This window comes from Halomonas sp. MS1, assembly GCF_024182575.1.
In the GTDB taxonomy this organism is placed as follows: Bacteria; Pseudomonadota; Gammaproteobacteria; order Pseudomonadales; family Halomonadaceae; genus Vreelandella.
The window spans coordinates 2074250-2304935 of record NZ_CP098926.1 but is presented as its reverse complement, the minus strand read 5'-3'; the positions used below and the strand labels follow the sequence as shown (position 1 = coordinate 2304935).

At 54.5% G+C, this 230686-nt stretch carries 225 protein-coding genes, 2 tRNA genes and 6 pseudogenes (2 of these 233 cut by a window edge); 113 read left to right on the top strand and 120 right to left on the bottom strand.

The window, feature by feature from the left end; all coding sequences use genetic code 11:
* A protein-coding gene (locus NF683_RS10505; protein ID WP_253921853.1) for a hypothetical protein crosses the window boundary here: on the top strand, positions 1–1121 show its 3' portion. Its footprint begins 172 nt before the window's first position; 1121 of the gene's 1293 nt are visible here — the last part of the coding sequence; its start codon lies beyond the left edge, outside the window; the stop codon is at positions 1119–1121.
* A gap of 2 nt (positions 1122–1123) precedes the next feature.
* Complete coding sequence (locus NF683_RS10500; protein ID WP_253921852.1) at positions 1124–2149, top strand: phage integrase; 1026 nt, start codon at positions 1124–1126, stop codon at positions 2147–2149.
* A 53-nt stretch (positions 2150–2202) separates the two neighbouring features.
* Here the strand turns inward: NF683_RS10500 and NF683_RS10495 are convergent.
* Positions 2203–2289: transfer RNA gene (locus NF683_RS10495), tRNA-Leu, on the bottom strand.
* A 113-nt stretch (positions 2290–2402) separates the two neighbouring features.
* On the opposite strand from NF683_RS10495, the gene queA reads away from it, so the two are divergent.
* The 5 genes from queA (at position 2403) to secF (ending at position 8009) form a co-directional block, all read left to right on the top strand.
* Complete coding sequence (queA, locus tag NF683_RS10490; RefSeq protein WP_089039133.1) at positions 2403–3434, top strand: tRNA preQ1(34) S-adenosylmethionine ribosyltransferase-isomerase QueA; 1032 nt, start codon at positions 2403–2405, stop codon at positions 3432–3434.
* A 64-nt stretch (positions 3435–3498) separates the two neighbouring features.
* The gene (gene tgt / locus NF683_RS10485) at positions 3499–4617 is read left to right on the top strand and encodes a tRNA guanosine(34) transglycosylase Tgt (RefSeq protein WP_125753431.1); all 1119 of its coding nucleotides are present in this window, start codon (positions 3499–3501) and stop codon (positions 4615–4617) included.
* A gap of 71 nt (positions 4618–4688) precedes the next feature.
* Positions 4689–5015 carry a preprotein translocase subunit YajC gene (yajC, locus tag NF683_RS10480; RefSeq protein WP_009722127.1) on the top strand — a complete coding sequence of 109 codons (327 nt, stop codon included), beginning with the start codon at positions 4689–4691 and terminating at the stop codon, positions 5013–5015.
* 135 nt (positions 5016–5150) lie between these two features.
* Positions 5151–7004 carry a protein translocase subunit SecD gene (gene secD, locus NF683_RS10475; RefSeq protein ID WP_089039135.1) on the top strand — a complete coding sequence of 618 codons (1854 nt, stop codon included), beginning with the start codon at positions 5151–5153 and terminating at the stop codon, positions 7002–7004.
* A gap of 78 nt (positions 7005–7082) precedes the next feature.
* Positions 7083–8009, top strand: a complete 927-nt coding sequence (secF, locus tag NF683_RS10470; RefSeq protein ID WP_038481479.1) for a protein translocase subunit SecF — start codon at positions 7083–7085, stop codon at positions 8007–8009.
* Between the two features lie 119 nt (positions 8010–8128).
* Here the strand turns inward: secF and NF683_RS10465 are convergent, their stop codons facing one another.
* Complete coding sequence (locus NF683_RS10465; RefSeq protein ID WP_089039136.1) at positions 8129–8923, bottom strand: inositol monophosphatase family protein; 795 nt, start codon at positions 8921–8923, stop codon at positions 8129–8131.
* Between the two features lie 142 nt (positions 8924–9065).
* Between NF683_RS10465 and trmJ the strand changes: the two genes are divergently transcribed.
* From trmJ to NF683_RS10390, 15 genes are all read left to right on the top strand, one after another.
* A complete protein-coding gene (gene trmJ, locus NF683_RS10460; RefSeq protein WP_253921851.1) occupies positions 9066–9812 on the top strand; it encodes a tRNA (cytosine(32)/uridine(32)-2'-O)-methyltransferase TrmJ in 747 nt (248 codons plus the stop codon).
* A 169-nt stretch (positions 9813–9981) separates the two neighbouring features.
* A complete protein-coding gene (gene cysE, locus NF683_RS10455) occupies positions 9982–10935 on the top strand; it encodes a serine O-acetyltransferase (RefSeq protein WP_253921850.1) in 954 nt (317 codons plus the stop codon).
* A gap of 76 nt (positions 10936–11011) precedes the next feature.
* Entirely contained in the window at positions 11012–11479 is a 468-nt protein-coding gene (gene iscR, locus NF683_RS10450; protein WP_038481467.1) for a Fe-S cluster assembly transcriptional regulator IscR, read from the top strand.
* Between the two features lie 31 nt (positions 11480–11510).
* Positions 11511–12677, top strand: coding sequence for an aminotransferase class V-fold PLP-dependent enzyme (locus NF683_RS10445; RefSeq protein WP_089039139.1), 1167 nt, complete (start codon positions 11511–11513; stop codon positions 12675–12677).
* Positions 12678–12733: 56 nt separating this feature from the next.
* On the top strand, positions 12734–13060 hold the full coding sequence (locus NF683_RS10440; RefSeq protein WP_038481461.1) for a HesB/IscA family protein: 327 nt from the start codon (positions 12734–12736) through the stop codon (positions 13058–13060).
* Between the two features lie 165 nt (positions 13061–13225).
* A complete protein-coding gene (gene ndk, locus NF683_RS10435) occupies positions 13226–13651 on the top strand; it encodes a nucleoside-diphosphate kinase (protein ID WP_038481458.1) in 426 nt (141 codons plus the stop codon).
* Between the two features lie 85 nt (positions 13652–13736).
* Positions 13737–14921 (top strand): 23S rRNA (adenine(2503)-C(2))-methyltransferase RlmN, encoded by a 1185-nt coding sequence (rlmN, locus tag NF683_RS10430; protein WP_089039140.1) that lies wholly within the window; start codon positions 13737–13739, stop codon positions 14919–14921.
* 188 nt (positions 14922–15109) lie between these two features.
* Complete coding sequence (pilW, locus tag NF683_RS10425; RefSeq protein ID WP_089039141.1) at positions 15110–15844, top strand: type IV pilus biogenesis/stability protein PilW; 735 nt, start codon at positions 15110–15112, stop codon at positions 15842–15844.
* 39 nt (positions 15845–15883) lie between these two features.
* Positions 15884–16879 (top strand): RodZ domain-containing protein, encoded by a 996-nt coding sequence (locus tag NF683_RS10420; RefSeq protein ID WP_089039142.1) that lies wholly within the window; start codon positions 15884–15886, stop codon positions 16877–16879.
* A gap of 8 nt (positions 16880–16887) precedes the next feature.
* A complete protein-coding gene (gene ispG / locus NF683_RS10415; RefSeq protein ID WP_089039143.1) occupies positions 16888–18003 on the top strand; it encodes a flavodoxin-dependent (E)-4-hydroxy-3-methylbut-2-enyl-diphosphate synthase in 1116 nt (371 codons plus the stop codon).
* A gap of 87 nt (positions 18004–18090) precedes the next feature.
* Positions 18091–19386 carry a histidine--tRNA ligase gene (gene hisS / locus NF683_RS10410; protein WP_089039144.1) on the top strand — a complete coding sequence of 432 codons (1296 nt, stop codon included), beginning with the start codon at positions 18091–18093 and terminating at the stop codon, positions 19384–19386.
* A 76-nt stretch (positions 19387–19462) separates the two neighbouring features.
* A complete protein-coding gene (locus tag NF683_RS10405) occupies positions 19463–20122 on the top strand; it encodes a YfgM family protein (RefSeq protein WP_089039145.1) in 660 nt (219 codons plus the stop codon).
* Complete coding sequence (gene bamB / locus NF683_RS10400; protein ID WP_089039146.1) at positions 20119–21303, top strand: outer membrane protein assembly factor BamB; 1185 nt, start codon at positions 20119–20121, stop codon at positions 21301–21303. The genes NF683_RS10405 and bamB overlap by 4 nt, the downstream gene beginning before the upstream one ends.
* Positions 21300–22703: a ribosome biogenesis GTPase Der gene (der, locus tag NF683_RS10395; protein WP_089039147.1), complete on the top strand. Its 1404-nt coding sequence runs from the start codon at positions 21300–21302 to the stop codon at positions 22701–22703. Before bamB ends, der begins: the two co-directional genes overlap by 4 nt.
* Positions 22704–22894: 191 nt before the next feature.
* Entirely contained in the window at positions 22895–23509 is a 615-nt protein-coding gene (locus NF683_RS10390) for a hypothetical protein (RefSeq protein WP_089039148.1), read from the top strand.
* Here the strand turns inward: NF683_RS10390 and NF683_RS10385 are convergent.
* Entirely contained in the window at positions 23506–24384 is an 879-nt protein-coding gene (locus NF683_RS10385; protein WP_253921849.1) for an ATP-binding protein, read from the bottom strand. The two genes, NF683_RS10390 and NF683_RS10385, sit on opposite strands and share 4 nt — an antisense overlap.
* A gap of 97 nt (positions 24385–24481) precedes the next feature.
* Between NF683_RS10385 and NF683_RS10380 the strand changes: the two genes are divergently transcribed.
* Entirely contained in the window at positions 24482–25285 is an 804-nt protein-coding gene (locus tag NF683_RS10380) for a M48 family metallopeptidase (RefSeq protein WP_253921848.1), read from the top strand.
* Between the two features lie 22 nt (positions 25286–25307).
* Complete coding sequence (locus NF683_RS10375) at positions 25308–25565, top strand: hypothetical protein (RefSeq protein WP_038481419.1); 258 nt, start codon at positions 25308–25310, stop codon at positions 25563–25565.
* A gap of 79 nt (positions 25566–25644) precedes the next feature.
* On the opposite strand, the gene aroE is transcribed toward NF683_RS10375, so the two are convergent.
* From aroE to NF683_RS10350, 5 genes are all read right to left on the bottom strand, one after another.
* The gene (gene aroE, locus NF683_RS10370; RefSeq protein WP_253921847.1) at positions 25645–26472 is read right to left on the bottom strand and encodes a shikimate dehydrogenase; all 828 of its coding nucleotides are present in this window, start codon (positions 26470–26472) and stop codon (positions 25645–25647) included.
* 9 nt (positions 26473–26481) lie between these two features.
* Positions 26482–27414 (bottom strand): oxygen-dependent coproporphyrinogen oxidase, encoded by a 933-nt coding sequence (gene hemF / locus NF683_RS10365; protein ID WP_253921846.1) that lies wholly within the window; start codon positions 27412–27414, stop codon positions 26482–26484.
* 73 nt (positions 27415–27487) lie between these two features.
* Positions 27488–28045 carry an L-threonylcarbamoyladenylate synthase gene (locus NF683_RS10360; RefSeq protein WP_038481410.1) on the bottom strand — a complete coding sequence of 186 codons (558 nt, stop codon included), beginning with the start codon at positions 28043–28045 and terminating at the stop codon, positions 27488–27490.
* An 81-nt stretch (positions 28046–28126) separates the two neighbouring features.
* The gene (gene dprA / locus NF683_RS10355; RefSeq protein WP_089039153.1) at positions 28127–29248 is read right to left on the bottom strand and encodes a DNA-processing protein DprA; all 1122 of its coding nucleotides are present in this window, start codon (positions 29246–29248) and stop codon (positions 28127–28129) included.
* Positions 29249–29275: 27 nt separating this feature from the next.
* Entirely contained in the window at positions 29276–30139 is an 864-nt protein-coding gene (locus NF683_RS10350; RefSeq protein WP_089039154.1) for a peptidoglycan-binding protein, read from the bottom strand.
* Positions 30140–30316: 177 nt separating this feature from the next.
* On the opposite strand from NF683_RS10350, the gene def reads away from it, so the two are divergent.
* From def to NF683_RS10310, 8 genes are all read left to right on the top strand, one after another.
* Complete coding sequence (def, locus tag NF683_RS10345) at positions 30317–30829, top strand: peptide deformylase (RefSeq protein ID WP_038481402.1); 513 nt, start codon at positions 30317–30319, stop codon at positions 30827–30829.
* Between the two features lie 154 nt (positions 30830–30983).
* The gene (fmt, locus tag NF683_RS10340; protein ID WP_089039155.1) at positions 30984–31970 is read left to right on the top strand and encodes a methionyl-tRNA formyltransferase; all 987 of its coding nucleotides are present in this window, start codon (positions 30984–30986) and stop codon (positions 31968–31970) included.
* Positions 31967–33301, top strand: coding sequence for a 16S rRNA (cytosine(967)-C(5))-methyltransferase RsmB (gene rsmB, locus NF683_RS10335; protein WP_089039156.1), 1335 nt, complete (start codon positions 31967–31969; stop codon positions 33299–33301). The genes fmt and rsmB overlap by 4 nt, the downstream gene beginning before the upstream one ends.
* A 49-nt stretch (positions 33302–33350) precedes the next feature.
* Positions 33351–33557: a dodecin gene (locus NF683_RS10330; RefSeq protein ID WP_038481393.1), complete on the top strand. Its 207-nt coding sequence runs from the start codon at positions 33351–33353 to the stop codon at positions 33555–33557.
* Between the two features lie 113 nt (positions 33558–33670).
* Positions 33671–35044: a Trk system potassium transporter TrkA gene (trkA, locus tag NF683_RS10325; protein ID WP_089039157.1), complete on the top strand. Its 1374-nt coding sequence runs from the start codon at positions 33671–33673 to the stop codon at positions 35042–35044.
* A 63-nt stretch (positions 35045–35107) separates the two neighbouring features.
* A complete protein-coding gene (locus tag NF683_RS10320; RefSeq protein ID WP_089039158.1) occupies positions 35108–36556 on the top strand; it encodes a TrkH family potassium uptake protein in 1449 nt (482 codons plus the stop codon).
* A 39-nt stretch (positions 36557–36595) separates the two neighbouring features.
* Entirely contained in the window at positions 36596–37849 is a 1254-nt protein-coding gene (locus NF683_RS10315) for a TraB/GumN family protein (protein ID WP_089039159.1), read from the top strand.
* Positions 37846–38751: a DMT family transporter gene (locus NF683_RS10310; RefSeq protein ID WP_089039160.1), complete on the top strand. Its 906-nt coding sequence runs from the start codon at positions 37846–37848 to the stop codon at positions 38749–38751. The genes NF683_RS10315 and NF683_RS10310 overlap by 4 nt, the downstream gene beginning before the upstream one ends.
* On the opposite strand, the gene NF683_RS10305 is transcribed toward NF683_RS10310, so the two are convergent.
* Positions 38748–39509 (bottom strand): tRNA-uridine aminocarboxypropyltransferase, encoded by a 762-nt coding sequence (locus tag NF683_RS10305; protein WP_089039161.1) that lies wholly within the window; start codon positions 39507–39509, stop codon positions 38748–38750. The two genes, NF683_RS10310 and NF683_RS10305, sit on opposite strands and share 4 nt — an antisense overlap.
* A gap of 196 nt (positions 39510–39705) precedes the next feature.
* On the opposite strand from NF683_RS10305, the gene bioB reads away from it, so the two are divergent.
* Genes bioB through bioA form a run of 6 tightly spaced genes read left to right on the top strand, consistent with a single transcriptional unit; the run spans position 39706 to position 45402 of the window.
* Entirely contained in the window at positions 39706–40782 is a 1077-nt protein-coding gene (bioB, locus tag NF683_RS10300) for a biotin synthase BioB (protein ID WP_089039162.1), read from the top strand.
* Entirely contained in the window at positions 40769–41923 is a 1155-nt protein-coding gene (gene bioF, locus NF683_RS10295) for an 8-amino-7-oxononanoate synthase (protein WP_089039163.1), read from the top strand. Before bioB ends, bioF begins: the two co-directional genes overlap by 14 nt.
* Positions 41911–42648 (top strand): alpha/beta fold hydrolase, encoded by a 738-nt coding sequence (locus NF683_RS10290; protein WP_089039164.1) that lies wholly within the window; start codon positions 41911–41913, stop codon positions 42646–42648. The genes bioF and NF683_RS10290 overlap by 13 nt, the downstream gene beginning before the upstream one ends.
* Positions 42639–43412, top strand: a complete 774-nt coding sequence (gene bioC, locus NF683_RS10285) for a malonyl-ACP O-methyltransferase BioC (protein ID WP_253921845.1) — start codon at positions 42639–42641, stop codon at positions 43410–43412. The genes NF683_RS10290 and bioC overlap by 10 nt, the downstream gene beginning before the upstream one ends.
* Positions 43409–44134: a dethiobiotin synthase gene (gene bioD, locus NF683_RS10280; RefSeq protein ID WP_253921844.1), complete on the top strand. Its 726-nt coding sequence runs from the start codon at positions 43409–43411 to the stop codon at positions 44132–44134. The genes bioC and bioD overlap by 4 nt, the downstream gene beginning before the upstream one ends.
* Positions 44131–45402: an adenosylmethionine--8-amino-7-oxononanoate transaminase gene (gene bioA, locus NF683_RS10275; protein ID WP_253921843.1), complete on the top strand. Its 1272-nt coding sequence runs from the start codon at positions 44131–44133 to the stop codon at positions 45400–45402. Before bioD ends, bioA begins: the two co-directional genes overlap by 4 nt.
* A gap of 29 nt (positions 45403–45431) precedes the next feature.
* Here bioA and NF683_RS10270 read toward each other — a convergent pair whose 3' ends face one another.
* The 5 genes from NF683_RS10270 to NF683_RS10250 all read right to left on the bottom strand — a co-directional run bounded on the left by NF683_RS10270 (position 45432) and on the right by NF683_RS10250 (position 52172).
* A complete protein-coding gene (locus NF683_RS10270; protein ID WP_193068562.1) occupies positions 45432–46145 on the bottom strand; it encodes an SIR2 family NAD-dependent protein deacylase in 714 nt (237 codons plus the stop codon).
* 177 nt (positions 46146–46322) lie between these two features.
* On the bottom strand, positions 46323–48089 hold the full coding sequence (aceK, locus tag NF683_RS10265) for a bifunctional isocitrate dehydrogenase kinase/phosphatase (RefSeq protein WP_253921842.1): 1767 nt from the start codon (positions 48087–48089) through the stop codon (positions 46323–46325).
* A gap of 186 nt (positions 48090–48275) precedes the next feature.
* The gene (gene eat, locus NF683_RS10260) at positions 48276–49709 is read right to left on the bottom strand and encodes an ethanolamine permease (RefSeq protein WP_253921841.1); all 1434 of its coding nucleotides are present in this window, start codon (positions 49707–49709) and stop codon (positions 48276–48278) included.
* A gap of 212 nt (positions 49710–49921) precedes the next feature.
* Positions 49922–50764 carry an ethanolamine ammonia-lyase subunit EutC gene (gene eutC, locus NF683_RS10255; protein WP_253921840.1) on the bottom strand — a complete coding sequence of 281 codons (843 nt, stop codon included), beginning with the start codon at positions 50762–50764 and terminating at the stop codon, positions 49922–49924.
* Entirely contained in the window at positions 50757–52172 is a 1416-nt protein-coding gene (locus NF683_RS10250) for an ethanolamine ammonia-lyase subunit EutB (protein WP_253921839.1), read from the bottom strand. The genes eutC and NF683_RS10250 overlap by 8 nt, the downstream gene beginning before the upstream one ends.
* Before the next feature lie 254 nt (positions 52173–52426).
* Between NF683_RS10250 and NF683_RS10245 the strand changes: the two genes are divergently transcribed.
* The 4 genes from NF683_RS10245 (at position 52427) to zigA (ending at position 55808) form a co-directional block, all read left to right on the top strand.
* Positions 52427–53371, top strand: coding sequence for a helix-turn-helix domain-containing protein (locus NF683_RS10245; protein WP_089039173.1), 945 nt, complete (start codon positions 52427–52429; stop codon positions 53369–53371).
* A gap of 72 nt (positions 53372–53443) precedes the next feature.
* Positions 53444–54058 carry a class I SAM-dependent methyltransferase gene (locus NF683_RS10240; protein ID WP_089039174.1) on the top strand — a complete coding sequence of 205 codons (615 nt, stop codon included), beginning with the start codon at positions 53444–53446 and terminating at the stop codon, positions 54056–54058.
* Between the two features lie 121 nt (positions 54059–54179).
* Entirely contained in the window at positions 54180–54455 is a 276-nt protein-coding gene (locus tag NF683_RS10235) for a TIGR03643 family protein (RefSeq protein WP_089039175.1), read from the top strand.
* Between the two features lie 126 nt (positions 54456–54581).
* Positions 54582–55808 (top strand): zinc metallochaperone GTPase ZigA, encoded by a 1227-nt coding sequence (gene zigA / locus NF683_RS10230; RefSeq protein ID WP_089039176.1) that lies wholly within the window; start codon positions 54582–54584, stop codon positions 55806–55808.
* Positions 55809–55812: 4 nt separating this feature from the next.
* Here the strand turns inward: zigA and NF683_RS10225 are convergent, their stop codons facing one another.
* The 6 genes from NF683_RS10225 to NF683_RS10200 form a co-directional block, all read right to left on the bottom strand.
* On the bottom strand, positions 55813–57822 hold the full coding sequence (locus NF683_RS10225) for a RecQ family ATP-dependent DNA helicase (RefSeq protein WP_089039177.1): 2010 nt from the start codon (positions 57820–57822) through the stop codon (positions 55813–55815).
* A gap of 79 nt (positions 57823–57901) precedes the next feature.
* Positions 57902–59641 carry a SulP family inorganic anion transporter gene (locus NF683_RS10220; RefSeq protein WP_253921838.1) on the bottom strand — a complete coding sequence of 580 codons (1740 nt, stop codon included), beginning with the start codon at positions 59639–59641 and terminating at the stop codon, positions 57902–57904.
* Between the two features lie 53 nt (positions 59642–59694).
* Positions 59695–60123, bottom strand: a complete 429-nt coding sequence (locus tag NF683_RS10215) for a TIGR01244 family sulfur transferase (protein WP_089039179.1) — start codon at positions 60121–60123, stop codon at positions 59695–59697.
* Between the two features lie 213 nt (positions 60124–60336).
* Entirely contained in the window at positions 60337–60558 is a 222-nt protein-coding gene (locus NF683_RS10210) for a DUF1653 domain-containing protein (protein ID WP_089039180.1), read from the bottom strand.
* Positions 60555–61379, bottom strand: coding sequence for a tRNA cyclic N6-threonylcarbamoyladenosine(37) synthase TcdA (tcdA, locus tag NF683_RS10205; RefSeq protein WP_089039181.1), 825 nt, complete (start codon positions 61377–61379; stop codon positions 60555–60557). The genes NF683_RS10210 and tcdA overlap by 4 nt, the downstream gene beginning before the upstream one ends.
* 56 nt (positions 61380–61435) lie before the next feature.
* A complete protein-coding gene (locus tag NF683_RS10200) occupies positions 61436–62206 on the bottom strand; it encodes a pseudouridine synthase (RefSeq protein WP_089039182.1) in 771 nt (256 codons plus the stop codon).
* A 219-nt stretch (positions 62207–62425) separates the two neighbouring features.
* On the opposite strand from NF683_RS10200, the gene sodC reads away from it, so the two are divergent.
* The 7 genes from sodC (at position 62426) to NF683_RS10165 (ending at position 69910) form a co-directional block, all read left to right on the top strand.
* Positions 62426–62959, top strand: a complete 534-nt coding sequence (gene sodC, locus NF683_RS10195) for a superoxide dismutase [Cu-Zn] SodC (RefSeq protein WP_253921837.1) — start codon at positions 62426–62428, stop codon at positions 62957–62959.
* A gap of 214 nt (positions 62960–63173) precedes the next feature.
* Positions 63174–64655: a carbon starvation CstA family protein gene (locus tag NF683_RS10190; protein WP_089039184.1), complete on the top strand. Its 1482-nt coding sequence runs from the start codon at positions 63174–63176 to the stop codon at positions 64653–64655.
* Positions 64656–64888: 233 nt separating this feature from the next.
* Positions 64889–65701: an ABC transporter ATP-binding protein gene (locus tag NF683_RS10185; protein WP_253921836.1), complete on the top strand. Its 813-nt coding sequence runs from the start codon at positions 64889–64891 to the stop codon at positions 65699–65701.
* Positions 65702–66556, top strand: coding sequence for an ABC transporter ATP-binding protein (locus tag NF683_RS10180; RefSeq protein ID WP_253921835.1), 855 nt, complete (start codon positions 65702–65704; stop codon positions 66554–66556).
* A 72-nt stretch (positions 66557–66628) separates the two neighbouring features.
* Positions 66629–68143, top strand: coding sequence for an ABC transporter substrate-binding protein (locus tag NF683_RS10175; protein ID WP_253921834.1), 1515 nt, complete (start codon positions 66629–66631; stop codon positions 68141–68143).
* Between the two features lie 13 nt (positions 68144–68156).
* A complete protein-coding gene (locus tag NF683_RS10170) occupies positions 68157–69206 on the top strand; it encodes an ABC transporter permease (RefSeq protein WP_253921833.1) in 1050 nt (349 codons plus the stop codon).
* An 11-nt stretch (positions 69207–69217) separates the two neighbouring features.
* Positions 69218–69910 (top strand): ABC transporter permease subunit, encoded by a 693-nt coding sequence (locus NF683_RS10165; protein WP_253921832.1) that lies wholly within the window; start codon positions 69218–69220, stop codon positions 69908–69910.
* A gap of 102 nt (positions 69911–70012) precedes the next feature.
* Here NF683_RS10165 and bfr read toward each other — a convergent pair whose 3' ends face one another.
* The 5 genes from bfr to lptF all read right to left on the bottom strand — a co-directional run bounded on the left by bfr (position 70013) and on the right by lptF (position 73700).
* The gene (gene bfr, locus NF683_RS10160; RefSeq protein WP_089039189.1) at positions 70013–70498 is read right to left on the bottom strand and encodes a bacterioferritin; all 486 of its coding nucleotides are present in this window, start codon (positions 70496–70498) and stop codon (positions 70013–70015) included.
* Positions 70499–70652: 154 nt separating this feature from the next.
* Positions 70653–70859 (bottom strand): (2Fe-2S)-binding protein, encoded by a 207-nt coding sequence (locus NF683_RS10155; protein ID WP_083001105.1) that lies wholly within the window; start codon positions 70857–70859, stop codon positions 70653–70655.
* Between the two features lie 158 nt (positions 70860–71017).
* Positions 71018–71422, bottom strand: a complete 405-nt coding sequence (locus tag NF683_RS10150; protein ID WP_226912679.1) for an RDD family protein — start codon at positions 71420–71422, stop codon at positions 71018–71020.
* Between the two features lie 118 nt (positions 71423–71540).
* Positions 71541–72605, bottom strand: a complete 1065-nt coding sequence (lptG, locus tag NF683_RS10145; protein WP_089039191.1) for an LPS export ABC transporter permease LptG — start codon at positions 72603–72605, stop codon at positions 71541–71543.
* A 15-nt stretch (positions 72606–72620) separates the two neighbouring features.
* Complete coding sequence (gene lptF, locus NF683_RS10140; protein WP_089039192.1) at positions 72621–73700, bottom strand: LPS export ABC transporter permease LptF; 1080 nt, start codon at positions 73698–73700, stop codon at positions 72621–72623.
* Positions 73701–73863: 163 nt separating this feature from the next.
* Between lptF and NF683_RS10135 the strand changes: the two genes are divergently transcribed.
* From NF683_RS10135 to NF683_RS10105, 7 genes are all read left to right on the top strand, one after another.
* A complete protein-coding gene (locus tag NF683_RS10135; protein WP_089039193.1) occupies positions 73864–75384 on the top strand; it encodes a leucyl aminopeptidase in 1521 nt (506 codons plus the stop codon).
* Between the two features lie 152 nt (positions 75385–75536).
* Complete coding sequence (locus NF683_RS10130; RefSeq protein ID WP_089039194.1) at positions 75537–76658, top strand: branched-chain amino acid aminotransferase; 1122 nt, start codon at positions 75537–75539, stop codon at positions 76656–76658.
* A 95-nt stretch (positions 76659–76753) separates the two neighbouring features.
* Positions 76754–77185: a DNA polymerase III subunit chi gene (locus tag NF683_RS10125; RefSeq protein WP_083001094.1), complete on the top strand. Its 432-nt coding sequence runs from the start codon at positions 76754–76756 to the stop codon at positions 77183–77185.
* Between the two features lie 81 nt (positions 77186–77266).
* A complete protein-coding gene (locus NF683_RS10120) occupies positions 77267–78487 on the top strand; it encodes an MFS transporter (RefSeq protein ID WP_089039195.1) in 1221 nt (406 codons plus the stop codon).
* 63 nt (positions 78488–78550) lie between these two features.
* Positions 78551–81397, top strand: a complete 2847-nt coding sequence (locus tag NF683_RS10115; RefSeq protein WP_089039196.1) for a valine--tRNA ligase — start codon at positions 78551–78553, stop codon at positions 81395–81397.
* Positions 81398–81514: 117 nt separating this feature from the next.
* On the top strand, positions 81515–83266 hold the full coding sequence (locus NF683_RS10110) for a chloride channel protein (RefSeq protein WP_089039197.1): 1752 nt from the start codon (positions 81515–81517) through the stop codon (positions 83264–83266).
* Positions 83256–84374, top strand: a complete 1119-nt coding sequence (locus tag NF683_RS10105; RefSeq protein ID WP_253921831.1) for an ABC transporter substrate-binding protein — start codon at positions 83256–83258, stop codon at positions 84372–84374. The genes NF683_RS10110 and NF683_RS10105 overlap by 11 nt, the downstream gene beginning before the upstream one ends.
* Before the next feature lie 33 nt (positions 84375–84407).
* Here NF683_RS10105 and NF683_RS10100 read toward each other — a convergent pair whose 3' ends face one another.
* Positions 84408–84758, bottom strand: a complete 351-nt coding sequence (locus NF683_RS10100) for a VOC family protein (RefSeq protein ID WP_253921830.1) — start codon at positions 84756–84758, stop codon at positions 84408–84410.
* 157 nt (positions 84759–84915) lie between these two features.
* Between NF683_RS10100 and NF683_RS10095 the strand changes: the two genes are divergently transcribed.
* The 8 genes from NF683_RS10095 to NF683_RS10060 all read left to right on the top strand — a co-directional run bounded on the left by NF683_RS10095 (position 84916) and on the right by NF683_RS10060 (position 94230).
* A complete protein-coding gene (locus tag NF683_RS10095; protein ID WP_253921829.1) occupies positions 84916–85950 on the top strand; it encodes a phosphotransferase family protein in 1035 nt (344 codons plus the stop codon).
* 24 nt (positions 85951–85974) lie between these two features.
* Positions 85975–87192 (top strand): ABC transporter substrate-binding protein, encoded by a 1218-nt coding sequence (locus tag NF683_RS10090; protein WP_253921828.1) that lies wholly within the window; start codon positions 85975–85977, stop codon positions 87190–87192.
* Positions 87193–88875, top strand: a complete 1683-nt coding sequence (locus NF683_RS10085; protein WP_253921827.1) for an ABC transporter permease — start codon at positions 87193–87195, stop codon at positions 88873–88875.
* Positions 88872–89507 (top strand): ATP-binding cassette domain-containing protein, encoded by a 636-nt coding sequence (locus NF683_RS10080; RefSeq protein WP_089039203.1) that lies wholly within the window; start codon positions 88872–88874, stop codon positions 89505–89507. Before NF683_RS10085 ends, NF683_RS10080 begins: the two co-directional genes overlap by 4 nt.
* Complete coding sequence (locus NF683_RS10075) at positions 89473–90201, top strand: TIGR04283 family arsenosugar biosynthesis glycosyltransferase (RefSeq protein WP_089040908.1); 729 nt, start codon at positions 89473–89475, stop codon at positions 90199–90201. Before NF683_RS10080 ends, NF683_RS10075 begins: the two co-directional genes overlap by 35 nt.
* Entirely contained in the window at positions 90191–90823 is a 633-nt protein-coding gene (locus tag NF683_RS10070) for a TIGR04282 family arsenosugar biosynthesis glycosyltransferase (RefSeq protein WP_253921826.1), read from the top strand. Before NF683_RS10075 ends, NF683_RS10070 begins: the two co-directional genes overlap by 11 nt.
* Positions 90824–90899: 76 nt before the next feature.
* Positions 90900–93044: an FAD-dependent oxidoreductase gene (locus NF683_RS10065; protein WP_089039205.1), complete on the top strand. Its 2145-nt coding sequence runs from the start codon at positions 90900–90902 to the stop codon at positions 93042–93044.
* A gap of 7 nt (positions 93045–93051) precedes the next feature.
* On the top strand, positions 93052–94230 hold the full coding sequence (locus NF683_RS10060; protein ID WP_089039206.1) for an FAD-dependent oxidoreductase: 1179 nt from the start codon (positions 93052–93054) through the stop codon (positions 94228–94230).
* 33 nt (positions 94231–94263) lie between these two features.
* On the opposite strand, the gene NF683_RS10055 is transcribed toward NF683_RS10060, so the two are convergent.
* The 3 genes from NF683_RS10055 to NF683_RS10045 are packed head-to-tail and all read right to left on the bottom strand — an operon-like array spanning position 94264 to position 95649.
* Positions 94264–94695, bottom strand: a complete 432-nt coding sequence (locus NF683_RS10055) for an META domain-containing protein (RefSeq protein ID WP_193059995.1) — start codon at positions 94693–94695, stop codon at positions 94264–94266.
* 45 nt (positions 94696–94740) lie between these two features.
* Positions 94741–95181: a lactoylglutathione lyase gene (gloA, locus tag NF683_RS10050; protein ID WP_089039208.1), complete on the bottom strand. Its 441-nt coding sequence runs from the start codon at positions 95179–95181 to the stop codon at positions 94741–94743.
* Between the two features lie 18 nt (positions 95182–95199).
* Positions 95200–95649 (bottom strand): DUF411 domain-containing protein, encoded by a 450-nt coding sequence (locus NF683_RS10045; protein WP_089039209.1) that lies wholly within the window; start codon positions 95647–95649, stop codon positions 95200–95202.
* A 76-nt stretch (positions 95650–95725) separates the two neighbouring features.
* Between NF683_RS10045 and NF683_RS10040 the strand changes: the two genes are divergently transcribed.
* Complete coding sequence (locus NF683_RS10040; protein ID WP_089039210.1) at positions 95726–96796, top strand: metal-dependent hydrolase; 1071 nt, start codon at positions 95726–95728, stop codon at positions 96794–96796.
* A 30-nt stretch (positions 96797–96826) separates the two neighbouring features.
* Here the strand turns inward: NF683_RS10040 and NF683_RS10035 are convergent, their stop codons facing one another.
* The 8 genes from NF683_RS10035 to rho all read right to left on the bottom strand — a co-directional run bounded on the left by NF683_RS10035 (position 96827) and on the right by rho (position 103813).
* Complete coding sequence (locus NF683_RS10035; RefSeq protein ID WP_089039211.1) at positions 96827–97567, bottom strand: MliC family protein; 741 nt, start codon at positions 97565–97567, stop codon at positions 96827–96829.
* A 167-nt stretch (positions 97568–97734) separates the two neighbouring features.
* Positions 97735–98247 carry a DUF3087 family protein gene (locus tag NF683_RS10030; RefSeq protein WP_089039212.1) on the bottom strand — a complete coding sequence of 171 codons (513 nt, stop codon included), beginning with the start codon at positions 98245–98247 and terminating at the stop codon, positions 97735–97737.
* An 89-nt stretch (positions 98248–98336) separates the two neighbouring features.
* Entirely contained in the window at positions 98337–99416 is a 1080-nt protein-coding gene (locus tag NF683_RS10025; RefSeq protein WP_253921825.1) for a 3-deoxy-7-phosphoheptulonate synthase, read from the bottom strand.
* Positions 99417–99419: 3 nt separating this feature from the next.
* A complete protein-coding gene (locus NF683_RS10020; RefSeq protein WP_193059958.1) occupies positions 99420–99596 on the bottom strand; it encodes a hypothetical protein in 177 nt (58 codons plus the stop codon).
* Between the two features lie 376 nt (positions 99597–99972).
* Complete coding sequence (locus NF683_RS21285; RefSeq protein WP_264298868.1) at positions 99973–100101, bottom strand: hypothetical protein; 129 nt, start codon at positions 100099–100101, stop codon at positions 99973–99975.
* Between the two features lie 67 nt (positions 100102–100168).
* On the bottom strand, positions 100169–100948 hold the full coding sequence (locus NF683_RS10015; RefSeq protein WP_089039214.1) for an NAD(P)H-flavin reductase: 780 nt from the start codon (positions 100946–100948) through the stop codon (positions 100169–100171).
* A 42-nt stretch (positions 100949–100990) separates the two neighbouring features.
* The gene (gene ubiD / locus NF683_RS10010) at positions 100991–102484 is read right to left on the bottom strand and encodes a 4-hydroxy-3-polyprenylbenzoate decarboxylase (protein ID WP_089039215.1); all 1494 of its coding nucleotides are present in this window, start codon (positions 102482–102484) and stop codon (positions 100991–100993) included.
* Between the two features lie 69 nt (positions 102485–102553).
* A complete protein-coding gene (gene rho, locus NF683_RS10005; RefSeq protein WP_038481222.1) occupies positions 102554–103813 on the bottom strand; it encodes a transcription termination factor Rho in 1260 nt (419 codons plus the stop codon).
* A gap of 465 nt (positions 103814–104278) precedes the next feature.
* Here rho and ppx point away from each other — a divergent pair, with 465 nt between their 5' ends.
* Complete coding sequence (gene ppx, locus NF683_RS10000) at positions 104279–105814, top strand: exopolyphosphatase (RefSeq protein WP_253921824.1); 1536 nt, start codon at positions 104279–104281, stop codon at positions 105812–105814.
* On the opposite strand, the gene tilS is transcribed toward ppx, so the two are convergent.
* The 18 genes from tilS to rpsB form a co-directional block, all read right to left on the bottom strand.
* Positions 105795–107087, bottom strand: coding sequence for a tRNA lysidine(34) synthetase TilS (tilS, locus tag NF683_RS09995; protein ID WP_253921823.1), 1293 nt, complete (start codon positions 107085–107087; stop codon positions 105795–105797). The two genes, ppx and tilS, sit on opposite strands and share 20 nt — an antisense overlap.
* Positions 107068–108024 carry an acetyl-CoA carboxylase carboxyltransferase subunit alpha gene (locus tag NF683_RS09990; RefSeq protein ID WP_038486504.1) on the bottom strand — a complete coding sequence of 319 codons (957 nt, stop codon included), beginning with the start codon at positions 108022–108024 and terminating at the stop codon, positions 107068–107070. The genes tilS and NF683_RS09990 overlap by 20 nt, the downstream gene beginning before the upstream one ends.
* A gap of 172 nt (positions 108025–108196) precedes the next feature.
* Entirely contained in the window at positions 108197–111700 is a 3504-nt protein-coding gene (gene dnaE / locus NF683_RS09985; RefSeq protein WP_253921822.1) for a DNA polymerase III subunit alpha, read from the bottom strand.
* Between the two features lie 38 nt (positions 111701–111738).
* Positions 111739–112356, bottom strand: a complete 618-nt coding sequence (gene rnhB, locus NF683_RS09980) for a ribonuclease HII (RefSeq protein WP_089039219.1) — start codon at positions 112354–112356, stop codon at positions 111739–111741.
* Positions 112346–113545: a lipid-A-disaccharide synthase gene (gene lpxB / locus NF683_RS09975; protein ID WP_253921894.1), complete on the bottom strand. Its 1200-nt coding sequence runs from the start codon at positions 113543–113545 to the stop codon at positions 112346–112348. Before lpxB ends, rnhB begins: the two co-directional genes overlap by 11 nt.
* 61 nt (positions 113546–113606) lie before the next feature.
* Positions 113607–114374, bottom strand: a complete 768-nt coding sequence (lpxA, locus tag NF683_RS09970) for an acyl-ACP--UDP-N-acetylglucosamine O-acyltransferase (protein ID WP_089039221.1) — start codon at positions 114372–114374, stop codon at positions 113607–113609.
* Positions 114371–114814, bottom strand: coding sequence for a 3-hydroxyacyl-ACP dehydratase FabZ (gene fabZ, locus NF683_RS09965; RefSeq protein WP_089039222.1), 444 nt, complete (start codon positions 114812–114814; stop codon positions 114371–114373). The genes lpxA and fabZ overlap by 4 nt, the downstream gene beginning before the upstream one ends.
* Before the next feature lie 137 nt (positions 114815–114951).
* Positions 114952–115989: a UDP-3-O-(3-hydroxymyristoyl)glucosamine N-acyltransferase gene (gene lpxD / locus NF683_RS09960; protein WP_089040909.1), complete on the bottom strand. Its 1038-nt coding sequence runs from the start codon at positions 115987–115989 to the stop codon at positions 114952–114954.
* Between the two features lie 51 nt (positions 115990–116040).
* Positions 116041–116547, bottom strand: a complete 507-nt coding sequence (locus NF683_RS09955) for an OmpH family outer membrane protein (protein WP_089039223.1) — start codon at positions 116545–116547, stop codon at positions 116041–116043.
* 47 nt (positions 116548–116594) lie between these two features.
* Positions 116595–118946, bottom strand: coding sequence for an outer membrane protein assembly factor BamA (bamA, locus tag NF683_RS09950; RefSeq protein WP_442311561.1), 2352 nt, complete (start codon positions 118944–118946; stop codon positions 116595–116597).
* 100 nt (positions 118947–119046) lie between these two features.
* A complete protein-coding gene (rseP, locus tag NF683_RS09945; protein ID WP_253921821.1) occupies positions 119047–120405 on the bottom strand; it encodes a sigma E protease regulator RseP in 1359 nt (452 codons plus the stop codon).
* A gap of 52 nt (positions 120406–120457) precedes the next feature.
* Positions 120458–121645: a 1-deoxy-D-xylulose-5-phosphate reductoisomerase gene (gene ispC / locus NF683_RS09940; protein WP_253921820.1), complete on the bottom strand. Its 1188-nt coding sequence runs from the start codon at positions 121643–121645 to the stop codon at positions 120458–120460.
* Positions 121642–122463, bottom strand: coding sequence for a phosphatidate cytidylyltransferase (locus NF683_RS09935; RefSeq protein WP_089039226.1), 822 nt, complete (start codon positions 122461–122463; stop codon positions 121642–121644). Before NF683_RS09935 ends, ispC begins: the two co-directional genes overlap by 4 nt.
* Entirely contained in the window at positions 122456–123241 is a 786-nt protein-coding gene (gene uppS, locus NF683_RS09930; RefSeq protein ID WP_089039227.1) for a polyprenyl diphosphate synthase, read from the bottom strand. Before uppS ends, NF683_RS09935 begins: the two co-directional genes overlap by 8 nt.
* A 106-nt stretch (positions 123242–123347) precedes the next feature.
* Entirely contained in the window at positions 123348–123905 is a 558-nt protein-coding gene (gene frr / locus NF683_RS09925; RefSeq protein ID WP_089039228.1) for a ribosome recycling factor, read from the bottom strand.
* 4 nt (positions 123906–123909) lie between these two features.
* The gene (pyrH, locus tag NF683_RS09920; protein WP_089039229.1) at positions 123910–124683 is read right to left on the bottom strand and encodes a UMP kinase; all 774 of its coding nucleotides are present in this window, start codon (positions 124681–124683) and stop codon (positions 123910–123912) included.
* Positions 124684–124805: 122 nt separating this feature from the next.
* Complete coding sequence (gene tsf, locus NF683_RS09915; RefSeq protein ID WP_038481144.1) at positions 124806–125675, bottom strand: translation elongation factor Ts; 870 nt, start codon at positions 125673–125675, stop codon at positions 124806–124808.
* Between the two features lie 218 nt (positions 125676–125893).
* Positions 125894–126643, bottom strand: a complete 750-nt coding sequence (gene rpsB / locus NF683_RS09910) for a 30S ribosomal protein S2 (RefSeq protein WP_038481130.1) — start codon at positions 126641–126643, stop codon at positions 125894–125896.
* 334 nt (positions 126644–126977) lie between these two features.
* Between rpsB and map the strand changes: the two genes are divergently transcribed.
* The 7 genes from map (at position 126978) to NF683_RS09875 (ending at position 134772) form a co-directional block, all read left to right on the top strand.
* On the top strand, positions 126978–127769 hold the full coding sequence (gene map, locus NF683_RS09905; RefSeq protein ID WP_089039230.1) for a type I methionyl aminopeptidase: 792 nt from the start codon (positions 126978–126980) through the stop codon (positions 127767–127769).
* Positions 127769–130444, top strand: a complete 2676-nt coding sequence (locus NF683_RS09900) for a [protein-PII] uridylyltransferase (RefSeq protein WP_253921819.1) — start codon at positions 127769–127771, stop codon at positions 130442–130444. Before map ends, NF683_RS09900 begins: the two co-directional genes overlap by 1 nt.
* A gap of 127 nt (positions 130445–130571) precedes the next feature.
* Positions 130572–131768, top strand: coding sequence for a succinyldiaminopimelate transaminase (dapC, locus tag NF683_RS09895; RefSeq protein WP_253921818.1), 1197 nt, complete (start codon positions 130572–130574; stop codon positions 131766–131768).
* A 28-nt stretch (positions 131769–131796) separates the two neighbouring features.
* Positions 131797–132144, top strand: coding sequence for a Spx/MgsR family RNA polymerase-binding regulatory protein (locus NF683_RS09890; protein ID WP_038481117.1), 348 nt, complete (start codon positions 131797–131799; stop codon positions 132142–132144).
* Between the two features lie 57 nt (positions 132145–132201).
* Positions 132202–133227: a 2,3,4,5-tetrahydropyridine-2,6-dicarboxylate N-succinyltransferase gene (gene dapD, locus NF683_RS09885; protein WP_038481114.1), complete on the top strand. Its 1026-nt coding sequence runs from the start codon at positions 132202–132204 to the stop codon at positions 133225–133227.
* On the top strand, positions 133214–134386 hold the full coding sequence (gene dapE / locus NF683_RS09880) for a succinyl-diaminopimelate desuccinylase (RefSeq protein WP_089039233.1): 1173 nt from the start codon (positions 133214–133216) through the stop codon (positions 134384–134386). Before dapD ends, dapE begins: the two co-directional genes overlap by 14 nt.
* Positions 134383–134772, top strand: a complete 390-nt coding sequence (locus NF683_RS09875; RefSeq protein WP_089039234.1) for a hypothetical protein — start codon at positions 134383–134385, stop codon at positions 134770–134772. Before dapE ends, NF683_RS09875 begins: the two co-directional genes overlap by 4 nt.
* An 84-nt stretch (positions 134773–134856) precedes the next feature.
* On the opposite strand, the gene NF683_RS21280 is transcribed toward NF683_RS09875, so the two are convergent.
* Positions 134857–135399 (bottom strand): cold-shock protein, encoded by a 543-nt coding sequence (locus NF683_RS21280; RefSeq protein WP_038481105.1) that lies wholly within the window; start codon positions 135397–135399, stop codon positions 134857–134859.
* 110 nt (positions 135400–135509) lie between these two features.
* Here NF683_RS21280 and NF683_RS09865 point away from each other — a divergent pair, with 110 nt between their 5' ends.
* On the top strand, positions 135510–135758 hold the full coding sequence (locus NF683_RS09865) for a SlyX family protein (protein WP_038481102.1): 249 nt from the start codon (positions 135510–135512) through the stop codon (positions 135756–135758).
* A gap of 66 nt (positions 135759–135824) precedes the next feature.
* Here NF683_RS09865 and ald read toward each other — a convergent pair whose 3' ends face one another.
* The 7 genes from ald to radC form a co-directional block, all read right to left on the bottom strand.
* The gene (ald, locus tag NF683_RS09860) at positions 135825–136940 is read right to left on the bottom strand and encodes an alanine dehydrogenase (protein WP_089039235.1); all 1116 of its coding nucleotides are present in this window, start codon (positions 136938–136940) and stop codon (positions 135825–135827) included.
* Positions 136941–137190: 250 nt separating this feature from the next.
* Entirely contained in the window at positions 137191–137625 is a 435-nt protein-coding gene (locus NF683_RS09855; protein WP_253921817.1) for an acyl-CoA thioesterase, read from the bottom strand.
* Between the two features lie 74 nt (positions 137626–137699).
* Positions 137700–138890, bottom strand: coding sequence for a class I SAM-dependent rRNA methyltransferase (locus tag NF683_RS09850; RefSeq protein ID WP_009724128.1), 1191 nt, complete (start codon positions 138888–138890; stop codon positions 137700–137702).
* Between the two features lie 81 nt (positions 138891–138971).
* A complete protein-coding gene (gene mutM / locus NF683_RS09845; RefSeq protein ID WP_089039237.1) occupies positions 138972–139799 on the bottom strand; it encodes a bifunctional DNA-formamidopyrimidine glycosylase/DNA-(apurinic or apyrimidinic site) lyase in 828 nt (275 codons plus the stop codon).
* A gap of 186 nt (positions 139800–139985) precedes the next feature.
* Positions 139986–140141, bottom strand: coding sequence for a 50S ribosomal protein L33 (gene rpmG / locus NF683_RS09840; protein ID WP_009098622.1), 156 nt, complete (start codon positions 140139–140141; stop codon positions 139986–139988).
* 25 nt (positions 140142–140166) lie between these two features.
* On the bottom strand, positions 140167–140403 hold the full coding sequence (rpmB, locus tag NF683_RS09835) for a 50S ribosomal protein L28 (protein ID WP_038481085.1): 237 nt from the start codon (positions 140401–140403) through the stop codon (positions 140167–140169).
* Positions 140404–140653: 250 nt separating this feature from the next.
* Complete coding sequence (radC, locus tag NF683_RS09830; protein WP_089039238.1) at positions 140654–141328, bottom strand: RadC family protein; 675 nt, start codon at positions 141326–141328, stop codon at positions 140654–140656.
* A 153-nt stretch (positions 141329–141481) separates the two neighbouring features.
* On the opposite strand from radC, the gene coaBC reads away from it, so the two are divergent.
* The 5 genes from coaBC to slmA all read left to right on the top strand — a co-directional run bounded on the left by coaBC (position 141482) and on the right by slmA (position 146392).
* On the top strand, positions 141482–142816 hold the full coding sequence (gene coaBC, locus NF683_RS09825; protein WP_089040911.1) for a bifunctional phosphopantothenoylcysteine decarboxylase/phosphopantothenate--cysteine ligase CoaBC: 1335 nt from the start codon (positions 141482–141484) through the stop codon (positions 142814–142816).
* Positions 142813–143274, top strand: a complete 462-nt coding sequence (dut, locus tag NF683_RS09820) for a dUTP diphosphatase (protein ID WP_089039239.1) — start codon at positions 142813–142815, stop codon at positions 143272–143274. The genes coaBC and dut overlap by 4 nt, the downstream gene beginning before the upstream one ends.
* A gap of 36 nt (positions 143275–143310) precedes the next feature.
* On the top strand, positions 143311–144693 hold the full coding sequence (locus NF683_RS09815) for a phosphomannomutase/phosphoglucomutase (protein ID WP_253921816.1): 1383 nt from the start codon (positions 143311–143313) through the stop codon (positions 144691–144693).
* 169 nt (positions 144694–144862) lie between these two features.
* Complete coding sequence (gene argB / locus NF683_RS09810; protein ID WP_253921815.1) at positions 144863–145762, top strand: acetylglutamate kinase; 900 nt, start codon at positions 144863–144865, stop codon at positions 145760–145762.
* Positions 145763–145783: 21 nt separating this feature from the next.
* The gene (gene slmA / locus NF683_RS09805) at positions 145784–146392 is read left to right on the top strand and encodes a nucleoid occlusion factor SlmA (protein WP_089039242.1); all 609 of its coding nucleotides are present in this window, start codon (positions 145784–145786) and stop codon (positions 146390–146392) included.
* A 94-nt stretch (positions 146393–146486) separates the two neighbouring features.
* Here the strand turns inward: slmA and rpoH are convergent, their stop codons facing one another.
* The 4 genes from rpoH to ftsY all read right to left on the bottom strand — a co-directional run bounded on the left by rpoH (position 146487) and on the right by ftsY (position 150636).
* The gene (gene rpoH / locus NF683_RS09800) at positions 146487–147353 is read right to left on the bottom strand and encodes an RNA polymerase sigma factor RpoH (RefSeq protein ID WP_038481065.1); all 867 of its coding nucleotides are present in this window, start codon (positions 147351–147353) and stop codon (positions 146487–146489) included.
* 153 nt (positions 147354–147506) lie between these two features.
* Positions 147507–148547, bottom strand: a complete 1041-nt coding sequence (gene ftsX / locus NF683_RS09795) for a permease-like cell division protein FtsX (RefSeq protein WP_089039243.1) — start codon at positions 148545–148547, stop codon at positions 147507–147509.
* Positions 148544–149212: a cell division ATP-binding protein FtsE gene (ftsE, locus tag NF683_RS09790; RefSeq protein WP_089039244.1), complete on the bottom strand. Its 669-nt coding sequence runs from the start codon at positions 149210–149212 to the stop codon at positions 148544–148546. The genes ftsX and ftsE overlap by 4 nt, the downstream gene beginning before the upstream one ends.
* Positions 149209–150636, bottom strand: a complete 1428-nt coding sequence (gene ftsY, locus NF683_RS09785; protein ID WP_253921814.1) for a signal recognition particle-docking protein FtsY — start codon at positions 150634–150636, stop codon at positions 149209–149211. Before ftsY ends, ftsE begins: the two co-directional genes overlap by 4 nt.
* Before the next feature lie 90 nt (positions 150637–150726).
* On the opposite strand from ftsY, the gene rsmD reads away from it, so the two are divergent.
* Both rsmD and zapB read left to right on the top strand, forming a co-directional pair.
* Entirely contained in the window at positions 150727–151353 is a 627-nt protein-coding gene (rsmD, locus tag NF683_RS09780; protein ID WP_253921813.1) for a 16S rRNA (guanine(966)-N(2))-methyltransferase RsmD, read from the top strand.
* A 107-nt stretch (positions 151354–151460) separates the two neighbouring features.
* Complete coding sequence (gene zapB, locus NF683_RS09775) at positions 151461–151655, top strand: cell division protein ZapB (protein ID WP_038481051.1); 195 nt, start codon at positions 151461–151463, stop codon at positions 151653–151655.
* Here the strand turns inward: zapB and NF683_RS09770 are convergent.
* The 5 genes from NF683_RS09770 to NF683_RS09750 all read right to left on the bottom strand — a co-directional run bounded on the left by NF683_RS09770 (position 151652) and on the right by NF683_RS09750 (position 155206).
* Entirely contained in the window at positions 151652–152125 is a 474-nt protein-coding gene (locus tag NF683_RS09770) for a GNAT family N-acetyltransferase (RefSeq protein WP_253921812.1), read from the bottom strand. The genes zapB and NF683_RS09770 overlap by 4 nt on opposite strands.
* Complete coding sequence (locus NF683_RS09765) at positions 152122–152979, bottom strand: hypothetical protein (protein WP_253921811.1); 858 nt, start codon at positions 152977–152979, stop codon at positions 152122–152124. Before NF683_RS09765 ends, NF683_RS09770 begins: the two co-directional genes overlap by 4 nt.
* Positions 152976–153284, bottom strand: a complete 309-nt coding sequence (locus NF683_RS09760; RefSeq protein WP_038481041.1) for a BolA family protein — start codon at positions 153282–153284, stop codon at positions 152976–152978. Before NF683_RS09760 ends, NF683_RS09765 begins: the two co-directional genes overlap by 4 nt.
* 43 nt (positions 153285–153327) lie before the next feature.
* On the bottom strand, positions 153328–154731 hold the full coding sequence (locus tag NF683_RS09755; RefSeq protein ID WP_253921810.1) for an MFS transporter: 1404 nt from the start codon (positions 154729–154731) through the stop codon (positions 153328–153330).
* Between the two features lie 88 nt (positions 154732–154819).
* The gene (locus NF683_RS09750) at positions 154820–155206 is read right to left on the bottom strand and encodes a hypothetical protein (protein WP_089039251.1); all 387 of its coding nucleotides are present in this window, start codon (positions 155204–155206) and stop codon (positions 154820–154822) included.
* 193 nt (positions 155207–155399) lie between these two features.
* Here NF683_RS09750 and NF683_RS09745 point away from each other — a divergent pair, with 193 nt between their 5' ends.
* The 7 genes from NF683_RS09745 to NF683_RS09715 all read left to right on the top strand — a co-directional run bounded on the left by NF683_RS09745 (position 155400) and on the right by NF683_RS09715 (position 160883).
* Positions 155400–155807, top strand: coding sequence for a DUF2170 family protein (locus NF683_RS09745; RefSeq protein ID WP_253921809.1), 408 nt, complete (start codon positions 155400–155402; stop codon positions 155805–155807).
* A 121-nt stretch (positions 155808–155928) separates the two neighbouring features.
* Positions 155929–156624 carry a PspA/IM30 family protein gene (locus NF683_RS09740; RefSeq protein WP_038481028.1) on the top strand — a complete coding sequence of 232 codons (696 nt, stop codon included), beginning with the start codon at positions 155929–155931 and terminating at the stop codon, positions 156622–156624.
* 45 nt (positions 156625–156669) lie between these two features.
* Complete coding sequence (locus NF683_RS09735; protein ID WP_253921808.1) at positions 156670–157716, top strand: ion channel; 1047 nt, start codon at positions 156670–156672, stop codon at positions 157714–157716.
* A 30-nt stretch (positions 157717–157746) separates the two neighbouring features.
* On the top strand, positions 157747–158490 hold the full coding sequence (locus tag NF683_RS09730) for a DUF2491 family protein (protein WP_253921807.1): 744 nt from the start codon (positions 157747–157749) through the stop codon (positions 158488–158490).
* Positions 158491–158592: 102 nt separating this feature from the next.
* Entirely contained in the window at positions 158593–159015 is a 423-nt protein-coding gene (locus tag NF683_RS09725) for a DUF350 domain-containing protein (RefSeq protein WP_009724104.1), read from the top strand.
* A gap of 12 nt (positions 159016–159027) precedes the next feature.
* Positions 159028–159633, top strand: a complete 606-nt coding sequence (locus tag NF683_RS09720; RefSeq protein WP_089039256.1) for a DUF1190 domain-containing protein — start codon at positions 159028–159030, stop codon at positions 159631–159633.
* A 62-nt stretch (positions 159634–159695) separates the two neighbouring features.
* Positions 159696–160883, top strand: a complete 1188-nt coding sequence (locus NF683_RS09715) for a glutathionylspermidine synthase family protein (protein ID WP_253921806.1) — start codon at positions 159696–159698, stop codon at positions 160881–160883.
* Positions 160884–160895: 12 nt separating this feature from the next.
* Here NF683_RS09715 and lysS read toward each other — a convergent pair whose 3' ends face one another.
* The 3 genes from lysS to NF683_RS09700 form a co-directional block, all read right to left on the bottom strand.
* Positions 160896–162410 (bottom strand): lysine--tRNA ligase, encoded by a 1515-nt coding sequence (gene lysS, locus NF683_RS09710; protein WP_089039258.1) that lies wholly within the window; start codon positions 162408–162410, stop codon positions 160896–160898.
* Positions 162411–162445: 35 nt separating this feature from the next.
* A protein-coding gene (gene prfB / locus NF683_RS09705; RefSeq protein ID WP_125745374.1) for a peptide chain release factor 2 occupies positions 162446–163544 on the bottom strand; the annotation gives its coding sequence in 2 pieces (ribosomal slippage) (positions 162446–163468 and positions 163470–163544; 1098 coding nt in all).
* 233 nt (positions 163545–163777) lie between these two features.
* Complete coding sequence (locus NF683_RS09700) at positions 163778–165124, bottom strand: OmpP1/FadL family transporter (RefSeq protein ID WP_253921805.1); 1347 nt, start codon at positions 165122–165124, stop codon at positions 163778–163780.
* Between the two features lie 276 nt (positions 165125–165400).
* Here NF683_RS09700 and NF683_RS09695 point away from each other — a divergent pair, with 276 nt between their 5' ends.
* Together NF683_RS09695 and NF683_RS09690 are read left to right on the top strand one after the other, a co-directional pair.
* A complete protein-coding gene (locus tag NF683_RS09695) occupies positions 165401–165844 on the top strand; it encodes a MerR family transcriptional regulator (protein ID WP_089040913.1) in 444 nt (147 codons plus the stop codon).
* Positions 165811–168357: a heavy metal translocating P-type ATPase gene (locus tag NF683_RS09690; protein WP_253921804.1), complete on the top strand. Its 2547-nt coding sequence runs from the start codon at positions 165811–165813 to the stop codon at positions 168355–168357. Before NF683_RS09695 ends, NF683_RS09690 begins: the two co-directional genes overlap by 34 nt.
* A gap of 80 nt (positions 168358–168437) precedes the next feature.
* Here NF683_RS09690 and NF683_RS09685 read toward each other — a convergent pair whose 3' ends face one another.
* The 13 genes from NF683_RS09685 to ffh form a co-directional block, all read right to left on the bottom strand.
* Complete coding sequence (locus NF683_RS09685) at positions 168438–169904, bottom strand: cytochrome P450 (protein ID WP_089039262.1); 1467 nt, start codon at positions 169902–169904, stop codon at positions 168438–168440.
* A gap of 171 nt (positions 169905–170075) precedes the next feature.
* Positions 170076–170690, bottom strand: a complete 615-nt coding sequence (locus tag NF683_RS09680) for a YitT family protein (RefSeq protein WP_038480987.1) — start codon at positions 170688–170690, stop codon at positions 170076–170078.
* A 121-nt stretch (positions 170691–170811) separates the two neighbouring features.
* Positions 170812–172044: a glycosyltransferase gene (locus tag NF683_RS09675; protein WP_089039263.1), complete on the bottom strand. Its 1233-nt coding sequence runs from the start codon at positions 172042–172044 to the stop codon at positions 170812–170814.
* A 73-nt stretch (positions 172045–172117) separates the two neighbouring features.
* Positions 172118–173917 carry a single-stranded-DNA-specific exonuclease RecJ gene (locus NF683_RS09670; protein WP_253921803.1) on the bottom strand — a complete coding sequence of 600 codons (1800 nt, stop codon included), beginning with the start codon at positions 173915–173917 and terminating at the stop codon, positions 172118–172120.
* 6 nt (positions 173918–173923) lie between these two features.
* Positions 173924–175312 carry a threonine synthase gene (gene thrC / locus NF683_RS09665; protein ID WP_253921802.1) on the bottom strand — a complete coding sequence of 463 codons (1389 nt, stop codon included), beginning with the start codon at positions 175310–175312 and terminating at the stop codon, positions 173924–173926.
* Between the two features lie 3 nt (positions 175313–175315).
* On the bottom strand, positions 175316–176632 hold the full coding sequence (locus NF683_RS09660; protein ID WP_089040914.1) for a homoserine dehydrogenase: 1317 nt from the start codon (positions 176630–176632) through the stop codon (positions 175316–175318).
* A gap of 86 nt (positions 176633–176718) precedes the next feature.
* Positions 176719–177510 carry a DsbC family protein gene (locus tag NF683_RS09655; RefSeq protein WP_253921801.1) on the bottom strand — a complete coding sequence of 264 codons (792 nt, stop codon included), beginning with the start codon at positions 177508–177510 and terminating at the stop codon, positions 176719–176721.
* Entirely contained in the window at positions 177485–178366 is an 882-nt protein-coding gene (xerD, locus tag NF683_RS09650; protein WP_253921800.1) for a site-specific tyrosine recombinase XerD, read from the bottom strand. Before xerD ends, NF683_RS09655 begins: the two co-directional genes overlap by 26 nt.
* A gap of 125 nt (positions 178367–178491) precedes the next feature.
* Positions 178492–178848: a 50S ribosomal protein L19 gene (gene rplS, locus NF683_RS09645; protein ID WP_009724084.1), complete on the bottom strand. Its 357-nt coding sequence runs from the start codon at positions 178846–178848 to the stop codon at positions 178492–178494.
* 202 nt (positions 178849–179050) lie between these two features.
* Positions 179051–179812 (bottom strand): tRNA (guanosine(37)-N1)-methyltransferase TrmD, encoded by a 762-nt coding sequence (trmD, locus tag NF683_RS09640; RefSeq protein WP_038486491.1) that lies wholly within the window; start codon positions 179810–179812, stop codon positions 179051–179053.
* 101 nt (positions 179813–179913) lie between these two features.
* On the bottom strand, positions 179914–180459 hold the full coding sequence (gene rimM, locus NF683_RS09635; RefSeq protein ID WP_038480970.1) for a ribosome maturation factor RimM: 546 nt from the start codon (positions 180457–180459) through the stop codon (positions 179914–179916).
* 73 nt (positions 180460–180532) lie between these two features.
* Positions 180533–180781, bottom strand: coding sequence for a 30S ribosomal protein S16 (gene rpsP, locus NF683_RS09630; protein WP_009724081.1), 249 nt, complete (start codon positions 180779–180781; stop codon positions 180533–180535).
* Positions 180782–181071: 290 nt separating this feature from the next.
* Positions 181072–182490 (bottom strand): signal recognition particle protein, encoded by a 1419-nt coding sequence (ffh, locus tag NF683_RS09625; RefSeq protein WP_089039268.1) that lies wholly within the window; start codon positions 182488–182490, stop codon positions 181072–181074.
* A gap of 246 nt (positions 182491–182736) precedes the next feature.
* Between ffh and NF683_RS09620 the strand changes: the two genes are divergently transcribed.
* A complete protein-coding gene (locus tag NF683_RS09620; RefSeq protein ID WP_089039269.1) occupies positions 182737–183534 on the top strand; it encodes a cytochrome C assembly family protein in 798 nt (265 codons plus the stop codon).
* 118 nt (positions 183535–183652) lie between these two features.
* Positions 183653–184930 (top strand): HlyC/CorC family transporter, encoded by a 1278-nt coding sequence (locus NF683_RS09615; RefSeq protein WP_038480964.1) that lies wholly within the window; start codon positions 183653–183655, stop codon positions 184928–184930.
* Between the two features lie 11 nt (positions 184931–184941).
* Here the strand turns inward: NF683_RS09615 and NF683_RS09610 are convergent, their stop codons facing one another.
* Together NF683_RS09610 and NF683_RS09605 are read right to left on the bottom strand one after the other, a co-directional pair.
* Entirely contained in the window at positions 184942–185595 is a 654-nt protein-coding gene (locus NF683_RS09610; RefSeq protein WP_446718664.1) for a 1-acyl-sn-glycerol-3-phosphate acyltransferase, read from the bottom strand.
* 14 nt (positions 185596–185609) lie between these two features.
* Positions 185610–186224 carry a TetR/AcrR family transcriptional regulator gene (locus tag NF683_RS09605; RefSeq protein ID WP_038480958.1) on the bottom strand — a complete coding sequence of 205 codons (615 nt, stop codon included), beginning with the start codon at positions 186222–186224 and terminating at the stop codon, positions 185610–185612.
* 187 nt (positions 186225–186411) lie between these two features.
* Between NF683_RS09605 and NF683_RS09600 the strand changes: the two genes are divergently transcribed.
* Positions 186412–187089: an SOS response-associated peptidase gene (locus NF683_RS09600; RefSeq protein WP_089039271.1), complete on the top strand. Its 678-nt coding sequence runs from the start codon at positions 186412–186414 to the stop codon at positions 187087–187089.
* Positions 187090–187097: 8 nt separating this feature from the next.
* Complete coding sequence (locus NF683_RS09595; RefSeq protein WP_253921799.1) at positions 187098–189944, top strand: insulinase family protein; 2847 nt, start codon at positions 187098–187100, stop codon at positions 189942–189944.
* Positions 189945–189995: 51 nt separating this feature from the next.
* On the opposite strand, the gene sbcB is transcribed toward NF683_RS09595, so the two are convergent.
* The 4 genes from sbcB to minC form a co-directional block, all read right to left on the bottom strand.
* Positions 189996–191489 (bottom strand): exodeoxyribonuclease I, encoded by a 1494-nt coding sequence (gene sbcB, locus NF683_RS09590; RefSeq protein ID WP_253921798.1) that lies wholly within the window; start codon positions 191487–191489, stop codon positions 189996–189998.
* A 163-nt stretch (positions 191490–191652) separates the two neighbouring features.
* The gene (minE, locus tag NF683_RS09585; protein WP_038480946.1) at positions 191653–191904 is read right to left on the bottom strand and encodes a cell division topological specificity factor MinE; all 252 of its coding nucleotides are present in this window, start codon (positions 191902–191904) and stop codon (positions 191653–191655) included.
* Positions 191901–192719, bottom strand: a complete 819-nt coding sequence (gene minD / locus NF683_RS09580; protein ID WP_089039274.1) for a septum site-determining protein MinD — start codon at positions 192717–192719, stop codon at positions 191901–191903. Before minD ends, minE begins: the two co-directional genes overlap by 4 nt.
* 157 nt (positions 192720–192876) lie before the next feature.
* Positions 192877–193626: a septum site-determining protein MinC gene (minC, locus tag NF683_RS09575; protein ID WP_089039275.1), complete on the bottom strand. Its 750-nt coding sequence runs from the start codon at positions 193624–193626 to the stop codon at positions 192877–192879.
* Positions 193627–193809: 183 nt separating this feature from the next.
* Here minC and NF683_RS09570 point away from each other — a divergent pair, with 183 nt between their 5' ends.
* Positions 193810–196617 carry a DUF349 domain-containing protein gene (locus NF683_RS09570; protein ID WP_089039276.1) on the top strand — a complete coding sequence of 936 codons (2808 nt, stop codon included), beginning with the start codon at positions 193810–193812 and terminating at the stop codon, positions 196615–196617.
* Positions 196618–196721: 104 nt separating this feature from the next.
* On the opposite strand, the gene phbB is transcribed toward NF683_RS09570, so the two are convergent.
* On the bottom strand, positions 196722–197468 hold the full coding sequence (gene phbB / locus NF683_RS09565; protein WP_089039277.1) for an acetoacetyl-CoA reductase: 747 nt from the start codon (positions 197466–197468) through the stop codon (positions 196722–196724).
* Positions 197469–197744: 276 nt separating this feature from the next.
* Here phbB and NF683_RS09560 point away from each other — a divergent pair.
* Positions 197745–197821: transfer RNA gene (locus NF683_RS09560), tRNA-Met, on the top strand.
* A 177-nt stretch (positions 197822–197998) separates the two neighbouring features.
* On the opposite strand, the gene NF683_RS21425 is transcribed toward NF683_RS09560, so the two are convergent.
* From NF683_RS21425 to NF683_RS21420, 5 genes and pseudogenes are all read right to left on the bottom strand, one after another.
* On the bottom strand, positions 197999–198091 hold the full coding sequence (locus NF683_RS21425) for a helix-turn-helix domain-containing protein (protein WP_198361360.1): 93 nt from the start codon (positions 198089–198091) through the stop codon (positions 197999–198001).
* Between the two features lie 38 nt (positions 198092–198129).
* Positions 198130–198411: pseudogene (locus tag NF683_RS09555) on the bottom strand (IS3 family transposase); the annotation flags it as partial.
* Between the two features lie 16 nt (positions 198412–198427).
* Positions 198428–199036 (bottom strand): annotated as a pseudogene (locus tag NF683_RS09550) (transposase); the annotation flags it as partial.
* Between the two features lie 192 nt (positions 199037–199228).
* Positions 199229–199633: pseudogene (locus NF683_RS09545) on the bottom strand (IS3 family transposase); the annotation flags it as partial.
* Positions 199632–199862, bottom strand: a complete 231-nt coding sequence (locus NF683_RS21420) for a hypothetical protein (RefSeq protein WP_446718669.1) — start codon at positions 199860–199862, stop codon at positions 199632–199634. The gene NF683_RS21420 and the pseudogene NF683_RS09545, both read right to left, overlap by 2 nt.
* Positions 199863–199890: 28 nt before the next feature.
* Here NF683_RS21420 and NF683_RS09540 point away from each other — a divergent pair.
* Positions 199891–201109 (top strand): annotated as a pseudogene (locus NF683_RS09540) (IS3 family transposase).
* 24 nt (positions 201110–201133) lie between these two features.
* On the opposite strand, the pseudogene NF683_RS09535 reads toward NF683_RS09540, so the two are convergent.
* The 6 genes and pseudogenes from NF683_RS09535 to NF683_RS09510 form a co-directional block, all read right to left on the bottom strand.
* Positions 201134–201394 (bottom strand): annotated as a pseudogene (locus NF683_RS09535) (transposase); the annotation flags it as partial.
* 340 nt (positions 201395–201734) lie between these two features.
* Positions 201735–202961 (bottom strand): metal-dependent hydrolase family protein, encoded by a 1227-nt coding sequence (locus tag NF683_RS09530; protein WP_089039279.1) that lies wholly within the window; start codon positions 202959–202961, stop codon positions 201735–201737.
* Positions 202962–202997: 36 nt separating this feature from the next.
* On the bottom strand, positions 202998–204305 hold the full coding sequence (locus NF683_RS09525; protein ID WP_089039280.1) for a TRAP transporter large permease: 1308 nt from the start codon (positions 204303–204305) through the stop codon (positions 202998–203000).
* A 10-nt stretch (positions 204306–204315) separates the two neighbouring features.
* Positions 204316–204816: a TRAP transporter small permease gene (locus NF683_RS09520; protein ID WP_089039281.1), complete on the bottom strand. Its 501-nt coding sequence runs from the start codon at positions 204814–204816 to the stop codon at positions 204316–204318.
* Positions 204813–205442, bottom strand: a complete 630-nt coding sequence (locus tag NF683_RS09515) for a TetR/AcrR family transcriptional regulator (RefSeq protein ID WP_089039282.1) — start codon at positions 205440–205442, stop codon at positions 204813–204815. The genes NF683_RS09520 and NF683_RS09515 overlap by 4 nt, the downstream gene beginning before the upstream one ends.
* A gap of 55 nt (positions 205443–205497) precedes the next feature.
* Positions 205498–206634: a C4-dicarboxylate TRAP transporter substrate-binding protein gene (locus NF683_RS09510; protein WP_089039283.1), complete on the bottom strand. Its 1137-nt coding sequence runs from the start codon at positions 206632–206634 to the stop codon at positions 205498–205500.
* Positions 206635–206807: 173 nt separating this feature from the next.
* On the opposite strand from NF683_RS09510, the gene NF683_RS09505 reads away from it, so the two are divergent.
* Both NF683_RS09505 and NF683_RS09500 read left to right on the top strand, forming a co-directional pair.
* Positions 206808–207530: an AzlC family ABC transporter permease gene (locus tag NF683_RS09505; RefSeq protein ID WP_089039284.1), complete on the top strand. Its 723-nt coding sequence runs from the start codon at positions 206808–206810 to the stop codon at positions 207528–207530.
* Positions 207527–207838: an AzlD family protein gene (locus NF683_RS09500; protein ID WP_089039285.1), complete on the top strand. Its 312-nt coding sequence runs from the start codon at positions 207527–207529 to the stop codon at positions 207836–207838. The genes NF683_RS09505 and NF683_RS09500 overlap by 4 nt, the downstream gene beginning before the upstream one ends.
* Before the next feature lie 303 nt (positions 207839–208141).
* Here the strand turns inward: NF683_RS09500 and NF683_RS21375 are convergent, their stop codons facing one another.
* The 4 genes and pseudogenes from NF683_RS21375 to NF683_RS21360 form a co-directional block, all read right to left on the bottom strand.
* Positions 208142–208312: a transposase gene (locus NF683_RS21375; RefSeq protein WP_342760373.1), complete on the bottom strand. Its 171-nt coding sequence runs from the start codon at positions 208310–208312 to the stop codon at positions 208142–208144.
* A complete protein-coding gene (locus NF683_RS21370; RefSeq protein ID WP_342760372.1) occupies positions 208279–208494 on the bottom strand; it encodes a transposase family protein in 216 nt (71 codons plus the stop codon). The genes NF683_RS21375 and NF683_RS21370 overlap by 34 nt, the downstream gene beginning before the upstream one ends.
* A 120-nt stretch (positions 208495–208614) precedes the next feature.
* On the bottom strand, positions 208615–208752 hold the full coding sequence (locus NF683_RS21365; protein ID WP_342760371.1) for an IS3 family transposase: 138 nt from the start codon (positions 208750–208752) through the stop codon (positions 208615–208617).
* 75 nt (positions 208753–208827) lie between these two features.
* Positions 208828–209135: pseudogene (locus tag NF683_RS21360) on the bottom strand (transposase).
* Positions 209136–209428: 293 nt separating this feature from the next.
* On the opposite strand from NF683_RS21360, the gene NF683_RS09490 reads away from it, so the two are divergent.
* The gene (locus NF683_RS09490) at positions 209429–209605 is read left to right on the top strand and encodes an Arm DNA-binding domain-containing protein (RefSeq protein WP_232471379.1); all 177 of its coding nucleotides are present in this window, start codon (positions 209429–209431) and stop codon (positions 209603–209605) included.
* 743 nt (positions 209606–210348) lie between these two features.
* Here the strand turns inward: NF683_RS09490 and NF683_RS09485 are convergent.
* From NF683_RS09485 to NF683_RS09450, 8 genes are all read right to left on the bottom strand, one after another.
* Complete coding sequence (locus NF683_RS09485) at positions 210349–211119, bottom strand: transporter substrate-binding domain-containing protein (protein WP_089039286.1); 771 nt, start codon at positions 211117–211119, stop codon at positions 210349–210351.
* A gap of 12 nt (positions 211120–211131) precedes the next feature.
* On the bottom strand, positions 211132–211914 hold the full coding sequence (locus tag NF683_RS09480) for an ABC transporter permease (RefSeq protein WP_232471380.1): 783 nt from the start codon (positions 211912–211914) through the stop codon (positions 211132–211134).
* The gene (locus NF683_RS09475; protein ID WP_089039287.1) at positions 211911–212618 is read right to left on the bottom strand and encodes an ABC transporter permease; all 708 of its coding nucleotides are present in this window, start codon (positions 212616–212618) and stop codon (positions 211911–211913) included. Before NF683_RS09475 ends, NF683_RS09480 begins: the two co-directional genes overlap by 4 nt.
* 12 nt (positions 212619–212630) lie before the next feature.
* Positions 212631–213404, bottom strand: a complete 774-nt coding sequence (locus NF683_RS09470) for an ABC transporter ATP-binding protein (protein WP_089040917.1) — start codon at positions 213402–213404, stop codon at positions 212631–212633.
* A gap of 85 nt (positions 213405–213489) precedes the next feature.
* Positions 213490–216294 (bottom strand): aminotransferase class III-fold pyridoxal phosphate-dependent enzyme, encoded by a 2805-nt coding sequence (locus NF683_RS09465; RefSeq protein WP_089039288.1) that lies wholly within the window; start codon positions 216292–216294, stop codon positions 213490–213492.
* Between the two features lie 10 nt (positions 216295–216304).
* A complete protein-coding gene (locus NF683_RS09460; RefSeq protein WP_157698035.1) occupies positions 216305–217810 on the bottom strand; it encodes a Na+/H+ antiporter NhaC family protein in 1506 nt (501 codons plus the stop codon).
* 79 nt (positions 217811–217889) lie between these two features.
* A complete protein-coding gene (locus tag NF683_RS09455; RefSeq protein ID WP_089039290.1) occupies positions 217890–218774 on the bottom strand; it encodes a peptidoglycan DD-metalloendopeptidase family protein in 885 nt (294 codons plus the stop codon).
* 58 nt (positions 218775–218832) lie between these two features.
* Positions 218833–219537, bottom strand: a complete 705-nt coding sequence (locus NF683_RS09450; protein WP_456362361.1) for an aldehyde dehydrogenase family protein — start codon at positions 219535–219537, stop codon at positions 218833–218835.
* 321 nt (positions 219538–219858) lie between these two features.
* Between NF683_RS09450 and NF683_RS21415 the strand changes: the two genes are divergently transcribed.
* Together NF683_RS21415 and NF683_RS21350 are read left to right on the top strand one after the other, a co-directional pair.
* Positions 219859–220104 (top strand): LysR family transcriptional regulator, encoded by a 246-nt coding sequence (locus NF683_RS21415; protein WP_332459902.1) that lies wholly within the window; start codon positions 219859–219861, stop codon positions 220102–220104.
* Positions 220070–220564, top strand: a complete 495-nt coding sequence (locus NF683_RS21350) for a LysR substrate-binding domain-containing protein (protein WP_332459869.1) — start codon at positions 220070–220072, stop codon at positions 220562–220564. The genes NF683_RS21415 and NF683_RS21350 overlap by 35 nt, the downstream gene beginning before the upstream one ends.
* 6 nt (positions 220565–220570) lie before the next feature.
* On the opposite strand, the gene NF683_RS21345 is transcribed toward NF683_RS21350, so the two are convergent.
* Both NF683_RS21345 and NF683_RS09440 read right to left on the bottom strand, forming a co-directional pair.
* Positions 220571–220795: a hypothetical protein gene (locus NF683_RS21345; RefSeq protein ID WP_332459870.1), complete on the bottom strand. Its 225-nt coding sequence runs from the start codon at positions 220793–220795 to the stop codon at positions 220571–220573.
* Between the two features lie 223 nt (positions 220796–221018).
* Complete coding sequence (locus NF683_RS09440) at positions 221019–221189, bottom strand: helix-turn-helix domain-containing protein (RefSeq protein WP_456362357.1); 171 nt, start codon at positions 221187–221189, stop codon at positions 221019–221021.
* Positions 221190–221544: 355 nt separating this feature from the next.
* On the opposite strand from NF683_RS09440, the gene phnC reads away from it, so the two are divergent.
* The 11 genes from phnC to NF683_RS09385 all read left to right on the top strand — a co-directional run.
* Complete coding sequence (gene phnC / locus NF683_RS09435) at positions 221545–222411, top strand: phosphonate ABC transporter ATP-binding protein (protein WP_253921797.1); 867 nt, start codon at positions 221545–221547, stop codon at positions 222409–222411.
* A 72-nt stretch (positions 222412–222483) separates the two neighbouring features.
* A complete protein-coding gene (gene phnD, locus NF683_RS09430) occupies positions 222484–223506 on the top strand; it encodes a phosphonate ABC transporter substrate-binding protein (protein WP_253921796.1) in 1023 nt (340 codons plus the stop codon).
* Positions 223507–223576: 70 nt separating this feature from the next.
* A complete protein-coding gene (gene phnE, locus NF683_RS09425; RefSeq protein WP_253921795.1) occupies positions 223577–224371 on the top strand; it encodes a phosphonate ABC transporter, permease protein PhnE in 795 nt (264 codons plus the stop codon).
* 120 nt (positions 224372–224491) lie between these two features.
* Positions 224492–225238 (top strand): phosphonate metabolism transcriptional regulator PhnF, encoded by a 747-nt coding sequence (phnF, locus tag NF683_RS09420; RefSeq protein ID WP_157698036.1) that lies wholly within the window; start codon positions 224492–224494, stop codon positions 225236–225238.
* Between the two features lie 47 nt (positions 225239–225285).
* Positions 225286–225735 (top strand): phosphonate C-P lyase system protein PhnG, encoded by a 450-nt coding sequence (gene phnG / locus NF683_RS09415; RefSeq protein ID WP_253921794.1) that lies wholly within the window; start codon positions 225286–225288, stop codon positions 225733–225735.
* A 2-nt stretch (positions 225736–225737) separates the two neighbouring features.
* Positions 225738–226457, top strand: coding sequence for a phosphonate C-P lyase system protein PhnH (gene phnH / locus NF683_RS09410; protein ID WP_253921793.1), 720 nt, complete (start codon positions 225738–225740; stop codon positions 226455–226457).
* Positions 226457–227572: a carbon-phosphorus lyase complex subunit PhnI gene (locus tag NF683_RS09405; RefSeq protein WP_089039298.1), complete on the top strand. Its 1116-nt coding sequence runs from the start codon at positions 226457–226459 to the stop codon at positions 227570–227572. Before phnH ends, NF683_RS09405 begins: the two co-directional genes overlap by 1 nt.
* A complete protein-coding gene (locus tag NF683_RS09400) occupies positions 227559–228425 on the top strand; it encodes an alpha-D-ribose 1-methylphosphonate 5-phosphate C-P-lyase PhnJ (RefSeq protein ID WP_089039299.1) in 867 nt (288 codons plus the stop codon). Before NF683_RS09405 ends, NF683_RS09400 begins: the two co-directional genes overlap by 14 nt.
* The gene (gene phnK / locus NF683_RS09395) at positions 228422–229240 is read left to right on the top strand and encodes a phosphonate C-P lyase system protein PhnK (RefSeq protein ID WP_089039300.1); all 819 of its coding nucleotides are present in this window, start codon (positions 228422–228424) and stop codon (positions 229238–229240) included. Before NF683_RS09400 ends, phnK begins: the two co-directional genes overlap by 4 nt.
* Before the next feature lie 40 nt (positions 229241–229280).
* Entirely contained in the window at positions 229281–230087 is an 807-nt protein-coding gene (gene phnL, locus NF683_RS09390) for a phosphonate C-P lyase system protein PhnL (RefSeq protein ID WP_232471382.1), read from the top strand.
* Positions 230087–230686: the 5' portion of an alpha-D-ribose 1-methylphosphonate 5-triphosphate diphosphatase gene (locus NF683_RS09385; RefSeq protein ID WP_253921792.1), read on the top strand. The gene runs 549 nt beyond the window's last position; 600 of the gene's 1149 nt are visible here — the first part of the coding sequence; it begins with the start codon at positions 230087–230089; its stop codon lies beyond the right edge, outside the window. Before phnL ends, NF683_RS09385 begins: the two co-directional genes overlap by 1 nt.

The following is a 230686-nucleotide window of genomic DNA, read 5'->3' as shown; positions in this document are numbered from 1 at the left end:
AATTTGATGAGATCATTAACGTTTACAACGAAGGCAAAGGCGCAACCATGCGTCTCTTTGATGTAGATTGGGCAGTAGGTGCCGGCGCAGCCGGTTCCGGCTTCCGCTATCGACTCCAAAACAATGAACTAGGCGTGATCGTCTTTTTCCAGGCACGTCATGTCAAAAATGAGAACATCGGTACCCACCTAAAAGTTGAGCTTTCCCCTCACTTCATTCAGGAGCGCAGCCCCCAAGAGTGCCAAGACTTCATGTACAACATTGCGGCTCATATGCTCGCTCATGTTGAACCTATCGGCTGCGCAGTACACCTGGCGTTAGACGTACAAGGCTGGGAGCCACCAAGCGACTTTATGCAACGCTTCGTGACTCGTTCCAAGAAAATTATGCGGATCGACGGCGTTGATACCTTAGAGTTCACCCACGGTAATATTGCTACCACCTATGGCCGCGGTGAAACCTACATGTTTGGCACGGCTGGGGCGCTCCAATGCTGTATCTATAACAAGACACTAGAAGCCAAGCACCGCGACAAAATGCATTTCTGGGAAGGTATCTGGCAAAACGCTGTCGATGACGACCTAAATGCCACCTACAATCCAGAAGCCCCCGTTTGGCGTATCGAACTACGCTTCCATCAATCCGTCCTTCGTGAATATGCTCAAGGCATCCCCTGCAACGTCGATACCGGCGAAGTCCTGGACGCTTCCCACGGATTTAACCGCTTCATAGACGTAGTACCGCACCTCTCCGGCCTCTGGCGTACCGCCATGCAATCTTATCGACTGGATGCTCGCCGCAACCTTATTGATCCCGCGTGGCAAGTGATGCAGGAAGACGCCCGTTTCTACTGTCATGAGCCTGGCTTCATGTACAAACGTGCCCGCAAAGCACCTGGGCTCGGCAACGAAAAGAACGTAACCCTGGCGTTTGGCAACCTCATTAGCATTTACGCCCGTCAGGGTTTCCGCACCCATGAAGCTGTTCGCTTTCTCCAACGCTCCGGCATGTGGGAAGACCTCGCAGAATATTACCGACGACGAGGCGTCGACTCCGGCCAATTCAGGCAGATCGTCGAGCAAAAGCTGATAGAAAGGCGGCTGGTAGGTAAGGCAGCGTAAACATGGCCATCAAAAAAGTAGAAAATGGCTGGCAGGTTGATGTCCGCCCCTTTGGCGTACATGGAAAACGCGTCCGTAAAACCTTCCCTAGCCAAGCTAAAGCGAAGCGCTTTGAAAGCTATGTACTTGGCCAGGCAGCTATAGGTGAGCCATATGGCCCCAAAAAGCGCGACAAGCGGCGTTTAAAGGATTTAATCCAGCTTTGGTTTAACTACCACGGCGTATCGCTCAGAGACGGCCAACGGCGTTTTTCACAGCTAAATGCGCTCGCGGATATGATGGGCAACCCTCTTGCCAGCACGATCACCCCCGCTGACGCTACGCGCCTACGGCAGAAACGCCTCGAATCCGGTATTACCCCTAACACTGTGAACCATGACCAGGCGCATCTTAGAGCCGTATTCAATACGCTTATCAAGCTAGATGAATGGAGCGATACCAACCCTTTCGCAAAGGTGCAGCCGCTACGCCTCCAAGAAAAAGAACTTTCCTATCTCACCCATGAAGATATCAACGCGCTTTTTGAAGCGCTTAGCGAATCCAGCAACCCAGACGTTTTGCTCATTACTCACTTATGCCTAGTGACAGGAGCCAGGTGGAGTGAAGCACAATATTTAAGGGCGGAAATGCTCAGGAACAGCCGCGTTACCTTTAGCACAACCAAAAACGGTAGGAATAGAACGATCCCCCTTCCAGAAGATCTGTACCAGGCTTTGCTTGCTCATGGCCCTAGGATCGGCAGGCTTTTCCCCACTCCTGCCTATAAAGCTTTTTCGGCAGCCCTCATTAAAGCGAAAATTACGTTACCCACAGGCCAACGCACTCACGTTTTACGTCACACGTTTGCTTCCCACTTCATGATGAACGGCGGCGACGTTTTGACGCTACAAAAAATTCTTGGGCACCAAACTATTTCTATGACAATGCGTTATGCGCACCTTTCGCCCGATCATTTAGCCGACGCAATTAAGTACGCGCCGAAAATATCGGTGGACAAAAAGTGGACACTCGAAAAAACAGGGGAGTAAAAAAACCAGGCAAACAGACACGAAAAAGGGGCCTAAGCCCCTGATTCTAAAGATGGTGCCGGTGGCCAGACTCGAACTGGCACACCCGTAAAGGCGGCGGATTTTGAATCCGCTGCGTCTACCAATTCCGCCACACCGGCAATGGCTGCGCATTATACGTAGATAACCTCACAGGTCAATCACATTGACTGACTTTATCTATCTAAAGCGCTATCCTATGCCGCCTGTTTGACCACTGATAAGAGCCATTTCCATGCAGCGCGCGGATTTTCATTTCGAGCTACCCGACGAGCTAATTGCTCGCTACCCTTCTGAGCAGCGCAGCGACTGCCGTTTGCTATGCGTGGATGGCCAAAGCGGCGCGCTTGAGCATCGCCGGTTTGCTGATTTACTTGAACTACTCGAACCCGGCGACTTGCTGGTATTCAATGATACGCGCGTCATTCCAGCACGCTTGCACGGTCACAAGGCTAGCGGCGGTAAAGTAGAAATGCTGCTGGAGCGCCCGCTGGATAGCCACCGCGGTTTGGCACATATCCGTTCGAGTAAATCACCTAAGCCTGGCACCGAGCTGATCTTTGAAGGCGACATTCATGCGGTGGTTGAAGGCCGCCGCGATGCACTGTTTGAGCTGCGCTTTTTAGGCGACACGCCAATGATTGCGCTGCTTGAAAAGCATGGCCATATGCCACTGCCGCCCTATATCACCCGTGACGATGAGCTGAGTGATCGGGAACGCTATCAAACCGTGTATGCCCGCCGCGACGGTGCAGTAGCAGCGCCCACCGCGGGGCTTCACTTTGACCAACCGTTGTTGGATGCCCTGGCCGAGAAAGGCGTTAACAGTGCCTTTGTGACTTTGCACGTCGGCGCCGGCACCTTTCAACCCGTGCGCGTCGACAACATCCTTGAACACCATATGCACAGCGAGTGGATTGAGGTTTCTGAGACCGCCTGTCAACAAGTGCGTGACACTCAGGCTGCGGGGAAACGGGTCATTGCCGTCGGCACTACCAGCGTGCGCTGCTTAGAAAGCACTTGCCTGAAAAGTAGCGACGGCCAGATCGCCCCCTATAGCGGCGACACCGATATCTTTATCTACCCTGGCTACGAATGGCGCTGCGTGGACGCCCTAATCACTAATTTCCACCTGCCCGAGTCGACCCTGTTGATGCTGGTCTCTGCGTTTGCAGGCTATGACCACATGATGCGGGCATACCGCACGGCAGTTGACGAGCGCTACGCGTTCTTTAGTTATGGCGATGCCATGCTGCTGACCCGCTAAACACGATACGTCCAGCGCCTTAACCGATTATTGACGAGTTATTTAGATGCGAAACGAATGTTTTATGCGCTTTGAGCGCCTAGCCGACGATGGCCGTGCACGCCGGGGGCGCCTGCACTTTCCCCGCGGCACCGTCGAAACCCCTGCCTTTATGCCGGTGGGTACCTACGGCACGGTGAAGGGCATGACACCAGACTCCGTGAAAGAGATTGGCGCAGAAATCATTCTCGGCAATACCTTTCACCTATGGCTGCGCCCAGGCACCGACGTTATTGAAGCCCATGGCGATTTGCATGACTTTGCCCAATGGGACAAACCTATCTTGACCGACTCCGGCGGTTTTCAGGTTTTTTCCTTAGGCGAAATGCGCAAAATTACCGAGCAAGGCGTTCACTTCCGCTCACCGGTAGATGGCAGCAAGGTATTTATGGGGCCGGAAGAGTCCATGGCCGTGCAGCGCTCGCTGGGCTCTGACGTGGTGATGATCTTCGACGAGTGCACGCCGTACCCAGCCACCTTTGAAGAAGCCGAAAAATCCATGGAGCTTTCGCTACGTTGGGCGAAACGCTCACGCGAGGCTCATGGTGATTCGCCTTCAGCGCTGTTCGGCATTATTCAAGGCGGCATGCACCCAGAACTTCGCGAACGCTCACTAAAAGGGCTGCTCGAGATTGGCTTTGATGGCTTAGCCATTGGCGGTCTGTCGGTAGGCGAACCCAAAGAAGAGATGATCAAGGTACTCGATTATCTACCGACGTGGATGCCGGACGACACCCCGCGCTATCTGATGGGTGTTGGCAAACCAGAGGACTTGGTAGAAGGCGTGCGCCGTGGCGTCGACATGTTCGATTGCGTGATGCCTACTCGTAATGCGCGCAACGGCCACCTGTTCACCTCAGAGGGTACGGTCAAGATCCGTAACGCCAAGCACCGCTTTGATACCCAACCGCTTGATGCCGAGTGCGACTGCTATACCTGTAAGAATTTCTCACGGGGCTACTTGCACCACCTGGATCGTTGTAACGAAATGCTGGGTTCCATGCTCAATACCATCCATAACTTACGCTACTACCAGCGGGTAATGGCTGATTTGCGCGCGGCAATCGAAGCGGGTACATTGACGACCTTTGTGGAAGGCTTTTATGCCCAGCGCGGCCTGCCAGTGCCTCCCCTAGCGAATTAATCGCCATCCGCCATTGGCGGGTGGTTTAATCGGTTCACCCATTGAGTTTTCTAACCCAGGAGTTCTCTGCAATGCTGGATTTCTTCATCTCACCAGCCCATGCCCAAGAAGCCGCTGCCGGCGGTGGCATCGCGCAAATTGTTATGCTGGTTGGTTTTGTGCTGATTTTTTACTTCCTGCTGTGGCGCCCCCAGGCAAAGCGCGCTAAGCAGCACAAACAGCTGGTTACAGGCTTGGCCAAAGGCGATGAAGTCGTCATCGGTGGCGGCCTTGTTGGTCGTGTTACCAAAGTTAATGATGAGTTCCTAACGCTGGAAGTTTCTGAAGGCACCGAAGTTAACGTGCAGAAAAATGCCGTTGCTGCCGTACTTCCTAAAGGCACTATTAAGTCCATCTAACGCCTGCATCTCCCCCCTGCCGATCCAGTGCCAGCCACCCCGGCAGGGGTGACATGGTAGCCACGATGGTGAACTTTGCTGTGCGCGGTCTGTCCGTGCACAGCAATTCCGTTTGTAATTGAAGGCAGGGCTTGCATGCTCAACCGTTACCCCCTGTGGAAGTATCTGCTGATACTGGTCGTCCTGGTGGTTGGCCTTATCTATTCGCTTCCCAATTTATTCCCCGCAGATCCCGCCATCCAGGTTAGCGATGCCCAGGGCGACTCGCTGGATGAACGGCAAATATCCCGCGTTGAAGAAGCGCTCATTGATAGCGATATCGGCATTAAAGCCATTGAAGAAACGAATGGCCAATGGCTAATTCGCCTTCAGAGTGATGATGATCAGCTAGACGCCCGCGATATTGCCGCAGATGTATTGGGTAGTGACGCGACTGTCGCACTCAACCTCGCTGACGCCACCCCTGGTTGGCTGCAAGCCTTTTCCGCATCTCCCATGACACTGGGCCTCGATTTACGTGGAGGCGTGCACTTCTTACTCGAAGTAGATATGGATGCCGCCCTTACCCAGCGCTTGGAAGTGAATGCCAGCGCCATGCGTGAACTGCTACGTGGGGAGCGCATTCGCTATCGCAACACCACCATCGACGAGCGTTCACTTTCAATCGCCTTTGGCAGTGCAGAAGACCGCGATACTGCCCGGCGCTTGATCAGCCGCGACTTCCCTAATTTTGAATACAGCAATGAAGGCGATGGTCGTGCTTCCAACCTAGTCATGACGCTCAGCGACCAAACGGTTAACGAGATTCAGGACTATGCGATCAATCAAAACTTAACCACGCTACGCAACCGCGTTAACGAGTTGGGTGTCGCTGAGCCGATGGTTCAACGCCAAGGGCCTAGCCAAATCGTGGTTGAGCTGCCCGGCGTTCAAGATACCGTGGCTGCAAAGCGTATTGTGGGTGCAACGGCAAACCTAGAGTTTCGCCTGGAAGCTCGCAACGATACGCCTGACACGGAAACCGAACGTCTAGAATTCCGTAACGACCCTGCACGCTCGGCAGAGCTGATGCGCGATGTCATTATTACCGGTGATAGCGTATCCAGTGCCAGCAATAGCTTTGATGAAAATGGTCGTCCGCAGGTCAACATTAACTTGGACGGCACCGGCGGTACATTAATGAACCGCGCCACGCGAACCAACATCGGTCGCAATATGGCGGTATTGTTCATTGAACATAAAAGCGAAGATCGCGTAGAAATCGACCCCGAAACGGGCGAAGAAACGATTATTCGCGAGCCCTACGTCGAACGCGGCTTGATCAGCCTTGCTACCATCCAAAGTGCACTAGGTAACAGCTTCCGCATTACCGGCTTAGACTCACCGACTGAAGCTGCTGAGCTTGCTCTTCTGCTCCGCTCTGGTTCACTGGCCGCCCCTATCTACTTTGTCCAGGAACGCACCATTGGACCAAGCCTGGGTGCCGAAAACATTGAACGTGGCCTGCTATCAGTACAAATCGGCTTGTTACTGGTCGTGCTGTTTATGCTGGTGCGCTACAAAGTGTTTGGGGTATTTGCCAACATCGCCCTAGCGCTAAACCTAACGCTGCTCGTCGCGGTTATGTCGATGCTGGGCGCTACGTTAACACTACCAGGCATTGCCGGGATTGTGCTGACGCTAGGCATGGCAGTTGATGCCAACGTGCTGATATTCGAGCGTATACGCGAAGAATTGCGCAACGGCATGTCGATTCAGCAAGCAATCCATGCGGGCTACGAGCGCGCTTTCACTTCTATCGTGGATGCCAACATCACCACGCTGCTGGTAGCGGTGATTCTGTTCTCGATCGGTACCGGCCCAGTGAAAGGGTTTGCCGTTACGCTCTCCATTGGCATTTTGACATCCATGTTCACGGCACTACTGGTAACGCGCGCCATGGTCAACCTGACCTATGGCAGCAAGCCCGTCAAAAAGCTGTGGATTTAAACACATGGATCTAAATGGCATAGATTTGAAAAGCATGGATCTGAACCACGTGCTTAGCCCAGAATTTAAGAGGTGGTAATGAAACCCCTATCACAACTGCGAATCGACTTTATGGGGCGGCGCAACCTTGCGTTTATCGTCTCTGCCTTGATGCTAATCATCTCGATTGGCGCGATTATTTTTCAGCAGCTAAATCTCGGACTGGACTTCACCGGCGGCACCCTGGTGGAAGTGCGCTACGGCGCAGTCCCGTCCTTAGACGCGATTCGCCAATTGCTCGAAGACAGTGGTTTCCAAGACGTGTCGGTGCAAACGTTTGGCGCATCAACAGAAATACTTATCCGCATTCAGCAAGCGTTCGATGCGGATGTCGGTAACGATGTTGTCAGCCTGCTACGTGCCAATGGCGATAGCGTTAATCTTGTGCGGGCCGAATTTGTCGGTGCACAGGTAGGCGACCAACTTCGCGACCAAAGCGGCTTAGGCCTTCTAGTGGCATTGGGCGTGGTGATGCTTTACGTTGCCTTCCGCTTTCAATATAAGTTTGCTCTTGGTGCCCTGCTAGCCTTGCTGCACGATGTCATCATTGTTGTTGGCGTCTTCGCGCTGTTCAAGCTTGAGTTCGATCTAACAGTACTGGCAGCGATTTTGGCCGTTATCGGTTACTCGCTAAACGATACGATTGTTGTCTATGACCGTATCCGCGAGACCATTCGAACATCGCGTATTGATGATATGCCGCAAATCTTCAACGAAGCGATCAATGCCACCCTGTCCCGCACGCTCGCCACCTCTGGTACTACGGTACTGGTGTTGCTGGCGCTGCTGCTATTAGGCGGCGACATGATCGAGAACTTCGCTATTGCGCTGTTAATTGGCATCGTGGTGGGTACGTTCTCATCAATTTATATCTCAGGTGCGTTACTGATTCCGCTCAAGCTTTCACGGGAAGACCTTATCCCCACCAAGAAAGAGACGGACGAAGAGGAAGAAGAGCTGCCGTAAACCAGCAAAAGCAATCCGCAACAAAAAGGCTCTGCCGATAAAATCGACAGAGCCTTTTTAATGCGTGGTCATCGAGCAGACTGTATCAATCGCTTTTACCACTTACCATTTTTACGAACTTAAAAATGCGGTGCCAATTGTTTAATCAAGGCTTTGTACAAACGCGGGCCAGCGGCCATCAGCTGACCTTCAGCGGCCACTGTCGGCTTGCCGTCAGGCGTACCCATCAATGCACCGGCTTCTTTCAGCAATAGCGTTCCCACCTGCATATCTTGCTCTTCAAGTCCCAGAACAAAGACGCTGTCCACACGCCCACAGGCCAGCTCACAAATATCCAGCAGGCCGCTACCAGATGCCAACATGGCGTCTACTTGGGGGGCTAACTGCTGAGTAATGGTCAGGTAAGCTGGCAAATGGCTGGGGCGCAACCAGGTTTCTGGCAGGCTCATCGCTATCCGCGTACCGCTAATCGCGGTAGGTTTGCTTACACGCATGCGCTTATCGTTATGCTGAGCACCGCGGCCGCGGCTGGCGATATACTCATCGTCAGAAAACGGACAGATAATTACCGCGTGTTCGGGGCGATCTTTAACGAGACACACCACTGAGAGAGCAAAGCCCTTACCTGCCACCGCTAAATTGGAATAGCCGTGCATTGGTTCAATTTTCCAGACGATATCAGCGCCTTCGCCTTCACCCGCTTTATGGGGCGTATAGCGGCCACTGAAGCCGTGCAGGGGATACCCACGCTGCAGCTGCTGAACAATGGTGGCCTCTGCTTTGCGAGCGGTGTCTTCTAGCAAGCGGTCGAGGTTAAATTCATCGTGAGCATTTTCAATGCGTTCACGAACACGTAAAAAGTGTTCAACAGCGCCACGCGCAGCGCGCAGCGTAAATTGGACCATAGGATTCATGATCGGGCCTTGTCACAGTGATGTTAAAGAACGGAGGCAGTGGCAGGACTGCTTTGGCGGGCAATTCTAACAGAGCCCCCTCGGGCATGCTATCGACTCATGCTAAACTGCGCGTTTTCCGTACTTGATTACCGAGCCCATTATGCTTGAGCGCATCCGTATTGTTCTTATTGGCACTAGCCATCCTGGTAATATTGGCGGCGTCGCCCGCGCCATGCACAACATGGGCTTAGCCGATTTAGCCCTGGTGGCGCCGCGCTGTGAGGTGATTACCCAAGACAGCATTTCCCGCGCTTCGGGAGCCGACCACCTGCTGCATCAGGCAAAAGTCCACGCCTCTCTTGAAGACGCCGTTGCTGACTGCACGCTTGCTGTGGGCGCTAGCGCCCGTTCGCGCACGCTGCCCTGGCCAATGATTTCCCCACGCGAGCTGGCCGAGCGCCTGCCCAGCGAATGCCAGCCCGACAATGCGCGTGTCGCGCTGGTGTTTGGCCGCGAGGACAGCGGCTTAACCAATGCCGAGCTGCAGCGTTGTCATGCCCACGTGCATATTCCCACCAATGCAGATTTCAGCTCGCTAAACCTGGCTGCCGCCGTTCAGGTGATTGCCTATGAGTGCCGTATGGCATGGCTAAGCCAACAGGATAGCGCCAGCACCGCTGAAGAGCCGGATGATGCGCTGGCCACCCATGCCGAACTAGAGCGCTACTTTGAGCACTTGGAGCGCACGCTGATTGCCATTGAATTTCATGACCCCGCACAGCCGCGCCAACTGATGGCGAGATTGCGTCGCCTGTACCTACGTGCTCGTCCTGAAAAAATGGAGATGAATATTCTGCGTGGCATTCTTTCGGCAACCGAAAAAGCGACAGACAAACATCGTCCATAGCGCTGACCACCGCTGCGGCTTGGGCAACCGAAGCTTGAAGTCGTATCGGTGCGCCCCAACATCGTTTTTTTGAGCGCTGCATTGCACTAACTATATTTCAAGTACCATATTCCAAGCACCATATTCCAAGAGCTTATGATTACCGCCCTTTAACGCCCAAGGATCACCCATGTTTCAACGCCTGCGTGAAGACATTAATAGCGTATTCGACCGCGACCCAGCGGCACGTAACTCTCTTGAGGTGCTGACCAACTATCCCGGCCTGCACGCCCTGCTGCTTCACCGCTGCAGCCACTGGCTATGGAAGAAAAATTTTAAATGGTTGGCGCGAACGCTATCGACGTTTTCCCGCTGGCTGACCGGTATTGAGATTCACCCAGGCGCCACTATTGGCCGCCGTTTCTTTATTGATCACGGCATGGGCGTGGTGATTGGTGAAACAGCGCTAGTCGGCGATAACGTGACCCTTTATCAAGGCGTTACCTTAGGCGGCACCAGTTGGAATAAGGGTAAGCGTCACCCTACGCTAGAAGATGGTGTCATTGTTGGCGCTGGCGCTAAGATTCTTGGCCCGTTCACCGTTGGCGCAGGGGCTAAAATTGGCTCTAATGCCGTGGTCACCAAAGAAGTGCCATCCGGCGCTACCGTGGTGGGCATTCCTGGCAAAATCGTTAAACGCGCCGACCCCGATGTCGAGGAAGCGTTAGATGTTGACCCGGCTCGCCGCGAAGCGATTTGCCAAAAATTTGGCTTCGATGCTTACGGTGTTAGCCAGGATATGCCCGACCCTGTGGCACGTTCGATGCAGGCGATGCTGGATCACATGCACGCCGTGGATGAACGCATTGAACGTATGTGCTCGACACTGCGTCAATTAGATGCCAACTATCGCGACGGCCAACTCCCGGCTCTGCGCGATGAAGATTTCGCCGACATTCTTGATGAAAACGATACGGGCTGCCCAGGGGTTGGCAAACACAGTTCCGAGCCAAAAGCCGACCCCGAGGCGGGCGAGCCAGCAGCCGCCAGGACACAGCAAAGCGCTCCTGATTCAACGCCTAACTCGCCATCTGATGCAGCGGCTGATTCAACCTCTGACTCAACGACATCGCGCAATAGTTGACCAAAGCACTCAGGATTTCCATAATGGCGTTACATTTGCCGTAAGTGCGCTGAGGTTCAGCGTCGAGGTGCCTGTCATGCGCTTGACCACTAAAGGCCGTTACGCCGTTACCGCCATGCTCGATTTGGCGATAAATACCCCCCAAGGCCCGACCAGCTTGGGGGATATTTCTCAGCGTCAGGAAATTTCGCTCTCTTATCTTGAGCAACTATTTGCACGCCTGCGCCGAGCGGGCCTCGTTAGCAGCGTGCGTGGTCCTGGTGGCGGCTATTTGCTGGCTAAACCAGCCGAAGACATCAGCGTTTCCCAAGTGATTGATGCTGTTAATGAGACCGTGGATGCAACACGCTGCCAAGGGCTTTCAGACTGCCAACAAGGCGACACCTGCCTAACCCATCACCTGTGGTGTGATCTATCAGGGCAGATTCGTAACTTCCTTGATGACACCAGCCTTGCACAACTGATGCAGCGCCCCGATGTTATACGCATTGCCTCTCGGCAAAAGCAGCGCGTAGAAGCTGGCATTCTCGCCTCATCCCCTTAACGGCTTTCACTGCACGTTGGACTCTATGACGATGACCTCCACCCCTTCGCTGCCGATTTATTTGGACTATGCCGCGACCACGCCGGTCGATACCCGTGTGGCCGACGTCATGCAGCGCTATTTAACTGTTGATCAGCTGTTCGCCAACCCTGCCTCGCGCAGTCACATGCTGGGCTGGCAGGCGGAACAGGTGGTAGAGCAGGCTCGCCGTCAAGTCGCCGATACCATTAACGCAGACCCACGTGAAGTGGTTTGGACCAGCGGTGCCACTGAGGCCAACAATCTAGCGCTGATCGGCTACATGCGCGCCAATCGTGAGCGCGGCATGCATCTGGTAACGTCCACCATTGAGCATAAAGCGATAGTGGATACTGCCAACGCCCTGGAAAGCGAAGGTTTTGAAGTGACGTGGCTCACGCCTGGGCGAGACGGGCGTACCACCCCAGAACAGCTGCGTGCCGCCATGCGAGACGACACGGCACTCGTGTCATTAATGGCGGTCAATAACGAATTGGGTAGCATTAATGATATTGCCGCGCTGGCAGAGGTTGCCCATGAGTTCGGGGCTGTTTTTCATACTGATGCGGCCCAAGCTGTAGGACGTATTCCGTTAGATGTGGTGGCGCAACAAATTGATCTAATGTCGCTGTCTGGACATAAAGTTTATGGCCCCAAAGGCGTTGGTGCGCTTTACGTCAAACGCCATCCAGATATACGCATAGAAGCACTTATCCATGGTGGCGGCCACGAGCGAGGCATGCGCTCTGGCACACTTCCGACCCATCAAATTGCCGGCATGGGTGAAGCGTTTGCGCTAATGCAACACCATCACCAGGAAGATCAAGCTCATATCGCCCAGCTACACGCACGCTTCCTAAAAGGGCTAGAAGATGTTGATGGTGTCTTCGCCAACTCTCCGCTGGAAAATGCCGTTCCCAATATTTTAAACCTGGCATTTAAAGGGGTAGACGGTGAATCTCTATTGATGGCGCTGCGCGATGTTGCTGTGTCAACCGGGTCTGCTTGTAACTCTGCTAGCGTCGACCCTTCCTACGTTTTATTGGGAATCGGCACACCGCGCGCCCTTGCACTCTCATCGCTACGTTTTAGTTTTGGGCGTTTCACCACTGACGCCGACATTGATCATGCGCTGACACTACTGCGCCACGCGTTGAGCGGACTACGCTCAACGCGTTAAACGGCTGATGCCACATTTGGCAATCAACCTACCGACTTCTTGAAGGAGGACGCCCGATGGCAACTCTCAACATTACCCCCGCTGCTGCTCAGCAAATCCGTCACGTTCTCGACGAGCGTGGCCAGGGGCTTGGGCTGCGCGTTTCTGTAAAACCTAGCGGCTGCTCAGGCTATAGTTACGTACTCGACTTTGCCGATGACGTAAGCGATGACGAAATTCGCTTTGAAGAGCACGGCGCCAGCGTGTATATCGCGCCAGACGCGCTAGAAATACTCAACGGCAGTGAAGTGGACTATGTCAGCGAAGGGCTGAATCGCTTTTTCCGCTTCAACAATCCCAACGTAAAAGATGAGTGTGGCTGTGGCGAAAGCTTCACGGTCTAAACGTTTAGCGCTGCATCACCGGTATTCATCACCCCCTTGAGGCGCTATAATCGCGGCCACTCGGCAATCGGTAATGCACAGCAGCCCTGCCGACTCTTTTTTCCTGCGCCGCCTCGGCTTTCCGGGGCGGCACTTCTGCTTTATGCCTCTTAAGGAGATTCCACCATGGCAATTGAACGTACTCTTTCTATTATCAAGCCTGATGCCGTTGCTAAAAATGCGATTGGCGACATCATTTCTCGCTTTGAAAAAGCAGGCTTGAAAGTTGTTGCTGCGAAGATGGTTCATCTTTCTGAAGAAAAAGCAGGCGGTTTCTACGCCGAACACAAAGAGCGCCCTTTCTTTAAAGACCTTGTGGGCTTCATGACCTCTGGCCCGGTTGTTGTTCAGGTACTGGAAGGCGAAGGCGCTATCGCTAAAAACCGCGACCTGATGGGTGCTACTAACCCGAAAGAAGCGGCGCCCGGCACTATCCGCGCTGACTTTGCGGAAACAATCGACGCAAACGCTGTCCATGGTTCTGATTCTCCGGAAAGCGCTGAGCGCGAAATTAGCTACTTCTTCGGTAACGACGAAATTTGCCCGCGCTAAACCAAGCGTGCCGCCGATTCAACATCCGTTGCCGGCCATTTTCGCGGGGGCTATGCCCCCGCCTTTTCTCTGAACGCTGACCGCCATGACCACTACCGTAGCTCAACATACGCCTACCTCTCTCTCCTCGACCGAAAGCGAACCTGCCGCCACTAACGCGCCAGAGCGCCAGAACCTGCTGGGCATGTCTCGCGAGCAGATGGAGGACTTCTTTTTGTCGATTGGCGAAAAGAAGTTTCGCGCTGCCCAGCTAATGAAGTGGATTCACCAGGAAGGTAGCGATGATTTTGCTGCCATGACGAATCTATCCAAACCGCTGCGAGAAAAACTGGCTCGGCTGGCTGAGATTCGTGGCCCTGGCGTTGTCTATGAAGGTACCTCCAGCGACGGCACACGCAAGTGGGTCTTGGAAGTAGAAGATGGCAGCTACGTGGAAACGGTGCTGATTCCTGCGGAGAATGGCAAACGCCGAACGCTATGCGTCTCTTCCCAGGTAGGCTGCTCGTTAGACTGCAGTTTTTGCTCAACGGGCAAACAAGGCTTCCAGCGTAATCTGACCGCTGCCGAAATTATCGGCCAGGTTTGGGTCGCCCAGCGTAGCGTAGGCCCGCGCCGCGATACCGCTAATCGTCCGGTGACTAACGTAGTCATGATGGGCATGGGCGAGCCGCTGCTCAACTTTGATAACGTCGTGCCAGCAATGAAGCTGATGCTCGACGACAATGGCTATGGACTTTCCAAACGCCGCGTCACGCTTTCCACATCCGGCGTTGTGCCGATGATAGATAAGCTTGGCGATGAGATCGATGTAAGCTTAGCCATTTCGTTGCACGCTTCTACTGATGAGCTACGCAACGAGCTGGTACCGATTAACCGTAAATATAATATTCGCGCGCTGCTGGATGCCTGCCACCGTTATCTATCCAAATGCCCGGATAACCGTCAGGTTACCATCGAATATACGCTCATTAGAGATGTGAATGATCAGCAGGAACATGCTGAACAACTGGCGGCACTGCTAAAAGAGCTGCCCTGCAAAATCAACCTGATACCTTTCAACCCATTTCCTAATTCAGGCTACGAAAAGCCCTCACGTAACCAAGTGATGCGCTTTCAGCAATGGCTATACGACCTGGGTTATAACGCCACCGTACGCATCACGCGGGGCGATGATATCGACGCTGCTTGTGGCCAACTGGTAGGAAAGGTGAAAGACCGCACTAAGCGAAGTGCGCGCTATATTCAGTCTGTACAGCTTGATGCGGACTAAACCGCCGTTATCTTGACTTCCGTCGAGTGCGGCGCTTTGATGGACACGTTTTCAAACCGCCACAAGTGCAGCTCTATCGAATGACGATGCATCTGATGATCACTGCAAGATGGTTATTAGCAGAGAGTTATTAGAAGATAGTTATTAGAAGATTGTTATTAGCAGATAGCGACTACAAGAGGGTGTACATGATCGGTCACCGCTGGCGACGTTACCCATCCCGGGTTCACATGCTGTGCGTGCTAGTAAGCAGCATGTTGTTAGCTGGCTGTGCCACGTCAGGTAGCACGTCTTCTCAGGCTGACGATGACGCTGCAGACGCTTACACCCAACTAGGCGTTGCTTACCTAGAACGCGACAACCTAACCCGTGCGCTCAGCGCGCTTGATCGTGCGCTTGAAATTAATCCACGCAATGCCGAGGCACTTCAGGCGCTTGCGCTGGTCTATCAACAGCAGAGTGAAAATGAGCTTGCAAATCGCTATTTTCAGCAAGCGATTAACACCGCACCTTCTTTGACACGTGCGCGTAATAATTACGCGGCGTTTTTATATCAGCAGGGGCAGTTCAACGCCGCTTGCGAACAGTTAGAAATAGCATCTCACGATGCCCAATATGCCAATCGCGCCCAGCTATTTACTAACCTAGGGCAGTGCTATTTGGCAGCCGATAACATTGATGAAGCGCGCAAACGCTTATTGCGCGCAGTGAGCATTGATCCACGTAGCCCGCGTGGATATTTATTATTAGCCGAACTTGAAGCTTCACAGGGCAATTATGGTCAAGCCTGGGAGCCGCTGCAGCGCTATTTGCAGCTGGCCGGGCAAGATCCAGTCGCGTTGGAAATGGCGATCGATATCGCCCACGCCCGTGGTGATCACGCTGCGGCTGCGAACTACCAGCGCTTATTGAATATTGACTAACGGTGCCCTGACCACCTAATTATTGAAGGATGCTCAGCTATGAGCGATACACAATCATACGATAATGTTACGACCTCTAGCCCCATTGCCACACCCGGCGAGCTTCTCTCACGCCAACGCGAAGCACTCGGCGTACCGCTTACCGATGCCGCACGGGCGCTTAATTTACGCCCTGCGGTTGTCGACGGTTTAGAACAAGATAACTACGAAGAAATCCCTGTTGCCGCTTATCGCCGGGGCTATTTACGTGCTTATGCAAAATACCTGGGCATGGATGATCGTCTAGTACTTGAGGCCTACCAAGCTAACCATGGGAGTACAGAGACAGATCGTCGGGTGGCTCCAGTGTCAGTCACCCGGCCACCATCGCGTATTGGTGCATGGTTATTTAAGCTAGTCACCCTGCTAGTGATTGTTGCCTTGATTGCCGTCACGGTCATGTGGTGGCAAAGCCGTGGCGGCAGCGAACCCCCCAGCATGGGGAGCAATCCTTCACTAGAAGAAGGCGGCTCCAGCGATACGCCAGCCGACAATGCAACACCGACTGAACAAACGCTGGCAGCTACCCCTCAGTTGCCTAGCAACGCAACAGCACAACAAACCGGCACAGCCGAGGGAGTCGATGAGGGAGCGGCTAACGCCGCAACGGCTGCCATTGAGTCGGCATCAGAGTCGTCTACGTCTGCCGAAGGGGCAGAAGCTGCTGAGCTCACCGCTGCAGATACAGCTGAACAAGCGGACGCCGCCACTGACAGTGAAGACAACACGGTCGAAACAGCGCCCGCAACAAATCCAAACCTGCTTGAACTTACGTTTAACGAGCAGTCGTGGACTGAAATTTTTGATGCCAATAACCAGCGAGTGTTCGTTGGTCTGCAAACGCCTGGCACCACAGCAAGTGTTGAGGGCGAACCGCCTTTTCGTTTAACTATCGGCAATGCCACCGGCGTAGAGCTGCGCTATGAAGGCGAGGACGTTAACCTTGTCCAGCGCGCCGGTGCCAATAATGTTGCCCGCTTTACCCTGGGAGAGTGACCCGTCTTATGCACGCCCCTTCTCCGATTAAACGCCGCTTCTCGCGTCAAATTCACGTTGGCAATGTGGCTGTAGGTGGTGATGCACCTATTGCCGTTCAGAGCATGACCAACACAAATACGCTGGACGTCGATGCCACCGTGGCACAAATTCAGCAGTTAGAAAAAGCGGGAGCCGATATTGTCCGCGTTTCGGTACCCGATATGGACGCCGCTGAAAGTTTTGGCAAAATTAAGCAGCGTGTCGATGTCCCACTGGTGGCAGACATTCATTTTGACTACAAAATTGCCCTGCGTGTCGCCGAACTAGGTGTCGACTGCTTGCGTATTAATCCAGGTAACATTGGCCGAGAAGATCGCGTACGTGCGGTTGTTAATGCTGCCCGCGATAACGGCATACCGATTCGTATTGGCGTCAATGCCGGGTCGCTGGAAAAAGATCTACAGAAAAAGTATGGCGAGCCCACTCCCGCAGCGTTAGTGGAGTCGGCCATGCGCCATATTGATTACCTGGATCGCCTTGATTTCCAGGAATTTAAAGTCAGCGTCAAAGCCTCAGATGTGTTTATGGCGGTAGCCGCGTACCGCGACCTGGCTACCCGTATCGAGCAGCCACTCCATCTAGGCATTACCGAAGCCGGCGGCCTGCGCTCGGGTACGGTGAAGTCGTCGATTGGTCTTGGCATGCTGCTAATGGATGGCATTGGCGACACAATTCGCGTATCGCTCGCCGCCGATCCGGTGGAAGAAATTAAAGTCGGCTTTGACATGCTTAAAAGCCTAAGGCTGCGAGCCAAAGGCATTAATTTTATTGCCTGCCCTAGCTGCTCACGGCAAAATTTTGATGTTATTAGCACCATGAACCAGCTAGAAGAGCGGCTTGAAGACGTCATGACCCCACTGGACGTATCGGTGATTGGTTGCGTCGTTAATGGCCCAGGTGAAGCGAAAGAAACCGATATTGGTCTAACCGGCGGCTCCCCTGCCAACTTGGTGTACATCGATGGCAAACCCGCTAGCAAGCTGCGTAACGACCACTTGGTGGATGACCTTGAAAAGCTGATCCGCGATAAAGTACGCCAAAAACAGCAGCAAGAAGACGACATGATTGCGCGCAGCGTTTAAAAAAGCCGAGCAAGCGATACCCAACCTGGAGGCGGGCATAACCTTTTTTCCCCGCCCCAGTGTTGTCTCCCATACAAGGAGTTTTCATTGAGCAAGTCCGCCGCAAAAAAAATTCAAGCTATCCGTGGTATGAATGATTTATTGCCCAGCGAAAGCCCCCGCTGGCAATTTTTTGAAGCCAAGGTGCGTCAGTTGATGCATCGCTATGGCTTTGATGAAATCCGTACGCCCATTGTTGAACAAACGGCGCTATTTGCTCGCTCTATTGGTGAAGTCACCGATATTGTCGAAAAAGAGATGTATACGTTCGACGACCGCAACGGCGACAGCCTGACGCTGCGCCCCGAAGGTACGGCTAGCTGTGTACGGGCAGCGATGGAACATGGCTTGCTGCATAACCAAACGCAACGGTTGTGGTATCAGGGCCCAATGTTCCGCCACGAGCGTCCGCAAAAAGGCCGCTATCGTCAATTTCATCAGGTAGGCGTAGAAACGTACGGCTTTGATGGACCGGATATCGATGCAGAAGTCATTCTGCTTTCAGCGCGTCTATGGCAAGAGCTCGGCTTACTGGAGCATGTGACGCTAGAGCTTAACTCCCTAGGCTCCACAGAGGCGCGCGCGGCCTATCGCGACAAACTCGTCGCTTATTTTGACCAGCATCACGACGTCCTTGATGATGACTCTAAGCGCCGCCTCACCAGCAACCCACTGCGCATTTTGGATTCCAAGAATCCAGCGATGGCGGAAATGCTCAACGGTGCGCCGCAGTTGATGGATCATTTGGACGATGAGTCGCGGACACATTTTGAACAACTCAAAGCAATGCTGGATGCAGCAGGCATTGACTACGTTGTTAACCCACGCCTAGTACGCGGTCTTGATTACTACTGCCGCACGGTATTTGAGTGGACGACCACGGCCCTAGGCAGCCAAGGCACGGTATGTGCAGGCGGCCGCTACGATGGCCTGGTCGAACAACTAGGCGGAAAGCCCACGCCAGCGGTTGGTTTTGCCATGGGTATCGAGCGCTTAATATTGCTGCTGGAAACATTAGACCTGATTCCAGAAGAAGCGCTAGGTGGCTGCGATGTTTATCTGCTACCCATGGATGACAACGCTACTATTGTCGCCCTCACCCTGGCTGAAAAACTACGTAGTGAGCTGCCAACCCTTAGGCTGCAGTTACACTGTGGTGGCGGCAGTTTTAAAAGCCGTATGAAAAAAGCGGACAAAAGCAACGCACCGATTGCCGTCTTATTGGGCGAAGATGAGCTAGCAGAGCAAGCCGTAACGCTTAAGTTCCTGCGTGATGATCGCGAACAGTTGCGCGTATCTCAGGCTGAGCTCACCGCGACACTGCAAAACCTAGTGCCCCACTAACCTTACTGCCTACTCTCTGGCAGACGAACACTCGCCAGCCGCTCTTGCGGCTGAGCTAAAGAACAGGAGGCCGCCCGTGGCGGAGCTGAGAAGCGAAGAAGAACAGCTAGAGGTAATTAAACGCTGGTGGAAAGAGAACGGAACCTCTCTCATAGCAGGGGCTGTTCTTGCTGCGGCGGGTGTGTTTGGCTGGAATGCATGGCAAAACTATCAAGAAGGCCAAGCAGAAGCCGCCTCCGTGCGTTATCAGCAACTCGTCAACATGACCGCTGGTAACACTTTGGCAGATGATCAGTTAGCCAATGCCCGTGAGCTCATTGATGAAATCACCAGTGACCATGGCGACACCCTCTACGCAGAGTTAGCACAGCTGCTGGAAGCACGTTTAGCCGTTCAACAGGGTGATCTTGATGCAGCGAAAAGCGCGCTTGAGAACGTGGCTAGCGACTCCTCTCGCCGCTATGTGCAAAGCCTTGCATGGCTGAGATTAGCGCGCATTGAGATTGCAAACGGCAATCCACAAGCCGCCCTGAGTTTGTTAGATAAGTCGATTAGCGATGCTCTGGCAGCTCAACAGGCCAACGTGCGCGGCGACGCTTACGCTGCGTTAGACCAAACAGAACAAGCGCGAGACGCTTGGCAAACTGCGCTAGAACTGGCTCAAACCCAGAATCAGCCGCTTTACGGCGTACAGTTCAAGCTTGATGATCTCGGCGTCGAAGAGGTGACACAATGATCATGACCAGTCTTCCCAAATCGCTATTTTCAAAGCCTTCTGTGCGCATTACCGTCGGAGCCGTGGCACTCGCCTTGCTAGCAGGCTGTGCCAGTAAAGGCGAACCGGCTGACTCGCCTAAAGAGCTGCGTAGTTTTACAGCAACTTCAACGCTTAATGAGGTATGGGACAGAGACGTAGGCGATGGTCTTGGTCGTGCCCGTTACCCCATTGCTCCGGCTCGTGAAGGCGACAGCGTATTTGCTGCGGATGCCAATGGATTGGTCGCCGCCTTTAACGCCAATAACGGCAACCGCGAGTGGGAAATCGAGCTGGATACGCCTATTTCAAGCGCGCTTAACGCCATTGCAGGTCAAGTCTATTTAGGCACCCGTAACGGTGAAGTTATTTCCCTGGATCAGCGCGACGGTAGTGTCAATTGGCGCTCACGGGTCTCCAGTGAAGTGCTGGCAGCACCTCAAGCGAATCAACAGCTACTACTGGTGCAGAGCGTTGACGGCCAAATCACCGCACTCGACCGTGTCACTGGCGAGGAGCGTTGGGTATATGCCAGCTCACAACCGTCGCTCACCCTTCGTGGTACCGGCACGCCAATGGTCATTGATCCTGTAAGCTTTGTTGGCTTTGCTAACGGACGACTAGCAACATTAGACAATCGCAATGGCCAACCACTGTGGGAGTTACAAATTGCGACTCCCCGCGGACGTAGCGACGTCGACAGGTTGGTTGATCTTGCCGGTCAGCCGGTAGTAACGCCTGATGGTCGACTTTTCGTTACTAGCTATAACGGTAGCGTTGTCGCTTTAGAAGCAACCCGCGGTGGCGTTCTATGGGAAAGCAACTTATCTAGCCGCCATACGCCTATTTTGGTAGGTAACATTCTGCTAGTGGTCACTGATGATAGCCACGTCGTTGGCCTGAATGCCGACAACGGACAGGAAGTGTGGCGTAACGATGACTTGGAAGACCGCCGGTTAACAGCACCTGCGTTTGCAGATGGCCGCGTGGTCGTCGGTGACTTCGAAGGCTACGTTCATCTACTTGATGCCCGCGAAGGCACGTTAGTAGGCCGTACGCGCGTGCACAAATCTGGCATTAGCGTGCGTCCTGCCACTGAAGGCAGCACCATTCATGTCCAGGCCAATAATGGTCGCCTGGAAACCCTGGAAGTAACCCCATGACACCCGTCATTGCTTTAGTCGGTCGGCCCAATGTGGGCAAATCGACGTTGTTTAACCGCCTAACCCGCTCACGCGATGCGCTCGTAGCGGACTTTCCTGGCCTTACCCGAGACCGTAAATACGGGAACGGAATGCTAGGCGGCAAAGCGTATACGGTGATTGATACCGGCGGCATCAGCGGTGACGAAGAAGGGATTGATGCGGCAATGGCCGAGCAGTCCCTGGCCGCCATTGATGAAGCCGATATTGTACTGTTTCTAGTAGACGCGCGCGCAGGGCTTAACGTGGCTGATGAAGCCATTGCGAACCATCTGCGCGTTAATCAGAAAAAAACCTGGCTGGTGGTCAACAAAACCGATGGTTTGGAAGAGCATTCGGCCATGGCCGACTTCTGGACTTTAGGGCTTGGCGACCCATGGCCGATTGCTGCCGCCCATGGCCGCAATGTCTCACTGCTCATTGACACAGTGTTGGAGCCGTTTCCAGAACGCGATCCTAGTATTCCTGGGGACACGGGCACCAAAGGCATTCGTATCGGTGTTATTGGCCGTCCCAACGTGGGTAAATCCACATTGGTTAATCGGCTGTTGGGCGAAGAGCGCGTTGTTGTATTCGATGAGGCGGGCACTACCCGCGATGCGATTGAAATCCCGTTCGAGCGTCGTGGTAAGCCCTACGTATTGGTTGATACTGCGGGTATTCGGCGGCGTAAGAACGTGCGCGAGATTGCTGAAAAGTTTTCCATTATCAAAACCCTGGATGCGATCAAAGAGTGTCACGTCGCCGTGATGGTACTCGATGCGCGCAGCGGTTTAGTTGAGCAAGATCTCCACCTGCTTGATTACGTGCTAACCACTGGCCGCGCGCTGGTGCTGGCCATCAATAAGTGGGATGGACTGGAAAGCGACGCAAAAGAGAAAATGCGCGCAGAAATTAAGCGCCGCCTGGGCTTTGCTGAGTATGCCGAGATGCATTTTATCTCCGCCCTACACGGCACCGCTGTGGGTGACCTTTATCCTTCGATCGAACGAGCTTTCAATGCCGCAAACGCTCACTGGTCGACCAACCGATTGACCACTCTGCTTCAAGATGCGGTCAGCCAGCACCCGCCGCCCATGGTTAACGGCCGGCGTATCAAACTGCGCATGGCACACCAAGGTGGTAGCAACCCGCCTATCATCGTAGTGCATGGCAATCAGACTGAATCACTGCCGGAAGCCTATCGCCGCTATCTAACCAACACCTTCCGTAAAGTGTTGAAGGTTCGCGGTACGCCAATGCGCTTTGAGTTCCGTTCGGGTAGCAATCCGTTTGACCACATGGCAGGGGCAAGCGATAAAGAGAAAGCCAAAAAACGCGAGCTCAACCGTACTAAAGAAGCACGTAAAAGCCGCCGTTAATGCTAGCTCATTGATCTATCAAACGCCTGCTGACCTTCATCAGCAGGCGTTTTGGTTGATGGCCCCCATTATCGAGTAATTTTGCTTGACTGCTATCCGCACTAGCCCTCAAATAGCCGCGTTTTTCGGCAATCGCCTCTCTGACATTTTGCACCTCTGAACCTTTGCCCTTCTTAGGAGAGATATTATTAATGCACTACGCAATTAAACGCGGGCGCGGCTTGCTCTTGCTGCTGATGGCAAGCTTGCTAGCAGGTTGCCTTGCCCTGCCCCAAACAGGCTTATTTGCCTTTCGCTTGGCGGTAACATCGCTGGGCATTGAAGAGGTGCGTATTGGCCCTTATAACGTGCAAGCAGGGCTTGATACTAGCGACCTGACAAGTTTGCTTGCGTCTAGCCTTGGCGCTGGCAGCTTGCCCGTTCAGGCCACCTTAGCGATGGGCCTTGGATTACCTACCGGTATGCCCGCTGTTGAGATGTCGGGTTTCCGTTGGATGCTCGATATGCCGGGGGTCGATCCAGTGCAAGGCCAATATCAAGAGGATGTAACACTAACATCAGGGGCAGACTCAACGTTACGTCTACCGGTATCGTTTGACATCCTGGCTACCGACACCCAGCGCATGATGCCAATGCTAGAACTCGCCAGTCAGTTAGCCACCCAGGGCTCACTACCGCCTGGCAGTGAGCTTTCTATCACGCCAGGAGACCTGCGTGGACTGGGTATGACATTACCTGCAGGGCTTTTAACGCCGACCATTCGCCTGAACGTAGGCGCCGACGGCCAGTTAACGCCTGTGCGTTAAGCCTGACGACTTCCTCCATGAAGCCGTTTGCGGCCCACCCACTGGGCTGCAAACTGCCAAGCCGTTCGGCCACTACGCCCTCCTCTTAGTGTTGCAAAACGAACCGCTTCTGCCCGTGCGGCCTCGCTCCAATCCTGCTTATCACCAATACGAGCCACCCAGTGCTCACAGACCTCTAAGTAAGTCGCTTGGCTGAAAGGATGAAAACCTAACCATAAGCCGAAGCGATCCGACAACGAGATCTTTTCCTCAACAGCGTCACCGTGATGTAGCTCTTCACCCACGAGACGCGTACCGCTATTGTCGTCCATGGATTCCGGCAGTAAATGGCGGCGGTTAGAAGTGGCATACAACAAGACGTTTTCCGGCGGCCCCGTTAAGGCGCCGTCTAAGACGCTTTTTAGCGCCTTGTAAGCATCATCATTACCTTCAAATGAAAGATCGTCGCAATACACCACGAAACGATGCGGCGTATCGCGCAGTTGTTCTACCAATATCGGCAGACTACCCAAATCGTGGCGATCCACTTGAATCAAGCGCAGCCCATCATTCGCCAACGAGTTAAGCAGCGCACGAATCACCGATGATTTCCCGCTGCCACGTGATCCCCACAGCAAACCATGGTTGGCGGGTAGCCCCTGCAAAAATGCACGGGTGTTATCGACTAACGCTAATTTTTGACGCTCGATGCCTAACAGATCATCCAGTGTCATCGTGTCGCGCGGTGGCACGGGAACCAAGCGACCACCTAACGGATGGCGCTGCCAAATAGCCGCCACATGCTTGTCCCAATCCACCTGGGTCGGTACAGGCGGCAACCAATGTTCTACGTGGTCCAGCAACCGCGTTAAGCGGTGGCTCAATTCAGCATCCATGATTGTCCTCAGAGTGCGTTATGATATGAGTTGATTTACCACTGACAGTGGTTATCTTGTGTGCAAAGATCCCTACTCGTCTATAAGGAAACCGCTTATGCGCTGGCTTCGCCCCCTGGCTGTTGCTGCACTGTGTGCTTCTGTCGCAGCATGCTCCACGTCACCTACCGGCCGCTCTCAGTTGCTGCTGCTTTCAGATGATCAGCTTAATCAAATGGGCCAGCAAGCCTTTGCGCAGTATCAACAAGATATTCCCACCGCAGGTCAGGCAAGCCACCGCTATGTACAGTGCATCGCAGATGCCATTGTAGAAGTATTGCCAGCCGAACAGCGTAATCTTGATTGGCAAATCCGTGTCTTTGAATCTGAACAGCCCAACGCCTTTGCGCTGCCCGGTGGCTACATGGGTGTGAATACGGGCATGCTTGATATCGCCACCAATCAAAACCAGCTTGCCTCGGTTGTCGGCCACGAAATTGGTCACGTCATTGCGAATCATGCCAACGAACGCGCCTCAACAAAAAGCGCAACGTCACTTGGTTTATCGGTGCTTGCCAGCACCTCAGGCATGCAAACTCCTGGTGGCCAACAGCTAATGGGGGTACTGGGGATGGGAGCGGAATACGGAATTGCGCTGCCATTCTCCCGTAGTCATGAAAGTGAAGCCGATGTTATCGGTCTCCAGTTGATGGCTCAGGCAGGTTTTGACCCACGAGAAAGCGTTACCGTTTGGGAAAATATGCAGGCGGCCTCCGGCGGTGGCGCCCCACCCGCCTGGATGTCGACGCACCCAAGTGAAGGCCAGCGTATCGAAGGGCTTCAAGCCAGCATGAATAACGCCATGGCAAGCTACGAGCAGGCACGCAATAACGGCCGCACCCCCAACTGCCCACGCCCCTAAGTACCTTAATATTGAGGTTTGAATGATTCGACTTGGTTTATTGCTGCTTGTCTTACCGATTTTAGTGTTACTGGGCGTCTATTTCTGGGAACTTGGTGACGTACGCGCTTGCCAGCTCGACGGGGGGCACTGGGACTACCTGACAAATGCGTGCCGTGACACGCCGCAGCCCTTTGTATCGTGGCTTGAACGCTCACCGCTACTGGTCAACGGTGGCATGCTGGTCTCTGTGGTTGGTCTTGTTATGTGCATGATTGGCTTTTACACCAAATCTCGCTAAACACGCGAGAACAACCAGCATTAACCAATAAAGGCAGCCGCAATGGCTGCCTTTTCTTTGTTGAGCAATCGAAAGCTAGCTAGTCACTGGCGACGTTCAACGATTGCCTTAATAGTGTACGCACCGGGGCTGTTGCGGGCCGCACGTTACGCCATAAAAAGAAAGATTCAGCAGCTTGTTCAACCAGCATACCCAGGCCATCGAGCAACTTGGCGCCGCGTGGCCCTGCCCACTGCAAAAACACCGTGGGTTCCGAGCCATACATCATGTCGTAGGCCCAAGCACCCTGGTTAAATAAGTTATCCGGCAGCGGCGGCAAATCACCCGTAAGGCTAGCGCTGGTGCCATTGATCACCAAATCAAACTGGCCTTCTAACGTCTCAAATCCACCGCCATGAAGAGTGCCTAAGTCGGCAAATGCGTCTGCTAATTGGACGGCTTTTTCCGCCGTTCGATTGACGATAACAACGTCACGAGGTTGCTCGGCAAGCAACGGCTCAAGCACGCCACGCACTGCACCACCGGCACCGATCACCAGCACGCGTTTATCCTTAATGGGTACGTGATGGTATCCAAGGTCACGCACAAGTCCAATGCCATCCGTGGTGTCACCGTAAGTACGGCCATTGCCGCCGACAATTAGTGTATTCACTGCCTGAGCACGCTTGGCACGGTGGCTCAGGGTATCGCACAGCGCAAAGGCATCGCCTTTGAACGGGACGGTCACGTTCGCCCCTCGGCCACCCGCTGCCACAAACTCTCGCCAGGCACTGGCAAAACCTTCCACCGGTGCAAGTTCGGCGGTATAGGTCATAGGTTGCTGAGTTTGGCTAGCAAACTCTTCGTGAATTAATGGCGACTTAGAGTGCTTAATCGGGTTTCCAAACACGCAGTAACGGTCGGTCATACAGGCTCCTTACACTTTACCCAACTGGGTGGCTTCGGCTAGCCAGTCGCGTGGTACCAAGTAGTCGTGCAATTTAGCCTCTCGGCTGCCCTCGGGCGGTGTAAATGCGTACTCCCAACGGGCTAGCGGCGGCATCGACATCAAGATGGATTCGGTGCGCCCGCCGCTTTGCAAGCCAAACAGAGTGCCCCTATCCCACACTAAGTTAAATTCTACATAGCGGCCGCGGCGATAAAGCTGAAAATCACGCTCTTTTTCACCCCAGGCATCACCCTTACGGCGCTCTACAATCGGTACGTAGGCGTCCAGAAAGCTATCGCCCACCGCACGCTGAAAAGCAAAACAGTCGTCGAAACTGCCTTCATTTAAATCATCGAAAAACAGCCCACCAACACCACGTGTCTCGTCGCGATGCTTAAGATAGAAATACTCATCGCACCACGCTTTGTAGCGCGGATATACCTCTTCGCCAAATGGCACACAGGCAGCCTGGGCAACCCGATGCCAGTGCACAACATCTTCAAACACCGGGTAGTAAGGCGTTAGATCAAAGCCGCCACCAAACCACCATACCGGCGCCTCACCCTGTTTTTCAGCGATAAAAAAGCGCACGTTTCCATGACTTGTCGGCACATTAGGATTTTCAGGATGGAGCACCCAGGAAACACCCACCGCATGAAAGCTGCGTCCGGCTAGTTCCGGTCGTGCAGCCGTCGCCGAGGGGGGCAACTGAGCCCCGTAAACATGCGAGAAATTAACACCACCTTTTTCGAAAACAGCGCCTTCTTCGATGACCCTTGAACGTCCGCCACCGCCTTCTTCACGCTGCCAGCTATCTTCTTTAAATGTCGCTTTTCCATCAGCAGCGGCAAGCCCGGCGCACAACCGCTCCTGTAGATCCAGAAGGTAATGTTTAACGTCGTCTAGGTGCTCGTGAGCCACAGTAACTCCAAAGAGGTTGGGTATAAGTGTGATTGGTAAGTAGTCAACGGCAGAGACAGCTCAAGGCGCTTCGCTATGAACGCATTACTTTGCCCGTCACCAGGTCTTTGATAGTGCTGGGCTTTGCGTTTCCTCCAAGCTCACCCGCGACAATCGCGGCGACCTCCTCACCGAAAATGGACGCGACTTCGTCAGCGCTCATGGCGGGTGGGTCGCCCGCGCGATTAGCGGAGGTAGAGACGAGCGGGCCACCAAAGGCCTCACAGAGCGCCTTCATCAGCGGATGGTCGGTCACCCGCAGAGCCACACTTTGATGGGCACCGCGCACTAGACCGTGACTACGGCCATTGTCAGGCACTAGCCAGGTATTAGGGCCAGGCCAGCTGGCCGCTAAGGGTGCATGCAGCGCAACGGGCAGTTGGTTTAGCCAAGGCTGAAATTGCTGAATATTCGCAGCAACAAGAATCACCCCTTTGGCTGGATCACGCTCTTTCATACGCATCAAATGCGCTAACGCTTCATCGTTATCTGGGTCACAGCTCAGCCCCCAGACTGCTTCGGTGGGGCAGGCGATAACGCCCCCCTCTTTTAATGCTCGTACCGCCTCTTTAACCTCAACAGCCGATTTCATAGATGCTCCTCGTTACAAACGCGGCCCCTCATCACCTGAGATTGATACATCTTCAGTAGATGAAAAACGGTTACTTACATCCTACCATGGCCGCGCTAAACGCACCCAGCCGCCCGCTTGCTGCGCCACTTTGCCATCAAGTTCCAGCATCAATAACCGTTGTTGGCATTCACTGACCGTAAGGCCCGCGCTCTGAACCAATATATCAATTGGCGTTGGCGTTGCGCCCAGCGCGCTTAGTAGATTGTCCTTGGGCTCATCGTTTTCGATAGGCAAATCAAGGCTTACGTTGTCAGCGATAGCACGTGGACCGGTTGGCATATAGCGTTCAGCCCAGTGCTGCAACTCTTCTAAAATATCGTCCACATGACGCACCAGCGTCGCACCGCTACGTAATAACTGCAGGCAACCACGAGCCTGCACGTTATGTAGCGACCCAGGCAGTGCAAACAGCTCACGGTCTTGCTCAAGGGCTAATCGTGCGCTTACCAATGAGCCGCTCTTCTCAGTCGCTTCGACCACTAACGTACCTAATGAAAGGCCGGTCACAATTCGGTTCCGTCGAGGAAAGAAGGCTGGCCGAGCAACGGTTCCTGGCGGATGCTCGGATAATAACAAGCCTCCTGGCACGCTACTTAGCTGCTCATGTAAATCACGGTGACGGGGCGGATAAATGACATCAACGCCACAGCCAAGCACTGCAATCGACTGCCCACCTGCTGCTAACGCTGCACGCTGTGCGACACCATCAACCCCGAGAGCCATACCGCTGACGATGCACCAGCCGCGATTAACAAGCTCTCTGGCAAACGCCTGAGCATTACCGCTTCCTTCAGCAGTGGGACGCCGAGTGCCCACCATAGCCAGTTTTGGGCCATCTAGTGCACTAAGATCACCTTGTGCCCACAGCACCACAGGTGGGTCCGGCAATTGATCGAGCAACTCAGGCCATGCGGGATGATTGCGATGGAGCAAATGGCGATTAGGCGCGGCCGCCAGCCATGCGAAGGTATGGTCGACTGCCTGCTGCAACGGGCTTCGCTCTGGCTGCGCCAACCAAAGCCGCAGCGCACTCGCGGCATTGCTGGGCAGCCCAGCAAGCCAGCCATGGGGCCATTGAGGCTGTTTGGCGGCCAGCGCTGCGGTGCGAAGCGCCCCCATACCCGGTAGCTCATTCACCACTAGCCACTCCTTGGCATCCATACCTATCCCCTGTTAGTTGTATGGTGTTTAGCGTATCGGCGTGTGTACCCGGTCTCCAACCGCTAAAACGTTCGATGCCTGCATCACCAACGCATAGCTCATCAGGCTATACGGCTTTACCACCATGACGCTTCCCGCCTCAGTGGCGGGAAGTTGCAGAAGCTCCTGGCTACGCGGGTCATTAACAAGTTCGCCCTGCTGGCCAACATGTAATACATGACCGGGCTGCAAGCCATCCTGAGTACCAATATCCAGTGCCACTATTTGTAAGCGTCCAATAAAGCGCACTCCGCCTGGTACCGCAATAATCTGGCCTGCGACATCGTTCAACGGTAAACGAGGCTGAAAACTACTTTCTGACGACTGAGATTCAAACAACGGGGCATCAAGCGGCAGCAAAATATCGTTATTACGCACCTCCTGGTAGGCGCTAAGTACTTCTAGGCGGGCAATCTCTCCCTCTCTGCTGAGCTGGCGCGCTTCGCCAATATTGATTAACTCCGTACCTAACGGAGTACCCTCAGCGGAAACATAACGCTCGCCCGGACGATAAATACCTAAACGCGCGCTGGACGGTAGTACGCCGCGCGCATACAGCATATCGCCTGCGCCACTCATCAAGCGTCGATTCTCACCGCCCACGACGTAGGCCAGTTCCCGTATAGGCGCGCCTGGTTCTACGACGCGATGCTCTCGCAAAAACGCCTGAATCGTTTCCATCGGCAGCGGCGCCATTGCCTGTTGCTGAGGAACGGCGCGCATTTGGGGAGAAAGCTTTACCACCCGCTGCGGAGATTCCCACGCCAATGCGGCGGTCGTCATAAGCGTCAAACATGCCAACGACGCGCTATAATAAAGAAACCTTTTCGCCACTGCCCTTTTCACCACCATCCTGTGCTCTCTTGTCAGTTATGGGTGAAGCCGTTGAGGGGAGCTGCATGGCGTTGTACGTGCCCAGGAACGCTTACAGCATGATATAGTGGCCGATAGTAAAGCACTTAGGTCTGCCAACACAGGTGGCAAGGCCTGCTCATATTAAAGACTCAGCATAACGGTGATTGTAACGCCATGGCCAAACTTCCTATTCTCGAATTCCCCGACGAGCGCCTGCGCACCAAGGCTGCACCGGTGGAAACCGTTGACGATGAGGTCCGCCAGCTCGTCGACGATATGTTGGAGACCATGTACGACGCGCGCGGCATCGGCCTTGCAGCGACACAAATCGATGTTCATCGACGTGTCGTAGTAATGGATGTCAGCGACGATAACTCGCAGCCGCTCGTACTTATTAATCCGCGCTACGAGCCGATTGGTGACGAAAAAGAGCCGCTTTCTGAAGGCTGCCTATCCATTCCGGAATACTACGCGGAAGTACCGCGTTATTTAAAAGTAAAGCTGAACGCGCTAGATCGTAGTGGTGAGCCCTACGAGTTAGAGGCCGATGGTTTATTAGCCCACTGCATTCAGCATGAGTATGACCATTTGGAAGGCGTGCTTTTTGTTGACTACTTATCACCCCTAAAGCGTGACCGAGTGATGAAAAAGATGCAGAAACGCCACAAGCTATTACACGACGCATAAACCGACCTACGCCGTGTTATTGCTGGCCGAGCTGACACGCTGCAAGCGCACAGAATGTTATTCCTGGTGCGTTGTAGCGTTGCTTCTCGGCCTTTATTTGTTTCCCCCACGGCACACGATTACTTTCCCCCTTCAATGCTAGGTAGTCATCACCATGTCACAGTTGCGCGTTGTTTTTGCTGGCACGCCGGATTTCGCCGCTTCAAGCCTTGCTGCCGTGCTCGAAAGTCAGCATCAAGTGGTAGCGGTCTATACTCAACCTGACCGCCCAGCAGGCCGCGGGCGCAAGCTCACCCCCAGCCCCGTCAAGCAGCTCGCTGTTGAGCATGGGCTACCTGTCTACCAGCCCGTCAGCTTAAAAGGCACTGATGCCCAAGCGGAATTAGCAGCATTGAATGCCGACGTAATGGTTGTCGTTGCTTACGGGCTCTTACTACCACAGGCCGTGCTCGACATTCCCCGTTTAGGCTGCATCAACGTGCACGCATCGCTGCTACCACGCTGGCGAGGTGCCGCCCCTATCCAACGCGCCATTGAAGCCGGTGATAGCGCATCAGGCGTTACCATTATGCAAATGGATGCGGGCCTGGATACCGGTGAGATGCTGTATGAAGTTCGTACGCCGATCACCTCGCGCACCACGGGCGGAGACTTGCATGATCGGCTGGCCATTCAAGGGGCGAATGCGCTGATTAACGTGCTGGATGCGCTGGACAGCAACGATTTAAAAGCAACACCTCAGCCTGACGAGGGCGTCACCTACGCCGCCAAGCTCAGCAAGGCGGAAGCCGAGCTGGACTTTCATCAGCCCGCTGAACAACTGGCGCGCAAAATCCGTGCGTTTAACCCGTGGCCAGTGGCTTGGTGCACGTTAGGCAATGATCGCTTACGTTTGTTGATGGCCAGTGTTGAACCAGGTGAACAGCCTCCCACTACGCCCGGCACACTACTCCAACATGGCGAGGATCACCTACGCATTGCCTGTGGCGAGCAAGGCCAAGAAGTACTGTGCGTTAGCCATGCCCAGTTACCTGGTGGTAAAGCGATGGCCGTGCGCGACCTGCTTAACGCCCGTCAAACCCCGCTTACCGTCGGCGCACGCCTTGGGCACGCCGCCGCTCATCAAGGAGTTAGTGAATGAGCCAGAATCGCCCACCCAAAGGCGGCAGCGGCCAGGAAGTTCGCGCCGCGGCCGCCCGCGCACTAGTCCCTGTTTTGACTGACCAAGGCTCACTGGCCGGGCTAGATGAGCACAGTGTGATTGCCCGCGATCGCAGCCTGTTAAAAGAGCTATGTTACGGTACCTGCCGACGCTTGCCGCGCCTGGAAGCGTTGGCCAGAACACTGCTCAAGCAGTCTTTTAAAAAGCGCGATAGTGATGTTCACGCCTTGTTACTGGTGGGCATCTACCAGCTGCTTTATATGCGTATTCCGGCCCACGCAGCGGTTGGCGAAACCGCTGGCGCCGCTCGCCTGCTAGGCAAAGAGTGGGCTACCCGAGTGCTTAACGGCTGCCTGCGCCGCCTCCAGCGTGAATCCGAAGCGCTTCAAGCCGCCGTTGACCTAGATGAGAGCGTTGCCCTGGAGCACCCGCCCTGGCTGCTTAATGCGTTACGCAGCGCTTGGCCTGAACAGTGGCGCGCCATTGCCGCAGCGAACAATGAACCAGGCCCCATGACGCTGAGAGTCAATCAGCACCACAACGACCGTGAAGCCTATTTACAACAGCTGACTGAGCAGGGGTTAAGTGGGCACCTATGCCTACACGCGCCGGATGGCATTACCTTGGATGCACCCTGTGATGTCTCCATACTTCCCGGCTTTGAAGAAGGTCATGTCAGCGTCCAAGACGAAGCGGCTCAGCTTTCTGCCGCACTGTTAGGGCCTGCATTAGCCCCCCGCCCAGGCGCCCACGTTCTCGATGCTTGCTGTGCGCCTGGCGGTAAAACTGCCCACCTATTAGAGCAGTTTGATATTGCTCTGACGGCCATTGATAGCGACAACCAGCGCCTAGGCCGTGTAGACGATACACTGAACCGCCTAGGCTTAACGGCAGAACTGCAGCACGCTGATGCTACCCAGCAAGACTGGTGGGACGGCGCGCCTTTCGACGCGATTTTGCTTGATGCGCCCTGTTCTGGCACGGGCGTTATTCGTCGTCACCCCGACATTAAAAAACTGCGCCGTAAAGAGGATATTCGCCAGCTCGCTAAGCTACAGCGCCAACTGCTGGATAATCTTTGGCCACTACTCCGCCCAGGCGGTACCTTGCTATACGCCACCTGTTCAGTGCTGCCCGAGGAAAACGCTGAGCAAATCAAGGCATTTCTTGACCGCACGCCCGATGCAGAAGTCACCACGCCAAATGACGTAGCCTGGGGCGAACCGAGTGGCCAAGGACGTCAACTGTTTCCCGCGCAAAGCAGTCATGATGGCTTTTTTTATGCCAGACTAGAGAAGCGTACTGCTTAATATACCGCCCCTACCGGGGTGGTGAACCGATGACAAGGATGGAGACACTATGAGTACTCACACTTATAAGCATATCGAGCTAACCGGTTCTTCTGAAAAGGGAATTGAAGAAGCTGTGCAAAGTGCCCTCGCCAAAGCATCAGAAACCATTCATAACTTACGCTGGTTCGAAGTCACCGACACTCGTGGCCATATCGAGGACGGCCGTGTCGCTCACTGGCAGGTCACGATAAAAGTTGGCTTCACACTCGAGTAATCCCTACCTGCTTTTCAACGGCGGCTGGTTTACACTGGCCGCCGTCTTTATTGCAGCGCACATATCTCTTGCCGAGAACGCGCTGGCGCTTACAACGGAACCGATGCTTAGCAATGAAAATCATCATTCTCGGCGCCGGCCAGGTCGGCGGCACCCTAGCGGAGCACCTTGCCCGCGAGGAAAACGATATTACTGTCGTCGATACCGACGGCGCGAAACTGCGCGAGCTGCACACTAAACTGGATATTCGCACCGTGACGGGCGCGGCTTCGTATCCCATTGTGCTGCGTCAGGCGGGCTGTGAAGACGCCGATATGTTGATTGCGGTGACCAACACCGATGAAATCAACATGATCGCCTGCCAAGTCGCCCATACCCTGTTTCGCACGCCTACCAAAATTGCCCGCGTACGCTCAACCGCCTACCTCACCCGTAAGGGGCTGTTTGCCCACGAAGCGATCCCTATTGATGTACTGATCAGCCCTGAACAAGTGGTTACGGATCATGTTCGCCGCCTGATTGAGCACCCGGGTGCGCTGCAGGTGTTGGAATTTGCCGGTGGTTTGGTGCAGTTAGTGGCGGTCAAGGCGTTCTATGGTGGCCCGTTGGTGGGACAGGATTTAGCCTTTTTAGCCAAGCACATGCCCAATGTGGAAACACGCGTGGCGGCAATTTATCGCCGCAACCGACCGATTATTCCCCGTGGCGATACGGTGATTGAAGCCGACGACGAGGTGTTTTTCCTGGCGGCACGGCGTGATATTCGCGCGGTAATGAGCGAACTACGCCGCGTTGAACGGGATTTCCGGCGGGTGGTGATTGCCGGAGGGGGGAATATCGGTGAACGCTTAGCCGAGCACCTGGAGCACAGCCATCAGGTTAAGATTATCGAGCACAGTTTAGAGCGCTGTACTGCGCTTTCCGAGCGGCTTGACCGAACGGTGGTGCTACACGGCAGCGCCACCAGCAAGCGGCTGCTGGAAGAAGAGAACATCGAAGACTGCGATATCTTTTGTGCTCTGACCAACGACGACGAGGTCAATATTATGTCGTCGCTGCTGGCCAAACGCTTGGGCGCCAAGAAGGTACTGACGCTGATTAACAACGCTGCCTACGTGGACTTGGTTCAGGGGGGCGAAATCGATATCGCCATTTCACCCCAGCAAGCAACCATCGGTAGCCTGCTTACTCACGTCCGCCGCGGCGATATTGTCAATGTACACTCACTGCGCCGTGGCGCTGCGGAAGCCATCGAGGCGATCGCCCACGGTGACAAGCAGTCGTCCAAAGTGGTGGGCCGGACCATTGCTGAGATCAATCTGCCTGAAGGCACCACCATTGGTGCCATTGTGCGAGGCAAAGAGGTCATGATTGGCCATGGGGATGTGATGGTAGAGAGCGGCGACCACGTCATTCTGTTCGTGATTGATAAGCGGCGCATTCGTGACGTGGAGCGGCTGTTCCAAGTGGGATTAACGTTCTTCTAGGCAATGGCCTTCTAGGCAACGCTCTTCAAGAAAACAGGCCACCGCTATGAGGCAACCACTGCTATGAGTTTGCGGGTCATACTACGCATTTTAGGGCTACTGTTGATGCTATTTAGCCTCACCATGTTGCCACCCATGCTGATATCGCTTTGGTTTCGCGACGGTGTTTGGCACGCTTTTATGAGCGGCATCGCCATTTCAGTGATAACGGGCTTACTGCTTTTCCTACCCAATCGCCGCGCCCATAAAGAGCTACGGATTCGCGACGGTTTTATTATTGCGGCCATGTTTTGGACCGTACTGGCACTCTTCGGCTCGCTACCACTGATGCTGTTTGGTGAAGGCTCGCTCGGTGTCACCGATGCAGTATTTGAATCGTTTTCCGGACTCACCACGACTGGTGCAACCGTCATTACTGGCATCGATTTTCTGCCAGAATCCATTCTTTACTATCGCCAGCAGTTGCAGTGGTTAGGCGGCATGGGGATTGTAGTGTTAGCGGTGGCCATTTTGCCCACCTTGGGTGTCGGGGGAATGGCCCTGTACCGTACTGAAATTCCTGGGCCGCTAAAGGATTCAAAGCTGACGCCGCGAATTACCGAAACCGCTAAAGCACTGTGGTACATCTACGCAACGCTAACGCTGGCCTGTATGGTCGCTTACATGTTGGCGGGGATGAGCTGGTTCGATGCCTTGGGACACAGCTTTTCGACCGTCGCTATTGGCGGATTTTCGACCTATGACGCCAGCATCGGCTACTTTGACAGTGCCGCCATTGAGCTGATTTGCGTTGGCTTTATGCTGATCTCAGCATTCAGCTTTAGCCTGCACTTTATTGCTTGGCGTGAAAAGCGCTTGCTGCACTACTTTCAGGACCCTGAAGCGCGCTTTTTAATGATATTTCTTGCTGGGTTAACCACGATCACCGTGATTACTTTGTGGCTCACGGACACCTACGACGATGTTGAAGGTCTTAGACACGCGCTATTTGAAGTTGTCTCTGTCGCCACCACTGCAGGATTTGCAGTTGCCGACTTTTCAGGCTGGCCAGGTGCGTTACCGTTTCTGTTATTTGTCGCCGCCTTTGTAGGTGGTTGTTCCGGTTCGACGGCGGGCGGCATGAAAGTAATCCGCATTATTCTGATCTTGAAGCAGGGTATGCGTGAAGTCATGCGCCTTATTCACCCCAATGCAGTCATTGCCGTTAAAGTGGGCAAGGTTAGTGTTCCCGACAGCATCGCCCAGGCGGTATGGGGCTTTTTCTCAGCCTACGTCATGCTATTTTTCTTGATGCTGGTGGGCGTTATGGCAACAGGTGTTGACCAAGTTACCGCTTGGTCAACCGTTGGCTCTGCACTAAATAATTTAGGCCCAGCACTAGGCGAAGCTAGCAGCCATTACGGCGACTTGCCCAGCCTAGCCAAGTGGATTTTGGTGCTCGCGATGCTGCTGGGCCGCTTGGAAATTTTCACGGTACTTGTGCTATTTACACCCGCCTTCTGGCGTCGTTAAACACGTATCAATGCTTTCTATTCAAATTGAGACACATTAATGATCCATGACGATACAACACCGCTGGCGCAAGAACCCAACGCGCAGCCTAAGACCAGCGGCCCGTTAAAAACCGTCACCGTTGGCGGCACCCGTTACACCCTGCTCGGCACCGCTCACGTCTCTGCCGAAAGTGCCGATGACGTTCGCCAATTAATCAACAGTGGCACTTTCGACGCCGTTGCCATTGAGCTATGCGACGCACGTCATCACAGCATGGACAACCCCGATGCCATGGGGGAACAGGATCTTTTTCAGGTATTTAAACAGGGCAAAGCGGGCATGGTAGCGGCAAGCCTGGCGCTTGGTGCGTTTCAGCAACGGATTGCTGAGCAGTCAGGTATTCAGCCTGGCGCTGAAATGCGTGCAGCAGTAGAAGAGTGCCGTACCCACAAGCTGCCTTTAATGTTGGTCGATCGTGACGTTGGCATTACATTAAAGCGCATTTACCGCAATGTCCCTTGGTGGCAACGCTTCTCGCTATTTTCGGGGCTAATTGGCAGCGTAATGTCGCGCCAAGATGTTTCCAAAGAGGACATCGAAAAGCTCAAAGAAGGCGATATGCTGGAGGCCACTTTCAGCGAATTTGCTGCCGAATCAGAAGCACTCTATACCCCGCTTATTCGCGAACGCGACCGCTATATGGCACTGCGCTTAGCTGAAGAAGCGCCGCCTGGGCGCTATCAAAACGTGTTAGTGGTGCTGGGTGCCGGGCATTTAAAAGGCACCGGTGAACACCTGGAAGCACCGCTTCCTGAAAACCCTACCACTGAGCGTGAATCGCTGGAGGCAACACCGCCACCGTCTAAACTCTGGAAAGCTGCCCCTTGGCTGATTACCGCGCTGGTTATCACCGGTTTTGTGATCGGCTTTTCGCGCAATACTGAGCTTGGCTGGCAGTTGGTCATTGAGTGGTTTTTAATCAATGGCATTTTATCCGGCGGCGCGACGATAGCAGCCCTTGCGCACCCTGTGACGGTGATTGCCACCTTCTTTGCCGCCCCACTGACCTCGCTTAACCCCACCATTGGTGCAGGCTTTGTCGCTGCAGGGGTCGAACTCTATATGCGCAAACCGAAGGTGCGCGACTTTTCGACACTACGCCATGATGTCACCGAGCTCAAAGGTTGGTGGAAAAATCGCGTCTCCCGTACGTTGCTGGTGTTTATTTTGGCAACATTAGGCTCTGCGGTGGGTACCTGGGTAGCAGGCTTTAGAATTGCCGGTGCACTGTTCGGTAGCGGCACCGCGTGAGTACGATCAAACAAGCGCCATGGCAAGCTGATGCATTGCTATTGCTGGTAACGGTGGTAGCCGCTGGCGGCTGGATTTTTTCTAAAGAAGCGTTAGCGGGCATGCCACCGTTACTGTTTATTGGTACGCGCTTTTTACTGGCAGGACTGATACTCCTACCCTTCGCCTGGCCTGCCCTAAGGCGCTTACCCGCGCGTAGGATAAGACGCGGCGTACTGGTAGGCTGTTTGTTCAGCACCGCGATGGCCTTCTGGATTCTGGGGTTAAATTACTCTGACCACCTGGGCGAAAGCGCGTTTATCAACAGCTTGGGAATTTTGCTGGTACCCGTTGTAGCACGGTTGCTGTTTGGCGACCGTCCGCCACGCTCTACCTGGATCGCCCTGCCAGTAGCGCTACTGGGCTTTGCCCTCCTGTCGCTAAACGCAGGGTTCAAAGTAGAAGCTAGTCAATTGCTAATGGTCTGCGCGGCGCTCTGCTTCGCGCTACTGATCAACGTCAATACTCGCGTGGTGCGCAACGTGCCAGCGCTACCGCTCACCACACTACAGTTGCTCTCGGTGGGCAGCGTACTGACCTGCCTATCCTTGTTCGCCGAGGATCAGCCGCTAGCGCTCAGCCCCTCAATTCTGGGCTGGTTTATGGCCAGCGTGCTGCTGGCAAGTTCGCTGCGCTTCTTTCTGCAAATCAAAGCCCAGGGCATGACCACACCTAGCCACGCGGCAGTTATCTTAATGCTTGAAGCCGTGTGGACCGCCCTATTCGCCGCATGGTGGTTTGGCGAAACCATGACCCTGCTACAGCTGCTTGGCTGTAGCCTGATTTTTACCGCCCTGTTGATTAACCGCTGGTACTGGGTACGTAAAGTGATGCTTCGCTGGCTACCGGGTGCTCAGCGCTAACCCTTGCGATCTAATAGCCGCTGCATGGCAGCGGTTGGTTCAGCAATTTTGCGATAGTAACGGCTTTCAGCGTAGCTATCGTTAAATACATCAAAGTAATCGTCTAGCACATCAGCGGCATTTTCATCACCACTTTGGCGCAGCAGTTCAATGGCAACTTCTGCCGTACACAGGTGCGCTTTTGAGGCGGGTTTGCGTAACCGATAGCGTGTTTCCCGCTCAGTGCGCAGCGGTAGTACCGGCAGCGCATCCAGATAAGGACTCTTGCGGAACATTCGCCGCGCTTGGCGCCAAGTGCCATCTAAAATCACAAATACCGGAATACGCGCCTGCTGCTTTACAGCGTGCACAGCATTAATGTCCACCACACGGTCCGCGTAGTCGGGCTGGTCATCTGGGAAGATCACAAAAGGCGCGTAGCGCGGATCTTCAAGCAGCGCGGCTAACTCTTCGTCCGGCGCGGTGCGGTACCAGGTAAACACTCTGGTTTGCGTCAGCACATCGCCAATTAACCGCCCCGTATTGGTCGGCTTGTAGTGTTCTATAGAGTGGGTCAACAGCCATACCTGGGCGGTGCTATCCGCTTTCACCTGATAAGGGCACAGACAGTTGAGCTCAGGAAGATTGCACCCTTCGCAGCGTGTGACAAAACTGCCCCGTGCTTTAAATTCACGCCGAGGTGGACGCGGATGCCCCGTAGCAGGGTCGTAGTCAGTCAATGAAGAAGACTCAGGGGGCTGTGACGTAGCGTCGGACATCCGCGCTCCAATTCATAAAGGGCGATTAACAAAAGACGGATAACAAAGGGCGCCGAGTATAAAGCAGCCCGGCCACCATGACGAACCCCAGCTCTCTAAAACCATTCGTAGTAAACCAACGCGCTTCGAATAGTTGACACCAAAAGCGTAACGCCGCTAGAGTCTCGTCAACTTTCAAAAGAAAAAAGGTTTACCCGTGACCGCCACCGCTTTCAATGCCGCCGCCCCGCGCCACGACTGGACGCTGGAAGAGATTAATGCGCTGTTCGCACTGCCCTTCAACGACCTGCTATTTAAAGCTCAGCAAGTGCATCGCGCCCACTTTGATGCTAACGCGGTGCAGGTCTCGACCCTGCTGTCGATTAAAACGGGGGCTTGCCCGGAAGACTGCAAATATTGCCCGCAGTCCGGTCACTACAATACCCAACTCGAAAAAGAGAAACTGCTGGAAATCGAAAAGGTCGTTGCCCAGGCCAAGGCTGCCAAAGAAGCTGGCGCTAGCCGTTTCTGTATGGGCGCGGCATGGCGCAGCCCGCGGGACAAAGATTTACTGCTGGTCGAAGAGATGGTTCGCCAAGTAAAAGCCTTGGGGCTGGAAACCTGCATGACGCTAGGCATGGTCGACGGTGATCAAGCCAGCCGTTTGGCGGCTGCCGGGTTGGATTACTACAACCATAACCTGGATACCTCCCCCGACTTTTATGCTGAAATCATCACCACCCGTACCTTCAGCGACCGCCTGGACACCCTGGCCACCGTGCGTGAAGCGGGCATGAAAGTATGCTCCGGCGGCATTTTAGGCATGGGCGAAGGCGCGCAAGACCGCAGCGCGCTGTTACAGCAGTTGGCGAAGTTATCACCGCACCCAGAATCCGTGCCCATTAATATGCTGGTTAAGGTACCGGGCACTCCGCTGGAGAACGTCGAAGACTTGGACCCACTTGAGTTTATCCGCGCCATCGCGGTGGCGCGGATTATGATGCCGCAAAGCCATGTGCGGCTTTCCGCTGGCCGCGAGCAGATGAGTGAGTCGACTCAAGCACTGGCATTTTTGGCGGGAGCCAACTCGATCTTCTACGGCGACAAACTGCTCACCACCGGCAATCCTCAGGCAGACCGCGACCGCGCGCTATTTGCAAAATTAGGCCTGCACCCAGAACGCCGTGATACCTGCGAAGATGAAGCCACTCACACCGAGCGACTCACCCAACAAGCTCAGCAGCGCGCCCAGGCAGAGCGGGCAGCAGCACTGGCGGTAGATGCCAGTGTCTGACGCGTGGCAGCAGCGGCTAGCCAGCGCCCGTCAGCAGCGTGTTGATCAACAGCGCTGGCGGCACCGACGAGTGAATACCCTTGGCACGCTGGACTTTGCCGGCAATGACTATCTCGGGCTGGCTCATGATCCACGCGTGCAAGCTGCCCAGGCAGAGGGTGCGCGCCGCTTTGGCGCAGGCGCGGGCGCGTCGCACTTGGTCAGCGGCCACTTGGAAGTTCACGACGCACTGGAAGACGCCCTAGCCGAGTGGACCGGACGACAGCGTGCACTACTGTTTTCCACTGGCTATATGGCTAACCTTGGCGTGTTGCAGGCGCTCGCTGACCCGCACACTGCCCTCTTTCAAGACCGTTTGAACCATGCCTCGCTACTCGATGGTGCAACGCTAAGCGGCGCTCGCTCGCGACGATTTCATCACCGCAATAGCGCTGATCTTGAACGTCTGTTGGCGCGCAGTTCCGCCCCCCATAAGCTGGTGGTCAGCGACGGCGTGTTCAGCATGGATGGCGACGTTGCCGATATTGCCACCCTTGCCCACGTCAGCCAGCAACACAACTCCTGGCTAATGATCGATGATGCTCACGGTCTGGGCGTGTTAGGCGCTAACGGCAGCGGCTGTGTGGCAGGTTTTGATAGCCAAGCGGTGCCTATTTTGGTGGGTACACTGGGCAAAGCACTGGGCACCGCTGGCGCGTTTGTGGCCGGTGACGCGGCGCTGATTGAGCACCTCACCCAGTTTGCTCGCAGCTATATCTATACCACGGCCCAGCCCCCCAGCATTGCCGCAGCGACCCTGGAAGCGCTGGCTATCGTGCAGCGCGAGCCTGAACACCGCCTACAGCTTACGCGCCATATCAACTATTTTCGCCAGCAGGCCCAAGCGCTCGGGCTGCCCCTTGCCGACTCCCATACACCTATTCAACCGCTGTTACTCGGCAACGAGCCACGCACCATGGCTTGGGCGGCTAAGCTCGCCCAACGGGGTATTCACGTCGGGGCGATTCGTCCACCCACGGTACCTAATGGTGCCGCACGGCTGCGCATTACGCTGAGTGCCCGCCACACTCCAGGCGATATTGATCGGCTTATTGAAGGGCTGAGCGCCTGTCAGAGTGAGGAAGCAGCATGTCCCGCCTAGACGCCCCTCAACGTCTTGTGCTGCTGTCGGGCTGGGGGATCGATCAGCGTATCTGGCAGCCGTTGGACACCTACTGGTCCGCCCATACTGAGGTGCACACGGTGAACTGGCCGGGCTATGGCGATACCCCTGCCCTGGCTGAACCGGCCACCCTTGATACCCTTGCCAGCGCCATGGCCGACCAACTACCCAGCGACGCCGTATGGGTTGGCTGGTCGCTGGGCGGGCTGTTAGCCAGCGCGCTGCTCGATAAGCTGCCTGCACCACGCGGCTTGGTGCTGATTGGCACAGGCGGGCAATTTTGTAGCGATGACGGCGTGAGCAAAGCCGAGCTTGCCAGCTTTCAGCGCGCCTTTAGCCGCGACCCCGACGCCACCTGGCGGCATTTTTTACGCTGGCAAACCCAAGGCGAACCTAACGCTCGCCACGCCCACCAACAGCTACGTGCCATGTTGGGCGACACCCCCAGCGCTACTAACAGCACCCTATCCCAAGGGCTTCACTGGCTTGCCACCCTGGATAACACCCAGCGTTTGCAAGAGGCGCCCTGTCCGGTCATTCAGCTAGTGGGCGAGTACGATCCGTTAGTATCTTCCAGCACCCGCGCTCAGGCGATTAACCTTGCCCACGCAGGACACTGCCCGATGCTTTCCCAACCTGCTCAACTAGTCGCGACCATCGCTTCCCAGGCCGCACTGGTCGCCAAGGAGCACGTATGTACCTAACGGCAACGCCAAACTGGCAGGCAAAAGTCGCCCACGCTTTTTCTCGCGCGGCACCCCGCTACGATGCGCTGGCCAGCGCTCAGCGCCAGATAGGGGAAACGCTATGGTCATCGCTTCCGCCTAATGCCGACAACATACTCGACCTTGGCTGTGGTACTGGCGTCTGGACACAGCGACTAGCCACTCAATTTCCCCATGCCAACGTCACTGGGCTGGATATTGCCCCTGGCATGCTCGCCCATGCCCAGGCGCGCTATGGCCATCATATTCGTTGGCAGCAAGGCGATGCCGCCGCGCTGCCTTTTGAGCGCGCCACCTTTGATCTGGTCTTTTCCAACCTTGCCATCCAGTGGTGCCGCGATATCGATGCGGTGATGCGCGAGCTTCAACGAGTACTGTCCCCTGGCGGCCAAGTGCATCTCACGACACTCTTACCCGGCACGTTGGCAGAAGTCGCCTCTGCTTGGCAGCGCCCGGAGGCATTACTGCAAACGCCGAATGCCCAAGCGCTTGAACGCGCCGTTGGCTTAAGCGGCTTAACGCTGGTTGATCGCATTACCGAGTGGCGGCGGTTTTACTACCCCGATCTCACTGCCGTCATGGCTTCAATCAAGGGGGTAGGCGCCCAGGTGGCGCGGCCCAAGGCACGTCTTACTCGCCGAGACCTGGTCGCCGCCCGCCAGCGTTTTGAAACGCTACGTGGACCCCAAGGGCTCCCCGTTAGCTACCACTGCATCACCCTGCACCTGGAAAAATCACCATGACCGTCTATTTCGTGACCGGCACCGATACCGATGCAGGTAAGACCCTGGCCACCAGCGCACTGCTGTGCGCTGCCAAACAGCAGCAGCTCAGCACGCTGGGGCTTAAGCCGATTGCCTCTGGCAGCCACATCACGGCGGATGGGCTGCGCAATAGCGACGCGTTGGCGCTACAACAACAGAGCGCTCCCCCCGTCGATTACACCACCGTTAACCCGTGGGCGTTTGCGCCCGCTATTGCGCCACATCTGGCCGCCAGCGAGGCGGGGCGCGCTCTTAACGTCAATAGTGTAGTGGCCTCGCTTACCGCCACCCTAAACGACATGCCGCGCGATTTAACGCTCATCGAAGGCGCTGGCGGCTGGCGTGTGCCACTCAATGAGCACAACGACTTTTCCGATATACCGCGGATGATGCAGCTGCCAGTCATTCTGGTCGTGGGGCTAAAGCTTGGCTGTCTTAATCATGCGCGGCTTACCGCGGAGGTGATCGCTGCCGATGGCCTAACCCTTGCGGGTTGGGTCGGCAGTGTGGTGGACCCTGAGTTCGCCGCTGATACAGCGCGCTTTGAGTCCAATATCGCGCTGCTTAAAAACGCCCTTAACGCGCCATGTCTAGGCATTATTCCTCATTTAGCCACCGCCGATGCCACCCATGCGCGCCACGCGCTTTCACTATCTGCACTGCTCAACACTTCAGTTTTGAATCAGGAAGCCGCTTTATGAGTTCTCCCGTTTGGCACCCTTACGCCCACCTCAAAACACAAGCACCCGCCCCTAAAGTGGTCGGCGGCAGCGGTAGCCATTTCACCCTGGAAAGCGGCGAGCAACTGCTCGACGCTACCTGCTCCTGGTGGTGCATGATTCATGGCTATGGCCATCCACGTTTAGTCGCGGCCATTCGTGAACAGGCAAGCGAGCTATGCCATGTCATGCTCGGCGGCCTCACCCATGATCCCGCCGACCAGCTTGCTCGGGAGCTCGTGCGCATCACCCCTGACGGCCTTAATCACGTGTTTTACTCCGACAGCGGTTCAGTCGGGATGGAAGTGGCGATGAAAATGGCCCTGCAGTACCAGGTGCTCATCGGCCACCCCGAAAAGTGCAAGATGCTTTCGTTAATGAAGGCCTACCATGGCGACACCACCGGCTGTATGGCGGTATGCGACCCGGAAGAGGGCATGCACAGCCTGTTCGCCAGCCTGCTGCCCCAACACCACTTCGCTCCCGCGCCCACCGCACCGTTTAACGCCACACCGGAACAGGTAGCCGACGATTTAGCTGCGCTGCGCGACGTATTGGCGAGCCATCACCATGAGATTGCTGCCCTGCTGATGGAGCCGTTGTTACAGGCAGCAGGCGGGCTGAATATGACCTCGCCTGACTACCTGCGCGGCGCACGGGCGCTATGCGATGAGTTTGGCGTGCTGCTGATTTTTGATGAAGTGGCCACCGGTTTTGGCCGCACGGGTAAGCTGTTTGCTGCCAATCACGCTGACGTGACACCAGATATTATGGTGCTCTCTAAAGGACTAACCGGCGGCTATCTAGGCCATGCAGCAACCCTAGCCAACGACCGCGTTCACGATGCATTTGTTGGCGACAGCGCCCACCATGCCTTTATGCACGGCCCGACATTTATGGGCAACCCGCTGGCCTGCCGCGTCGCGCTGGAAAGCCTGCGCGTGTTTGAAGAGGAGCACTACCTGGATAAAATTGCGGCACTCAGCCAACAGCTTAGCCGAGCATTAATTGACGACTCCGCGCTGAACGCCCACCCAGCCGTGGCCGATGTGCGAGTACTGGGTGCCACCGCGGTGATTGAAGCGCACTCCGCCGAGGCACTGAAAGGTGTCGGGCAGTTCGCCCGCGAGCGAGGTGTGTGGCTGCGCCCAATCGGCCGCTGGCTTTACACCATGCCCGCTTATATCGCTACCGACGCCGACATCACTCAGATTACCAACGTAATGAAGGCATGGTTTTTGAAGCGATAGCTCTTAAAGCAATAGTTATTAGAGAACACTCAAGGCAGCATCAAATTACCCTGTTTGCGCCACTGGTTGACCAAGGCAGGAACGCCTTCACCTGCCGTGGTGTTAATCGCTAGAACGCCCGGCGGTGTTAAGGCATCCGCGTCGGGGTCGACCAGCGCACACGGGGTATCCAAATCAATATACGATAGCAGCGATGCTGCGGGCATAACCGCCAAAGACGTGCCCACCACCAGCAAAAAATCCGCCTGGCTAACAAGTTCGCAGGCGTCTTCAAACAGCGGCACCGACTCACCGAACCACACTACATCTGGGCGCAGCTGGCTGCCTTTGTCGCAAATATCTCCCAGCGCAATACCGCCTTTCGGCAGTGGATAGCGCAGCCGCGCATCCACTGAAGAGCGCGCCTTCAAAATCTCACCATGCAGATGCAACACATCACGCGACCCTGCACGCTCATGCAGATCATCAATATTCTGCGTAACCACGCTGACTCTAAAGCCATCTTTTTCAAGCGCCGCCAAGGCTTTATGGGCAGCGTTTGGCTTGGCCTTACGAATTTGCTCCCGGCGCAGATTATAAAACTCCAGCACCCGCTGAGGATCTCGCTGCCAGCCCGCAGGCGTGGCTACCTCTTCGACTGGGTGGTCTTCCCACAGGCCATCGCTGGCACGGAACGTTTTAATGCCACTCTCGGCGCTAATCCCTGAACCGGTAAAAACCACTAGGTGCGGTGGTGCTGTCATGTTTTCCTCGACTAAATCACTGCTTACTGTTTCACAAGGAGCCTCTTATTAATGTAATGAGCGCAGGCCAGACAAGGCAAAAATCAACGAAAAAGCGGAGTTTACGAGTTGTAAATGAGCATTTTAAGGCGATTTTTAACGCAGTATGGCCAAGCGCAATAGTTAATCAGAGGTTACTTAATATACCAGCTGCCCTATAGTCCCCGCGAAGCGCTGCTTATTACGATATGGGTAAACATCAATCACCCGACCATCGACAATGGCCTGCTGTAGCTCCAACCAGTAATCGGGATCAAATAACTCCGGATGCTGTTGCATAAAAATACCGCGCAGCTCCGGGTTGGCAAACATAAAGGGGCCGAACTCCTCGGGGAAGATATCGTTGGGGCCAACGTAAAAACTCTCCCCACCACCTCCTTGAAAGTCATTGCCATACGATTTAGGCATGTGCCGAAAGCGACACTCCGTGAGATAGCACACCTCGTCGTAATCGTAAAAAATCACTCGGCCATGGCGGGTAACACCAAAGTTTTTTAACAGCATATCGCCCGGGAAGATGTTCGCCGCTGCCATCTGTTTAATGGCGTTACCATAGTCTTTGAGCACCATTACGCGCTCGTCCGCGCTGCACTGCTCCAGATAGATATTCAGCGGTGTCATCATGCGCTCGGTATAGCAGTGCTTGATGATTACCTTGTCATCTTTCAATGACACAGTAGACGGTGCTACTTCTAGCAAGTGCTCTAGACACTCTGGCGCAAAGTGATCCTGACGCACGATAAAATTCGAGAACTCTTGGGTATCAGCCATACGCCCAACACGGTCATGGCGTTTCACCAAGCGGTATTTCTCGCGCACTATCGCGTGGGTGACCTCCTTGGCCGGATCGAATTTATCTTTAATGATCTTAAACACGGTGCGAAAACTAGGTAGCACAAACACCGCCATCACCATGCCACGCACCCCAGGTGCAATGACAAACTGGTCCTCACGCTTGGCCACTTGCAAGTTTAACGCACGGAAAAATTCGGTTTTGCCATGCTTAAAAAAGCCAATCGCGGCATACAGTTCGCCTTCAGGCTTATGGGGCATGAGCTGTTTTAAGTAGTGGACAAACTCCCCAGGCACCGGCACATCGACTTGGAAGTAGGCACGAGTAAACGAGAAAATAATCGAGACTTCATCGGTCTCGGTTAGCACGGTATCCAAGTGCAGGCAGGGGTCGCCGCCCTGCTGCTCGCCAAACCCCTCACCATGTAGAATCGGTAACACCAGTGGCACCTGCTCACCGCCCCCCAAAATGCGGCCGACTAAGTAGGCCCCTTTATTGCGGTAAAAGACACTTTTCAACAGCTCTAATTGCGCGTCTTCTGACTGCAAAATAGCGGCGGGAAGCAGGGTTTCTAATAGGCCTGCAGCTAGTTCAATATCGCGCTCCAGATCAGCAAAGGCGTTATCAAACGGTGCCTCTTCAAGCGCCCAGGCAAGCGCCTGAGCCCAATCGCCGTTGACGGAATACTGTCGACAAAGCTCAATTCCAGAATGGTGCGCAGCATCTTCTCGGGAGCTGTACACAAACATCCAGTCATTGCGAATATGACGGTGGTGGAAAATCGAGCAGAATAGTGAGTTAAAAAATGTCTCGGCCAACTCGTAATCCAACCGCTGACTAATCAGCTGCGCATAGTGCTCACGTGCCTCCCGCCATGTCTCGCAGTACGTAAGCACCTCATGATCAAAGGTACGCTGCAAACGTGTCAGCGTATCGCCCACTTTCTCTCCATAAAGGTTAATCCGCGCCGCTGAGGCTTGCTGGGCATCACGCCACGCCGCATCACGAAAACGCCGACTGGCGTCAAAAGTAATTTGCTTGAAGCGTGCTCGGTAGCCATCAAATCCATGCAGAATAGTGGCCGCTAAACGATACGCGGGAGAGTGCTTCATGGCGGTGCTCCTGATTATTTCTCCCAGCTTCGCGTAACGGAGCACTACATGCGAGAAGACCTTGGTGGGTAATCCGCATGTTTAAGAAGGCAGCTAGCTGTTTTAGCACTCATCATAAAAAGCCTCTGGGCCATTGGGCTCAGAGGCTTAAACTGCCTAGTTAGCCTAGGCGATTAGGATCAAACATTACAGCTTGGCAGCAGCTGGCGCCGGCTCGTCAATGTCTAGCTCTTCCGGGGCAGCAGTCACCAGCGCAAACTCCTCTTCAGCGGTTTTCGCCACCAGCTTATTCTTGCTGTAAAGGAAGTAGTACGCTGCACCAGCAATGAATAGAACGATGGTGTAATTAAACGCGCGGGGGTCGAAAGCATAGACACCGGTCAGCGCGACGAGGGAAAGCACTAACGCAACGCCAGAGGTCACCACACCACCGGGTGTTTTATAAGGGCGCGGCAAGTCAGGCTGTTTAACTCGTAATAGAATGTGGCTGAGCGCCATCAATGCATAAGAGAGCGTCGCGCCGACAACGGCCATCCCTAGAATTAGATCACCCTCGCCGCTAAGTGAGACTAAAAAGCCAAATACACCAGGCACAATCAGCGCCAGATAAGGCACTTTACGCTCGCTGGTCAGTGACAGCGGCTTGGGTAAATAGCCCGCCCGAGAAAGCGCAAACACCAAACGGCTGTAGCCATAGATAATCGAGAAAAATGACGCCACTAGCCCCGCAAGACCCAACACATTAACCAGCGTGGCCAGTGTTGGGTTACCCGCAACGTTAAGCGCATCGACCAGCGGCACACCACTTTGACCAATCATTTCAGCCCCCGCCGCGCCTGCCAGTAACACCACGACCAATAAGGCGGTAAATAGCAGGAATAGCATCGCGGCAATAATCCCTTTAGGCATATCCCGCGCGGGGTCTTTGGCTTCCTCCGCCGCTAGCGGCACGCCCTCAACCGCCAAAAACAGCCACATCCCAAACGGCAGTGCGGCCCAAATACCGTACCAACCATAGGGCATAAAGGTGCTCGCACCGGTTGCATCGGTGGGCGCAATATCAAACAGATTCGCTGAATCGAAATTGCCGATCAGCGCCACTGCCGTTGCCAAAATCGCGAACACGGCCAGCCCGCTAATCACCATCATCACTTTTAGCGCTTCACCTACGCCTGCTAAGTGAATGCCGATAAACACTGCGTAGAACAGCAGGTAAACCAACGGCCCATTAATGCCCAGCAGCGATTCAACTGCCGAGCCAATGAAAATCACGATCGCAGCAGGCGCAAGCGCGTACTCAATCAACACCGCAAGCCCGGTTAAATAGCCACCGGCTGGCCCCATCGCTTGGCGAGCAAAGCTATAGCCGCCGCCAGCGGCTGGAATCGCTGCGGACATTTCAGCCAATGCTAATACGAGTGCCAGGTACATCATCGCCATTAAGCAGGCGGCAATGGCAAAACCACCCCAACCCGCTTCAGCAATACCGAAGTTCCAGCCGGCAAAATCACCGGAAATAACATAAGAAACCCCAAGCCCTGCTAGTAATAGCCAGCCCGCGGTACCTTTGCGCAGCTGGCGCTTGGCCAAATACGCTTGATCGACAGAAGGTTGTGTCATTGTCATGCCCTTTTCAGTGTGGAACGCAATCGTTGTCAGCGGCGTGCTGAGTCGGGGTGTTGGTTCCATATTGTTGTTAGGAGTTTTTTAGGAGCGTTTCTATAAGTGATTGTTATTTATGTATTGTTATTACTCTTTTTAATTACTATTTAATTACTCTGTTATCTATATGGCGCTGCTTATGCATAACGCTTCGCTTCCTGTGCCGCTTATTAATCGGCCACCAGGAAGTTTTGAGTTGTCCCCCCTGTTGCACCGTCTAATACGCTGTCCTCGCTACGATCTTTCAGTTGCACACCAGACAGTTTCCGCTGACGGGCTTCGGTTAATAGCAACAACAACCGCCGTGCGGCCTCTTCCGGTTTGAGCCCTGCTGGGCGCACGTTTGAAATGCAGTTGCGGCGGTCATCCTTTAGGCCCACTTCTGGTTCCCAGGTCATATACAGCCCGAGGCTATCTGGGGAGCTTAAGCCTGGGCGCTCACCAATCATCACCAGCACGGCATCGGCATTAAGCAGCGCGCCAACCTCATCACCAATCGCCACGCGGCCCTGCTCTACGATGGTTAATGGCGCGAGCTGCCACTCCCGCTGATCACTCTCCAAGGCGCGATACAGCGCAGTAAGAAACGGCTCGCTGTTCTGCTGTACTGCCAGTGCGGAAAGCCCATCGACAATCACCACCGCTAAATCGAAGCGCTGGCCACATTGCGCCGCTTGTTGCAGTTGCTCTCGCGAAGCGTCGTCAAGACGACGGCCATAATCCGGACGCTGCAGATACATGGCCCGGTCGACTGCATGGCTATGCACATGAATAGGTGTCTGGTTCAGGCTCAGCGCTGTCGTTAACTCATCGGCCAGCGCGTGACATTCAAGGGGGCAGTGAACGGCATCCTGGGCTTGAGCATGAGCCAGTTGAAACGCCAATAGCTGATGCGTGGGCAGACTAATGCCCGCTCGTCCCAGCCCAATGCGAGCATCGGTAAATGCCCTCAGCCGCTCCCATGGGTTAGCGATCACAATCGGTGGGGCTTTTTTCGATTCATTATCAGACATCGCGAGCAGCCTCCGTTGGCAGGTGGCGCAGGCTATTAGCGAAAGCGGCAGGTAGTAGATCATTTAACCGATAGGAGGAAACATCTTGGAAGATTTGCATCTTCGCCAGCCACTGCTCGAACTCCGGGGCGGCCTTCAACCCAAGTACGCGCCGTGCGTAAAGGGCATCGTGAAAGGACGTGGTTTGATAGTTGAGCATGATGTCGTCAGAGCCAGGGATGCCCATCACAAAGCTACAGCCCGCCACGCCTAATAGCGTCAGCAGGTTGTCCATATCATTTTGATCGGCTTCAGCGTGATTGGTGTAGCAAACATCACAGCCCATGGGCACGCCCAGCAACTTGCCGCAGAAGTGGTCTTCCAGCCCCGCTCGGGTGATCTCTTTGCCATCGTACAAATACTCAGGGCCGATAAATCCCACCACCGTATTCACCAGCAGCGGATTAAACTTGCGCGCCACCGCATAGGCACGGGCTTCACAGGTTTGCTGGTCCAAACCATGATGAGCATCAGCGGAAAGCGAGCTGCCTTGCCCAGTTTCGAAATACATCACGTTGCGCCCAACAGTACCGCGATTCAGCGTTTGAGCAGCCGCCTCGGCTTCTGCCAGCGTATTCAAGTCAAAGCCAAAACTGCGGTTGGTGGCTTCGGTACCGCCAATGGATTGAAAAACGAGATCTACCGACGCGCCCTGCTCAATCGCTTCGAGTGTGTTGGTAACATGAGTGAGCACGCAGGATTGGGTGGGAATTTCATATTTCTGAATGACATCGTCCATCAGGCGCATTAGCTTGATGCTTTGGGCGACATTATCAGTAGCAGGATTGATTCCAATGACCGCGTCGCCACTGCCATACAGCAAGCCATCCAGAATACTGGCGGCAATCCCGGTCACGTCATCGGTAGGATGGTTGGGCTGCAAACGCGTGGATAACCGCCCCGGCAAACCAATAGTATTGCGAAATGCGGTCGTCACATGGCACTTCTTGGCGACTAGCATCAAATCTTGATTGCGCATCAGCTTGCTAACAGCGGCGGCCATTTCAGGGGTAATGCCAGGGCGAGCCGCGGCTAACACATCGCTGGTGGCATAGTCGGATAGTAGCCAGTTACGAAAGTCACCCACGGTTAAATGCTTCAGCGGCGCAAATGCAGCAGCATCGTGCTCATCGATGATTAAACGAGTAATTTCGTCTTGCTCATAGGGGACCAGCACATCATTCAAAAATGTGGTAAGCGGGAGCTCTGCCAGCACCATTTGCGCCACTACCCGCTCTTCTGCTGATTCTGCAATGACCCCTGCCAAGCGGTCGCCAGAGCGTGGCGGCGTGGCCTTGGCCATTAATTCCGCCAAGCCATTAAAGCGATAGCGGCGGCTTCCAACAGTTGTGTGATAGGTCTGCGCCATGGGACCTTCCTTTTTTATATTTAAAAGTGGCTTTTTCTATAACTACGGTTTCTAAAACTACGGTTTCTAAAACAATGGCGCCGAATGCGCGTTGAGGAACAGAATTTGCTTGTTTCCACAATAGCGCTATCACTTAATGGGGAGTATCGAGTTTTGGCAAACCTGTCATACTTATAAAAACATTATTAAATACAATAAATTAGAGGCAAGCATGCAACGTGATGGCACTTTAATCACGTTCACAGGAGTTTTTCATGACGCTGACAAGCCAAGACATTGCACCAAAAAAATGCATTCAAGAGGCGTTTGATGCCGACGAACATGCCCAAAATCTGACCCGCTGGCAGCAGCAATACGACCAACTAAGTCCTGGCCGCTTTTATGGGCGACTAGATGAAATTGAGTTACCCGCCATGCAGGTGTTTAAAGAACATACCGGGCAAGCACTGCGACAAGACTGCCGAGTGTGGGCTGACTCGCTCTGGCTGGGCATCCCCACTCAAGCACCAGGGTCACGAATTAATGGGCAGGCGTTGGAAGAATATGAGGTGATGTGTCATCCCGGCGGTCGTGATTTTGAGCTGGTAACCCCCGAGGCGTTTGATATCTATGGACTAGTGATACGTATGCCGTTATTACAGGCTGCCGCCCAGCGACAGGGGGTGATACTTGATCATGAGTGGCAAGATTCACCCCGCCGCCGGGTAGCGCCTGAAACTCTGCATGCTGTGTCTTTTTTACTTGAACGCTTACTCTCAAATCAACAAGGCCCCATCGCTGAAAACGTTCATCAAGATATTTTGCTAACAGGCCTAATGGAAGTATTAAAAGCTAACCAAACAAGCCATGAATTGCCTCCCAGCTACCCTCATCGAAAAGCAGTGGTTGACCGGGTGAAGCGCTATGTTGATGAGCACCTGGAAGGTCCAGTCACCATGGAAACGTTATGCGAGCTAACTCATGTCAGCAGGCGTACGCTGCAATACAGTTTTACGTCTATCCTAGGGATTAGTCCGCTGCAGTTTTTACGTTTAACGCGGCTGAATAGAGTGCGTCGTGCTCTGCGCAGCGCAGAGCCTCACCAAACAGTGACTGAAATTGCCACCTACTGGGGCTTTTGGCATTTGGGGCAATTTGCTCATGACTATAAGCAACAGTTTGGCGAAAGCCCTTCGCAGACGTTAAACGCGATTCACTGAGCGTGCGCGGCATCCCTTTCGAGGTAAAGATCTTATGTCGAGGCAACGATCCTATATCGAGGTAGAGACCCTATGGTAAATACCACCGCCTGGAATCGCTTGCGCTATAGCATTTACGCGCCAGTCTATGATCTGGTGGCGACTAAAGCGTTTCGTAAACCCCGCAGAAGTGCGCTTAACCAAGTTGACTGGGAACCTGGCATGCGAGTGCTGCTGGTGGGTGCAGGCACCGGCTTAGACCTGCCTTATTTACCGCGCGAATTAGAAATCCATTTAACCGACCTAACCCCCGCAATGGTGACGCGAGCCCGTGAGCGAGCGGAACATGCGCAACGTGACGTGGTATGTCGTGTGATGGATGCTGCTGCACTGGACTACCCAGATGCGCATTTTGACGTCGTTGTGATGCATCTTATTTTGGCGGTGATGCCCAACCCTGAACAGGGACTAGCCGAAGCGCACCGGGTACTGAAAAACGACGGGCAGCTCTGTGTTATGGATAAATTTCAACCCGACACCCACATTGCTGGTCCAAGTCGGCGAGCACTGAACGTCATTACTTCATTGATCGCGACCGACATCACCCGCCAGGCGACACCACTACTTCAACAAGCAGGCTTCAACATCCGCCGCGACGAACCCGTATTGATGAATGGCCTTTTTCGCGCACTTTTAGCAATAAAGTAAACTGCCCTCACAACTGCACATCGCCTCAAAATACCAGTACAGCCGAAACAACAACGTCCAATGCTGGTACAATTAATAGCAACCCGTTACTTGCACGCTTCATCAACATGTAAGGTGACCAATGCCTAAAGCAGCTGTGAAACGCTTCCGTCGTTTACCCGAAGAAGAGCAGTCCCGCGTGATTGAAATGGCTTGGGAAGATCGCACTCCGTTTGAAGCGATCGACACTATGTTTGGCCTAGGCGAGCCGGACGTCATAGAGGTAATGCGCCACCAGCTTAAGCCGGCCTCGTTTCGACTGTGGCGCAAGCGTGTTACTGGTCGCGCGACGAAGCATACGGCTTTGCGATCGCCGGATATTTTACGGGGCTACTGCCCAACGCAATATAAGCGCTAATCACCATTTGCCACGAAAAATCAGAGGATGCCATTTTCTAGTAGGTCTTTTTAATCGCTGAATAAATGTTATATTATCACATAACATAACGCCGTTTATAAAAACCCGCTTAGAGGTGCATTCACAATGACCGTGTTTTCTCCCCTGCCCGTCACCGTACTTTCAGGATTTCTAGGTGCAGGTAAAACCACCGTACTCAATCATATTTTGGCTAACCGCGAAGGTCGCCGCGTCGCGGTGATTGTCAACGATATGAGCGAGGTCAATATCGACGGTGCATTAGTGCGTGGCGGCCCTGGCGAGTCCACGTTAGATGGCGAGGTAGCGCTGAACCGTTCTGAAGAGCGGTTAGTAGAAATGAGCAACGGCTGCATTTGCTGCACGCTGCGTGAAGATTTGCTAGAAGAAGTTAGTCAACTGGCCAGAGAGGGTAAATTTGATTACTTGGTGATTGAGTCCACTGGGATTTCCGAACCGCTACCCGTGGCGGAAACCTTCACCTTTGAAGATGAAAGCGGCCAGAGCCTTTCCCACGTTGCACGCCTTGATACGCTGGTCACTGTTGTCGATGGAGCCAACTTTCTTGAGCAGTACCGCGAAGCGCAGAGCCTCGCTGAAGCGGGCGAAAGCTTAGGTGACGACGACGAACGTAACGTCGCGGACCTGCTGGTCGACCAGATCGAGTTTTGTGATGTATTACTGATCAGTAAAACGGATCTGATCAATAAAAAAGAGCTTGATGCGCTAACGGCGATTCTGCGCTCACTAAACCCTGATGCAGAGCTGGTGCCCATCACTCAAGGTGGCGTGCCGCTAGACAAGGTGCTTGATACTGGCAAGTTCAATTTTGAGCGCGCCCAGCAAGCGCCTGGTTGGCTAAAAGAGATGCGTGGCGAGCATGTGCCAGAAACCGAAGAGTACGGTATTGGCAGCTTTGCCTACCACGCTCGCCGCCCTTTCCACCCGCAGAAATTCCACGCTTTACTCAATGAAGGGTGGTTTGGTAAAGGGCTGCTACGCTCGAAAGGCTTTTTCTGGCTTGCTACTCGGCCACGCTTTGCAGGCCAATGGAGCCAAGCAGGTGGTATTGCTCATCACGGCCCAGCGGGCGTGTTCTGGAAAGCTATCCCCGAAGCTAACTGGCCGGAAGATCCTGAAACTCGCCAGTTCATTATGGAAAAGTGGCAGGAGCCGTTTGGCGACATGCGCCAGGAGCTGGTGTTTATCGGCCAGAACTTGGACCAAGCCAAGATGCGTGATGCACTAGACGCCTGCCTGCTAAGTGAAGCTGAACTGCTACAAGGTATGGAAGCCTGGAAGCAGCTACCCGATCCGTTCCCCGCTTGGGAGTAATGCTTTAACTGCCGGAGCTAGCTAAACAGCGCTCTGCCCACTGCCGCACTTCAGGGTAGGCACGCTGCTCAAAGACCGCGAAACCGTTAAGGCCGCGGGCTTTGAGTGGGGTAAAAATCGGCATAGTTAAACCGCATAAGAAGTGTGCCAGCCGCTGGGCATTGGGCGGCTGGCCGAACTGTTCGGTGTGGCGTTCAATCAGCGGTGTGGCATAGCGGATAAAATCCTTTTCAGACAGCGCGGGTAATGGCGTCGCATCCGGCAGCCGAACCGGGTTGCCGTAGCATACCGAACAGTGACCACAGCGGCCCTGCTCGGTATCAAGTGGTCCATCGAAGGTGGTATCCCCAAAATGCTCAGCTAACCGCCGAGTCAGGCAGCTTTGCGACTCAAACAGTGCCAGCATGGAGTGCAGCCGATCAATTTCGATTCGCTCCCGCTGTAGGCACTCATTAAACAACTGGCTCGCCACCGCCTCGACCGAAAATTCCGGCTGACAAATTTCATACACATCGGTCATGCGTTTACCTTCCAGGGTCAACCAACCTTTATCCTGGAAGTATTCAAGCGCGGTAATCACGCGGGCACGGGAAGCATCAATTTGCTGTGCCTGCCCAGCCTGATGCAGCCGCTCAAAATCCACCGTCCCCCAAGTACGAGCAATAGCAATATTGTCGATTAACAAACGTACAAAGGCTGCCCGCTCTCCTTCAAAGCGCCCCACCAAGGCAGTAGGCTCAATATGGTAGCGCAACCGATACTCGGCTAAGAACGCAAAGCGCGGCGCAATTATGCCGTGCATTTCCAACCGCACCAGTAGCGTTTTAAGTGGCAGCAGGCGGATATTGGTATCTCGGGAAAGCGTGTTGAGCAGCACTTCCCACTGGCGATCTGGCGCTTGACCGGCTGATGAGATTTCCTCCAATAAACGCAAAATACCCGCGTACTCAGGCGTATCGCCGTAAACGAAGCTCTCAAGCACTCGCAGACCATCGCGTCCGGCAATGGTTAAACAGGTGGAAGGCAGTCCATCGCGCCCTGCCCGACCAATTTCCTGACTGTAATTCTCAATCGATTTAGGTAGATCAAAGTGCACAACGTTGCGGATATTGCCTTTATCAATCCCCATGCCGAAGGCAATGGTAGCCACAATGCAGGGCGATTCGCCGCTCATAAACTGGCGCTGAATGTCGTCGCGGCGGGCTGAATCCAGTCCCGCATGGTACGCCTGGGCAGCAATCCCCTGGGCCTCCAGCGCACTTGCCAACTGCTCGGCGGTTTGCTGCAAGGTGACGTAAATAATCGTAGGCGCTTCGTTGCCAGGCGGCATTTGTGGCATAAGCCAATCAATCAACTGTTGCTGACGTTTTTCCATGGCGGGCACCACCAGAAGCTCTAAGTTAGCGCGATAAAAGCCAGTGGTAATGACATTTTCCGGTACGATTGAGAACTTCTCACGCATATCAGCGATAACCGCTGGCGTGGCCGTGGCTGTCAGTAGCAACACCTGGGGAATAGCAAAATCACGCTGATAATCGGGCAGTTTAAGGTAATCGGGGCGGAAGTTATGTCCCCACTCAGAGAGACAGTGTGCTTCATCAACCACCAGCAGCGATATTTGAACCTGGCGTAGAAAGTGCCGAAAACGCTCGTTCTTAAGCCGCTCCACCGACACCATAAGGATTTTCAGCTCACCGTTTTTGGCGCGCCCCATCACATCACGGGTCGTAGCGCGATCTTGGGTGGAATCAATACTGGCGGCTGCAACACCATGGCGTGCCAAGAAAGCGAGCTGATCCTGCATTAGTGCCAGCAGCGGCGATACCACCAGCGTCAGGTGTGGAAGATGAAGTGCAGGCAACTGATAACAGAGTGACTTCCCCGCCCCGGTGGCAAAAATCGCCGCCGTGGAGTGCCCCTCCAACACTCTGGACACCACCGCCTGCTGGCCGCCGCGAAAAGCATCAAATCCGAATACTGCCTTCAGCGTCTGCTGCGGTGATAGCGAGGTCATGGCCGTTCCCTGGAGTGTCGTCAATACGTTAGGGCTAAGCTAACGCGTTCACGTCATTTTCTCCAATCAAGGGGCGCCATTAAGTGCAGGGGTGCGGCTTTTCATTCTGTGCGGGGAGAGCCAGCGCCTGCCAAGCCTCAAAGGTGGTAAAAAACACCTGCCCTGTTAGCTCGCGGTAAAGCGCTGTGTTGGTTAAGCGATCCATCACCGGGCCTTTCACTTCCGCCAAGTGCAGCATTGCGCCAGCATCTTTTAACCGGCCGTTAATCGCTTCTAAGCTTTCAAGCGCGGACGCATCAATCACATTCACCGCCTGGCAGGTCAATACAATATGTTTTAACGAAGGGGAACGAGCAGCCAGTGCCATCACGGTATCTTCTAAGTAGCGAGCGTTAGCAAAGTAAAGACTTTCATCAATGCGCAGCATGGCCACATGCTGATCGGTTTCGACTTCATGGCGCTTCACGTTGCGGAAATGTTCGGTGCCCGGCACCCGCCCTACCACGGCACTATGGGGCTGGCTGGTACGATACAGGTGCAGCCCTAGTGAGAGCACCACACCGCTGATAATGCCGACCTCGACACTGTGCAGCAGGGTGAGTAGCAAGGTCGCCACCATTGCCACGCCGTCGCTGCGGGAGTATTGCCAAGTGCGCTTTACTGCGGGCAGATCAATCAATGTGCCCACGGCGACGATAATAGTAGCGGCCAATGTCGCCGTCGGCAGAAAGGCCAGCAGACCCGTGAGCAACAGCGCAGAAAGCACAATACCTAAGGCGGTAAATGCCCCGGCCAACGGTGTTGCCGCCCCCGCTTCAAAGTTCACTACCGAGCGTGAAAACCCACCTGAAACCGGCGAACCACCGCTGACGCCAGCGCCCAAATTGGCCATCCCAAGAGCGATAAGCTCTTGATTAGGATCGATACGCTGGCGGCGCTTAGCCGCCAGAGTTTGCGCCACGGATACCGATTCTACAAAGCCCACCAAACTGATCAATAAAGCGGCAGGCAACAGGCCAAGCCATAGCGACTGATCTAGGCTAGGCAGCGTAATGGCAGGCAAGCCGCTAGGCACAAAGCCGACCAGATCCACGCCGTACTGCCCCAAGTTAAAGTGCCAGGCCAGCAGCGTAGTCACCATCACCGCTGAAATCGGTGCGGCTTTGACCATCAATCCAGAAGCGCTGGCCGAGATACCTATCGCCATCAGCCAGGTATTCAAGCGCTTGCGGCAAACCAGCAGATAGCCCCACACCCCTAAACCAATCAGCAGCGTGATGAGATTGACCTGTCGCCACTGGCTGAACAGTGCGCCCAGCAGCTCGATGACATTATGCCCCGCAGCCTCAACACCTAGAATATGCTTGAGCTGACTAATGGCGATCAAGATTCCCGACGCAGTGATAAACCCAGAAATAACCGGATGGCTTAAGAAGTTGACCAAAAAGCCCAGCCGCAGTACGCCCATGGCAATCAATATCAATCCTGAAAGCGCCGCCAACACCAGTGCAGCGCCAATATATTCAGGGCTGCCTGGAGTAGCAAAGCTGCTTAAAGCCGACGCCGTCATTAATGCTGCCACGGCTACCGGCCCTACCGCCAAGCTGGCACTGGTACCAAAGATGGCGTAAAGCACCAGCGGTAGCATACTGGCATACAGGCCCATCTCTGGCGGCAACCCAGCCAGCAAGGCATAGGCCAACGCCTGGGGCACCAGCATTAGCGTGACGATAACGGCTGCCAGCGAATCTTTAAATAACACAGCCCGGTTATAGCGCCACAGCCAGCCAACCACAGGCACCCAACGCTCTATGTTCATGGGGAGTACTCGCTCTGGTAATAGCACTGACTAAGGCACATCACACCGCACGCCTACGCTGTCTGATTTTCAAGCCCTTGACGGTGCTCTTCCAAATCAAAACCGGCTGCTTTGGCAGCGGAAAATAGTTCCGCCAGATCGCATTTTTCGGTATGGCGCTTTGCGTAAGCCCAAAGATGGGTAGCACGTTTACCTGACCGACAAAACGCCAAAATAGGCCGAGGTAGCTGCTGCAACGCCTTAGCAAAAGCGGCGACATCCACTTGGCTATACTCGCCGGGGGTCACAGGAATGTGTACCCAATGAAGGCCAAGTTCTGCTGCTTTAACGCGGTAAGCATCCTCTCCAGAAAACTCAGCGCTTTCACCAGGCTTGCAGTTACAGATCACCGTTTTAAAGCCCTGAGCTTTTACGTGCTCAAGCTCCTCGACCGTGAGCTGTGAAGTAATAGCAACGCCCTTCTCTAACGATTGTGTTTGCATGCATCTCTCCAGCGTTTCTCGCTGCCGCTTTAAGCAGCAGCGCAAGGCATAACCCCGTCAAAACAATTGTTATAAACATAGCTCATTTTGGAATATAAGCAATAGCGCACGACAAAAACACCCGGGACTTTTTTTGAGAAAAGACCCGGGTGGCGCATAAATATCGAAGGGGAAACGTAACGCTATTGAGTGTTGTCGCTGCTAGGGAACGGATTAATTAAACGCTTTCTCTAATGCAAAGCGCGGCTGTGGCTGGCCGTCTTTGTTAACGCTTTCAGTGAACATTGTAAGCGGGCGCACCCACAGGCCGTAGTCGCCGTAAAGCGCACGGTAAACTACCAGTACCTCTTCATTTTCACTGTGCTGAGCGGTGCCCAGTACTTCGTAAAGGCTGCCTTTATAGTGGCGATATATACCGGGAACAGGCGCAGTCATTCACTTTCCTCTTGTTGGGTCGTTGAAGGCATGGGCTTAGCGGCTTTTTTAGCCAACCGTTCGAGCACTTTTGAGGCAGCGACAAAACCAAACGTACCAGTGACAAAGGTGGCGGCGCCAAAGCCTGAGGCGCAGTCTAAGCGGGTAGCATCACCGTTGCCGGGCTTTTGCAGACAGACTTCGCCGTCAGCGCCAGGGTACACCAACTGCTCATCAGAATAGACACACTCAACGGAAAAGCGCCGCTTGGGATTACGCGAAAAACCATAATCACGGCGCAGCCGCGAGCGCACTTTAGAAAGCAGTGGATCGTGTTCAGTACGTGTTAAATCTGCCACCTGAATGCGGGTAGGATCCGTCTGACCGCCTGCAGCTCCCGTCACGGTAATCGGTAGTTTACGTCGTTTGCACCAAGCGATTAGCGCTGCCTTGGCGATCACGCTATCAATGGCATCCACCACATGATCGGCATCATCGGGGATACGCTCGGCAAGGTTAGTGGGCGTGACAAAAGCACTGTCGGCTACGACGTTTATCTCCGGGGCAATCAAGCGACAACGCTCGGCCAACACGTCCACCTTTGGCTGGCCAATGGTGGCGTCTAACGCATGGAGCTGACGATTGACGTTGGACACGCATACGTCATCCAAATCAATCAGCGTTAGCTTGCCAATGCCAGAACGCGCCAGCGCTTCTACCGTCCAGCTCCCCACGCCACCCACACCCACTACCACAACATGGGCATGGCGAAACGCCGTGGCAGCACGTTGGCCATACAAGCGGCGAATGCCGCCAAAGCGAAAGTCATAATCCGAAGACATTACAGGCTCTCTATTTTACAACATGCTATTTGACAGCACGGTTCGATTCATCACGACTACCGCTGAAGCACAGCGGGCGTTGAAATGGCTGGGGTGCGCACGCTATCTAGCGGCAGATGCCCAGCCCAGCCGAATTGCTCAAATAGGCTTCTCATGGTCGCATCGAGTGCGCAGCTTAGTTGGATGCGCTTATCGGCTAAGGGGTGATCAAACGCTAAATAGCTGGCAGCCAACAGCAAACGGGGAGCATTCAGTTGATCCGCAAAAAAACGGTTGTGGACACTTTTGCCGTGCTTGGCATCACCAATAATGGGATAACCACGCCGAGAAAGATGGCGACGGATCTGATGTCGCCGCCCGGTCATAGGCCGCGCTTCCACTAGCGAATAGCGCGCCACTGGATAGCGGTCTACCTGCACAGGCAATTCAACGCTATCCAGGCGTCGAATATCGGTCATCGCGGGCATAGCAGGCATCTCGGCTTTGGGGCGCGTGCCATCTTCTTCCCGCAATGGGTAATCAAGGCGCTCTTGCTCCGGCGCCTTGCCCCTCACTACCGCCAGATAGCGTTTTTCTACCTGCCGTTCGCTAAAGCCTTCACTCAACACGGCTGCCGCTTCAGATGATAAACCAAACACCATCACGCCAGAGGTGGGTCTATCTAACCGATGCACCGGATACACTCGTTTGCCAATTTGGTCACGCAGGCGTTGAAGCAAAAATTCTGTTTCTCCACGCGCCAGCGCCGAGCGGTGCACTAGTAACCCAGACGGCTTATGCACTGCAACAAGGTGCTCATCCTGATAAAGGATGTTCAATGGCAACATGGCACTCCCCGGTAACGGCAATTGAGATAACAAATCGCGGTGATTTGAAGCAGCGCGCTATTGTCGCGACTTAACGGTTCAATGTCATCCGCTACTAGCGGCATCAAGAAAGCAAATAGCCCAACGCCCGATCCATTGGCAGAGTTGCTTCGCGGAAGCTACCTTGAAATGGCAACTCGTCATACGAGCTTCCATGGATAAGGAAAGGAGAATTGCACTATGCGTTATTCACTACCGCTAACAGGTATTGCCGCGGGGCTTCTGCTGGCAACTACCGCTCAGGCCAATGAAGCGCTCGACGTTGAAATGCACAAGGTCAGCGCTGAAGGAATTGAAGAGTCTATTGGGACTGTCGCTATTGAGCATACTGAGCACGGCGTGTTGCTTACGCCGTCGTTAACTGACCTAGAGCCCGGCGTATACGGTTTTCATGTCCACCAAAATGCCAGCTGCGAGCCTGCTGAAAACGATAGCGGCGAAATGACAGCAGCGCTGTCTGCAGGTGGTCATTACGATCCTGAAGAGGCTGGTACCCACCAAGGCCCCTACGGCGATGGCCATCTGGGCGACCTACCGGTTCTCACGGTGAATGAAGATGGCGAAGCTAACCTTCCCGTGCTGGCACCGCGCTTGAGTATGGAAGATATGCCGGGGCGCAGCCTGATGATCCATGCGGGCGGCGATACGTATTCAGATGACCCCCACTTAGGCGGTGGCGGTGCGCGCATGGCCTGCGGCGTCGTTGAATCGTAGCGGTTAAAACCCCATCAATATAGCGATATATCGGGCAGCACAGCGCTGCCCTTTTTTGTGTTGATGATTGCTCTTGCTAGCACCATTGGCCACTAAAGTCTTAAAGCGATTCTCCTGATGAGTCGGTACATTCAGCCCGGCCAAATAAGCGTGCTAACAAGTAATTCACTAGCATGCACTACCCTATTAATCCCCCTGAGACTGAGTGCCCTGAATGATCACCTTCATTGTATCGATAATTCTTCTAGTCGTGGGCTACTTCACCTACGGCAAGTTTGTTGAGCGCGTGTTTGTTACTGACCGCAAGCGTCAAACACCGGCGTTTAGTATGCGTGACAATATTGACTATGTGCCGATGAACACCACGCGCAACTCACTTATTCAATTGCTTAACATTGCCGGTGTCGGCCCGATTTTTGGCCCCATTTTAGGCGCGCTTTATGGCCCAGTGGCTTTTATATGGATTGTGGTTGGCTGCATCTTTGCAGGTGCCGTACACGACTACCTCACCGGTATGATCTCGATTCGCAATCACGGGGCTCATTTGCCTCAGTTGGCGGGTAAATTTCTCGGTAAAACCATGAAGCATGTGGTCAACGGCTTTGCTATTTTGCTGTTACTGCTGGTGGGCACGGTCTTTGTAACCTCGCCCGCAGCGCTGCTTTCTAATATGACATCACTCTCTTTAACGCTCATTATTCTAGCGATTTTTGCCTACTATCTGGTTGCTACGCTGCTACCGATTGATAAAGTCATTGGCCGTATCTACCCCTACTTTGGCGCTTTGCTGCTGTTCAGCGCCGCAGGCATCGGTATTGGTTTGGTTGTTACCGGCGCACCGATTCCAGAACTCTCTTTCCAGAATATGCATCCGGAAGGAGCGCCCATTTTCCCGCTGCTGTTCTTAACGATCTCCTGCGGTGCTCTTTCAGGCTTCCATGCCACGCAAACCCCCATCATTTCACGCACGACGCAAAACGAAACCAATGGCCGTAAAATCTTTTACGGCATGATGATTGCCGAAGGCGTGATTGCGATGATCTGGGCCGCCGCCGCCATGAGTTTATTCCAGGGCGAACAATCGCTGTCCGCAGTGCTGGCGGCTGGTGGCCCTGCAGCGGTGGTCAGCGAAGTATCTATTAGCATGCTTGGCGCTGTTGGCGGCACGCTGGCCGTGCTGGGGGTTATTGTGCTGCCGATTACCTCGGGCGATACCGCCTTCCGCAGTGCACGAATGATTATTGCTGACTATCTCAAGGTTGAGCAGAAGCCGATTATTAAGCGTATTTTGATCGCCCTGCCACTGTTTGTTGCTTCTTACGCGCTTACCCACATGGACTTTACCCTGCTATGGCGCTACTTCTCCTGGGCCAACCAAACCACCGCGGTTATCGCACTGTGGGTCGGCACCATGTACCTAGTGCTATCACGTAAGCCTTATCTGATTACCTCGATCCCAGCTGTCTTTATGACCATGGCCACCTTTACCTATTTAGCCTACGCACCGATTGGCTTTGGCTTACCACTGCAAACAAGCTGTATCGTCGCGGCGCTGGGAACACTGGTATGTATCGCACTGTTTATGAAGCGTGTACGCCGCTTAAGCCGCGCAACCTTTGCTGTTGATGAGCATGCTGATGCCTTTGATGCAGGCCAAGAGGGACAGACCCAAACACTATCTACTGCTACCAAGTAAGTTATTGTTCTACTGCCCCTTAAGAGAAAAAGCGCTGAGTTAATCAGCGCTTTTTTTATGGGCATCTCTTAGCTTCTTCGACCACTTTTTGACTCGCTGTTTTGACTAGTTGTTTTAACCACTGAAACACGCCTTTTTAGACGCAGCATTAACGCATAGATTGATGCCCAACCAGCCAATGTTATATCATAACCAAAATATCTTATTGAGCGGTTCAGCAAGCGATGGTGTCAATGTGCAGCGACCCAGTGTTATCCGTGCGTGATCTGCGCATTAAAATCGGCCAGCAACAGGTTGTCGATGGACTCTCGTTTGATGTTATGCCCGGCGAGCGAGTTTGCCTATTGGGTGCATCTGGCTCGGGGAAATCATTCACGGCTAAAGCTGTGCTCGGTTTGCTGCCCCCCAATGTTCAAGCTCAGGGAAGTATACGGATTCAAGGCCAAGAAGCGATTGCGACACCGGCAACACAGCGGCCAAAAAATTCACGAGTGTCAATGGTGTTTCAGGATTCACTTTCGGCGCTTAATCCCTTGGTTTCTATCGGCTCCCAGCTGCGGGAACCCTTTTTACGCCATCACGGCCTATCGCGCCAAGCCGCGACTGACGCCGCAGTGGCACTCATCGCATCACTGGACCTTCCAGAGCCCCAACGGTTAATCAAGCGCACCCCAGCAGAGCTTTCTGGTGGACAGCGTCAGCGGGTATGCATTGCGTTAGCAATGGCTTGTAAAACGTCGCTAATGGTTGCCGATGAACCTACGACTGCGTTGGACGTCGTCACTCAAGCCCAGGTACTGCGCGCCTTGCATCAACATACCGACAGCTCAGCATCTGCGCTGCTATTCATTACTCATGATCTACACGCGGCAGCACAGCTATGCCAGCGGGCAGTCATTATTGAACGGGGCATGATGATCGAAAGCGGTGAGTTAGACACCCTAATCACCTCCCCGCAGCACCCATTCACTCAAGCGCTCGTAGCGGCGGCGCATAATGTGCAACCGCCTGAAGTAGTCCCAACTGACTATTTGAAGAGTGCCTAAATGCAGAGCCATCCACTTTTCAAGTGCCAGGAAGCCTTCCTCTCAGCAAATGGGCTCTATAAAAGCGTCTCGTTACCCCGCACTGTTTTTTGGCGGACGGGTGAACGCAAACAAGTCATGAATAACATCAACCTGAGGCTTTATCCGGGTGAGCGTGTCGGATTAGTCGGCCTGTCAGGGTCGGGGAAAACGACATTACTGCGCTCGCTGTTAGCGATTGAAGCGCCCGATACGGGTTCGATTACTTGTCTGCATAAAACGGTACGTCCCGCCTCCACGGCCAAGCTTAGATGGTACCGTCGAGCTGTTCAGTATATTCCCCAAGACCCCGGTGCCTCCCTTGATCCTCGCATGAGTGTTCGAGCGCTAGTGGCCGAGCCATTAATAAGGCTGAACGTTGATTGCGCCCCGGGAGAACGTGCCAGAGAAGCGCTGGAGCAAGTTGGCTTAGATGCACGTTTTTTGGACCGATTGCCTCATGAGCTTTCCGGCGGCCAGGCTCAACGGGTCGCCATTGCCCGTGCGATTGCTACGCGCCCGCGCTTTTTACTCGCCGATGAGCCACTGAGCGGCCTAGACCTACCGGTTCGCGCGCAGGTGATTAGCGTGCTGAAAAAGCTATGCGATGAAAGCGGCACAGGGCTATTGATGGTGTCCCATGACTTATCGGTGGTCACCCAATTGTGCCAACGCACGCTGGTCATGGATGACGGCAAAATAGTTGAAGACCGTTCAACGGCAGCGCTTTGGCGCGCCCCCCATCATCCGACTACGCACTCGCTAATCAATGCCGTTGCGCAACTACCTACTTGTGCGCATCCAAACTGCAATGCAGCTGAGTTAGCAGCACTTTAATAACGTATCTGTGACTTTTTTATTTTTTCTACCCGTTTTTCCTGCCCGTCACTTCAAACTGGAGTTTTTACGATGTTACCCCGTCCGCTGCGCCTTTCCCTGCCTATTGCCCTTGCCGCCCCGTTACTGCTGGCCGGTTGTTTTGATGAACAGCGTGACACCACATCTTCAGAGGCCGGTGAACGAATCAGCCTAGCGATGCTGCAGCCACCTCGCTCGGGATTAACGCCACTTTCCGATGATGCTTTCAAACTGTCGCGCTGGAGCACGGCGGAAACGCTCATTCGGTTGGATGCCAGCAGCGACCCACTGCCATTTCTGGCCACCGAGTGGGAGCAGCTCGATGGCCATACATGGCGGTTCGTGATTCGCGATGGGGTCAGCTTTCATGATGGCACGACACTGACCGTTAGCGACGTAGTGAACGCTCTCACTGCGGCCACCCAAGCCGCCCCGAAACCACGCATTTTAGATGGCGTGAACATGACCATCGAAGCCGATGGTAATAACGCGGTGATTGTGCGCACCGAAACCAATGACCCGCTGATTCCCAACCGCCTATCAAGCCCCCAGCTGGCGATTTTAGCCGCCAGCGCCTATGGCGAGGATGGCCGGGTTAACCCCATCAAAGCAGGTACCGGCCCGTTCGTATTAACAGAGATCAACGGTACTAGCAGCGCCCATCTGGATCGCTTTGATGACTACTGGGGCGAGCCCGCCAAAGTGGCCGGTATTGATGCTGATTATGTCCCCGACGGCACCGCTCGAGCGGCAGCCTTGAGAACCGGCGCGGCCGATGTGGTTGAAGCGATTCCAGTGTCTCAGGTGGCGCTGCTTGACCCTGAGCTAGTTCACGAAGTGCCCATGCCGCGCACCAATACGCTTTACCTGAATACCGAATCAGGCCCAATGACCGACCCCGGCCTGCGCGCAGCCGTTCGTGACGCAATAGACCGCTCCGCTATAGTGAATACCGTTTACGAAGGGCGCGCGGATATCGCTGAAGGGTTGCTCGGCCCGGCACTAGCGTGGGCAAGCGACTACCGCACCCCGCTTGAAGATCGCACTGCACCCACCGAGCCAAACGGCACTGACATCACCCTGGCGACGTTTACTGACCGCGCCGAGCTGCCCGAAGTGGCTGTCCTGCTTGAACAGCAGCTGACCCGTGCGGGCTTTAACGTGAACCAAGAAGTGCGTGAGTACGCGCATATAGAAGCAGACGCCTTAGCCGGTGAGTTTGACGCCTTTATTCTTTCGCGTGCCACCGTCCTCGATTCAGGCGACCCGGTGGCCTATATGTTCAGCGACTTCGCTTGTGCGGGCTCTTTCAACATCGCCCAGCTATGTGACCCCGCCGTCGATGAAGCGTTAGCCAATGCCGCCATGCTGCCCACCGGAAGTGAGCGTCGTCAGGCAATTATCGAGGCGGAAGCGGCTATTTTACGCACCGATGCGGCTATTCCGATGCTCCACGAGCGCGTTATCCAGGGCGAGGCGGCGCGGATCTCGAACGCCGAGCGCGACCCCCGCGAACGTGCGCTGATCACTGAGCAGACAACCATCAACACCGACAGTGACTCCTAAGGGTGCGCCACGCATGACAACCGCAATACCGCTGCGCCTATGGCGCAGCTTGCGTATCACGCCCTTTATTCCGCTGCTCTCACGTTTGGTTACACTAGCCGGTGTGGTGGTGCTGGTAGGATTATTGCCGTGGTTATCCAGCCGGGACCCTGCACTGAGCATTTTGCGGGCACGCTCTGCCGAGCAGGAAGCCACCCCCGAAGCCTTAGCAGCCATTCGTGCTCAGTTAGGCCTGGATCTTGGCCCCTTCGAGAAGCTGCAGAGCTGGCTGACGGGCCTGCTGCATGGCGATGCAGGCAATTCCTGGATCTCCGGCGCACCCGTGCTACCGGGTATGTTAAAGAGCGCCCAGGTATCACTGACGCTAATGACCTTTGGCATGCTGGTAGCGATGGTTACCACTACGCTGATCTGTACCCCCGTGGTACGGCGTGGCTTGCGAGGTCAAGTTAGCCGTTCTTCCGGCACCATTGGTGCAGCTCTGACGGCTCTGCCTGAGTTTCTACTCGCCTCACTACTGCTAGTCGTGTTTGCAGCATGGCTAAACTGGCTACCGCCTTACGGCTGGCGAGGTTTTAGTTATGCCCTATTGCCCGCCTTTGCGCTGGGCCTTCCGGCAGGCGGTCTGTTGGGCCGCTTGTTTAGCGATGGCCTTGCTGCCACCTTCAGCGAGCGCTGGGTCGCTACCTGGAACGTAGCAGGCTTTTCACGCAGCCGAATTGTCATGGCCGCACTGCGACGCACCTTACCCAGCCTGATGCCTCAGGTCGGCATGGTGATGGTGGGTCTGACGGGCGGAGCCATTGCCGTCGAACAGGTATTCTCTATTCCAGGCCTGGGTCGAGCAACGCTTGGCGCAGCATCGGCCCAGGACCTTCCCGCGCTACAAACTGGCATTCTGATTCTGCTGATTATCGCCATTATATTAGGCAGCTTGGCCAATATTGGTCGCGTGCTGTTACTGGGCCGTGCTTTTCTCTGCCCGTGGCGCATAGCGAGCCACCTATTCCACGCAGGGCATGGGTCGTACCCACCATCGCGATGTTGCTACTCTTTGTGCTAATCGTAGCGGGGATGGGACGTGATCCGTTTAGCTCCGCGTTTATGCGCTTAGAGTCACCAAGCTTTGCGTTACCATTAGGCGCCGACGGCACTGGGCGCGATATTTTGGCGCGAGTAGCTCACGGAGCGCTGTCCACCATGGGCATGGCAACGGTCGTCGTATTCTTTTCGCTAGTAATAGGGCTACTGATTGGACTAGCCCCCAAGCTAGCCACGGGCCCTATTGAAATCACCAAAGCAACGCCACCCACCATTGCAGGGTTGATTGTCGCGGGGCTAATAGGGCCAAGTGCTAGCGGCGCGATCATTGCGGTAACAGCCGTCGCTTGGGCTCCGCTTGCAGCGCACACAGCGGCACTGGTGGCGGAAGTGAAAGCCCAGCCCCACGTTCGCATTACGCCAATGCTAGGCGTGGGTCATTTCCGCTTAATGAGCCGCTACATCTTACCGGCAGTGCTTGGCCCAGTGTTTCGCCACGCCATGCTGCGCTTACCTGGCGTGGCGCTGGCCTTGGCAGCACTTGGTTTTCTCGGCCTGGGGCCACGCCCACCTTCACCAGAGTGGGGGTTAATCCTTGCCGAAGGTATGCCCTATATTGAGCGAGCGCCCTGGGCGGTGCTGATTCCCGCATTAGCACTGATTTTGCTATCGGTACTGGCGGTGTCACTTTCAAACCTGATGGGTTTAAGCAAACTATCTCGCTAGCAGTATCCAAGCTCAAAAATAGAAGGCCTAAACAGCCAAAAAAACGGGCAGCCACATGGCTGCCCGTTTTGCTGATTGACGCTTTAATTAAATTAACAAGCGTTACTCTTCGTCAGTCGCCAACTGCATATGTTTTTGTAGGTAATTTTGAATACCTACTTTATCGATCAGACCAAGCTGCGTTTCGATATGATCAATATGACTTTCTTCATCGGCAAGCAGGTCACGCAGTAGATCGCGCGTTACATAATCCTTAACGCTTTCACAGTAGGTAATTGCTTCGATGTAGTCTTTACGGCCGTCGTGCTCGATTTTCAAATCACTTTCGAGCATTTCTTTTACATTTTCGCCGATATGTAGTTTGCCTAGATCCTGCAGGTTAGGAATGCCTTCAAGGAACAAAATACGCTCGATTAGTTTATCGGCGTGTTGCATTTCTTCAATGGACTCATCGTATTCCCACTTGGCAAGCTCTTTAAAGCCCCAGTCTTTGTACATTTTGGCATGCAAAAAATACTGGTTGATGGCTACCAGTTCATTGCCGAGGGCGATATTGAGATGCTGAATAACCTTGGGATCACCTTTCATGACGTCACCTTTCTTAGTGTGCGATTACGCTAACTAGAGAGTATAGGCCATAAATAGGCTTACTCCCAACGATGCTGGGAGTATATAGGAAATGACTAAAAATTCAAAAGAATCATATAGTTGCTAACGATAAATCTAACAATAGTGATTCGCGTCACACAGCGTAAGCGAGACTCATATCCGCTTCGCAACGAGCCTCCTGAACCGCTTCACGGGTTAGCGATTTAGCAAAACAAGCGCATTTTCCGCACTGGGTTCCGCAACCTGTGGCCTCGCGTACTTCTCGCCAACTGCGCGCTCCATCGCTAACGTGCTGGCGAATCTGATGGTCGGTTACTCCCTTGCACACGCAAACGTACATGGCAACACCTCATAAAGATCATGAGATGAATGTAAATGATTCGCATACATCTTTTCAAGTAGAAATAGATGCTTTTTGGTAGCCATTCGTCTTAATAAAAATGAGCCATATGATAACGCCTTGTCATAGCAATATTTTTAGCAAAGCAGGCGGTAAAATTATTTTTTCGGTAGCACCACGGTTTGCGTATTCGAGGCGATATCTGGCCAGCTTCTGCGCTGTCGATCAAACAAAACCCACCAGTAACCAATGCCAAACGCGGCCAGGGAAAGCCAGGCTGTCACACAGCGAACGAGACTTTGCTTAAGTGTAATCGCATGACCATCGGTGGTTTGCACCCGCAGCCGCCATGCCTGCATCCCTAAGGTCATGCCGCCACGCCGCCACGAATAGACAAAGAATAGCGTGACAAAGAACAGCAACATCAGCCTAAGGCTCCAGATATCAAATTGAGTTGTGCCTATCTCGTCAGCCTGCTGCCCCAGCACAAAGCGAAAAAAAGCCAGATGAGCCACCGTCACCGCGAGCCAAATGGCTGTGACCAAAAATCCGTCGTACAGCATCGCGCCTAAACGGCGGCTTAACCCAGCAGGCCAAACGCTATCTAGTTGGGTAAAGCGCCGGGGGTTCGTCACCTTGCTCGTCACTATGCTCATCCTCATTCACGTATCGCCGCCGCAACTAGCCGTTGCGGTGTAAGAAATAAATACCTACCGCCGCACAGGCAAGAGTTGGCACCAACACCGCCCACACAGGCGAAAAACCAAAGATGGTTGATGCTGGTGCCAGCAGGTCTTGTACATACTTAAATACAAGGCCGGTCACCACGCCATAAAACACTCGCGTACCTGCGGCCACCGTGCGCAGTGGGCCAAACACAAAGGAAGCGGCGATTAATACCAGTGATCCCATCGTTAGTGGCATCAGCACCTTTTGCCAGAAATAGAGCAGCGGTTGGTCAGCTTGGAGGTTTTGACTTTGCAAAAAGTTAGCGTACGCCCACAGTTCACTGGGCGCTTGGCTCTCGACATCACGCAGCAAGCGTTCCAATTGAGTGGGCGTTAACGCAGTATCCCAACCTGCATATTGCTGATACTCCGACTCTGTATGATCATCAAAAATATGCGTAGTGGTAACGCCTTCCAACTGCCATGCGCCTTCCTCCCAATGCGCGCGATTCGCATGGGTAGCCTCAATTAGCCGACGCTCATCAAAACGATAGCGGGTTAAATCCAGCACCACGTTATCCGCACGAATAGCGCCAAAGCGATACACACTTTCTCCTTCAAACTGCCAACCACTTCGGCTAGTTAGCAGCGCCCCTTCCCCCTGGCGCTGTTCTAAACGCCATGCCTCGGCAAATTGCTCCGTACGGGGAGATACAAATTCGGCGACCAGCAGTACCACCACGACCACTAATAGCACCGGTTTCATGACACCCCAGACAATCCGCGCAAGCGACCGGCCAGCGGCACGCATCACCGTTAACTCGTTGCTGGATGCCATGCTCCCCATGCCAATCAGCGCGCCAATCAACACTGCCACCGGAGCGTATTGATAAAATCGCCAAGGCAGACGCATGCCCAGATAAATCAACACGTCTAACGCGGTATAGTTACCTTGGGTGTCGCCTAAATCACCGATATAGGCGATGGTGATGTCCAAGCCAAGCAGGACGAACTGGACGACAATGATGGCCGCCAACACATTGCGGGCAATATAACGATCAAGACGATCAGCAAGCATGAATTAGCCCCTTCATTAGCGCATTCCTTTACGTTGCGAGTGCCATAGCAGCAGGCAGCCAAGCGCCAAAAACAGCCCGTGTACCGGCCAAACCCCCAGCGCAACTTCCAGCGCGCCCTTACCGACCGCATCCACCGCAGCCAATAGCAGGCTCAAATAAGCGACGTAAAGAAAAACGGCAGGCAGTAGTTTGGCAAACCGCCCCTGACGAGGGTTTACTCTGGAAAGCGGCTGGGCTAGCAATGCCAAAACAAACACCATTAGCGGTAACCCCGCTCGCCACTGAAATTGCGCTTGGGCACGAGGACTGGGGTCGTTCCATAGTTCAGTCGTGGTCGCGTACTCTAAAGCATCCAGCTCTTGTCGATTCCGACTCAAGCCCAGGCGTAATGTGTAGCGTTCAAACGTTAACCGCTCGGCAGCTTGTTTCCCTGGCGTTACGCCATAGCGCTCGCCATCCTCCAGCACTAGAAAACGGCTGCCAGTTTCCATACTGGTTTCTTGATAACCAGAACCCGCCCGGGTCACGTAGCTATGGGTCTTTTCCGCCCCAGCCACAGGCTGCTCATGAACCAGCACTTCCTGCATTTCAGTGCCATCGCTGCTGAAATCGCTGATGTAAGCGGTACGTCCTCCACCGAAATCCTGGAAACGCCCAGGTGCCAGTACTGACACATCCAATCGACTGCGCTGCTCTTCAAGCGTGGCCTCAGTTTGTAACGCGCCCGCAGGTGTTAGCCACAAACTACACAGCCCCACCAGTACTGCCACGACCGAAGCAGGCAGCAGCGTTACTCGCAACAGCCGCATAGGGCTCATACCACACGCGACCATCACGGTAATTTCACTGTTCATATAAAGCTGACCATAGGCCAGCAATATTCCCAGGAAAAAAGATAGCGGTAGAATCAGCTCCATAAATCCTGGCAGGTGAAAAACCATCAGGCTGCCTAAGATAGTGACCGGAATGTCACCCTCTGCCGCATCAGAGAAATAGCGAATAAAACGGCTGCCCATGATGACCAGTAGCAAAATTCCCGCCACCGCTGACATCGTAAGTAATACTTCGCGAGTTAAGTACCGAAATAAAATCAACGCACTCTCCGGCTAGTAGCGCAGGTTGCAATGCAATGCGCCCATGGCTTGGGTACACTAATCAAACTGCTATCAAAAACCTGTTATCAAAAACCGATTATCAAAAACCCAAGTAACGGGGCATTATCCCGAATCACTCGATGCTTGTCTTGTTGGAGACGTCATGGAATTTTCCGTTCAGACCGCGAACCCAGCCAAAGCCGAAACGGCTTGCCTCGTTTTGCCTGTCTTTAAAGGTAGCGACCTATTGCCCGCCGTCGCCAAATTAGATGATGCGAGCGAACGGCTAATTGGCCAGCTGCTTGACCGTGGCGACTTTGATGCCTCGCTGGGCAATGTGCAGCTAGTTCCCTTTGCGCCGGGCCTGGGCGCCGAACGTTTATTGCTTGTTGGCCTAGGCGAACGTGCCAAATGCCAGGAAGCGGCGTTTATCAAAGCCTTAGACGCTGCCATGGCAGCGTTGACCAAGCTGCCAATTGACGAAGCTAGCGCTACCTTTACCGACGTTCCTCTAGAAGATCGCGACACTGCTTGGAAAGCCCGTAAAACACTCGAAGCGGCGGAACGCGCTGTTTATCGCTTTGACCAGTTCAAATCATCACCCACAAAAGCTCCCAGCCTGACCAAGCTGGATCTGATTGTCAGCGATGCCGACGAAGCACCGATGGCCAAACAAGGTGCAGCACTGGGCACCGCCATTGGCCAGGGTATCAACGTTACTCGTACCTTGGGCAACTTGCCGGGTAATGTCTGCACACCTCGTTATCTTGCCGAGCAAGCCGAGCAGCTAGGCCGTGATTCCCAAGGCGCCCTTGAGGTTGAAATCTTAGATGAAGAGGCGCTGGAAGCGCTGGGCGCTGGCTCACTGCTGTCTGTTGGGCGCGGTAGCCAAGAGCCGACTCGCCTGATCGTGATGAAATACCAGGGTGCGGAAAATCCTGAAGAAGCGCCCCATGTGCTCGTGGGCAAAGGCATCACCTTCGATACCGGTGGTATCTCGTTGAAGCCCGGCGAAGGCATGGATGAAATGAAGTTCGACATGGGCGGTGCGGCGAGCGTATTCGGCACCGTAAAAGCAGTGCTCGCCATTAAGCCCAAGCTAAATGTGGTGTTTATTGTTGCCGCTGCTGAAAACATGCCTGACGGCGCAGCCACCAAGCCCGGCGACATTATCAAAACCCTGAAAGGCTTGACGGTTGAAGTGCTCAACACCGATGCCGAAGGCCGTTTGGTGCTGTGCGATGCGCTTACCTACGCAGAGCGCTTTACCCCGGCTAGCGTGGTTGATATTGCCACCCTCACTGGCGCGGTCATTATCGGCCTTGGCCATCACGCAACGGGGCTGCTTTCCAACGATGATGATCTGGCACTCGACCTGCTGGACGCTGGCGAAGCGGCTTGGGATCGTGCTTGGCATCTGCCTCTTTGGGATGAATATCAGGAACAGCTAGATTCCAACTTCGCCGACTTGGCCAATATTGGTGGCCGCCCGGCAGGCACCATTACCGCAGCGTGTTTCCTGTCGCGCTTTGCCGATCACTTCCCCTGGGCGCATTTGGATATCGCTGGCACCGCCTGGCACTCTGGCAAGCAGAAAGGCGCTACCGGCCGCCCGGTTGGGCTACTAACCCAGTACTTGCTTGATCGTGAGGCCGATGCACAAGTAGAAAATAGCGACGGCTAACATCACAATCAGACGATCAACAGTTGCCATTCGTTGACGTAAACGTTACATCTAAGGGCATTAGCGTGCGTGCTGTTTTCAGGTCGCACGCTACACCATATAAACACTAACACTTGCCCTTCGGGGCCAAGCTATAGCGGAGAGAAGACGCCGTGCCCACAGCTTCAGATACCCAACTTGAATCACATTTTGAAATACTGCCGTCCAACCAACCGATGGCCGATGAGATTCGTGACAGCATTCTGCAAAACCCAGGTTTTGGTAAGTATTTCACTGACCATATGGCTCACGTCCGCTGGACAGTCGACGCCGGCTGGCACGGCCACCAAGTACGCCCTTATGGTCCATTAACCCTCGACCCAGCGGCCTCGGTGTTGCACTACGGCCAGGAAATTTTCGAAGGGGTTAAAGCTTACCGCCACGCCGATGGCTCCATCTGGACGTTCCGCCCAGAGAAAAACGCCGAGCGTTTTCGCCGCAGCGCCCGCCGATTAGCGTTGCCGGAGCTTTCCGATGAAGATTTCATCGGTTCACTGAAAGCACTGCTGGCCCAAGACCATGCCTGGGTACCCACACCTTCCAGCGATACCGACGAGTGCAGCCTCTATCTGCGCCCGTTTATGATTGCTTCGGAAGCTTTCTTAGGCGTACGTGCGGCTCACGAAGTCGATTACTACGTGATTGCCTCCCCTGCAGCGGCCTACTTCAAAGGTGGCCTTAAACCAGTTTCCATTTGGCTCTCTTCCCACTACAAGCGCGCGGCCCCCGGCGGTACCGGCTTTGCCAAGTGTGGCGGTAACTACGCGGCATCGTTGGCAGCGCAACAAGAAGCCACGGCCAATGGTTGCGGCCAAGTTGCGTTTTTGGATGCTGCCGAAAACAAGTGGCTCGAAGAGCTGGGCGGCATGAACCTGTTCTTCGTCTATAAGGACGGGCGTCTGGTAACGCCTCGACTAACCGATACCATTCTGGAAGGCGTGACCCGCAACTCCGTGCTTACCCTGGCAAAAGAGGCTGGTTTAACACCGGAAGAGCGCGCCATCAGCATTGATGAATGGCGCGAAGGTGCAGCGTCTGGCGAGATTACCGAAGTGTTTGCCTGCGGCACCGCAGCGGTTATCACCCCGATTGGCGAACTGGTTACTGAAAACGAGCGCATTCGCTTACAGGGCGATGGCAGCAACGACATTGCCATGCGCCTGCGCAAAAAACTGCTCGACATACAGTATGGCCACAGCGAAGACAAACACGGCTGGCTCACCCGGTTGGTATAAAACAGCCGGAGTAAATCGGCTGGTATGACCCAGAGCTTCGCCGCCGCACAGCGGAGGCGAAGCTTTTAAGCGTGTTAACACCGCTGGAGCCTTTGATGGCACGTATCGATTTTTATATCCTTCCTGACACTACCCTGGAAGCGCGCCTCCAGTTTGCTTGCAAGCTAGCCGAAACCATCCATCGCAAAGGCTATCGGTTGCATCTGCACTGCGAAGATAAAGCCCTGGCCGAACAGGCCGATGAGGCCCTTTGGCAGTTCCGTGAAGATGCCTACCTACCCCACGCGCTGGAAGACAGCGACATGGCCGCCAGCGTGCCGATTACGCTTGGTTGGCAGCAACTCCCCGTGCCAACGCAAGAAACCGCACTACTGAACTTGCACCCTGACATTCCCGACGGCGTGGAGCGCTACGCCCGCATTGCCGAAATTATCAATCAGCACCAACAAGTACTGGTCGCCAAACGCGCCTGCTGGCAGCGCTATAAAGAAATGGGTCATGAAGTGGTGCCGCATAAGTTGGGGTAACCTTTTTACCATCTGGCCACTGATGCATAGCCACTTACACTAGCGCCATACATAACAACAACTCAGCGGAAGAGTCACCCAATGCGCTTTCCCACTCGGCTTGCATCCACCCAATCTTCCCATGCTTTTTTAGCGCGCGCCCCATTAGCGGTGATTGTCATTGCCCAGCTGTTTGGAACATCGCTCTGGTTCAGCGTTAACGGCGTTGGGCTGGCGCTTCAACAAGCCGTTGGTTTGAGTGAAAGTGACCTGGGGCTGCTCACCATTGCGGTACAAGCAGGCTTTATTACCGGCACGCTGTTGATTGCTACCACCGGCCTTGCCGACCGCGTACGTGCCAGCCACTTGTTTGCTATCTCGGCGATAGCAGGCGCGCTGATTAACGCCGCGTTTATTGGCGTGGCCGAGAGCGTCAGCTTGGCGGTAGCAGCACGCTTTTTGGTCGGGCTTTGTCTTGCCGGTATTTATCCGCTCGGTATGAAATTGGTGGTGAGCTGGACACCCAACAACGCAGGCGCGGCGCTGGGCTGGCTGGTCGGCATGCTGACACTGGGCATTGCTTCTCCGCATCTACTGCGCGGGTTAACGCTGCACTTGCCATGGCAGTGGCCGCTGTTGCTGGCCTCTGCCCTGGCACTGCTCGCCGCACTGATGATTTTTAAACTAGGCGTGGGGCCACATCTGCCCGCCAAAGCCAGCGGCGGACGCCCTTGGGCGGGACTGGCTGCCTTCAAGCAAAAACACTTCCGCGCTGCGGCGCTGGGCTACTTTGGCCACTGCTGGGAGCTATACGCCCTGTGGGCGCTGGTACCTTTTTTAGTTGCTAGAGAGCTGGAACGCCTAAACGCAGCGCCGGGCCTTCAGCCATGGCTAAGTTTTGCGGTGATTGCGTTGGGCCTGCCTGGCTGCGTATGGGCTGGCCGCTGGAGCCGCCGAGTGGGCAGCGCGCGAGTGGCCTTTGTGGCGCTAGCGACCTCCGGCACGCTTTGTTTGCTCTATCCGCTATTAGACAGCACATCACCCTGGCTACTGCTAACCCTGTTAGGGATTTGGGGCATTAGCGTGATTGCCGATTCCGCGCAGTTTTCCGCGCTGGCGTCAGCCGCCGCCCCACCCGAGCGCCTCGGCGCGGCACTTGCCATGATGAATGCTATTGGTTTTGGCCTAACGATTCCTTCTATTGCCCTAGTCACTGCCCTGTGGGCCAGCCAAGGTCCCTGGGTAATCTGGTGGCTACTGCCCGGCCCAGTGCTTGGATTAATCGCCATGCGTGGTTTGCATGTTCGTACCACACACCCCTGACGCCAAGGGGTCGTTCGCGGTATACTTGCCACCATTTTTTTGCAAGCCGTGAGCCGACTCCCCATGGAAAAGACCTACCAACCCGAACAGATCGAAACCCGCTGGTACGAACGCTGGGAAGCCGACAACCGCTTCGCCCCAACAGGACGTGGCAAGCCATTTTCGATCATGATTCCGCCGCCTAACGTGACCGGCAGCCTGCACATGGGCCACGCGTTCCAGGACACCATTATGGATACCCTGACGCGCTGGAAGCGGATGCAGGGCAACAACACCCTGTGGCAGGTAGGCACCGACCACGCTGGTATCGCCACGCAAATGCTGGTTGAGCGTAAAATTGCCGCGGAAGAAGGCAAAACCCGCCACGACCTGGGCCGCGATGCGTTTATCGACAAGGTGTGGGAGTGGAAAGAGGAGTCCGGCGGCCACATCACCCGCCAGTTGCGCCGCATGGGCGCCAGCGTTGATTGGTCCCGCGAGCGCTTCACCATGGATGACGGCTTCTATAAAGCTGTGCAAGAAGTGTTCGTGCGCTTGCACGAAGAAAAGCTGATCTACCGTGGCAAACGCCTGGTTAACTGGGACCCTACCCTACACACCGCCATTTCCGACCTGGAAGTGGAAAACAAAGAGCAGCAGGGCAGCTTCTGGCACTTCCGCTACCCACTGGCCGATGGCGTCAAAACCACCGATGGTAAAGATTATCTGGTCGTGGCAACCACTCGCCCCGAAACCTTACTAGGCGATACGGGTGTCGCGGTTAACCCAGACGATGCTCGCTATGCCTCGTTGGTCGGCAAATTTATCGAATTGCCGCTAGTCGGTCGCCGCATTCCTATCGTTGCCGACGAGCACGCCGATATGGAAAAAGGCTCCGGCTGCGTGAAGATCACCCCGGCCCACGACTTCAATGACTACGAAGTCGGCAAGCGCCAGAACCACCTGCTGATCAATGTATTCACCAAGGATGCCACCATCCTTGAGCGCGCTGAAATCTTTGACCTGAAAGGCACTCCCCAGCCCGACGAAGACGCCAGCCTGCCCGCCAAGTACGCAGGGTTGGACCGTTTTGAAGCGCGTAAGCAGATTGTGGCCGATATGGACGCCCTGGGCCTTTTGGAACAGGTAGAAGCAGTCAACAACACCCTGCCCTATGGCGACCGTTCTGGCGATGTAATCGAGCCATTGCTCACTGATCAATGGTTCGTTGCGGTAGAAACGCTAGCCAAACCCGCCATTGAAGCGGTGGAAAACGGCGATATCCAGTTCGTGCCGAAGAACTACGAAAATATGTATTTCGCCTGGATGCGCGACCTGCAGGACTGGTGCATTTCTCGCCAGCTGTGGTGGGGCCACCGCATTCCCGCCTGGTACGATGCCGAAGGCAATGTGTACGTTGCCCGCAGCGAAGAGGAAGCCCGCGAGAAGCACGGCTTAGGTACAGAGGTGGCGCTGACCCAAGACGAAGACGTGCTCGACACTTGGTTCAGCTCGGGCCTATGGACGTTTGGCACGCTAGGCTGGCCGGAAAAAACCCCAGAACTGGAAACCTTCCACCCCTCCAGCGTGCTGGTGACCGGTTTTGACATTATCTTCTTCTGGGTTGCCCGGATGATCATGATGACCCTCAAGTTCACTGGCGAAGTCCCGTTCAAAACCGTTTATGTACACGGTTTGGTGCGCGACGGTCAGGGTCAGAAAATGTCCAAATCTAAGGGCAATGTGCTGGACCCCATCGACCTGATTGATGGCATCAGCCTGGATGCGCTGCTGGAAAAGCGCACCGGTAATATGATGCAGCCGAAACAGGCCAAAGCCATTGCCAAAGCGACCAAGGACGAATTTAAAGACGGCATTGAAGCCCACGGCACCGATGCCCTGCGCTTTACGTTCCTTTCCCAGGCAACCACCGGGCGCGATATCAAGTTTGATATGAACCGCCTGGATGGCTACCGCAACTTCTGCAACAAGCTGTGGAACGCTTCACGCTACGTGCTAATGAATGCCGAAGGTGAAGATTGCGGCACAGAGGGTGGCGACGTTGAGCTTTCACTGGCCGACCGCTGGATTATTTCCCAGTTGCAGAAAACTGAAACCCAGGTCACCAAAGCGATGGACGAGTACCGCTTCGACCACGCCTCCCAAGCGCTGTATGAGTTTGTCTGGAACGAGTACTGCGACTGGTACCTAGAGCTTTCCAAGCCGGTTTTGTGGGACGAAAATGCCAGTGCAGAAGCCAAGCGTGGCACCCGCCGTACGCTGGTCCGCGTACTGGAAACCATTCTGCGCCTCGCCCACCCGATGATGCCCTACATCTCAGAAGAGATCTGGCAGCGCGTTGCGCCGCTGGCAGGCACCTTCGTCGGTGATGGCGCGTCTATCATGCTCCAAGCCTGGCCGGAAGCTGACGAAAGCAAAATCGACGAACAGGCCACTCGGGATATCGAATGGCTAAAAGGCGTGATTATCGCGGTGCGTAACATCCGCGCTGAGATGAACATTGCCCCCGGTAAGCCGCTGGACGTACTGCTCACCAAAGGTAAACCGGAAGACGCCGAACGCCTGGAAAGCAACCGCCACTTCCTCGCCAAGCTGGCTAAGTTGGAAAGCGCCACCTGGCTAGCCAACCCAGACGACGCACCGCTTTCAGCCACCCAGCTAGTGGGCGATATGGAAGTGCTGGTGCCGATGGCAGATCTGATCGACAAAGACGCCGAACTCAAACGCTTAGCCAAAGAAATTGACAAGCAGGACAAGCTGATCGGCGGCATCGAGAAGAAGCTCGGCAACGAAGGCTTTATCGCCAAAGCCCCGGAAGCCGTGGTGGAAAAAGAGCGTGGCAAGCTCGCCGAATTCCAAGCTGCCAAGCAGTTGTTGGAAGAACAGCGTACGAAAATCTCTGCGCTGTAAATCATACCGCGCCAGACAAAAACACCCGCTTAAAGCGGGTGTTTTTTTAGCAGCCAATCGACTGTTCGAGTGTGACGCTCCCTTGTCCGCTGGCCCAATAGCGCCTATAACTTGACTATGGACTCACCCAGTACAGACAGCGTTTCGACTCGACACCCTTTGGCGGTGTTGCGTTTCCTTGGCTTGGTAGTGTTAGGAAGTGGCGTTGGAGGAGTGGCGGCGTTGGCTGCCGTTGGCTTCGTTAATACGGTGGTATGGCTCAACGACCTACTGTTGATCTCCCCCCGGGGCCAGATGATGGCTGCTGACACCACTTTAGTTACATTGGCTACTCTGCTAGTGCCAATCCTTGGGGGGCTGCTCGTTGGTCAACTACACCGCGGCCTGCCTGGGGGCCGCCCCCATACCCCTGCCGATGTCATCGCTGCCGTCCAGACCCGCCGAGGCAGCCTACCCGCCAAGGCGGGTATTCTCTCAGCGTTAAGCGGCCTAGCGTCGTTAGGCGCAGGCGCCTCAGTAGGCCAGTACGGTCCCCTGGTTCACCTCGGCGCGACACTTGGCTCTCTCATCACACGCGTGCTGCGTCTGGGACGTTCAGAGGACAATATCACGATCGCTTGCGGGGTAGCTGCCGCCATCGCGGCGGCCTTCAATGCGCCACTGGCAGGCATTGTCTTCGCCCACGAAGTGGTACTACGCCACTATGCCCTGCGCGCCTTCGCCCCAGTGGCTGCCGCCGCCATCGTCGGCTATGTGCTAGCCTCTCAGTTGCTGGCTCAAGGAGCGCTGTTCCACATTACTGAGCCTGCCGTCCCCCAGCCCTGGGAGTTCGCCCTTTTCCTAGCTCTGGGTGGCCTAGGCGCCCTAGTGGCCGGGGCCTATATACATGCCATTCTTGCTATGGGGCAACTGGCCAAGCGACTACCGCTGCCCACCAGCCTCCGTCCCGCTCTCGCCGGAGCACTGCTTGGACTGACCGCTCTTTGGGTACCCGATATTCTCGGCATGGGCCAGGAAACCCTGCGCTTCGCCACCTTGCCTGGGGCCTACGGCGGCGGCGAGCTGCTGCTGGTATTGCTACTCAAGCTGGCCGCTACCGCTTTGTGCTTGGGGCTCGGCTTCGCCGGTGGCGCTTTCAGCCCAGCGCTGGTGATCGGCACTCTATTTGGTGCTCTAGCCGGTACTCTGGTAGCAGAGCTTGGCGGCGGTCAAGAGACCTTTATCTTCTATGCGGTGTGCGGCATGGTGGCAGTTACCGCACCGGTACTCGGTGCCCCCCTCACCACGCTGCTGATCGTCTTCGAACTTACCGGCAGCTATGCCTTGACCACCGCCGCCCTGGCCAGCGTCACGCTAGCCAGTCCTCTGGCTGCCCAGCTGTTCGGCCGCTCGCTGTTCGATATTCAATTAGCCCGCCGTGGTTTGGATCTCTCCGCGGGCCGCAGTCGCGCGGTGCTCCAAGAGGAACGGTTGACCGAGCTGATTAGCCACGACGCCGTGACCCTACTCCCCGAGACCCCACTGACTATGGCTATCTCACGCCTTAGTTTAGCGGGGCGCGGCGAAGCTTACTTAGTGGATGACCAGGAGTGCTACCACGGTTGCGTGACCCTGGCGAGTCTGGAGGCCCTCCGCGAAGACAGCGAGTCCCCAACCCTGGCCGACTGCCCCAAAACTCCTCGCCCAGTGCTAGATCCTCAATCCTCCCTTTGGGAGGCAATGCATCAGCTACAGAAGATCACCGGCGAGGCCATCGCGGTGGTGGATGAAAAGCGGCGCTTCTTGGGAGTGGTCTATGAGTCGAGCATTGCTCAGGCCTTCTTGCATCATAGCGACGCCCTACGTCGGGAGGAGCACGGTGCTGGCTAGACGATGGACCCTCGGACTACTGGCTGGGCTACTCATCCTGGCTCCCTCCATCAGTGCGGAAGTGCCCGACGCCGCCGCCTCGCTAACGGTACTGAGCTGGGGCGGCGCCTATGAGCAAGCCCAGCGCCGCGCGCTCTTCACGCCCTTCACCGAGGCTCATGGTGTAGCGGTGGCAGTGGCCCGCTATAACGGCGGCCTGGCAGCACTGCGCCAAGCCGTGGCAGAGAACAACGTCCCTTGGGATGTGCTTGATATGACCCGCAGCGAGGCCATGGCAGCCTGCGAGGAAGGCCTACTGGAACCGCTTCCCCCGGAGCTGGCCGCCCCGGCGCCAAATGGCACCCCAGCAGCCCAAGATTTTCTCCCCGGCGCCCTGGGGCGTTGCTTTATCAGCCACTCGATCTTTGCCACCGTCGTGGCCTATCGCCGCGACGCCTTCCCCGGACGTCGCCCCACTCGCATCGCTGACCTCTTTGATCAACAGCGCTTCCCTGGTCCCCGGGCCCTTCAGCTCACCCCGGCGGCGAACCTAGAGTGGGCGCTGCTCTCCTACCGGGTGCCCCGGGAAGAGCTTTATCGCCTGCTCAGTACCCGTCGCGGCCTAGACCTGGCCTTCACCCGGCTGCAAAGCATCGACAATATCCACTGGTGGGAAGCCGGTGATACTCCAGTGCGTCTATTGGAGGAGGGTCAGGTGGTCATGGCCTCCGGCTACAATGGGCGTTTCTTCGCTGCCATGGTGGAGCGCGACCTGCCCATAGAGATCCTCTGGGATGGCCAGTTTCAGGAACATGAAACCTGGGCAATCCCCCGCGGTGCCCCAAACGCTGAGGCGGCGCGAGACTTTATCCGTTTTGCCACCACCAGCGAACGTCAGGCGGAGCTGGCTCGGTATATCCCTTATGGCCCAGCGCGACGCTCTGCTGCTATGCAGGTCTCCACCCACCGCGACAGCGGCCTGGACATGCGCTTGCATATTCCTACCCACCCCATCAATGCCCAAGGTGCAGTGGCCAAAGACGAGACATGGTATGCACGCACCCAGGAACGCATCGAAGCTCTGTTTCGTGAGGCGCTATTTCATGAAACCCTGCCGACACAGCAATGAGCATCGTGGCAATAAATGGGCGACCCAGTGTGGTTATTCATGTTGTAAAACATTGATAAGCTTTCCAAATGGGTCACGCACATAAAACCGGCGGACACCCCAAGGCTCACTTACCGGCCCGTACTCAATCTCAATCTTTGCCGATCTCACTCTCGCCAAAGCAGTCTCTAAGCTATCCACCTCTATCGATAGGTCTGGCACTGGCGTAGCTGAGCCACCTTCCGACGCCACACTCAACTGAGCGGTCATTTCCTCGCCTGAGCTATAGGTCCTTATCCAGCCATGATCCATCACAAGCTTGAGACCAAAGATAGTCGCATAGAACTTCTCAGCGTCTTCAAGATGCTTGGCAGCAATGTTAGAGACAATACGCTTTACAATCACCTTACCTCCTACCAGCCAGCTCCATGGGATGAGGAATGCTCACCCTATCCCCCCTTTCTCCTTATCTTTCATCTCTTTTTATGCGTAACCATGTAAGGTTAGTACAAGAACAGCCACTAACTGGCATTGCTAAACATATACCGACACGGATGACGCTATGCCAATACCTTTAGCGGCACGTTTGCAGGCACTGGAAAACACGCTGCAACAGGCGAAAATTTCTTACCAATCGCTTGCGCCGATGGCGGACACTGGGCTTGCCCACGATCATGTGTGGGTGCATCGCGATGACGATGATTGGGTCGCACGGCTGCCCAAGCAGAGCCAAATGAACTTGGCCCCGGCCGAAAATTTGGCATATGAAGCCGCGTGCTACGAACGCGCCAGCCAGGGTGGCCAAGTGCCCCGCTTGCATGGCATCTTGCCCGTGAGCGATGCCCTGCCGCGTGGCGGGCTGCTGGTCGATGCCATTGAGGGACGGCTGGCGCAGCTGCCGGACGATTTACCACGTATCGCAGAGACCCTAGCAAGCCTACATCGCTTACCGCTACCTGAGCATCCCGAGCCACTACTAGCGCCTGCCGACTCATGGCAGGCCATGTGTGAGGAAGTTAGCCGCCAGGCCGAGTGGCTGGAAAAGGCCAACTTGGAGCCCGATGTCATTGCCCGTGTTCGCGATGAGCTGGAGGCACTGCCCACCACGCTGCCCGATGCCGAGCGCTGCTTGATCAGCTTTGATACCCACCCTGGAAATTTTCTGATCACTGCAGAAGGTAGCGCGATGCTGGTGGATTTAGAGAAGTGCCGTTACGGACTGCCAGGGATCGATTTAGCCCACACCTCGCTTTACACCTCGACCACCTGGGACATTAACAGCCAGGCAGTGCTTACTCTGGAAGAGGTCGTCGCTTTTTATCAGCGTTGGCAAGCGCATGTGGGTAAATCACCCAGCGCGGAAACACTGGTCGCCTGCCGACGTGCTACTTGGCTGTGGTCATTAACATGGTGTGCCAAGTGGCGAGCCCAGCATTTGCAAAGTAAAGATGCCGAGCACCGTGGCCAGGACTGGTCAGCAGAACTCACCGATGCTGACGTCATTGCCCATGTCCGCGACCGGGTCGAGCACTATTTATCACTGCCGATAATTGAGCATGTCCATAATGAACTTCTCCACCTAAAAGAATCTCTATAACCAACTGATTTTACAAGGTGTACCATGAAACCACGCCCCCCCCTAACGACCGCTATCGCCACTGTCATGTTGTCACTGGCGCTGCCCGCCATGGCTGCCCCAGATCCCAATGATTGGGATGCCGTACTGCAAGCTGCCGAGGGTCAAACCGTATACTGGAACGCCTGGGGCGGTGACAGTCGCACCAACCGCTATATCGCTTGGGTGTCCGAGCAAATGCAGTCCACGTATGGCGTCGATGTAGAGCACGTAAAGTTAGATGACACAGGTAGCGCCGTTGCTCGTGTACTGGGTGAAAAGCAGGCTGGTAACATGGATGATGGCCGCATCGACCTGATCTGGATTAATGGCGAAAACTTCGCCGCCATGCGCGACCAGGACCTCTTATTTGGCCCCTTTGCCGAATCTCTGCCTAACTTCGCCTTGACTCACCCAGACGAAAACCCAGAAGTGGTGACCGATTTCACGCTGCCGACTGAAGGCTATGAGTCTCCTTGGGGAAAAGCGCAAATCACCTTCTACTACGACAGCGCTCAAACCGAAACACCGCCACAAAGTATTGCGGATCTGCTGGAGTGGGCCAAAGACAACCCTGGCCAGTTCAGCTATCCACGTATTCCCGATTTCACCGGTAGCACCTTTTTAAAACAGGCGTTAATTGAATTATCTAATCAAAATGAAGCCCTTTACGCACCAGTGGTTGAAGCGGAGTTTGCGGAGATCACCGCGCCATTGTGGGATTATCTAGATGAGTTACACCCACACCTATGGCGCAGCGGCCGCAGTTTCCCGGAATCAGGCCCTAACCTGCGCGCATTGATGAGCGATGGCGAGCTCAGTTTAGCCTTCTCCTTCTACCCGACAGATGCCGCTGTCGCGGTGATGGAGTATGAACTTCCCGAGAGTGTGCGCAGCTACGTGCTGGAAGGCGGCACCCTAGGAAACGTTCACTTTGTCGCTATTCCCTATAATTCTCCCCATAAAGCAGGCGCGATGGCGCTGGCCAACTTCCTGCTCTCACCTGAAGCTCAAGCCCAAAAGCAGTCGCTTAATATGTGGGGCGATCGCACCGTATTGGCAGTCAGTCGGTTAGATGAAAACGACAAGGCACTCTTCGAACAAGGGGAAAGCCATCCATCTGCGCTGCCTGCCGATGCCCTTTCCAATACCCTAGCCGAACCTCATCCCAGCTGGATGACGGCGCTACAGGATGCGTGGCTTCAGCGTTATGGCGTTAATTAATTGATCCTGCGGCTAGCCCCTATACTGCTTATTGCACTTTTGGTTATTCCAGTAAGTGCGGGGCTTGGCATGGTGTTGTTGCCTGCCTTTGGCTATTTACCGGTGCTCGGGGAGAACACATTTCATCTGGAAGCATGGCAAGCCCTATGGGCGCACGCTGGTCTCTACCGCTCCGTACTGCTGAGCTATTTTAGCGGTCTGATCACCGCCTTGGTGGCACTGTTCATTGTGGTGCTGTTTCTGGCGGCTAGCCAAGGCACCTGGATTGACCGTGCCATTCGGCGACTGGTCTCACCACTACTGGCCATTCCCCATGCAGCCGTGGCCTTTGGCTTAGCTTTTTTGATTGCGCCCTCCGGGTTGCTGGTGCGCTGGGCGTCTCCTGGGCTCACTGGGTGGGAGCGCCCACCTGATCTGCTGATCGTCAACGACCCGTTAGGGCTGGCGCTCATGGCGGGCCTGATACTCAAAGAAGTGCCCTTTTTGCTATTGATGAGTTTAGCTGCGCTACCTCAGCTGCGTCCTGAACAACGAGTCACCCTGGCGCGCTCGCTGGGCTACGCGCCCGGCATTGCCTGGCTGAAATGCGTTTTCCCTGCACTTTACCCACTGATTCGCTTGCCGGTTTATGCCGTGATTGCCTACGCCACTTCGGTGGTGGATATGGCGTTGATTCTTGGCCCCACCCTGCCACCCACGTTGAGCGTTTCGGTGCTCACTTGGTTTAATGACCCCGATTTAAACCGTCGCTTTATGGCGTCTGCCGGTGCCGTACTGCAGTTCGGCGTTACCCTAGCGGCACTACTGACTTGGTGGCTTGGCGAACAAGGGGTCAAACGTCTCTGCCAACGCTGGTTGGCCAACGGCTCGCGGGCATCAGGGGCAACGGCGATTGCGTTTGGCGGCCGTGCGTTGCTGCTAGCTGTCACTTTGTTAGCGATCAGTGCGCTGGCCGGGTTGGCACTGTTTTCGGTGGCGGGCTTTTGGCGTTTTCCGGATGCGCTGCCGGGTACGTTCACGCTGGATCATTGGCAGCGCATTCTACCCAACATGGCAACACCGCTGATCAATACGCTGAGTGTGGGGCTAACCGCGACGCTAATCGCCGCGGTACTGGTCGTGGCAACATTGGAGCATGCAGCGCGCTGCCACTTACCTGCATGGCGTGCTCAGTGGCTACTTTATTTACCGCTCATTGTGCCGCAAGTGGCCTTTCTATTTGGCTTAGTGGTGGCCGCTGAAAGCGTTGCCATTCGACCTCAGCACGCCTTAGTCGTAGCCGGTCACCTGCTGTTTGTAGTGCCATATCTCTATTTATCGCTGTCAGAAGCCTACCGGCGGCTGGATCCACGCTGGTTTCAGGTGGCACTATCGCTGGGTGTGCCCCCCTGGCGCGCTTTCTGGCAGGTACGGCTGCCACTGTTATTGGCCCCGCTACTCACCGCCTGCGCAGTCAGCTTAGCCGTCAGTATTGGCCAGTATTTGCCAACACTGCTGCTAGGGGGTGGTCGCATCCCCACCATCACTACCGAAGCCGTTGCCATGGCATCTGGCGGCAATCGCAGGCTAGTGGCGGTGTTGGCACTACTGCAGACGCTGCTCCCCTTTATTGGCTTTAGTCTGGCACTTATGATCCCCCGCCTTGTGTGGGCAAAACGCCGCCAAATGCGAGGAATTGCATGACACCCAACCGTCAAACCTTGCACATCAAACAGGTGACTATCACGCTGGCAGGCGAAGCACTGCTGGCAATGCACTGTGACATAGCGCCAGGCGAAGTAGTAACCGTGATGGGCCCTTCTGGCTCTGGAAAGTCTACGTTACTGGCCTATCTGGCGGGCTTTTTGTCGCCGGCCTTTCAGGCTCAAGGTGCACTCTATCTGGGCGATAAACGCTTAGACACCCTGCCCGCCGAACAGCGTGGCATTGGCCTGCTGTTTCAGGATCCGATGCTATTTCCCCATTTAAGCGTGGCGGGGAATTTGCGCTTTGGCCTGCCACACCATGCCAATAACAAACGCCAGCAGGTCGCCCAAGCGCTGGAACAGGTGGGGCTGGCGGGCTTTGAAAACCGCGATCCGGCGACCCTTTCCGGCGGCCAGCAAGCTAGGGTGGCGCTGATGCGCTTGCTGCTTTCACAGCCTCGCGCGGTGCTGCTGGATGAGCCGTTCTCCAAGCTGGACACCACACTGCGCCAGGAAATGCGTACGCTAGTGTTCGGCCAGCTTCGCGAAGCGGGCTTACCCACCCTGCTGGTTACCCATGATGAAGCCGATGCCAATGCTGCCGGAGGGCCAATCATTGCCCTTGGTTAACCCTGGCGCTGAAACGCCGCAACTCAGTATCATTATCCCTATGCTCAATGAAGCAGACGGCATTCAAGCTGCCCTGGCGCCTCTGCAAGTGCTGAGAGAAGCAGGCACGGAAATCATTGTGGTCGATGGGGGAAGTACCGATGACAGCGTGGCGTTAGCCACTCCGCTAGCGGATACGCTACTGACGAGCGCCCCTGGTCGGGCACAGCAGATGAACCTGGGCGCAGCACACGCGCGCTCAGCAGCGCTGCTATTTTTACATGCTGACACTCGGCTTCCCGAAGAGGCAAACAAGCTGATCTGCCAAGCGCTGAACACGAATTGCTGGGGGCGGTTTGATATTCACCTTGAGGGAAAAAGCCGCTGGTTGCCGCTCGTTAGCTTGCTGATGAATCTACGCTCGCGGCTGAGCGGCATCGCCACTGGCGACCAAGGCATGTTCCTTCGCCGCGCTACTTTTGAAGCGGTCGGCGGCTTTCCCGAACAACCGTTAATGGAAGATATTGAGTTAAGCAAGCGGCTAAAGGCAGTTTCTCGCCCCGCCTGCCTACGCGCCAAAGTGATAAGCTCAGGCAGACGCTGGGATCAGTTCGGCGCCTGGAAAACGATTTGCCTGATGTGGCGACTACGTTACCGCTACTGGCGCGGCGTCAGCGCCACCCAACTGGCCAAGGAGTATCGCAATGCCCGTTAAGTCAGCCGTGCAGCCCCATCTACATCTACTGGCCAAAGCGCCACTGCCGGGGCAGGCGAAAACGCGCTTAATTCCTTGCCTAGGGCCAGAAGGTGCGGCGCAAGCCCATGCCACCATGGTTCGTCACTGCGTTGCCACCGCCTGCCAAGCACGGGGATCGCAACACGTCACGCTATGGACCTCCTTAGAGCATCAGCATCCGTTGTTTGTGGAGCTGCAGGCTCACTACGGCATTTCGCTCGCCATTCAACGGCAGGGCGATGTGGGAATGCGCGTCCGGCATGCACTGAATAGCACACAAGGTCCGTCGATGGTGATGGGCACTGATTGCCCGAGCATCACCGTTGCCATGCTTAGGCAGTGCAGTGCAGCGCTTAAAAACGTGCCCGTGGTGATTTTACCTGCCGAAGACGGCGGCTATGGGTTGATTGGCACTCATGACGATCATCCTAGCCTCTTTGAGGACATTCCTTGGGGAACCGCGCAAGTGCTCCAAGTCACTCGTCAGCGGCTTGCTGCGCTGTCCTTGGAAGCCATCTTTCCCGACACCATGTGGGATATTGACCGCCCAGAAGACTGGCAGCGCTGGCAACAAACGCTGAAGCACGCAAACAGTCTGTAAGGATTTCGCTCTTTACGTCACTGTTACTGAACGAATGTTCTGCTTCTACCACCACCTTTCCCCAACGGAGCCTGCCATGAACCGCCAGCGCCTGCTGATTATCACCCTGCTGCTACTGGCCGTGCTTGGCTTTTACGTGAGCGGTGCCCATACGTTTTTCACCTTGGAAACCCTGCAAACCTATCGCAGCGATTTCCAGGCTGCATTTCAGCAATCCCCTTGGCAAGTTGCGGGCATTTTCTTTGCGGTATATGTGGTCATGACGACACTATCGCTACCCGGCGCGACACTCCTCACACTGCTGGGTGGCGCACTGTTTGGCCTCGGCTGGGGGCTGTTAATTATCTCCTTTGCCAGCACCATCGGCGCGACGCTGGCCTTTTTACTCTCGCGGTTCCTGTTTCGACAGCCGATTGAAAAGCGTTTTCCTCGCCAGTTCGACACGGTGAATCGTGGCGTTGATAAAGACGGCGCTTTTTATCTTTTCACCCTCCGCTTAGTACCGATATTCCCTTTCTTTATGATCAATCTGGTGATGGGCTTAACGCGGCTTAAAACAGTCACCTTTTATTGGGTAAGCCAGCTAGGCATGCTGCCCGGCACGGTGGTTTACGTGAATGCGGGCGGCCAATTGGGGGAACTTGAAAGCCTGGGCGGGATTATTTCTCCTGGGCTTTTGGCCTCGTTTGCGCTGCTGGCCGTATTCCCTTGGATAGCTCGCCGTATTGCGCTACAGGTGCAAAAGCGCAATGCCTATCGTGGTTTTAAGCGCCCATCCCGGTTCGATTACGACATTGTGGTCATCGGCGGCGGCTCGGCGGGTCTGGTCACTAGCTACATCGGCAGCGCCGTAAAAGCTAAAGTAGCGTTGGTAGAAAAGCATAAAATGGGCGGTGACTGCCTGAATACCGGTTGTGTACCTTCAAAGGCGCTAATTCGTGCCGCCCGTGCTGCTCACGACATGCGTACAGCACACCGCTTTGGCGTTAACGCTGGCGAGCCGGAGATTGATTTTGCCAAGGTGATGAAGCACGTACATCAAGCCATTACTGATATTGAACCCCACGATAGTGTCGAGCGTTACACCAAACTGGGCGTTGAGGTGTATCAGGAACACGCCACCCTGACATCTCCTTGGGAAGTTAAGGTCGGTGATAAAACCCTGACCGCCCGCCATATTGTGCTAGCCACTGGCGCACGACCCCGCGTGCCATCGCTTCCTGGCATCGAGCATGCACCACTGCTCACCTCAGAAAACCTGTGGTCACTCACGGAACTGCCTAAACGCTTGGTCGTACTCGGCGGCGGGGCAATTGGCTGCGAGCTCAGCCAGAGTTTTGCCCGCTTGGGCAGTCAGGTCACCTTGGTGGAAGGTATTCCACAGTTGCTAGGCCGAGAAGACCAAGACGTAGGCGAACACGTGGCGCGCACGCTCACCCAGGAAGGCGTTAACGTAATGACCGGCGCTAACGCCTTGGAAGTAAGCCAAGATGGCCCCGGACATCAACTGGTGGTAGAGCACAATGGCCAGCTCATCACCATCGAATTTGATTATTTGCTTGTCAGCGTTGGCCGCCAAGCCAATGTTGAAGGATTGGGGCTGGAAGCGCTGGGAATCACTACTACCAACGCTGGCACGCTGGAACTCAACGAGCGTCTGCAAACTCGGCTGCCCAACATTTGGGCCTGCGGCGACCTAGCAGGCCCCTACCAACTCACGCATGCCGCTGCCCATCAGGCGTGGCACGCAGCCGTTAATGCTCTGTTTGGTGAATTAAAAAGCTTCGCTGTAGATTATCGCTTTATGCCTGCTGTCACCTATATTCAGCCGGAAGTAGCGCGGGTCGGGCTCAACGAAAAAGAGGCCATCGCTAAGGGCGTGGCGTTTGAAGTCACCCGCTATGCCATGAGTGAAAGCGACCGCGCCATTGCCGAAGGCGCGACTGAAGGATTTATCAAGGTGCTTACCGTGCCCGGTAAAGACAAAATCCTTGGCGCGACCATCGTGGCTGAAAACGCCGGAGAATGGTTAGGAGAGTTCACCATCGCCATGAAGCATGGCCTGGGGCTTAACAAGCTATTGGGCACCATTCATCCCTATCCCACCCTTGGCGAAGCTGCCAAGGCCACCGCTGGCGTGTGGAAAAATGCCCACAAGCCCGAGCGTATTCTCACCCTATTGGAGCGTTATTTCCGCTGGCGGCGTGGTACGGAAAAATGATCTCCCCATGAAAAATCTCGTGCTGATTGGCGCGGGCCATGCCCATGCCTTCGTGCTGGAAGCCTTTGCTCAGCACCCAGATCCGTCAATCGCTATCACCGTGGTTAGCGACAGTGCGCTGTCAGCCTATTCTGGCAGCGTGCCAGCGTGGCTGGCAGGAGAATGCACGCTACGCGAAACACAAATTGATGTAGCGGCGCTCTCTCAACGGGCAGGCGCTCGCTTAATCACTTCGCCTGCAGTGGCTCTCGATCCCACTAAGCGCCAGCTAGCGCTAGCGAACGGCGAGGCGATCCATTTCGATGTAGCCTCATTTAACGTGGGCTCCACGGTAAGGTTGCCTGAACAGCCGTTTCTCGAAAAACATGGCAAACAAAACCCCTATTTGTTGGCGATGCGACCGCTCAGTTCACTGCACCACCGCTGGCAAGCGCTGAGAGAGAAAGTCGACCAGTGCCCTCAGGGGTCTACACAGCGGGTAGTAAGCGTAGGCGGCGGCGCGGCAGGCTGTGAAACCTTAATGAGTGTGTTGGCGCAGCTTCGTCAACAACGTTCAGACATTACTTGGCAGGGCGCGCTTGTCAGCGCATCAACAACACTGCTACCCGACGCAGGTCGACTACCTCGTTGGTTAACCCAACGTGCTCTGCGCCGGGCTGGCGTTACGGTGCTGCACGGTGAGCGCGGCCAGGCGCTAATAGCTGGTGGCGTCCACACCTCTAAAGGCGAACTGATTGACGCGGATATCGTGCTGTGGGCTACCGGTGCCGTTGGCCAACCTTGGCTGCAAGACACCCCGCTGCCGCTGGATAAGCGGGGATTCATCCAGGTGAATAAGACACTTGAGGTAGCGGGCCAGCCGAGGCTTTTTGCCGCGGGTGACTGTGCAGCGTTCAATCAACCACGGCATTCTTCTCCACTTTCCTCTTCTCCACTACCCAAGGCCGGAGTTTACGCCGTGCGCCAGGGGCCAGTGCTGGCGGAGAACCTGCGCGCCGCCTGTCACAATGAACCGCTGGCCGAGTGGAAGCCACCAAAACGTGTCCTGGCTCTAATTGGCACTGGCGACGGCCATGCGATTGCCAGTAGAGGCGCCATCGGTTTCTCAGGCCGCTGGGTATGGGAATGGAAAAAGCGGATTGATGCGCGCTTTATTGCCCGCTTCAACCCGCCTTTTAAGCACTAACTAGATAACTGCGATCAGATGCTAACTGAAGGCTTAGTTAGCTTCGCGCCAGCCGCCTAATACGCGGCTATCTGGTCCAAAAAACACCAGCCGATCATGGTCGATGAGGTAGCGATAGGCCGTATCGAGCATATCTGTTACCTGCTTGGCGTCTTCCATATTGGGGCAAGCCATGCGTGTTGAGGCGAGCTGGCTAAACTCGATACGCTGATTTTCACCCAACTCCACACTGCCGGTAAATCGGTTACAACCATCCGAACCGCTCACGCTGCCGTCGCGTCCAATTTGAAAGAATGGCGTATTGGGTAACGATACCCGTTCATCGGTACCTACTAGCAATAAATTCCAACGCTGATCGACTATCGGTCCTGACAGCGACACGTTTTCCGGCGCTGCCGTGCTCTCTTGCTCTGGTGTACTGCTACACGCACTGATTAATAGCGCGGTAGCGACACCGGCTAGCATTGCTCCAAATTTGACCGTCACTGTCTCATGCTCCTTATTGACAAATTACCAGCTTCCGCTGTTTTCCATTGACGCCCATGGCTCCTGAGAGGGCAACGCATCGCCTTTTTGCAGTAGCTCGACAGAAATACCGTCGGGCGACTTCACGAACGCCATATGCCCATCCCGCGGCGGGCGGTTAATGGTAACGCCGTTATCTTGAAGCTTTTTACATAGCGCGTAAATATCGTCAACGCGATAGGCCAAATGCCCGAAGTTGCGCCCGCCGGTGAGCTCTTCTGGATCCCAGTTATAGGTTAACTCAAGCTCTGGTGCCGCTAAGCGTTCGGAGCGCGCTTCATCTTCCGGCGCGGCGAGAAAGACCAGCGTAAAACGGCCCTTCTCATTTTCTTTGCGACGCACTTCTTTCAACCCTAAAAGATCGCAGTAAAAATTCAACGATGCATCTAAGTCTCTTACCCTTACCATAGTGTGCAAAAACTGCATGTCATTCTCCCTCCATCATTACTGGGTATATTCGCTAAAGATAGCGGGAATACTGTCGTTGCGGGTCCAACTGAGAACAGCGTAATCATCAACCCGGCCGGTTTCCATGCCCGGAGAGCCATGCGGCATACCTGGCACTGTTAACCCGATAACGTCTGGCTGCTCTTCTAACAGCCGCTTAATATCTGCAGCGGGTACATGGCCTTCTATCACGTAACCATCAACGATGGCTGTGTGGCAAGATGCTAGTTCTGCAGGAACGTTATTGGCTACTTTGACTGACCGCAGGTCGCCGTCACGGTGATGGTTTACAGTAAACCCGGCTTCTTCAAGATGGCTGACCCATGCACTACAGCAGCCACAGTTAGGATCGCTGTGCACATCAATCGTAGGCGCTGCCAAAGCGCTTAGCGAATAGGCAGCAAGAAGACTGCCCACTAGACCTTTAACTAGACGATTTCGTGACATTTAAAAACCCTCTTCACCGACATGTACAATAATACCTAGCTTACTTGGAATACGGGGCCACCCCAAGGAGACCTACGTGGATTCAGTCACACAAGCAGCCCTTGGGGCCGCCATAGGTGGTGCAATATTAGGTAAACGACTGGGTCGCAAAGCCATACTAATGGGTGCAGTGCTCGGCACGCTGCCCGATCTAGATGTGATGCTTGATTATGGCGATGCAGTGGCTAATGTGACTGAGCACCGCGGTTTTAGCCACTCCCTATTTGTGCTGACTGGCTTAGCCACGATAGTGGCGCTACTGTGCCAGCGTTTCATACCTGCGCGTGATATCAGCCTGGGGAGATGGTGGTGTTTTTTCGTTCTCTGTCTGACAACCCACCCGGTACTTGATTCATTTACTACTTACGGCACTCAGCTGTTCTGGCCACTGGATATGCCACCCATAGCGTGGCCTATCGTGTTTATTATCGATCCTTTTTACACCCTACCGCTACTGGTTGCGTTAACCATCGCTATTGCCGCCAAAAAAGTGCGTCGGGCTTGTACGATCGGATTAGTCGTATCCAGCATGTATTTACTACTGGCGGCAGGCGCGAAATGGAGCGTTGAGCAACGCTTAACCCCAGCACTGGCGGACGCTGGCTTACAGGCAGCGCCGGTATTAATTCAACCAACGCCGTTTAATATTGCACTGTGGCGCGCAACGGTTATTGACGGAGATCGCTATTTTGAGAGTTTGATCAGCGTATTTGATAATCAGGACGCACCAACGCTTGAAGCTATAAAGCGCAACGTCGCACTTGAGGAAAGCGTGCTAGCCAGCCCACTTGGCCAACGGCTGACATGGTTTACTGGCCCCTTTCTACGCTATGACACGCTGTTGATCGATGGTCAGGAAACGCTAATCGCCACCGATATTCGACTTGGCTTTCCAGGCTTTCATCCGTTCAGTTTTACCCTGGCAACGTGGAAAGATGGTTCTTGGCACCCTGCCGACATAAGCGAGCAACTAGAAACCTCCCGAGAGCCTAGACTGGAAATACTTTCAAGGCTCGCTGCCAGGGCTATCGGTGATAACACCGCACTGTGTGCCAGCGACTTTATTGAAGCACAATGGCGTGCCGAGCCTTCGCTTTACCGTTGCTGACACATCAGTGGACTCAAAAGACCGTGCCAACTAAGGAGCGATGCCCTGACCACAGCCTTTGTACTGTTCCCCGCCGATTGTCAGCGTGACTCGAGCGGGATACGGCTGGCCTTTCATGTCATCAAAACAGGCGCCTGATTCAATGCGTACGCGGAAAAACTCCTCTGCGTTGGCATTTTCAATCACCACTCTGCCCGCCTCATTGTCCATGACGCTTACCATATAGGGCATGGTTTGCGTCTCGCTGCCGTAGTTCGTTGTCCAAGTCATCACCGGAGCATCATGAGCTAGCTCAATCGACCAGCCCGGCTCATTGCCACGCCCTAGAAACATCACGCCAGGATGGTCAGCGCGGGTTGCTGCGGCTCGGCGCTGCCCCTGTTGGCATTGCAACTGACCACGCGGTGTTTCAACCTGCGCTTGATCGCCACGATTCCAGAAGCTGATCTCACCATCTTGATAGCGCGCACCGCTTGCCACAATCGCTTCCGGTAAACGCCAGGCACCATGTAGTGACCAAAGACGCAGGTTATCGTCGTTCACCGCGGTGACCAAGTTCTGGTTTGCGGGCTGACACTCCCAAGCGTCAAAATGGGCCGCGCTGCCTGGAAATAGCGTAGCAGGCAGTAGCGGTGCGCTGCTGTGTACGGTTGTTTTGGACACTCCAGCAGCAGAATTAGCAGGCGTTGTCCCAGTATTTGCACAGCCCGTCAATGCAACCGTGGCCGTTAGCGCAATCAAACCGGTTAACCGATTAGGTGAGTAAGTCATGCATTCTGCTCCCTGTTGTCATCACTGTTGTTACCGTTACCGTTACCGTTACCGCTATCACTATCGTTACTGCTATCGATGTTATGCCTTTGATCATCATAGGCACCGTCAATGGCGTCTAGTTAACGCTCGGCCTCGCTCTTCTTAATAAATAAATTTCACTTCAGCTAGCGACGCTTAAATGCTTTTAAGTCCTGCGGGTCAAAACTGTCAACCTGGGCTGGCAGCCCCAGCTCTTCGCGCTTTAACTTTATCTGCATTTTTTCAGCTAGGCGCTCAGAGTCATCATCGGTAGTACGGCCGTTAAGTTCAGCGAGCTGCGTCATGCCTTGATGGTAAAATGTCACAATATCCAGCGCTACACGATTATCTTCCTCCACGCCGCGGCGCAGTGGCTGCAGGTAGCCACTAATCTGAGAAAGGTGGTGTTTGAGCTGCCATACATAGCGCATTTCAGCCATCCATGGGCGATCCTTAAGCACCGCAAACAGTACGCTGGTGGCCAACAAGCCAAGGAAGACCCCCAGCCCATTGAGCCATAAGGTGCTGCCAAAAGCGGAAGTTAACAGCATCGAGAACAGTAACCCGAAGACAATTAATTGCCCTGCCATGGCAATACTGATCATTCGCGCCTTGCGCTGGTAACTACTGGGATTATGCTGCTCAAGGGTGAAAACCATGGCCAACCTCATCATAAAAAGTAGTCTCTTATGATACGGGGCTGGCCAGGGCAAACAAGAGATTATCCAGCTGCTGGAAGATGACTGGGTTAACTCATTCGCTCAGCAGCGGTTTTTAGCAATCGTTCCGTGGTTTCCCAACTCACACAGGCATCGGTCACCGATACGCCGTAGCGCATCGCGTTAGGCGACAGCGCTTGCTTACCTTCAAACAGGTGACTTTCGAGCATTAGCGCCACCAAGTTGGCATCGCCTGCCTTGCGCTGTGCCAACACGTCGAGCAGCACTTCGCTTTGGCGTCGGTGATCTTTTCGCGCATTGGCGTGACTGCAGTCCACCATTAAGCGAGGGTTCTGTCCGGCGTCTCGTAGGGTATTCACCGCTGCTCGCACATGATGCGCCTGGTAGTTTGGCTCGCCATGACCACCTCGTAACACCACATGCGTATTGGGGTTACCAGCCGTTTCCTGCATGATCGGGCGTCCTTCATTATCCATGGCGAAACGCTGGTGGGAATGAGCCGCTGCCTGCATAGCATCAATGGCAACCTGAACGTCGCCGCTCGTCGCATTTTTGAACCCCACTGCGGCCGCAAGATCACTTGCCAGCTCTCGGTGTAACTGCGACTCAGTGGTACGAGCACCAATGGCGACCCAGCTCAGCAGGTCATCTAAGTAGGGGGCTAGCATTGGCTGTAAAAGCTCTGTGGCCACCGGCAGCCCCCGCGAAGCAACCGCGTGCATAAGCTCACGAGAGAGAGCGATGCCTTTTGACATATCACCACTACCATCTAGCCCAGGGTCGTATACCAACCCCTTCCAGCCAACGGTGGTGCGCGGCTTTTCTACGTAAACACGCATGACCGGTAATAGTTGCTCGCTAACTTCTTCGCTTAGCGCAGCCAACCGATCGGCATACTCTAACGCTGCTTCTGGATCGTGGACGGAACAGGGGCCAACAACCACTAATAAGCGCTTATCTTGACCATTCAGGATGCGCTGAACCGCTTGGCGCTGATGGGCAATTTGCTCACCCAGTTGGCTATTGATAGCGACACTGCGGCGTAGCTCTGCCGGCAAAGGCAATGGCTGCGATGAGCTTGAGGGGCCATTCGTTAATGACGCTAGGTTTGACAAGGTTGTGCAAGCAGGGCTGACATGGGCATTCATAACTTAACTCTCCGGAAGCGTGTGACATCGTGATAACAACAACTTGCCACCCAGGCTTGCACGGTCGGAGGTGGCAGCTTGCACCGACCGCGCGTCGCTAAATCGCCAGCCATAGCCATAACCGATATAGTTGGCAATATTGGCGAGCAGATTAGCGAGAGAGTTTGCGCGGTACATCATGATGCAGCTCCTTGATGAAATGTCTGTGAAACCCGAATAGTTAAACTAAATAAACCGTTAAAACGAAAGAAGCCTCGGTTGGGCTACCAACCGAGGCTTCTTTGCATGCGGCAGGCAACCTAGTCGGTGTGCCTGATGACGCGACGCTACTGGTCGGCCAGGGGCACACCGTGGCTAAACCAATAGGCAGCATAAAAGAATGCAGCAACGCACGCCCAAGCACTAGCCGCCGATACCGGCCTTGCTTGTGTGTGGCATGTGCATTGTGCTGTGTGCATGGCTACATCCTAATTTACAAGTCTAATTCACGTTGCTCATCGAGAACGATGACATCTGAGTGTTCAATCCTGCCTGCATAGGAACAAAATGGCAACCATCAACCGCCAAACGCTTGTACCCAACCAATCGTTGCGGGCAGTGCACTCATGCTAACCAGGACCACAACACCGAGCACAATAGAAAGTAAACCTGATTCGTCTTTGAAGTTGTCGTCATGGTGGGCCATGAAAGCCTCCTTTTTTATCGGTATCGGTTATCGGCACATGCCGTGCGTCAGTTATCGGCCAATCATTTTAGTGAGGGCGAGGAGCGTAGGCAAATACATCCGAGAACATTCTCTCACTACTGATGTTTTTTCGCTCGAACACATCAACACAGGCATAAACCATCCCCGGCGAGCCTGATAGGAAGATATCACAATCGCTGAGCGTCAACTGAGCCTTTGTAAGTTCGCTCTCAAGGGCACTTTCCAGCACTAGGTCAATGCGTCCTTGATGGTGTGATATTCGTTCACCAACCGCCAGCGGCTCGGTAAGCGGAAACTCTGTTACGGCTTGAAAAGCAACATTGGCATACTGTTGTGCCCATTCGCAGGCCAAGTCTTCGGCATACAGATCGCGGTGCTCGCGGTTTGCCCACCATAGCGAGATAGGCCGAGCGGGCTGCTGCCGTAGCGTCGCTTCTACAATGGCTTTCATCTGTGCAAAACCGGTGCCTGCCGCAACCAGCAGTAGCGGGCGCTCGCTTTCGGCGTCCAGCACACAGTCACCACTGGGTAAGCGTACGGTCAACTGGTTGGCCACCTGCAACAACTCTCTCAGGCGAGCAGAGTTATCCCGTTCAGGCCAGTGCTGAATATGCAATTCGATAATGCCATCGCCACGTTCAGCGCTGGCAATTGAAAACGGCACCCAGGTGTTATCGTCTAGTTTCAGCTCTAAATACTGGCCAGGCGCATGCTGCATGGCTTCTGGCCGCCCTTCCAGGGTCACCCCAAAGACGTCGGGATTTAAATCCTCAACGGCGGTTACCTGGCAGGTTAACGTCTTGCAAGTTGACGTGCTTGCGCTCATGAAAGCCTCTTTATGAAGAATCGTCCGACCTGCGCCACTGGGTTAGCCGTGGCGAGGTGTGGGTAACGGGATATCAATGCCCAGCTCGTCCCAACGCTCGTCAACGCGGGTCTTTATCGAATCGTCCATCACGATGGGAGTCCCCCACTCTCGATCCGTTTCTCCTGGCCATTTATTGGTGGCGTCGAGCCCCATTTTAGAACCCAACCCGGACACCGGAGACGCAAAGTCGAGGTAATCAATGGGGGTATTTTCCACCATCACGGTATCCCGCGCTGGGTCCATACGCGTGGTAATTGCCCACATCACGTCTTCCCAGTTACGCGCGTCGACATCGTCATCCAGTACAATGACAAACTTGGTGTACATAAACTGACGCAGAAAGCTCCAAACCCCCATCATGACGCGCTTGGCGTGGCCTGGGTACTGCTTTTTCATGGTCACGACGGCCATCCGGTAGGAGCACCCTTCCGGCGGCAGGTAGAAGTCAACAATCTCCGGGAACTGCTTACACAGGATCGGCACAAACACCTCGTTAAGCGCGACGCCTAGAATAGCTGGCTCATCGGGTGGGCGGCCGGTATACGTGGAGTGGTATATCGCGTCCCGTCGCATCGTCATCCGCGTGACGGTAAAAACGGGGAAGTGATCGACTTCGTTGTAATAACCGGTGTGATCGCCAAATGGCCCTTCCGCTGCCATATCGTCGGGGTAAATAAACCCTTCAAGAATGATTTCTGCAGACGCAGGCACTTCCAGGTCAGCATGTCCGCACTTGACAAGCTCTGTGCGTGAACCGCGCAGAAGCCCAGCGAACGCATACTCGGAGAGAGAGTCGGGTACCGGTGTGACGGCGCCTAAAATTGTTGCAGGATCAGCCCCCAGCGCCACCGCCACAGGAAATGGCTCACCGGGATGCGCTTTTTGAAACTCAAGAAAATCCAGCGCACCGCCCCGATGGGAGAGCCAACGCATAATCAGGCGGTTTTTAGCAATTTTCTGTTGGCGGTAAATACCGAGGTTTTGACGCTTTTTATGCGGGCCTTTGGTAATCACCAATGGCCAAGTCACTAGCGGCGCCGCATCGCCAGGCCAGCAGTGCTGGATCGGCAAACGATCCAAGTCAACCTCATCGCCTTCAAACGATAGCGCTTGTACCGGAGCCCGCTTAACGATTTTTGGCCCCATACTTAGCACTTGCTTGAAAATCGGCAGCTTGTCCCAGGCGTCTTTTAACCCTTTAGGCGGATCGGGCTCTTTTAGAAACGCCAGTAGCTTACCCACTTCGCGCAGCGCCTCTACCGAATCCTGCCCCATGCCCAGCGCAACCCGTTTAGGCGTACCAAACAGGTTGCCCAGCAGCGGCATGTCGTGCCCCTTCACATTCTCAAACAACAGTGCGGGACCACCAGCACGTAATGTCCGGTCGCAAATTTCGGTAATTTCCAGATAAGGATCAACTTCTGCTTTAATTCGCTTAAGTTCACCCTGCGCTTCAAGTGCCGCAATAAAATCGCGCAAGTCGTGGTACTTCAAGGCACTCTCCCCAAGGCACTTCCCCGGCTGTCAGACATTTATCGCTAGTGCTTGGCTGTAATGCAGCGCCTAGCGGCGCTTCATCGCTTCAAAGAACTCCAGATTCGTCTTGGTATCCTTCAGACGATCAATCAGGAATTCTGTAGCAGCCGTGTCTTCCATCGGGTTGAGCAGCTTGCGAAGAATCCACATGCGCTGCATTTCATCTTCTGACGCCAGTAGGTCTTCACGACGGGTACCGCTGCGACGGATATTGATCGCGGGGAACACGCGTTTCTCAGCCAGCTTGCGGTCAAGGTGCGCTTCCATGTTGCCGGTGCCCTTGAACTCTTCGAAAATGACTTCGTCCATTTTCGAACCGGTATCGACCAGTGCAGTGGCAATAATCGTCAGGCTACCGCCCTCTTCGATATTACGCGCGGCACCGAAGAAACGTTTTGGCTTCTCAAGAGCGTGAGCGTCTACACCACCGGTTAGCACTTTGCCGGAGCTGGGCACTACGGTGTTGTAGGCACGCGCCAGACGGGTGATGGAGTCGAGCAGAATCACCACGTCCTTCTTGTGCTCTACCAAACGCTTGGCTTTTTCGATCACCATTTCCGCAACCTGCACATGGCGGGCGGGCGGTTCATCGAAGGTAGAGGCAACCACTTCGCCACGCACGGTGCGTGACATTTCGGTCACTTCCTCAGGACGCTCATCGATCAGCAATACAATCAGATGGCACTCAGGATTGTTGCGCGTAATGGACGTCGCGATGTTCTGTAGCATCAGTGTCTTACCCGCTTTAGGCGGTGACACCAACAGACCACGCTGACCTTTACCAATCGGCGCAGTCAGGTCAATGATGCGCGCGGTAAGATCTTCGGTAGAGCCATTACCAATCTCCATGCGCAGCCGGTCGTCTGGGAACAGCGGCGTTAAGTTCTCAAAGAGAATCTTATGCTTGGCATTTTCCGGACGATCAAAGTTGATCTGGCTAACTTTGAGCAGGGCAAAGTAGCGCTCACCTTCTTTAGGCGGGCGGATTTTGCCGGAAATGGAGTCGCCTTTACGCAGATTGAAACGACGGATCTGAGACGGCGATACGTAGATATCATCCGGTCCAGCGAGGTACGAGCTGTCAGCGCTACGCAGGAAGCCGAAGCCATCCTGAAGGATTTCCAGCACACCATCGCCATAAATATCCTCTCCACTTTTAGCATGCTTTTTGAGGATGGCGAAAATGATGTCCTGCTTGCGCGAACGGGCTAAGTTGTCGATACCCATCTCGCGGGCGATATCGAGCAGCTCGGGAACGGTTTTTTGCTTGAGTTCAGTGAGATTCATCGGTGTGTTAGAAAGTTGCTCATGAAAGCTGGGCGACAAGCGCCGGGAATAAGACAGGAGGCGTGACCTAAAAGTAGGGCTAAGCGCCGAGTGATGCGTTCAGAACCCCATCTAGGCACACGCTCAGATACTGAAAGCTAGGCAGTCTTGAAGTAAATGCCAATAAAGGAGTAACGGCATCAACGACTGCTTAACGTGAGGGTGCTAATAAACTAGTTAATCTGATCGGCACAGAAAATGCTGTTTCAGCGGGTTATCTGACGACTTGGACATCTGGCTGATGCCATTGGATACGTACTGCTCGGAATACCCGAGTAATACGCCTGTTTAATAGGCAAACAAGTTAACTCGGATCAAGCCAGTAGTTCGATGGTAGTCAAGGCCCGCGATAAACGCAAGTCTTTGACAATTGACAATACTAATAAGGCACCGCAACCTTGGCATAGCCACTAGGAAGGAACGCCCATGCCCAAGGAAATTTCACTCCCTCTCACCGCGCCGTCGGCTGAACTGGATAACACTGAACCGCAGCGCTTAGCCGCCATCGACCTGGGTTCTAACAGCTTCCACCTGCTGGTCGCTAACTATCAAAACGAGCGCCTTCAAGTCGTTGCCAGGATGGGTGAAAAGGTTCAGTTAGCCGCTGGGCTAGACGAGAACGGCTATTTAAACGAGGCAGCCATGCAGCGCGCGTTGGACTGTCTAGGCCGTTTTGCACCCTTTCTCAACGACATTGAGGATGCCAATCTGCGCATTGTCGGTACGAATGCGTTGCGCGATGCCTATAACAGCCAAGCGTTTATCGAGCGTGCCGAAGCGCAGCTTGGCCACGCTATCGAAATTATTGCTGGCCGCGAAGAGGCCCGGCTTATTTATTTAGGCGCCGCCCACGCGCTAGCCGAAAATGGCCGCCGCTTAATTGTTGATATCGGCGGCGGGTCGACGGAATTTATCATTGGCGAAGCCTTCGAGCCCAAAGCACTTGAGAGCTTACGCATGGGCTGCGTCACCTTCAGCAGCCGCTTTTTTCCTGATGGCGAAATTAGTGAAAAGCGTATGCGTCGTGCTGAGCTGTCTGCCCTGTCAGAACTGGCCAACATTCAGCGTCCCTACCTACGCCTTGGCTGGGATGACCCCGTGGGCTCTAGCGGAACGATTAAGGCTGCCGCGAGCGTGTTATATGCTTACGGCGATTCGCCCCAAGAAGGTGTTATCACCCGTAGTGGATTGAAAAAGCTGCGTGAACGCCTACTAAAATGCAAACAGCTGGAGAAAGTTGAGCTAGATGGTCTAAAGCCTGACCGAGCAAAAGTCTTTCCGGCAGGTATCGCCATTTTAAACGCTATTTTTGAAGCCTTTAATCTTTCCCAAATGCGCTTTGCAGACGGCGCCCTGCGCGAAGGAGTGCTTTATGACATGGCGGGACGGAATAGTGCGGAAGATACCCGTTCTAAAAGCCTAGATGCATTGAAGCGGATTTATGATGTTGACTCTCGGCAGGCAGAAAATGTCGCCGACACGGCCCTTCGCTTATTCAATAAAGTAAAAAAAACCTGGGGGCTAACCCAAGAGCAAGGCCATTATCTTGTCTGGGCAAGTCATGTACATGAAATTGGCTTGGCTATCTCTCATAGTCAATTCCATCGCCACGGCGCCTATTTGCTAGAGCATTCCGACCTGGCTGGCTTTTCACGCCCTGAGCAGCGTCTACTGGCGTTTTTAGTGCGCGCCCATCGACGCAAGTTTCCGACTAAAGAGTGGCAGGCGCTGCCCGCCTCTCACCAGGAAGGCTGTGCCAAACTTGCTCGCCTGCTGCGCCTTGCCGTGCTTATTAATCACTCCCGGTCTGAAAATCCCCCGCCGCTACCAGAGATTAACGCAGAGGGTGAAGCGCTGCTGATGACGCTACCAGCCAGCGACGAACCGACGCTGTTAAGTACCGATATGGAGCAGGAACAGGCCTATATGACAGCGGCTGGATTTACGTTTTCGGTTGCGTAGAGGTAGCGGCAAGAGCAACGCCTTCAGCCTGCCACAATACGTCGGCAGGCGGCTGGATAACGCCCAGGCATGACTCACCTTCCATTACTACAATCAAACGCTCACGTTCCCAGGGCGGCACTCCCCGCTCTTGGAGCAAGCGTTTAACGTCACGCCGTCCACGCTCTTTTAACGCCACCACTTCACCACCACGTCGCCAACGCAACGTTACGCGGCGCGGCGGTGCCAGCGATACTTCCAGCACGCCCAAAGGGGTTAGTTGCCCTGGCGCGCCTTCCCACTCGACTTCCCACTTAGGCAGTGGCTTAAGCGGTGCCATGAGATAGAGACGGCGTTGCCAAATCCGTGCGTCTACTCCTGGCCATTCAACCTTCACCTGGGCGTCGTCCACTGCGCCTAACTGCGCTAGCAGGCTTTCGAGGCGTTTTTGCGGAGGGGTTGGGAGCGCTAGCTGCTTACAAAGCGTACGCACCAGCAGCCGCTGGCGAGGTAAGGAGCGTTGACTAAGCAGCGTAGCATCCATGCAGTACTCTCCGCGCATCAGCGTTGCCAGCTCTTCCGCGGCATAGGCCGCCAATAGCTGGTCTGCCTCCCCGGCATGCTGGGCGCTGTTGGCAAGGGCCCGTGCAGCGCCAGGCCAACGTAGTTGTAGTGCTGGCATCACCTGATGGCGTAAGCGATTGCGATCAAACGCGATGTCTCGGTTTGTCGGGTCTTCGCACCAGCTGATTGATAATCCATGCGCGGCATCAGCCAACGTCTGTCTGCTGACACTCAACCAGGGCCGCAGCAGAGTGAGCCCCTGCCACTCGCGGCGAAAAGGCATACCCGCCAAGCCACGCACACCACTGCCGCGCAACGCGGCCAGCAGTAGCGTCTCTGCTTGGTCATCTTGGTGCTGGGCTAGCCATAGCGTATCGCCAGTGGGAATATGCGCCATAAACGCTTGGTAGCGCGCTCGCCGCGCCGCCCCCTCGATACCCTCGCCCTGAGCGTCCACAGCAACGTTGGCCGTCACTAGTGATACACCAAGCGTATCGCACAACGTTTGACAATGCGCTTCAAAGGCGCTGGCTGCCGCCTGAAGACCATGGTTAATATGCATCGCCCGCAGCGGACGATGTGCGTCCCGGCAAACCTGAGCGGCCAACGTTAGCAGCAGCGAAGAGTCTAGCCCACCGGAAAGCGCTACCCAAATAGTACGCCCCGGCGGGGTCTCCGCCAGGGCGTCATGCAGTAAACGTAACAGCGGCTTAGGCGGCTGGGGCGCCATAGCTCATTAACCGTTTATAGCGGCGCTCCAGTAACGCATCGCTATCAAAGCTTTGCAGACGCTCCAGACTATTAGCCAAAGCCTCTTTAACGCGTTCAGCCGTCGTCAGTGGATGGCGATGAGCACCACCCAGCGGCTCTTTAATTAGCTCATCAACAAAGCCAAGCTCTTTGAGGCGCTCAGCAGTGATCCCCATGGCTTGAGCGGCGTCAGATGCTTTTTCAGCGCTCTTCCAAAGAATAGACGCACAGCCTTCTGGAGAAATAACCGAATAGGTGGAGTACTGCAGCATATGCAGCTCGTCGCACACACCAATCGCCAGCGCGCCACCAGAACCACCCTCCCCCACTACGGTGGAGATAATCGGTGTTTTCAGGCGTGACATCACCGCCAAATTATACGCAATGGCTTCCGACTGACCGCGCTCTTCTGCATCGATCCCTGGGTAAGCCCCAGGCGTATCGATAAAGGTTAGGATGGGCATTTTAAAGCGTTCAGCCATTTCCATTAGGCGGCAGGCTTTACGGTAGCCTTCTGGGCGCGGCATGCCAAAGTTGCGACGTACTTTCTCTTTAACATCGCGTCCTTTTTGATGCCCAATGACCATCACCGGCTGATCATTCAGACGCGCAACGCCTCCGACAAGGGCTGCATCATCGGCAAAATTGCGGTCGCCGTGAAGCTCATCAAAGTCAGTAAAAATATGCTCAAGATAATCCAGCGTATAAGGGCGCTGCGGATGGCGAGATATTTGGGAAACCTGCCAGGGGGTTAAATCTTTGAAGATCGATTCGGTTAACTTACGGCTTTTTTCTTCCAGCCGAGATATCTCATCGGAGAGATTAACCTGGCTATCGGAGCTGACCAAACGCAGCTCCTCAATTTTTGCCTGAAGCTCGGCAATGGGCTGTTCAAAATCGAGATAGTTAGGATTCATCGGCTCTGCCTGTAAGCTGCCTATAAAAAAAGAAGCCTTGTCGAAACGGGCATGTATGGGGGCATTATCGCACCCTGAACCTGCCACGCAAGGCAGTACCCTTTCAATTAGCGTGCTGCACCGCCATTTAGCACTCAATTTGACGATGGCACGCGCATGTTTATAGCGTTTGTTAGCGGTAGCGTAGCTGAACGCCAACCTGCCCCTGCACATCACGAAGGGCCAACAACAAGTCGTCGCTGGGAGCTACTTTCCATTCATCGGCCAGCGCCAGCCAGCCAACCGCTGCTGAGTGGCGATACTGCAGCCGCACCGGCAACCCGCCGGTATCGCGGTATGGCGTAAGACTCTCACGCAGGCTATCGACTAAACGCCCGTTGATCTGCTCAGCATCCAATGCTAATTCCACCGCTTCGCCATAGCGAATCCGCGCGGTCACCATCGGCGTAACGTCTTTACCCCGCAAACGCAAACCGCCGGAGAAGTCATCGTTGGATACTTCGCCTTCAACGATAATCACTTGGTCAGATTCGATTTGGCCCCGCAGTTGCTCAAATAGTTCGCCAAACAGGGAAGCTTCGATACGCCCGGTGCGATCATCCAGCGTGATAAACGCCATGGTATCGCCACGCTTGGACTTCATAGTGCGCATGGCTACCACTAAGCCAGCCACCCGCTGCGGCTCACGAGAGGCCTTCAAATCACTAATCCGAGTAGAGACAAAGCGCTTTAGCTCACGTTCATATTCATCAATGGGATGGCCGGTCAGATAGAGACCCAGCGTATCTTTTTCACCAGAAAGGCGCTCACGATCTGTCCATTCACGGGCGCTCTGATACTCAGCGTAAGGGTCCGTTTCTTCCTCTTCCGCAGTAAACGCATCGCCAAACATATCCAGCATACCCAGATTTTGGTTGGCATGGTTTTGAGCAGCCGCTTTCAAGGCGTCTTCCATCGCGGCGGAAAGCACCGCCCGGTTAGGGCCAAGATTATCCAGTGCGCCAGAGCGAATCAGCGCTTCCAGCGTTCGCTTGTTCATCCGTTTTGGATCAAGGCGGCGACAAAAATCGAACAGATCTTTAAATGGACCATCGGTGCGACGGGCTTCAACAATCGCACCAATCGGGCCTTCACCGACACCGCGAATGGCACCCAGGCCGTAAACCACGCGCCCTTCCGTATCAACGGTGAACTTGTAGCCACCAACATTAACATCCGGCGGTGTGACGGTAAGCTTGAGGTGGCGGCACTCCTCAATTAGCGGCACTACCTTGTCCAGGTTATCCATTTCCGTTGACATAACGGCGGCCATAAACGGGCCAGGATAGTGCGCTTTCAACCAGGCGGTTTGATAAGACACCAAGGCGTAGGCGGCAGAGTGCGATTTGTTAAAACCATAACCGGCGAATTTCTCAACAAGATCAAAGATATTGCCAGCGAGGTCTTTATCGATACCGTTGGCGGCACAGCCTTCCATAAAGCCTGAACGCTGCTTGGCCATCTCTTCGGGCTTTTTCTTACCCATGGCGCGGCGCAGCATATCTGCCTGACCCAGTGAATAACCGGCCATTACCTGAGCAATCTGCATGACCTGCTCTTGGTACAAAATAATGCCGTATGTCGGGCTGAGTACCGGCTTTAACAGGTCATGCTGATAATCTGGGTGGGGGTAAGAGACTTCGGCACGGCCGTGCTTACGATTGATAAAGTCATCAACCATGCCGGACTGCAGCGGGCCTGGGCGGAATAGCGCCACCAGAGCGATCATATCGTCGAGGGAGTCTGGCAGCAGGCGCTTAATCAGCTCCTTCATACCACGAGATTCCAACTGGAAAACGGCGGTGGTTTCCGCGCGTTTAAGCATCTCAAACGTTTTGCTGTCGTCCAGCGGGATAGCGTCGATGTTAAGTGGCGCTTGACCGTTTACCCCCCGCACTTTATCGACCATTTCCAGCGCCCAGTCGATAATCGTCAGCGTCCGCAAGCCCAAAAAGTCGAACTTTACTAGCCCAGCGTCTTCGATGTCGTTTTTATCGAACTGCACCACCAGGCCAGAGCCATCTTCATCGCACAGCAGCGGCGAGAAATCGGTCAGTTTGGTGGGCGCAATAACGACGCCCCCCGCGTGCTTACCGGTACCCCGGGTGGTGCCCTCTAGCTTGAGGGCCATTTCCCAGATCTCTTCGGCTTCGTCGTCGTTGCCGATAAACTCTTTCAGTGCCGGTTCTTGCTCTATCGCTTTGGCAAGCGTCATACCCACTTCAAAGGGGATCAGCTTAGAGAGCTTATCGCCTAAGGAGTAAGGCCGCCCCTGAGCGCGCGCCACGTCGCGCACCACCGCTTTTGCAGCCATGGTGCCAAAGGTGACAATCTGAGATACCGCATTGCGGCCGTAACGATTAGCTACATATTCAATCACTTTGTCGCGCTTTTCCATGCAAAAGTCGACGTCAAAGTCGGGCATGGAGACACGCTCAGGATTAAGAAAGCGTTCGAACAGCAAGTCGTAGCCAATGGGGTCAAGATCGGTAATTTTTTGCGCGTAAGCCACTAATGAGCCCGCACCGGAACCACGCCCTGGGCCGACTGGCACATTGTTATCCTTGGCCCACTGGATAAAGTCCATCACGATCAGGAAGTAACCAGGAAAGCCCATTTGGATAATAACGTTCAGCTCAAATTCAAGCCTGTCACGGTAACGTTGATCAATTTCGCGATAGGCGTCGCTATCGCGGGGGTACTGTTCAACAGGGAACAGAAAATCTAACCGTTCAGTGAGGCCGTCATGGGAGACTTTGCGGAAAAACTCATCCTGCGTCATCCCTTCGGGAATTTCGAACTCAGGTAGGAAAATTTCGCCCAACCGTACATCAACGCTACACCGCTCGGCGATCATAACGCTGTTCTCAAGCGCCTCAGGAATATCAGCAAACAGTGCTGCCATCTCCTCAGGACTTTTTAGGTACTGCTCTTCGGTGTAGCGTCGTTCACGGCGCGGATCATCCAAGGCCTTGCCTTCACCGATGGCAACGCGGGTTTCGTGCGCCCAAAAGTCCTCCCGCTCTAAAAAGCGCACGTCATTGGTCGCTACCACTGGGGTATTCGACTCAATCGCCAGCTTCACACTCGCGTGAACGCAGTCTTCTTCAAGTGGCCGCCCGGTACGGATTAACTCCAAATAAAAACGGTCTGGAAAGGCGCGCTGCCACTCTTCCAACAGCTCTCGGGCTTCGCGCTCATGATCAGACAGCAAGTGACGACCTATCTCGCCTTCACGCCCGCCTGATAGCGCAATCAGTCCTTCGCTTTGCGCTAGCACCCACTGTTTGTCCAGAATGGCTCGCCCTTGGCGCTGGCCATCGGTCCACCCTTGAGAAATCAATTCAGTGAGATTGCGGTAACCCACATCGTTCATCGCCAGCAGCGTAATGCGATACGGATGGGCCTCATCATGGGGGTTGTACAACCATAAGTCGCTACCGATGATGGGCTTCAGGCCAGCGCCCTGCGCCGCTTTGTAGAACTTAACCAAACCAAACAAGTTAGCTTCATCGGTTAAGGCCAGAGCCGGCATCCCGCGCTCAGCGGTGGTACTGACCAGTGACTTGAGTTTTACCAAGCCATCAACCAGGGAGTATTCACTGTGCAAACGTAGATGAACAAACGGAACCGTCATGGGACTCTCAGCAACAAAGCTAGATAAATAGAAAATGCTTACAGCAGCGCTAACTGACGCTGAACCGGCGCAAAGCTCCGGCGGTGTTCGGCAAGCGGCCCGTGGGCAGACAGTGCCGCTAAATGTTCTTTCGTTGGATAACCTTTATGGCGGGCAAAGCCATAATCAGGATAGCGCAGATCAAGCTCAGCCATCTGAGCATCTCTGGCCACCTTGGCTAAAATTGACGCAGCGGCGATCGCAGGATGACGGGCATCGCCTTTTACCACCGCTTGCCCAGGAAGCTCGTGCCCAGGCAACCGATTACCATCGACCAATAAATATTCAGCCGCGGGTGTTAAAGCATCAATGGCACGCCGCATAGCAAGATGAGTGGCATGGTAGATATTTAGCTGATCAACCTCAGCAGCACTGGCCTCGGCCACAGCAAACGCTAACGCACGTTCGCGAATCAGCACATCCAGCGCTTCGCGTTTTTTAGCAGTGAGCTTTTTTGAATCCGTCAGCCCCTCAATAGGGCGACTAGGATCAAGAATCACCGCCGATGCCACAACACTGCCAATCAGAGGCCCACGGCCAACTTCGTCAACGCCCGCTAAGAAGTCACCACGATAGTCGATCACTAAGGGGGGATAATCAGTCGGCTTAACGGCCATGATGACCCTCTTCGTAGGAAACTATTTCGTCGCTAGCCAATGGCTGGCCCGCCGCCAGAGAGGTAATTGCTTGTGCCGCTCGTTGGCTGGCATTGCGCTGTAACGCACGATGCATATCGGCAAAGCGTGCCTCCAGGGCGTTACGTGCTTGGGCATTATTAAGCATTTCGTCGAGCCGATCAGCGATCGTTTCTGGTGAGGCGGCGTCCTGGATCAGCTCGGGCACAACGCCCTCTTGAGCAATCAAATTGGGTAGTGAAATCCATGCTGTTTTCACCAAGCGCTTTGCCAGCCAATGAGTTATCGGCGCCATTTTATAAGCCACCAGCATTGACCGATGACATAGCATGGCTTCTAGCGCGGCGGTGCCCGAGGCCAGCAACACAGCATCGCTGGCTACCATCGCCTCGCGAGCCTGCCCTTCCAAGAGCATGACACGCTCGCTTAACCTGGGGTAGCTTGCCAGAAGCTGGATAATTTCTCGATAACGCTGGTGGGTCGCTGCGGGAATGACCACATGCAGTGATTCATTACGCTGACAGAGCAGCTCAGCAGCGCGTAAAAACGTATCACCAAGAAAGCGTATTTCATTACCCCGCGAACCAGGCAGTATTGCCAGCACAGGGGCTTGAGCAGGCAATGCGAGTATCTGGCGAGCCGCTTGGCGATCATTCTCAAGCGGTAATTCATCCGCTAATGGATGACCAACAAAGGCGACCGGCACCTGGTGCTGATGGTAAAAGTCAGCCTCAAACGGCAGTAGCGTCAGCATGCCATCAACCGCCTTGGCGATCTTTTTCACACGCCCTTGCCGCCATGCCCATACCGAAGGGCTGACATAGTGAGCTGTCTTTAATCCGGCGGCACGCAGCTGTTTTTCAAGACCAATATTGAAGTCAGGCGCGTCAATGCCAATCATAATATCCGGCTGCCAGGCGAGCGCTTCTTCACGCAGAGTGCGGCGCACGCGAATGAGCTCTGGCAAGTGCTTGATGACTTCAACAAGCCCCATCACCGATAATGTTTCAAGGGGAAAGCGGCTCGTCAGACCCTGCGCTTCCATGCGAGGCCCGCCCAGCCCACGAAACTCAATGTTGGGGTGGCGCAGCTTCAGCTCGTGCATCAACCCTGCCCCAAGGATATCCCCGGAGAGTTCGCCTGCAACAATGTAGACGCGCTGAAGTGTCATGATGACGGGAGAAGTAGTGGCATTTGAATCCATCGTTGATGTCGGCTAGACATCAATGTCATTAGCGGACGATACCGCGCGTTGACCGCTCAATAGAGTCGGCAAACGTGGTGACTTCGGGCAGGTCGAATCGGCTGCGCATTTCGCTAACCGCCTGCTCGACAGTTAAGCCCTGGCGGTATACCAGTTTATAGGCACTGCTTAATGCATTGATCGCGTCTCGACTAAAGCCGCGGCGCTTCAAGCCAACAAGATTAAGGCCTCGCGCTTCAGCAGGGTTGCCATTGATCATCACATAGGCGGGCGTGTCTTTGGTAATAATCGACCCACCTCCGGCCATCGCATGTTCACCAAAGTGACAAAACTGGTGAACAGCCGCTAGGCCACCCAAAATAGCGTGATCACCGAGAACCACATGACCTGCCAAAGTAACTTGGTTAGCTAGGATACAGTCGTTGCCAATCACACAGTCATGACCGACATGAACATACGCCATAAATAGGTTACGCGAGCCAATAGTGGTTTCGCCGCGATCCTGCACGGTACCACGATGGAGGGTAACGCCTTCACGAACAACGTTATCATCCCCCATTACCAAGCGTGTTGGCTCGCCGGCGTATTTTTTGTCTTGGCAGTCTTCTCCTACCGAAGCAAACTGAAAAATTCGCGTACGTTCACCGAGAACGGTAGGCCCTTTAATCACCACATGGGGGCCTATCACAGAGCCAGCGCCAATCGTGACGTCTGGCCCAATAACACTAAACGGGCCAACCTCAACGTCGTCAGCAAGCTGCGCTTTGGGATCAACCAGTGCAGTAGGATGTATCAAGCGACCTTCCTCTCAGCACAAATAATTTCCGCCTCGCAGGCTAATTCACCATCAACCGTGGCACGGCAGGCGAACTTCCAAATACCACGTTTCCCACGGATGACATTGGCTTCCAGGACTAACTGGTCCCCTGGCATAACAGGGCGCTTGAAGCGCACATTATCGCTTCCTACTAGATAGTACACATAGCCGTCAGCGGGCAGCTTATTGACCGTTTTAAAGCCTAAAATACCGCACACCTGAGCCAGCGCTTCTAAGACTAAAACACCTGGCATAATGGGATGGTGCGGGAAATGGCCATTAAAAAACGGTTCATTAATACTGACATTTTTGTACGCAACGATGGATTCACCCACGGTTAATTGCGTTACTCGGTCCACCAGCAAAAACGGGTAGCGATGAGGCAAGTATTCGCGAATTTCGTTAATATCCATAACCATCGTAACGACCTCTAAAATGACAAAAGGCCCGAATCATATCAGGCACGCACCAGCAAAGTTGCTGGTTAAAAAGCAGTGAATTATAACCTGCTGCTATGCAGCCTCAAGCTAGCTGTAGCTATATTGCTGCCAAAACTCTACTTGCTGCGATGGCTTTTCTCTAAACGAGATAAACGCTTGGCTATTTCATCTAGCTGTTTAAATCGCACCGCATTCTTGCGCCATTGGGTATTATTCATGGCACCAGTACCCGATGAATAGACACCTGGTTCATGAATCGAATTGGTCACTAGACTCATCCCCGTTACCTGCACACCGTCACAAATAGAAAGGTGTCCGGACAGTCCAACGCCCCCTCCGAGCATACAGTGCTTACCCACTGTCGTGGAGCCAGCAATGCCAACACATCCCGCTAATGCGCTGTGATCACCAATGATCACGTTATGCGCAATCTGTACCTGGCTATCGATTTTTACATCGTTGCCAATGACAGTGTCTCCCAACGCGCCACGGTCAATGCTTGAGCAGCTACCGACTTCAACATCATCGCCTAGCACAACCCCGCCTAATTGAGCGATTTTGTGCCATCCGGCCCCGTCATGGGCAAAGCCGAAACCATCACCACCGATCACACAGCCGCTTTGCAAAATCACTCGCTTGCCCACAACAACACCGTGGCAAACAGTAACGTTGGCGTGTAGCCGCGTATCGTCGCCAATCACGCTATCGGCACCAATCACACTGCCAGCACCAACAACCACACGCTCACCTAACACGACGCCGGCTTCAATCACCGCATGCGCTTGAACAGACACACCGTTGCCCAACATAGCGTCATCCGCTACAACCGCTGTGGGGTGAATACCAGTCACATCCCGAGCAGGTAACGGATCGAATAGCTGGGAAAGCTTTGCGTAACCTAAATAAGGATTCGCCATCTCTAAACGCGGAACAGGGCAATTCTTGCCATGCTCAGGATGAAGCAACACTGCCGCTGCTTTTGTGGTTGCTAGATCTTTTAAATACGCACGATTAGCGAGAAATGCGACTTGATCAGGCGCTGCCTCTTTAAGCGTTGCGAGACCCCGAATCGGCTGTTCGGCGTCGCCTTCAAAATCGACGTCCAAGTGACGTGCAATCTGCGCAAGGGTAAGGTGATGAGGAGCGTGCGTCATGGGAGCCCAGAGAAACATGGGTGCGGACTAGCCGCACCAACAGTCCTAAAATTAGTTTAGCGAATCAAAAATCTGTGTGACCTCATTAGTCACATTAGGCAGGTCAGTTGATGAGTGCAACACCCCTTGAGGCTCTACCAGAACATCAATGTTGTGACGCTCTAACACCTGCTCTACCGCTTGTTCCAGCTTGGGCTCAGCGCCTTCAAGGAACCGCTGCTCAGACGCTTGCTGCGCTTGGAGCACTTCACGGCGCAGCTGCTCAAAGCGGCTACCCTTCTGCTGAAGTTCAGCAATTAGCGGATCTCGCTGAGACTGAGACATTGTCTCACCTTCACGCTGTAAACGCTCTTGTATGCGTTGAAGCTCTTCGCCTAACGCTTGAGCCTCGCGCTGCTGGTTACCGATTTGGCCTTCCAGTTGGCTCAACGATGACTGAGCCGACTGTGTATTCATCAACGCAGCACGCCAATCAAGTACTGCCACTTCAGCGGCAATGGCGTAGGCGGGAAGCGTCATGGCGCCAAATAGGCACACAGCTGCTGTCAGTTTACGCATCGTGTTAACTCCTTTTTATTAGGTAGGTACCAACGTATCCCACCATGTTAAAACGTTTGGCCCAGCGAGAACTGGAAGAACTGGGTATCGTCACCGCTTTTATCGCTTAACGGTTCTGCCACGCTGAAGGTCAACGGGCCTACCGGCGTTAGCCACGAAAGGCCGATACCAACGCTGTAACGCAAGTCACCCAGGTCGACTCCAGAACTACATTGCTGGCGCCCAATATCTGCTTCCTGCACATCATAGCAAGAACTCAAGAAGGTATTACCCGCGTCGAGGAAGAGCGACGGTTGAATCGCACGCTGGTCTTCCACAAAGGGCATTGGGAAGAGCACTTCTGCCGACCCTTCTACCAAGATATTACCGCCCAACGTACGGTCACGTCCGCCATCTCGAGTCGGTGTTGTACGCTGTCCCAGGGTATTCGATGTAAAACCACGCACTGAACCTAAGCCACCCGCATAAAAGTTCTCATAGAACGGATAAGGATCATTGCTACCCAGCGTGTCGGCATAGCCTAGATTACCGGTAAACTTCAACGCCCAAGTCTGGTCATCGTTGATCGGGAACAGCTGCTGGGCACGAGCACGCAGCTTGTAGTATTCCGCATCACTACCAGGGACACCTGTTTCTAGCGAGACACGCTGATAGTTACCCGCTGTTGGCATAATGCCACGGTTCAAGTTATTACGTGTCCAGCTTGCCGTTAGCTTCAGGCTTTGTGCGTCATCGCCTTGATCTTCGACGTAACGAATGATTTCTGAGGCAGAGTCGTCATAGGTTTTAATCGTGAGTTCTTCAATACTGGCGCCAAAGTTCAGACGGGAAAGCTCGCTGATGGGGTAACCGAAGTTAATACCAGCACCGTAAGCATCGGTGGAGAACGTCGAAATATCGGAGTCGCCGTAATCCGTTTCCCGATAAAACAGGTTATAACCGCGCGAAATACCATCCAGTGTCCAGTAGGGATCCGTAAATGCAAAGTTAACGCTGGTAAACGTATCACTACGTTGCGCACCTACGTTGACGCGGTTACCGGTACCTAGGAAGTTATTTTGCGCCAAACCGACACCATAAATTACCCCCGCACTTTGCGAGAAGCCGACACTGGCAGATACCGAGCCAGACGGTTGCTCTTCGACGTTATACGTTACGTCTAGCAAGTCGGGCTGCCCCGGAACCGGTTGCGTATCAACCTCTACTTGGCTGAAGAAGCCAAGACGCTCCAAGCGTTGACGCGACTGAGTAATCGACTCAGTCGAGGCAGGCGCCCCCTCTAACTGGATCATTTCTCGACGCAATACTTCGTCTTGCGTAGTGGTATTGCCGTAAAACTCAATACGACGTACATAAGTTCGCTGACCAGGGTTAACCGCGATCACTAAATCAACCGTTTCACCATCACCGGCCATTTCAGGGATACCTTGAACTTCAGCAAACGCAAAGCCTTCCGCCCCAAGACGCTGACGAAGTGCTTCGGTAGACGCGTTGAGATCCCCACGAGAGAACGTATCACCACGGTTAATAGTCAGTAGCTCGTTCGCTTCGTTTTCGCTAATTTGCAGGTCACCTGCAAAACGAATGTCGCCTACTTGGAACTGGTTGCCTTCATCAATATTTAACGTGATGAAGATCTCTGACTTTTCAGGACCAATGGAAACCTGTGTTGAGGTGACATCAAAATTGACGTAACCACGATCCAAGTAAAAGGAGCGTAACCGCTCAATGTCCCCTGCCAACGCTTCGCGGGAATACTCATCTTTAGAGAACCAACCAAAAACACGCCCTGGCCGATCATTTAGCTCAAATACGTCGCGCAGCGTGTCATCGTCGAACGCTTCATTGCCCACGATGTTGATCTGGCGGATTTTAGCGACTTCGCCTTCGTTAACATTGATATTAACCTGAACACGGCCTTCATCAATTTCGTCAACTTCAACATCGATACCGGCGCTGTAGCGCCCCTGAGCTTGATAAACCCCTTCAAGCTCACGCTGAATCTCTTCCAATGTGGAAAGTTGCAGTACTTGCCCCTCGGAAAGACCTGATTCGCGCAGACCGTTGCGCAGATCCTCATCAGAAATCTGCTGATTCCCTTCGATGTTCAAGCGCGCGATCGTCGGGCGCTCAACCACCTGGATAATCAACACATCTCCTTCGCGCGCGAGGGAAACATCTTCAAACAAACCTGTGGCAAACAAATCTCGCGCAGCGGCAGCAAGCTGCTGTTCACTAACGCGATCATTGGCATTGACGGGAAACGCATTAAAGACCGAGGCGGCAGATACCCGCTGCAGTCCTTCCACACGAATGTCGGAAACATCAAAGGATTGTGCTTGGGCAGTGCTGGTACCTACCAACAACAATGCCGCCATTCCAAGGGTCTTGATTTTCATGCAGTCAGTTCGCTCGCGTTGGTCTGCCCATCATTCCAGATAGGCACCATATACATTTGTGCAGGCAGATGACAAGGCATCCAGCGCCCTACACGCGTCATTACCACAGGCGCATCAGATCAAAATAGAGAGCCATCAACATTAGGGTGCCTACCATGGCAAGCCCAATACGCAACCCTACTGCTTGCGTTTGCTCAGAGACCGGCCGCCCACGCACGACCTCTATAAAATAATAAAGTAAATGCCCACCATCGAGCACGGGTATTGGCAGTAGATTAAGCACGCCAAGGCTGATAGAAAGATACGCTAGAAAGCCTACGAACGCTTCCATCCCCGCACGAGCAGAGTCACCTGATATCTGCGCGATGGTAATCGGCCCCGAAAGGTTCGACGGTGAAATAAGCCCCACCAGCATCTTACGGATAGCATCTACTGTCAGCAGCGTCATCTCACCTGTACGTGATAACGCTTGACCTACCGCTTCTACAGGCCCGTAACGAATTTCACGTTGAAACTCTTCAGGCCATGTTACCTGCTGCGCTCCGGCACCAATGTACCCAACCTCGACGCCACTCTCCAGCGTATTACGTCCAGGGGTTAAGGAAAGGCTACCCTGCTCATCACCACGCTGGTAACCCACCTCTAAGGTTTGGCCTGCATTCTCACGAATAACCGAGACAAACTGCATCCAGTCGTCGATTGGCTCGCCATCCAGAGACACAATACGATCACCCGCTCGCAGGCCAGCTTGTGCAGCCGCCTGGCCATCAATCACTTGGCCTAGCACTGCGGGTACGTTCGGGCGCCAAGGTGTAATGCCCAAACTCTGCATTGGCTGGGGCGGGTCCTGGCGAACCATGTAGTTGGCAACAGGAAGCTGATAAACCCGAGAGGCATTGGACCCTTCAGGCTGTGCCTCAAGCACCAGGTCGCCATTAAACCCGATCATAGAGACAAGCTTTAAATTAATCTCTTCCCAGGAGCGCATAGCATCTCCCTGGATAGAGGTAATTTCTGCGCCGTGAGAAAGCCCTGCCGCTGCCGCAGGAGAGTTAGGAGCAACATCGCCAACAATAGGAGCAACGGTTGTAGTGCCTGCAACGAATAGCGCCCAGTAAGCTACAATCGCAAGTAAAAAATTTGCAATCGGGCCAGCGGCAACAATAGCGATACGCTGCCATACGGTCTTGCGGTTAAACGCCTGATCTAATTGCTCTTCAGGTACAGGCGCTTCGCGCTCGTCGAGCATTTTTACGTAGCCGCCTAGCGGTATGGCCGCCACCGCGAACTCTGTGCCGTGACGATCAACGGTCGACCATAGCGGCTTACCAAAGCCGACTGAGAAACGTAGCACCTTTACACCGCAGCGCCGCGCCACCCAAAAATGGCCAAACTCGTGAAAGGTTACCAACAACCCCAGTACCACGATCACCGCTAATATGTTCTGTATCAGGCTCACTCTTCGCTCCTTTACACGACTCGCTGATCAACGATGGCTGATGCTAAGCGAACTACTGGCATACTATTAGCGCCGCCTGCTCCCGTGCCCACTGATCTGCAGATAATATCCGCTCAAGCGTGTCGGCACGTCCTTCAAACGGTAGAGCCATCACTTTTGCCACTACGTCAGCAATCGCGCTGAAGCCAAGCTGTCCTTCCAGAAAAGCCTCCACGGCGACCTCATTCGCCGCATTCAAAATCGCCGGTGCAGCGCCGCCCTTGTGCATAGCATCACGGGCGAGCGACAAGCAGGGGAAAAGCGCTTCATCGGGGGCTTCGAAATCCAGACGCGCCACCTGAAAAAGATCCAGCGTCTCAACACCCGCATCAATCCGTTCCGGCCATGCCAATCCATAAGCAATAGGCGTACGCATATCAGGATTACCCAGCTGCGCAATCACCGAGCCATCATCATAGGCAACCATCGAGTGAATAACGCTTTGCGGATGAACCACTACCTGTATCTGATCAGGCGTTGCATCAAATAGCCAGCACGCTTCAATAAGCTCTAAGCCTTTATTCATCAACGTCGCGCTGTCGACGGAGATTTTGCGCCCCATTGACCAGTTAGGATGATGACAAGCCTGCTCAGGGGTCACCTTAGCGATATCTTCTGCCTTCCAGCCACGAAAAGGGCCGCCAGAGGCGGTGAGCAGCAGCTGGCGAACACCGTGCTGACGCAATCCACCTCTATGCTCGGTAGGTAGACATTGGTAAATAGCATTATGTTCGGAATCAATCGGCAATAAGGTTGCACCTGAGCGCGCAACAGCGTCCATAAACAGCGCGCCACTCATCACTAGAGCTTCTTTATTGGCCAACAGTACGCGCTTACCTGACTCGGCAGCTGCTAGCGCAGGTAACAGGCCCGCTGCGCCAACAATAGCGGCCATCACGGTATCCACTTGCCTTTCTCGCGCCACCTGGCAAAGCGCTATAGCTCCCGAAAGAACCTTAGTAGAGAGCCCTGACGTTAAAAGTGCTTGCCGCAACCAGGCCGCATCCTCAGGGTCATGTAATACAGCGACTTCTGGGTGATGAAAGCGGCATTGCGCTAAGAGCACTTCTTTTGAGGTATGGGCCGTTAAGGCATAAACGCGATAGCGATCTGGATATTGAGTAATGACATCAAGGGTGCTTTTACCAATTGAGCCTGTTGAACCAAGCACTGTAATACGCTGAACAGCTGGTTGGCTCATAGGGCGCTCACCTGGAGATGGATCACCTGCAAATAGAACAGCGCAAAAATAGGCACTGCTGCCGTCAGGCTATCAATACGATCCAGTACACCGCCATGGCCTGGCAAGAGCTGACTTGAATCTTTGATGTCCCGATAGCGTTTAAGCATACTTTCGAGAAGGTCACCAAGCACTGAAACCAGCGTCACTAAACCGGTAATCACTACCAGTGCGACACCGCCTATAAGGTTAATGGGCTGCCACACAGCGAACACAATTGCTAGCAATAGCGTGGCCGCAAGGCCGCCATAAACACCTTCCCAGGACTTACCTGGGCTCACTTTTGGAGCAAGCTTATTTTTTCCCCAACGCCTGCCAGCAAAGTAGGCGCCAATATCAGCGGTCCAGACTAACAACAGCACAAACAGCAGCCATACAGCGCCACTATCGCGGAGCACATTGAATCCTACCCAGCACGGCAGCAGCACCCACACACCCATGAGCAACCGCCGAGAAGTGGCTTGCCATTGGTTGGCAGTATCAGGGTAGTGGGTCACCCAATAAAGATTAATCCCCCACCCCACAGCAGCCAGCCAAAGCGGCCAAGCGGCAAACGCTGCTCCACCTAGCCACATCGCCAGCATTAACACTGCCATAACAGCTACCAGGGCAATTCGCGCTCCCTGACGGGCGACACCGGCCAAGTTGGTCCACTCCCAAGCACCTAGCAGCACAATTAGCGCTGTAAACAGTGCAAAGGCTCCACCTTGTAGTCCGAACAAGCCAGTCAGCGTCAGGGGCGCTAACCAAGCTGCTGTAATCATCCGCTGTTTAAGCACCTTGCGCCTCTATTTGTGCGTCGGTCATACCAAAACGACGGCGACGTAGGCAAAAATCGTCAAGCGCCTCATCAAGTGCCGCCCCGTTAAAATCTGGCCAGAGCAGTGGCGAAAAATGCAGTTCTGCGTAAGCTAACTGCCATAACATAAAGTTAGATAACCGCTGCTCTCCGCTGGTGCGGATGCATAAATCTACCGGCGGTACATTGTGCGTATTCATCGCCGCATCAAGACGTGCCTCATCAATATCGGAAGCCGCTAACTCACCTGCGGCGACTTGCTCCGCCAACTGCCTAGCCGCTCGCGCAAGGTCCCATTGACCACCGTAGTTGGCCGCAATCACCAGATGCATACCGGTATTCTCTGCGGTTAACGACTCGGCACGCTGAATATGCTTTTGAATCGCATGGGAAAAACCACGCTGTTCGCCAATAATTGACAGGCGAATATTACGCTCATGGAGCTTTTTGACCTCGCGCTTAAGCGCCATCAAAAAAAGCTCCATCAAGGCATTCACCTCAGCCGCTGGGCGCTTCCAGTTTTCACTTGAAAAAGCAAAAAGACTCAGTGTCTGAACGCCGCGCTGCGCAGCGCGTTCAATAACCGCTCGAACGGCTTCGACACCGGCTCGGTGACCGCGCACTCCGGAAAGCCCACGTGCCCGCGCCCAGCGGTTATTACCATCCATAATAATAGCAACATGGGCTGGCGGCGCCTCCTCGGACCGAGAAGGCGTCGCGCCATCCTGCTGCGCTTGGGGAAGCTGCGGAGACGTCATGGGTTCTCGCACCAAAGATCAGTCATAGTAAAGCCAAGCGATGACCCACGGGCAGCCAAGCCCCCCGTGGTTGATTGAAAGCAGGTAGCTATTTTTAGACTAATAACTACACCTGCATGAGATCTTGTTCTTTTGCGGCAAGCGCTTTATCGACCTCAGCAATATACTTATCCGTCAACTTCTGGATTTCGTCTTCACCCTGGCGCTGATCGTCTTCGGTAATTTCTTTATCCTTCAACAAAGACTTAAAATCACCGTTGGCATCACGACGTACGTTACGCACCGCCACGCGCGCATGTTCAGCTTCGCTACGCGCCTGCTTGATGTAACCTTTGCGCGTTTCTTCGGTCAACATCGGCATCGGCACGCGAATGACATTGCCGGCGCTGGCAGGATTGAGCCCCAGATCAGAGGTCATAATTGCCTTTTCAATCTTGGGCACCATGCCCTGCTCCCAAGGCGCCACTGTCAGCGTACGAGCATCTTCCACGTTAACAGAAGCCACTTGATTTAGCGGCACCTGACCACCGTAATAATCAACGGTAACAGCGTCGAGAATACTGGGATGAGCACGCCCCGTACGGATTTTGTTGAAGTTGCTGTGCAGCGCTTCAACGCTTTTCTTCATGCGAGATTCTGCATCTTTCTTGATGTCATTAATCACGATATTACCCTCTGTCTATCAGCGTGCCTTCCTTGCCCCCTACTACCAAATTCAGCAGGGCACCAGGCTTATTCATATCAAATACCCGCACCGGCATATTATGGTCACGTACCAGGCAGATTGCGGTCAAATCCATAACACCCAATTTTTGGTCTAGGGCATCGTCGTAAGAGAGCTGGTCATACTTCACGGCATCGGGATGTTTAACCGGATCTTTATTGTACACGCCGTCTACTTTGGTGGCCTTGATCACCACGTCAACATCTACTTCAATACCACGTAAGCAGGCTGCAGAGTCGGTCGTAAAGAAAGGATTACCCGTTCCCGCTGAAAACAGCACCACGTCTCCCGACGTTAAGTAGCGGATGGCGGTGCGGCGGTCGTAATGTTCTACCACACCACTCATGGGAATCGCTGACATTACCCGCGAGCGAATATTGGAACGCTCAAGCGCATCTCGCATTGCTAGCGCATTCATCACGGTTGCCAGCATTCCCATGTGGTCACCCGTCACCCGATCCATGCCGGCTTCATTAAGCGCCGCGCCACGAAATAGGTTTCCACCACCAATCACGATCCCCACCTGAACGCCAATACCAACCAATTGGCCGATCTCTAGCGCCATACGATCCAGCACTTTCGGATCAATACCAAAATCGTGCTCACCCATTAGCGCTTCGCCAGACAACTTCAGCAAAATACGTTTGTATTTTGATTTCGACTTTTCAGTCTTGCTGGCAGCAACTGCGGGGGCGGACTCTTGAACTTCACGTGACATGGCATCTCTCCTGAGGCAGACCTGAACACAGGCGGGCGAGACGACCCCTGTTTTTCACAGGGGCCGGATACACAAAAGCGTGCGCTCGCGCGCACGCCATCTTCTTTCTGAAACCTCTGACCTTAGCGACGGCCAGCCTGTTCCATAACTTCTTTAGCAAAGTCGACTTCTTCTTTCTCGATGCCTTCGCCCACTTCAAAGCGAGTGAAGCTAACCACTTCGCCACCCGCCGCTTTCACGAACTCGGCAACGGATTGGTTCGGGTCTTTAACGAACGGCTGTTCGGTCAGGCTGTTCTCGGCCAAGTACTTTTTCAGACGGCCTTGAACCATTTTCTCAGCGATCTGCTCAGGCTTACCGGCCATGTCCGGTTGGGCCAGAATAATAGCTTTTTCTTTGTCCAGCTCTTCCTGCGGCATATCTTCCGGGTGCGCAACCGACGGATTGATCGCTGCTACGTGCATAGCAACGTCTTTAGCAGCTTCCGTGTTACCACCTTTCAGAACGGTCAAGACGCCGATACGGCCGCCGTGAACGTATTCGCCTACAAGGCCACCTTCAACAGCGTTCACAACAACGGCACGACGCACACCGATATTCTCGCCGATTTTCTGTACCAGCTGCTCACGAGTAGACTCGAGGTCGCCAGCCATTACCGCTGCAACGTCTTCATTTTTTGCCGCAAAGAACGCATCAGCGATCTTGTTGGTGAAAGCGATGAAGTTGTCGTCACGGGCAACGAAATCAGTTTCGGAGTTGATCTCGACCATTACGCCGTAGCTGCCGTCTTCTGCTACGCGAGTAACAACGGCACCTTCTGCAGCGGTACGACCCGCTTTTTTCGCGGCTTTAAGGCCAGAGCTTTTACGCAGGTTCTCGATTGCAACTTCGATATCACCGTCGGCTTCAGTAAGTGCTTTTTTACACTCCATCATGCCAAGACCGGTACGTTCGCGCAGTTCCTTAACCTGAGAGGCGCTGATAGCAGCCATGAGTTTTCACCTCGGAAATGGTTCTAGCTGAAAGTTAAACGCGCTACAGAGTATAGGCTCGGTAAATGACCGTTGCGTATCACTTTGTAGAGCATTCGCCGGCATTAAGCGTCCGGCATAATCGGCCCACTTGAGCGAACTCAAAGCGGGAAAAAGGGGGCATAAGGCCCCCTCTTAAACATGATGCGGCTTATCTGGCCGCCGCACCACTGCAACCGTTACTCGGCAGCAGCGTCAGTGTCGGCAGAAGCGGCTTCTTCAGTCACTTCAACAAACTCTTCCGGACGACCTTCTTTTGCACGACCACACGCGTCAGCAATTGCTTTCACGTAGATCTGAATAGCGCGGATGGAGTCGTCGTTACCCGGGATAACGTAATCAACGCCATCTGGGTTTGAGTTGGTATCTACCACACCAATAACCGGGATACCCAGTTTGTTGGCTTCGTTGATCGCGATGCGCTCGTGGTCAACATCGATAACGAACAGCGCGTCAGGAAGGCCGCCCATGTTCTTGATACCGCCGATAGAACGCTCAAGCTTCTCTTGCTCGCGAGTTGCCATCAAGACTTCTTTCTTGGTCAGCTTCTCGAACGTGCCGTCTTCGCGCATGGTTTCAAGATCACGCAGACGCTTGATGGACTGACGAATGGTCTTGAAGTTAGTCAGCATACCACCCAACCAGCGATGGTTGACGAACGGCTGGTTAACGCGGTTTGCTTCTTCTTTGATGATCTTGCTAGCGCTGCGCTTGGTGCCAACAAACAAAATTTTGTTGTTGGATGCCGCCATCTTCTCAACCACGTCGATCGCTTCGTTCAGCGCCGGCAAAGTGTGCTCGAGGTTGATGATATGAATCTTGTTGCGCGCGCCGAAGATGAATTTACCCATCTTCGGATTCCAGTACTTGGTTTGGTGACCGAAGTGAGCACCTGCTTTCAGCAGGTCACGCATATTAACGTGAGACATGATAAAACTCCTGAAACTCGGGTTAGGCCTCCACGCACCCCATGGATCCGACCAGTGGCATCGTCAGACGCTGCCAGCGGCACCCGGGACCATGTGCCGGTGCATGTGTGTTTTCAAGGCTTGCTGTTTAGTAACACAGACTTCTGCATTACGTTTAAATAGCCTTTCTGCAGATGACCAACCGACAAAGAAGCATCGGATGGCGATTGCAGGAAAGCGCGCGGCTTTATACCATAGATCATTACCAAGATGAAGTCACAGCGCATGTAACGGTCTTAATTTACCGCTCACCATTGCCGTTCACCACTTACTTTAGAACCCACATCGAGAATTCATGAACGTTCCTATCAAGACGCCTTCTGAAATCGAGAAAATGCGTGAAGCCGGGCGCCAAGCCGCCAGCGTCATTGAAATGATCACCCCCCACATCAAGGCGGGGATCTCTACGGGTGAAATTGATCGCCTGTGCCACGATTTTATTGTTAACAATTTGGGGTCCACACCCGCCCCGCTGAACTACCACGGTTTTCCGAAAGCAACCTGTACATCAATCAATCACGTGGTCTGTCATGGCATTCCTGATGATGCCAAAAAATTGAAGAACGGCGATATCATGAATTTGGATATCACCGTCAAAACAACTGACGGCTACCACGGTGATTCCAGCGTGATGTTCGTCATCGGCGATACAATCCAGGGCGAGCGCTTATGCCGTATCACTCAAGAGTGCTTGTACAAAAGCATTGAGCTAGTAAAGCCAGGCGTACACCTTTCGGAACTTGCCCGCGTTATCCAGCAACATGCTGAAGCACACGGCTACTCCGTAGTGCGCGACTTCTGCGGCCACGGCATCGGCGCCGATTTCCACGAAGATCCGCAGTTTCTTCACTATGATGGCTATGCACCCGATGCCGACATCCCGCTGGAAGCTGGCATGTGTTTTACTATCGAACCAATGATTAACGTAGGCGGCTATAAAACCAAGGTGCTACGCGATGGTTGGACAGCGGTCACTAAGGATCGAAGCTTATCTGCCCAGTGGGAGCACACGTTGCTGGTCACAGAAACCGGTGTTGACGTGCTGACTGCACGCAGCGACGAAGACTTCAGTTTTCTAAATCGCTGATGCTTCTTCATCACTACCGGTTCGAGCCGGACACCACGCTGTACGATCTCGCCATGTTTCGCACCGAACTCGCCGGATCACGCTCTCCTATTGCGCCGTTTAAAGCGGCGCTGCGGGAGCTACAAGCCAAGCTGGATGAGCAGTTTCGTTCCGGGGCTGATATACGCGACCTAATCCGCGGGCGAGCGTGGTATCTGGATCAGCTGCTAGCCATTGCCTGGGCGCAGCACGACTGGCCTGACGATGGCGTTGCCCTGGTGGCAGTGGGTGGTTACGGCCGAGGCGAGCTGCACCCGCACTCAGACATCGACCTCCTGCTGCTACTGGCGCATGACGATGACACCCCTTATCGCGAGTCGCTAAGCGCTTTCATTACCTTCTTATGGGATATCGGTCTTGAGATCGGCCATAGCGTGCGCTCGCTTAATGACTGTGAGCGGGAAGCTGAAGCTGATGTCACCGTGATGACCAACCTGTTGGAGTCGCGACTCATTGCTGGCCCCGAACATCTTCGCCAAAAGATGCGTGAACGCCTTAGCGCCGAGCACATTTGGCCTGCTGACCGTTTTTTCGAAGCCAAGTGGCAAGAACAAATTGCCCGCCACTATCGCTACAACAACTCGGAATACCACTTAGAGCCAAACCTGAAAAGCTCCCCAGGCGGCCTACGTGATATTCAAATGATTGGCTGGGTAGCTAAACGCCATTTCGACACTGAGCACTATGCTGACATCGTCGCAAATGGCTTTATGAATGATGCCGAACTGCGCATTCTAAGCCAGGGCCAAGCCTTTTTATGGCAGGTGCGTTATACCCTGCACATGCTAACAGGCCGCGCCGAAGATCGATTGCTGTTTGATCACCAACGTACCATTGCCGAAATGTTTGGCTTTAGGGATACCCCTGAGCGCTTAGCAGTTGAACAGTTCATGAAGCGCTACTATCGGCATGTAACCGCCCTGGCCGGGCTTAACGACATGCTGTTACAGCACTTTGATGAGGTTATCCTACGCGGCAAAGAAGCCTTGGAAACCGTTAAGCTGAACGAGCGCTTCGAAACCAAAGGCGGCTACATCCAAGCGCGCTCACGCAATCTGTTTCGTGAGCGACCGGCGGCCATGCTGGAATTGTTTCTGCTGATGGCAAAGCATCCGGAAATAGAAGGGGTACGCGCCGACACCATTCGCCTGATCCGCGATCATCGCCATCAAATTGATGATCACTACCGCGAAGACCCTCGCCATCAGCGGCTATTCATGTCCATTTTGCGGGCTCCCGGCAATGTCCCTCGCCAATTAAGGCGCATGAACCGTTACGGCATCTTGGGCAAGTATCTGCCAGAATTTGGTCGCGCGGTCGGGTTGATGCAACACGACCTATTCCACATTTACACGGTAGACGCTCATACCCTGCGCTTACTGAAGTTTTTACACGGCTTTCGCAAACCGGATGCCAAAGACGACTTCCCCGTCGCAGCCACGCTGATTCATCAACTACCTAAAATGGATCTGCTGTGGATTGCCGGACTGTTTCACGATGTTGGCAAGGGCCGCGGCGGCGATCATTCTGAGATTGGTGCGCGTGATGTTGAGCAATTCTGCCATCGTCACCACGTCTCCCAACACGACACTAACTTACTGCGCTGGCTGGTGGAGCATCACCTATTGATGTCTATGACCGCCCAGAAGCGCGACATTAGTGATCCCGACGTGATTCGCGACTTCGCTCTAACGGTGCGCGACGAGACCCGCTTAGACTATCTCTACGTGCTCACCGTTGCCGATATCAATGCAACCAACCCCACCCTGTGGAACGGCTGGCGTGCGTCGCTGTTGCGCCAGCTTCATGCTGAAACCAAGCGGGCACTGAGACGAGGGCTAAAAAACCCGCCCGACCGAGATGACTGGGTGCGCGAAACCCGTACTGAAGCCCGTTCGTTACTGCAAACAGTCGGCGTAGACAGCGCTCAGATTGATCAACTGTGGGAATCTCTTGGTGAAGACTATTTCCTTCAGTACGCCCCCAGCGAAATTGTCTGGCAGACCCAAGGTATTCTTGCCCACCAGCCGTCTGTTTTGCCGCTGGTCTTAATTAGCGCACCCACCGCCGATATGGCCGAAGGCGGCACCAAGGTCTTTATCCACACCCGCTCGGTAGACGACCTATTTGCCGCGACCGCCGCCGCCATGGAGCAGCTGGGTCTATCTATCCATGATGCCCGCATCGCCACCTCGCACAACGACTGGACGCTAAATACGTTTATTGTGCTAGATCATTACGGCCAACCTATCCGTGATCCTGAGCATATTGAGGAGATGCGTCGGCATCTCGTCGAAGAGCTGGACGATCCGGATGACTATCCAGAGATCGTCACGCGCCACACACCGCGCCAGCTTAAGCACTTCAAAGTGCCCACCGAGGTGCTCATTGAGCAGGACCCAGCCAACGAACGTACGCTGCTAGAGCTAACTGCCCCAGACCGCCCCGGCCTGCTGGCTCGTGTCGGGCGTATTTTTATGGAACAGGACATTGCCTTATCGGCTGCGAAAATTGCCACGCTGGGGGAACGGGTTGAAGACGTTTTCTTTATCACCACGAAAGCGGGTGAGCCGCTCACCGATCCAGAACGGCAACAGCAGCTTCGCGAACGGCTTATCGAAGTATTAGGCGTGTAAGCGCTTAAATGAGCGACGCCTTGGTGGTTAAGTTTGAGGTGGCACCAGGGGTTGCCTATAATCGGCGGTTTAGTTGGCCGTTTTTACAGACATCCAGCACCGCCTTTAGGCTATCAACGGACATGCCATGAATCCTGATCTAAACCTTCTGCACCCCTATCCGTTTGAAAAGCTAGCCGCCCTAAAGGCAGCGCTTGTGCCACCGGCGGGGCTTGCACATATTCCCCTCACCATTGGGGAGCCTCAACACGCCCCTTACGCAGGGGCGTTAGAGGCGCTGGTTGCCCATCAAGTAGAGATGGCTCGCTACCCGGCAACCAACGGCCTACCCGCCCTACGCGAAACCATTGCCCGCTGGGCAACCCAACGGTTTTCGCTTGCCGGGCTAGATGCCGAACAGCAAGTACTCCCCGTTAACGGCACCCGCGAAGCAATTTTTGCCTTTGTGCAAGCCGCGCTGGATCGCCAGCGCCCCGCCAAGGTGGCTGTTCCCAATCCCTTCTATCAAATTTATGAAGGGGCCACACTACTGGCAGGTGGCGAGCCGCTCTATTTGGATTGCACGGCTGACAACGGTTTTCGCCCTGATTTTTCGGCCGTGAGCGCGGCGACCTGGCGCGATGTACAAATGGTATTCATTTGCTCACCGGGCAACCCCACAGGGGCCGTCACGCCACTTTCTGAATTCAAGCAGCTCATCGCACTGGCCGATGAGCACGACTTTATCATCGCCTCCGATGAGTGCTACTCAGAGCTATATCTGGATGAAAGCACGCCCCCTCCCGGCCTACTGCAAGCCTGTGCAGAGCTTGGACGCGACGATTATCAACGCTGCGTAGTGTTTCATTCGCTATCTAAGCGCTCTAACCTGCCCGGGCTACGCTCCGGCTTTATAGCGGGTGACGCGAGCCTTCTCGCGCCGTTTAAGCGCTACCGCACCTATCACGGCTGTGCAATGTCGCTGCCGCTTCAGCACGCCTCTATCGCCGCTTGGCAGGATGAAACCCACGTACGCGCCAACCGGGACGCTTATCGCGAAAAATTTAGCGCTGTCACCAACGTGCTGGCGCCCGTAATGGACTTCCCTACGCCGGAAGCGAGCTTTTACCTGTGGCCAGCAGTGCCCGACGGCGATGACATCGCCTTTACTCAGCGGCTATTTAGTGAGCAACACGTCAGCGTGTTACCTGGCAGCCTCATGGGCCGCCCAGGGAAAAATGGCCATAACCCCGGTTCGGGTCGACTACGTTTAGCATTAGTGGCGGAGCTTGCGCCCACCCTCGAAGCAGCTGAGCGACTTCGTCAACTGCTTGAGCGCGGCTAGACACCGTAGACTTGTTTAAGGAGGTTATATGCTGACACTCTATATCATCAACACATGCGACACCTGCCGCAAAGCACGCAACGTACTTGAAGAGAAAGGTATCCCTTTCAAGACCCATGACCTGCGTAAAGATGGTCTTTCAGCCGGCTTACTTGAGCACATTCTTGAGCGCGTACCGCTATTAGAAGCGCTTAATAAGCGCAGCAAAACATGGCGTGACTTACCCCAGGAAGAAAAAGACAGCCTGGATGCTACATCTGCCCGCAGGCTAGTGCTTGAACAGCCCACGCTGCTCAAAAGGCCACTACTAGAAGTTGATGACGACACTATTTTAGTGGGCTACCGCGACGGCGATTACGACTCTCTCAGCGGCTAACATACCACTGAATCCTAACAACTGATTGTTATTCAAAACTTTAAAGGAAGACGCGTTATGCTGAGCTTCGCGCTTGGAATCGGCACCCAAAACACCCAGGGCGACTGGTTAGAAATCTACTACCCAGCCCCCCTGTTTAATCCTGCAGACAGCTTGGTAGCCGCAGCCAAAGAGGCGTTAGACGCCCCCGCTGGCAATACGGCAATCAGTTTCCTGCCCGAAGATTGCACGCGCTTGGCCAAAGCGTTGGAAGCTGCTGGTCACTCTGAGCAGGCAGCACTCGCCGAATCATTCGCCGCCAGCCATCGCCCCCTGGTCGCGATGTTTTTAGAAAGCGATCAGGCACCGCAGACCGTTCCTGAAGTTTACTTAAAGCTGCACTTACTCTCTCACCGCTTAGTGAAGCCCCATGGCTTGGATCTGACGGGAATGTTTGGCCTGCTGCGCAACATCGCCTGGACCAACGAAGGCGCGATTGATATCGAAGAGCTGCCCGCCCGCCGCCTAAAAGCGCGTTTAGCGGGTCGCGCGCTGTCAGTCGACTGCGTCGATAAATTCCCCAAAATGACCGATTACGTGGTACCCACCGGCATCCGCATTGGCGACACTGCTCGCGTGCGCCTGGGCGCTTACCTGGGTGAAGGCACCACGGTAATGCATGAAGGCTTCGTCAACTTCAACGCAGGTACTGAAGGCCCCGGCATGATTGAAGGGCGCATTTCTGCTGGCGTCATGGTCGGCAAAGGCTCCGACCTGGGCGGCGGCTGCTCCACCATGGGAACGCTTTCTGGCGGCGGCAATATCATTATCAAGGTAGGCGAAGGCTGCCTGATTGGCGCTAATGCAGGCATCGGTATTCCGCTAGGTGACCGCTGCACCGTAGAAGCGGGCTTGTATATTACCGCGGGCTCGAAAGTTACTCTGCTCGACGATCAGAAACAAGAAGTTAACACCGTGGCAGCACGCGAGTTAGCAGGCCAAGATGACTTATTGCTGCGTCGCAATTCACAAAATGGCCGCATTGAGTGCCTGACGAACAAAAGCGCCATTGCGCTGAACGAGGCACTGCATGCCCATAACTGAGCCTGAAACGCTGTCGCCCACGTTGCAGCTCGCGTTTGAGCTACTTAGCCGGGCGTCGGTAACGCCGGATGACGAAGGCTGCCAGGAACTCATGATCGAGCGCTTAACGGCGCTCGGTTTTCATATCGAGCAACTGCCGTTTGGCGATGTCAAAAACTTCTGGGCAATAAGAGGCCATCATGGCCCTGTATTGGCCTTTGCTGGCCACACTGACGTTGTGCCCAGCGGCCCCCACACGAACTGGGAATTCCCACCGTTTGAGCCGTGTATTGATGAGCACGGCATGCTCTGTGGGCGAGGCGCAGCAGACATGAAGGGCAGCCTAGCGGCGATGCTCACCGCCGTTGAGCGCTTTGTGACCACCCATCCAGAGCACGATGGCCGGATAGCGTTTTTAATCACATCCGATGAGGAAGGCCCTGCCATCGATGGCACCAGCGCAGTGGTTGAGCATTTACGCGAACGCAACGAGCGCTTGGACTACTGCATTGTCGGTGAACCCTCGTCGACCTCGCGACTGGGCGATATGATTAAAAACGGACGCCGCGGCTCACTGGGCGGCGTTCTACATCTCAAAGGGATTCAGGGTCATGTGGCCTACCCACACCTTGCGCGCAACCCTATTCACCAAGCGATGCCCGCACTGGATGCGTTGGTTAACGAGCACTGGGACGCAGGCAATGACTTTTTCCCTGCCACCAGCTTCCAGATATCTAATTTTCGCGCGGGCACCGGGGCCACTAACGTCATTCCAGGTGAGGTAGAAGTCGTGTTTAACTTCCGCTATTCCACGGAAGTTACCCATGAGATGCTAAGAAGCCGCACCGAGTCGATTTTGGATAAGCATGGCCTTGAGTACCATATTGATTGGACGCTCAACGGCGAACCATTCCTGACCGCAGAAGGCGAATTAGTCGATGCTGCCATTCGCGGTGTAGAAGCCGTTACCGGCGAGCGCCCTGCGCTTTCGACCAGCGGCGGCACCTCGGATGGTCGCTTCATCGCGACACTTGGCGCCCAAGTGGTCGAGCTTGGCCCGCTTAACGACACTATTCATAAAGTGAATGAGCGCGTGCGCGCCAGTGACCTGGATGAACTAAGCCGCATTTATGAGGCAACGCTTCAAGCCTTGTTAACGGACGACGAGGTGAGCGTATGATGGAGCGGTTTCCGGATATCGAGGTATACCTTGCCAGCGTAGCGATAGATAAGCTCAATGCGTGGCTAAGCGAAGCTCTCGATGCACCGCCCCTTAGCCCAGCCGGCAAGGGCAAATGGAAGACTCGCGGCCACCATCAAGGTGAAGCTGTGCCCGTACTATTGGTGGACAAAGCGGCCGATGGTTTTGCCAGCTTGTGGTTTGATAGCCACCACACCCCGTGGCACACCGACCAAGAGTGCGCTCAGCACGCCGCCGAAGCTTTACAGACCGAGGTTCGCTGCTCGTTAGGTGGCTGGCACCCCGGCGATGACCCTGATCGCTTCTGGCAGGTATTGCCAGGGGGCCAGGAAAAAGCCATTGAATGGCCTGATTCAGGCCGTTAAACGCACAAGACCCCGCTTAGCGGGGTCTTGTTTTTCAGCAGTTAACGATGCTAGCGCGATTCAATTAAAGCGATTTAATCAAAGCTACTCAATAATACTAACGTCGTCTGCCTGAAGGCCACGATCATTCTTAATCACGTGATAGCGAACAATCTGCCCTTCAGCAAGCATACGCGGGCCACGGCCACGAATAGCACGAAAGTGAACAAACACATCCTCGCCATTATCCCGGGTAATAAAGCCGTAACCTTTATTGGTGTTAAACCACTTTACTTCGCCCTCTTCGCGACCATCATTGGGGTCGATGATATCTTCCTCTTCATCATCTTCCACTTCAGGTACCGCTTGAGGCTGACGCGGCGCAGATTTAGTTCGAGAAACATCAGCTTTCACTACCATAGGCGGCGCCAGAGCAGCAGCGGCTAAAGTACCTATAAATAACGCAATAAAACATCCCAGAGCAGCGGCAATATACACACCACTTACCCCGCTGATGGCAAGCTCAGCCAGCCACTGCTCAGCAAGCGGTGCATTCGTTAAATGAACAATCCCCGCCAGAAGAAGTGGCGTGGGGGCGGCAAGTAAAACACTGATGAAGAAACAGCGAAAAACAACTTTTGGATTCATAGATGATAAAAGCTCTCTTGTTGTATGGGTAACAGACGAAGGACAATACTCGGCCAACTAGGCCCATTCCTAACAGTACCGAGCATACTACACAAGGTCACGATGTTATCATGACAAACGAATTATCGCCTGCAGAGCTAACTCAACTTCTTGAATCTTTAGAGAGTCGACTGGCTTACCAAGAGCATTGGCTAGACACCCTTGACCAAGCGGTTGCTCAGCAAGAGCGTCGGCTAGAAAAGCTGGAGCAACTGAGCACGCTGATGCGTGACCGCTTGCGCGAGCAGTATCAGGCGCTCCAGGCGGGTGACTCACAGGGTGATACCCGCCCAGAAGACGAAGTTCCCCCTCACTATTAGCACCACCACTAGCAGCACCACCCGGGTAACAGTAGTATCACCTACTACTAATTGACGTACCGATTATCATGCCACTGCACTCGCTGGGTCGATGCTCTTGAGTCCAAAAGCATCGGCAACAGCCTGATAAGTCACTTGACCATTATGGACGTTGAGCCCGGGCAGGAAGTGTGGGTCGTCTTTAAGCGCCTGTTGCCAGCCTTTATCAGCCAGCGCCAGTACAAACGGCAAGGTAGCATTGGTAAGACCCAGAGTAGATGTCCGCGCCACCGCGCCCGGCATATTGGCCACGCAGTAATGGACGATGCCATCCACGATATAGGTTGGCTCGGCATGCGTCGTAGGCTTGCTGGTTTCAAAACAGCCGCCCTGATCGATGGCTACGTCTACCAATACACTGCCTGGCTTCATATCGGCCAGCATGGCACGGGTAATCAACTTGGGGGCGGCGGCACCGGGGATAAGTACGGCGCCAATGATCATATCGGACTCTTTAGCTGCCTGATCAAGGGCGTCCGCCGTTGAGTAAACCGTTTTGATGCGCCCCTGGTAACGGTCGTCCAGCACCTCTAAGCGAGCAATCGACTTGTCCAGAATGGTCACCTCAGCCCCCAACCCTAACGCCATACGGGCAGCGTTTTCGCCGACCACACCACCGCCAATCACGGTAACTTTACCCGGCGCAACGCCTGGCACGCCGGGCAATAGCACACCGGAGCCACCCTGGGCTTTTTCCAGACTATGCGCGCCCGCCTGAACGGCCATGCGCCCAGCAACCGTGCTCATCGGCGCGAGCAGCGGTAGCCCACCTTTTGCATCGGTGATGGTTTCATAGGCAATGCAGGTAGCACCGCTGGCCATCAGCCCTTGGGTTAATTTTTCCTCAGCGGCCAAGTGCAGATAGGTAAACAGCGTTTGGTTGGCGGTTAGACGCGCCACTTCTTCGGCCTGAGGCTCTTTTACCTTGAGAATCAGCTCGGCGTTTTGCCACAACGCATCTACATTAGCTTCCACCTGGGCGCCTGCGGCTTCGTAGTCGCTGTCACTAAATCCGGCTCCTTCTCCTGCAGTTGCCTGCACGCTTACCGAGTGGCCACGCCCTACTAGCTCCCGCGCGCCTGTCGGAGTGAGTGCCACCCGATACTCATGGTTTTTGATCTCTTTTGGGACGGCGATTTTCATTAGCGTTTTCCTTCTCTATTGATTGTTAGTGCTAAATCTCAACTGCTAAATCGTCAGAGCCTCATCTTTACTACCTAGCCGTTAGAGCCAGGCCATCAATAAGCGCTATTAAGCAAATTACAGCACAGCTGGCACTAACCACCACCCCAAGCAAGAAAAACAAAAAAAACGCCGGCTAAGGCGTTTTTTGGGAGAAGAATCTAGCGTTTAACGAAAATCAGCGAAAAAATCGACGGCATTTCAGCATTAGCTACTCCGCCACCACCGCACCACCGTAAATGCGCTGGTACTCATCAGGCAACCGCGTGGGCCGCCCACTGCTAAGCGCCACACAGGCAAACCTGGTGCGGGCATTTAGCAACGTCTTGCCATTCTCCGAACGCTTAAGCTGAAATCGACGGGTCAAACTAAAACGACCATCGCAAGCAACAATCCACGTCGCCAGTTGCAACTTATCGTCGACAAAGGCAGGTGCCAGATAGTCCAACTCATGACGATGGACGACCATGGCACGGTCAAGGGACTGGTAGCGCTCAAGGGATAGCCCCAAGGCTTCGGAGTGGGCCCAACTGATCTGCTCAACCCAGCGTAAATACTCGCTGTTATTGACATGCCGGTAAGCGTCAATGGCCTCCGGCGTCACCTGAAGATCGATCACAAAAGGGTTTGGTAGTGCCCACTCCATAATGCAGCTCCTTGTGGTTACTCCTTGATGCTATTTTTTTGTCTTGCCAATGTTCGTCAAGCAGCGTCCTTGGCTTAGTCGCGGAATACCCGCACGCCCAGCGCCTTCAGGTACGAGGTTTCCGGGATAGCCGGATGAACGGGGTGATCGGGGCCCTGATGCCCCTGAAAAATCACCTGGCCATGACGGTCTTGGTGGCGAACGGCACCACGAACCACATCCACCAAACGCTCAGGCGCGAGGTGCATAGAACACGAGGCCGACAACAGCAAGCCATCGCGGCCCAATAGCCGCATCGCTTCACGATTTAGTCGTGCGTAAGCGCGCTCACCATTAGGGATATCCTTGCGCTTTTTGATAAATGCAGGCGGATCAAGAATGATCACATCGAACTGCTCGCCGTCAGCTTTCAATGCTGCTAACGCTTCAAAGGCATCGCCTTCGGCTACCGCTACTTGCTCCTGCACACCATTTAGCTCAGCATTGCGTGCCACCTGATCCAGCGCTGGGGCAGAAGCATCGACACACAACACTTCTGAGGCACCGCTCGCAGCCGCCTGAACCCCCCAACCGCCCACGTAACTGAATACATCCAGCACGCGCTTACCCGCCACTTGGCTGTTCAGCCATGCGCGATTGACGCGATGGTCGTAGAACCACCCTGTCTTTTGGCCATTCAGCACAGGCACGGCAAAGGTAACCCCATTCTCTTCCAGCAGAACCTCATCAGGAAGTGTGCCTTTGACCACTTCGACGTGGGCTTCTAGACCTTCCTGGCGACGGCCGCCCGTATCATTACGGAACACGATGGCATTAGGCTTAACAACTTTTTCCAGCGCATCGACAATATCTTCCGCCAACGCTTGCATACCTGCGGTATTCAACTGCACCACCAGCACATCACCGAAACGGTCAATCACCAAGCCCGGCAACAGGTCACCTTCACCGTGGATCAAACGGTAAAAAGGTTTATCGAACAGACGCTCACGCAGCGCCAGCGCTTGGTTGAAGCGGTGTACGAATAACGAGCGATCTAGACGCATTTCTGGGTCACGCGACATTACCCGACCACAAATCAGCGAGTGCGGATTAATGTAGGCGACGCCAAGGGTCTTGCCATTGGAAGCCTCAACTAACGCAGGCTCACCAGCAGCAAAGTTTTTTAGTGGCGTCTCTTTGATATCTACCTCATTGGAGTAGATCCACAGATGGCCCGCTTTCAGGCGGCGATCGGCATTTTTATTCAGGCGCAGGCGTTGAGTCACAACAATCTCCAAAAGAGCAATCTTACAAAGCACATAGACTCTGAAAGCATAGGCAAAACAGTTAATATCAAAGAGCGGCCGCTAACGCTGGCAACCAGGGCAAAACACGCTGGCCCGCTGGCCTAGAGTAATACGACGCAGCTCAACGCCACAGCGCAGGCAAGGCTGCCCATGGCGCCCATATACATTCAGCTGCTGGGCAAAGTAACCTGGCTCGCCCTGCCCACTGACAAAATCCCGCAGTGTCGTGCCACCTTGGGTAATCGCTGCCGCCAGCACCTCTTTAACCGCCTCGGCTAGCTGCTGATAACGGGCCAGGGAAATTTTCCCAGCGGCACGTCGGGGATCAATACCCGCCATAAATAGCGCTTCGGCAGCGTAAATATTACCTGCACCGACCACCACGCGGTTATCCATTAAAAAAGGCTTTACCGCAACGCGTTTATTACGCGATGCGTTATAGAGCCAGCGACCGTTAAACGCGTCATCCAACGGCTCAGGACCAAGGTGCGCAAGGCGCGTATCCAAGCTGCCATCGCCCTGCTGCCAGTCAACAAAACCAAAGCGGCGCGGGTCATGGTAGCGCAGCACATGCCCTTTGGCCGTCACCACATCAACATGGTCATGCTTTTTAGGCAAATCGCCGACGTTTGCAATCCTTAGGCTGCCCGACATGCCTAGATGCCACAACAGCGTGGCCTCACCTTCGAGAGTCGCCACGGGAATTTGGAGGTACTTAGCGCGGCGCTTTAATACGCCAACCCGGGCTCCTACTAGCCGCTCGGCTAGATCTTCGGGCACCGGCACGCGTAACCGAGTCTGGCGCACCAGCACCTCGGTAATCTCTTGCCCTTCTAAATAGGGGGCAATGCCGCGTCGCGTCGTTTCAACTTCAGGCAATTCGGGCATGATGAAAGTCTATGATGACAGCACCGTGACAACCACTCTGTCGCCTAAGCGGTGCCGAAGCGTAGGGACAGATACCGCCCACCTACAAAGTAAGCGGCTAAATACCGGGCATGCAAAAACCCGGCTTAGGGCCGGGTTTTTCAACAGGCACTCGCCTGCGGTGAAAGCCGATCATTGTAATCGCGATTACTTGATCTTAGCTTCCTTGTAGATAACGTGCTTACGGACGACCGGGTCGTATTTCTTGAATTCGAACTTATCCGGTGTATTCCGCTTGTTCTTATCAGTGGTGTAGAAGTGGCCTGTACCGGCACTAGACACCAGCTTGATCTTATCGCGCATGGTTTAACTCTCCCAAAATGCTAGCTTAGATGGCGTCGCCGCGTTTGCGGATATCAGCCAGAACCGTTTCGATACCTTTCTTGTCGATGATACGCATTCCTTTAGAGGAAACGCGCAGCTTGACGAAGCGGTTTTCAGATTCAACCCAAAAACGATGGGTGTGCAGGTTCGGCAAGAAACGACGACGTGTCTTACGCTGGGAGTGAGAAACGTTATTACCAGTTACCGGACGCTTGCCGGTAACCTGACATACTTTGGACATGAGAGCCTCCAACCGCTTGGCGAGTTGTTCAAAACTGTCGGGCAAACCGGAGCAGGGAGGGAGTCGACGCAGTGAACTGCCTAGCTGTACCCAAATCCGTTATTCAACCCAAGTTTAAAGGTGGCACTTTATACCAGAGCACCCGGCTACCAGCAAGCAAAAACGCCCCAAAATGCCAAAAAAGGCATCTTTTGGACAATTTACTTAGGTAAACGACGAGATTTTGTCGTCGCACCCTTTTCATTAATTGCTATAGCCAACCGCGCTCGGCAAACGAAACCACGTTACCGTCCCCCACCACGAAATGATCAAGCACTCGCACATCGAAGAGTGCAAGGGCATCTTTTAGACGTTCAGTAATACGTCGATCAGCATCGCTTGGTTCAGCAACACCCGATGGGTGGTTGTGAGCCAGGATGACAGCACCAGCGTGTAATTCAAGCGCACGCTTGGCTACTTCGCGGGGGTAAACGGATGCGCTGTCTAGGGTACCGCGAAATAGGGATTCATAGCGAATAATTCGATGCTGTGTATCTAAAAAAAGCACGGCAAACTCTTCATGACCCAGATGACGAAGCTGGGAGCTTAAGTAATGACGCACAAGCGACGGCGATGTGAGCGCATTGCCACGGGCAAGCTGGCTCGCCAAATGACGTCTAGAAAGCTCCAGGGTCGCCTGAAGCTGGGCAAATTTCGCACTACCAAGCCCTCGAGCCGCACAAAACTGATCCTGATCCGCCTCCAAAAGCTGCCTCAAACCACCAAAACTGGCCAACAAATCCCGTGCCAGATCCACCGCAGAGCGCCCCTGCACGCCTACTCGCAAAAAAATGGCCAGTAGCTCAGCGTCTGAAAGCGCCTGCACCCCCATGTTCAATAACTTCTCGCGTGGCCGCTCACCTTCCGGCCAGTGATTAATCCCCATCGCCGCCTCCTTGCCCACCCCTGATAGCACCATCAGCGTTTGCTACTGCGCCCACCCAAACTGGCTTTTCCAACTGCTGCTTGAGCATGCCAAAATAACCCGTCAAATGGTATGGTACTCACCTTTAACAAACGCTACATGGGACTACCCATCATGGCCTTATTATCGCCATCCCCGTTAACGTCACTTGCTGGAAAGCGCCTGCTGCTTGGCATTAGTGCCGGCATTGCGGCTTATAAAAGCGCGCTGATTGTTCGGTTACTCAAGCAAGCCGGCTGTGAGGTTCGCGTGGTAATGACCGAGGGTGCTCAAGCGTTTATTACGCCGTTAACGCTTCAGGCGCTTTCAGGGGAGCCAGTACGCACCTCGTTGCTTGATCCTGAAGCAGAGGCTGGTATGGGGCATATTGAGCTAGCCCGCTGGGCAGATGCCGTATTGATTGCCCCAGCAACGGCTGATTTGATCGCCCGATTGGTACATGGCATGGCTGACGACTTGCTAACCACTCTGTGCCTAGCCTGTGAAGCACCCAAGTTGATTGCACCGGCCATGAATCAGGCCATGTGGCGACACCCTGCAACCCAACGCAATGTCTCTCAGCTAGCCAACGATGGCTGGCAGTTGATCGGGCCAGCAGCAGGTGACCAAGCGTGTGGCGACGTCGGTCCTGGGCGAATGAGCGAACCCGAGGTTATTGTTGATTTCTTAGCACAGCATTTTGCTTCTGCTGCCAAATCACCAGCACCAGCACCAGCACCAGCATCTGCTTCTGCGCCGCACGTAGTGATTACTGCGGGTCCCACCCGCGAGGCGCTGGATCCCGTGCGCTATCTATCCAACCACAGCTCAGGGAAAATGGGTTACGCACTGGCCGCTGAAGCTGCGGCTCAGGGAGCACGAGTAACCCTGATAAGCGGCCCAGTTAATCTCCCCACTCCTCACGGCGTTGAACGCATCGATGTGGAAACCGCCGCACAAATGCATCACGAAGCGTTAACACTCGCCCCCCATGCTGGCCTATTTATTGGCTGCGCTGCGGTCGCTGACTACCGCGCAGCCAGCGCTGCCGAGCATAAAATCAAAAAAACCGACGACAGCGATACGCTAACGCTTACGCTGGTCAAGAATCCTGACATTATTGCCGATGTTTCCGCGCTGCCTACTGACCAACGCCCTTTTGTGGTGGGCTTCGCCGCCGAGACTCAGGATGTCGCTCGCTATGCGGAAGATAAATTGACCCGCAAAGGGCTAGATATGATCGTAGCCAACGACGTTTCCCAGCAGGGGCTCGGTTTTGGCAGCGATAACAATGCCGCTCTGCTGCTGTGGCGCTCTGCGACGGGAACCCATCAACAGGAAGCCCCTCCTCAGCCTAAAACCCAGCTAGCCGCGCTAATTATTCGTCACGCACTATCACTATTGCCTTCTCAACGGTCATCTCAACCACCTTCTCAATTACCCTCTCAATCCTCCGGAGAATTATCATGAGCGGTTCTCGCCCACGCCTGCAGTGCAAAGTATTGGATGAACGCCTGCACGACTACCTTCCCTCTTATGCAACAACAGGCTCAGCGGGGATGGATTTGCGAGCACTGCTAGATGAACCACTGGTGCTTGCACCTGGTGACTGCCAGTTAGTACGAACAGGCCTTGCCATTTACATAGAAGATCCTGGTTTGGCAGGCATGATCTTGCCTCGCTCCGGGCTAGGTCATAAGCACGGTATCGTGCTGGGCAACCTCGTCGGTCTCATCGACTCTGATTACCAGGGCGAACTGATGGTATCCGTGTGGAACCGTGGTCAAAGCAGCTTTACGTTATCGCCCTTTGAGCGTCTCGCTCAGTATGTCGTTGTCCCTGTCGTGCAAGCGGAACTTACCATTGTCGATGCCTTTGAAGACTCCACTCGCGGCAGCGGTGGTTTTGGCAGCACAGGCAGCCAATAAGCCAAGCGCTGTTTTAGCGCATATTTAGGAGCGACAATGAACGTACCCGCGTCGATATTTCGTGCTTACGACATTCGCGGCATTGTGGACGATACGCTGAGCGAGACCACCACTGAACTCATTGGCCAAGCCATTGGTTCTGAAGCCGCCGCTCGGGGCGAGCAAACGGTCATTGTTGCCCGTGATGGACGACTTTCCGGGCCACATCTGCAAGCAGCGCTGATTCGTGGCCTAACAGCCTCAGGACGAGACGTTATCGATATCGGCATGGTGCCCACCCCCGTGCTTTATTTCGCCACCCATACACTGCCTGAAAGCTGCTCTGGGGTAATGCTAACCGGCAGTCACAACCCACCTGACTACAACGGCTTCAAAATCGTCTTAGCGGGTGAAACGCTCTCCGGTGACGCTATCACCGCCCTCTATGAGCGCATCCAAGCAAACGATCTCACCAGCGGCCAAGGCAGCGTTCGCCAACACGACCTACGCACGGCGTATCTGGAAAGAATTATTAGCGACATCCAAATTGAACGCCCACTGAGCGCGGTTGTGGATTGTGGCAACGGAGTCGCCGGAGAGCTGGGCCCGCAGCTTATCGAGCGCCTGGGGGTAAAAACCACCCCATTATTTGCCGACATTGATGGGCACTTCCCGAACCATCACCCCGACCCAGGCAAACCTGAAAACCTGCGCGACTTGATCCACAGCGTTAAGGAAACAGGTGCCGATATTGGCTTGGCTTTTGACGGCGACGGCGATCGCTTAGGCGTTGTCACACCAAGTGGCCGGATGATTTATCCTGACCATCTACTGATGGTATTTGCAGCTGATATGCTGTCACGCACCCCCGGTGCCAAGGTGATCTTCGACATCAAGTGTACCGGTAACCTGGCACGGGTTATTAGCGACGCTGGCGGCGAACCGGAAATGTGGCGCACCGGGCATTCACTGATCAAAGCACGCATGCGGGAAACCGGTGCTGAGCTGGGCGGTGAGATGAGCGGGCATATTTTCTTCAAGGAGCGTTGGTACGGATTTGACGACGGCCTCTACGCCGCAGCCCGCTTGCTTGAAATTCTAGCGCGATACACTGGCAGTGCTGATGAATTATTTGATCAATTTCCACAAGATATCAGCACGCCAGAAATTAATATCACGGTCGCCGATGAAGACAAATTTGCGCTTATCAAGAAGCTTGCTAGAGAGGGCGACTTCGGCGAAGGTATCAAAACCACGATTGATGGCATTCGCGTGGACTATGCCGATGGCTGGGGACTTTGCCGAGCCTCCAACACCACACCTGCGCTAGTACTACGCTTTGAGGGCAGTGATGCCGCAGCACTTAGCCGAATAAAAGCGCGGTTTGCCAATGCCCTGGCAGAGATCTCGCCAGCACTGACGATCCCTGACCCCCAATAACGTGAACAAACACGACAGGGTGAACAGTAAAAAAGTGATCGCGCCAAGCGAACGCGCAACACAATAAAAGTACGAGACAACACGCCGCATGGAAAAGCCAATGCTCGCGCTGTAATAACGGTCGCGATAAAAAAAGTAGCGACGGAAAAAAATCAAAAGGGACAACGTCATGAGTTCAACTAGCCGCGACCCCCAGGTCGTTGTAGAGGTATTGTCAGAAGCCCTCCCCTATATCCAGCAATTTTCGGGCAAAACGGTTGTCGTTAAATATGGCGGCAACGCTATGACTGAAGACACTTTGATCGATTCATTCGCGCGCAACATCGTGCTGATGAAAGAGGTCGGTATTAACCCAGTCGTCGTCCATGGGGGCGGGCCACAAATTGGCAGCCTACTGGAAAAACTGAATATCGAATCACGCTTTGTGAACGGCATGCGAGTGACCGACTCCCAAACCATGGATGTCGTAGAGATGGTGCTAGGGGGTCTAGTCAATAAAAGCATTGTGAATCTGATCAATCAAAGCGGCGGCAAAGCCATAGGCTTAACCGGCAAAGATGGCGCACAAATTCGTGCTCGCCAACTGAAAGTAGAGCATCAAAGCCCGGAGATGACCGCACCAGAAATTATCGATATTGGCCACGTAGGTGAAGTGGAGTCTATCTCCACCGACCTTATTGAGATGCTTGCCGCCAGAGACTTCATTCCGGTGATTGCACCGATCGGCGTTGATGGTGAGGGGCACAGCTATAACATCAACGCCGACTTGGTAGCAGGCAAACTGGCCGAGGCACTCAATGCTGAAAAACTGATGCTCTTGACCAACGTCGCGGGCCTGATGAACAGTGAAGGAGAAGTGCTAACGGGACTAACCACTGCTCAAGTTGACGCCTTAATCGCCGACGGCACGATTTACGGTGGCATGCTGCCCAAAATACGCTGTGCGCTAGATGCGGTGAAAGGCGGCGTTAACAGCGCCCACATTATCGACGGCCGCGTTCCCCATGCGGTCTTGCTGGAAATCTTTACCAATGCTGGGGTAGGCACCCTGATTACTGACGCAGGTTAACCGCGACGGAGTGTTAACGTCATGAATGACGAACAAAAACCTCGCCGCCGCGAGCAAATCCTGCAAGCGTTAGCCGTTATGCTGGAAGAGGATAGCGGCAAGCGCATCACAACTGCAGCACTTGCCCGCCAGGTTGGTGTCTCAGAAGCAGCGCTATACCGGCATTTCCCCAGTAAAGCGCGCATGTTTGAGGGGCTGATCGACTTCATTGAAGAAAGCATCTTTGCGCGCATTACCCGCATCCTAGAGGATATCCCCGATGCGGCGTCTCGGTGCGGCACTATCTTGGCCCTGCTTCTCGGCTTTGCCGAAAAGAACCCAGGGCTTGCCAGGGTACTGGGAGGCGATGTACTGACTGGCGAAACGGCCCGGCTGCGCCAGCGCGTTCACCAACTGTTTGAACGCTTGGAAACCCAGTTAAAACAGATACTGCGGGAAGCTGAGCTGCGCGAGGGGCTACGCACTAGCATATCGGCTTCAGCAGCAGCCAACCTGCTGATCGCTCAGGCTGAAGGGCGTATTTCTCAGTATGTGCGCAGTGATTTCAAGCGCTTGCCAACCGAGTACTGGGAAGACCAATGGGCACTGCTGTCTAGCCAGCTGTTACGAGCAGCCGTACAATCGGCTTAGAAAGCGTTGACACAGCATTCACGCCCAATAAAAACGCCCCGAAGGCAGAGCCTTCGGGGCGTTTATCTTATGCTTAACCGATACGTGTACGTGATTAAGCAGCGATAGCTTCGCCCATTTTTTGGCGCAGCTTTTTCATCGCATTCTTTTCGAGCTGGCGAATGCGCTCAGCGCTGACGCCATAAACATCGGCTAGATCGTGCAGTGTCGCTTTGTTATCAGTGAGCCAGCGACGCTGTAAGATGTCCCGCGAACGCTCATCAAGGCCTTTCAAGGCTAGCTGTAAGCGACGCGTTGAATCTTCCTCAAAGTTGCTGTCTTCCAGCAGCGTTGCCGGATCAGCGGAAGCGTCATCTAAAAAATACGCCGGCGCTTGATAGGTACTCTCTTCGTCGTCGCTAGGAGAGGCATCAAAGCCTGCATCGTAAGCCGACAGACGCCCTTCCATATCGCGCACTACTTCTGGCTTTACGTTGAGGTCTTCCGCAATCGCGTTAACTTCATCGTTATTTAGCCAGGCTAAGCGTTTTTTGGCGCTACGCAGATTAAAAAACAGCTTGCGCTGAGCTTTCGTGGTGGCAATTTTGACAATACGCCAATTGCGCAGCACAAACTCGTGAATTTCCGCTTTGATCCAATGCACGGCAAATGATACCAAGCGAACGCCCTGATTAGGGTCGAAACGCTTAACGGCTTTCATTAGACCGACGTTACCTTCTTGAATCAGGTCAGCCTGCGGCAGACCATAACCCGAGTAACTACGAGCAATATGCACAACAAAACGCAGGTGCGATAGCACCAAACGGCGTGCTGCTTCCAAGTCACCTTCATCGTGGAGGCGGAATGCAAGCTCACGCTCTTCATCAACGCTGAGTACGGGGATGCCGTTAACCGCTTGAATATAGCCGCCCAGATCGTGACCTGGAGAAAGCTGACCCACCGGTAGAAGACTAGTGCTCATGTGCAGGTGGTCTCCCTTAAAACCTATCGTGGTTGGTGTTCCGTTAACTCTAAGACCTTAGCCTAAGCATAAGGTTCAAATGACCGATGCATTCACTGCATAAGACACAAAACGGGGTGGAAATTCCCGCTACTGACCGCATAACAAACATAATCAACGCGGGCGTATGCTAGAGAGATGGCGTGTGACAGCCAACCAAGCTCCCAGCCAGCCCAGTAGTGTACTGCAAGATAGCAGAATTGTAGAGCCTGTCATATCTAACTGCGGCAACACAAAGTTCGCTCCGTAGCTTGCCGCCAAGGCGGCAACAGGCATCGACAGCCAGTGGTTGCCAAATCCCAACAATCCCAGCGCCAGCAGACCGCCCCCCACGCCGTACCAAGCTCCACTATAGAGGAAGGGTCGGCGGACAAAGGCATGGGTCGCGCCAATAAGCATCACGACTTCGATTTCTCGTCGCCGGCTCTCAACCGAAAGACGGATAGTGTTGCCCACCACCAGCAGCACACCACAGCCAAACAGCACCCCAAGCGCGAGCGCCACCCGCCGGCCAAGATCCGCCAAATGACGCAAACGTTCTACCCACGCCAAGTCCACGCGCACCTCGTCTACCCCAGAGAACGCTTCCAAGCGCTGTGCCAGTTGTGCCATAGCGGCGGGTTCAACGCTGTGTGGATAAATCACAATACTGGCCGGCAGTGGGTTATCGTCAAGTCCTGCCAGGGTGTCTTCTATCCCCAGCGACTGCTGAAACTCAACCATACCTTGCTCGGCGCTAATGAGACGCGTCGTTTCGACGCCTTCGTCCGCAATAACCGCTTCTTCAATGCGAACGGACTGTGCAGCGTCTACGGTCGTTTCCAAATAAACGGTGAGGGTTGCACTCTCATCCAGTTCTGCGTCTAGCAGCTTGGCGCTATCCAAGGTTAACCAAAGCGCCGCAGGCAAGACTAACGCAATGGCGATGGCCAGCATGGTTAGCAAATTACCCACAGGATGACGTACCAGGCGATAAAGGCTATCCAGTGCCATTGCACGATGATGGCGTCCCCAGGCGCGTAAGCGGCTGCTAAAACGTGTTTGCTGTGAACGTGCACCACGCCGCTCGGCGGGTGGCTCACTGGGAGTTTTGGCCGTTTGTCGTTTCCCCTTGGGCGCTGCGCCTATAGGACGGGGTGTCGCGGCACGTTTCATACGGCCCCCTCATCAGCCACCAGACGGCCATCCTGCAAACGCAAAATGCGGTGACGTAGTCGCGCAATCAGCGCTAAGTCGTGACTGGCAACCATCACGGTGGTGCCAATACGATTGAAGTCTTCAAACAGCGCCATAATGTCGGCAGAAAGCTGTGGGTCTAAGTTACCAGTAGGTTCATCAGCAAGCAGCAGAGCTGGCTTATTAACCACCGCGCGGGCAATGCCCACTCGCTGCTGCTCACCACCGGAAAGCTCTACCGGCAGCGCTTTTTCGCGGTGTAAAAGCCCGACCTTATCCAATGCTGCACGAACGCGCCGCGCCGTTTCGCGTGGCTCTACCCCCTGAATTTCTAGCGGCAGAGATACATTGCGGAACACGCTGCGATCAAACAGCAATTGGTGATCTTGAAACACCACGCCAATTTGACGACGGTAAAACGGCACTTGGCTGGCGTGGAGCTCGGCAATGTCGTGCCCAGCCACCACGACTCGGCCTCGGCTAGGCTTTTCGAGGCGCATAATCAGTCGCAGCAACGAGCTTTTGCCAGCACCAGAATGCCCGGTCAGGAACACCATTTCGCCTCTTGCAACGCGAAAGTTTAGGTGTGCCAGCGCCTCAAAGCGCCCTCCATAGCGCTTACCCACATGTTCAAAAGCGATCATGCGCGGCCATCATCCCCTTGCCGATCAAACAGCGCGTTAACAAAGTCATCTGCCTCAAAGGGGCGGAGATCATCCAGCCCTTCGCCTACACCAATAAAGCGAATCGGTGTTTTTAGCTGCTTCGCCAATGCGAAAATAATCCCACCCTTGGCGGTACCGTCCAGCTTAGTCAGCGTAATGCCACTGATCGGCACGGCGTCGTTAAATGTGCTGGCCTGGGAAATGGCGTTCTGCCCTGTCCCCGCATCCAGCACCAACATCACCTCATGAGGAGCAGTGCCATCCAGCTTCTGCATGACCCGATGGACTTTTTTCAACTCCTCCATCAGATGGCTCTTGTTGTGCAGCCGGCCTGCCGTGTCGGCAATCAACACATCCACGCCACGTGATTTGGCAGCCGCCACCGCGTCGTAAATCACTGAAGCGCTATCAGCACCCGTGTGCTGCGCAATCACCGGCGCGTTGTTACGTTCGCCCCACACTTTAAGCTGCTCAACCGCCGCTGCACGGAAGGTGTCGCCTGCGGCGAGCATGACGCTTTTACCTTCACGCTGAAAACGCTGGGTCAGCTTACCGATAGTTGTTGTTTTACCTACGCCATTAACACCTACCACGAGAATGACAAAAGGCCCGTCACTCTCTTTTTCAAAACTTAGCGGCGTCGCTACCGGCGCCAGCATCAACGCCAGCTCTTCTTGTAACCCGCGATAAAGCGCTTCTGGGTTATTCAGTTCTTTGCGCGAAACGCGCGCTTCAAGACGCTCAATAATCTCACTCGTGGCTTCAATGCCTACATCCGCCATCAGCAGTTGGGTCTCAAGGTCTTCCAACAGCTCATCATCAATCTGCTTTTTGCCTAAAAACAGATCGGCAATACCGTCCGTTAGGTTGGCGCGGGTTTTGCCTAGCCCTGACTTAATACGAGCGAACCAGCCTCTCTTTTCGCCTTTTTCGGCCACGGGCTTCTCTTGAAGGGCCGATTTAGGGGCAGGCATTGTGGCCGGCTCTGGCTCTGGCTCTGGCTCTGGCTCTGGCTCTGGCTCTGGCTCTGGCTCTGGCTCTGGCTCTGGCTCTGGCTCTGGCTCTGGCTCTGGCTCTGGTTCTGGTTCTGGTTCTGGTTCTGGTTCTGGTTCTGGTTCTGGTTCTGGAACAGAGGCTAGCTCAGGCGCTGGTTCTAGCTCACTTGTTTGTGTCTTTTCAGCGGTTTCTTCAACGGATGTACCGTGTTCCGCTGGCACGGTTTCAGGCACTGACGTTTCTTGCACAACAGCTTCCGCTGTTGGCGAGGCCTGCTCTGTTTCATGCTCTAGCGCTGGCTCTTTGGTAACCTCTACTTCGCCATGCTCCTCCTGAGACAGCGCCCGCTGATCTTGCTGCTCCTGTTGGGAGTCGTGCTTTTTCTTACGTTTGAAAAAACCGAACATAGGTGTCATCCGACTAAATAGGTGAACATTGCGATTATCCTACCACCGCAGACCAAGACTTTGGATAAGTAGCCCGCTACAATCCGCGTTATGAAACGACAACGCTCTTCTCGCCCCTCTACTTCTCGCTCATCGACAGCGCGGCGCGGGCCTGCCAAACCGCCGGGTAAGCTACGCATCATCGGCGGCGACTTTCGCCGCCGTCAGCTGCCTGTACTCGACCACCCAGGGCTACGCCCCACCCCTGATCGCGTGCGTGAGACCCTATTCAACTGGCTAGGCCAACACCTGTTTGGCAAACAAGTGCTGGACCTCTTTGCAGGCACGGGAGCGCTAGGCTTTGAGGCCCTTTCCCGCGGCGCCAGCAACGTTACGCTTGTCGAGCGCGATTCCCGGGTAGCCGCGCTAATTAGTGAAAATATTATCACCCTTGGCGCCAGTAATGGCCGAGTGGTATCTACCGATGCACTCGCTTTTCTCAACCAACCCTGCCAACAGCCTGCGGATGTTGTCTTCCTTGATCCGCCGTTTCATCAAGGCTTAGCCGATTCCTGCTGCTCAGCATTAGAAACCGGTGGCTGGCTTGCAGACGATGCCATGATCTACCTGGAAACTGAAAAGTCGCTCTCTCCAAACATACCCACTAACTGGCAGCTGTATCGGGAAACCCAGGCAGGCGAAAGTGCGGCTCGCCTCTATCTTCGTAAACCCGTGTAAACTGCGCTTGCCGCAATCTTGCAGCGGCGTTACGCTCGCCTAACTGAATTACGTTTTTGTCCCCGTTATGACAGGTAGTGTGCCTGTCGACGTTATTGGAGGTAGGCATGAGCCTTGAGTTATTTAACCAGTTGGAACAGAAAATTACCGACACCGTTGAGGCGTTGGAATTGATGAAGCTTGAAAACGAAGAACTGCGTGGTGAAAACGCGCTGCTAAAGCAGGAACGTGAGGAGTGGGAGCGTCGCTTACAGGGCGTACTCAGCAAATTTGAAGATATCGAAAGCGATAGCGTGTCTTAAAGCAAGCGCGACATCAGTAGCGCATCTTCTCTCCCGGCTGCCTCCCGTGCAGCCGGGTAGTAATCTCGCCGCCGACCATCTTCATTAAACTCGTAGTGCTGATAGAGCTTTATCGCACGTTGGTTACTTGCCCGCACTTCGAGCAGTAAGCGCTCGCTTTGCCACTGCCTAGCACAGGCGACCACTTCGCCAAGTAGCTTGCCACCGATCCCCTGACCCTGCTGCTGTGGAAGCACTCCAATCGCTTGAAGCTCCGCTTCAAATGGCAAACGAACTACGATGGCATAACCAAGTAATATATCGCCAACGGACACTTGGCCAACTGGTACAGGTTGTTGCCAGTAACCAATCACCTGTGAACTAGGGTCGTTTAGCGCGTCATGGAGATGCCGCGAACTTATGCCACTGTTAGCTTGCGCTTCTAACGCCTGTAACGCAGCACTATCAGCAACGCTTAATGGGCTTATCACTGGGTGGCAACCTCAGCACGCCACTGCTGACCAAGCGACACCAGCGCAGGCCAAAGCTTACGCTTGGCACTCGCGTGTTCGACAAGTGTCCTCAACGCAGGGCCCTGCCACACGGGCAGCGACAACGTTTGGCTGCGTTGCTGGCTAACAGCCATGACCCGCGCTAAGGGGGAATCATCGGCTAGTTCGTCAGCTCCCCACCACAACAGGCGTTCCAACTGCCAGCCCTGCCGACCTGCCGCGCCAGCAATAAAGGCAGCTACTCCGTCTTGCGCTTCTTCCAGCGGCTCCTCCGGCGTGAACGTGTTGGCCATTGGCGGCCATTTAAAATACGTCACCGCGGGCATTTCACCGCTCAACACGCCTGCTGCCCGCAGCATATTAGCCAGCAGTTGCTGTTCAATAGGCGTTATTTCCCCCTCATGAAGGCTTAACCAGCGCCCACCAACACACATACAGGAAAGGCTGAACGTAAGCGGCTCGACTTTGCTAACCGGCTTTTTATCCGGCGTAGAATTTTCCAGTGTAGAAGCAACGGGGGCGTCGGCTGGCTTACTGGCAGGAACAGGCGGTTGGCCCAGCAGCGCGCGCACTGCCGCCGGGGCCGAAGAGGATGCAGATGCCGTGTCAGTGGCAACGGGAGCACTATCGCCTTTCGGTGACTGATTACGCGGGCGAGGTGCAGGCGCATCGTCCAATAGCGCTTGAAGGCGCTCTCGCGGCGGAGTAACAGCAGGCGCATCTTCCCACTCGCACGCCTCCGTCGGTCGTGCGTTAGGCAGTTGATATTTGGCTGCCCAGGCTGTTATACCCATTGCATCCAAATACTGCCGGCGAATAGCGTCTGGCGTCACTGGCCGCCGCCCCGACAGTTAGGCGAATTCGGGCGCTCGCCGCCACGTGTCTGCCACTCTTTTGGGGTGTACAGGTGCAACGCCAAGGCATGCACGGGCCCAGACAGCTCATCGGCGAGCAGCGCATAAATCTGCTGATGGCGCTTCACCGGCATGATGCCATCGAAGCTATCGCTTACCAGGGTGACTTTAAAGTGTGTCTCAGCGTTAGCCGGCACATTGTGCATGTGGCTTTCATTTTCTACGTGCAGCACGTCGGGCGTTAACGCCGCTAACTTCTGCTCAATCTGTGTCTGCATCGCCATGAGTACTTTCTCCTTCAATCAGCAACCAATTTATTGTACGCCCTTACTTGCTAACAGACGATGCCCGCCGCTCAATGAGAGCACGCTGGGCTAACGCCACCCGGGAAAGGCTTGCCACTAACGCTAGCAGCGTGGTGCCAGCTCCCAGCCATAGGGTTATCTGTACCGGTGAACCCAACGCCAAGGCCGCCCCTACCAATGCCACCCCAAGTGATTGTCCAACGGTACGGGTAGTGCTCATCACGCCGGAGACATTAGCGCTTCGCTCAGGCGGAAGACTGCCCATCATTTCGCGGTTGTTAGGTGGCTGAAACAGACCAAACCCGATGCCACACAAGGCGGTGCGCCACAGGCTGCCTGCCACGCCGGTAGATTCATCCACGAGTGCAAGCGCCACTAACCCAATAATCAGCAGTATCAAGCCTGCGCTTGAAAGAAGACTCGGGTTGATCCGGTCAGCTAAACGACCCGCTAGAGGGCCAACCACCATAATCGCTAACGGCCAAGGGGTGAACAACCAAGCTGTCTCCAGTGGCGAGAATCCCATCTGCTCCTGATAAAAAAACGACAGCGCAACAAACGTTAGCCCCTGACCGATAAAGGCCAACCCTGACGCTGAAACAGCCAGCGTAAAGCGTTTTTCAGCAAATATACTCAGCGGTAACAGCGGATAAGGTGCGTAGCGCTGACGTCGAATAAACAGCCCACAAGCCAGCACCGCTATCACCGCCCAGCCACCGCTTTGCCATAGCGGTGCAGCATGGCCAACTGCATCCATTGCGAGAAAGAAGCTGGCTAGCATCAGCATAGACAGCAGTGCACCCAGCACATCAAAGCTGCCCCGGCGTGGCTTATCTCGCGGCAACGCACGACTAGCCAGCCATAGCGAACACACACCAAGCGGAACATTAAGCGCAAACAACCAGGGCCAGTCGGCAAACGAGAGGATGACGCCGCTCAACGTTGGGCCGGCTGCATAGCCACCGGCCACCACTAACGCGCTAAGCCCTAAAGCGCTACCCAATAGACGTGACGGAAAAATTGCCCGATACAGCGACGGACCGATGGACAGCGTGGCCGCGGCCCCCAGCCCCTGCAAGGCGCGGAATATCAGTAACGTTTCTAGATTACGCGACAGCGCCGCCCCTAACGCCGCGAAAACGAAGGTGGCCAAACCAAATAAATAGAGCCGCCTGCGGGTGATCAACTCACTTATGCCTGCGAACACTAATAAGAACGCCGCGCAGACCACTTGGAATAAATTGGTGATCCATACCGCTCTGGAGGCAGGCACATTAAGATCTGCGGCAATCGTTGGGAGTGCCAAATTAATCATGGTGGTGTCGACCACCGCCATTAGCGTCCCGGTGACGAGTGCCAGTACGGCAAGCGCACGCGCGGGCCCTGGCAAACCATCGTCACCCGCCCGAGTTTCAAACAATCGCATGGTGGTTCGTTCCTAAACTGCACCATTAAAAACAATAAAACCGGCCTGGGCCGGTTCCACAATACGCTTACATTAAGACGGCAATGCGCTAGTCTTGCTCATTGTCGAGCAGAAGAGCGTCATCAACCTCTGAAATTTCGAGGGCGGTTTCGTCGTCAAGGTCAATCGCAAGGTAGCTATGCTCAATGCGTAAAAAGTCTTGAAACAGTGACCAGTCAAGCTTTTCTGGCCATTGGCGCTCATCCTCTTCCCAAGCACGCAGCTCGGTCTCTAGGATCTCTACATAGCGCTCGCGAACAAACGTTTCCAGCGCTTCAGGGGTATCCATCTCTGGGATAAGGTATACCGTACTTTCACGTTCGACGTCGTCCAGGGTCAGGTCGTCGTCTCCCATGGTGGGTTCGAGCGCATTGATCCAGTCCACGAAGGTCTGGGTCGGCCTGACGCTCAGGGCAGAGCGATTTAGCAGTTTCATGGGATTCTCCTCGCCGTCGAAACGTTGATCATTATGGGTGCTAACGGATTAGTTTGCCATCGGTGCAGACGCAATATCGATTGATTCGGTAAAATGCTGAAGAATTTTTAGCTGACAACACCGTCACTCACCGGTACGGCTGTTACAGTCCTATGTACAGCCCTATGCCGGATAGACCATTAGGATACGCTCAATGAATACACAGACACGACTTGAAGCGATTAAGCACAGCGTCGAACAGAACGAGCTGACTTGGCCTAACGCTGACATCACTCTCGACCAAGACAACGATTCACTGGTGTTTACGCTCAAGGACTACGGCGACTTACCTGTTACCCTGACGCATTGCGAGCAAGAGTGGTTGGTGATGACCGAAGTGGCTCCCACCAGCGCGGTTGAGAATATCCATACCTTCAACGATGCTTTGTTACGCTTAGGCATGACTCTACCGCTAGTCAGTGTTGGCATCCACACTTTGGGTGGCGAAGATTACTATGTGGTTTATGGTCAACTGTTTGCAGACTGCAAACTTGAGGCCATCAGCGCTGAAGTCGAAGCTTGCGCTCAGGCTGCACTGGAAATTGCCGATTTAATCGGTTGATTCAAATACTCACGAGTTAACGTGATCCAGGCACCAGCCAAGTATCGCCTGTTGTTAAGTATCACCCTGTTGTAAGCCCCACGCGCAAGCGTCGGATTGGTTCGATTGAAGGAGTTACCCGATGTTACTACGCAAAATGTTTACCGCCCTGCGCGGCAAAGCCACTGAAACCGGCGAAGCGATTGTCGATAGTCAGGGGATTCGTATCATGGAGCAGGAACTGCGTGACGCTAAAACAGCAATGAACCGGGCCAATGAAGAACTCACGACCATCATGGCCAGACGCAACCTTGCCGCCAAGGAAGTGGATACGCTGTCGGATAAAATGGCCGAGTATGAAAAAAGCGCCATGGCCGCGCTTGAAAAAGGCGAGCAGAGCTTAGCTGAAGAAGTCGCTGGGGAAATTGCCCGCCTGGAAAGCGAGCGCGAAATCGCTCAGGCCAATGTCACCCAATACGATGGCACTATTGAAGCACTGAAGTCGACCATCGCTAAATCGAAAAGTGAAATTCGCCGCGTTGAGCAGCAGATGTCCCACGTCAAGGCCACTGAAGCCGCGCAAAAAGCACAGGCTGCTGTCGCGTCTCAACACGCTGGACAAAACGCTAGCATGAACAGCGCCGTTGCCTCTCTTGAACGTATTAAAGAGCGCCAAGCCCTACAGGCTGAAAAGCTTAAGATCGGTGAATCAATGCAAGCGCAAGACTCCGGCGCTGACTTGGAAGCACGCCTTTCCCAGGCGGGTATCGGTAAACAGCAAACATCAGGAAGCGATGTTCTGGCTCGCCTAAAAGCCAAGCAAAATGCTGGCAACTGAGTGCCAAGTTAATACTACCGTCTGAACGCAAGGAAGACTGACGCCATGCCAGTGCTACAACGGCTACTGAAAGTTCTTAAAGCCTCTACGATTAACGTCAGCTGGACATTCTTGCTGTTGCTGGCGCTGGCACATATGGCAACCTCATGGATGTTAATGGGGCTCTCCGGCGAAGAGGTTGCCAACTCACTACCGCTGTGGCTGTATTTTTACGTCGTTACAGCCTCCACGGTGGGCTATGGGGACTTCTCACCAAGCTCAACCGCGGGGCAGTTGATCGCTGTGTTTTACCTGATCCCGGGCGGTATTTCGCTATTTGCGGCCCTGATTGGCAAGGCAACCGTCACGGTAGGCAACTTTTGGAGGCAGCAAATGCAAGGAAAAGGCGATTACAGCGATCTTACCGGCCACACGGTAGTGCTGGGCTGGCATGGAGAAACCACTGAAAAAATTATTGATATTCTCAAAGCTGATCGGCAGCTCCCCGATGAAATCGTGCTATGCGTCACCAAAGATATCAATAACCCTCGTCCAGGCGACCTAAAATTCGTCAAGGGCGATAGCTTCGCCAACATCGAGCTTCTCAAGCGCGCCGGTGTTGAAAACGCCAGCCGTATTATCATCTATGATGGCAGCGATGAACGCGTGGCCACCGTAGCGCTTTCCGCTTACAGCCTGAAATCCCCTGGCTGCCATATCGTTGCCCACTGCGAAAACCCTAATACCGCCGCGATGTTGCGCCGAACATTGCCGGGCATCGAATGCACCGAGGCCCTGGCACTTGAAATGCTCGTGCGTTCAGCCACCGATGCAGGCATTAGTCGCGTCGTGAATGAGCTGCTCGCCGTAAATCATGGTGCCACTCAATATCAAACGCGGCTGCAAGATATTCCTAAAGGCAGCACATTTGGCCAATTATTCGCCCTAGCCAAGGAAGCGCATAATGCCACCCTGCTCGGCGTTACTTCCGTTAGTGGCGAGGCGAATATGCTCAACCCGCCCTCCACCCGTGAGCTAAGCGACGGTGATGTGCTGTATTACATGGCCTATGAGCGTCTGACGTCGGCACATTTTTCATCGCTGCTGGCATGATATCCCACCGTTCCATGGAGGTTCATCACCATGCTTGGTTCACTTAAATCACTGTTTCGTGCCAACAGTAAAGGCGTGCAGCAAAAGCATGCTAGCGAAACCGCCCAACGCTCTAGCGGCCTACCCGTCGGCATGACCCCAGACGACTTCAACGGTCTTCGACTTGGCGGTATGGTGTCGCTCAATATGCTGTCGTTGAAAGCGTTCGACAGCCTGAATTTTGATGCAAGCTGGAGTGGCGCAGCGCAGGAAATAGCCGCGATTGGCGTCGTCGAACTCGGCCAGGGCGAACAACTCGCGCGCTTTTATCTGGAAAATGACACCTGGATTCAAGCCTCCATTGCTAACGGCAAGGTGTTTGAATACAAACTGTTCGATTTCCTGTCGTCACAACATGTTTCTAATCTTGAATTTGATGGTCTGATCAACCAGCCGGATAGCCAGGCACCCGCTCATCCACTCGGCCAGAGCAGCTTTACGCTGGAAGCAAGCGACGACATTCCAGACGACCTTAAACGCTATCAACGGGTATGGGGCGCTGAAAGCAGCGCATGGTCAGCCCCAGTAGTGCTCGAGGAAACAGTGACTCGCGCTAATGGCAGCGGGATTTCCCAAGTCACGCACCACTGCATGCTCTATGAGCGCCAAGATCAGGCCTCAGAGCGCTTTGAATATATCCTACTCAGTGCTGAAGCCGATGAGCTGGAAGGCAGTTATCAATTAGTCACCAGCCTGGGCATCGATATCAGCGCAGTGATTATCGAAGCGCATTGATGGCCACCGTTAAGACGCTCTGATCACCATTCACGACTTATGCTCACCACATACGGCTTACAATTCACCACTCACGATTGACGACTAAAAAAGGAAACGATAATGGGCAATATCGGTATGTACTTGGCAGGCCTGCCAGCGTTTTTCGCCTACCTGATCACCGCCGCCATCCTGCTGGTCGCGTTCATGGTCGCGTACAGCAAGATTACCCCGCATCATGAATGGAAGCTGATCCAGGAAGGTAACGCCGCAGCGGCAACCGCCTTTGGCGGCGCTACCTTAGGCTTTACCATACCGCTCTACAGCGCTATGGCGAACAGCGTGAGTTTCATTGATTTTATCGCCTGGGGCATTATCGCCTTTATCGTGCAGATCGTTACCTTCTTTGCCATCAAGCTGGTGTTGAAAAGCAAAGGGCAGAGCCTTTCTGGACATATTACCGATGGCCACGTCGCATACGGCATTTTCGCGGCAACTATCGCTATCGCGGTTGGCCTGCTCAACGCCGCGTCCATGATCTGGTAAGGGGAGACTTTCATGCAATCATCTAACCAGCCACCGCGCCGCAAGCGCAGTTCTCGGCTAACCCTGGCCTTGATGGGCGCGGCCGGTACAGCCGCGTTAGCCGGCTGTGGGCAATCATCTCCGCCGCAGGACACTCTATCGGACATCAACTTCTCCGAACCTAAGGCCTACCAAAACATAGACGAGTGCGTAGCAGACGAGCTTTACACGCGTACCGCCTGTGAAGCGGCGTTTACGGCAGCCGTTGAAGCGGTTCCGCGCTTTGACTCCTTAGAAGCTTGCGAACAGGTACATGGCGAAGGTGCCTGTGAGCCCCCTCCCCAATCAGCTCAACAGGGGCAAGGTGGCAGTTGGTTTGGTCCCGCGCTGATGGGCTATATGGTTGGCAATATGATGGCCAACCGCAATGGCGCGCGGGTACAAAGCCTGTATCAAGAGCCGGTCTACCGTACCCGCCAGAATCGCGGCGACTGGAACGCTGCGTCGTCTTCGGCTTCTTCACGGGTGGACCAACGTAACAAGGCCTTCCGCTCATCGGTTATGCAGTCCAACCAACGGGCAACTCAACGCTCTGGGTTCGGTTCGCGCTCCAGCGCACGGGGTGGATTTGGCTCCTAAGCTAAGCGCCGTTCGGTTACTATCTTTCGACGCACTCAGCTGCGCCAGCAAGGAGCCGTTTTATGTTGCGCGTTGCCATTACTGAACGCCCTCAATGGCGCGAACTGGCGCACCAGCTAGGGTTTCACTTTCATACCATTGAAGGGGAGCCCTACTGGACCGAGGATGCCTACTACCAGTTCACGCTGGCCCAGATCGAACAGGACATTGAAGATCCCACCGAGGCGCTACACGAGATGTGTATGGATGCCGTTGATCGGGCCTGCCAGTCTGATGCCCTGCTACACCAGTTAAATATTCCAGAGCAGATGTGGGGCGTTATTCGTGCCTCCTGGCGTAATGGCCAGCCCCACCTCTATGGGCGGATGGATTTTGCCTATAGCGGTAATGGGCCTGCCAAACTGCTAGAGCTTAACTACGATACCCCCACCAGTATTTACGAGGCGGGCTTCTTTCAGTGGCTATGGCTTGAACAGGTGATCGAACAGCGCCTGCTGCCTGCCCACGCCGACCAATTCAATTCGATCCAGGAACGCATGATTGCTGCCCTCGCCCATATCGGGCAGCGCCTTGAACGCAACGGCTCAGCCTCTCCGGCACTGCACTTCGCCTCCATCAAAGCCCATGAAGAAGATCGTGCTACGGTTGCTTACCTGCAGGACTGTGCCCTACAGGCAGGGCTGAATGCTCCCTTTATCCATATCGAAGATATCGGCTATCAACCCAACACCGACCACGGCTGTTTTGTTGATCTGGAAAACCGGCCCATCCGTGCATTGTTTAAGCTCTACCCGTGGGAAGAAATGAGCGATGACGCTTTCGGTGAGCTGCTGCCCATGATGCAAACCCACTGGTTCGAGCCTCCGTGGAAAGCCATCCTCAGCAATAAGGGCATCCTGCCGTTGCTCTGGCAGTGGCATGAAGGCCATCCCAACCTGTTACCGGCGTATTTTGACACTAGTGATGGCACGTCGCTGACACCCGGCTGGGTGCGCAAACCATTTTTCTCTCGGGAAGGTAGCAATATTGAGCTGATAACCACGAGTGGCCAGTACGAAGCCGTTGATGGCCCCTATACCGACAACCCGCGTATTTTGCAGGCCTACCACCCATTGCCGCGCTTTGGCGAACGGCATGCCCTGATCGGCAGTTGGGTAGTCGGTGACAAGGCGTGCGGCATTGGTATTCGTGAAGACGTTGGCAAAATCACCAAAGACTCCAGCTGCTTCGTACCGCACGCTATTGTCTAGAGCTTGTCAGCGTTACTCGCTGGCTTCGGGGCGCATCGCTGGGAACAGCAGTACGTCCCGAATAGAGGGGCTATCGGTAAACAGCATCACTAAACGGTCAATGCCAATTCCCTCACCCGCCGTTGGCGGCAAGCCATACTCCAACGCGCGCACGTAATCAGCGTCAAAATACATCGCCTCCAGGTCACCGGCATCTTTCTCGGCGGCCTGTTCGCGGAAGCGTTCAGCCTGATCTTCGGCGTCATTAAGCTCTGAGAAGCCGTTGGCAATTTCTCGGCCACCGACAAAGAACTCAAAACGGTCGGTAACGAAAGGATTAGCATCGTTACGACGCGCCAGCGGGCTAACTTCTGCGGGGTATTCAGTAATAAATGTCGGCTGGTCCAGCTTGTGCTCAGCCACCTCTTCGAAGATCTCGGTCTGAACTTTACCCAGCCCCCAGCTCTCCTTCACTTTAATGCCCAGCTTTTCTGCAACCGCTTGTGCGGCTTCCAGCGTATCCAAATCCGCATCGGTGATGCCGTCGCCATGATCAAGAATCGCTTGGCGTAGTGTTAGGCGTTGGAACGGCTTCCCGAAGTCATAGCTAGCGCCTTGGTACTCGATCGTCGTGGTGCCCAGCACTTCTTGGGCCGCCGTGCGCAGCATGGCTTCGGTCATATCGAGCAGGTCACGATAATCCGCGTAGGCCCAATAGAATTCGACCATGGTGAACTCAGGATTATGTCGTGTAGATAACCCTTCGTTACGGAAATTACGGTTGATTTCAAAAACCTTCTCGAAACCACCCACCACCAGACGCTTGAGGTAAAGCTCCGGTGCAATACGCAGGTACATATCAATATCCAGCGCATTGTGGTGAGTAATAAACGGCCGCGCTGCCGCACCGCCGGGGATCGGCTGCAGCATCGGCGTTTCAACTTCCATAAAGCCGCGAGCTTCAAAGAAGCGGCGCATGGAGCTGATTACCGCCGCGCGAGTTTCAAATACCTTACGCGACTGCGGGTTCATGATCAGGTCTACGTAGCGCTGGCGATAACGCGCTTCCTGATCGGTCAGGCCGTGGAACTTGTCCGGCAGCGGACGCAGGCTCTTGGTCAACAGCTGCGCTTCTACCATCATCACGTACAGGTCGCCCTTACCCGATTTGTGTACTGGGCCACGGGCAGCGACGATATCACCGATATCCCACCCTTTAATGTCCTCAAGCACATCAGCAGGCAAGCCCTTTTTATCCACGTAGAGCTGGATTTGGCCAGCCACATCTTGAATCACGATAAACGGGCCACGCTTACGCATGACGCGACCAGCCACCGACGCTTGATGATCAAGCGTTTCAAGCTCCGCTTTATCCTTTTCGCCCAGCAAGTCGTGTAGCTCAACCGTGAGGCTGTCACGGCGAAAATCGTTCGGGAAAGCGCTCTTACCTTGCTCAGCGGCGCGCTCACGGCGAGCCGCGAGCTTGGCACGGCGCTCAGCGATTAGGTGGTTTTCGTTATCGAGAGAAGACGCGTCTTGGTTAGCCATCGGGCACCCTGTTCAATGTTCAAACGCTAAAAAAATTACAAACCCTGCTTTAGGCTAGCGACGATAAACTGGTCTAAATCGCCGTCGAGCACTTTGTCGCAGTTACTAGACTGAACGCCAGTGCGCAGGTCTTTGATGCGCTGATCGTCCAGTACATATGAGCGAATTTGGCTACCCCAGCCGATATCGGCTTTAGAGTCTTCCGCTTCCTGCTTGGCCGCATTGCGCTTTTGCATTTCGTGTTCCCACAACTTGGCCTTCAACTGCTTCATGGCGAAGTCGCGGTTGGCGTGCTGGCTGCGCTGATTCTGACATGCCACCACGATACCGCTGGGCTCGTGGGTAATCCTCACCGCTGAGTCGGTGGTGTTAACGTGCTGACCACCTGCACCGCTGGAGCGGTAGGTATCTACGCGCAGATCAGAGGGATTAATTTCAACCTCAAAGCTGTCGTCAATTTCCGGCGACAGAAACACCGATGCAAACGACGTATGACGACGGCCGCCGGAATCAAATGGGCTTTTACGTACTAAACGGTGAACACCTGTTTCGGTGCGCAACCATCCGAAGGCGTAGTCACCTTGAATATGCAGCGACGCCGATTTAATGCCTGCTACTTCGCCAGCAGAAATTTCGATAATCTCTGCTTTGAAACCGTGGCTCTCTGCCCAGCGTAAGTACATACGCAGCAGGATATTCGCCCAGTCTTGAGCTTCGGTACCGCCCGACCCCGACTGAATATCCAGATAAGCGTTGTTCTCATCCATTTCACCGGAAAACATGCGACGAAACTCAAGCTTCTCCAGTGCCACTTGCAGACCATCGAGCTCTTTGCGCACCTCATCAACGGTGCCTTCATCCTCTTCCATCTCAGCGAGTTCAAGCAGGTCACGGCTGTCAGCCAGGCCCTGATCAAGCTCATCGATGGTGGCGACAATCGCTTCAAGCGAGGCGCGCTCTTTACCCAGTTTCTGGGCATAGTCTGGATCATTCCAGACATTAGGGTCTTCAAGTTCGCGGGAGACTTCTTCTAGCCGATCTTTGCGTTCGGCATAGTCAAAGATACCCCCTAAGAACGTCTGTCCGCTCAGACAGGTCCTTGATCTGGTTATGAATCGGGTTAGTTTCCAACATGGATCGCCTAGCCTTGGTCAGTATCGCACGGTTCAAAAGAGACAGGCGCCGCTGGGGCAGCTAAGCGCCTAGGCTTAAAAATGCCAACGCTAGCCGCCCCAGCGGCGAAATTCTGAGACGCATTGTAACGAAAGCCAACGCTTACCGCACCCACCCTGAAAAACGATCGCCATGCAAAAAACCCGGCTTACGCCGGGTTTATAGGTAAAGCGAGTCAAACAGTCAGCTTATGATCAGAAGCGATAGGTAAGCTGAGCACCGAAGCCATGGGCTTCGTTTTTGTAGTCGGCCGAGTAGTTAGAGGTAATCGGTGGTGTTTGCTGCCCTGCCACGGTGAAGCTGTCGGTTTTGGTTTGATCAACATGGGTGCTGCGCTCGGTAAGGTACGAGTAGGCAACGTCCAAGGTCAGGTCTGGCGTCGGGCTCCAGCCTGCGCCAATCGAGAAAATACGGCGGTCGTCAGAAGGAATACGCACGCTGCGCGTGGCATCCTGGGTGGGTGTAAAGTCGAGTGCTACCCCGGCACGCAGTGCTAGCGTTGGCGTTAACTGATACTCGCCACCGGTAGAGAACGCCCACGCATTAGAGTAGTTCTGCTGTTCGTTGGTAATCTCACCACGCTCAGTACCGGTGACCAAAATCTGGTCAAAGCGGCTCCAGCGTGCCCAGGAAACACCGAACATCAGCTTCAGCTTGTCGCTCATTTCCTGAGTCAGCGAGAAGTTGACTGTTTCAGGCGTTGTTAAATCCAACGCGGCCGTATCCGTTACTGTGCCGATCCCTAGCTGATCCAGTACAGGTGAGTTCGCTGCAAAACTGCCTTCTAGATTGAAATCTACTTTTGAACGGTACGTTAAACCAAGGGTAGTTTCAGGTACCGGCTGATAGATGACACCCAAGTTATAGCCCCAGGCCTCATCATCACCTTCTACACGTGAATCCACTTCAGAAAGGCCCAGCGGTGTTGCCACTGGCACCTGACGGCGAAGTTCGCCTTCTACGCGGTTATAGGTAAGACCCGCACCAACAGACCACTGCTCGTTGAAGCGATAAGAGACCGTCGGCTGAGCCGTCATCACTTTTACTTCGGTGTAGTTGCCCTGGTTACGCCCCTGAAAATCATTTTCATATTCGGTTTTAGAACCAAATGGCGCGTAGACGCCAAAACCGAATGCCAGTTGCTCGTTAACAGGGTGTGCATAAAAGGCGAAGGGAACCAATGTGCCTGGCACCATATCACCATCGTTAGAGCCTGCCACTGGCAACGTATCTGTCGCGCCTCCTGTCGCCTGCAGGAAAGCGGGGCTACTCTGTGAGGCACGGACATTAGAAATGTCGCTATTTACGTTTAGGAATGTGCCACCTACCGTAATTTGAGCACGGTCAAGAAACGACATACCCGCCGGGTTGCCGTACACAATAGTTGCATCATGCACATTTGAGCTACGTCCTGCATGACCATACCCCTGTCCGCTGACGCTCTGCTCATTGATTTGATAACCGCCTGCTTGCGCCTGACTGGCAAAAGCGACTGATGCTACTGCGGCCGCCAAGGTGAGCTTTTTAAATTTATTATGCATAGTGGGCCTCTCTTCCCGATGATCCGATGGATACTTCCATCCACCTTATTTGTTCTAACACCTCAGTTTTCGCCCAATGACCGCTTGGGATCAAGGGCAAACGAGCGTTTTATTCCAGTTTTGACTTATACATTAGTCGAACGGTTGTTTTAAATCAGTGTTTTAGTCATTTCGACTGAAGGCCTCAATATCGCTTGACCTGTGTGTTACCCATAGGTTTTACACTAAAAAAACATCACAACTTCCACGCATGAGGACGTTATGCAGCCTGGAACGATGAAGGTCGGCGAACTTGCCAAACGCGGTAGCGTTACCGCAGAAACGGTTCGTCATTACACCCGTGAGGGGTTGCTGGCACCAACACGCCACCCTGAGAACGGTTATCAGTTATTTTCAACCACTGACTTAGAGCGACTGCACTTTATTCAACGAGCACGCAAGCTCGGTTTTAGTGTGGCAGAGATTCGCGACATCCTGGCTCACGCCGATCAAGGCGACTCCCCATGTCCATTGGTGCGCGATCTGCTTACCCACCGACTACCACAAATCCGCGCACGCATTGCCGAGCTTGAAGCGCTCGCCCAGCGCATGGAACAGGCTTTAGAGAGCTGGCAGCACATGCCCAATGGCATGCCAGACGGTCATAGCCTATGTCGTTTAATTGAGAGTTTTCCCGAGGAGGCACCATGCAGTCACACACCCTGCAGCCACAAACACTGAGTCGCAGCGTGCCGGGCATGACCTGCCAGGGCTGCGTTAAGCGCATGCGCGAGGCGGTTCAAGCCGTTGATCCTAACGCCTACGTAGAAGGCTTTCCCGCAGAAAAACGCTTGGAAGTTACCAGTACGTTAGAAAACGATGCGCTGGATAGCACGTTAAGTGAAGCGGGTTATCCGCCGAGTGCCCCTAGCGGCGAGACTCAACCACCGACAGAAAGTGATCCTGCGCCAACGGTCGATAAAGGTAACGACAAACAGGCGGCTGAAAATGAGACGCTCACCAGCGCGCCTCAGCAGAGGCTGTTGATTAGTGGCATGACCTGCGCAGGCTGTGTGAATAGCGTCGAAAAAGCGTTGGCCAACACCCCGGGCGTTACCGATGCCTCGGTGAACTTTGGCACCCATACCGCCCAAGTAACCGGCAAGGTTGAGCGCGAGGCTCTGATTAACGCTGTGGCGGCAGCAGGCTATAGCGCCGAGCCCATTGTCGACATGCGCGAGGCCGAACGCATTCGTGAGTCCCAAGAGGCCGCAACCTATCGCCAGCGCCTGCGCGGCAGCATGCTGTCATTAGCGCTGGCCATTCCGCTCATGCTGAGCATGTTTGTTTACCACCCACACCCCATGGGGATGGGCCGTCTTTATTGGCTGGTCATTGGCCTGCTTACCCTGGCTATTTTGGCATTTCCAGGGCGGCACTTTTTTACCAACGCTTGGAAACAGTTCAAGCTCCACCAGGCCAATATGGACACGCTCGTGGCCATGGGCACCGGTACCGCCTGGCTGTATTCGATGATGGTCGTGGTGTTTGCTCCTTGGCTGCCCGAGGTCGCTCAGGGCATCTACTTTGAAGCATCGGCCATGGTGGTGGGGCTCATCCTGCTCGGCAATGCCATGGAGCTGCGTGCCCGCGGACGCACCAGCAGTGCATTAAAACGCTTGCTAGACCTGCAGGAGAAAACAGCCCGCGTGATCCGTAATGGCCAAGAACAGGAGTTGCCTGTTGACGACGTAGCGATAGACGATCATATCCGCGTACGACCCGGCGAACGACTGCCAGTGGATGGCATCGTACTCGATGGTCAAAGCTATATTGATGAATCCATGCTGACCGGTGAACCGTTACCCGTTCATAAAAACGCGGATGACGATGTCAGCGCAGGGACTGTTAACGGCAATGGCAGCTTGGTCTATCGCGCCACTCGTGTGGGCAGCGACACTCGCCTGGGACGCATAACCGAACAGGTCGCCAGCGCTCAAAACTCTCGTCCGCCAATTGGCGAATTGGCCGATAAGGTATCGGGAATTTTTGTTCCCAGCGTGATGATCATCGCCGTACTAACCGCGCTAATCTGGTTTAACATCGGCCCCGCTCCCGTGATGATCCATATGCTGGTGGCCGCCACCACGGTGCTGATTATCGCCTGCCCCTGCGCATTAGGGCTGGCAACACCGATTTCCACCATGATTGGGGTAGGTAAAGCCGCCGAGCACGGTGTATTGGTAAGAAGTGGTGAAGCGCTACAGACCGCCAGCCAAATCACCACCTTAGTGGTGGACAAAACCGGTACATTGACTGAGGGCAAGCCTCAAGTGACCGATGCGACTGTGCTACATAGTGATTCCTCGCAAGTGCTCGCTTGGGTAGCCGCTTTGGAAAGCCGTTCGGAACATCCGTTAGCCAATGCACTAACGGCTTATGCAGAAGCGCATAATGCCCCTTCTGAAACACTGGATACGTTTGATAGCGTCACCGGTGGCGGCGTGAAAGGTAGCACCCAAGCAGGCGACTCACTGCTGCTGGGCAATGCTCGCCTACTTGAAGAGGCTGGCGTGGACCTAACCCCTGCCGAAGAGAGCGTACGCCAGCTAGAGGCGAAAGCACGCTCATTGGTATACCTGGCAGCCAATGGCAAGCTAGCCGCTCTATTCGGCATCAGTGACCCGCTGCGTGCTGACGCGGCTGCCGCAGTGAAACGCTTACAAGAAGATGGCTTAACCGTCGTCATGCTTACTGGAGATAATCAACACACCGCGGCCGCCGTGGCACGAGAAGTGGGCATTAGCGAGTTTAGAGCTGGCATGACGCCAGATGATAAACACGCGGAAATTGAGCGTCGTCAGCAGGCAGGAGAGGTCGTAGGCATGGCGGGTGATGGCATCAATGATGCCCCAGCACTGGCACGTGCCAACGTTGGCTTTGCCATCGGCCAGGGCACCGACATCGCGATGGAGAGCGCTGGGATTACCTTGATGCGCGGTTCGCTACATGGTGTGGCTACTGCTATCGAATTAAGCCGGGCGACGCTCACCAACATCAAGCAGAACCTAGTCGGGGCCTTTGGCTATAACGTACTGTGCATCCCGATTGCTGCGGGCGTGCTTTACCCCTTCACCGGCATGCTGCTGTCACCCATCATTGCTGGTGCGGCCATGTCGCTATCGTCAATCACCGTGGTGAGCAACGCCAACCGCTTACGGCTTTGGAAACCCGCCCAACAGGAGGCCTTATGAGCCTATTGATCAACCTGGCAGGAATCGGTCTTATCGCCGCTATCGTATGGTGGTTTTGGCTTAGCGCCTGATAAGTAATTTCAACGTGGCTGTAGCATCATTGGTAGGCCGCCTTGTGGGCGTAATGTCAGTCGACATTCAATGCTCACTTGGTGGCCTTTCACTAGTTTAGGCGTGAAATGTTGTGCCAATGTTGCCAAGCAGAGAACACCTTCATAAAGCCCAAAGCGTTTTCCGAGACAAACACGTGGCCCCACGCTAAAGGGTAGATAAGCAAATTTGTCTGGACGTGGAGCCTCGGGAAGAAAACGCTCTGGAACAAAGTGATCGGGCGCCTCCCACAATTTACGGTGCCGGTGCAGCAACCAAGGAGATACGAGTAACACGGTTCCTTCCCGCACATCGCGATTGCGTACCTTATCCTCCCCACGCGCTTGTCGGCTCAGCATGGGTACCGGCGGATATAGCCGCATGGCTTCCTCAAATACCGCCATTGTATAAGGCAGCTTAGCGACATCTTCATAGCAGGGTGTTCTACCACCGAGCACGTCATCAAGCTCATGCTGCAGGCGCGCCATAGCCTGAGGATCATAATCAAGCAGGTACCAGCACCACGCTAATGCATTAGCCGTCGTTTCATGCCCTGCCATAAACATAACAATCGCTTCATTACGCACCGCTTTTCGGCCCATCGGACAGCCACTATCTTCGCCATCTTTCATAGACGTCATAAAGCTCTCAATCAGGCTATGCTGTCCTTGTCCTGACCTGTGCGTATGGCGATCAATAATACGGTCAATAATTTCATGCACTTGCTTTGCTGAATAGCGCGTACGCGCTCTTCGTAGTGGATTACCTAGCAAACTTAAAAATGGCAATCCCAGCATATTGGCCATATCTAAATGCTCAGAATGACGCTGATATTCGGTAAAACCAGCCACCACCTGCTCGGCTTCTTCGTCGGTGGTGTCATCCCCAAAAATCGTTCGGCCAATGATGCGCGCTGTTAAATGCGCCATCTCAGTCAGCATATCAATAGGCGCATCTGAGGGATGCTGGGCCCATCGCTTGGCAGTCTCCTCCGCCGAGGCGGTCATGGTGGTACAGAAGCCAGGTAACAAAGCGTTGGTTAGCGATGGCGCGCACTGACGTCGGCGCTGGCGCCACAAATCACCATCGCTGACAAACAACCCATCATCAAGCAGCGGTTCCAGAGCACGGCGCATTTGCGGACTTTTACGATCATAGTTGTCGTGCTGCTCAAGAAAAACGCGACGAACCGTATCGGGGCTATTACACAGAACATAGTCTTGCTTCATCAGCGCCATGCGCGAGGTGCGTATTGAGTAATCTTCCTCCCGCCAGACCGACAGCAAATTGTGCTGCGCCAAACGCAAGCGATGCACAATACCTTTACTGGATGAAACAGGCGTCACCTTGACCGGAGGTTCCAAGCCCTTAGCCCGGTTCAACGCCTCAGGAAGCCTCTGATGATCATTCGCACTTTGTGTTGTTACCGCTTTGTATAAAACACTATCGTGATGCATTGTCCCCTGCCCTACTATTTATATGTTTGGAAGCCGACTCTTATTCGCGGGACATACTTTTTAACTAAATTTAACGACGTCTACCTTAACAGGAACAGCCGGCTTGGCGCATCGACGGTTAGTTACCCTGCTTGATAAGAAATCTCTAGCGACCTGTCTCGTTAGTTCTACTTAACTAACACCGATATACCGCCCTGGTTTGTGATTCAAGGCAATAATCAAATTCAGCGTCAGTGCCCCCAACACGGAGTAACCCACGCGGTCTAGCGGTAGCTGGGTCAGTGCCACCAGCAAAATTAGCCCATCGATACCCAACTGCACATAGCCTGCCCGCAGGCCGTGCTTTTCTTGCAGATAGAGCGCAAGAATATTAATCCCCCCAAGGCTGGTTCGATGCCGGAACAACATCAACATGCCTATGCCCATTAAAGCGCCCCCCATCAACGCAGCGTACAGCGACGGAACATTGGCGAACTGTACCCAACCTTGGGTGAGTTCAGAAAACAACGACACCAAGCCAATTGCCGCAAACGTGCGCAGCGTAAAACTCCACCCCATGCGCTTAATGGCCAAATAGTAAAAGGGTACATTGATGGCAAAAAACCAGAAGCCAAATCCCCACCCAGTCACGTAATTCAGCAGTAATGCCAGCCCAGCGGTGCTGCCAGTGATCAATACCGAGTGGGTATAAAATGCCACACCTAAAGCAACAAACAGCGTGCCAAGTACCATGGCCATCATATCTTCATAGTATTTATGCGGATCTTTAGGCAGATCGTCCCGCATGAGGATGTCCTTTTGTAGAATTATTCGAGCACTTATTCCAAGAGACTCTGCAACGTCAGTGTGCTTACAGAGAATCACCGGGAAGGGAGAACGTATTTCCGACTCAATGGCGCTTATTTCATCAACGACCCAGCGCACTCTCTAGTATATTGGCGGCATTGACTGCCCCATTTGTTTTCTGCACGGTGCTTGAAAAACGCTGGGCAGATTGACGAAATACGGGCTCATGCATTAGCCGCTCTAGCTGTCGCACCAGTTTATTGGGATTAATTCTACGTACCGACATCTGCAAGCCGAATTTTTGGCGCACGCCAATTTGAGCATTGAGACGCTGTTCATAGTGGGCGGGCAGCGCCAGCATTGGCACACCCGCCGCTAAAGACTGATACATGCTGCCATTGCCACCGTGATATAGCATTGCTTGAGCATGAGCCAAGAGCTGCGAGCCAGGCGCATAGCGCGTAAAACGGAAGTTACTCGGGGCAGCATCCATCACCTCTTCGCTTACCTGACCACCGGTGGTCACCATAAAACGGTAAGGCAGCGCTCCCAACGTGGGATACGTGCTGCGCAGGAAGTGCTCTAACAACCCGGTTGAGCCCATGGTGATATAAATATTGGGCGTGCCATCTTGGAGTTCATCAAACCATTCAGGTAACGGCGCCGTTAGATCTGGAGAGATCGGCCCTACCATATGATAATCGCGAAACCGTTTAGGCAAGCTGTAGAGCCCTGGTAAATCAGGCGAAATCATTGGCATGTGATAGAGCATGTCAAAGGCATTTCGGTCTGGCCGCTGATACTTCTGATAAAGTCGCCGTCGGATACCAGACAGTAAATAGCGATCTAAGCCTTTAGCAGCGTAGTAGGTCGGTGTTGGCGGCGTTAACAGCCTCGCGGCATAGCCATTCATGATGCCAGCACACGGGACGTCGGCAATGTACGCAGCGGTACTGGCACTTACCGTGGCATCACCCACCACTAGATCAGGTTTGACCTGTTCGATAGCCTGCAATTGGGACTCAATAATCTTGGTCAGAGGCGCCCAATAGCGTAGGTGCACCATATCCCAAAAGGAGGCTTTCCAGCCAAGACGTTGAAAGCGTGACCATATATCGGGAAGATTCGGCTCCCGAGCATAGATAAGAGGGAACCCTGCTTCCTGAACAAGGCTCAAGCGAGAGCTGGGATGGTTAGGATCATCACCCGCAAAAATCACCTCGTGCCCACGTTGGCGCAGCACGTTGGCTATCTCGATACAACGTACCGTATGCGCAAGCACCCACCCCAGAGGGAAAAACAGGATACGTGACGGTCTGGCAGCCACATGGCTACCACTAAGCGAGTCTGACATACCAAGTTTCCTGTCTTATTCAACCATCAAACGATGTTGTCCACTGACTAAAATCCGCGAATAGCAACGAGGATTAGACGGGGCTGGCGTGTTCTACCATCAACTGCAATGACTCTCGCCCTCGCCAGCGGTTGCGATTGAGCTTATAGGCGCAGTGCAGCGTGTCGCCCACGCTAAAGGAGGGGAGCTCGCCTGGCGTTAACGCCCGGAACCAAATCGCTTTGCTGGTCACCGCGCCCATGGAAAGCTCCATCATCAGGTGAGCACCTTCAGCACCGACTGGACGCAGTGCTTCAACAATAAAGCGCCCTTCAAACAGTGGCGGGTCAAACTCACGCCCGTAAGGGCCAAGCGCTTCAACTTCGGTTAGCGTTAACAGCGATAGCTGCGACGTAGAGAGCTCGCCATCTGTCCATAGCCGCGGGTAAAGCGGTGTATCGCCCAGCTGCTCACCAACGGCCTGTAAAAATGCCGCTTTAAAGGCCGCTAACTGCTCTCTTGGTACGCCGACACCCGCCGCCCCACTGTGGCCACCAAAGCGCGGTAGCGACTCAGGGGCTAGCTCAAAGGTGCGTTGCAGCGCATCCCGTAGGTGCAGGCCATCAATCGAGCGACCAGAACCGATCAACATATTGGGCGCCGCCGCGCGGGTCAGCACCAACGCGGGGCGGCCATAGGCCTGCACTAACCGCGAAGCGACAATACCTTGCACACCAGGGTGGCCATCTTCCAGCAGTACCACCACTGCAGGCTCATTAGCCTCCAGCGACGAAACGGCAAGCGCACGCGCTTCTTCGGCCATGTCCGCTTCAATCGCCTTGCGGGACTGATTGTCTTGATCAAGCACTTCTAGCTGACGATTGGCGACACTATCGCTTTCCGCGAGCATAAAGTGTAACGCCGCATAGGGATCATCCAGCCGTGAGCGAGCGTTAATTCGTGGCCCCATTTGGAACGCCAGCGTTTCAGCGTTAAATGGCACACTATCTGCCCCAAGCCGCGCCGCCATGGCGCGCCAACAGGCAGCGTCCATACGGTTGATCAGCGTTAATCCGTAGTTAACCACTGCGCGGTTAGCCGGACTACCGCCCAGCGAAACACAGTCCGCTACGGTGCCCAACGCGACGTAAGAAAGCCAAGGTGATAGCTTAGGTGTTGCATCAGGCAATGCCCCCCATTCAATCAATACGCCACGAGCAAGTGACATCAAAAGCCATGCCACCATGCACCCGGCGATCGTTTTATCGGGATAGTCACAATCACTGCGTGTCGGGTTAACACAGGCATAGGCAGAAGGCGGTGGGCCTTCCAACGGCAGCGCGTGGTGGTCGCTGACCACCACATCAATACCAGCAGCTTTCAAGCGTGCGATTCGCGGCTCATCTGAGCTGCCGCAGTCGGCAGTAATCACCAGCGTGGGCAGCGGCTTTAAAGCAAGCGTGCGTTCCACCAGCGGCAGGCTAATGCCATAGCCATCGTGGATACGGTGGCCAATCAAACTATGTAACTTGTGTTCAGATACGCCAAACAGCTCCACCAACGTACGCCGAATCACCACATGGGAGGTGATGCCGTCCACATCGTAGTCGGTGAGAATGCCGATGGATTCCCCTTCTGCCACTGCCTGGGCAATACGTTCAGCGGCACGGCGGCCATCGGCTAGCTTTTCTGGATGCGCCAAGTAGCGCAAGCTCGGCGCCACCAGGGGTGCGAGCTCGCCCTTATAGCCCGGCAATCGTGAGGCCAATAGCCGTGCTTGTAGCTCGCTCAAGCCTTCCGCTTGGGCACGCACATAGATAGCCTCGTCCAGTGGACGAGGCTCTAAGCGTGGCTGATTGGCGTTCTGCTGCGTGAGTGCTGGTTCGTCGGCCATGACGCCTCAGCGCCGATTGTCAGCGACAAACTGCTGCACGGCGCTCAGTTCAGCGGGCAGCACCGTGTAACGCTCTTCGCGCTCAAGCAAATCATCCATATGAGTGGGCAACGGCACACCCTGGAAACCTGCCTTGACCACGGCTTCAGCGAATTTCGCCGGATGCGCGGTAGCCAGTGTAATAACCGGCGTCGTGGTATCCACGCGTGCGCGCTCTGCAGCGCGATAGCCAGTGGCCGTATGGGGGTCAAGGATCTCCCCAGTACGGTGATGAGCTTCACGAATGACTTCCAGAATGGTCGCATCATCAACGCTATGGCTAGCGAATTTTTCGCGCAGCTTGGCCAGCGGTGCATCGGCAAGCGCCGTAGGCTCTTGCTGGAAGCGTTCTAGTAGCGCTGCCACAGCGGCACCATCGCGGTCGTAAGCATCAAACAGCAAACGCTCAAAGTTTGACGAAACAACGATGTCCATTGACGGCGCGAGGGTCGCTGCCAACTCTTTCTTGGAGAAATCATTGGCGGCAAGCGTGCGATGCAGAATGTCGTTGGCATTAGTGGCAATAATGAACTGCTTCACCGGCAGCCCCATCTTAAACGCCATGTAGCCTGCGAAGACGTTACCGAAGTTAGCCGACGGAACGCAGAAGCTCACTTCTCGCTGAGGCGCGCCCAATGCAACACCAGCGGCGATGTAGTAAACGATCTGCGCCATGATGCGCGCCCAGTTGATCGAGTTCACCGCCACTAAGCGCGTGCCATTCAGGAAATCCTGATTAGCAAAGCTCGCCTTCACCATTGCCTGGGCATCATCAAAATTGCCTTCGATAGCAATATTGAAGACGTTGTTGGCGAGCACCGACGTCATCTGGCGGCGCTGCACTTCAGATACGCGGTTATGCGGGTGGAGAATAAAAATATCGAGGTTATCGCAGTGGCGACAGCCTTCAATGGCCGCAGAGCCGGTATCCCCAGAGGTCGCGCCCATAATGACGGCACGCTCACCACGCTTTTTCAGGAAATGATTCAGCAACCGCCCTAGCAGTTGCAGCGCGACATCTTTAAACGCCAGCGTTGGGCCGTGGAACTGCTCTAGCAGAAAGTGATTGGCATCCAACTGCTTTAACGGCACAACAGCGTCATGATTGAACGTGGCGTAAGCTTCTGTCACCAAGCGACGGAAGGTCTCGTCGTCAATTTCACCATTTACAAACGGCTTCATGACCCGAAAAGCAATCTCGGCGTAGGAAAGGCCAGCCATGCTGGCCAGCTCTTGCTTAGAAAACTCGGGCAGCGTTTCCGGCACATAAAGTCCGCCGTCGCTGGCCATTCCAGTTAACACGACCTCTTCAAAGGAGAGCGCGGGCGCTTGGCCACGCGTGCTGATATAACGCATGAGTTACTCCCCTTCGCTCAGACTTTCAACGCGAATACGGGTAACCGGCCCAGCAATATCCGCCATGGACTCGATTTCACGGATAGCATCGTTCATCTGTTTCTCTTTTGTGCGATGCGTCAGCAAAATGATCGGCACCAACTCACCTTCAGTCGCCTCTTTCTGGATCAGCGCTTCAATAGAGATGCCCTGCTCGGCCAGAATGGTGGCAACACGCGCCAGCACACCTGGGCGATCCACCGCCAACAGACGCAGATAATACGCGGTGGTGATATCTTCCATCGGCATAATGGGCAGTTGACTGGCATCATCGTCGATGCCACTAAACGCTAGGTAAGGCACCCGGTAGTGGTGGTCCGTGGCGATATCACGGGCAACATCTAGAAGGTCGGCTACGACGGCAGACGCTGTCGGCTCAGCACCGGCGCCAGCGCCGTAATAGAGTGTTGGACCAACCGCATCGCCCATCACAGCAATCGCATTTTTAACGCCGTGCACATTCGCCAGCAGGCGCTCTTTCGGAATCAACGTCGGGTGAACCCGGAGCTCTAGCCCTTGATCAGTCCGTTTAGAGATGCCCAGATGCTTAATCACGTAACCCAGGTTATCGGCCTGCTCGACGTCTTCTGCAGTAATGCGAGAAATACCTTCGGTGAAGGCTTTATCAAACTGCAGCGGCACGCCATAGGCAATTGACGCCAGGATGGTCAATTTATGGGCAGCGTCGATACCTTCCACGTCGAAAGTGGGGTCAGACTCCGCGTAACCTAGCGCTTGAGCTTCGGCCAACACGTCTTCAAACGCGCGACCTTCATCACGCATATGGGTGAGAATGTAGTTACCGGTGCCGTTTATGATGCCCGCCACCCACTCGATACGGTTAGCACCAAGGCCTTCGCGTAGCGATTTGATGACCGGAATACCGCCCGCCACAGCCGCCTCAAAGGCAACAATGACGCCTTTTTTGTGCGCGGCGCGGAAAATTTCATTACCGTGAACAGCAATCAAGGCCTTGTTGGCAGTCACAACGTGCTTGCCGTTTTCAATCGCCGTTAGCACCAGCTCGCGGGCGAGATCGTAGCCACCAATCAACTCTACCAGCACATCCACGTTAGGGTTATTAGCCACCTCAAACACGTCAGAGGTCGCATTAATGCCGGTAATATCGCAGTCAGGGTGAATACTGCGGTGGGCAACCTGCTCAATCACAATCGGGCGGCCAGCACGACGGCTAATGTCATCAGCGTTACGTGTTAAGACGTTAAATGTACCGCCACCGACCGTACCTAACCCACAAATGCCTACTCTTACCGGTTTCAAAATACTTCCCCTTTCGTGATGGGCACCCATAGGTGCCGCCTCTTAAATCAGTGTCTCAGCGCTATCGTTCGTCACTACTCGTGACGTTATTCGTCTTCCAAGCCTAACATGCTAACGAGCCGGTCGGGGGGTACAAACCCTGGCACCATTTTCCCGTCGGGCAACACAATCGCAGGCGTACCCTGCACGCCCACAGCTTTACCTAATTCGTACTGATCGGCAACGGGGTTATCGCAGTTTGCCGATGCCGCAAGCGTTTGGCCTTGTTTAGCTTGTGTCATGGCCTCGCTACGGTTATCCGAACACCACACTTGCTCAAGCGTCGTCGCAGCACCGCTTCCCATGCCTGCGCGCGGAAAGGCCATATAGTGCACTGCAATGCCGCGCTCGTTAAGCTCAGGCACCGTTTCATGTAGGCGCTCGCAGTATGGGCAGGTAGGGTCCGTAAACACAATTACCGTGGCTTTCGGCTCACCCACACCTTGAAAAACGACTCGCTCGCTCGCTGGAATGGCAGCCAGCACTGTAGCCCTTTCCTGGTTACGCGCCTGCTCGGTTAAGTTAACCAAACCATTATCCGCGTTTTGATAGAGGTCCCCTACCAAAAAGTGGCTGCCATCGGCATTGGAGTAAAAAGACTCCCCACTTTCCAGGATTACGTGATACACCCCATCCATTGGCGTTGCGTTTACCTGCTCCACCGGCATTGACTGGCCATTAACTTGTAAATTCTCCATCAGCTGCTCGGACACGGCATCAGCACTGGCAACAGCAGGCAGTAAGCACCCCGCCAGCGCCAGCCAAGAAGCACAGGATTTAGCAACTAAAGACATACGTTGATGCATTGTATCTTCAACCTCGCGGATGGTGTTCGGCATGCAGTTGCTCCAGGCGCGCCTGGGCAACATGGGTATAAATTTGCGTTGTAGATAGATCGCTATGACCTAACAACAGCTGTACGACCCGCAAATTAGCACCATGATTCAATAAATGGGTCGCAAATGCGTGGCGTAACGTGTGAGGCGACAAGGGCCGAGTAATACCTGCAGTGATAGCGTGGGCTTTTATACGGTGCCAAAACGTTTGCCGGGTCATGGCTTTATCTGCCCGCCCTGGAAACAGCGCGGGCCGTGTAGGATCTTGCATCAACGCGGGCCGCGCCGTTTTTAGGTAACGCTCTACCCACTCGGCCGCTTCTTCACCCATTGGCACCAGTCGATCTTTATCGCCCTTGCCTCTGACACGAACAACCCCTTGGCGAAGATTGACCGCATCGCCAGTCAATCCAACCAGCTCCGACACGCGTAGCCCGCAGGCATACAGCAGCTCAAGCATGGTGCGGTCGCGAACGCCAAGCGAGGTGTTGATATCAGGGGCGAGCAACAGACGCTCAACCTCTTCCTCTTCCAGGGTATTCGGCAAACTAGGGCGTACCCGCGGCAGCGACACATTGGCTAATGGGTCGCTGGCAATATGCCCATAAAGCCGTGCCCAACGGTAAAAACTGCGCAGCGACGAGAGTAACCGTGCATTACTGCGTAGTTGATAGCCCTGTTCTCGACGTACTTCCAACCACTCGCTAAAACGCTCTGACGAGGGAGTTAACAGTGTTTCTCCCGAACTTTCGAGCTGCTGTTGCCAAGCAGTTAGGTCATGCCGATAGGCCGCTAACGTATGGTCGCTTGCCCCTTGCTCTAACCATAAGGCATCTAGATAGGCATCTATCACGCTCATAGGTTAACGGTCTCTTGACGGTGGTACCACACAAACAAAAACCCCGCCCCGCAAAGCGGTGACGGGGTCTTGGTATCCGAGCGCGACGCATGTCAAAACAGCGTGCGCCCGTGAAAAAGTGGCAGTTAAGCCAGCTTTTCCTTGATACGCGCCGACTTGCCGCTGCGCTCGCGCAGGTAGTACAGCTTGGCTTGACGAACGTCACCGCGACGCTTGACTTCAATAGAGTCAACCAGCGGGCTGTAGGTCTGGAAAGTACGCTCAACACCAACACCGTGAGAAATTTTACGTACGGTGAAAGCGGAGTTCAGGCCACGGTTACGCTTACCGATGACCACACCTTCAAACGCCTGCAGACGCTCACGAGTACCTTCCTTTACTTTAACCTGAACGACGATGGTGTCGCCCGGTGCAAAGGCCGGAATCTCTTTGCCCATTTGCTCGGATTCGATCGCCTGGATCACCTTGTTCTTGCTGCTCATTTTCATACTCCTAAATAACGTAATGGCTTGCCACGCAGTTGTGGAAGGGGCAAACCGTGATCCCGGCGCTCGAAGCGAGCTACGCGGGAGTCGTTATGGGTGACGCAGGTGCGTAGGCTAAGTCTTGTAGACTATCTGTCTCACAGACTATCTGCCTAATTTGCCCTGCACCGCCGCTCTGTTCTATGCAATTGAAAAACAATCACTTAGTTGACAGAGCGTGTTCCTCGATAAACTCGTCTAGAAGCCGCTGTTGCTCGGCATCAAGCGTGCGCCCTGCTAATAGATCAGGACGGCGCTGCCATGTACGGCCTAACGACTGTTTTAACCGCCAGCGCTTGATGGCCGCATGATTACCGCTTAACAGCACATCAGGCACTTGTCGCCCGTCGATCGTCTCAGGACGGGTATAGTGCGGACAGTCTAACAAGCCATCATTGAACGAGTCTTCGATAGCGGAATCCTGGTGGCCCAACACACCGGGTACCAGCCGTGCCGCCGCGTCAATTAGCACCATTGCTGGCAACTCACCGCCGCTCAGCACATAGTCACCAATTGACCATTCTTCATCAATGTCACTTTCCACCACGCGCTCATCAATGCCTTCATAGCGCCCAGCGACCACTACGAGAGGGCCTGCTGAGGCGAGCGCTTGAACTCCCTGCTGATCCAGCTTACGCCCTTGGGGCGAGAGATAGATCACGGTAGGCGATTGTCCCGTTGCTTGCTCTGCTCGTTGCCGAGCATCAAAGATAGCAGCCCGCAGGGTGTCTACCTTCATCAGCATACCGGGGCCGCCGCCGTAAGGGCGATCGTCCACGCTGCGGTGGCGGTCGGTGGCGTAATCGCGCGGATTCCAAAACTCCAGGGCAATACGCTGTTTCTCTACCGCTCGACCGACCACACCTTGTTGGGTAATCGCATCGAACATTTCTGGAAACAGCGATACCACGCCAATCCACATCGCGGGAGCATCCGTTAAGCTGCTTTCTTCACCGTTTGCTGCAGTAACAGTTGAATCAGTTACTGTGAGCTCGCTCGACAACTGCTTACTCAAACTTGTTTTCAAAACTCAGGATCCCAATTCACGACCATACGGCCATCTTCGAGGCTGATTTCAACAATTACATCATCGGGTAAGAAAGGTAGCAGTCGCTCACGCTTATCAATTGCGTCGTTATCACCGCGCACCACCATGACATCGTTTGCGCCGGTTTCAAACAGGTAACTGACCTGCCCTAACCGCTCGCCTGACTGAGTGAAGACGGTTAAGCCTTCAAGCTCATGCCAGTAATACTCATCATCGGAAAGCGTAGGCAGTGCCTCTTTCGGCATCAGAATGTCCGTTTGCGCCAGCGCTTCGGCTGCCGTTCGGTCATCAACACCTTTTAGCTGCACCACAAGACCCTTGCCTTGCCGACGTCCCTGAATCACGGTCATGCGCGTAAGGGATTCCCCTTGGCGCACCCACCATTCTGGATATTCCATGATGCTGTCTATGGGATTGGTATAGGAGTAGACCTTAAGCCAACCTTTAATCCCGTGAGGGCTAGTTAGCTTACCAAGCACCACATGTGCGTCGTCTGTATGGCTAGTTTCAAAACGCGTCATCGACGACCGCTCCAACAAATTACAACGACAACATCACCTACTATCACTTACTGACAGTCACGCATTAACCGGCTTAAGCCTGTTTACGCGCTTCTTTAACCAGCTCAGCAACACGACCAGACAACTGGGCGCCTTGGCTCTGCCAGTGAGTAACACGCTCAAGATCAACGCGCAGACGCTCTTCTTGACCACGGGCAACCGGGTTGAAGAAGCCGATACGCTCGATGAAACGGCCATCACGGGCGTTGCGTGAATCAGTAACAGTCAGGTGATAAAAGGGACGCTTTTTGGCGCCACCACGTGCCAAACGAATGGTAACCATACGATAACTATCCTTCGGTTGAGGTTACGAGAGTGTGCAATAGCGCAGATCGCTAACAGAACACTCGTCATACTATTTTCTCGGCACTGCAGACTAAAATCAGTGATTTGCTGCGTACCATCAGGTTCTTCACTGGCAGATGGTAAGGCGATGCTCGCGCATTTTTGCCAACACCCACGCATGAAGAGGCCGCATTCTACGCAAATGCGCTCTGCTTGGAAAGCCTGACAGCCAGAAAACTCTTAAGCCGTCAACCTTGCCAAGCACGTTACAACGTTGCTAACAATGGCTTAACGCCAGGGAAGACCGCCGGGGCCACCCATACCGCCCATGCCACCGGCGCCGCCAGGACCACCCGGCCCGCCGCCGCCCATCATGCCCGACATGCCGCGCATCATTTTCTGCATCCCGCCTTTTTTGCCTGCTTTTTTCATCATTTTCTGCATCTGCTTATGCTGTTTTAGCAGGCGATTCAGGTCAGGTACTTGCAGGCCAGCACCCGCTGCAATACGGCGTTTGCGCGAACCATTGATGATATCGGGCTTGCGGCGCTCTTTGGGGGTCATTGAGTTAATCAATGCCTCCAGCTTGCCAAGCTCTTTTTCCGGACCAGGGCCTTGTGCCATATCAGCCATTTGCCCCATGCCAGGCAGCTTGCCAAGCAGGCCACCCATGCCGCCCATTTTTTTGAGCTGCTGTAACTGATCGCGGAAATCTTCCAGATCAAAACCGTCACCCTTCTTGACCTTGCTGGCCAGCTTGGCGGCTTTGTCCTTATCTACCGTGCGCTCGGCTTCTTCGATCAGCGACAGCATGTCGCCCATACCCAGAATCCGTGATGCCACACGATCCGGATGGAAAGGCTCTAGGGCGTCTACTTTCTCACCAACCCCCATGAACTTGATGGGCTTACCAGTGATATGGCGTACCGAAAGTGCTGCACCGCCACGGGCATCACCGTCGGCCTTGGTGAGAATCACCCCGGTCAGCGGCAGTGCATCGTGAAATGCTTTCGCCGTATTCACCGCATCCTGGCCGGTCATGGCATCGACCACAAACAGCGTTTCTTCCGGTGAAATTGCTTTATGCAGCGCCTGGATTTCGGCCATCATCGCTTCATCGATGGCCAGCCGCCCGGCGGTATCGACTAATACGACATCATGGAACTGAATTTTGGCGTGTTTGATCGCCGCCGTGGCAATATCCACTGGCTTCTGATCGGAACGAGACGCAAAGAAATCAACCTGAACTTCTTTTGCCAGCGTCTCTAGCTGATCAATCGCCGCTGGACGATAAACGTCGGCGGAGACCACCAGCACTTTTTTCTTTTCGCGTTCACGCAGGTAACGCGCCAGTTTAGCAACAGAGGTGGTTTTACCCGCCCCTTGCAAGCCTGCCATCAACACGACCGCAGGTGAGCCTTTTAGGGATAAGCCTTCATTGGCTTCGCCCATGATCGCTTCCAGCTCTTGCTGGACGATTTTAACGAATTGCTGGCCTGGCGAGAGGCTCTTTGAGACTTCCTGGCCAACAGCACGTTCACGAACACGCTCAATAAATGCCTTCACCACCGGCAAGGCGACATCTGCCTCCAACAGTGCTTTACGCACTTCGCGCAGGGTGTCTTTGATATTGTCGTCAGTTAGCCGCGCTTGGCCTTTGATCGACTTCAACGTCTGGGAAAGACGCTCACTCAGATTCTGAAACATGGGGCCTCTGCCTCCGTCGTTGTCGCCGGGCGGTCACACCGGACGAATGTAGGATCGATTATACGCGCTCGCCGCGCGAGTCTCCATGGTCGTCAACATTGGTTATCGATGGCTGTGCGACGCCGCTATGATTGGTTATAGTAGGCAGACTGTTCTAGCTTGAACGATTTAGCACCGCTGACTTTCACAGCGTTGATTCAATGACACTGGATTCAACAACGCGCTGCAAGGCGCACGGATAGCATCATGCAGGCGCTCCCTTTCGCCACGATCGCTTTTATACTCTATGTCGCCGCTGCCATTTGGCAGGGCATGACCTTATTTCGTCGCGTGCCACCACGCCAGGGCATGGTGCGTCTACTTGGTGCGCTTGGGCTTTTACTGCATATCCCAGTGGTCGTGGAGCTTGTTAGCTCAGCCCCAGGGCTACTGCCTGGTTTCACAACCAGCGCAACGCTTCTGATGGCCGTGGCCGTCAACGTTGTACTCGTCGCCAGCCTGTTTAAGCCGGTGCTCAACGCTGGCATCGTGCTATTCCCTCTCGCAGGTATCGCGCTTATTTTTGCCACTTGGTTACCGAGCCAGGGGAGCCAAAGCGGCTTAACGCCCGGCATTTTACTGCATGCCGTCAGCTCTGCGCTGGCGTTTGCCGTCTTGGCAATTGCGGCGATTCAAGCGGTGCTGGTCGGCCTGCAGAACCAAGCACTGCGCCATCACCATATTCGTGGCATTGTGCAATCGCTACCACCGCTCACCACCATGGAAAGAGTGCTGTTTGAACTGGTATGGTCAGGCATTATATTGCTGACACTTTCGATCATCAGCGGACTAATCTTTCTCGACAATATGTTCGCGCAGCATTTGGTGCATAAAACAGTACTTTCGCTGGGAGCGTGGATTATTTTCACCACACTTTTAGTGGGTCGCTATCGTTTTGGCTGGCGTGGCATGCGCGCTGTGCGCTGGACGCTTGGCGGGTGCATACTGCTACTGCTGGCTTACTTTGGCAGCAAGTTTGTCCTGGAAATCTTGCTCCATCGCTAAACCTATACTCACCGCATTATCAGCACTGATTTAATTTGGCGTTGATAACAGTGGCCTTGACAGGCCACTTCCATACTTCTAAAAATCGAGCCTAATACGCCATAAAGGAACTTTCGACTTGAGCGACGACTTCCCCCTGGGGTTACTGTTCGGCCTGCTAGCCATTTTGATATTGCTGTCTGCCTTTTTCTCCAGCTCTGAAACAGGCATGATGTCGATAAACCGCTATCGACTAAGCCATCAAGCTAACAGCGGTGATCGCCGCGCAAAGCGTGTCATGCGGTTATTAACGCGTCCCGATCGACTAATTGGCGTTATTTTAATTGGCAATAACTTCGTCAATAACTTAGCCGCCTCAATTGCGACCATCATCGCCATTCACTTCTTTGGCGACGTCTCCGGCCCCGCTATTTCAACGGCGCTACTGACGATTACCATCCTGATTTTTGCCGAAGTCACACCGAAAACCTACGCGGCCATCAAGCCTGAGCGGATCGCTTACCCTACCTCCCTGGGCCTGGAGCCACTGCTCAAACTACTTTACCCACTGGTATGGCTAGTCAACGTCATCTCAAATGGCCTATTACGCTTAATGGGCGTTAAAAGTGTTGAGAACGGCGGCGACAGTTTAACCCGCGATGAACTGCGCACTGTCGTTCACGAAGCAGGCACGCTAATTCCCTACCGACACCGCGCTATGCTGCTGTCGATCCTTGATCTTGAGAATGTCACAGTTAACGACATCATGGTGCCCCGGCACGAAGTTCTTGGCATTGATCTTGACGACACGCTGGAAGATATTCTGACCCAGATCCGCACCAGCCAACATACTCGTTTACCGGTCTATAAAGGCGATATCAACAATATTATTGGCATGCTGCATCTACGCAATGCAGCACGCTTTTTATCGCGTAGCGAAGTCACCAAAGCAGCAATTGTTCAAGAAGCACGGGAGCCGTATTTCATTCCCGAATCCACACCGTTACATACACAGCTGCTGAACTTCCAAAAGCAGAAGCGGCGTATTGGTATTGTGGTGGATGAGTACGGCGACGTGGAAGGCTTGGTAACCTTAGAAGATATTCTTGAGGAGATTGTCGGGGAGTTCACCACCGATGTCTCAGAAGATGATGAAATTCATCAGCAAGATGATGGTAGCCATGTCATTGAGGGCACTGCCAATATTCGTGAAATTAACAAAATGCTTGGCTGGCAACTGCCCACTGACGGCCCCAAAACCCTGAATGGCTTAATCCTTGAGCACCTGGAGGCGTTTCCGGAAGGGCCTGCCTGCTTGCAGATTGGTAATACGCGGATGGAAATTTTAGAAATCCGTGACAACCTGATCACTTCAGCACGCTGCTGGCAAAAGCTGCGCCTTGCACGCCGAACGTAGCGACTGACCGTCTAACCAATTTGGCGGTGGGTGATTTCGCTATCACCCGCTGCCTTCAGCGCCCTCACACGGGCCTCTAAATAGCGACGAAAGGCAATATCCTTCACCTCATGAACCAATACCGGCGGCCCGAAGTGCAAGCTGACCGGCGCACGAAAACGTGACGGCCATTTTTTAAGCGCCTTGCCACCGTAGTGTGATGTCCAAGACCCCCACAGCCCTGCCAAGCCAGCCGGAATGACGGGCACATTATCGCGAGCAAGAATGGTTTCGAGCCCGCGCCTAAAGGCGTGGATATCGCCATCTGGAGTGATACGCCCTTCAGGAAACACCATTACGATATCACCTGCGCGAAGCGCGCGGCTCACCTCATCCAGCGTTCGACGCAGCGCACCAGGACTATGCCGCTCTGATTCAATCGGAATCGCGCCCACGAGCTGGAACCACCACTTTAGCCAGCGAGATTCAAAGATAGGCTGATCCATCACAAACCGCAGCGGCCTGGGGCTACCGCCGCCTAACACCAACGCATCCATAAAGCTGACGTGGTTACAGACGACCAGGGCAGCGCCGCGCTTAGGTACGTTCTCTTGGCCATGTACAGAGAACCGATAACACACACGCATAACAACATAAATGGCGCGACGCAACGCGCAACGCACCATTTTCAACCACCACGTCACGTCGCCGCCTCCCGGTGGCGCAGGCCAGCCAGCACCGTGCTCATTAGCTGATCCAGCAGCTCATCCACCTTCAACTGCTGGCCTTGCCAATAGCCTAAGCGCTCGTTTAATCCAAGCTGCACCAAGCCGTGCACGCTCCCCCAGAGGGTGCGCCCAAGGCGTCGCGCTTCAAGATCATCCAATGCTGGCTGATACCGTTTCAACGAGGTCTCCACCTGCGTGAACAGCGCTTCAATAAGATCGCTCTGGCGCTGATCCAGCTCGCCTTCTTGGGCCAGTGGATAATCAAATAGCAACTGCCAGCGGTAGCAGCCTTGCTCAGCGAAGCGCCAATAAGCGAGCGCTAGCGAGCGCAGCCATGGCTCAGGATCATCTTCTGCCAGGCTAGTAATGGTATGCTGTAAGCGTGCCAACGTTTCAACGTTGACGTGCTGCAATAAGTTATTAAAGCTGCCATATAATTTAAGCAGCGTACTTGGCGCGCAGCCCACTTCTCTGGCCAGGGCACGCAGTGACAAACCATGGACTGGCTGCTTAGCCAACCACTCATCACAAGCGTGCATGACCTGCGCGTGGAGGGCATCGGGCGCATGCTGTCTAGGACGGGCCATGGCGATCTCTTAAGGTCAACGGCAAACAGGAAGAATGCCTCATCGCGCTTTAGCGTGAGCAAGGGATACGCTAGGATACCTTACATCGAACACTGTTTTCGACACTAAAACACGACATTTAACCTATTGTTGCGTTACCCCGCCATTTTGCACTCTCACGAGCCCCATTTCGCATAAGGAGACAGGCATGACGGGACGCCTTCACGTGCAGCGCCTCACGCTATCACGCCTTGTGCCCTCGCTGACTGATACTGAACCACTTATCGAATCGCCTAACTTAGCGCCCCGACAGCCTGTATCGGCAATACGACTTGAGCAGGGACGTTTGCGGCTTCAGCCATTATTTTGGGGGCTAACGCCTCCTTGGCTGAAAGTACTCGACCACGCGCCCCATTGCGCTAGAGCAGAAACGCTTAACCAACGTGCCATGTTTAACGAAGCGTTTAGCGCCCGCCGCTGTGTCATTCCAGTCAGCGGATTTTATATCTGGAAGATACAAGCACACAGCAAGCAACCCTATTTAGTGACCCACGTTAACCGAGGGCCACTATTACTGGGTGCTTTATGGTGCCGTTACCACACAACGCTCACCGCATTTACTGACTCGACGGCGCTAATCAGCGTACCTGCCAACGCCTGCCTTTCTTCACTGACTGACCGATTACCTGTCGTTATCCCTCCAGAAGCGTTAACGCGCTGGCTGGACCCGACGACCGACCTTGAAGCACTCAATGCGCTATTAATGCCTGCGCCATTGGAACTGTTGGGCGCTTTTCCGGTATCAAAACATGTTAATAATCCTGCCTATCAGTCATCATCCTGCGCCCACCCGGTAGGGCCGATGCTGCGCTGGGCTGTGCCATAGGAACCGTAATGTTACGATCTCATGAACCTCTGCCTAACCGTGACGCTGTACGGCAGGCCGTCATCGGCGTCGTGATTGGCGTCGCTTGGTGCACGCCTTTTTTCGCCTTCGCTCAAGACACCCCAGTGAAGGACGCCATCACGCCTATTGTCAGCCCATTTGACGAACGCGATTACCGCGTACTGACGCTGGAAAATGGCCTTCAAGCGCTGCTTGTTAGTGACCCAGAGGCCGATAAAGCCGCCGCCTCCATGAACGTTCGCGTAGGCAGCGCTCAAGACCCTGACGACCTGCAGGGGCTAGCCCACTTTTTAGAGCATATGCTGTTTTTAGGCACTGAACCGTACCCTCAGTCTGATGCCTATCAGCGCTACATTTCTGATAATGCGGGCTCCCACAATGCGTTTACTGCCCAACAAGACACCAACTATTTTTTTGATGTTGAGCCTTCGGCCTTGCCAGGCGCACTGGACCGCTTTAGCGAGTTTTTCCTTTCGCCGCTATTTAACGCCGACCATTTAGAAAGCGAGCGGAATATTGTCCACTCTGAGTACATGGCACGCATTCGTGATGAATCCCGCCGTGAAAACGATGTATTGAATCAGCTACTAAATCCTAGCAATCCCACGACGGGCTTTGCAGTAGGCAGCCGTGACACCCTTGCCAACCCAGCCGAGGGTGAAGCCACTCTCCGCGAGCGAGTGATTGATTTTTATCATCGCTACTACGATGCCAACGTCATGAATTTGGCCATTGTTGCCCCCCAGCCACTCGATACTCTTGAGGCATTAGTTGTCGAACGCTTTGCAAGTCTTCCCGACAATGACCTAAGCGTCCCCACCATTGACACGCCGCTGGTCGATTCAGACACGCTGCCCCGCTACATTGAGCGCCAGTCGCTACAGGATCGCCGCCAACTACGCTTCTATTTTCCGATTCCCGATCCTACCGATGAATACCGTACCAAGCCGACTCAGCTAATTTCTCACCTACTGGGCGATGAAGGCGACGGCAGCTTACTGGCAGCGCTACGCAAAGCGGGCCTTGCAGATGCACTTTCGGCGGGCGTGGGACGAGGTGACGGCAATGAGGCGCTCTTTGCGATCTCGATTAGCTTATCGCCAGCCGGGGCACAGCGACTGGACGATATTGAGGCCACACTATTTGCTGCCATTGAGCAGATACGCGAGGAAGGATTAGCCGAGTGGCGCTACGAGGAACAAAAAAACCTGAATGAACAAGCGTTCCGTTTTCAGCAGCATGGCGCACCACAGCAGGAAGCCACCCGCTTAGCCATGAGCCTTTCTCGTTATCCGGTGGATGATGTGCAGTATGCGCCTTACCGGATGGATGGCATGGATAGTGAGCGTCAGCAGCTGTATCTCGATGCACTGACCCCAGACAACATGCTGCGTTTCTACTCTGCGCCAGACGTAGAAAGCGATACCGTCTCGCCTTGGTTCAACACCCAATGGAAAGAGCAACCACCAACTCAGCCAGGGCAGGCGCTAGGAGGCCTAGCGTTACCGGAACCCAACCCCTTTATCGCCAATGACCTTACTCTCAAGACGGGACAAGATGAGCGCCCTGAAGTGTTGATTAATGCGCCTTCGTTTACCGCATGGCACATGCAAGATAGCCGCTTCAATACGCCAAGCGTTGAGTGGCGGGTAAGCCTCCAGCACCCCAGCGCCAGCTATTCAGCTGAAGAAGCGGTACTCACACGTCTCTTAGCGAGTTGGCTAAATGACAGCCTAAACGAGTCGTTATATCCAGCCTGGCTGGCTGGTCAATCGTTCAGCGCTTACGCTCACGGACGTGGTATGACGCTGTCATTTTCAGGCTGGCGCGATGGACAAACGCCACTGATAGAGCAGGCGATTAAGCAGCTTAAGCATGCCGACATTTCCCCTAGCGCTTTTGAACGTGTGCGCTATCAACTCCAGCGCGAGTGGCGCAACGCCCCCCAAGCATCGCTCTATGGCCAGGCAGGCCGTGCACTGGGCGAAGCACTACTGACCCCCCAATGGTCAGCGACTGAATTACTTGATGCCAGTCAGCGGTTAGAGCGCCACCACTTAGAAAACTTCCGCAAACGGTTTTTAGACGCGCTTTACATCGATGCAATGGCCGTTGGCAATTTGGATAAAGAGCTGGCTCGTGAGCAGGCCAATGTAATACGCGGCGCGTTATCACCACGTCTCACTCGTGAGGATATCCCTGCGCTTGAAGCACTACAGGTGAGCAATCAGCCTGAGGTGCTTCATCCACACAGCACCCGCGAAGAGTCTCTTGTGCTGCGTTATTTACAGGGTCGCGACACGTCCACTGAAGAGCAGGCGCGCCTCAGCGTATTGGCGCAATGGCTGGATACGCCCTTTTATCAGCAACTACGTACCGAGGAGCAGCTTGGCTATATTGTTAATGCGGGCTATTCCCCGCTGTTAGAGGCGCCGGGGATTGCCTTGGTAGTTCAGTCGCCGGATGTTGAGAGCAGCATGATCGCCGAGCGCATGGACGCCTTTATGGCGGCAGCGGGCGAGCGCCTGAATACGTTAACCGAGGAAGCGTTAGCACCGCATCGTCAGGCCGTTCATTCTCGCTTGACCCAGCGAGACACGAGCCTACAGGGCATGGCAAACCGCTACTGGCAAGCCACAGCACTGGAGGACGTGCACTTTGATCGCCGTGAACAACTCGCCACACTAGCGCTGGATGTTAGCGTACAAGAACTGCAGGCACTGTGGCCGACGCTTCAATCACACCAGTTAGATATTCGCTACAACCCTGGCGACTCACCCAGTGATATCGCCCCCTACCGAGAAGCACGCGTGCCGTTTACCGACGCACGCTAAGTGCTAATTAGCGAAACGAATTAGCTTAACGTTTTAGCTAGACTCACCAGCTCAGGCATCAAATGCCTGAGCTGGCATCATCGACTCAACGTACATCACCAACTCCTCTAACACTTGGCGCTCGCGATCCGATAGGGTCTGCTGGTTATAACGCTCTATCTCTCGCGCAAAGGCTTTCAGCGTAAAACCCGCCAAGGCTGGATCATTAATGCGCATCCAGCGAAACGCATCCCACTGCTCGCGCTCTTCGCCCTCCAACGTGTCTGGATAACTACGCGCACGGTAGCGAAACAACATTTCCTCCAGGCGAGGATCTTGAAAGACAAAGCGCTGGCCGACTAAATCCCAGGGATCCATTGCCAATGCTCGCTCCATTTGCTGGCGATCAGCCGCAGAGAAAAAGCTGCCGGAATAGAGCATTAGGTCAGGGTCTTGAGGCACATCTTCGTAGGCTGCGTTAAATACCTCAGCTACTTTTTGCGCCACGCCGCTGGCCTCTCGCAGCGTTTTCCAATGGCCGCGACAGGCATCAATATCAATCGTTAACCGCTCAATGATCGTGCCGTATTCGCCTTTGTGCGGACCATCCACATCTTTTAACGCCGTCGCTGGAAAGATGACTGGACAGCGATTAATGTGGATCACTTTCAGCGGTATACGCACTTCCCCCTCGGAAAGATCCTGCTGACTGACGAACACACGCTCTCTGATTTGCTCGGCACTCATGGTCAGCAAATCACTAGGATCAACGCTTAAATCGTAAACAATAACGCCATTAGGATTCGTCGGATGCTCAGCCAGTGGCATGACTAATGCGCTACAACCACGGCTGGCAGGGTAACGACGGGAGATATGCAAAAGCGGTTTAGCGCTGGGCAAGTCTAACTGTTTGGCCACTGCACGCTTACCACGCATGCCCAGTAAATAGTCGAATAATTTTGGGTTTTGGGCTTTTAACAACCGTGCCAACGCAATGGTGGCACGTACATCAGCTACCGCGTCATGAGCACCTTCATGGGCAATGCCATTGGCCGCCGTTAAGTGTTCAAGTTTGAAGCTAGGCGCACCATCTTCCCGCTGCGGCCACTCAATGCCGTCGGGGCGCAAGGCGTAAAACGCGCGCACCACATCAATCAAGTCCCAACGGGAATTGCCGTTTTGCCATTCGCGGGAATAAGGGTCAAGCAGGTTGCGATAAAACAAGTGGCGGGAGATTTCATCATCAAAGCGAAGGCTGTTATAGCCCACCACGCAAGTGCCTGGCTCACTCATAAAGCCTTGGACTTGGCGGGCAAACTCCCCCTCAGGCAAGCCTTTCCGCTGCGCTTTTTGCGGTGTAATACCGGTAATTAGGCAAGCCGCAGGGTGAGGCAGGTAGTCATCAGCAGGTTTGCAGTAGAGCTCTATCGGCTCACCGATTTCATTAAGCTCGGCGTCAGTGCGTAATGCGGCAAACTGAGCGGGCCGATCGCGACGCGGATCAGCACCAAATGTCTCATAGTCATGCCAGAGAAAACTGGCAGGGGCAGCATTAGGTGGCGCCATTGATGAAATCTCCTTGAGCGTAGCTTCCCGCCCACAAGCCAACGAGCCACTTGCCGAAGCGGGTACAAAAGCCCAAGCCTAGCATAACCGCAACGCCTCTCGCCGCCCCTCTTAGCGAATAGCCATGCTTAACGACTGGCTATGCTGCTTCCATATGGAAACGTCAACCTTTCGGCAGCGTAACGTTGAGCTCCAACACTGAGCAATTGTCTTCGCTATCAAGCGAAATTTGAATGGCATCATCATCGACCTGTACATAACGACGAATGACTTCCAACAGCTCGCGCTCGAGCAGCGGCATATAATCTGGCTGACCGCGCTGGCCGCGCTGATGCGCCACGATAATTTGCAAACGCTCCTTAGCCACCGAGGCGGATTTCTTGCGCTCACGCTTCAAGAACTCCAGCAATTTCATCGCCGACCACCCCCGAACATACGGTTCAACAATCCCTTACGCTGTACTTCATGAAAGCGCAGAGGCATATCTTCACCTAACAGGCGCGATACAGTATCTGAATACGCCTGACCTGCATCGCTCGCCGCATCGTGAGTAACGGGAACCCCCTGGTTCGATGCACGTAATACCGCTTCGGATTCAGGGATTAAGCCAAGCAAATCAATAGACAAGATTTCACGAATATCATCAAGGGTCAGCATGTCCCCAGACGTTACGCGAGAGGGGTTATAGCGCGTAATCAGCAGATGCTCTTTAACAGGATCTAAGCTTTGTTCAGCGCGCCGCGTCTTGGAGCCAAGCAATCCCAAAATGCGGTCAGAGTCACGCACTGAGGAAACTTCAGGATTCGTGACAACAATCGCTTCATCAGCGAAGTACATAGCGAGTTGAGCCCCCCTCTCGATTCCTGCGGGGGAGTCACACAAGATAAAATCAAAATCTTGTTTGAGCTGCTCAAGGATTCGCTCTACGCCGTCCTGCGTCAGTGCATCTTTATCACGCGTTTGAGAGGCTGGAAGAATAAATAAGTTTTCAACGCGTTTATCGCGAATCAGCGCTTGGTTAAGCCCTGCTTCCCCTTGGATAACGTTTACCAAGTCATAAACAACGCGGCGCTCACAGCCCATGATCAGGTCGAGGTTACGTAGACCAACATCGAAATCAATGACGACTGTTTTTTTACCGCGCAGGGCAAGTCCTGTTGAAATAGCGGCAGCGCTGGTGGTCTTACCAACCCCCCCTTTACCGGAGGTCACTACAATAATTTTGGCCAAGAGTTACTTCCTTCTTGAAGTCGTTCATCGCGAGCGCGTTTAAAGGGTCGCACTGCGCATAACGGGAACATCAATGTCAACAACATGACATACTGTAACGTATAGCGCTTGCGACGTCGCTAGGCATTAAGCACCAACACACGCTCATGCGTTTGAATTAACCCAGCGGCTTAATTTCCAGCTGCTCTTTAGCGAAATGCACCTCTGTGGCACGGCCAAGCAACTGTGAATCAATATCTTCTAACCGTTTGTAATTGCCTGCCACAGAAAGAAGCTCTGCTTCTAATTCTCGACAGTAAATACCCGCCTGGGTATTGCCATGAATACCCGCCAAGGCACGTCCGCGAAGCGCTCCGTAGACGTGGATACTGCCAGCCGCCAGGACTTCAGCGCCCGCATTTACTGCCCCAATCACCACTAGATCGCCTTCTGATGCGCTTACCTGCTGGCCAGAGCGCACCGTACCGCGAAATAAGCGTGTTGCTACCGCAACCACTTCCTGGTCGGCAGCTTCCACCTCGTCTATGGCGTCATCAGAGGTAGCAGTAGTATCAACGCTCTCTAATAGCCTAGACCGCCCTTCTTCAACAGGGGCAAACCAGCCTAGCCCTAATGCCCAGGCAGATTGACGTACTGGCTCAGCTCCGCCACGTACGGCTACCGGCAGTAATTTATGATCGCGACATACCGCGCAAATGCGCTCAAGCGCCAAGTGAGGTTCATCGAGTTTTTCCACGCTCAGCACAACCGGTGTATGCTGAAAGAACGCGGGGGATTGCGACAACTTGCCAGCTAGCTGACTTCGTATGTGTTCCGGGTCAGCACTGCTCAATTCCATGACGGTCATTGGCAGCATGCCACCTTTAAAGGTGAAGGCAATGTCGGCACTGTTGGCGTTGAGGCTCATGGCCGAACTCCATGTCATGTTCAGGTAAGATAAAGGTAGCGCAATCTCGCGCTGGGTGTTGTGAAGAAGTATTAATCATCACTGCGCCTACAGCAAAGCTAAGCGACAGCGCCGATGACTGCAACTATCTGTCATCGGTAGTTGATTTTTTTTCACGCTACGCACCTCTCTGCAGGATGATCCATGCACGGACTGTTAAGACGCCTGTTCGCTCCTCGGTGGCAGCACCCTGATCCCGAGGTGCGTCTCAAGGCACTCGACCAGCTTGACCCTCAACAACCAGAACAGCAACAAGCGCTGAAGCAATTAGCACAGGATAACGAGAGTAACATCCAGCTTGCTGCTCTACTGGCCCTTGATGACTTAGCGGAGCTTGTCAATGCGCTTCCAGAGCATCGTCAAGACGAGGCTTGGTTTAACGCAGCTTGCCAGCGCTTATGTGGCTCACAGGGCCATACCGACCTGCAAAAACGGCAGGCTATCGTGTCAGAGCTATCGGAGCCTCGGTTGCTCAACGCCATTGCACTTCAGGGAGATAATCTTAACCTGAGGCTCACTGCGTTAGAGCAATTAACCGTTGAAAGCGACCTCGTCCACCAAGCCTGCCATAACGGCGTGGCAGCGGTGCGCCATCAAGCGGCTCAACGAATTGAAAGTGAAGAGAGCCTCAAAAAACTATTAAAAGAAGCGCGTCGTGACCGCCAGGTCATTCGTCTAGCGCGAGAAAAGCTCACCCAACTGCGCAATGATGCTGAGTGGCTAGCGGATCAGCAAGCCCAGCGTGAGCATCTGCTTAAACAGTTAGAACAGCACGCCGGGGCTCCCTGGGAGCCGCTGTATGGTGGTCGTTTCCGTCATTTGGAGCGTGAGTGGCAAAGCCTTTCCCACCCGCCCAGCGTGACGCAAGAGCAGCGTTTTCATCAGGCAGCGCTTAGCTGCCGAAAAACACTGCATCATCATGAAACGCAAGAACAAGCGCGCCAGCAGAGCATTGCTCATCGCGAAGAGATTGAACGAACTCGCGCTCAACTGCTTGAAGGCCTTGAAGAAACGTTAGAGGGCCTGACACATGCAGAGCAGCTAACAGTTCAGGATATCGATAGCCTACGGGCCCAACGCCAACTGCTCGGCCAGCGCTGGCAATCTCTGTCAGATCAGCACCCGCCTGGTGAGAACGTTCAACAACGCTATAGCCAAGCACTGAAACGCTATGAAGCATGCATGGAAGCATGGCAGCGCTGGCAAGCCATCAGCGCAGATATAGAAACGGCCATTGCCAACCAAGATAATGTGGCCATTGCCAAGTACGTTAAGCAGTGCGCTTGGCCTAAGCACATAACGCCTCCCGAGCTACTCAAGCATGCACAAGCGTTAAAAGATGCTGACGTTTCTACCAAACCCACCCCTACCGCATCACTTAACGCGCTTAGCGCCGACGTGGATAACTTTGAACACTTGTTAGAGCGTGGTGCCTTTAAAAGTGCCAGCCGCCTCTATCAACGCCTCAAACCCTCCATCGACGAACTGATAGGGGAAGAAGCCAAGCCGCTAAAAGCACGCGTGAAACAGCTAGGCGCACGGTTAGCAGAACTACGCGATTGGCGCGGTTTTGTGGCCGGCCCTAAACGCGAGCAACTCTGCGCTAGCATCGATGCGCTGGCTGACGATCAACACATGGCAGACGTTGCTCTAGATCGCCATCATCGTCAGTTGGTAAAAGAGTGGAAATCGCTCGGTGATGCCGCTGCTAACCGCGAACAGTCGGCACGCTTTCGCGCGGCTTCTGATCGCATTCACGAGCGTTTGGCTCCCTGGCGAGAACAGCTTAATCAAGAGCGTGACGCCAACCTTAAAGGCCGTGAAGCACTCTGCGAACAACTTGAAACGTTACTTGATCAGCCAGCAGAGGATGCCGATCCCGATGTATTGCGCGAGATCCGTGATAAAGCCCGCCACCAGTGGCGTCACTACTCTCCAGTTCCTCGGGATCAATCAGAAACCGTTGGCCGTCGTTTTGGGGCTATCCGTCATCGCCTTCAGGCGCTTATTGACCAGCGAGCGGAGCAGATCGCTAGTCAAAAGCGCCTGCTTATCGAACAAGCGAAAAACTTACAGGATGACCACGAGTCACCCTTAGCCGCCCGCATAGCGAGCACAAAGCAGCTACAGCAGCAGTGGCGCGCGCTGGGTCGTGCTCCAAAAGGCGAAGAACAAGCCCTATGGAAAGCCTTTCGTCATACTTGCGATCAGCTCTTTGCTCAGCGTGACGCTCACAAGCATGAGCAGGCAACTCGCCAACAACAGAAGCTCGATCAGCTGCAAACATTAATTGACGAAATGGATAGCTGGCAGCCGACGCAAGCCAAAGAGTCCACCACCCTTGAGTCCTACCTCGAAAGCATTAGCCAGCTTGAGCCGTTGCCGCGTAATCGGCGTAGTGACGGCATGCAGAAACGCCTTAGCGGCATTGTAAGAGCTAAGCGTGAGCGCTTAAGCCGCCTGGAAATTGCGCATACTGTGCAGCAGTGGCACAGCGCCTTACCGCTGGTAAATGCGCATATCGCCGCAGACCAACAAGCGCTAGCAGGCGAAGAGCCACAAGCAATTGATGCGAAAGAGGTATTGAGTGGGGAGCTGCCTGCTATTTTTATTGAGGCTCATCAGCAGCGCAATCATGCGCGGCTAACCTCTTCCACTCCCCTCTCAGCCGAAAAACTTACTGAGCTAGAAGATGGGCTGGCTCGTCTGAGAGTGCATTTGTCTTTGCTAGCGTTAGGTAGCGTCAAGCAGCGTGATGAACCTCTCCGCCTGGCGATTCAAGTAGAACGGCTAAATGAAGGGATCAATAACGAACGTAGCCGACCGGATGAGATCAGCGGCATATTAGCAGCACTTATGGCGCTTGGCCCCATGCCTAACCAATTGTGGCGCAAGGAAGCAGAAGAGTTTGATAACCTTTTTAGTCGCCTAGCGCGAGTGCCTCACCCTTAAGTTCTCTATATAAGTGTTACACCCCAGCAATGGCAACGGGAGGCGAATAGCCTCCCGTTTGCGCTTTACTGTAATTGAATTAATCAGCTAATCATGTTGGGCGATTAGCCCATAAACTGCCCGCCGTTAATATCAATATTGGCGCCAGTAATAAAGCCTGACTCTTTATCTGCCAGGAACGTTACCAAGCGACCGATCTCCTCCGGAGTACCGTAACGCTTTACTGGAATGGTTTCTCGAATGGCCTCACGCACCTGCTCGGGAATTTTCATGATCATATCGGTGGCAATGTAGCCGGGCGACACGGTATTCACCGTAATACCTTTGGTTGCCGTTTCTTGCGCCAGCGACATGGTCAACCCATGCATACCTGCTTTGGCAGCCGCATAGTTCACTTGCCCAAATTGGCCTTTACGGCCATTGATAGAAGAAATATTGATGATGCGACCGTAGCCCTGCTCCAGCATCATTTCAATAACGCTGCGGCACGTGTTGAAGACGCTATTAAGGTTGGTATCGATTACTTGATACCACTGCTCATAGGACATCTTCTTCATGGTGCCATCGCGAGTGATGCCAGCACAGTTAACTAACACGCTGATAGGCCCATATTTTTCTTGGATTTCGCGAGCACCTTCTAGGCAGGCATTGTGGTCGGAAAGATCGACACCCGATAACGCGATGTTGTCGTAACCAGCGGCTTGCTGGGTTTCCAGCCAGGTTTTGGCTTTCTCAGGATTGTGATATCCCGCGACTACCAAATAACCCGCATCCGCCAATGAATGGCAAATTGACGTTCCGATTCCACCAGTTCCACCTGTTACCCAGGCGACGGGGGCTTGATTGGTCATTGACTACCTCCCTGATATGACAAACGGCTTGGACGCTAAGCATTATGGTGATGTCGCAAGCCATTCTTAATAAGCGCCGTAGCGCCTCAGCATTCACAGCACGTCGTATTGTTAGTTGGACGACATACCGACAGTAAGCTTTTTGTTATCCCTATTGGAAGCATAGCTTTACTCTTCCAATGTTGCAGCACGATGAAGGTCGTGCCTAACAATATAAGCGTTTTATGCAGGGGGTTGACTTCACGCTAAAAATGCGTAGAATACGCCACACGTTGATGCGGGGTGGAGCAGTCTGGTAGCTCGTCGGGCTCATAACCCGAAGGTCATCGGTTCAAATCCGGTCCCCGCTACCAATATTTCGAAAGGCAGATCAGTTACTTGCTGATCTGCCTTTTTTGTTGTCTGTCATTCCAAAAAGCGCTGTGCCCAAATTGTGCCCACTCCGTGCCCATTTTTTTAAAATGCCTATCGGCGGGTAAAAAAGTTGTGATTCAGGCACCGAGCAGCTTTTCATTTTCACTCCCACCGAGTTAAGGTTCTGGGCTGGGCTCCTTGATATGAGTAACCAACTGCTCGATCTCACAATCAAAGTAATAGCATAGCTTGTCTAGATTATCGGTCACTGTGCTATTGATCTTACCCAGCACCAGTGGACACTGGCTTAAGCGACCATTCGAGATTCAAAGACCTCAGGACTGATCATCCCTATAGCACTGTGCCGCCGTTGCTTGTTGTAATCGAGTTCGATGTATTCAAACACCTGACGCCTCATGTCGCTTCGCGTTTTAAATTGCTCTCCATGGATCGCTTCAACCTTGAGGCTATGGAAGAAGCTTTCGGCACATGCATTATCATAACAGTTACCTTTGGCGCTTATGCTGCACTTAAGCTCATTCCGGGTAAGCAGCGATTGGTAAAGCGTGGAACAGTACTGGCTGCCTCGGACGCCCTTCTAAGTTTCAAGTGGCGATTTGCGTCTGGTTGATCTCCCGATGACAGCTGCGCAGCACATAATAGAGCTCCCGGGCAATATAGCGTTTCAGGCATCAGATGGTTTCCAGCTTGGAGTGGCCCTCTCTCACCCGCCGGGCAATGTATGCCTGAGTATCGGCATCCAGGCGTAGCCGCCCGATGGCGATGATATACAGCGCACTATTGGCGGCGCGATCGCCACCCCGGTTGAGTCGGTGTCGCTGCGTCTTACCTGACGAGACAGGAATAGGACTAACGCCACATAGCGCCGCAAGGCTGGCTTCTGAGCCAAGGCGGTCCGGATTGTCGTCTGCCGTGATCAGTAGCTGTGCGGCCGTCTCGTAGCCTACTGCCGTTCGCGACACCAACTTTGGTGCCAGCTCATCGACGATAGCCTTGATCATGACGTCCAAATCGGCAATCTCGTCGTGCAGTTCTAGGTAGCGGCGCGCGAGGGATTTCAGGGCGGTGCGGTAAGCCATCGTGACATCCCGGTACCCGTTCAAATCGAGTCGCCATGCCGCCAGTGTCCGAAGCAACTGCATTCGCGTCATGTTCCTCAACAGATCGCGCAGTTCCTCTGGCGCCGAGACCACTTGAATCACATGCTTCGACGAGGCGAAACCTCGCCGCCAGTGCTCCCGGGGCACCGACAGGTCCAGGGAAAGACACACTACCCGGGTCGATCGGAAGACCCGGGAGCCCTCACGGCACCAGGTCTTCAGAATAGATCGATTACTATAAGTGCCGGATCAACCCAGAAACACCTGGCGCCTTGTAGTCTTACTATCCGAGTGGACAATGACGCCTTTGGGCCTTTTGCGTTTCCATAGCTCCATCTGTAGCGAGTCACAGACAAGATCGGCCGTCATACGCTCACTCATTGCCCAACCGACCACTTTACGAGAGTAAAGATCAATGAGTCCTGCTAGGTAAAGCCAGCCTTCGCTCGTCGCCAAATAGGTGATATCACTCACCCACTTTTGATTGGGAGCTGAGGCCGTGAAGTTTTGCTCTAGTAGATTCGGTGCCACCGGCAGCGAATGCCGAGAGTTTGTAGTGGCCTTGAACTTACGGGCTGCTTTAGCGCGCAAGCCTTGTCGCTGTAAGTTGGCAGCCACCGTCTTACGGTTAATCGGCATTCCAACGTCCCGCAGATCGAGGGCCAGTCTCGGAGCGCCTGAGCGCCCTTTACGTTGGTGGTAAGATAATGGCTTGCTGACAGAGCTTTGGCGATGATGCCCCCTTGCGCTGTTGCCAAGCGTAGTAGCCACATCTAGCGACACCTATCACTTGGCACATACGCTGAATACTGAAGGCGTAGCGATGACGATGGATAAAGGCGTACTTCACTTCAGGCTTCTCGCAAAGTACACCGCGGCCTTTTTTGTGATGGTGACCCGTCCTGAATAGAGTTGACACGTTCTTGTCCTTATTTTGGGAGAGCGTGATGAGTCAACGAGTTAAGCGCACACAGAAAGACTACACTCTGGCCTTTAAACAGGCCGTGGTAGATCAAGTGGAGCTCGGTGAGATGACCTATAAGCAGGCGCAGAGTCGTTACGGTATTCAAGGTCGCTCAACGGTACTAAAGTGGTTACGTCGATATGGCCATCAGGACTGGCGTCCCTGTGCCACACAGCACTCTAGAAGGAGTCCCGACATGCCTCGGCCACTTACCCCTGAACAGCGGATCAAAGAGCTTGAAGAGAAGTTGCGGCTTGCTGAGCAAAAGGCTCAGTTCTTCGAAGCGGTTGTTGAGGTGATGGAGAAGGATTTTGGGGTGTCTGTAAAAAAGCAGCCAGGCAAGTCCTCACGCAAGAACGTGTTGCCGGATTAACCATTAGCAGGGTATGCCACCTTCTAGGTATCAGTCGCCAGGCTTGGTATCAGGCCAAAAAAGCGCAGCAGTCGCGAGAAGCCCGGGAGCAGCGAATCGTCGACTTTGTTCGAGACATACGACTTACTCAGCCCCGACTGGGCACCCGCAAGCTGCATCATCTGCTGCACCGCCAGGCCGATCAAGAGTTGCACGTGGGACGAGATCAGCTCTTTCAGGTACTTCGTGCACGGCGTCTGCTGGTGCCCATACGACGAGCTTATCATAAGACGACTCACAGCCATCATCGCTTCCGGCGACATCCGAACTTACTCAAGCCAGGCCCCGAGCAGGTGGTCGCCTGCCGTCCTAATCAGGTCTGGGTCGCTGACATTACCTATCTACCGACGCGTCACGGGATGAGCTATTTAAGTCTGGTCACCGACGCTTACTCCCGCAAAATTGTCGGTCATCACGTCCATGAGAGCTTACGTAGCCAGGACGTCGAGCAAGCCTTACGCAACGCTCTACGCCAACGGCCAGGAAGCGAGCCGTTAATCCACCACTCGGATCGAGGCATCCAATACTGCTGTGACAGCTATCAGAAGATACATCGCCAGTACGGTATCCAGTGCTCAATGACAGACGGTTATGACTGTTATCAAAATGCCCTAGCGGAGCGTATCAACGGGATACTGAAGACTGAATTTATCTTGATTCAGCCAGGAAATGTTGATCAAGCGCGTACGATGGTGAATGAGTCCGTGAGATTTATAACAGTCAGCGGCCGCACTTGGCGCTTAAATACAAAACGCCCAATGCAGTGCACTGGGCGTTTGAGATGAAATAAGTGTCAATCTATTTCAGGACTAGACATGGCCAGCTCTTCGTTGGCTTCGGCTAACTGGCGCTTCAAGCGAGCGTTTTCTTCTGCCAACGACTGCTCTCGTTCAGAGGTGTCTTGCTGAAGCTGGGCTTTAGAGCGCCACTGATAAAGCTGGCTCGTATGCATGCCCAGTTCACGAGCCGCTGCTGTAACGCCAATGCGATCAGCTAGCGCTAATGCTTCTTGACGGTAGGCATCTGAGTAACGGGTATAAGATTTTTTCTTCATTAGTGTTGTCGATCTTGCCATGATGCACCTCATCGTAGCGTATTACATTCTAGAGGTGTCCACTGTTACTGGGCAGGATCAGTTAGAGCGTTTACAAAACGACAGGCACCTTATTGCTAAATTAGACAATAGCACTTCAAACTTCAGCTCTTTGATCATTTCACCACATACTAGTAGCTGATAGCTTATTCGTGCTCAAATATAGCACCCTAAAGAAAGGAACGCGTTAGTACATCTCGGCACAAAATATCAATTTTCTTCTTAAACGACAAAACCCCACAAGAAGTGGAGTTTGTCAGCAATTTGAAGCCATTAACTGGCCTCTTTTACTCAGTATTTCACTAAGAAGTGTCAAGTCTGGCTAAAGTACGTTTTTGTAAACCACTCCCCCTTTCATAATCAGCAGGAGCTGCTCATCCGGCTGAGTCAGAACATTAATATCATCCAAAGGATTGTCCTTGAGCACGATAATGTCTCCTCTCGCACCTGGAATAATCTCTCCAAAATCACCGGTGTGACCATAGGCGTCGGCGGCGTGACTTGTCGCTGCACGAATCAGCTCATCGGTGGGCACCACGTCCTTACGCAAATTAAACTCGTTAAGCTGATGGCGCTGCATCCGGCCAAGCAGATCAGATCCATAAAGCATTTTAACGCCGTAACGCTGAGCCATTTCTAGCGCTTTACCGCCAGAATCCAGCACATCATAAACCTTGCGTTGTAGATGCTCAGCCATACCCGCCTCTACACCTTCCTTCGCTAGGGCATCGTAGGTGCAGAGGGTCGGAGTAAGATAAGCGTCGTACTCAAGGAATAGCCGACAGCTCTCCTCGTCCATGAGGTTGCCGTGTTCTATCGTCTTGACGCCTCGCGGGATTAGCCGGTTGATAGCGCGCGCCGTGTAAGCATGCGCCATGGTATGAATATTGGCGGCGGTGGCTTCTTCCACAATGGCATCAATTTCCTCAAGCGAAAATTGAGTGCTGTCGATACGGTCAGTCGGTGAAGAAACGCCGCCCGAGGCCATAATTTTAATCTGGGTGGCCCCCTTTCGAATTTCATCTCGAGCGGCCCGGCGTACTTCGCTGACACCATCGCAAACGCGACCTAGTCCCGCGCAGCAGAAGCAGCCCTCAAAAGTTTGCTGCCCTGGACCGCGCATGTCGGCGTGACCGCCAGTCTGGGAAAGTGCATTCCCGGCGTACATGATGCGCGGGCCGACCAAAGCGCCTTCGTCTACCGCTTTGGCTAGACCGTAATCTGCACCGCCAGCGTCGCGCACGGTCGTGAATCCGCGCATCAACATAGCTTCCAGCAGCTCGCTTGATTTGGCACCGACATAGAAAGGCGAAAGCGTCTCAAGCAGAGCAAAATTGGGTGTAATTGCCGTGACGTGCACATGTGAATCAACCAAACCGGGCATCAAGAAGTGGCCCTGAATATCGATGACCTGATCATCACTACCCTCTAGCGGCGAATCGCTCACATCGGTGATACGACCATCCTGAATGCGCACCTGCTGGTTCGCGAGTACTTTTCCGTTGCGCGTGTCGATGACGTTGGCATTAATTAAACGTGTCTTTGTCATGAGGGTTCCTTGTGGGTATTTCATGTGAGAGAGGCGTTAAAACATTTTTTGAGGGAGGTAGAGCGAAAGCGCTGGAATCAGCACGATCAACAACAGGGCAACAATATCCATGACGATGAACCAGGCAACGCCCTTAAAGACTTCAGACAGGGTGACGCTATTGCCCAGGGCACCTTTGATGACATACACATTGAGCCCGATAGGCGGAGTGACCAGCCCCACTTCCAGCAGCTTGACGACGATGATCCCGAACCAGATCAGGTTAAGGTCAGCGCCCTCTACTAAGGGCAGGATTAAAGGTAGAGTGAGCAGGAGTAGACCAATTGAGTCGATAAACATACCCAGAACGAGATAGATCAGTGCAACCGCGAGAATGATCCACCAGGTCTCAGTGCTGACGCCAAGAATCAACTCGGAAAAAGCGGCGGGTACGCCACTCATGGCTAGAAAACGGGTGAAAAACAGCGACCCGATGAGAATAATGAAGATGCTGGCCGTGCTCACCGCCGTGCTAACCAGCGCTTCACGAATGGCCGCAAAGGTTAGCGTGCGCCGCGTAAATGCGATCAGAGCAGCAATGGTTGTACCCACGGCCCCCGCCTCGGTAGGCGAGAAAATACCCATAAAAATCCCGCCCAGCACGGAGCCGATCAGCAGCGGCAACGGCCAGATATGCTTAAAGGCATCCCATTTTTCGCCCCAGCTAGAGCGCACATCAGCGTTGCCCGCCAGGCTGGGATTCAGCTTGGTGCGCACCATAATCATGGCGATGTAGAGCAGTGCTGAAAGTACACCGGGAATGAATCCCGCCATAAACAGCTGCCCCACCGACACCTGGGCATAAACGCCATAGAGTACCAACAAAACGCTTGGGGGAATCAGCGAGCCGAGTGTTCCAGATGCGGCGACGGTACCGGTGGCCAAACCCTTGTCGTAGCTATGCTTTAGCATTTCGGGCACAGCAATACGCGACATGGCCGCCGATGTTGCGACGCTAGAACCCGAAGCGGCGGCAAAGAAGGCAGAGGCCATGACACTGGAAACAGCCAGACCGCCAGGCAGGCGCGCCAGATAAAGGCGCATGGCATGAAACAGACCTTGGGTCATATTCGTGCTGGTACACAAATAGCCCATGAACAGGAACATAGGTGCAGCGGTCAGCTCCCAGGTACCCGCAAAGTCAAACGGAGTGGCTGAAACCATCCCCCAGGCCACACGCATGCTGGTCATTTCACCAATGCCAATAATTGACACCAAACCTAGCGCAACTCCGATTGGCACGCGCAAGGCTATCAGGGCCAAGGCGATGGCAATGCCTGCCACACCTATCTCGATATTACTCATTAGGAAACTCCTACAGGGCTTGGCGTTGTTGCAGCGCCTTAATCATGTTGGCGAGGATGGCCAAGCACATAGCAGCAAAGCCAACCGGTAACGCCCAGCGACTGGGCCAAAGGTAGAAAGTGAAGTTGGCCATGGCCGTTTCCGTTCGAACCGTAGCGCGCACTGCATCTAGATAGCTCTGGTAACAGAGCATGCCGAAATAGAGGAGCCCAAGGGTACTGGCGAACAGGTAAAGCGTCAGTTGGGCAATAGGTGGAAGCCTTCCCACCAGTACATCCACGCTGATGTGTTCCCGCTGAAGCTCTACATAGGCGAGTGGCAGAAAGACGACGGCTACCATGTAGTAAAAAGAGACAAACTCCAGGGTGCCGGTAAATGACTTTCCGAATAAGTAGCGCAGCCCTACATCAAGTGAGACATGCAGTGCCATAAGCACCAGAAATAACGCTGCCAGCACCATGGCACTTTTGGCGATCCACTGGCTCAACGACTCTACGTATTTGGCAATCATGCGGGCTCACTCCTATTCGCATCCGAGGCAGAAAACCCCAGTTCCAGCAGCGTCTCTTTCCAGAACAGCAGCATATCGCGGTAGAGTTCAGGGTCATCACGCCAAATGCTTTGCGCCCCCATACCCCGCATCATGCACAAAGTGGCATTCAGGGCGACGCGATTCTGGTGTGACGTATGGCTGGAACTGGCGACCAACTGCTCCCAAATTTGCTCCAGAGAGTCATTGAAATTAGCTGCCAACGGCACTAACACTTTCATGATGTCAGGGTCGGTGCGTGCATTAGTGAGATATTCCAGGGTCACCATATAAAGGTCGCCCTTGAAGTGCTCATGCAGTGCTTTAAGCAAGCTGTCAAAATTAAGCTCACCCGCTCTAACCTTAACGGCCATCTCTCTGACGCTTTCCACTTCGCGACTTAGCAAGTCCTCAAGCGCCGCCTGCATCAATAAGGTCTTGGATGGATAATGGTGAACTAGAGCACCCCGAGAAACACCCGCCAGACGTGCGACATCCACCGTTGACGTAGCACGAATGCCCTTCTCAAGAATGCACTCGATAGTCGCTTGCGTCACCCGAGCCTGGGTTTGGCGTGAGCGTTCTTCTTGATTCTGTCGCTTCGTCATAGCGAACCCTTATTTGGCTGAGGCCGCCTCAATGAGGCGGCCTCAGTATTGCCTATTAATAGATTCCGTAGTCAGCAGGAAGCTTATTGTAGATCTCTTCCATGGCCAGTTCGGCCAGAGCCTTTTCGTCTTCGCGATCAACTTCGCTGATTAAGGCATCCCACTTCTCGTAAGTCGCGATAAAATCATCAATCAGCGCTTCTGGGTCTTCAACACCGTACTCATCACGGGCCTTATCGTAGACATTGGCCAAGGCCTCATCGCGGAAAGCCTCCACAGATGCCATCAGATCCTCTTCAGGCTGGTAGATGTTGTTGCCATGGGCAGCGGCTTCTTCCAATGCGGTTTCAGAAGCGTTGAGGAACTGGACAATCATGCGTGTCATTGCGTTGGCCGTCGCTTCTTTAAAGACATCGCGCTCTTCATCGCTGAGGCTAACCCAAAAGCCCGAGTTGAAGCCCCACTGAGGGCCAGACCAATACATGCCAGTGGGCAGCAGCGTCGTGTACTCGGCGACTTCCCAAAGAGACCGATCGATCAAGTCATTAGGCGCATTCGTTGCACAATCTAATGATCCCCGATCAAGACCGCTGTACATCTCACTGGAAGGCACATTAACCGGTGTTCCACCTGCTTGTTCGACCCAGGCAGAAACAGTCGAGCCTGCGGTACGAATACGCTTACCACGTAGCTCGTCAAGATTGCGGACTGGCTCGCGGCAGAACAGCACATAGGAAGGCGTGTTATAGGCGCCCAGGTAGACAATATCCAGTTCCTCCCACTCGGCTAGCTGAATGGGATTATTAAGGCTGAAGTCTGTCACCGCCAGAATTCCAACCAGCGGGTCGTCATAGTTAAAGCCTAACTCCTGAACGGCATTCGCTACCGGCATTTCAGAAGGCGTGTAAATAGCCGCGTGGTGAGCAACCTGAACCACGTTATCCTGGATACCCTGCAGGTTAGCGCGTGGCGCCAGCAGGACGGTGCCGGTATAAACCTCGGGTTGCAGTTCACCGTTTGAGAGCTCCTTGACCATTTCAGCCCACTCGATATAACCGTAACGAGAGTGGGGGTGTTGCTGGTCGTAAAACGAATTGGCAATAAAGGAGGTTGCAGCATGGGCCGAAGAAGCAACAACAGGCAAGACCAGCGCTCCAACGGCGAGTGTCAGCGTATTACGAGTGAAGTTCATATAGTTTCCCGGACCGATTTAATCGGCTGTTTTTTCTGTTGTATTGTTTCATATTGTTGACACGTCACCCGATGTGGCGCGTGCACATAATTCAATCTAGACTTCTAATAACAAAAAAACAAGCAGGTCTGTTTGTTTTTAACATGACCAGTTCCGCGGATAAAGGTTAAGTAATGAAAGTAAAGGAAAACCCCACTCGACTTGATATAGCGGGCACCTGGCAAGGGATTCGCATGATGCTGCCTTTGGCGGTTTTTACGATCGCGTTTGGATTAGCGTTTGGCGTAGCCTCTGTGCACCACGGATTGGCCGGTTGGGAGGCGATGTTAATGAGTCTGTTTGTCTTCGCAGCGCCTTCGCAATTTGCGGCCCTAGAGATGTGGCATTCGCCTCTGCCGCTGCTTGCGCTGGCAGCCGTCACACTCGCAATTCATACCCGACATATGCTAATGAGTGCGGCGCTCTACCCCTGGCTCAAGGTGTTACCTCAACGCCAACAATTCGCGATGGTGATTCTGCTGACCGATTCCAACTGGGCAATGGCACTGGGAGAGTATCAGCGCGGCGAGCGAAACCTGGGCATTCTGCTAGGTGGCGGCATAGCGCTGTGGGGGGCCTGGGTCGGTGGCACTGCAATAGGTCTAGCCTTCGGTGGGGGCATTACCGAGCCTGAACGCTTCGGCCTTGATGTGATCATGCTGTGCTTTCTGCTGATGATCGTTGTCGGTGGAACCCCACGAGTAGCAATGGCCCTACCCTGGCTGGCAGCAGCGGCGAGTGCATTAATGGCGTACTGGTGGCTGCCGCCTTATCTCCATGTGATGGTAGGCGCAATTACCGGGGGCGTGGTGGCCGTATCGCTGCCTGGACGATTGTTCAGGGAAAGCGCCTCATGAGTTCATCATTAGTGTGGCAGTCGTTGATAGCCATCATGCTAATGGTAGTCATTGCTTATGGCTCCAGAGTGGTGGGGCTGCTAATCATGTCACATGTGCCGCTAGGACCACGCGTGCGACGATTCGTCGATGCCATGTCTAGTTCAGTCCTGATTGCCGTTATTACGCCTATCATCGTTCATGGTGACGGCGGCGTTCGGCTCGCGGCACTTGCAGCGGGTACGGTTGCGGTAGCATTTAGAAGCCCGCTGGTATCGATTGCTATGGGCATGCTTTGCGCTGCGGGTTGGCGCTGGTGGGTTGGGTAATATCGTGCGAAAACGGTGGAATTGAAAACCCCAGCGAGCGCATGTGCGAAACAGGCAGTATGCTCGCATTAGCGACCACGTAGCCGTTGCCGGCACCTACCAAGGCAACAGATGGATAGCATCGTTATCGGCATTGAGCAAACCATTAGAATGCCTCTTTACATCGAGCGTTTGAGCGATGCCCCCCATTCTCAATAGCATCCGTGTTTAGCGCCTGAAGTTACTTTATCGTTTTTTAACGCTAGTTGCTCGGCATCGGCGGAAGGCGTTAACCCACCCAGTTCCTTCTTCGGTCGTTCCTCGTTATATTCCCGCCGCCGCCTCGATGATTACCCTCGCGTGATGCAGGCTGGTGAACCAGCGCTCATTCAGGCATTCATCACGGAAGCGCCCGTTGAACAATTCGATATAGGCGTTTTGATTGGGTTTTCCAGGTTCGATTAAAAAAAGGTAACGCCACGTAGATGAGTCCACGCCAGCATGGCGCGCCCACAGAATTCCTTACCATTATCTGTATGAATGGCGTTGAGTAGCCCACGGTGTACAGCCAGCTGATCCAGAATCCGTGTTAAAGATAGCCCACCAATGGCAAGTTCAGGCACGATTGCCACGGCTTCATGGGTAGCGTCTTCGACAACAATGAGATTCTTAATCACGCGTCCCCCTGCCGTTCGATCAAACACAAAATCCATTGACCAAACCTAGTTAGCGGCACAAGGTCGGCCCAGGGGCTTTCGCTCTGAGGTAGGCACCTTCTTACGCTTACGGCGTTTTACCTACAACCGAGCCGCCGCGTAGAGACGCTCAACGCGCTTATGATTGACCCGCTCACCGGCTTGACGAAGCTTCAGGTAAATCATGCCAGCGCCATAGCGACGATGCCGATGAGCCAAGGCAACAGTGCGTTCACGCAATGCCTCTTGCGGCCAGGAGTCGATTGATAGCGCAATGCACTGGCACTCATACGGATGACACGGAGTGTTCGGCGCTCACTTAGGCCACGTGACACCATAAAGCGCACCACGCCTCGGCGTGCAGGGGCGCTCACGGCTTTTTCTCAGCGCCTCGCGAGTGACCTCCATCTCCAGTGGCGACTCCGCGAGCAGCTTTTTCAAGCGCCCATTTTCAGCTTCGAGTTCTTTGAGCCGCTTGGCATCGGGCACGCTCATGCCACCAAACTTGCTGCGCCAAAGGTAATAGTTGGGCCGTGCCAACGACATCGCTCTTTGATAGGGAGCCCTGCTTTGGCTTCGCCCAGGAACCCTATGATCTGTTCTTCGCTGAAACGCTTTCTCATGCCCGATCTCCTTACACATAGGATCGGACTCTAAAGTGTAGCGCTATTCAATCTGGAGGTTTTCGATGGAAACATCATATACCTAACGACTGAAGAGCTTGCCCAGCGGATTAAGTACGACTTCCGCACCATTCGTCAGCAGTTAAAAGATAGCGTTCTTATTGGGGACACTCACTACATAAAGCCATTTGGGCGGCGGAAGATTCTGTTTCTCCGGGAAGCGGTCGAACACGAAATGCTGAAGACTACTCATGGCAGACTCTTTATTCCTATGGAAAACGGAGGATTCAGCCATGGGTACCCGTCAACGTAAAGAGACAGGCAAGCTCTATCTGGACTTTTTCGGCCAAGGCTTGCGGCTGCGCGAACAAACTGCGATTAAAGAAACGCTGGCCAATCAAAAAAACACCCATCGCCTGCACTTACTGACGGCATTCAGCAACTTACTGATGAGTGATAAATACCTGTAGGAGTAGGGTTAATTTGCCTATTCCCCACTCAATGAGCGAGAGACAGGCAAAGAACGGCAGAAAAGTGTCTGAATTTTTCGTTTTCTATCAGCTCACGTGAGATTTGACAAATATAGGTAGTTACTCAGAACTCTCTTAGTAACTTTAACCATTAATAGACCGTGACTAACGGTAACAAGTAGATTGGCGGTGAAATATAGCCATCTCCAGACTCATTAAAACTATGAGTCATTATTATAAATGCTATTTCTGTATCAGAGGCAGCCCGGCCCCACTGATAGTTCAACCGCAGATTCCTTAAATCCACCTATATAAGAATTGCTTGTTTTCTGACTCATAACACACACTTCAGTGGATAAACAATCTTATCTGCGCCAGCGTGTCCGGGAAACTATAGCCACTTCAGCCCGCCGAATGGCCACCGTTGAGCAGATTTTCGCCATACTCAAAAGCTGCTGATGCTGGAACCTTGATTCTGCCAGAAGTGGTTACAGCTTAGATGTAATGAGTTATAACCTGATACGCTTGAGCGTAAATGGAACGATGGTAAAACCTCCCTGAGAACTCTATCGGATTTTTATTATCTGAAACGAATGAGTAATTAAAATCAAAATACCCCAGACAATGTCCGGGGCGTTTTACTCATCAGTCTAAAGGAATGTAGATGGAGTTTTCGCCCGGTCTTCTGATGCACCTTTTTATGCAGTGGAACGTCGTGAGAAGAGCAGCGGCGAGAGCGCGATTCAGAAGTCTGATTCACCTGGGAAGTACTTCTGATAAATCTCGTCGTAAGTACCATCCGCCCTAAGTTCCGACAGTGCGGCATTAAACTGCTCGGCGAGCTCCCCATCGCGCTGACGGAAGGCAATCCCGAAGCCCTCACCGAAGTACTCTTCAGGTTCGTTGACCAGCTCACCTACCACTCGATATCCCTCGCTACCGTCGAGTAGAGTAGCCACGCCAGCCGGATGATCCAGGAAGATGAGTTCAACGCGGCCCGTTTTCATGTCCATGATCATGTCGGACGTGGTCGAGTAGCGGCTGACCTCGGCCACGTCGCTGAAGGTGTCGGTCACATAACTGTCCTGCAGGGTCCCGCGTTGCACACCGATGGCCTTGCCGGCCAGCGTCTCTGGATTGATGGTCTCTACGTCAAGATCTGCGGCCCCGAACCAGGCGGAATAGGGCTTGATGTAGGGGGCGGAGAACAACACTGTCTCGCGGCGCGCATCGTTGATGGTCATAGAGGACATGATGGCGTCGTATTTACGGGACAGAAGGCCCGGGATGATGCCGCTCCACTCCTGCACCACCCACTCGCACTCACGGGAGATACGCTCACACAAGGCGTTGCCCAGGTCAATATCGAATCCAGTCAACTCGCCACTGGGCAGGCGGTACTCCATGGGCGCGGTGGGCACGTCGACGCCGATGCGTAACGGATCCTCGGCGCTGGCAGTCGCGGAGAGGCCGATAAGGGCGGCGGCGGTCAGAGAAGAGAAAGTCTTGTTCATGTTGTGGATCTCCTATGGTTTCTGCGGAATGGCATTGCCGAATGCCATGATCTTGCGGCGTTGCTTGCGGACGCCTCTGAGCTGCGGATTGAAGCGAGCCTCCAGACGGCGGAGTACGTAGAGCAGGGTCAGGGTGATGACCAAGTAGATCAGGGCGGCAAAGATGAACGCCTCAAAGGGAGCATAGAAGCGTGAGTAAACGAACTGGGCCGCCCCAGTGATATCCATCAGCGTCACTGTGCTGGCGATTGCGCTGGCATGGAGGGTTAGTATCACTTCGTTGCCATAAGCGGGCAGCGCCCGACGGAAGGCGCTGGGGAATACGATGCGCTGATATATCAGTGGCCGACTCATGCCACAGGCCTTAGCCGCCTCGAGTTCGCCACGGGGGGTGTTGACGATGGCGCCATGGAAGATCTCGGTAGTGTAGGCCACGGTGTTGAGGATGAAAGCCAACAGCGCCGGCAGGAACGGCTCCTTGACCAGCGGCCAGAGCCAGCTCTCCTGGACGTCGTCAATGAACACAACGCCGTAGTAGATCAAGTAGAGCTGAACCAGTAGCGGGGTGCCGCGAAACACGTAGGTGAAGGCCTGCACAGGACGCCTGAGCCAGCCATGGTGGGAACCACGGGCCAGGGAGAGCGGCAACGAGATCACGAAACCCACCAGCAGCGACAGCGAGACCAGAGCGAGCGTCGTCTTGATACCCTGCCAGTAGACGGCAAGCGTATCAGGGGTGAAGATCGCGCGCTCGGCCAGCCAAGCGGTGAGCGACTCCATTAGCATATCGATCATGACCTCCCCCCTGTGAAACCGGCGTTGTATTTCCGGGTCAGACGCTTGAACACCCACTCCGAAAGGCTGGTCAACAGCAGATAGATGACAGCTACGAACAGCATAAAGGTGAAGGGCTCGAGGGTAGTTTTGGAGGCCTGGGTAGCGACGCGAACCATATCCGACAGACCAATCACCGAGACCAGCGCGGTGGTCTTGAGCAGCACCAGCCAGTTGTTCGAGAGGCCAGGGAGAGCGTGGCGCATCATTAACGGGAAGCGGATGCGCCGGAATATCAGCGCCCGCCTCATACCGCAGGCAGTGGCCGCCTCGACTTGGCCCTTGTCGACGGCCTGGATAGCGCCGCGGAAGGTCTCGCCCATGTAGGCACCGAAGATCAGGCCAATGGTCAGAACGCCGGCGATGAAAGCGTCGATATTGAAAAACAGGTCGAGTCCGAAGCGCGCATAGAGCCAGTCGGAGACGTCATTCATCAGCATCTGGCCGCCGAAGAAAAACAGCATCATCAGCACCAAGTCCGGAACGCCTCGGATCAGCGTGGTATAGAGCGTCGCCAGCAGATGAGGAAGACGCCGCTTCGACAGCTTGGCGCTGGCGGTGACGAGACCGAGTAGCACGGCGATGATCAGCGAAAGTGCAGCCAATTCGACGGTAACCAGAGCACCCTCGACTAGACGCATGCCGTAGCCATGAAGATTCAGCATGGAAGGACTCCTTCAGCGGGTCGAGAGGAACTGGCGCAGTCGGACCGATTGAGGGGAGCCCAGCACCCGCTGCGGGGGTCCCTCTTCTTCCACCTCACCTTGGTTCAGGTACATGATCCGGGTCGAAACGTCCCGAGCGAAGTCCATCTCGTGAGTCACTAGCACCATAGTGCGCCCCTCCTCAGCGAGCTGGCGCATCACCGCCAGCACGTCGCCGACCAGTTCTGGATCGAGCGCCGAGGTCGGCTCGTCGAACAGCATCACGTCGGGGTCCATCGCCAGTGCACGAGCAATGGCGCCGCGCTGCTGCTGGCCGCCGGACAACTGCGAGGGATAATGGTCAGCGCGCTCGTCTAAGCCGACCTTAGCCAGCAGCTCATAGGCCCGATCTAAGGCCTTTCTCCGAGGCATTCTCAGCACGTGAATGGGGGCCTCGATGATGTTTTCCACGAGCGTCATGTGGGCCCACAGATTGAAGCTCTGAAACACCATGGCGACCCGCGAGCGCATCCACTGCACGCGTTTGTCGTCCTCGGGGAGTCGCCCGTGGCGGGTCATTTTGAAGCGGATCGGCTGGCTGAGGATTTCGAGCTCTCCACCGTCAGGCTGCTCGAGCAGATTGAGGCAGCGCAGGAAGGTGCTCTTGCCCGAGCCGGACGAACCTATCAGGGTGATAACGTCGCCGCGTCGGGCCGTCAGTGAAATTCCCTTCAGCACCTGGGTCTCGCCGAAGCGCTTCGCGATGCTCTCAGCCTTGAGCAATACTTCTGGCTCAGTGGTGAGCATGGTGTCCTTGACGTTCGTCTGGGACGTTCGAGACTCTGGCAGTGGTGTTGTCATTGTTGTCATTGTTGTCATGGGCATCATCGTTTCAGTGGCAGTACTGGGAGAAGCTCGCTTCGAGCAGAGTCAGGAAGGCCTCGATGTCCTTGGACTGGATGACCATCGGCGGCTTGATCTTGAGCACGTTGTCATCGGGACCGTCGGTGGAGAGCAGCACCCCATTGAGGCGCAGGTAATGACAGATACGTTTGGCGGTGGTGGTATCGGGTGCAAGGCTCGGGCCTTCGATGATCTCGACGCCAAGGAAGAGTCCGCGGCCACGTACCTGCCCGACCCTGGGGAAGCGCTCAGCCAGAACTTCGAGGCGACCCTTGAGTGAGTCGCCGAGGGTCCTGGCATGGTGTTGCAGGTCTCGGGACTCGATTTCATCGAGCACCGCCAAGGCGATGGCACAAGACACCGGGTTGCCGGAGAAGGTGTTGAAGTACTCCATGCCGGTACGGAAGGCCTCAGCCACCGCCCGAGTAGTGACCACTGCTGCGATGGGGTGTCCGTTGCCGATGGGCTTGCCCAGGGTAACGATGTCCGGGGTGACGTCATACTGATCGAAGGCCCAGAAACTGCTGCCGGCACGGCCAAAGCCGACCTGGACCTCGTCGGCGATGTACAGGGTGCCACGTGCCTGCAGATGACGTGTCACGCCCTCGAGGTAAGTTCCAGGCCAGATCCACTGCCCACCGACGCCAGCGAAGCTCTCGACATAGAAAGCCGCTGGTTGCTCGCGAGCCTGAGAAAGGGTCTCGAGTGCCTCTGCCAGATACAGCTCATCGGCCCCCTCGCCACGATGTCGACCGCGATAGGTATCGGGGAAAGGCAACTTGATCACGTGCTCCGGGGTACCCTGGCCGCCCGGTCCGTCGTGTTTGTAGGGGCTAATGTCGATCAGGCTCGAGAGGTGTCCGTGGTAGGCATGTTCCAGCACGGCCAAATCGTGACGTCCTGTGTAGTTGCGAGCCAGACGCATCGCTAAGTCGTTGGCCTCGCTGCCAGAGTTGACCAGGAAGACCACCTCCAGATGGCCCGGCAGGGTAGCCAGCAAACGTTCGGAGTAGGTCACGATGGTGTCGTGTAGATAGCGGGTGTTGGTGTTTAGCTCGGCCATCTGCCGGGAGCCAGCCGCCACCACGCGCGGATTGGCGTGGCCCACATGACAAACGTTGTTGACCATATCTAGGTAGCGTCTGCCGTCCTCTGCGATCAGATAGGCCATGTCGCCGCGTACGATCTTTAGTGGATGCTGATAGGCATGGCTCAGAGTGGGGGAAAGTAGCTGACGACGAGCATGGAGCAGCGTAGCGATGCCGTTGCGACCGCCGTAGACATTGCCACGGCCAAGTGCTAGATCGGGATCGAGATAGACCGCTGCGACCGCTTGCCACTCCTCAGCATCCAGGCTCGTGCACATTCGCAGGCCACCGATATCCCCCTCCCCCCACAGGCAAGTCAAGGTGATGGTCTGGCCCGCAGCGAGAGACAGAGAAAAGCCCTCTATGCTCAGTTCGGCCCGCGGCAGAGGCGCGCTCGGATCGGCACTACGCAGGATCAGGCTGAGGCGTCCCAGATGGTGATCCTGCAGGCCAATCAGCAGACGATCGTCGCGCTGATCAACTCGGGTGACACGAACGTTGTTGCGCAGCACCAAGTCGCGCTGAGCGATAAAGGTCTCGCCGGTGGCGATCTGCCCTTCGACACCGGCCATCGGAACGCCAAAGGTCCGCGATGGCCTCAAAGCGGTGTAGCGATCGTCACCCAGCACGTCCAGCACTCCCCGCTTCGCCAGCCACTCCCTGCGCTCGTTCAGGAGGGCTAGCATCGAGACGGGATGGCACAAGGCGATCAGCTCCTCGGCAATCAGTTCTGGGCCGAGCGTGGTGAAGAGGCGCCACTGACGCAAGATCTGCACTTGGGATATGGCGATATAGGGCGCGTCTTGGCCGGCGGCAGCGGCCTTCAGGTAGTTCATTCGACTCAGCAGGATGCGCAGCAGGATGAGCCGTGGCAGACATTCGAGTTCCACCCTGGAGAGCGGCCGAATGCTGTGATAGCCCAGAGTCAGTTGCTTGAGCGCTTCCAGGCGGTCGGGACTGCGGTCAGTCAGGTAGACCGCGGCAACGGCGAGTTCAATGACAGTGAAGGCGTGGCAGGCATCACCGAAATCGATCAAGCCACTGGGATGCTCCGATGTCGGCGAGTCTAAGAACAGGTTGTAGTCGTTGGCGTCGTTATGGATCAGCTGAATGGAGAGCTCATGCTCCCGGGCGCGTACGAAATCGACGCATGCGGTCATCTGCTCGCGCATCTCGTGTTGCAGTCCTCCAATCTCGGGACGCTCCGCGAGAGTACGATACGCGGTCAAATCCCAGTCGTGGAAGGGCCCCACGGGCCAGCCCAGAGCGCTTGGTTCGAGTTCGGCCAAGGCCAGATCGAGATGGCCAAGCCCTTCGCCAGTGGCATACAGCTGGGCTTCACTGGGAGGCAGGCCCTCGGCCCAGAGGGTGCCATCCAGATAACTTAGTAGGCGCAGCTGCCAGTTCTCCCCATCCAGCCTGAGCGTCACGCTCGCTTGGCCACCTCGGCTGCGCCGATGGCGCGGCAGCTTGAGCCCACCCAGGGGCTGGTCTTCCAGGGCTGTCATCAAGGCCACCTCAGCTTGGATGGTTGGGGCCCGGCTGAGTTTGGCCAAGTAACGGCTGCCATCGTCCAAGATCAGGCAGAAGTTCTGGTCGGTGTAGCCATCGAGGCGTTCGAGGGCTCCCGCGAGGCCAAAGTGCTCGGCAAGTGCCTCTACGACACACTGTTCGATGGTTTCGGACATGATCATCGTTTCTGACATGAAGTCATCCTCAGGCGTGGTGGGTGTGACCACTCTGTTGAGAAGAGGTGGGCTGGGGCCGGATATTGGCGTTGCGCAGCATGTTGAGTCCCAGTACGGCGCAGGTGATAGCCAGCAGCAGGTTGATCAGGGAGAAGAAGGTAAAGGGCGCGTAGATCAACGTCGGGACCCCTAGAGTGGCGGTCAGGAAAGCGCCGCAGGTGGTCCAGGGAATCAACGGAGACACCACGGTAGAGGCGTCTTCCAGCGCACGTGACAGGTTCTCGGGTGCCAGCCCCAACTCCTCGTACTTCTCCTTGAACATGCGCCCCGGCAGGATATTGCCCATGTACTGGCTGCCGGTGAGCATCAGCGTCGTCAAGCAGGCCAGGTGGGTTGACAGCACCAAGGCCCCCGGGGTCTTCGCACGCCGAGTCATGGTCTCGACTAGGCGCCTGAGGAATCCTGCGCTGGCCATGATGCCGCCGAAGGACATCGCCGCGACGACCAGCCACAGCATGTAGAGCATTCCGAACATGCCACCCTTGCTCAGAATGCGGTCAAAATGGGCATCGCCAGTGGTGGAGACATAACCCGTGGAGATGGCGCGCACAACACCCTCGATGACTGGGAACAGGGTGTTGTCAGATGCCGCGGCCAGGCGCAGGGCGTTGTCCGTCTGCCACAGCATAGCGGCCAGCGCGCCCATTAGTAGCCCGATGAACAGCGTCGGTATGGCATCGACTTTTCGGTAAGCGAGCACCAGAACCACCAGTAAGGGAGCAATCAAAAGCGGACTGATCACGAAGTTCGCTTCGAGCATGGTGCGCAGCTCGGCGATTCTCGACAGGTTGTCACTGGCATCGGTGGTCATTAGGCCAATGAGCCAGTACAGCGCCAGACTCGCGGCGAGGCTGAGAAACACCGTGCGTGACATCGCCTTAATATGGAGAAACAGCTCTCCTCCGGAGACCGCCGCCGACAGGTTGGTAGTGTCCGACAGCGGCGAGAGCTTATCACCGAAATAGGATCCCGAGATGATGGCTCCGGCGGTGACGGCGGTGGATAAGCCCACCGATTCGGCGATGGTAATCAGCGCGAGGCCTATGGTACCGGCGGTGGTCAGACTACTGCCAATGCTAACGGCGATGATGGCGCAAATCAGACAGGCACTGAAGTAGAAGGCGTCACCGGAGACCAGGAAAGAGCCATAGTAGATCATGCTCGGCACGATGCCGGACAGGATCCATACGCCGATCAGCCCGCCGACCAACAAGATGATGACGATGGCGTTCATGGACACGTTGATGCCTTCGAAAATACCGGCCTTGAGCGTCGCGAATCGCTCGCCACGGGCCAGAGCAAGTCCTGCCGCCAGGGCGGCTGAGAAGATCAGGGCAAGCTGCACAGGCCCGCCGAGAGACTCGCCCTGGAACATATAGATCATCAGGCTGATGGATGCGATAGCGACCACTAGTGGTGTCAGAGCCATGGCCAGCGGAGGGGCAGTACGGTCGTCAGTAGAAGATGCGGTCATTAGAGTCTCCATTATCGTTGTTGTTCTGGCATCGGGAATACCGGAGTGTGAATGGAACAGTGGCGTCGGGAGGCGCCGCCTAGGTTGCAATCGCTACGATGCGTCGCGGGTCGGGACACAGGCTGCGCCAGATGGCGATCTCGGATGGGAAGGCAGCACCGGGGTAGTCGCCCTCGAAGTTCAGCATGTCTAGGATCACCTGGAAGTGCAGGTGGGGTACCCACCCGCCATTCTCGGAGGGGGAACCAAGACGGCAGAAGGCGTCACCTTGAGCGACATGGTCGCCTCGGGAAAGCCCTTTCAGGCTCTGGCGTGACAGGTGCCCGTAAAGGGTGAAGAAGGGAGTGTCATCCTCCATAGCATGCTCCAAGATGATGGTGGCGCCGTAGTCGAGGCGCTTGGCGTTGTAGGCCAGGCTATGCACTTTGCCATCGAAAGGAGCATGTACCGGCGCTTCGGCGTGCTCGAAGACGTCGACGCCGAGATGGACGCTGCGCGCTTCATCGCCGCGGAAGAACTGGGGTTCACGGTAGAACGCCCGATCCTCCAGGTAGCGGCCGAGGGCGACGCGAGAGTCACCCATGGCGTCGAACAGCAAGCATGTATTGTATTCAGGGTCGGTGTGGCCGCCGAGAGCAAAGCGCTGCTCGCTGGCAAACTCAATGACCTCGTGCGTCTTGTGGGCAAGGCTCGTGAGCAGAGCGACCGGGCTCTGATTACGGTCGGCCCATCGTTGGAAGCGCGCTTCTCCTGGGCACGGGCTGAGCCCTAATTGATAGCGCAGCCCATACAGTGCAAGAGCAGGATGAACTACGCCATAGCGTGACATTAGGGCAATCCTCAACGCCTCGGGCAGACAATCGAGAACCGCGGGATCTTCAAGGGCCTCGGGGGCAAGTTCGGTCGCCGGCGCCGCATCTTGCCAGCGCAGGCAGAGGGATCGAAGGTTATCGTGGGTCGGCATGCTTCTCTCTCTTTAACGAGGGCACCCCCTCCCGGGGCACCCGATTATTACGTGGGAATCAGTCGAACTTGATGCCCTGGGCTAAGGGCAACTCGCGGGAGTAGTTCACCGTGTTAGTCTGGCGACGCATATAGCTCTTCCAAACGTCGGAGCCGGATTCGCGTCCGCCGCCAGTCTCCTTCTCTCCGCCGAAAGCGCCACCGATTTCAGCGCCGCTGGGGCCGATATTGACGTTGGCGATACCGCAGTCGCTGCCGTCAACCGAGACGAAGGCCTCGGCCTCGCTGAAATTACGGTAGCTAATCACGTAGAGAATCGGGTCAAAGGTCTCATGCTTTACCAGCTCGTCCTGCTGTTCGACCTCGACGATGGCTGGCGCCACGTAGTAGCCCTTGGGGTACTCGTCAGCCAGTCGACGTTCGCCGCCAAACACTCTGGCGCCCCACTCACGCGCCTTGCCGAGCACCGATTGCATTTGCTCAAACGCCTGAGCATCGATCAGCGGGCCGACCAGACTGCCCCCCATCGGGTCGCCGATGGTCACACCGGCATAGGCCCTCTTGACCCGCTCGACAACCTCGCCGCGACACGATGCTGGCACCTGTCGCCACTGAATGAATGCCGCTTCCGCATAGGCGATGCAGGCGTCCATCGCGTCGGCCCCCGGCATGCTCACGCGACCAATCTCGGCACCATCGGTGGGGCTAATCACCGGGTAATCACCTTGAAGACACTGCTCTACACGTACTCCCAGGCGCTGCATGATGGCGTCGTTCATTCTTTCTCCGACTGGTCGCGATATTAAGTGGGTACACACTCAGTATCATCAGGGTTGTGAAAAATGCTCAAGCGACGAATATTCGGGAGTTCATTCTATTTTTTCTTCATCTACCAGGATCTGCGTAGTATCAGTGCTGAAGCCACACCACGACTTCCTCAATGCTAAAGTCGTGCTTGCTTTAGCCAGCGATATTTGAGCAACATCTTAAGGGTGTGCTTGGTCACTAAAGCGATATTTAGTCAGATCAACATTCCAATAATTCATGTTTTATGAGTCGTGTCTATCTTCCCACCCCTGACCGCGATGCAGTGCTTTGAGGCGTCTGCCCGGCACCTAAGCTTCACCCGCGCGGGGGATGAGCTGAACCTGACTCAAAGCGCCGTCAGCAAGCAGGTAGCCCAGATGGAGTTAGTGCTTCCCTCCCCTGTTCCGCCGTGTGCGCAAGCGCCTGCAGATCACTTCTTAGGGCTCACTCTATCTAACCGAAGTGCGCAAGATACTCGCCCAGGTGGAGATGTCGACTCGCTACATGCAGTCCTACGGGGGTGAGAATGAGGTTCTTAACGTCACTACCCTGGCGACTTTTGGAGCCCGCTGGCTGATTCCCAGGCTCAACGGCTTTCGCTTTCGCCATCCCAACGTCTACCTAAACATCAGCAACCGAGTGGAGCCTTTCGATCTCGAAGAAGAGCACATCGACGTAGCCTTCTTCTTCGGCCACGGTGCATGGCCTAAAGCGGAGTGCATCAAGCTGATTGATGAAGAAATAGTGCCGATTTGCGCGCCAGCCATACTGCCACCCGGCGGTGTCGACGCTCCACTGTCATTGACTCGATTGGTATTAATGCAGAGCGCGACCCGGCCTGAAGCTTGGCATGACTGGTTCCAAGCTCAGGGGTGCTATACAGAGCACAGCTATCACGGGCCGCGGTTCGACACCTTCTATATGGCTCTGCGCGCAGCGCGGTCAGGCTGCGGCATTGCACTGGTGCCGAGCTTCCTGGCCTAGGAGGAACTAGCGGCTGGCCATCTGGTGATACCCTGGCCCTTCGCTCTGACGAGCCGAAATGCCTATTACTTGGCATATCCTGAGCACAAGGGGGAGATGGCCAAGCTCAAGGGGTTCATCAACTGGCTCCTTGAGCACCGCGATGTTGCGCCACCAGCGATACCATGCGGTGCGGCGTAGCCGAGCAACTGGAAGACGAAGTGACTCACCTCGTCGATGCATGTAGCTCAAGAAGGGCCAGTCTCGTTACTGCCATGCTCAGGCTATCGAACCTGGTGAAGCCACTTTCAACAGATAGCCTGAAGAGCCATCATGGCTCAGCATCACATTGGTCACCTGACATTGCCGATGGCGTCGATGCCCACAAAGATCTACATGTGACCACTGTCGTGGATACATATGATCGGATGCTTGATACCGCTAGCTTTCCGCCCTCCCTCTCTTCGTGCTTTTTCTATCTTCCCTGATCGTCGTCAAACTTGAACAAATCCCCTACCCCACAGCTGAATAATTTGCATAGCTTATCCAGCGCATCCAACTCAACACGCTGAGCTGTTTCTTTATAAAGCAACGTGATGGCGTTGCAGTTCAACCCCGTTTCACGCGCCACACCAACGATCTTCATTTTGTGCTCGCCCACCCAAGCGTGCGGGATGACCACGATCCATCAAAAATCACTCTGGATAGCTTGCTGTCATTCCAAATGGTAAAGAATCGCTTTCAAATATTTTTGCTATATGAAATATCACATACACCCCCTTCTCATTAGCGCACCGAAAACAAGATGACACCCCGGTGACATAAGAGTGGCAAAAATATGTCAATTAATTATAAATAGTTGATAAATATATAATTTAAATATTAATCATGACGCAAAGCTAGTCGCGAATCGTTAAAAATATCATCAAACTGACATTGTCTAGACAACTGGTGTTCATCTGGCTCGACCAGAATGTTGTTATTCCAAATGGGGGAGCAACATGTCTACTTCTATTATTCACGCTAAAGGCTTAAATAAGACGTTTGGGCATCGTCAGGTGCTTGATGACGTGAGCTTTTGCGTCGCACCTGGTGAAATGGTCGCGCTGATTGGCCCGTCAGGCTCCGGTAAGTCCACACTGCTGCGCCACCTCGTTGGCCTAACCTGCGGAAATCGAAAAAATGGCGGTCACGTGTCTCTGATGGGACGCGACGTACAGATGAACGGTCGTCTACACCGCGCTGCTCGCATTGAGCGTTGTCGAACTGGCTACATTTTTCAGCAATTCAACCTAGTAGGGCGTCTCAGCGTGCTAACCAACGTATTGGTCGGGCGGCTGGGTCGTATGTCCAAGTTACGCGCTCTCTTTGGCCGTTTCACCGATCAGGAACGTGAGCGTGCACGAGCTTGCTTGGCTCGGGTGGGGCTTGAAGAACTGATGGACCAGCGCGCTAACACCCTTTCTGGTGGGCAAATGCAGCGTGTGGCAATTGCCAGGGTACTGATGCAAGACGCCGAATTAATTCTGGCTGATGAACCAATTGCTTCACTAGACCCGCGCAGCGCTCGCGAGGTTATGGAAATCCTCAGTCGTATTCACGCCGAAGATGGCCGCACCGTGGTCGTCACACTGCATCAAGTCGATGTTGCTCGCCGCTATTGTCAACGTGCCGTCGCCCTTAAGGATGGCCGTTTGTACTTCGATGGCCCTATTAGTGAACTCACTGACACACGCCTGCAGGCACTTTACGAAAATGCTGATCTTGATGAGCTACGCACAAGCGAGCTGTCAAGCGACCAAGCATCCGCTGAAAACCGCCAAACTATTTCTGCGCATCACGCAGTAGCAACGCCAATGCCTAGCTGATAGCAGAACAGGCCGCTCTTCAACCGATACATCACTCGCAATCGAACACACTATGATCTCGGAGACACACTCATGACGTTTACTTCTTATCGCCGTCTACTTCTACCGCTGGTTGCGGGGATTAGCTTTGCTGCAAGCACTCAGCTGTTGGCCGCCGATACACTTAAGTTCGGCATTATTTCCACTGAATCCAGCCAGAACCAGCGGCCAATGTGGCAACCGTTCCTTGATGATATGTCGGAGGAGCTAGGCATGGAGGTTGAGCCCTTCTTTGCCACTGACTATGCCGCAGTGATTCAGGCGATGCGTTTTGATCAGATCGACTTAGCTTGGTACGGCAACAAATCGGCCATAGAAGCCGTTGATCGTGCAGGTGGCGAGGTTTTCGCTCAGACGATCCCTGCGAATGGTCAACCGGGATACTGGAGTTTGATGATTGTGCATCAGGACAGCGATCTGCACAGCGTCGAAGACGTCTTAGAGAACTCCAGTGACCTCGTGTTTGGTAACGGCGATCCAAATTCGACGTCTGGGTATTTGGTGCCAGGTTACTATGTGTTTGCCCAAAACGACGTCGATGTTGCTACTGCTTTTAAGCGCACTCTGAACTCCAGCCACGAAACCAACGCTTTATCAGTGGCCAATCGCCAAGTTGATGTTGCCACCTTTAATACCGAGAGCATGGAGCGTCTGGAGATCAGCGCACCTGAGAAAGCTGAGCAGCTTCGCGTAGTTTGGACGTCCCCGCTGATTCCATCTGACCCGCTAGTATGGCGCACCAACCTGTCCGAAGAGACCAAGGATGGACTGCGTGAATTCTTCTTCAATTACGGCGATAGCGACGAAGAACAGGCAATTTTAGAGCCACTGCAGTGGAGCCACTTTAAGGCCTCTAACAACGATGGTCTGCTGCCGATTCGCCAGCTTGAGCTATTCAAGCAACGTGCTGATGTGGCCAACAACGAGAGCCTGTCAGACGCTGATCGTGAGCAGCAGCTAGCTGAATTAGATGCACAGCTTGAGGCACTTAACCAACGCCTTCAAGACCTGCAAGGTGCTGAAACAAACACCGACACTGTTGCTACTACTGATTAATTTTCAGGCGACAAACCTAGATTATCCATAGCGGGGTGAGCGTAGACCGTTTTCCCCGCTCGGAGAGACCATGAACACCCATACATCTCAAATGACGGCATCGCTGTTGCGTCGGCGTAGCTGGTTATCACTGATTGGTTGGTTTGTGCTGCTTAGCGTGCTGGCTTGGTCCTGGCAGGGAGCAGAGATACGTCCAAGCTTACTGGTTAGCAATGCCGACAACATGGCTACCTTGGCTGGCGATTTCTTTCCGCCCACTTTCGGCAACCTTGGCCACTATATCAACCAGATGTTGGTGACCATCCAAATTGCCATTTGGGGGACGCTACTGGCGATCATCGTGGCGGTACCCTGCAGCCTGCTCTCCTCCGAGAACCTGGTGCCTTGGTGGGTTTACCAACCAATGCGCCGACTGATGGATGCTTGCCGGGCCATCAATGAGCTGGTGTTTGCCATGCTATTCGTAGTGGCCGTAGGACTCGGCCCCTTTGCAGGCACATTGGCGTTGTTTGTACACACCACGGGCGTGCTAGCGAAGCTGTTTTCTGAGGCGGTGGAAGCCAGTGACGCAGGTCCGATGGAAGGTATCCGTGTAACTGGTGCAGGGCGTATTGAGGAGATTATCTTCGGGTTGATTCCTCAGGTACTACCGCTATGGATCTCGGTAAGCCTTTACCGGTTCGAGTCGAATATTCGCTCTGCCACAGTACTTGGAATGGTTGGTGGGGGCGGTATTGGGGTCGCCTTGTGGGAAACCATGCGTGGTTTTCAGTACGCCGAAACCGCCACCATTATGCTGGTTATTATCGTCGCTGTGACCGTTCTCGATATAGCTTCCCAACGCCTGCGTAAGCACTTCATATAGTCTGGAAAAATTCCATTCTGATTAGCCCAGGCGAACGTCTAATAACAACAAAACCTCCTTTAGACAGGACGAAAAATGACACACAGCCCCTCGGCGAGGGGGGTTATAGCAGGAGTAAAAATGTCTAGACAACTAGCGCACCACAGCCATCAGGAAACCAGAGAACCACGCTATCGCCAGCTAGCCAGAATTCTCGCCCATGAGATTCGAACTCAGCATAGCGCGGGCGACCAGTTATCAAGCGAGCTGGCGCTAGCCAAGCGCTTTGAGGTAAACCGCCATACCGTTCGTCGCGCACTAGATGAACTGGTAGCCGCTGGCATGGTGACGCGTCATCAGGGCTGGGGCACCCAAGTCGTAGATCGGCGACTGGATTACATGGTGAACGCCGAAAGCAAGGTCACCCATAACCTTGCAGAAATGGGTATCAACACAGAGACACGCTGTTTATCTCAAGGCCTGTCACGCCCGCCCGAAGCGATCAGCCAACGCTTCGGTTTGGCTGAGGATGAGTGTTTGATCTGCGTTGATACGCTGAGGCTAGTGGATGGCATGCCATTAACGCGTTTGCGCCATTGGTTTGATGCCACGCGCGTGCCTGACTGGTGTGAGCGCTACCGTGGAGGCTCCACCCGTGCACTGCTTGACCAGCATTACGGTTTGCGCCTCTCCCGTGCCGCCGTGCGCCTGGAAGCGAGCCAAGCCAATCGTGACGATAGCCGCTTACTGCAGTGCCCCCAGCTCGCGCCGCTTCTTGTACTTACCAGTGACAATGTCGATGAGTCCCGGCGCCTTGTAGAAGTCTCCGTAAGCTGCGCCAGGGCTGACCGCGTTTCTTATCACTTTGATTTTTTAAATGAACGTTAACACTGACAAATGCCTGGTCTACACCAAACTGACAACGATGAGGAATCATGATGACTCCTGAACAACGTCACCGCATTCTTGCGCTGACGCCCACCAAACGCCTTTGTGAGAGCTGGGCAGTGCTCGACATCCAAGTGCGATACCGCTGCGTTCGAGGCCCGGAAACCGGCATGGTGATGGTGCGTGGTCGCATGGGCGGTTCAGGCAACGCTTTCAACCTTGGGGAAATGACCGTGACACGCGCCAGCGTGGCCCTGGATGACGATACCCCTGGTGGCGGTGGATTAGGCCATGGATGGGTTGCTGGGCGTAGCCATGAACACGCCGAGCTGATCGCTCTGATCGATGCCTGTGCTCGACAACAACACTGGGCTCATCGCATTGATGAAGAGCTGATCGAACCACTTTCCCAGTCGCTGGCTGATGAGCGTATCGAGCGTTCTCAGACCGCCGCCGCAACACGAGTTGACTTTTTTACAATGGTACGCGGGGAGTAGCCATGCAGCATATTTTAACAAGTGCCGAGCCTCACGATCAGCGATCGCATGATCTAAGGCCGCATGACTGGCCAGCCCTTGATGACGCTGTTCACCATGGCCAACGCTTATTCCGCCAACTGCTAAGCGCTATGGCTGAACCCGGCACCATTGAGGAAGTTAGTCTCTCACCCCTACCCGAAGGCGTTGGCTTGTCACGCGCTGCCTGGGGAGTACTCCTAGCACTGTGCGACCTGGACTCGCGGATATGGATCTCCAACGAGCTGGATCGTGATGGCATGGCAGAGGCTATCGCTTTCCACACAGGGGCACGCATTGTGACCCAGGCCGACCAGGCCGACTTCGCCCTACTAACACCGCAGAGTTGTCAGGACCTGCCAGGCTTCGCCGAAGGCAGCGACACTCACCCGGACCGCAACACAACCCTGTTGGTGGTATTGGAGACATTGACCAACGCCGAAGGACAACCCAGCAATAACACTGGCCGTTGGCGCCTGAGCGGCCCTGGTATTGCCGATACGCGAATGCTTGAGCTGGATGCTTCTGCCGAGGTGTTAATAACACGCTTGAAGGCTAATAGCGGCAGCTTTCCCCGCGGACTAGACACTATTTTGACCTGCTCAGAGCGTCTAGTTGCGATTCCGCGTAGCACTCGTATAGAGCCTCTAGTCGGCATGGCTTCAATGGATCAAGCAGCTGTCTGTGCAGAGGAGAACGCCTAATGTACGTTGCTGTAAAAGGTGGCGAACAGGCCATCGCCAACGCCCATCAGTGGATGGCAGACCGCCGTCGAGGCGACCGAGCACAGCCCGAGCTTAGCGTTGACCAGGTTTGTCGTCAGCTCGGTCTCGCCGTGGATCGCGTCATGGCTGAGGCTTCACTGCATGACCCTGAGCTCGCTGCTTTGGCATTAAAGCAAGCCAGCGGTGATCTGACAGAAGCAGTCTTTCTGCTGCGCGCCTATCGCACTACCTTACCAAGGCTGGCCGATAGCACCCCACTCAAGACAAGTGACATGCAGGTAGAGCGCCGTATCAGTGCCGCTTTTAAGGATGTCCCCGGAGGCCAAGTTCTTGGGCCAACCTACGACTACACCCACCGCCTACTTGACTTCATGCTGCTGGCAGAGGGCGAGATCCCCGACCCAGCGCGTGCCGAGGCTGGACTAGAAGCCTGCCCGCAAATACTCGATGCCCTTGATGCCGAAGGGTTGATTGAACAAGAGGTTGATGATGGTGCCGTGCCTTACGACATCACTCAGGATCCACCCGACTTCCCGGTTGATCGGGCTACTCGCCTGCAAATGCTGGCGCGCGGCGACGAAGGATATCTGCTAGCACTGGGCTATTCGACCCAGCGTGGCTACGGCCGCAACCATCCTTTCGCTGGAGAGATTCGTCAAGGCACCGTCGAAGTGGAGATTGAGGTGGAAGGCTTTGATGGCCCCGTCTGTCTCGGGGAGATCGTCATTAGCGAATGCCAGATGATCAATCAGTTTGGCGGCAGCCGTGAAAAGGCGCCTCAGTTTACTCGCGGCTATGGTTTGGCCTTTGGCCGTAACGAACGCAAAACCATGGCCATGGCGCTGGTCGATCGCGCGTTGCGCGCGGAAGAACTGGGTGAGCCGATTCAAGGCCCTGCCCAGCAGGCAGAGTTCGTACTAGCTCACGCCGACAATGTTGAAGCCTCCGGCTTTGTTTCTCACTTGAAGCTGCCGCATTACGTCGATTTCCAGTCGGAGTTAGAGCTGCTGCGTCGCCTGCGTCGTGAACACACCACTCAAGAATCTGCAGACTCTCGCCTTCCCAGCAGGAGCGTCCGAAATGAACGCCAGTAATGACAAAGCCGACAATGTTTATAGCGGCTACAACTTCGCCTATCTCGACGAGCAAACTAAACGCATGATCCGCCGTGCGCTGCTCAAGGCAGTCGCGATTCCCGGCTATCAGGTTCCTTTCGGTGGCCGAGAAATGCCAATGCCTTACGGTTGGGGTACGGGGGGCATGCAGCTTACCGCTAGCATCCTTGGCGCTGATGATGTGCTTAAAGTGATTGACCAAGGCGCCGACGACACCACTAACGCCGTCAGTATTCGTACTTTTTTCGAGCGCGTGGCTGGGGTCGAGACGACGACCCGAACCGGGGAGGCCAGTGTGATCCAGACCCGCCACAGAATCCCCGAACAAGCCTTGACGAAAGGCCAAATTCTAGTGTTCCAGGTGCCCATCCCAGAACCGCTGCGATTTATTGAGCCAAGCGAAGAGGAAACCCGAATAATGCATGGCCTTGAAGAGTATGGCGTGATGCACGTCAAACTCTACGAAGACATTGCCCGTCATGGACATATCGCGACAACTTATGCCTATCCGGTCAAGGTCGCTGATCGCTATGTTATGGACCCCTCACCGATTCCCAAATTTGATAACCCCAAGCTCGACATGAGCGAAGCGCTAATGCTGTTCGGCGCGGGCCGCGAAAAGCGCCTGTATGCCATTCCGCCGTACACACGGGTTAAGAGCTTAGATTTCGAAGATCATCCGTTTGAGGTCCAGACCTGGGGGGAACCGTGCGCTTTGTGCGGGGCTACCGATAGCTACCTTGACGAAGTTATCACCGACGATCAGGGAGGACGGATGTTCGTCTGCTCGGATACGGACTACTGCCAAGATCGCCACGAGGAGGTGGCATGAAGCGCCCACTGCTTACTCGCCCTGCCCTTCTTGAAGCGCGCGACATTACGCGTTTATACGGCCCCAACCAGGGTTGCCAGGACATCGATTTCACCCTGCACCAAGGTGAAGTACTCGGCATCGTCGGTGAATCAGGCTCTGGTAAGTCGACCCTACTGAGGGTGTTATCAGGGCTTGAAAAGCCCGATAACGGTCAAGTGATTTACCACCGCCCGGAGCCATTCGGCACTGCAGCTGTTGAGGCAAAAGATGAGTTTGATCTTTACGCTATTAGTGAGGCTCGGCGCCGGGCACTGCTGCGTCTCGAGTGGGGCCTTGTGCACCAGAACCCTCGTGATGGCTTGCGCCTAGGAGTATCCGCTGGGGCCAACATTAGCGAGCGCCTGATGGCACTGGGGCAACGCCATTACGGTAACCTGCGGGCCGCCAGCCAGGACTGGATGGGGCGAGTAGAATTAGACCCACGTCGCATCGATGATGCGCCACAAACGTTCTCGGGCGGCATGCAACAACGCCTGCAGATTGCCCGAACGCTGGTGACCGAACCCCGCCTAGTGTTTATGGATGAGCCCACCGGTGGCCTCGATGTCTCAGTCCAAGCACGCCTTCTCGACATGCTACGCACCTTGACCCGGGAGCTTGGTCTCTCAGTGATTCTGGTTACTCATGACCTAGCGGTTGCCCGACTGCTGGCCCACAGACTGATGGTGATGCGCCGTGGACGGGTAGTGGAAGCTGGGCTAACCGACCAGATTCTGGACGACCCACAGCACGATTACACCCAGCTACTCGTGTCATCGGTGCTGACACCATGAACCGTGCCCACTCTCAGGATTTTACGTTGAGGAGCCCGCTATGATGGCGAACAAACAAGCCTTTCTGAGCGCATCGTCGCTCGACAAGTCTTTCATACTACATGCTCAGGGCGGCCAGCAACTTACCGTGATGCGCGGCCTTGAACTAAGCCTAGTGCCAGGCGAATGTCTTGTGCTGGCCGGACGTAGCGGTATCGGCAAAAGTACCTTGCTGAAAATGGTTAATGGCAATTACCGCGTCTCCGGTGGCCGATTGACGCTGCACTTCGATGACAGTGAACTGGAACTTTCAGACCTACCTGCCCAGGCGTGGCATGTCTTGCGTCGCGATGTGATTGGCTATGTAAGCCAGTTTTTGCGTGTAGTGCCACGGGTCTCTGCGCGAGAAGTAGTCATGGAGCCGCTACTGTCTAGAGGCTGTGAGGTAAACGAAGCGCGCAGTCGTGCCGAAGCGCTACTAGCCCGGCTCAATCTCCCTGAGCGACTGTGGAGCCTGGCCCCTGGGACCTTTTCAGGGGGCGAGCAACAACGCGTCAACATTGCCCGTGGCTTTATTGCAGAGCATCCGCTGCTGCTGTTGGACGAGCCCACCGCCTCTCTGGATAGTGCTAATCGCGATGTCGTGGTCGAGCTGATTCTGGAAGCCAAGGCTCGCGGCAGCGCAATGCTGGGTATATTTCACGACGAAGATGTTCGCGATCGCGTCGCCGACCGCCTGCTGCCATTGGAAAACCATATGTTGCGCTCAAGTGACACCCCGTTCTCAGACGCTGACTCGGGCCAAGCGTTAGCTAGTTCCTTTGCTACATCGCCAGCAGGGAAAAGTGATACCAAGGAGGCGCTGTGATGGGTGCCAATGACCAGATTCTGACCAACGCTCGCCTAGTACTCGAAGATGACATAGTCCATGGCAGCCTTGTCATCAAGGACGGAATGATCATGGCCGTTGAACGTGGGCTTAGTACACTGCCAGGCGCTATCGACTGCGCAGGCGACCTGCTGATCCCCGGGTTGATCGAGCTGCACACTGATAATATGGAGAAATACTTTCAGCCACGGCCTAAAGTATCGTGGCCACCGCGATCAGCAGCCTTGGCCCACGATGCGCAGATGGCAGCGAGCGGGATCACCACAGTATTTGATGCGGTGTCCATTGGCGACGTGGATGACCACAGCATGCGTCAGAATGCGTTGCATCAGATGGTTGAGGCTCTGACCGAGATCAACCGCAACGGCATGGCCCGCGTAGACCACCGTTTACATCTACGCTGCGAGGTTTGCCACCCAGATACGCTGGCACGCTTTCAGTCCCTTGCGGACACTCCTGAACTTGGCCTGGTATCTTTGATGGACCACTCGCCAGGGCAACGCCAGTTTGCCAGCTTCGACGCCTACCGAGTGTACTACAAGGGCAAGCACGGCTTCGATGATGCCAGCCTTGATGCG

Coding starts and splice junctions, on each gene's coding strand:
- NF683_RS10500 (WP_253921852.1), top strand. CDS start 1,124: ATGGCCATCAAAAAAGTAGAAAATGGCTGGCAGGTTGATGTCCGCCCC.
- queA (WP_089039133.1), top strand. CDS start 2,403: ATGCAGCGCGCGGATTTTCATTTCGAGCTACCCGACGAGCTAATTGCT.
- tgt (WP_125753431.1), top strand. CDS start 3,499: ATGCGCTTTGAGCGCCTAGCCGACGATGGCCGTGCACGCCGGGGGCGC.
- yajC (WP_009722127.1), top strand. CDS start 4,689: ATGCTGGATTTCTTCATCTCACCAGCCCATGCCCAAGAAGCCGCTGCC.
- secD (WP_089039135.1), top strand. CDS start 5,151: ATGCTCAACCGTTACCCCCTGTGGAAGTATCTGCTGATACTGGTCGTC.
- secF (WP_038481479.1), top strand. CDS start 7,083: ATGAAACCCCTATCACAACTGCGAATCGACTTTATGGGGCGGCGCAAC.
- NF683_RS10465 (WP_089039136.1), bottom strand. CDS start 8,923: ATGAATCCTATGGTCCAATTTACGCTGCGCGCTGCGCGTGGCGCTGTT.
- trmJ (WP_253921851.1), top strand. CDS start 9,066: ATGCTTGAGCGCATCCGTATTGTTCTTATTGGCACTAGCCATCCTGGT.
- cysE (WP_253921850.1), top strand. CDS start 9,982: ATGTTTCAACGCCTGCGTGAAGACATTAATAGCGTATTCGACCGCGAC.
- iscR (WP_038481467.1), top strand. CDS start 11,012: ATGCGCTTGACCACTAAAGGCCGTTACGCCGTTACCGCCATGCTCGAT.
- NF683_RS10445 (WP_089039139.1), top strand. CDS start 11,511: ATGACCTCCACCCCTTCGCTGCCGATTTATTTGGACTATGCCGCGACC.
- NF683_RS10440 (WP_038481461.1), top strand. CDS start 12,734: ATGGCAACTCTCAACATTACCCCCGCTGCTGCTCAGCAAATCCGTCAC.
- ndk (WP_038481458.1), top strand. CDS start 13,226: ATGGCAATTGAACGTACTCTTTCTATTATCAAGCCTGATGCCGTTGCT.
- rlmN (WP_089039140.1), top strand. CDS start 13,737: ATGACCACTACCGTAGCTCAACATACGCCTACCTCTCTCTCCTCGACC.
- pilW (WP_089039141.1), top strand. CDS start 15,110: ATGATCGGTCACCGCTGGCGACGTTACCCATCCCGGGTTCACATGCTG.
- NF683_RS10420 (WP_089039142.1), top strand. CDS start 15,884: ATGAGCGATACACAATCATACGATAATGTTACGACCTCTAGCCCCATT.
- ispG (WP_089039143.1), top strand. CDS start 16,888: ATGCACGCCCCTTCTCCGATTAAACGCCGCTTCTCGCGTCAAATTCAC.
- bamB (WP_089039146.1), top strand. CDS start 20,119: ATGATCATGACCAGTCTTCCCAAATCGCTATTTTCAAAGCCTTCTGTG.
- der (WP_089039147.1), top strand. CDS start 21,300: ATGACACCCGTCATTGCTTTAGTCGGTCGGCCCAATGTGGGCAAATCG.
- NF683_RS10390 (WP_089039148.1), top strand. CDS start 22,895: ATGCACTACGCAATTAAACGCGGGCGCGGCTTGCTCTTGCTGCTGATG.
- NF683_RS10385 (WP_253921849.1), bottom strand. CDS start 24,384: ATGGATGCTGAATTGAGCCACCGCTTAACGCGGTTGCTGGACCACGTA.
- NF683_RS10380 (WP_253921848.1), top strand. CDS start 24,482: ATGCGCTGGCTTCGCCCCCTGGCTGTTGCTGCACTGTGTGCTTCTGTC.
- NF683_RS10375 (WP_038481419.1), top strand. CDS start 25,308: ATGATTCGACTTGGTTTATTGCTGCTTGTCTTACCGATTTTAGTGTTA.
- aroE (WP_253921847.1), bottom strand. CDS start 26,472: ATGACCGACCGTTACTGCGTGTTTGGAAACCCGATTAAGCACTCTAAG.
- NF683_RS10360 (WP_038481410.1), bottom strand. CDS start 28,045: ATGAAATCGGCTGTTGAGGTTAAAGAGGCGGTACGAGCATTAAAAGAG.
- dprA (WP_089039153.1), bottom strand. CDS start 29,248: ATGGATGCCAAGGAGTGGCTAGTGGTGAATGAGCTACCGGGTATGGGG.
- NF683_RS10350 (WP_089039154.1), bottom strand. CDS start 30,139: ATGGTGGTGAAAAGGGCAGTGGCGAAAAGGTTTCTTTATTATAGCGCG.
- def (WP_038481402.1), top strand. CDS start 30,317: ATGGCCAAACTTCCTATTCTCGAATTCCCCGACGAGCGCCTGCGCACC.
- fmt (WP_089039155.1), top strand. CDS start 30,984: ATGTCACAGTTGCGCGTTGTTTTTGCTGGCACGCCGGATTTCGCCGCT.
- rsmB (WP_089039156.1), top strand. CDS start 31,967: ATGAGCCAGAATCGCCCACCCAAAGGCGGCAGCGGCCAGGAAGTTCGC.
- NF683_RS10330 (WP_038481393.1), top strand. CDS start 33,351: ATGAGTACTCACACTTATAAGCATATCGAGCTAACCGGTTCTTCTGAA.
- trkA (WP_089039157.1), top strand. CDS start 33,671: ATGAAAATCATCATTCTCGGCGCCGGCCAGGTCGGCGGCACCCTAGCG.
- NF683_RS10320 (WP_089039158.1), top strand. CDS start 35,108: ATGAGTTTGCGGGTCATACTACGCATTTTAGGGCTACTGTTGATGCTA.
- NF683_RS10315 (WP_089039159.1), top strand. CDS start 36,596: ATGATCCATGACGATACAACACCGCTGGCGCAAGAACCCAACGCGCAG.
- NF683_RS10305 (WP_089039161.1), bottom strand. CDS start 39,509: ATGTCCGACGCTACGTCACAGCCCCCTGAGTCTTCTTCATTGACTGAC.
- bioF (WP_089039163.1), top strand. CDS start 40,769: ATGCCAGTGTCTGACGCGTGGCAGCAGCGGCTAGCCAGCGCCCGTCAG.
- NF683_RS10290 (WP_089039164.1), top strand. CDS start 41,911: ATGTCCCGCCTAGACGCCCCTCAACGTCTTGTGCTGCTGTCGGGCTGG.
- bioC (WP_253921845.1), top strand. CDS start 42,639: ATGTACCTAACGGCAACGCCAAACTGGCAGGCAAAAGTCGCCCACGCT.
- bioD (WP_253921844.1), top strand. CDS start 43,409: ATGACCGTCTATTTCGTGACCGGCACCGATACCGATGCAGGTAAGACC.
- bioA (WP_253921843.1), top strand. CDS start 44,131: ATGAGTTCTCCCGTTTGGCACCCTTACGCCCACCTCAAAACACAAGCA.
- NF683_RS10270 (WP_193068562.1), bottom strand. CDS start 46,145: ATGACAGCACCACCGCACCTAGTGGTTTTTACCGGTTCAGGGATTAGC.
- aceK (WP_253921842.1), bottom strand. CDS start 48,089: ATGAAGCACTCTCCCGCGTATCGTTTAGCGGCCACTATTCTGCATGGA.
- eat (WP_253921841.1), bottom strand. CDS start 49,709: ATGACACAACCTTCTGTCGATCAAGCGTATTTGGCCAAGCGCCAGCTG.
- eutC (WP_253921840.1), bottom strand. CDS start 50,764: ATGTCTGATAATGAATCGAAAAAAGCCCCACCGATTGTGATCGCTAAC.
- NF683_RS10250 (WP_253921839.1), bottom strand. CDS start 52,172: ATGGCGCAGACCTATCACACAACTGTTGGAAGCCGCCGCTATCGCTTT.
- NF683_RS10245 (WP_089039173.1), top strand. CDS start 52,427: ATGACGCTGACAAGCCAAGACATTGCACCAAAAAAATGCATTCAAGAG.
- NF683_RS10240 (WP_089039174.1), top strand. CDS start 53,444: ATGGTAAATACCACCGCCTGGAATCGCTTGCGCTATAGCATTTACGCG.
- NF683_RS10235 (WP_089039175.1), top strand. CDS start 54,180: ATGCCTAAAGCAGCTGTGAAACGCTTCCGTCGTTTACCCGAAGAAGAG.
- zigA (WP_089039176.1), top strand. CDS start 54,582: ATGACCGTGTTTTCTCCCCTGCCCGTCACCGTACTTTCAGGATTTCTA.
- NF683_RS10225 (WP_089039177.1), bottom strand. CDS start 57,822: ATGACCTCGCTATCACCGCAGCAGACGCTGAAGGCAGTATTCGGATTT.
- NF683_RS10220 (WP_253921838.1), bottom strand. CDS start 59,641: ATGAACATAGAGCGTTGGGTGCCTGTGGTTGGCTGGCTGTGGCGCTAT.
- NF683_RS10215 (WP_089039179.1), bottom strand. CDS start 60,123: ATGCAAACACAATCGTTAGAGAAGGGCGTTGCTATTACTTCACAGCTC.
- NF683_RS10210 (WP_089039180.1), bottom strand. CDS start 60,558: ATGACTGCGCCTGTTCCCGGTATATATCGCCACTATAAAGGCAGCCTT.
- tcdA (WP_089039181.1), bottom strand. CDS start 61,379: ATGTCTTCGGATTATGACTTTCGCTTTGGCGGCATTCGCCGCTTGTAT.
- NF683_RS10200 (WP_089039182.1), bottom strand. CDS start 62,206: ATGTTGCCATTGAACATCCTTTATCAGGATGAGCACCTTGTTGCAGTG.
- sodC (WP_253921837.1), top strand. CDS start 62,426: ATGCGTTATTCACTACCGCTAACAGGTATTGCCGCGGGGCTTCTGCTG.
- NF683_RS10190 (WP_089039184.1), top strand. CDS start 63,174: ATGATCACCTTCATTGTATCGATAATTCTTCTAGTCGTGGGCTACTTC.
- NF683_RS10185 (WP_253921836.1), top strand. CDS start 64,889: ATGTGCAGCGACCCAGTGTTATCCGTGCGTGATCTGCGCATTAAAATC.
- NF683_RS10180 (WP_253921835.1), top strand. CDS start 65,702: ATGCAGAGCCATCCACTTTTCAAGTGCCAGGAAGCCTTCCTCTCAGCA.
- NF683_RS10175 (WP_253921834.1), top strand. CDS start 66,629: ATGTTACCCCGTCCGCTGCGCCTTTCCCTGCCTATTGCCCTTGCCGCC.
- NF683_RS10170 (WP_253921833.1), top strand. CDS start 68,157: ATGACAACCGCAATACCGCTGCGCCTATGGCGCAGCTTGCGTATCACG.
- NF683_RS10165 (WP_253921832.1), top strand. CDS start 69,218: ATGGGACGTGATCCGTTTAGCTCCGCGTTTATGCGCTTAGAGTCACCA.
- bfr (WP_089039189.1), bottom strand. CDS start 70,498: ATGAAAGGTGATCCCAAGGTTATTCAGCATCTCAATATCGCCCTCGGC.
- NF683_RS10155 (WP_083001105.1), bottom strand. CDS start 70,859: ATGTACGTTTGCGTGTGCAAGGGAGTAACCGACCATCAGATTCGCCAG.
- NF683_RS10150 (WP_226912679.1), bottom strand. CDS start 71,422: ATGCTGTACGACGGATTTTTGGTCACAGCCATTTGGCTCGCGGTGACG.
- lptG (WP_089039191.1), bottom strand. CDS start 72,605: ATGCTTGCTGATCGTCTTGATCGTTATATTGCCCGCAATGTGTTGGCG.
- NF683_RS10135 (WP_089039193.1), top strand. CDS start 73,864: ATGGAATTTTCCGTTCAGACCGCGAACCCAGCCAAAGCCGAAACGGCT.
- NF683_RS10125 (WP_083001094.1), top strand. CDS start 76,754: ATGGCACGTATCGATTTTTATATCCTTCCTGACACTACCCTGGAAGCG.
- NF683_RS10120 (WP_089039195.1), top strand. CDS start 77,267: ATGCGCTTTCCCACTCGGCTTGCATCCACCCAATCTTCCCATGCTTTT.
- NF683_RS10115 (WP_089039196.1), top strand. CDS start 78,551: ATGGAAAAGACCTACCAACCCGAACAGATCGAAACCCGCTGGTACGAA.
- NF683_RS10110 (WP_089039197.1), top strand. CDS start 81,515: ATGGACTCACCCAGTACAGACAGCGTTTCGACTCGACACCCTTTGGCG.
- NF683_RS10095 (WP_253921829.1), top strand. CDS start 84,916: ATGCCAATACCTTTAGCGGCACGTTTGCAGGCACTGGAAAACACGCTG.
- NF683_RS10090 (WP_253921828.1), top strand. CDS start 85,975: ATGAAACCACGCCCCCCCCTAACGACCGCTATCGCCACTGTCATGTTG.
- NF683_RS10080 (WP_089039203.1), top strand. CDS start 88,872: ATGACACCCAACCGTCAAACCTTGCACATCAAACAGGTGACTATCACG.
- NF683_RS10075 (WP_089040908.1), top strand. CDS start 89,473: ATGCTGCCGGAGGGCCAATCATTGCCCTTGGTTAACCCTGGCGCTGAA.
- NF683_RS10070 (WP_253921826.1), top strand. CDS start 90,191: ATGCCCGTTAAGTCAGCCGTGCAGCCCCATCTACATCTACTGGCCAAA.
- NF683_RS10065 (WP_089039205.1), top strand. CDS start 90,900: ATGAACCGCCAGCGCCTGCTGATTATCACCCTGCTGCTACTGGCCGTG.
- NF683_RS10060 (WP_089039206.1), top strand. CDS start 93,052: ATGAAAAATCTCGTGCTGATTGGCGCGGGCCATGCCCATGCCTTCGTG.
- NF683_RS10055 (WP_193059995.1), bottom strand. CDS start 94,695: ATGCTAGCCGGTGTCGCTACCGCGCTATTAATCAGTGCGTGTAGCAGT.
- gloA (WP_089039208.1), bottom strand. CDS start 95,181: ATGCAGTTTTTGCACACTATGGTAAGGGTAAGAGACTTAGATGCATCG.
- NF683_RS10045 (WP_089039209.1), bottom strand. CDS start 95,649: ATGTCACGAAATCGTCTAGTTAAAGGTCTAGTGGGCAGTCTTCTTGCT.
- NF683_RS10035 (WP_089039211.1), bottom strand. CDS start 97,567: ATGACTTACTCACCTAATCGGTTAACCGGTTTGATTGCGCTAACGGCC.
- NF683_RS10030 (WP_089039212.1), bottom strand. CDS start 98,247: ATGGTTTTCACCCTTGAGCAGCATAATCCCAGTAGTTACCAGCGCAAG.
- NF683_RS10025 (WP_253921825.1), bottom strand. CDS start 99,416: ATGAATGCCCATGTCAGCCCTGCTTGCACAACCTTGTCAAACCTAGCG.
- NF683_RS10020 (WP_193059958.1), bottom strand. CDS start 99,596: ATGATGTACCGCGCAAACTCTCTCGCTAATCTGCTCGCCAATATTGCC.
- NF683_RS21285 (WP_264298868.1), bottom strand. CDS start 100,101: ATGGCCCACCATGACGACAACTTCAAAGACGAATCAGGTTTACTTTCT.
- NF683_RS10015 (WP_089039214.1), bottom strand. CDS start 100,948: ATGAGCGCAAGCACGTCAACTTGCAAGACGTTAACCTGCCAGGTAACC.
- rho (WP_038481222.1), bottom strand. CDS start 103,813: ATGAATCTCACTGAACTCAAGCAAAAAACCGTTCCCGAGCTGCTCGAT.
- ppx (WP_253921824.1), top strand. CDS start 104,279: ATGCCCAAGGAAATTTCACTCCCTCTCACCGCGCCGTCGGCTGAACTG.
- tilS (WP_253921823.1), bottom strand. CDS start 107,087: ATGGCGCCCCAGCCGCCTAAGCCGCTGTTACGTTTACTGCATGACGCC.
- NF683_RS09990 (WP_038486504.1), bottom strand. CDS start 108,024: ATGAATCCTAACTATCTCGATTTTGAACAGCCCATTGCCGAGCTTCAG.
- dnaE (WP_253921822.1), bottom strand. CDS start 111,700: ATGACGGTTCCGTTTGTTCATCTACGTTTGCACAGTGAATACTCCCTG.
- rnhB (WP_089039219.1), bottom strand. CDS start 112,356: ATGGCCGTTAAGCCGACTGATTATCCCCCCTTAGTGATCGACTATCGT.
- lpxB (WP_253921894.1), bottom strand. CDS start 113,545: ATGACACTTCAGCGCGTCTACATTGTTGCAGGCGAACTCTCCGGGGAT.
- fabZ (WP_089039222.1), bottom strand. CDS start 114,814: ATGGTTATGGATATTAACGAAATTCGCGAATACTTGCCTCATCGCTAC.
- lpxD (WP_089040909.1), bottom strand. CDS start 115,989: ATGACGCACGCTCCTCATCACCTTACCCTTGCGCAGATTGCACGTCAC.
- NF683_RS09955 (WP_089039223.1), bottom strand. CDS start 116,547: ATGCGTAAACTGACAGCAGCTGTGTGCCTATTTGGCGCCATGACGCTT.
- bamA (WP_442311561.1), bottom strand. CDS start 118,946: ATGAAAATCAAGACCCTTGGAATGGCGGCATTGTTGTTGGTAGGTACC.
- ispC (WP_253921820.1), bottom strand. CDS start 121,645: ATGAGCCAACCAGCTGTTCAGCGTATTACAGTGCTTGGTTCAACAGGC.
- uppS (WP_089039227.1), bottom strand. CDS start 123,241: ATGACGTCTCCGCAGCTTCCCCAAGCGCAGCAGGATGGCGCGACGCCT.
- pyrH (WP_089039229.1), bottom strand. CDS start 124,683: ATGTCACGTGAAGTTCAAGAGTCCGCCCCCGCAGTTGCTGCCAGCAAG.
- tsf (WP_038481144.1), bottom strand. CDS start 125,675: ATGGCTGCTATCAGCGCCTCTCAGGTTAAGGAACTGCGCGAACGTACC.
- rpsB (WP_038481130.1), bottom strand. CDS start 126,643: ATGTCTCACGTTAATATGCGTGACCTGCTGAAAGCAGGTGCTCACTTC.
- map (WP_089039230.1), top strand. CDS start 126,978: ATGAACGTTCCTATCAAGACGCCTTCTGAAATCGAGAAAATGCGTGAA.
- NF683_RS09900 (WP_253921819.1), top strand. CDS start 127,769: ATGCTTCTTCATCACTACCGGTTCGAGCCGGACACCACGCTGTACGAT.
- dapC (WP_253921818.1), top strand. CDS start 130,572: ATGAATCCTGATCTAAACCTTCTGCACCCCTATCCGTTTGAAAAGCTA.
- NF683_RS09890 (WP_038481117.1), top strand. CDS start 131,797: ATGCTGACACTCTATATCATCAACACATGCGACACCTGCCGCAAAGCA.
- dapD (WP_038481114.1), top strand. CDS start 132,202: ATGCTGAGCTTCGCGCTTGGAATCGGCACCCAAAACACCCAGGGCGAC.
- dapE (WP_089039233.1), top strand. CDS start 133,214: ATGCCCATAACTGAGCCTGAAACGCTGTCGCCCACGTTGCAGCTCGCG.
- NF683_RS09875 (WP_089039234.1), top strand. CDS start 134,383: ATGATGGAGCGGTTTCCGGATATCGAGGTATACCTTGCCAGCGTAGCG.
- NF683_RS21280 (WP_038481105.1), bottom strand. CDS start 135,399: ATGAATCCAAAAGTTGTTTTTCGCTGTTTCTTCATCAGTGTTTTACTT.
- NF683_RS09865 (WP_038481102.1), top strand. CDS start 135,510: ATGACAAACGAATTATCGCCTGCAGAGCTAACTCAACTTCTTGAATCT.
- ald (WP_089039235.1), bottom strand. CDS start 136,940: ATGAAAATCGCCGTCCCAAAAGAGATCAAAAACCATGAGTATCGGGTG.
- NF683_RS09855 (WP_253921817.1), bottom strand. CDS start 137,625: ATGGAGTGGGCACTACCAAACCCTTTTGTGATCGATCTTCAGGTGACG.
- mutM (WP_089039237.1), bottom strand. CDS start 139,799: ATGCCCGAATTGCCTGAAGTTGAAACGACGCGACGCGGCATTGCCCCC.
- rpmG (WP_009098622.1), bottom strand. CDS start 140,141: ATGCGCGATAAGATCAAGCTGGTGTCTAGTGCCGGTACAGGCCACTTC.
- rpmB (WP_038481085.1), bottom strand. CDS start 140,403: ATGTCCAAAGTATGTCAGGTTACCGGCAAGCGTCCGGTAACTGGTAAT.
- radC (WP_089039238.1), bottom strand. CDS start 141,328: ATGGGGATTAATCACTGGCCGGAAGGTGAGCGGCCACGCGAGAAGTTA.
- coaBC (WP_089040911.1), top strand. CDS start 141,482: ATGGCCTTATTATCGCCATCCCCGTTAACGTCACTTGCTGGAAAGCGC.
- dut (WP_089039239.1), top strand. CDS start 142,813: ATGAGCGGTTCTCGCCCACGCCTGCAGTGCAAAGTATTGGATGAACGC.
- NF683_RS09815 (WP_253921816.1), top strand. CDS start 143,311: ATGAACGTACCCGCGTCGATATTTCGTGCTTACGACATTCGCGGCATT.
- argB (WP_253921815.1), top strand. CDS start 144,863: ATGAGTTCAACTAGCCGCGACCCCCAGGTCGTTGTAGAGGTATTGTCA.
- slmA (WP_089039242.1), top strand. CDS start 145,784: ATGAATGACGAACAAAAACCTCGCCGCCGCGAGCAAATCCTGCAAGCG.
- rpoH (WP_038481065.1), bottom strand. CDS start 147,353: ATGAGCACTAGTCTTCTACCGGTGGGTCAGCTTTCTCCAGGTCACGAT.
- ftsX (WP_089039243.1), bottom strand. CDS start 148,547: ATGAAACGTGCCGCGACACCCCGTCCTATAGGCGCAGCGCCCAAGGGG.
- ftsE (WP_089039244.1), bottom strand. CDS start 149,212: ATGATCGCTTTTGAACATGTGGGTAAGCGCTATGGAGGGCGCTTTGAG.
- ftsY (WP_253921814.1), bottom strand. CDS start 150,636: ATGTTCGGTTTTTTCAAACGTAAGAAAAAGCACGACTCCCAACAGGAG.
- rsmD (WP_253921813.1), top strand. CDS start 150,727: ATGAAACGACAACGCTCTTCTCGCCCCTCTACTTCTCGCTCATCGACA.
- zapB (WP_038481051.1), top strand. CDS start 151,461: ATGAGCCTTGAGTTATTTAACCAGTTGGAACAGAAAATTACCGACACC.
- NF683_RS09760 (WP_038481041.1), bottom strand. CDS start 153,284: ATGGCGATGCAGACACAGATTGAGCAGAAGTTAGCGGCGTTAACGCCC.
- NF683_RS09755 (WP_253921810.1), bottom strand. CDS start 154,731: ATGCGATTGTTTGAAACTCGGGCGGGTGACGATGGTTTGCCAGGGCCC.
- NF683_RS09750 (WP_089039251.1), bottom strand. CDS start 155,206: ATGAAACTGCTAAATCGCTCTGCCCTGAGCGTCAGGCCGACCCAGACC.
- NF683_RS09745 (WP_253921809.1), top strand. CDS start 155,400: ATGAATACACAGACACGACTTGAAGCGATTAAGCACAGCGTCGAACAG.
- NF683_RS09740 (WP_038481028.1), top strand. CDS start 155,929: ATGTTACTACGCAAAATGTTTACCGCCCTGCGCGGCAAAGCCACTGAA.
- NF683_RS09735 (WP_253921808.1), top strand. CDS start 156,670: ATGCCAGTGCTACAACGGCTACTGAAAGTTCTTAAAGCCTCTACGATT.
- NF683_RS09730 (WP_253921807.1), top strand. CDS start 157,747: ATGCTTGGTTCACTTAAATCACTGTTTCGTGCCAACAGTAAAGGCGTG.
- NF683_RS09725 (WP_009724104.1), top strand. CDS start 158,593: ATGGGCAATATCGGTATGTACTTGGCAGGCCTGCCAGCGTTTTTCGCC.
- NF683_RS09720 (WP_089039256.1), top strand. CDS start 159,028: ATGCAATCATCTAACCAGCCACCGCGCCGCAAGCGCAGTTCTCGGCTA.
- NF683_RS09715 (WP_253921806.1), top strand. CDS start 159,696: ATGTTGCGCGTTGCCATTACTGAACGCCCTCAATGGCGCGAACTGGCG.
- lysS (WP_089039258.1), bottom strand. CDS start 162,410: ATGGCTAACCAAGACGCGTCTTCTCTCGATAACGAAAACCACCTAATC.
- NF683_RS09700 (WP_253921805.1), bottom strand. CDS start 165,124: ATGCATAATAAATTTAAAAAGCTCACCTTGGCGGCCGCAGTAGCATCA.
- NF683_RS09695 (WP_089040913.1), top strand. CDS start 165,401: ATGAAGGTCGGCGAACTTGCCAAACGCGGTAGCGTTACCGCAGAAACG.
- NF683_RS09690 (WP_253921804.1), top strand. CDS start 165,811: ATGCAGTCACACACCCTGCAGCCACAAACACTGAGTCGCAGCGTGCCG.
- NF683_RS09685 (WP_089039262.1), bottom strand. CDS start 169,904: ATGCATCACGATAGTGTTTTATACAAAGCGGTAACAACACAAAGTGCG.
- NF683_RS09680 (WP_038480987.1), bottom strand. CDS start 170,690: ATGCGGGACGATCTGCCTAAAGATCCGCATAAATACTATGAAGATATG.
- NF683_RS09675 (WP_089039263.1), bottom strand. CDS start 172,044: ATGTCAGACTCGCTTAGTGGTAGCCATGTGGCTGCCAGACCGTCACGT.
- NF683_RS09670 (WP_253921803.1), bottom strand. CDS start 173,917: ATGGCCGACGAACCAGCACTCACGCAGCAGAACGCCAATCAGCCACGC.
- thrC (WP_253921802.1), bottom strand. CDS start 175,312: ATGCGTTATATCAGCACGCGTGGCCAAGCGCCCGCGCTCTCCTTTGAA.
- NF683_RS09655 (WP_253921801.1), bottom strand. CDS start 177,510: ATGCCGAACACCATCCGCGAGGTTGAAGATACAATGCATCAACGTATG.
- xerD (WP_253921800.1), bottom strand. CDS start 178,366: ATGAGCGTGATAGATGCCTATCTAGATGCCTTATGGTTAGAGCAAGGG.
- rplS (WP_009724084.1), bottom strand. CDS start 178,848: ATGAGCAGCAAGAACAAGGTGATCCAGGCGATCGAATCCGAGCAAATG.
- trmD (WP_038486491.1), bottom strand. CDS start 179,812: ATGTGGATTGGCGTGGTATCGCTGTTTCCAGAAATGTTCGATGCGATT.
- rimM (WP_038480970.1), bottom strand. CDS start 180,459: ATGACGCGTTTTGAAACTAGCCATACAGACGACGCACATGTGGTGCTT.
- rpsP (WP_009724081.1), bottom strand. CDS start 180,781: ATGGTTACCATTCGTTTGGCACGTGGTGGCGCCAAAAAGCGTCCCTTT.
- ffh (WP_089039268.1), bottom strand. CDS start 182,490: ATGTTTCAGAATCTGAGTGAGCGTCTTTCCCAGACGTTGAAGTCGATC.
- NF683_RS09620 (WP_089039269.1), top strand. CDS start 182,737: ATGCAGGCGCTCCCTTTCGCCACGATCGCTTTTATACTCTATGTCGCC.
- NF683_RS09610 (WP_446718664.1), bottom strand. CDS start 185,595: ATGGTGCGTTGCGCGTTGCGTCGCGCCATTTATGTTGTTATGCGTGTG.
- NF683_RS09605 (WP_038480958.1), bottom strand. CDS start 186,224: ATGGCCCGTCCTAGACAGCATGCGCCCGATGCCCTCCACGCGCAGGTC.
- NF683_RS09600 (WP_089039271.1), top strand. CDS start 186,412: ATGACGGGACGCCTTCACGTGCAGCGCCTCACGCTATCACGCCTTGTG.
- NF683_RS09595 (WP_253921799.1), top strand. CDS start 187,098: ATGTTACGATCTCATGAACCTCTGCCTAACCGTGACGCTGTACGGCAG.
- sbcB (WP_253921798.1), bottom strand. CDS start 191,489: ATGGCGCCACCTAATGCTGCCCCTGCCAGTTTTCTCTGGCATGACTAT.
- minE (WP_038480946.1), bottom strand. CDS start 191,904: ATGAAATTGCTGGAGTTCTTGAAGCGTGAGCGCAAGAAATCCGCCTCG.
- minC (WP_089039275.1), bottom strand. CDS start 193,626: ATGAGCCTCAACGCCAACAGTGCCGACATTGCCTTCACCTTTAAAGGT.
- NF683_RS09570 (WP_089039276.1), top strand. CDS start 193,810: ATGCACGGACTGTTAAGACGCCTGTTCGCTCCTCGGTGGCAGCACCCT.
- phbB (WP_089039277.1), bottom strand. CDS start 197,468: ATGACCAATCAAGCCCCCGTCGCCTGGGTAACAGGTGGAACTGGTGGA.
- NF683_RS09530 (WP_089039279.1), bottom strand. CDS start 202,961: ATGACAAAGACACGTTTAATTAATGCCAACGTCATCGACACGCGCAAC.
- NF683_RS09525 (WP_089039280.1), bottom strand. CDS start 204,305: ATGAGTAATATCGAGATAGGTGTGGCAGGCATTGCCATCGCCTTGGCC.
- NF683_RS09520 (WP_089039281.1), bottom strand. CDS start 204,816: ATGATTGCCAAATACGTAGAGTCGTTGAGCCAGTGGATCGCCAAAAGT.
- NF683_RS09515 (WP_089039282.1), bottom strand. CDS start 205,442: ATGACGAAGCGACAGAATCAAGAAGAACGCTCACGCCAAACCCAGGCT.
- NF683_RS09510 (WP_089039283.1), bottom strand. CDS start 206,634: ATGAACTTCACTCGTAATACGCTGACACTCGCCGTTGGAGCGCTGGTC.
- NF683_RS09505 (WP_089039284.1), top strand. CDS start 206,808: ATGAAAGTAAAGGAAAACCCCACTCGACTTGATATAGCGGGCACCTGG.
- NF683_RS09500 (WP_089039285.1), top strand. CDS start 207,527: ATGAGTTCATCATTAGTGTGGCAGTCGTTGATAGCCATCATGCTAATG.
- NF683_RS09490 (WP_232471379.1), top strand. CDS start 209,429: ATGGGTACCCGTCAACGTAAAGAGACAGGCAAGCTCTATCTGGACTTT.
- NF683_RS09485 (WP_089039286.1), bottom strand. CDS start 211,119: ATGAACAAGACTTTCTCTTCTCTGACCGCCGCCGCCCTTATCGGCCTC.
- NF683_RS09480 (WP_232471380.1), bottom strand. CDS start 211,914: ATGATCGATATGCTAATGGAGTCGCTCACCGCTTGGCTGGCCGAGCGC.
- NF683_RS09475 (WP_089039287.1), bottom strand. CDS start 212,618: ATGCTGAATCTTCATGGCTACGGCATGCGTCTAGTCGAGGGTGCTCTG.
- NF683_RS09470 (WP_089040917.1), bottom strand. CDS start 213,404: ATGCTCACCACTGAGCCAGAAGTATTGCTCAAGGCTGAGAGCATCGCG.
- NF683_RS09465 (WP_089039288.1), bottom strand. CDS start 216,294: ATGTCAGAAACGATGATCATGTCCGAAACCATCGAACAGTGTGTCGTA.
- NF683_RS09460 (WP_157698035.1), bottom strand. CDS start 217,810: ATGACCGCATCTTCTACTGACGACCGTACTGCCCCTCCGCTGGCCATG.
- NF683_RS09455 (WP_089039290.1), bottom strand. CDS start 218,774: ATGCCGACCCACGATAACCTTCGATCCCTCTGCCTGCGCTGGCAAGAT.
- NF683_RS09450 (WP_456362361.1), bottom strand. CDS start 219,537: ATGCAGCGCCTGGGAGTACGTGTAGAGCAGTGTCTTCAAGGTGATTAC.
- NF683_RS21415 (WP_332459902.1), top strand. CDS start 219,859: ATGCAGTGCTTTGAGGCGTCTGCCCGGCACCTAAGCTTCACCCGCGCG.
- NF683_RS21350 (WP_332459869.1), top strand. CDS start 220,070: ATGTCGACTCGCTACATGCAGTCCTACGGGGGTGAGAATGAGGTTCTT.
- NF683_RS09440 (WP_456362357.1), bottom strand. CDS start 221,189: ATGAAGATCGTTGGTGTGGCGCGTGAAACGGGGTTGAACTGCAACGCC.
- phnC (WP_253921797.1), top strand. CDS start 221,545: ATGTCTACTTCTATTATTCACGCTAAAGGCTTAAATAAGACGTTTGGG.
- phnD (WP_253921796.1), top strand. CDS start 222,484: ATGACGTTTACTTCTTATCGCCGTCTACTTCTACCGCTGGTTGCGGGG.
- phnE (WP_253921795.1), top strand. CDS start 223,577: ATGAACACCCATACATCTCAAATGACGGCATCGCTGTTGCGTCGGCGT.
- phnF (WP_157698036.1), top strand. CDS start 224,492: ATGTCTAGACAACTAGCGCACCACAGCCATCAGGAAACCAGAGAACCA.
- phnG (WP_253921794.1), top strand. CDS start 225,286: ATGATGACTCCTGAACAACGTCACCGCATTCTTGCGCTGACGCCCACC.
- phnH (WP_253921793.1), top strand. CDS start 225,738: ATGCAGCATATTTTAACAAGTGCCGAGCCTCACGATCAGCGATCGCAT.
- NF683_RS09405 (WP_089039298.1), top strand. CDS start 226,457: ATGTACGTTGCTGTAAAAGGTGGCGAACAGGCCATCGCCAACGCCCAT.
- NF683_RS09400 (WP_089039299.1), top strand. CDS start 227,559: ATGAACGCCAGTAATGACAAAGCCGACAATGTTTATAGCGGCTACAAC.
- phnK (WP_089039300.1), top strand. CDS start 228,422: ATGAAGCGCCCACTGCTTACTCGCCCTGCCCTTCTTGAAGCGCGCGAC.
- phnL (WP_232471382.1), top strand. CDS start 229,281: ATGATGGCGAACAAACAAGCCTTTCTGAGCGCATCGTCGCTCGACAAG.